Source organism: Kitasatospora sp. NPDC042419, assembly GCF_056437345.1.
In genome coordinates this window covers 57,672-287,235 of the sequence record NZ_JBWKAW010000009.1, presented here as the reverse complement: position 1 = coordinate 287,235, position 229,564 = coordinate 57,672, and the positions used below count along the sequence as shown (strand labels likewise).

At 75.2% G+C, this 229,564-nt stretch carries 190 protein-coding genes and 1 pseudogene (2 of these 191 only partly in view); 83 read left to right on the top strand and 108 right to left on the bottom strand.

All coding sequences use genetic code 11. The annotated features are described in order from the left end of the window. Together efeO and AC067J_RS20105 are read right to left on the bottom strand one after the other, a co-directional pair. A protein-coding gene (efeO, locus tag AC067J_RS20110) for an iron uptake system protein EfeO (RefSeq protein WP_478300968.1) crosses the window boundary here: on the bottom strand, positions 1-1,100 show its 5' portion. 43 nt of this gene lie to the left of the window's left edge; 1,100 of the gene's 1,143 nt are visible here — the first part of the coding sequence; it begins with the start codon at positions 1,098-1,100; the stop codon falls past the left edge of the window. A 415-nt stretch (positions 1,101-1,515) separates the two neighbouring features. Further along, a complete protein-coding gene (locus AC067J_RS20105) occupies positions 1,516-2,340 on the bottom strand; it encodes an ABC transporter ATP-binding protein (RefSeq protein WP_478300966.1) in 825 nt (274 codons plus the stop codon). A gap of 255 nt (positions 2,341-2,595) precedes the next feature. Between AC067J_RS20105 and AC067J_RS20100 the strand changes: the two genes are divergently transcribed. Continuing rightward, a complete protein-coding gene (locus AC067J_RS20100) occupies positions 2,596-4,905 on the top strand; it encodes an AMP-binding protein (protein ID WP_478300964.1) in 2,310 nt (769 codons plus the stop codon). Positions 4,906-5,052: 147 nt separating this feature from the next. Here the strand turns inward: AC067J_RS20100 and AC067J_RS20095 are convergent, their stop codons facing one another. Together AC067J_RS20095 and AC067J_RS20090 are read right to left on the bottom strand one after the other, a co-directional pair. Beyond that, complete coding sequence (locus AC067J_RS20095) at positions 5,053-6,387, bottom strand: ATP-grasp domain-containing protein (protein WP_478300963.1); 1,335 nt, start codon at positions 6,385-6,387, stop codon at positions 5,053-5,055. Positions 6,388-6,557: 170 nt separating this feature from the next. Further along, positions 6,558-7,016 (bottom strand): GNAT family N-acetyltransferase, encoded by a 459-nt coding sequence (locus tag AC067J_RS20090; protein ID WP_478300961.1) that lies wholly within the window; start codon positions 7,014-7,016, stop codon positions 6,558-6,560. Positions 7,017-7,171: 155 nt separating this feature from the next. Here AC067J_RS20090 and AC067J_RS20085 point away from each other — a divergent pair, with 155 nt between their 5' ends. Continuing rightward, positions 7,172-8,764, top strand: coding sequence for a M4 family metallopeptidase (locus tag AC067J_RS20085; RefSeq protein WP_478300960.1), 1,593 nt, complete (start codon positions 7,172-7,174; stop codon positions 8,762-8,764). Between the two features lie 103 nt (positions 8,765-8,867). Here the strand turns inward: AC067J_RS20085 and AC067J_RS20080 are convergent, their stop codons facing one another. The 6 genes from AC067J_RS20080 to AC067J_RS20055 all read right to left on the bottom strand — a co-directional run bounded on the left by AC067J_RS20080 (position 8,868) and on the right by AC067J_RS20055 (position 14,220). Further along, positions 8,868-9,827, bottom strand: coding sequence for a D-2-hydroxyacid dehydrogenase family protein (locus tag AC067J_RS20080; RefSeq protein WP_478300958.1), 960 nt, complete (start codon positions 9,825-9,827; stop codon positions 8,868-8,870). 101 nt (positions 9,828-9,928) lie between these two features. Further along, the gene (locus AC067J_RS20075; RefSeq protein ID WP_478300957.1) at positions 9,929-10,504 is read right to left on the bottom strand and encodes a hypothetical protein; all 576 of its coding nucleotides are present in this window, start codon (positions 10,502-10,504) and stop codon (positions 9,929-9,931) included. Continuing rightward, positions 10,501-11,883, bottom strand: a complete 1,383-nt coding sequence (locus tag AC067J_RS20070) for a hypothetical protein (protein WP_478300955.1) — start codon at positions 11,881-11,883, stop codon at positions 10,501-10,503. Before AC067J_RS20070 ends, AC067J_RS20075 begins: the two co-directional genes overlap by 4 nt. Continuing rightward, positions 11,880-12,686, bottom strand: a complete 807-nt coding sequence (locus AC067J_RS20065) for an ABC transporter ATP-binding protein (protein ID WP_478300953.1) — start codon at positions 12,684-12,686, stop codon at positions 11,880-11,882. Before AC067J_RS20065 ends, AC067J_RS20070 begins: the two co-directional genes overlap by 4 nt. 179 nt (positions 12,687-12,865) lie before the next feature. Next, positions 12,866-13,720: a zf-HC2 domain-containing protein gene (locus AC067J_RS20060; RefSeq protein ID WP_478300951.1), complete on the bottom strand. Its 855-nt coding sequence runs from the start codon at positions 13,718-13,720 to the stop codon at positions 12,866-12,868. Then, complete coding sequence (locus AC067J_RS20055) at positions 13,717-14,220, bottom strand: RNA polymerase sigma factor (protein ID WP_478300950.1); 504 nt, start codon at positions 14,218-14,220, stop codon at positions 13,717-13,719. Before AC067J_RS20055 ends, AC067J_RS20060 begins: the two co-directional genes overlap by 4 nt. 353 nt (positions 14,221-14,573) lie before the next feature. Here AC067J_RS20055 and AC067J_RS20050 point away from each other — a divergent pair, with 353 nt between their 5' ends. Next, positions 14,574-15,464 (top strand): DUF2268 domain-containing putative Zn-dependent protease, encoded by an 891-nt coding sequence (locus tag AC067J_RS20050; protein WP_478300948.1) that lies wholly within the window; start codon positions 14,574-14,576, stop codon positions 15,462-15,464. Positions 15,465-15,759: 295 nt separating this feature from the next. On the opposite strand, the gene AC067J_RS20045 is transcribed toward AC067J_RS20050, so the two are convergent. Next, complete coding sequence (locus AC067J_RS20045) at positions 15,760-17,910, bottom strand: glycerophosphodiester phosphodiesterase family protein (RefSeq protein WP_478300946.1); 2,151 nt, start codon at positions 17,908-17,910, stop codon at positions 15,760-15,762. A gap of 215 nt (positions 17,911-18,125) precedes the next feature. Here AC067J_RS20045 and AC067J_RS20040 point away from each other — a divergent pair, with 215 nt between their 5' ends. Together AC067J_RS20040 and AC067J_RS20035 are read left to right on the top strand one after the other, a co-directional pair. Continuing rightward, a complete protein-coding gene (locus AC067J_RS20040) occupies positions 18,126-18,725 on the top strand; it encodes a TetR/AcrR family transcriptional regulator (protein WP_478300944.1) in 600 nt (199 codons plus the stop codon). 658 nt (positions 18,726-19,383) lie between these two features. Beyond that, the gene (locus tag AC067J_RS20035) at positions 19,384-21,180 is read left to right on the top strand and encodes an alpha/beta fold hydrolase (RefSeq protein WP_478300943.1); all 1,797 of its coding nucleotides are present in this window, start codon (positions 19,384-19,386) and stop codon (positions 21,178-21,180) included. Between the two features lie 113 nt (positions 21,181-21,293). Here the strand turns inward: AC067J_RS20035 and AC067J_RS20030 are convergent, their stop codons facing one another. Beyond that, a complete protein-coding gene (locus AC067J_RS20030; protein ID WP_478300941.1) occupies positions 21,294-21,773 on the bottom strand; it encodes a MarR family transcriptional regulator in 480 nt (159 codons plus the stop codon). Positions 21,774-21,902: 129 nt separating this feature from the next. On the opposite strand from AC067J_RS20030, the gene AC067J_RS20025 reads away from it, so the two are divergent. After that, a complete protein-coding gene (locus tag AC067J_RS20025; RefSeq protein WP_478300939.1) occupies positions 21,903-22,754 on the top strand; it encodes an alpha/beta fold hydrolase in 852 nt (283 codons plus the stop codon). Positions 22,755-23,032: 278 nt separating this feature from the next. Here the strand turns inward: AC067J_RS20025 and AC067J_RS20020 are convergent, their stop codons facing one another. Both AC067J_RS20020 and AC067J_RS20015 read right to left on the bottom strand, forming a co-directional pair. Beyond that, on the bottom strand, positions 23,033-23,602 hold the full coding sequence (locus AC067J_RS20020; protein WP_478300937.1) for a P-loop nucleotide/nucleoside kinase family protein: 570 nt from the start codon (positions 23,600-23,602) through the stop codon (positions 23,033-23,035). A gap of 200 nt (positions 23,603-23,802) precedes the next feature. Next, the gene (locus AC067J_RS20015; RefSeq protein WP_478300935.1) at positions 23,803-24,702 is read right to left on the bottom strand and encodes an AraC family transcriptional regulator; all 900 of its coding nucleotides are present in this window, start codon (positions 24,700-24,702) and stop codon (positions 23,803-23,805) included. Positions 24,703-24,941: 239 nt separating this feature from the next. Between AC067J_RS20015 and AC067J_RS20010 the strand changes: the two genes are divergently transcribed. Together AC067J_RS20010 and AC067J_RS20005 are read left to right on the top strand one after the other, a co-directional pair. Further along, positions 24,942-26,066 carry a saccharopine dehydrogenase family protein gene (locus AC067J_RS20010; RefSeq protein ID WP_478300933.1) on the top strand — a complete coding sequence of 375 codons (1,125 nt, stop codon included), beginning with the start codon at positions 24,942-24,944 and terminating at the stop codon, positions 26,064-26,066. Positions 26,067-26,218: 152 nt separating this feature from the next. Further along, entirely contained in the window at positions 26,219-27,013 is a 795-nt protein-coding gene (locus AC067J_RS20005; RefSeq protein ID WP_478300931.1) for an SDR family oxidoreductase, read from the top strand. Between the two features lie 64 nt (positions 27,014-27,077). On the opposite strand, the gene AC067J_RS20000 is transcribed toward AC067J_RS20005, so the two are convergent. Then, entirely contained in the window at positions 27,078-27,689 is a 612-nt protein-coding gene (locus tag AC067J_RS20000) for a class I SAM-dependent methyltransferase (protein ID WP_478300929.1), read from the bottom strand. Between the two features lie 239 nt (positions 27,690-27,928). Beyond that, positions 27,929-28,168 carry a hypothetical protein gene (locus AC067J_RS19995; RefSeq protein WP_478300927.1) on the bottom strand — a complete coding sequence of 80 codons (240 nt, stop codon included), beginning with the start codon at positions 28,166-28,168 and terminating at the stop codon, positions 27,929-27,931. A 244-nt stretch (positions 28,169-28,412) separates the two neighbouring features. Here AC067J_RS19995 and AC067J_RS19990 point away from each other — a divergent pair, with 244 nt between their 5' ends. Next, positions 28,413-29,168 carry a hypothetical protein gene (locus AC067J_RS19990; RefSeq protein ID WP_478300925.1) on the top strand — a complete coding sequence of 252 codons (756 nt, stop codon included), beginning with the start codon at positions 28,413-28,415 and terminating at the stop codon, positions 29,166-29,168. Between the two features lie 273 nt (positions 29,169-29,441). Here AC067J_RS19990 and AC067J_RS19985 read toward each other — a convergent pair whose 3' ends face one another. The 3 genes from AC067J_RS19985 to AC067J_RS19975 all read right to left on the bottom strand — a co-directional run bounded on the left by AC067J_RS19985 (position 29,442) and on the right by AC067J_RS19975 (position 34,381). Beyond that, the gene (locus AC067J_RS19985) at positions 29,442-31,736 is read right to left on the bottom strand and encodes an acyltransferase family protein (RefSeq protein WP_478300923.1); all 2,295 of its coding nucleotides are present in this window, start codon (positions 31,734-31,736) and stop codon (positions 29,442-29,444) included. A 145-nt stretch (positions 31,737-31,881) separates the two neighbouring features. Beyond that, positions 31,882-33,624, bottom strand: a complete 1,743-nt coding sequence (locus tag AC067J_RS19980; RefSeq protein WP_478300922.1) for a glycosyltransferase family 2 protein — start codon at positions 33,622-33,624, stop codon at positions 31,882-31,884. Positions 33,625-33,811: 187 nt separating this feature from the next. Further along, positions 33,812-34,381 (bottom strand): GNAT family N-acetyltransferase, encoded by a 570-nt coding sequence (locus AC067J_RS19975; protein ID WP_478300920.1) that lies wholly within the window; start codon positions 34,379-34,381, stop codon positions 33,812-33,814. A 381-nt stretch (positions 34,382-34,762) separates the two neighbouring features. On the opposite strand from AC067J_RS19975, the gene aroA reads away from it, so the two are divergent. Together aroA and AC067J_RS19965 are read left to right on the top strand one after the other, a co-directional pair. Further along, on the top strand, positions 34,763-36,007 hold the full coding sequence (aroA, locus tag AC067J_RS19970) for a 3-phosphoshikimate 1-carboxyvinyltransferase (protein WP_478300918.1): 1,245 nt from the start codon (positions 34,763-34,765) through the stop codon (positions 36,005-36,007). Positions 36,008-36,434: 427 nt separating this feature from the next. Beyond that, positions 36,435-37,034 carry a hypothetical protein gene (locus AC067J_RS19965; protein ID WP_478300916.1) on the top strand — a complete coding sequence of 200 codons (600 nt, stop codon included), beginning with the start codon at positions 36,435-36,437 and terminating at the stop codon, positions 37,032-37,034. A 133-nt stretch (positions 37,035-37,167) separates the two neighbouring features. Here AC067J_RS19965 and AC067J_RS19960 read toward each other — a convergent pair whose 3' ends face one another. The 6 genes and pseudogenes from AC067J_RS19960 to AC067J_RS19935 form a co-directional block, all read right to left on the bottom strand. Continuing rightward, entirely contained in the window at positions 37,168-37,305 is a 138-nt protein-coding gene (locus AC067J_RS19960; protein ID WP_478300914.1) for a hypothetical protein, read from the bottom strand. 237 nt (positions 37,306-37,542) lie between these two features. Further along, positions 37,543-38,781: a cytochrome P450 family protein gene (locus AC067J_RS19955; RefSeq protein ID WP_478300998.1), complete on the bottom strand. Its 1,239-nt coding sequence runs from the start codon at positions 38,779-38,781 to the stop codon at positions 37,543-37,545. Positions 38,782-39,094: 313 nt separating this feature from the next. Continuing rightward, a complete protein-coding gene (locus tag AC067J_RS19950; protein WP_478300912.1) occupies positions 39,095-40,012 on the bottom strand; it encodes an MBL fold metallo-hydrolase in 918 nt (305 codons plus the stop codon). 413 nt (positions 40,013-40,425) lie between these two features. Beyond that, positions 40,426-41,070, bottom strand: a pseudogene (locus AC067J_RS19945) (sigma-70 family RNA polymerase sigma factor); the annotation flags it as partial. A 178-nt stretch (positions 41,071-41,248) separates the two neighbouring features. Then, positions 41,249-42,964 (bottom strand): LuxR C-terminal-related transcriptional regulator, encoded by a 1,716-nt coding sequence (locus AC067J_RS19940; RefSeq protein ID WP_478300910.1) that lies wholly within the window; start codon positions 42,962-42,964, stop codon positions 41,249-41,251. After that, positions 42,858-43,931, bottom strand: a complete 1,074-nt coding sequence (locus tag AC067J_RS19935) for an AAA family ATPase (protein WP_478300908.1) — start codon at positions 43,929-43,931, stop codon at positions 42,858-42,860. Before AC067J_RS19935 ends, AC067J_RS19940 begins: the two co-directional genes overlap by 107 nt. Positions 43,932-44,135: 204 nt before the next feature. On the opposite strand from AC067J_RS19935, the gene AC067J_RS19930 reads away from it, so the two are divergent. Further along, on the top strand, positions 44,136-44,663 hold the full coding sequence (locus AC067J_RS19930) for a P-loop nucleotide/nucleoside kinase family protein (protein ID WP_478300906.1): 528 nt from the start codon (positions 44,136-44,138) through the stop codon (positions 44,661-44,663). A gap of 307 nt (positions 44,664-44,970) precedes the next feature. Here the strand turns inward: AC067J_RS19930 and AC067J_RS19925 are convergent, their stop codons facing one another. From AC067J_RS19925 to AC067J_RS19860, 14 genes are all read right to left on the bottom strand, one after another. After that, a complete protein-coding gene (locus tag AC067J_RS19925) occupies positions 44,971-46,026 on the bottom strand; it encodes an MBL fold metallo-hydrolase (RefSeq protein ID WP_478300904.1) in 1,056 nt (351 codons plus the stop codon). A gap of 97 nt (positions 46,027-46,123) precedes the next feature. Then, a complete protein-coding gene (gene ppc, locus AC067J_RS19920; RefSeq protein WP_478300902.1) occupies positions 46,124-48,844 on the bottom strand; it encodes a phosphoenolpyruvate carboxylase in 2,721 nt (906 codons plus the stop codon). Positions 48,845-48,989: 145 nt separating this feature from the next. Further along, positions 48,990-49,934: a DUF6282 family protein gene (locus AC067J_RS19915; protein ID WP_478300900.1), complete on the bottom strand. Its 945-nt coding sequence runs from the start codon at positions 49,932-49,934 to the stop codon at positions 48,990-48,992. Beyond that, entirely contained in the window at positions 49,927-51,792 is a 1,866-nt protein-coding gene (locus AC067J_RS19910) for an isocitrate/isopropylmalate family dehydrogenase (RefSeq protein ID WP_478300898.1), read from the bottom strand. The genes AC067J_RS19915 and AC067J_RS19910 overlap by 8 nt, the downstream gene beginning before the upstream one ends. Continuing rightward, positions 51,792-52,646: an alpha/beta fold hydrolase gene (locus tag AC067J_RS19905; RefSeq protein WP_478300896.1), complete on the bottom strand. Its 855-nt coding sequence runs from the start codon at positions 52,644-52,646 to the stop codon at positions 51,792-51,794. The genes AC067J_RS19910 and AC067J_RS19905 overlap by 1 nt, the downstream gene beginning before the upstream one ends. Next, positions 52,643-53,575 carry a beta/alpha barrel domain-containing protein gene (locus AC067J_RS19900; RefSeq protein WP_478300894.1) on the bottom strand — a complete coding sequence of 311 codons (933 nt, stop codon included), beginning with the start codon at positions 53,573-53,575 and terminating at the stop codon, positions 52,643-52,645. The genes AC067J_RS19905 and AC067J_RS19900 overlap by 4 nt, the downstream gene beginning before the upstream one ends. A gap of 230 nt (positions 53,576-53,805) precedes the next feature. Beyond that, the gene (locus AC067J_RS19895) at positions 53,806-55,242 is read right to left on the bottom strand and encodes an FAD-binding protein (RefSeq protein WP_478300892.1); all 1,437 of its coding nucleotides are present in this window, start codon (positions 55,240-55,242) and stop codon (positions 53,806-53,808) included. A gap of 196 nt (positions 55,243-55,438) precedes the next feature. Continuing rightward, entirely contained in the window at positions 55,439-56,029 is a 591-nt protein-coding gene (locus tag AC067J_RS19890; protein ID WP_478300891.1) for a YciI family protein, read from the bottom strand. A gap of 110 nt (positions 56,030-56,139) precedes the next feature. After that, positions 56,140-57,120 carry an NAD(P)H-dependent flavin oxidoreductase gene (locus AC067J_RS19885; RefSeq protein ID WP_478300889.1) on the bottom strand — a complete coding sequence of 327 codons (981 nt, stop codon included), beginning with the start codon at positions 57,118-57,120 and terminating at the stop codon, positions 56,140-56,142. Positions 57,121-57,501: 381 nt separating this feature from the next. Further along, complete coding sequence (locus AC067J_RS19880) at positions 57,502-58,449, bottom strand: LysR family transcriptional regulator (protein WP_478300887.1); 948 nt, start codon at positions 58,447-58,449, stop codon at positions 57,502-57,504. Between the two features lie 223 nt (positions 58,450-58,672). Then, positions 58,673-59,512, bottom strand: a complete 840-nt coding sequence (locus AC067J_RS19875) for a TetR family transcriptional regulator (protein ID WP_478300885.1) — start codon at positions 59,510-59,512, stop codon at positions 58,673-58,675. 84 nt (positions 59,513-59,596) lie between these two features. Beyond that, on the bottom strand, positions 59,597-60,436 hold the full coding sequence (locus AC067J_RS19870; RefSeq protein WP_478300883.1) for an HAD family hydrolase: 840 nt from the start codon (positions 60,434-60,436) through the stop codon (positions 59,597-59,599). After that, positions 60,433-61,563 (bottom strand): acyl-CoA dehydrogenase family protein, encoded by a 1,131-nt coding sequence (locus AC067J_RS19865; RefSeq protein WP_478300881.1) that lies wholly within the window; start codon positions 61,561-61,563, stop codon positions 60,433-60,435. The genes AC067J_RS19870 and AC067J_RS19865 overlap by 4 nt, the downstream gene beginning before the upstream one ends. After that, the gene (locus AC067J_RS19860; RefSeq protein ID WP_478300879.1) at positions 61,557-62,753 is read right to left on the bottom strand and encodes a ScbA/BarX family gamma-butyrolactone biosynthesis protein; all 1,197 of its coding nucleotides are present in this window, start codon (positions 62,751-62,753) and stop codon (positions 61,557-61,559) included. Before AC067J_RS19860 ends, AC067J_RS19865 begins: the two co-directional genes overlap by 7 nt. A 192-nt stretch (positions 62,754-62,945) precedes the next feature. On the opposite strand from AC067J_RS19860, the gene AC067J_RS19855 reads away from it, so the two are divergent. After that, a complete protein-coding gene (locus tag AC067J_RS19855; protein WP_478300877.1) occupies positions 62,946-63,596 on the top strand; it encodes a ScbR family autoregulator-binding transcription factor in 651 nt (216 codons plus the stop codon). 260 nt (positions 63,597-63,856) lie between these two features. Here AC067J_RS19855 and AC067J_RS19850 read toward each other — a convergent pair whose 3' ends face one another. Continuing rightward, positions 63,857-65,125 (bottom strand): MFS transporter, encoded by a 1,269-nt coding sequence (locus AC067J_RS19850; RefSeq protein WP_478300875.1) that lies wholly within the window; start codon positions 65,123-65,125, stop codon positions 63,857-63,859. A 107-nt stretch (positions 65,126-65,232) separates the two neighbouring features. On the opposite strand from AC067J_RS19850, the gene AC067J_RS19845 reads away from it, so the two are divergent. The 3 genes from AC067J_RS19845 to AC067J_RS19835 all read left to right on the top strand — a co-directional run bounded on the left by AC067J_RS19845 (position 65,233) and on the right by AC067J_RS19835 (position 67,243). Then, complete coding sequence (locus tag AC067J_RS19845; protein WP_478300873.1) at positions 65,233-65,613, top strand: ArsR/SmtB family transcription factor; 381 nt, start codon at positions 65,233-65,235, stop codon at positions 65,611-65,613. Positions 65,614-66,063: 450 nt separating this feature from the next. After that, positions 66,064-66,216, top strand: coding sequence for a hypothetical protein (locus tag AC067J_RS19840; RefSeq protein ID WP_478300871.1), 153 nt, complete (start codon positions 66,064-66,066; stop codon positions 66,214-66,216). 172 nt (positions 66,217-66,388) lie between these two features. Then, positions 66,389-67,243, top strand: coding sequence for a methyltransferase domain-containing protein (locus tag AC067J_RS19835; RefSeq protein WP_478300869.1), 855 nt, complete (start codon positions 66,389-66,391; stop codon positions 67,241-67,243). Positions 67,244-67,288: 45 nt separating this feature from the next. On the opposite strand, the gene AC067J_RS19830 is transcribed toward AC067J_RS19835, so the two are convergent. Next, positions 67,289-67,933 (bottom strand): TetR/AcrR family transcriptional regulator, encoded by a 645-nt coding sequence (locus AC067J_RS19830; RefSeq protein ID WP_478300867.1) that lies wholly within the window; start codon positions 67,931-67,933, stop codon positions 67,289-67,291. 210 nt (positions 67,934-68,143) lie between these two features. Between AC067J_RS19830 and AC067J_RS19825 the strand changes: the two genes are divergently transcribed. The 3 genes from AC067J_RS19825 (at position 68,144) to AC067J_RS19815 (ending at position 70,718) form a co-directional block, all read left to right on the top strand. Beyond that, positions 68,144-68,902 carry an SDR family oxidoreductase gene (locus tag AC067J_RS19825; RefSeq protein WP_478300865.1) on the top strand — a complete coding sequence of 253 codons (759 nt, stop codon included), beginning with the start codon at positions 68,144-68,146 and terminating at the stop codon, positions 68,900-68,902. Positions 68,903-68,976: 74 nt separating this feature from the next. Beyond that, the gene (locus tag AC067J_RS19820) at positions 68,977-69,744 is read left to right on the top strand and encodes an SDR family NAD(P)-dependent oxidoreductase (RefSeq protein ID WP_478300996.1); all 768 of its coding nucleotides are present in this window, start codon (positions 68,977-68,979) and stop codon (positions 69,742-69,744) included. Then, on the top strand, positions 69,741-70,718 hold the full coding sequence (locus AC067J_RS19815; protein WP_478300863.1) for an NADPH:quinone oxidoreductase family protein: 978 nt from the start codon (positions 69,741-69,743) through the stop codon (positions 70,716-70,718). The genes AC067J_RS19820 and AC067J_RS19815 overlap by 4 nt, the downstream gene beginning before the upstream one ends. A gap of 118 nt (positions 70,719-70,836) precedes the next feature. Here the strand turns inward: AC067J_RS19815 and AC067J_RS19810 are convergent, their stop codons facing one another. Further along, a complete protein-coding gene (locus tag AC067J_RS19810) occupies positions 70,837-71,739 on the bottom strand; it encodes an NAD(P)H-binding protein (RefSeq protein ID WP_478300862.1) in 903 nt (300 codons plus the stop codon). A gap of 127 nt (positions 71,740-71,866) precedes the next feature. Between AC067J_RS19810 and AC067J_RS19805 the strand changes: the two genes are divergently transcribed. Beyond that, positions 71,867-72,295, top strand: coding sequence for a winged helix-turn-helix transcriptional regulator (locus tag AC067J_RS19805; protein WP_478300861.1), 429 nt, complete (start codon positions 71,867-71,869; stop codon positions 72,293-72,295). Between the two features lie 37 nt (positions 72,296-72,332). On the opposite strand, the gene AC067J_RS19800 is transcribed toward AC067J_RS19805, so the two are convergent. The 3 genes from AC067J_RS19800 to AC067J_RS19790 all read right to left on the bottom strand — a co-directional run bounded on the left by AC067J_RS19800 (position 72,333) and on the right by AC067J_RS19790 (position 76,055). After that, entirely contained in the window at positions 72,333-73,634 is a 1,302-nt protein-coding gene (locus AC067J_RS19800) for an alpha/beta hydrolase family protein (RefSeq protein WP_478300859.1), read from the bottom strand. A gap of 168 nt (positions 73,635-73,802) precedes the next feature. Next, entirely contained in the window at positions 73,803-75,014 is a 1,212-nt protein-coding gene (locus AC067J_RS19795) for an acyl-CoA dehydrogenase family protein (protein ID WP_478300857.1), read from the bottom strand. Between the two features lie 3 nt (positions 75,015-75,017). Next, on the bottom strand, positions 75,018-76,055 hold the full coding sequence (locus AC067J_RS19790) for a phosphotransferase family protein (protein ID WP_478300855.1): 1,038 nt from the start codon (positions 76,053-76,055) through the stop codon (positions 75,018-75,020). A 271-nt stretch (positions 76,056-76,326) separates the two neighbouring features. Between AC067J_RS19790 and AC067J_RS19785 the strand changes: the two genes are divergently transcribed. Continuing rightward, positions 76,327-77,415 (top strand): hypothetical protein, encoded by a 1,089-nt coding sequence (locus AC067J_RS19785; RefSeq protein WP_478300854.1) that lies wholly within the window; start codon positions 76,327-76,329, stop codon positions 77,413-77,415. A gap of 115 nt (positions 77,416-77,530) precedes the next feature. Here AC067J_RS19785 and AC067J_RS19780 read toward each other — a convergent pair whose 3' ends face one another. After that, positions 77,531-77,938: a hypothetical protein gene (locus AC067J_RS19780; protein WP_478300852.1), complete on the bottom strand. Its 408-nt coding sequence runs from the start codon at positions 77,936-77,938 to the stop codon at positions 77,531-77,533. Between the two features lie 165 nt (positions 77,939-78,103). On the opposite strand from AC067J_RS19780, the gene AC067J_RS19775 reads away from it, so the two are divergent. Continuing rightward, positions 78,104-78,595: a hypothetical protein gene (locus AC067J_RS19775; RefSeq protein ID WP_478300851.1), complete on the top strand. Its 492-nt coding sequence runs from the start codon at positions 78,104-78,106 to the stop codon at positions 78,593-78,595. 150 nt (positions 78,596-78,745) lie between these two features. Here the strand turns inward: AC067J_RS19775 and AC067J_RS19770 are convergent, their stop codons facing one another. Both AC067J_RS19770 and AC067J_RS19765 read right to left on the bottom strand, forming a co-directional pair. Further along, on the bottom strand, positions 78,746-79,645 hold the full coding sequence (locus tag AC067J_RS19770; RefSeq protein ID WP_478300849.1) for a Gfo/Idh/MocA family protein: 900 nt from the start codon (positions 79,643-79,645) through the stop codon (positions 78,746-78,748). A 157-nt stretch (positions 79,646-79,802) separates the two neighbouring features. Beyond that, positions 79,803-80,579: a DedA family protein gene (locus AC067J_RS19765; protein ID WP_478300847.1), complete on the bottom strand. Its 777-nt coding sequence runs from the start codon at positions 80,577-80,579 to the stop codon at positions 79,803-79,805. A 428-nt stretch (positions 80,580-81,007) separates the two neighbouring features. Here AC067J_RS19765 and AC067J_RS19760 point away from each other — a divergent pair, with 428 nt between their 5' ends. After that, entirely contained in the window at positions 81,008-81,928 is a 921-nt protein-coding gene (locus tag AC067J_RS19760) for a Rieske (2Fe-2S) protein (RefSeq protein ID WP_478300845.1), read from the top strand. 129 nt (positions 81,929-82,057) lie between these two features. Further along, on the top strand, positions 82,058-82,309 hold the full coding sequence (locus AC067J_RS19755; protein WP_478300843.1) for a DUF4235 domain-containing protein: 252 nt from the start codon (positions 82,058-82,060) through the stop codon (positions 82,307-82,309). Between the two features lie 56 nt (positions 82,310-82,365). Here AC067J_RS19755 and AC067J_RS19750 read toward each other — a convergent pair whose 3' ends face one another. Continuing rightward, positions 82,366-83,211: a class I SAM-dependent methyltransferase gene (locus AC067J_RS19750; RefSeq protein ID WP_478300841.1), complete on the bottom strand. Its 846-nt coding sequence runs from the start codon at positions 83,209-83,211 to the stop codon at positions 82,366-82,368. Between the two features lie 140 nt (positions 83,212-83,351). Next, positions 83,352-84,236, bottom strand: a complete 885-nt coding sequence (locus AC067J_RS19745) for a spermidine synthase (protein ID WP_478300839.1) — start codon at positions 84,234-84,236, stop codon at positions 83,352-83,354. Between the two features lie 122 nt (positions 84,237-84,358). On the opposite strand from AC067J_RS19745, the gene AC067J_RS19740 reads away from it, so the two are divergent. Beyond that, positions 84,359-85,318, top strand: a complete 960-nt coding sequence (locus AC067J_RS19740; protein ID WP_478300837.1) for an alpha/beta hydrolase — start codon at positions 84,359-84,361, stop codon at positions 85,316-85,318. A 320-nt stretch (positions 85,319-85,638) separates the two neighbouring features. Then, a complete protein-coding gene (locus AC067J_RS19735) occupies positions 85,639-87,072 on the top strand; it encodes a selenium-binding protein SBP56-related protein (protein ID WP_478300835.1) in 1,434 nt (477 codons plus the stop codon). Positions 87,073-87,169: 97 nt separating this feature from the next. Here AC067J_RS19735 and AC067J_RS19730 read toward each other — a convergent pair whose 3' ends face one another. The 3 genes from AC067J_RS19730 to AC067J_RS19720 all read right to left on the bottom strand — a co-directional run bounded on the left by AC067J_RS19730 (position 87,170) and on the right by AC067J_RS19720 (position 90,776). Then, positions 87,170-88,501: a globin domain-containing protein gene (locus tag AC067J_RS19730; RefSeq protein ID WP_478300833.1), complete on the bottom strand. Its 1,332-nt coding sequence runs from the start codon at positions 88,499-88,501 to the stop codon at positions 87,170-87,172. Between the two features lie 332 nt (positions 88,502-88,833). Further along, positions 88,834-90,024 (bottom strand): serine hydrolase domain-containing protein, encoded by a 1,191-nt coding sequence (locus tag AC067J_RS19725; protein WP_478300831.1) that lies wholly within the window; start codon positions 90,022-90,024, stop codon positions 88,834-88,836. A gap of 125 nt (positions 90,025-90,149) precedes the next feature. Then, positions 90,150-90,776 carry a TetR/AcrR family transcriptional regulator gene (locus AC067J_RS19720; RefSeq protein ID WP_478300829.1) on the bottom strand — a complete coding sequence of 209 codons (627 nt, stop codon included), beginning with the start codon at positions 90,774-90,776 and terminating at the stop codon, positions 90,150-90,152. Between the two features lie 115 nt (positions 90,777-90,891). Here AC067J_RS19720 and AC067J_RS19715 point away from each other — a divergent pair, with 115 nt between their 5' ends. From AC067J_RS19715 to AC067J_RS19705, 3 genes are all read left to right on the top strand, one after another. Further along, a complete protein-coding gene (locus AC067J_RS19715) occupies positions 90,892-92,448 on the top strand; it encodes an acyl-CoA synthetase (protein ID WP_478300827.1) in 1,557 nt (518 codons plus the stop codon). Between the two features lie 99 nt (positions 92,449-92,547). Then, complete coding sequence (locus AC067J_RS19710; RefSeq protein ID WP_478300825.1) at positions 92,548-93,717, top strand: acyl-CoA dehydrogenase family protein; 1,170 nt, start codon at positions 92,548-92,550, stop codon at positions 93,715-93,717. A gap of 416 nt (positions 93,718-94,133) precedes the next feature. Then, entirely contained in the window at positions 94,134-95,591 is a 1,458-nt protein-coding gene (locus tag AC067J_RS19705; protein ID WP_478300823.1) for an MFS transporter, read from the top strand. Positions 95,592-95,645: 54 nt separating this feature from the next. Here AC067J_RS19705 and AC067J_RS19700 read toward each other — a convergent pair whose 3' ends face one another. Then, on the bottom strand, positions 95,646-96,674 hold the full coding sequence (locus AC067J_RS19700) for a helix-turn-helix domain-containing protein (RefSeq protein ID WP_478300821.1): 1,029 nt from the start codon (positions 96,672-96,674) through the stop codon (positions 95,646-95,648). Positions 96,675-96,801: 127 nt separating this feature from the next. Here AC067J_RS19700 and AC067J_RS19695 point away from each other — a divergent pair, with 127 nt between their 5' ends. Then, positions 96,802-97,914, top strand: coding sequence for an NAD(P)-dependent alcohol dehydrogenase (locus tag AC067J_RS19695; protein ID WP_478300819.1), 1,113 nt, complete (start codon positions 96,802-96,804; stop codon positions 97,912-97,914). 188 nt (positions 97,915-98,102) lie between these two features. Here AC067J_RS19695 and AC067J_RS19690 read toward each other — a convergent pair whose 3' ends face one another. From AC067J_RS19690 to AC067J_RS19680, 3 genes are all read right to left on the bottom strand, one after another. Then, a complete protein-coding gene (locus AC067J_RS19690; protein WP_478300994.1) occupies positions 98,103-98,459 on the bottom strand; it encodes a DUF6114 domain-containing protein in 357 nt (118 codons plus the stop codon). A gap of 287 nt (positions 98,460-98,746) precedes the next feature. Next, complete coding sequence (locus AC067J_RS19685) at positions 98,747-99,394, bottom strand: DUF6230 family protein (protein ID WP_478300818.1); 648 nt, start codon at positions 99,392-99,394, stop codon at positions 98,747-98,749. 205 nt (positions 99,395-99,599) lie between these two features. Continuing rightward, positions 99,600-100,367 carry a TetR/AcrR family transcriptional regulator gene (locus tag AC067J_RS19680; protein WP_478300816.1) on the bottom strand — a complete coding sequence of 256 codons (768 nt, stop codon included), beginning with the start codon at positions 100,365-100,367 and terminating at the stop codon, positions 99,600-99,602. 586 nt (positions 100,368-100,953) lie between these two features. On the opposite strand from AC067J_RS19680, the gene AC067J_RS19675 reads away from it, so the two are divergent. From AC067J_RS19675 to AC067J_RS19665, 3 genes are all read left to right on the top strand, one after another. After that, on the top strand, positions 100,954-101,631 hold the full coding sequence (locus AC067J_RS19675; protein WP_478300814.1) for a Tat pathway signal sequence domain protein: 678 nt from the start codon (positions 100,954-100,956) through the stop codon (positions 101,629-101,631). A 216-nt stretch (positions 101,632-101,847) separates the two neighbouring features. Further along, positions 101,848-102,720, top strand: a complete 873-nt coding sequence (locus tag AC067J_RS19670; RefSeq protein ID WP_478300812.1) for an AAA family ATPase — start codon at positions 101,848-101,850, stop codon at positions 102,718-102,720. Continuing rightward, a complete protein-coding gene (locus AC067J_RS19665; RefSeq protein WP_478300810.1) occupies positions 102,717-104,303 on the top strand; it encodes a vWA domain-containing protein in 1,587 nt (528 codons plus the stop codon). Before AC067J_RS19670 ends, AC067J_RS19665 begins: the two co-directional genes overlap by 4 nt. Before the next feature lie 96 nt (positions 104,304-104,399). On the opposite strand, the gene AC067J_RS19660 is transcribed toward AC067J_RS19665, so the two are convergent. Both AC067J_RS19660 and AC067J_RS19655 read right to left on the bottom strand, forming a co-directional pair. Then, a complete protein-coding gene (locus AC067J_RS19660) occupies positions 104,400-105,395 on the bottom strand; it encodes an alpha/beta fold hydrolase (protein WP_478300808.1) in 996 nt (331 codons plus the stop codon). A gap of 221 nt (positions 105,396-105,616) precedes the next feature. Next, positions 105,617-106,477, bottom strand: coding sequence for a siderophore-interacting protein (locus tag AC067J_RS19655; RefSeq protein WP_478300807.1), 861 nt, complete (start codon positions 106,475-106,477; stop codon positions 105,617-105,619). A 93-nt stretch (positions 106,478-106,570) separates the two neighbouring features. Between AC067J_RS19655 and AC067J_RS19650 the strand changes: the two genes are divergently transcribed. Next, positions 106,571-107,356, top strand: a complete 786-nt coding sequence (locus tag AC067J_RS19650) for a TetR/AcrR family transcriptional regulator C-terminal domain-containing protein (protein WP_478300805.1) — start codon at positions 106,571-106,573, stop codon at positions 107,354-107,356. A gap of 454 nt (positions 107,357-107,810) precedes the next feature. Here the strand turns inward: AC067J_RS19650 and AC067J_RS19645 are convergent, their stop codons facing one another. Together AC067J_RS19645 and AC067J_RS19640 are read right to left on the bottom strand one after the other, a co-directional pair. Continuing rightward, positions 107,811-108,026 carry a hypothetical protein gene (locus AC067J_RS19645; RefSeq protein WP_478300804.1) on the bottom strand — a complete coding sequence of 72 codons (216 nt, stop codon included), beginning with the start codon at positions 108,024-108,026 and terminating at the stop codon, positions 107,811-107,813. A gap of 10 nt (positions 108,027-108,036) precedes the next feature. Continuing rightward, positions 108,037-109,512 (bottom strand): MFS transporter, encoded by a 1,476-nt coding sequence (locus AC067J_RS19640; protein ID WP_478300802.1) that lies wholly within the window; start codon positions 109,510-109,512, stop codon positions 108,037-108,039. A gap of 130 nt (positions 109,513-109,642) precedes the next feature. Here AC067J_RS19640 and AC067J_RS19635 point away from each other — a divergent pair, with 130 nt between their 5' ends. The 8 genes from AC067J_RS19635 to AC067J_RS19600 all read left to right on the top strand — a co-directional run bounded on the left by AC067J_RS19635 (position 109,643) and on the right by AC067J_RS19600 (position 120,947). Then, complete coding sequence (locus tag AC067J_RS19635; protein WP_478300800.1) at positions 109,643-110,353, top strand: hypothetical protein; 711 nt, start codon at positions 109,643-109,645, stop codon at positions 110,351-110,353. Beyond that, complete coding sequence (locus tag AC067J_RS19630) at positions 110,295-111,767, top strand: D-alanyl-D-alanine carboxypeptidase family protein (RefSeq protein ID WP_478300798.1); 1,473 nt, start codon at positions 110,295-110,297, stop codon at positions 111,765-111,767. The genes AC067J_RS19635 and AC067J_RS19630 overlap by 59 nt, the downstream gene beginning before the upstream one ends. Before the next feature lie 513 nt (positions 111,768-112,280). Beyond that, positions 112,281-114,104 (top strand): alkyl/aryl-sulfatase, encoded by a 1,824-nt coding sequence (locus AC067J_RS19625; RefSeq protein ID WP_478300796.1) that lies wholly within the window; start codon positions 112,281-112,283, stop codon positions 114,102-114,104. Between the two features lie 342 nt (positions 114,105-114,446). Then, a complete protein-coding gene (locus AC067J_RS19620) occupies positions 114,447-114,818 on the top strand; it encodes a PPOX class F420-dependent oxidoreductase (RefSeq protein ID WP_478300992.1) in 372 nt (123 codons plus the stop codon). 351 nt (positions 114,819-115,169) lie between these two features. Continuing rightward, the gene (locus tag AC067J_RS19615) at positions 115,170-117,533 is read left to right on the top strand and encodes a lamin tail domain-containing protein (protein WP_478300795.1); all 2,364 of its coding nucleotides are present in this window, start codon (positions 115,170-115,172) and stop codon (positions 117,531-117,533) included. A gap of 203 nt (positions 117,534-117,736) precedes the next feature. Continuing rightward, the gene (locus AC067J_RS19610) at positions 117,737-117,916 is read left to right on the top strand and encodes a hypothetical protein (RefSeq protein ID WP_478300793.1); all 180 of its coding nucleotides are present in this window, start codon (positions 117,737-117,739) and stop codon (positions 117,914-117,916) included. A gap of 71 nt (positions 117,917-117,987) precedes the next feature. Beyond that, positions 117,988-120,276: a heavy metal translocating P-type ATPase gene (locus AC067J_RS19605; RefSeq protein WP_478300990.1), complete on the top strand. Its 2,289-nt coding sequence runs from the start codon at positions 117,988-117,990 to the stop codon at positions 120,274-120,276. After that, positions 120,273-120,947 carry a copper chaperone PCu(A)C gene (locus tag AC067J_RS19600; RefSeq protein WP_478300792.1) on the top strand — a complete coding sequence of 225 codons (675 nt, stop codon included), beginning with the start codon at positions 120,273-120,275 and terminating at the stop codon, positions 120,945-120,947. Before AC067J_RS19605 ends, AC067J_RS19600 begins: the two co-directional genes overlap by 4 nt. 189 nt (positions 120,948-121,136) lie before the next feature. Here the strand turns inward: AC067J_RS19600 and AC067J_RS19595 are convergent, their stop codons facing one another. Together AC067J_RS19595 and AC067J_RS19590 are read right to left on the bottom strand one after the other, a co-directional pair. Then, entirely contained in the window at positions 121,137-122,219 is a 1,083-nt protein-coding gene (locus AC067J_RS19595) for an Acg family FMN-binding oxidoreductase (protein WP_478300790.1), read from the bottom strand. Positions 122,220-122,535: 316 nt separating this feature from the next. After that, positions 122,536-123,435: a universal stress protein gene (locus AC067J_RS19590; RefSeq protein ID WP_478300788.1), complete on the bottom strand. Its 900-nt coding sequence runs from the start codon at positions 123,433-123,435 to the stop codon at positions 122,536-122,538. A 675-nt stretch (positions 123,436-124,110) separates the two neighbouring features. On the opposite strand from AC067J_RS19590, the gene AC067J_RS19585 reads away from it, so the two are divergent. Next, complete coding sequence (locus AC067J_RS19585) at positions 124,111-125,808, top strand: sensor histidine kinase (RefSeq protein ID WP_478300988.1); 1,698 nt, start codon at positions 124,111-124,113, stop codon at positions 125,806-125,808. A 131-nt stretch (positions 125,809-125,939) separates the two neighbouring features. Here AC067J_RS19585 and AC067J_RS19580 read toward each other — a convergent pair whose 3' ends face one another. After that, on the bottom strand, positions 125,940-126,425 hold the full coding sequence (locus AC067J_RS19580) for a pyridoxamine 5'-phosphate oxidase family protein (RefSeq protein WP_478300786.1): 486 nt from the start codon (positions 126,423-126,425) through the stop codon (positions 125,940-125,942). Between the two features lie 244 nt (positions 126,426-126,669). Between AC067J_RS19580 and AC067J_RS19575 the strand changes: the two genes are divergently transcribed. Beyond that, entirely contained in the window at positions 126,670-127,164 is a 495-nt protein-coding gene (locus AC067J_RS19575) for a hypothetical protein (RefSeq protein ID WP_478300784.1), read from the top strand. Positions 127,165-127,212: 48 nt separating this feature from the next. Here AC067J_RS19575 and AC067J_RS19570 read toward each other — a convergent pair whose 3' ends face one another. The 7 genes from AC067J_RS19570 to AC067J_RS19540 form a co-directional block, all read right to left on the bottom strand. Beyond that, positions 127,213-127,941: a response regulator gene (locus AC067J_RS19570; protein WP_478300782.1), complete on the bottom strand. Its 729-nt coding sequence runs from the start codon at positions 127,939-127,941 to the stop codon at positions 127,213-127,215. Positions 127,942-128,138: 197 nt separating this feature from the next. Next, a complete protein-coding gene (locus AC067J_RS19565) occupies positions 128,139-128,879 on the bottom strand; it encodes a class I SAM-dependent methyltransferase (RefSeq protein ID WP_478300780.1) in 741 nt (246 codons plus the stop codon). A gap of 475 nt (positions 128,880-129,354) precedes the next feature. Then, positions 129,355-129,792, bottom strand: coding sequence for a nuclear transport factor 2 family protein (locus AC067J_RS19560; protein ID WP_478300778.1), 438 nt, complete (start codon positions 129,790-129,792; stop codon positions 129,355-129,357). A 166-nt stretch (positions 129,793-129,958) separates the two neighbouring features. Further along, positions 129,959-130,510 carry a hypothetical protein gene (locus AC067J_RS19555; RefSeq protein WP_478300776.1) on the bottom strand — a complete coding sequence of 184 codons (552 nt, stop codon included), beginning with the start codon at positions 130,508-130,510 and terminating at the stop codon, positions 129,959-129,961. 135 nt (positions 130,511-130,645) lie between these two features. After that, on the bottom strand, positions 130,646-132,472 hold the full coding sequence (ctaD, locus tag AC067J_RS19550) for an aa3-type cytochrome oxidase subunit I (protein ID WP_478300775.1): 1,827 nt from the start codon (positions 132,470-132,472) through the stop codon (positions 130,646-130,648). A gap of 422 nt (positions 132,473-132,894) precedes the next feature. Beyond that, positions 132,895-133,368, bottom strand: coding sequence for a pyridoxamine 5'-phosphate oxidase family protein (locus AC067J_RS19545; RefSeq protein WP_478300986.1), 474 nt, complete (start codon positions 133,366-133,368; stop codon positions 132,895-132,897). Positions 133,369-133,418: 50 nt separating this feature from the next. Beyond that, positions 133,419-134,129 carry a sigma 54 modulation/S30EA ribosomal C-terminal domain-containing protein gene (locus AC067J_RS19540; protein WP_478300772.1) on the bottom strand — a complete coding sequence of 237 codons (711 nt, stop codon included), beginning with the start codon at positions 134,127-134,129 and terminating at the stop codon, positions 133,419-133,421. Positions 134,130-134,496: 367 nt separating this feature from the next. Between AC067J_RS19540 and AC067J_RS19535 the strand changes: the two genes are divergently transcribed. The 4 genes from AC067J_RS19535 (at position 134,497) to AC067J_RS19520 (ending at position 142,974) form a co-directional block, all read left to right on the top strand. Then, on the top strand, positions 134,497-135,141 hold the full coding sequence (locus AC067J_RS19535; protein WP_478300771.1) for a class I SAM-dependent methyltransferase: 645 nt from the start codon (positions 134,497-134,499) through the stop codon (positions 135,139-135,141). 537 nt (positions 135,142-135,678) lie between these two features. Continuing rightward, positions 135,679-138,870, top strand: a complete 3,192-nt coding sequence (locus tag AC067J_RS19530; protein WP_478300769.1) for a type 2 lanthipeptide synthetase LanM family protein — start codon at positions 135,679-135,681, stop codon at positions 138,868-138,870. Positions 138,871-139,092: 222 nt separating this feature from the next. Beyond that, entirely contained in the window at positions 139,093-139,284 is a 192-nt protein-coding gene (locus tag AC067J_RS19525) for a hypothetical protein (RefSeq protein ID WP_478300768.1), read from the top strand. A 726-nt stretch (positions 139,285-140,010) separates the two neighbouring features. Beyond that, positions 140,011-142,974: a helix-turn-helix transcriptional regulator gene (locus tag AC067J_RS19520; protein WP_478300767.1), complete on the top strand. Its 2,964-nt coding sequence runs from the start codon at positions 140,011-140,013 to the stop codon at positions 142,972-142,974. 90 nt (positions 142,975-143,064) lie between these two features. On the opposite strand, the gene AC067J_RS19515 is transcribed toward AC067J_RS19520, so the two are convergent. Beyond that, positions 143,065-144,342 (bottom strand): MFS transporter, encoded by a 1,278-nt coding sequence (locus AC067J_RS19515; RefSeq protein WP_478300984.1) that lies wholly within the window; start codon positions 144,340-144,342, stop codon positions 143,065-143,067. A gap of 327 nt (positions 144,343-144,669) precedes the next feature. Between AC067J_RS19515 and AC067J_RS19510 the strand changes: the two genes are divergently transcribed. Further along, positions 144,670-145,476 (top strand): AraC family transcriptional regulator, encoded by an 807-nt coding sequence (locus AC067J_RS19510; protein WP_478300765.1) that lies wholly within the window; start codon positions 144,670-144,672, stop codon positions 145,474-145,476. 95 nt (positions 145,477-145,571) lie between these two features. Here the strand turns inward: AC067J_RS19510 and AC067J_RS19505 are convergent, their stop codons facing one another. The 8 genes from AC067J_RS19505 to AC067J_RS19470 form a co-directional block, all read right to left on the bottom strand. Beyond that, complete coding sequence (locus AC067J_RS19505) at positions 145,572-146,450, bottom strand: Vgb family protein (RefSeq protein ID WP_478300764.1); 879 nt, start codon at positions 146,448-146,450, stop codon at positions 145,572-145,574. Positions 146,451-146,609: 159 nt separating this feature from the next. Then, positions 146,610-147,728, bottom strand: coding sequence for an AI-2E family transporter (locus AC067J_RS19500; RefSeq protein ID WP_478300982.1), 1,119 nt, complete (start codon positions 147,726-147,728; stop codon positions 146,610-146,612). 305 nt (positions 147,729-148,033) lie between these two features. Then, positions 148,034-148,471 carry a hypothetical protein gene (locus AC067J_RS19495; protein ID WP_478300762.1) on the bottom strand — a complete coding sequence of 146 codons (438 nt, stop codon included), beginning with the start codon at positions 148,469-148,471 and terminating at the stop codon, positions 148,034-148,036. 208 nt (positions 148,472-148,679) lie between these two features. Continuing rightward, positions 148,680-149,792: a winged helix DNA-binding domain-containing protein gene (locus tag AC067J_RS19490; RefSeq protein WP_478300761.1), complete on the bottom strand. Its 1,113-nt coding sequence runs from the start codon at positions 149,790-149,792 to the stop codon at positions 148,680-148,682. Then, entirely contained in the window at positions 149,789-150,637 is an 849-nt protein-coding gene (locus AC067J_RS19485; protein WP_478300759.1) for a glycerophosphodiester phosphodiesterase, read from the bottom strand. Before AC067J_RS19485 ends, AC067J_RS19490 begins: the two co-directional genes overlap by 4 nt. Positions 150,638-150,753: 116 nt before the next feature. After that, on the bottom strand, positions 150,754-151,200 hold the full coding sequence (locus AC067J_RS19480) for a hypothetical protein (protein WP_478300757.1): 447 nt from the start codon (positions 151,198-151,200) through the stop codon (positions 150,754-150,756). Between the two features lie 54 nt (positions 151,201-151,254). Beyond that, positions 151,255-151,668: a TOBE domain-containing protein gene (locus AC067J_RS19475; protein WP_478300755.1), complete on the bottom strand. Its 414-nt coding sequence runs from the start codon at positions 151,666-151,668 to the stop codon at positions 151,255-151,257. Between the two features lie 258 nt (positions 151,669-151,926). Beyond that, the gene (locus AC067J_RS19470; RefSeq protein ID WP_478300753.1) at positions 151,927-153,255 is read right to left on the bottom strand and encodes an ROK family transcriptional regulator; all 1,329 of its coding nucleotides are present in this window, start codon (positions 153,253-153,255) and stop codon (positions 151,927-151,929) included. Positions 153,256-153,434: 179 nt separating this feature from the next. Here AC067J_RS19470 and AC067J_RS19465 point away from each other — a divergent pair, with 179 nt between their 5' ends. The 7 genes from AC067J_RS19465 to AC067J_RS19435 all read left to right on the top strand — a co-directional run bounded on the left by AC067J_RS19465 (position 153,435) and on the right by AC067J_RS19435 (position 160,614). After that, positions 153,435-154,694 (top strand): MFS transporter, encoded by a 1,260-nt coding sequence (locus tag AC067J_RS19465; RefSeq protein WP_478300751.1) that lies wholly within the window; start codon positions 153,435-153,437, stop codon positions 154,692-154,694. A 395-nt stretch (positions 154,695-155,089) separates the two neighbouring features. Then, complete coding sequence (locus AC067J_RS19460; RefSeq protein WP_478300749.1) at positions 155,090-155,641, top strand: RICIN domain-containing protein; 552 nt, start codon at positions 155,090-155,092, stop codon at positions 155,639-155,641. Between the two features lie 402 nt (positions 155,642-156,043). Next, a complete protein-coding gene (locus AC067J_RS19455) occupies positions 156,044-156,604 on the top strand; it encodes an RICIN domain-containing protein (RefSeq protein ID WP_478300747.1) in 561 nt (186 codons plus the stop codon). Positions 156,605-156,754: 150 nt separating this feature from the next. Then, positions 156,755-157,558, top strand: coding sequence for a TVP38/TMEM64 family protein (locus tag AC067J_RS19450; RefSeq protein ID WP_478300745.1), 804 nt, complete (start codon positions 156,755-156,757; stop codon positions 157,556-157,558). A gap of 354 nt (positions 157,559-157,912) precedes the next feature. Beyond that, on the top strand, positions 157,913-158,305 hold the full coding sequence (locus AC067J_RS19445) for a cell division protein SepF (protein WP_478300743.1): 393 nt from the start codon (positions 157,913-157,915) through the stop codon (positions 158,303-158,305). A gap of 138 nt (positions 158,306-158,443) precedes the next feature. Continuing rightward, entirely contained in the window at positions 158,444-158,998 is a 555-nt protein-coding gene (locus tag AC067J_RS19440; RefSeq protein ID WP_478300741.1) for a TetR/AcrR family transcriptional regulator, read from the top strand. A gap of 53 nt (positions 158,999-159,051) precedes the next feature. Then, entirely contained in the window at positions 159,052-160,614 is a 1,563-nt protein-coding gene (locus AC067J_RS19435) for an MFS transporter (protein WP_478300739.1), read from the top strand. A gap of 63 nt (positions 160,615-160,677) precedes the next feature. Here the strand turns inward: AC067J_RS19435 and AC067J_RS19430 are convergent, their stop codons facing one another. From AC067J_RS19430 to AC067J_RS19390, 9 genes are all read right to left on the bottom strand, one after another. After that, positions 160,678-161,145: a hypothetical protein gene (locus AC067J_RS19430; protein ID WP_478300737.1), complete on the bottom strand. Its 468-nt coding sequence runs from the start codon at positions 161,143-161,145 to the stop codon at positions 160,678-160,680. A 184-nt stretch (positions 161,146-161,329) separates the two neighbouring features. Continuing rightward, positions 161,330-163,795: a SpoIIE family protein phosphatase gene (locus AC067J_RS19425; protein WP_478300735.1), complete on the bottom strand. Its 2,466-nt coding sequence runs from the start codon at positions 163,793-163,795 to the stop codon at positions 161,330-161,332. Positions 163,796-163,942: 147 nt separating this feature from the next. Next, entirely contained in the window at positions 163,943-164,563 is a 621-nt protein-coding gene (locus tag AC067J_RS19420) for a TetR/AcrR family transcriptional regulator (protein WP_478300734.1), read from the bottom strand. A gap of 198 nt (positions 164,564-164,761) precedes the next feature. Further along, positions 164,762-166,348, bottom strand: coding sequence for a 4-coumarate--CoA ligase family protein (locus AC067J_RS19415; RefSeq protein WP_478300733.1), 1,587 nt, complete (start codon positions 166,346-166,348; stop codon positions 164,762-164,764). Positions 166,349-166,743: 395 nt separating this feature from the next. Further along, the gene (locus AC067J_RS19410) at positions 166,744-167,931 is read right to left on the bottom strand and encodes an acyl-CoA dehydrogenase family protein (protein ID WP_478300732.1); all 1,188 of its coding nucleotides are present in this window, start codon (positions 167,929-167,931) and stop codon (positions 166,744-166,746) included. A 130-nt stretch (positions 167,932-168,061) separates the two neighbouring features. Continuing rightward, positions 168,062-170,041: an acetyl/propionyl/methylcrotonyl-CoA carboxylase subunit alpha gene (locus AC067J_RS19405; RefSeq protein ID WP_478300731.1), complete on the bottom strand. Its 1,980-nt coding sequence runs from the start codon at positions 170,039-170,041 to the stop codon at positions 168,062-168,064. A gap of 11 nt (positions 170,042-170,052) precedes the next feature. After that, complete coding sequence (locus AC067J_RS19400; RefSeq protein ID WP_478300730.1) at positions 170,053-171,651, bottom strand: acyl-CoA carboxylase subunit beta; 1,599 nt, start codon at positions 171,649-171,651, stop codon at positions 170,053-170,055. Beyond that, complete coding sequence (locus AC067J_RS19395) at positions 171,648-173,519, bottom strand: acyclic terpene utilization AtuA family protein (protein ID WP_478300728.1); 1,872 nt, start codon at positions 173,517-173,519, stop codon at positions 171,648-171,650. The genes AC067J_RS19400 and AC067J_RS19395 overlap by 4 nt, the downstream gene beginning before the upstream one ends. 214 nt (positions 173,520-173,733) lie before the next feature. Continuing rightward, positions 173,734-174,585 carry a LysR family transcriptional regulator gene (locus tag AC067J_RS19390; RefSeq protein ID WP_478300726.1) on the bottom strand — a complete coding sequence of 284 codons (852 nt, stop codon included), beginning with the start codon at positions 174,583-174,585 and terminating at the stop codon, positions 173,734-173,736. Between the two features lie 95 nt (positions 174,586-174,680). Between AC067J_RS19390 and AC067J_RS19385 the strand changes: the two genes are divergently transcribed. The 3 genes from AC067J_RS19385 to AC067J_RS19375 all read left to right on the top strand — a co-directional run bounded on the left by AC067J_RS19385 (position 174,681) and on the right by AC067J_RS19375 (position 177,113). Next, entirely contained in the window at positions 174,681-175,412 is a 732-nt protein-coding gene (locus tag AC067J_RS19385; protein ID WP_478300724.1) for an SDR family NAD(P)-dependent oxidoreductase, read from the top strand. A 164-nt stretch (positions 175,413-175,576) separates the two neighbouring features. Further along, the gene (locus AC067J_RS19380; protein WP_478300722.1) at positions 175,577-176,158 is read left to right on the top strand and encodes a DUF6368 family protein; all 582 of its coding nucleotides are present in this window, start codon (positions 175,577-175,579) and stop codon (positions 176,156-176,158) included. A gap of 112 nt (positions 176,159-176,270) precedes the next feature. After that, entirely contained in the window at positions 176,271-177,113 is an 843-nt protein-coding gene (locus AC067J_RS19375; protein ID WP_478300720.1) for a S1 RNA-binding domain-containing protein, read from the top strand. Between the two features lie 59 nt (positions 177,114-177,172). Here the strand turns inward: AC067J_RS19375 and AC067J_RS19370 are convergent, their stop codons facing one another. Both AC067J_RS19370 and AC067J_RS19365 read right to left on the bottom strand, forming a co-directional pair. Then, positions 177,173-177,940, bottom strand: coding sequence for a response regulator transcription factor (locus AC067J_RS19370; RefSeq protein WP_478300718.1), 768 nt, complete (start codon positions 177,938-177,940; stop codon positions 177,173-177,175). After that, positions 177,937-179,166, bottom strand: a complete 1,230-nt coding sequence (locus AC067J_RS19365; protein WP_478300716.1) for a sensor histidine kinase — start codon at positions 179,164-179,166, stop codon at positions 177,937-177,939. The genes AC067J_RS19370 and AC067J_RS19365 overlap by 4 nt, the downstream gene beginning before the upstream one ends. 183 nt (positions 179,167-179,349) lie before the next feature. On the opposite strand from AC067J_RS19365, the gene AC067J_RS19360 reads away from it, so the two are divergent. Further along, a complete protein-coding gene (locus AC067J_RS19360) occupies positions 179,350-179,685 on the top strand; it encodes a DUF4190 domain-containing protein (RefSeq protein WP_478300714.1) in 336 nt (111 codons plus the stop codon). A 136-nt stretch (positions 179,686-179,821) separates the two neighbouring features. After that, on the top strand, positions 179,822-181,093 hold the full coding sequence (locus AC067J_RS19355; RefSeq protein WP_478300712.1) for a pyroglutamyl peptidase: 1,272 nt from the start codon (positions 179,822-179,824) through the stop codon (positions 181,091-181,093). 143 nt (positions 181,094-181,236) lie between these two features. Here AC067J_RS19355 and AC067J_RS19350 read toward each other — a convergent pair whose 3' ends face one another. Together AC067J_RS19350 and AC067J_RS19345 are read right to left on the bottom strand one after the other, a co-directional pair. After that, positions 181,237-181,824 (bottom strand): DinB family protein, encoded by a 588-nt coding sequence (locus AC067J_RS19350; RefSeq protein WP_478300710.1) that lies wholly within the window; start codon positions 181,822-181,824, stop codon positions 181,237-181,239. A gap of 103 nt (positions 181,825-181,927) precedes the next feature. Further along, positions 181,928-182,362 (bottom strand): nuclear transport factor 2 family protein, encoded by a 435-nt coding sequence (locus AC067J_RS19345; protein ID WP_478300708.1) that lies wholly within the window; start codon positions 182,360-182,362, stop codon positions 181,928-181,930. Positions 182,363-182,490: 128 nt separating this feature from the next. Here AC067J_RS19345 and AC067J_RS19340 point away from each other — a divergent pair, with 128 nt between their 5' ends. Beyond that, positions 182,491-183,315, top strand: coding sequence for a DUF1775 domain-containing protein (locus tag AC067J_RS19340; RefSeq protein ID WP_478300706.1), 825 nt, complete (start codon positions 182,491-182,493; stop codon positions 183,313-183,315). 397 nt (positions 183,316-183,712) lie between these two features. Next, the gene (locus AC067J_RS19335) at positions 183,713-184,345 is read left to right on the top strand and encodes a DUF5134 domain-containing protein (protein WP_478300704.1); all 633 of its coding nucleotides are present in this window, start codon (positions 183,713-183,715) and stop codon (positions 184,343-184,345) included. Between the two features lie 23 nt (positions 184,346-184,368). Here the strand turns inward: AC067J_RS19335 and AC067J_RS19330 are convergent, their stop codons facing one another. Next, a complete protein-coding gene (locus AC067J_RS19330; protein WP_478300702.1) occupies positions 184,369-184,791 on the bottom strand; it encodes a hypothetical protein in 423 nt (140 codons plus the stop codon). Positions 184,792-184,999: 208 nt separating this feature from the next. Between AC067J_RS19330 and AC067J_RS19325 the strand changes: the two genes are divergently transcribed. Then, entirely contained in the window at positions 185,000-186,484 is a 1,485-nt protein-coding gene (locus AC067J_RS19325; protein WP_478300700.1) for a tyrosinase family protein, read from the top strand. 208 nt (positions 186,485-186,692) lie between these two features. On the opposite strand, the gene AC067J_RS19320 is transcribed toward AC067J_RS19325, so the two are convergent. From AC067J_RS19320 to AC067J_RS19305, 4 genes are all read right to left on the bottom strand, one after another. Then, positions 186,693-187,982, bottom strand: a complete 1,290-nt coding sequence (locus tag AC067J_RS19320) for a hypothetical protein (protein WP_478300698.1) — start codon at positions 187,980-187,982, stop codon at positions 186,693-186,695. Between the two features lie 290 nt (positions 187,983-188,272). Next, entirely contained in the window at positions 188,273-188,701 is a 429-nt protein-coding gene (locus tag AC067J_RS19315) for a nucleoside deaminase (protein ID WP_478300696.1), read from the bottom strand. Continuing rightward, positions 188,698-189,669, bottom strand: coding sequence for an LLM class flavin-dependent oxidoreductase (locus AC067J_RS19310; RefSeq protein ID WP_478300694.1), 972 nt, complete (start codon positions 189,667-189,669; stop codon positions 188,698-188,700). The genes AC067J_RS19315 and AC067J_RS19310 overlap by 4 nt, the downstream gene beginning before the upstream one ends. Before the next feature lie 287 nt (positions 189,670-189,956). Further along, on the bottom strand, positions 189,957-190,472 hold the full coding sequence (locus tag AC067J_RS19305) for a GNAT family N-acetyltransferase (protein WP_478300692.1): 516 nt from the start codon (positions 190,470-190,472) through the stop codon (positions 189,957-189,959). A gap of 327 nt (positions 190,473-190,799) precedes the next feature. Here AC067J_RS19305 and AC067J_RS19300 point away from each other — a divergent pair, with 327 nt between their 5' ends. The 5 genes from AC067J_RS19300 to AC067J_RS19280 all read left to right on the top strand — a co-directional run bounded on the left by AC067J_RS19300 (position 190,800) and on the right by AC067J_RS19280 (position 197,469). After that, complete coding sequence (locus AC067J_RS19300; RefSeq protein WP_478300690.1) at positions 190,800-191,795, top strand: aldo/keto reductase; 996 nt, start codon at positions 190,800-190,802, stop codon at positions 191,793-191,795. A gap of 285 nt (positions 191,796-192,080) precedes the next feature. After that, positions 192,081-193,640 (top strand): hypothetical protein, encoded by a 1,560-nt coding sequence (locus tag AC067J_RS19295; protein WP_478300688.1) that lies wholly within the window; start codon positions 192,081-192,083, stop codon positions 193,638-193,640. Then, positions 193,637-194,818, top strand: a complete 1,182-nt coding sequence (locus tag AC067J_RS19290; protein WP_478300686.1) for an ARPP-2 domain-containing protein — start codon at positions 193,637-193,639, stop codon at positions 194,816-194,818. Before AC067J_RS19295 ends, AC067J_RS19290 begins: the two co-directional genes overlap by 4 nt. Positions 194,819-195,109: 291 nt before the next feature. After that, entirely contained in the window at positions 195,110-196,711 is a 1,602-nt protein-coding gene (locus AC067J_RS19285) for a hypothetical protein (protein ID WP_478300684.1), read from the top strand. Then, on the top strand, positions 196,708-197,469 hold the full coding sequence (locus tag AC067J_RS19280) for a hypothetical protein (RefSeq protein ID WP_478300682.1): 762 nt from the start codon (positions 196,708-196,710) through the stop codon (positions 197,467-197,469). Before AC067J_RS19285 ends, AC067J_RS19280 begins: the two co-directional genes overlap by 4 nt. A 469-nt stretch (positions 197,470-197,938) precedes the next feature. On the opposite strand, the gene AC067J_RS19275 is transcribed toward AC067J_RS19280, so the two are convergent. Genes AC067J_RS19275 through AC067J_RS19255 form a run of 5 tightly spaced genes read right to left on the bottom strand, consistent with a single transcriptional unit; the run spans position 197,939 to position 203,160 of the window. After that, positions 197,939-198,664 (bottom strand): type I-E CRISPR-associated protein Cas6/Cse3/CasE, encoded by a 726-nt coding sequence (locus AC067J_RS19275; RefSeq protein WP_478300680.1) that lies wholly within the window; start codon positions 198,662-198,664, stop codon positions 197,939-197,941. Beyond that, the gene (gene cas5e, locus AC067J_RS19270) at positions 198,661-199,509 is read right to left on the bottom strand and encodes a type I-E CRISPR-associated protein Cas5/CasD (protein WP_478300679.1); all 849 of its coding nucleotides are present in this window, start codon (positions 199,507-199,509) and stop codon (positions 198,661-198,663) included. The genes AC067J_RS19275 and cas5e overlap by 4 nt, the downstream gene beginning before the upstream one ends. Further along, on the bottom strand, positions 199,506-200,909 hold the full coding sequence (locus AC067J_RS19265; protein WP_478300677.1) for a type I-E CRISPR-associated protein Cas7/Cse4/CasC: 1,404 nt from the start codon (positions 200,907-200,909) through the stop codon (positions 199,506-199,508). Before AC067J_RS19265 ends, cas5e begins: the two co-directional genes overlap by 4 nt. After that, positions 200,906-201,607 carry a type I-E CRISPR-associated protein Cse2/CasB gene (casB, locus tag AC067J_RS19260; protein WP_478300675.1) on the bottom strand — a complete coding sequence of 234 codons (702 nt, stop codon included), beginning with the start codon at positions 201,605-201,607 and terminating at the stop codon, positions 200,906-200,908. The genes AC067J_RS19265 and casB overlap by 4 nt, the downstream gene beginning before the upstream one ends. Continuing rightward, positions 201,604-203,160, bottom strand: coding sequence for a type I-E CRISPR-associated protein Cse1/CasA (locus AC067J_RS19255; RefSeq protein ID WP_478300673.1), 1,557 nt, complete (start codon positions 203,158-203,160; stop codon positions 201,604-201,606). The genes casB and AC067J_RS19255 overlap by 4 nt, the downstream gene beginning before the upstream one ends. Before the next feature lie 143 nt (positions 203,161-203,303). On the opposite strand from AC067J_RS19255, the gene AC067J_RS19250 reads away from it, so the two are divergent. From AC067J_RS19250 to AC067J_RS19230, 5 genes are all read left to right on the top strand, one after another. Continuing rightward, positions 203,304-206,333 (top strand): CRISPR-associated endonuclease Cas3'', encoded by a 3,030-nt coding sequence (locus AC067J_RS19250; protein ID WP_478300671.1) that lies wholly within the window; start codon positions 203,304-203,306, stop codon positions 206,331-206,333. A gap of 668 nt (positions 206,334-207,001) precedes the next feature. Continuing rightward, positions 207,002-208,375: a hypothetical protein gene (locus AC067J_RS19245; protein ID WP_478300669.1), complete on the top strand. Its 1,374-nt coding sequence runs from the start codon at positions 207,002-207,004 to the stop codon at positions 208,373-208,375. A gap of 103 nt (positions 208,376-208,478) precedes the next feature. Next, complete coding sequence (locus tag AC067J_RS19240) at positions 208,479-209,711, top strand: AAA family ATPase (RefSeq protein WP_478300980.1); 1,233 nt, start codon at positions 208,479-208,481, stop codon at positions 209,709-209,711. Then, positions 209,708-211,168, top strand: a complete 1,461-nt coding sequence (locus AC067J_RS19235) for a vWA domain-containing protein (RefSeq protein ID WP_478300667.1) — start codon at positions 209,708-209,710, stop codon at positions 211,166-211,168. The genes AC067J_RS19240 and AC067J_RS19235 overlap by 4 nt, the downstream gene beginning before the upstream one ends. Positions 211,169-211,345: 177 nt before the next feature. Beyond that, complete coding sequence (locus AC067J_RS19230; protein ID WP_478300665.1) at positions 211,346-212,710, top strand: M14 family metallopeptidase; 1,365 nt, start codon at positions 211,346-211,348, stop codon at positions 212,708-212,710. A gap of 169 nt (positions 212,711-212,879) precedes the next feature. On the opposite strand, the gene AC067J_RS19225 is transcribed toward AC067J_RS19230, so the two are convergent. Further along, the gene (locus tag AC067J_RS19225; protein WP_478300663.1) at positions 212,880-214,469 is read right to left on the bottom strand and encodes an alpha/beta hydrolase; all 1,590 of its coding nucleotides are present in this window, start codon (positions 214,467-214,469) and stop codon (positions 212,880-212,882) included. A gap of 422 nt (positions 214,470-214,891) precedes the next feature. Here AC067J_RS19225 and AC067J_RS19220 point away from each other — a divergent pair, with 422 nt between their 5' ends. Next, positions 214,892-216,088 carry a hypothetical protein gene (locus AC067J_RS19220; protein ID WP_478300661.1) on the top strand — a complete coding sequence of 399 codons (1,197 nt, stop codon included), beginning with the start codon at positions 214,892-214,894 and terminating at the stop codon, positions 216,086-216,088. Between the two features lie 83 nt (positions 216,089-216,171). Here the strand turns inward: AC067J_RS19220 and AC067J_RS19215 are convergent, their stop codons facing one another. Continuing rightward, positions 216,172-217,032 (bottom strand): LysR family transcriptional regulator, encoded by an 861-nt coding sequence (locus AC067J_RS19215; protein WP_478300659.1) that lies wholly within the window; start codon positions 217,030-217,032, stop codon positions 216,172-216,174. Between the two features lie 290 nt (positions 217,033-217,322). Between AC067J_RS19215 and AC067J_RS19210 the strand changes: the two genes are divergently transcribed. From AC067J_RS19210 to AC067J_RS19200, 3 genes are all read left to right on the top strand, one after another. Next, entirely contained in the window at positions 217,323-218,189 is an 867-nt protein-coding gene (locus AC067J_RS19210) for an EamA family transporter (protein ID WP_478300657.1), read from the top strand. Between the two features lie 121 nt (positions 218,190-218,310). After that, complete coding sequence (locus AC067J_RS19205; RefSeq protein WP_478300655.1) at positions 218,311-218,577, top strand: hypothetical protein; 267 nt, start codon at positions 218,311-218,313, stop codon at positions 218,575-218,577. Between the two features lie 359 nt (positions 218,578-218,936). Then, the gene (locus tag AC067J_RS19200) at positions 218,937-219,638 is read left to right on the top strand and encodes a DUF4232 domain-containing protein (RefSeq protein ID WP_478300653.1); all 702 of its coding nucleotides are present in this window, start codon (positions 218,937-218,939) and stop codon (positions 219,636-219,638) included. A 533-nt stretch (positions 219,639-220,171) separates the two neighbouring features. On the opposite strand, the gene AC067J_RS19195 is transcribed toward AC067J_RS19200, so the two are convergent. The 3 genes from AC067J_RS19195 to AC067J_RS19185 form a co-directional block, all read right to left on the bottom strand. Next, positions 220,172-220,618, bottom strand: a complete 447-nt coding sequence (locus tag AC067J_RS19195; protein ID WP_478300652.1) for a hypothetical protein — start codon at positions 220,616-220,618, stop codon at positions 220,172-220,174. Between the two features lie 386 nt (positions 220,619-221,004). Then, positions 221,005-221,583 carry a hypothetical protein gene (locus tag AC067J_RS19190; RefSeq protein ID WP_478300650.1) on the bottom strand — a complete coding sequence of 193 codons (579 nt, stop codon included), beginning with the start codon at positions 221,581-221,583 and terminating at the stop codon, positions 221,005-221,007. 88 nt (positions 221,584-221,671) lie between these two features. After that, positions 221,672-223,150 carry an insulinase family protein gene (locus AC067J_RS19185; protein WP_478300648.1) on the bottom strand — a complete coding sequence of 493 codons (1,479 nt, stop codon included), beginning with the start codon at positions 223,148-223,150 and terminating at the stop codon, positions 221,672-221,674. A gap of 202 nt (positions 223,151-223,352) precedes the next feature. On the opposite strand from AC067J_RS19185, the gene AC067J_RS19180 reads away from it, so the two are divergent. The 5 genes from AC067J_RS19180 to AC067J_RS19160 form a co-directional block, all read left to right on the top strand. Further along, positions 223,353-226,391, top strand: a complete 3,039-nt coding sequence (locus AC067J_RS19180; RefSeq protein WP_478300647.1) for a LodA/GoxA family CTQ-dependent oxidase — start codon at positions 223,353-223,355, stop codon at positions 226,389-226,391. Then, positions 226,388-227,683 carry an FAD-dependent monooxygenase gene (locus AC067J_RS19175; RefSeq protein ID WP_478300646.1) on the top strand — a complete coding sequence of 432 codons (1,296 nt, stop codon included), beginning with the start codon at positions 226,388-226,390 and terminating at the stop codon, positions 227,681-227,683. Before AC067J_RS19180 ends, AC067J_RS19175 begins: the two co-directional genes overlap by 4 nt. Positions 227,684-227,955: 272 nt before the next feature. Further along, a complete protein-coding gene (locus tag AC067J_RS19170) occupies positions 227,956-228,282 on the top strand; it encodes a carboxymuconolactone decarboxylase family protein (RefSeq protein ID WP_478300645.1) in 327 nt (108 codons plus the stop codon). Positions 228,283-228,536: 254 nt separating this feature from the next. Further along, positions 228,537-228,968 carry a DUF7144 family membrane protein gene (locus AC067J_RS19165; RefSeq protein WP_478300644.1) on the top strand — a complete coding sequence of 144 codons (432 nt, stop codon included), beginning with the start codon at positions 228,537-228,539 and terminating at the stop codon, positions 228,966-228,968. Between the two features lie 85 nt (positions 228,969-229,053). Next, on the top strand, positions 229,054-229,564 hold the 5' end (the start) of the coding sequence (locus AC067J_RS19160) for a diacylglycerol/lipid kinase family protein (protein WP_478300642.1). Its footprint extends 914 nt past the window's final position; 511 of the gene's 1,425 nt are visible here — the first part of the coding sequence; the start codon lies at positions 229,054-229,056; the stop codon falls past the right edge of the window.

The following is a 229,564-nucleotide window of genomic DNA, read 5'->3' as shown; positions in this document are numbered from 1 at the left end:
CCCAGGGCGTTGACCGCGTCGGAGAAGGTCTTGCGCTCGGCCTCGGTGACCTTCTCGTAGGAGGTGTAGGAGCCGTCGGCCTGCTTGTACTTGGCGAGCAGCGCCTCCAGGGCGGCGAACTCGGAGTCCAGCGTCTTCGCCAGCTCCGCGTCCTTCTCCGCGGCGACCGGCTTCAGCAGCTCGTACGCCTTCTTCGCGCCCTCGACGTTCGCGGCGAAGTCCGCCAGGTCGGTGTGGCTGTAGCGGTCCTCCTCGCCGGTCACCTTGCCGGTGGCGACCTCGTCCAGCAGCTCCTTCGCCCCGTTCGCCATGCTCGTCGCGGTGATCTCCGCCTCGGGGATCTTCTTCTGCCAGTCCTTCAGGTCCGCCACCAGCTGGTCGGCGAGCTTGGTCTCCTCGGCGCCGACCTTGCCGTCCACCCAGAGCGACTTCTCCAGCCGGTGCCAGCCGGTCCACTCCTGGCCCTGCTCCAGGCCGTCCTCACGGGTGTCGGTCTTCGGGTCGACGTCACCGAAGCTCTCCGCGACCGGCTCGGTGCGCTCCCAGCCGGTCCGCGACGGCGCGAACAGCGACTTCGCCTTCTCCACGTCCCCGCCCTTGACCGCGGCCGCGAACGCCTCGACCGCGGGGATCGTCGCGTCCGCCTGCTCCTGCGCGTACTTCCGGTAGGCGTCCACCGCCGCCGTCAGCCGCGGATCGGCCGCCGCGGCCGAGCCGCCCTCGCCGGTCACCGTGATCTTCTGGCGGATCCCGTCGCCGACCATCCCCGGCTTGCACGCGATCTCGTACGAACCGGCCTTGATCTCGGCGGTGATGCTCGCCTTCGTCCCCGGACCGATGTTCTCCCGCTCCGTGACGATCTTGTCGCCCGCGGCGTAGACGTAGACCTCGGTGGTCTTCGACCCCTTGTTGGCGATGTCCAGCACGACGTGACCGGCCGGGAACGTGGTCTTCGAGACCTCGCACGCGGAGTCGGAGGCGTTGACCTTGACCGCGTCGGAGGAGGCCTTGTCGTCCTTCTTCTGCGAGCAGCCCGCCAGCGCGGCGGTCGCCACGGCGACGGTGAGCAGCATGGCTGCGGTGGAACGACGGGCGGACATGCGGGCTCCAGCGGTCAGGGCAGGACGTATGAGGGCAGGGCTGAACACGGGTGGGGGAACGGTATTTCCGGGCCCCCGCCCGCTTAGCTTAGGCATACCTTATGGATATCGGATTTCGCCGTCCACCGGCACGACGGTAAAGCTTGGGCAAGGTCGTCGACGCAGGTGGGGACGGTCGCGGAGCAGGATACCGACAGGTGGACCGATCGATTCCGGCCAGGGGGGCTCGTGACCGGCTCCCATTCCGGCGCGCCGAAGCGGGCCGGGGGCGCGGCAGGACGGCCCGTGCCGTGGGCGGCGCCCGTCCCCGCCGGCGCCCTCGGCGACCGGCGACCGCGCCCGGCGGCGCCCCGACCGACCGGCGCCCGTCCCCGGTGCCGCCCCGACCGACCGGTGCCCGTCCCCGGTGCCGCCCTCAGCGTTCCGGGGTTCGGCGGGCGGCGGCCCGGGCCGTCCAGCGGCCCTCGTGCCGGCTGATCCGGATCGGGTGGCCGAAGGTCGCGCTGACCAGTTCGGTGGTCATCACCTCGGCGACCGGGCCGGCCGCGACCGTCTCCCCGTCCCGCAGCAGCAGCGCGTGCGTCGTCGACTCCGGCAGCTCCTCCAGGTGGTGCGTGACGAGCACGCTGGCGAGGTCCGGGTGCTGATGGCGCAGCAGGTCCAGGCTGTCCAGCAGCAGCTCACGGGCGGTCAGGTCCAACCCGGTCGCCGGCTCGTCGAGCAGCAGCAGGCGCGGACTGGGCATCAGGGCGCGGGCGATCAGCGCCCGGCCGCGCTCGCCCTGGGAGAGCGTGGTCCACGGGGACTCCGCCGCCGCCGTCATGCCGAGCGTGTCGATCAGCCGCTCGGCGCGCTCCAGCTCCTCCGGGCCGGGCTTGCGGTGGAGGTCCGGCTCGATGGTGTTGGTCAGGCCGGTGAGCACCACCTCCCGCACGGTCAGCGGCGAGCGCAGCGGGTGGCGCGGGTTGACGTGACCGAGGTGGGCGCGCAGCTCGCGGACGTCGACCCGGCCGAGCCTGCGGCCGAGCACGTCCACCTCGCCCCGGGTGGGGTGGGAGACCGCACCGAGCAGGGCGAGCAGGGTCGACTTGCCGGCGCCGTTGGGGCCGAGCAGCGCCCAGTGCTGGCCGGGCCGGATCTCCAGATCGATCCCGCGCAGCAGGTGGCGGCCCTCCCGGACGACGGCGACGTCCCGGGTCCGCAGCAGCGGGCCGGCGTAGGAAGGGTCGGGCGTGCTCATGGGGGCGGGCCTCCGGGGGTTGGCGCCGGGCAGGGGCGTGGGCGCGGCTCCGTGCCGGGCGGGCGCGGAGCCGACCGTCCGCGTGCAGAGTACAACCGTCCACCCGGCGGCGGCCGGGGCGTCCGAGCCGTGGACAGCGGCCGGCTCCCGCACGCCCCTGTTCCGGGGCGGCAGTTGACGGGAGGATCGGGGAACCGCGCGGGACCGCTGTGCCGTCCCGCGGAGCAGGATCCGCACGGTGGAGGGGGCGTGGTCATGGCAGGGACGGACCAACCGGTGGAGATCGGTTCGGGGCGGGCCGGGACGCTGCACGGACGGTTCGAGGAGCACGCGCGGCGGACGCCCGACGCGGTGGCCCTCCGGTGCGCCGGGCAGGAGCTGAGCTACGCGGAACTCGACGCCCGGGCCGACCGGCTGGCGCGCCACCTGACCGGCCGGGGCCTCACCCCCGGCCGCCGGGCCGCGGTGGCGTTCGGCCGCGGCACCGAGGTGTACGTCGCACTGCTCGCCGTGCTGAAGACCGGCGCCGCGTACGTGCCGCTCGAACCGAGCGCGCCCGACCCGCTGCTGCGGCACGTGCTGGCCGAGACCGACCCGGTGCTCGTCGTCACCGAGGAGAGCCACCGCCTGCGGCTCTCCGACGCGGGCGCGCACAGCGTGGTCTGCGTGGACTCGGCGGCCGCCGGGATCGCCGGACTGCCCGCCCTGCCGCGCACGGCGGGCGTCGGACCGGAGGATCCGGCGGTGGTGTTCACCACCTCGGGCACCACCGGCCCGCCGCGCTGCGTACTGGTCGAGCACCGCAACCTGCTGGCCCTGCACCACGGGTGGCGCGAGGTGTACGGGCTCTCCCCCGCCGACCGGATCCTGACGACGGCGAGCCTGGAGTTCGACGTCTTCACCGCCGACTGGATCCGCGCGCTCTGCTCCGGCGCCACGCTCGTCGTCGCCCCGCGCAACCACACCCTGGACCGCAGCGCCGAGATCACCGACCTGCCCACGCTCGTCGCCGACGAGCGGATCACCGTGCTGGAGCTGAACGTCCGCACCGCGCGCCGCCTCGCGGCCCACCTCGCCGTGGCCGACGAAGTGCCCGGCGGCGTGACCGGCCGCCCGAAGGACGGCGCGGACGGTGCGGACGGCGTGGCCGGTTCGGACGGTGCGGACGGTGCGGACGGCGCCGGCTGGGCCGGGGCCCGCGCCGCGACCCGGTCGCGGCTGCCCGGCGTGCGGGTGCTCACCGTCGGCGCCGAGAAGTTCTGGCTGGACGAACACCTCGCCCTGCAGCGCCTGCTGGGCCCGGAGACCCGGGTGATCAACGTGTACGGGCTGGCCGAGGCCGCCGTCGACAGCACCTGGTACGAGCTGCCGGACGCGAACGACGTGCCGGGCAGCGAACGGCTCTCACGGGTCGGCGTGCCCTTCCCCGGCGTCAGGGTCTACGTCCTCGGCCCGGACGGCTTCCCCGCCCCGCCCGGGACGATCGGCGAGATCGCGCTCGCCGGCCCGGGCCTCGGCCGCGGCTACCTCAACCGGGCGGCCGAGAGCGCGCAACGGTTCGCCCGGGTCGTCTACGACCCGGACGGCAGGGTCCTGCACACCGGTGACTACGGCTGTCTCGGGCCCGACGGGGTCCTGGAGTTCGTCGCCCGCGCCTCGACCGCCCTCGGGGCGCCGGACCTCGCCAGGCCCACCGCGCCGGCCGCCTCCATGGCGGCCCGGGCGGCCCTGGCCGCCGTCGTCGTGAGCGGTGTGGTGGCGGCGAACCGCGTCGAGGCCCTGCTGCGCGCGCACCCCGGAGTGCGGGAGGTGGCGGTCACCATGGTCCAGGTGTCCCCCACCCGGCGCGAGCGGGTGGCCTACGCGGTGACCGAGCCCGGCGCGCCCGACACCGACGGATGGTCGCTCTCCGCCTACCTGAACGCCCGGCTCGCCGCCGAGTTGTCCGAGAGCGACGCTCCGGCGGCCGTGGTGCCGCTGTCCGAGCTGCCGCGCACGCGGGCCGGGAAGCTCGACCACGGCGCACTGCCGCTGCCCGCCCCCGCCGACCACACCGCGCCCCGCCGCACCGTCGCGCGGAAGGGCTCGGGCGGCAAGGCCGGCACCCGGTTCCCGGCCACCGCCGAGCAGGGCGGCGCGACCGGCTGCGGCTGGCTCGCCGCGGCGCTGCCGTTCGCGGTGCTGGCCTGGGTGCTGACCGACCTGCTCTGGCCGGGCTCCACGGACGTCTCCGCGGTCCCGGGGCCGTACGCCACCTACTTCCGGGTGCTGTACCTCTTCGAGTGGGGATCGTTCGGCCTCGGCGTGGCCTGGCTCTTCGCGGGTCCGGTGGTGATCTCCCGGCTGGAGCGGCCGGCACGGCTGTCGGTGCCCGCGTACCTGGCGGTGTTCTGGCTGCTGGCCTCCTGGTGGCCGCAGGACAACATGTACCGGACCAGCTCGCCGGGCGACTGGTCCCGGCAGTCGCTGCTGGTCTACCTGTTCAACGTCGCGCTGATGGTCTCGGCCGGTGTGGTGGTCCGGTTCCTGGCCTGGCAGCGTCCGAGCCCGACGAAGCCGAGGTGACGGTCCGCCCGCCGGCCGGCGGGCGGGTGAGCAGCCGGCCGGCGGGCGGGTACGGGGCCCGGGCGGTTACGGGGGCCCGGGTGAGTACGGGGGCGCGGGTGAGTACGGGGGCGCGGGTGAGTACGGGGCAGGGCCGGCGGGGGTGGCTCAGCGCAGGGCCTCGAACATCCGGCCCAGCGCGTGGTTGCCCGCGCCGAGCAGCGCCTCCGCCGCGTCCAGCGCCTCGGCGCTGTGCGCGGCGAGCGCCAGGCCGACGGTCGGCTCCGGCTCGTAGCCGGTCGTCACGATCAGCGGCAGGACGACCGCCCCGAGCCGGGCGCACTGCGGGCGCAGCCGGTCCAGGTGCCCGTACAGCGCCTCCTGGGAGAGCCGGGCGCCCAGCGGCATCGCGTCCAGGGTGCGGACCAGGTGGCCCGGGCCGCGCACCTCGTCCAGCCGCTGCCGCAGGACGAAGGCGACGGCCGGTCCGGTGAGCCGCAGGTTCACCTCGGTCGGGGCCGGCCGCCGCTCGCGGTCGGTGACGAAGTCCACGTCGAACCAGCCCCGGTGGCCGGCCGCGGCCAGCCGTTCCCCCACCGCCAGCCCGAACCGCTCGACGGTGGCCGCCGCCCCCGGCGGCACCACCCCCGGACCGACCGTCACCCCCTGGTAGCGGGTGCCGTCCACGGCCATCTCACCGACGCCCACCGGGTGGACCCGGCCGTCCGCGCCGATCACCGCGTCGAAGGTGAGGTCGCGCAGCCGGCCCGAGCCCGCCGGGCCGCCGTCCACGTACTCCTCCAGCAGCAGGCCGCCGCCGGGCGGCAGCACCTCGCCCCGGACGAGCCTCCGGAGCAGCGCCCGCGCCCCGCCGGCCGCGAACACCTCCTGCGGGGTCGCCACCACGGTCCCGTACCCGCCGACCCCGTGCGGGCTCTTCACCACGGTGGTCAGCCCGCGAGCCGCCCGGAACGCCAACCGGCGCGCGGCCCGGCGGGTGGTGTCCGCGCGCTCCTGACGGGGCACCCGCACGCCCGGGTGGTCGGGGGCGAGCGCGGTGAACAGTTCGTGCGCGGCCGCCTTGGACTCGTAGCGGCGCACCGCCGCCAGGTCCGGCCCCTCGCCCTGTGCGGCGGTCCGGCCCCAGACCAGCACCGGCTCGCCGCCGTCCGCGATCCGCCGCGCCAGCGCGGGCCGCCGTTCCAGGGCGCGGGCCATCGTCTCCCCCGGCGCGACGCCGCTGTGCAGTTCGACCGGGCCCCAGGCCAACTCGCGGGCCAGCCAGGCGATCCAGTCCGGCTCGACCTCCGCCGGGAGCACCAGCGCGGCCGGCTCGGGGCTGTAGCAGGTCGCCATGCCCGCGTAGTGGTGCGCCTGCCGCAGCCGTCGCTCCCGCTGGTCCGCGTCGATCCGGGCGTCGAGGAACTGCTCGTTGAAGTCGGCCACGTTGCCGACGTGCACGGCCCGCCGCCCGCCGGTCCAGGCCCCCACCCATCCGTCCATTCCGCGAGGGTACGGCTCCGGCGGTCGCGGTGGCGACGGCTCGGGGGAAGACGGCTCGGAGGGGAGGGGACGAGGGGGACGAGGCGGGGGGACAGGCGGGGGGACAGGCGGGGGGACGAGGCGGGGGGGGGACGACGGGGTCCCGGGCCCGGGCGGGTGACGGCCGGCCGTCAGAGGGCGATGAGTCCGGCGTCGGTGGGCCGGAAGCCGCAGGCGTCGAAGTAGTAGGGGCGGAGGTGCGGTTCGAAGTCGACGTGGAGCCAGTCGCTGCCGGCCGCGCGGGCGCCGTCGGCGGCCGCGGCGACCAGCCGGGTACCGATCCCGAGGTGGCGGGCGCCGGGGTCGACGGCGGTGTCGAGGAGGAAGGCGTGGACGCCGCCGTCCCAGACGACGTTGACGAAGCCGAGCAACGGGCCGCCGGGGGCGGGGCGGGCGCAGACCCACCCGACGCTGTGGCGCTCCAGGCGGGCGCGCCAGGGGGTGGGGCCCGCGGGGCCGGCCGGGTCGGCGGGGTTCCCCGGGCCGGCCGGGTCGGCGAAGGCCGCGGTGTGCAGGGCGTCGAGCTCGTGGTCGGTGAACACGCCGCGCCAGGCGTACTCCACAGTTCGGTGATCCTGGGTGGTTGTCATGGCGGGATCGTAGAGGAGGAGTTCACAATCGATCAGTTTTGATCAGTACAGGACACGAATTGGTCAAGAAATGACAGATTCTCTGGCCCAATCTGACGGGTCACCGTCAATCTCGTGGCAGCTCCTTCCCTGCAGCTACCCCGACTGGAGTCAGAGTGAGCCCCACCTCCTCTTCCCGCCGCCCCCTCGCGGCCGGAGCCATAGCGGCCACCGCCGCCCTCCTCGCCGCCACCTTCACCGCCGGCAGCGCATCCGCCGCCCCCACCGGCCGTGACGCGGCGATCGCCCAGGCCCGGTCCAACGTCGCCCGCAACGCCGCGGTCTTCGGCTACGGCGACGGCCAGGACCTCCTGGTCAAGGACGTCGTGCTGGACGCCGACGGCGCCCAGCACGTGCGCTTCGACCGCACCTACCTCGGCCTGCCCGTCGTCGGCGGCGACCTGGTGGTGCACCAGGACGCCCGCGGCCGGCTCAAGGACTCCTCCCGCGCCGCCGCCCACGACGCCGCGGTGAGCTCGATCGTCCCCAAGGTCCCCGCCCAGCTCACCGCCGGCCGCGCGCTCGAAGCCGCCCCCGGCGTCGCCGACGCCACCAGCTCCCCCGAACTGGTCGTCTGGGCCGCCGACGGCACCCCGCGCCTCGCCTGGCGCACCACCGTCCAGGGCACCGGCGACCACGGCCAGCCCGCCGGCCGCGTCGTCGTCACCGACGCCCGCAGCGGCGAGCAGATCGAGGCGTACGACGCCGAGCACCAGGCCGCCGGCACCGGCCACTCCGAGTACACCGGCGACGTCACCATCGACACCACCCCGCAGTCCGGCGGCTACGCGCTGATCGACCCGGTGCGCCGCCACACCACCAGGGACGCGCTAAACGCCAGTGCCGGATCGCTCACCCCCACCTCCGGCACCCTCTTCACCGACGCCGACAACGTCTGGGGCGACGGGAAGAAGTTCTCCACCGACCGTGCCACCGCCGCCGTCGACGCCCACGCCAACACCGCCTGGACGTACGACTACTACAAGAACGTCTTCAACCGCAGCGGGATCAAGAACGACGGCAAGGGCGCCACGGTCTTCGTCCACGTCGGCACCAAGTGGGACAACGCCCAGTGGTCCGACACCTGCTTCTGCATGATGACCGGCGACGGCGACGGCAGCGTCGACCCCGAGCAGGTCGACCTCGACACCATGGGTCACGAGATGACCCACGGCGTCACCAGCGCCACCGCCAACCTCCGCTACAGCGGCGAGTCCGGCGGCCTCAACGAGGCGACCTCGGACATCTTCGGCACCATGGTCGAGTGGTACGCCGACAACCCCGTCGACAAGCCGGACTACCTGTTCAGCGACCAGTCCACCCCGCCGTGGCTGCGCCGGATGGACAAGCCGTCGCTGGACGGCCGCTCCGCCGACTGCTGGACGAGGAAGGTCGGCCAGCTCGACGTCCACAACTCCTCGGGCGTCGGCAACCACTGGTTCTTCCTCGCCAGCGAGGGCAGCGGTGCCCGCACCGTCAACGGCGTCTCCTACAACAGCCCGACCTGCAACGGCTCCACCGTCACCGGCATCGGGAACCAGAAGGTCGCGAAGATCTGGTACCGCGCGCTCACCGTCTACATGACGTCCACCACCGACTACAAGGGCGCCCGCACCGCCACGCTGAACGCCGCCAAGGACCTCTACGGCGCCACCAGCCCCGAGTACAAGGCGGTCGCGGCCGCCTGGAGTGCCGTCGCCGTCGGCTGATCCCCCACCACCGCGGCGCGTGCGTGCGGCCCGTCGCCCCTCCCTGGGGCGGCGGGCCGCACGCGTCCCGGGGAGGGGCGGCGGGCCGCGCGCGTCCCCGCCCTCAGCCCAGCACGCGGACCGGCGACCCGGCCAGGAACGCCGCGATGTCCTCCACCGCGTCGCCGTAGTACCGGCGGTAGTTGTCCTGCGAGACGTACCCCAGGTGCGGGGTCGCCAGCAGGCGGGGCGCCGTCCGCACCGGGTGGCCGGCGGGCAGCGGCTCCTGGTCGAAGACGTCCACCGCCGCACCCGCGAACCGCCCCTCGGCGAGCGCGGCCAGCAGCGCCCCCTGGTCGACGATGGCCGCCCGGGAGGTGTTCACCAGGTACGCGGTCGGCTTCAGCAGCGCCAACTCCCGCGCACCGAGCAGCCCCCGGGTGCGGTCGCCGAGCGCCAGGTGGACGGAGACGAAGTCGCTCCCGCGCAGCAGTTCCTCCTTCGACCCCGCCCGCCGCACGCCGACTTCGGCCGCCCGCTCCCCGGTCAGGTTCCGGCTCCACGCGACCACGTCCATGTCGAACGCGAGCCCCACCCGGGCCACCCGCGCACCGATCCTCCCCAGCCCGAGCAGCCCCAGCCGGCGGCCCGCCAGATCGGCCCCCACCGTGCTCTGCCACGGCCCGCCGCTCCGCAGCGCCGTGCTCTCCTCCACCAGCCCGCGCGCCAGCCCGAGCAGCAGCGCCCAGGTCAGCTCGACCGGCGGCGTCGAGGAGCTGGCCGTCCCGCAGACGGTGACGCCGTGCGCCCGGGCGGCCGCGAGGTCGATCACCGAGTTCCGCATCCCCGAGGCCACCAGCAGCCGAAGCCGCGGCAGCCGCGCGAACAGCTCCGCCGGGAACGCCACCCGCTCCCGCAGGGTCACGACGATGTCGAAGCCGGCCACGGCGTCCACGAGTTCGTCGTCCGAACCGAAGTGCTCCCGGAAGGCGACCACCTCCACCCGGTCCGTGACCGGCGACCAGTCGGCGAGACTGGTGGCCACCCCTTGGAAGTCGTCGAGTACGGCGCAGCGAAGTGTCATGATCCGCACTCTCCCAGACCGCCCCGGCCGTCCGCGCACGCCCCTCCTCGACGAGGGCCGGGGCGGTGGTGCGCGTCCGACGAGTCCCGCCCTACCCCGCCCTACCGCCTCGGGCCTCCGGCGGCGTAGGCCGCGGTGCCGGTGACGGCCAGGACGAGGGCCGTCCAGGTGCCGGTCGCCGTCCCGGGCGGCAGCAGCATCCAGGTCAGCACCCGGGTGATCGCGTCGGTCGCGGGCGGGACGACGAAGGCGACCGACAGCCAGGCGAAGGGCGGGATCCACGCGTACCGCCGCCCGCACCAGGCCGCCCCGACGGCGACGAGCCCCATCAGCCCCGCGCTGTTGCGCAGGACGAAGGCGAGGGAGGCCGGCTGACCGTCCACCGCCCGCACCGCCAGCAGTACCGCGGCGACGAACACACCGCCGAGCACCACGTGCGCCGCCCTGCGGGGCAGCCAGCGGATCGCGGCCGTCCGGTCCAGCGCGAGGTCCTGCCCGCCGAGACCGGCCGACACCGCCATCACCCCCGCGGCCAGGACGAGCGTGGACAGCCGCGGATCCCCCACGCCCCCGCCGCCGATCCGGGACAGCGCCCCCACCGCCACCGCGCCGATCAGCACCGCGGCGAGCGAGGCCGGCACCTGGCGCGAGCGCGCGTACAGCGTCAGCCACCTCACCGGGACGCACCCCCGGTCAGCTCGGTGAGCAGGCCGCCCGAGCAGGAGACGGCCGCGGCGTGCACGGCGCCGATCCGCTGCCGCTGCTCCGGCTGCGGCAGCGCGAGGAACTGCTCCCACAGCGGGCGGGCCTCGTCCGCCCAGTCCTTCGCGCTGTGCATGGTCCCTTCGAGCTGCCGGAGGTCCCCGAGGACCCAGGCGGCCCCGATGCTCTGCGCGACGGCCTCCTCCAGCGAGCCGCTCTCGACACTGCTGCGGGCGTGGCACAACGGGACCACGCCCTGGGCGACCAGAGCCCGGGTCAGCCGCTCGCCCCCGGCGTCACCGATCGCCGCGTCGCCGAAGTCGACCAGCAGGGAGTCGGGTGACCGTTCCGCCGGATCGAGGAGCCCCCGCAGGACGGTGGTCTCGCGGATGCCCGTGGGCGCCTGGTCGCCCAGGGCGCCGCGCAGCAGGCGCAGCACCTCCCTGCCGCGCCCCGCCAGGTCGTCGAGCCGCGCCCGCTCCGCGGTCGTCACGCACACCGGCCCGTCGCACACCTGCGCCGCCGCGGCCCGGTCCACGACGTACGTGGCGCGGGGGTCGGCCGGGAGCAGGAGCAGGGCGGCCGCCCCGCCCGCCAGGAGCGGGGTGAGGGCGAGCAGCCGGCCCCGCCGGGTGGCGGCGGCCAGCAGGGCCAGACCCGTCGCGGCCGTGCCGAGCAGCCAGAGCGCCTGCCCGACGTGCACGGAGGCGGAGAGCGTGAGCAGCGGCTGGCGCACCTCCGACACCACGGGCGACAGCAGCGAGAGGCGGTTCGGCGCGGCGGAGGTCGGCACCTCGGCGTCCGTGGTCCGCCGCAGGAGGCTGACGCACAGGAAGGCGCCCACGGCCAGGGCGGGCGGGGTGAGGACGGACGGCAACGCCCGCGCGACCCCCATGCCCAGGACCGCGCCCGCGGCCAGTGCGAGCGCCCCCACCAGCGAGATCGGCAGCCAGCTCAGGTGGGTGTACGAGGCGTCGCCGGCGAGCACCCCCACCGCGCCCACGAGGACGAGCAGCGCGAAGGCCGAGACCAGCGTGAGAGCCGTCGCACCCGCCAGGGCCGCCGCGCGGTGCCGGGCCGGCCGCGGCGTGCTGGTCAGCAGTTCGGACATCTTCGAACGGGGGTCGCGCAGCCCCTGGAGCGCGCCGAGTCCCACGGCGAGCGGCCAGAGGAAGACCAGCAGGAACCTGGTCCACAGGGCCATGGAGGTCCACTGCGCCGTCCACAGCGCGGGGCCCTTCCACCAGGGCCCGGGCACGAGGTGCAGGAACGCGAGCGCGGCCGCGAGGACGACGGCGCCGGCCCACGGGGCGACGGACCGCCGCAGCTCGATGCGCAGGATGCGGAGGTTCACCAGGCGCCCCTCGTCCGCACGGGGTCGACCAGCAGTGCCGAGTAGCCGCGCTCCAGCGGACTGTCCCCCACGTGCTCCGGGCCGCCCGCCGCCGCCAGCTCGTCCGGGGTGCCCTGAAAGACCAGCCGCCCCTCGGCGAACAGCACCACGTCGGTGCAGGCGGCGGCGACGTCCTCCACCAGATGGGTCGACACGACCACGCAGGTGTCCGTCCCCAGCTCCTGGAGCAGGCCGCGGAAGCGCAGCCGCTGCGCCGGGTCCAGGCCGACCGTCGGCTCGTCCAGCAGCAGGACCGCCGGGTCGTTGACGATGGCCTGGGCGATGCCCGCCCGCCGCACCATTCCGCCCGACAGGGTCCTCATCCGGTCGTCGGCGCGGTCGGCCAGACCGACCCGCTCCACGGCGCGCTGCACCGCCGCGGGGATGTCCGCCGTGGGCACCTCCTTCAGCCAGGCCATGTACTCGACGAACTCGCGCACGGTGAAGCGCTTGTAGTAGCCGAACTCCTGCGGCAGGTAGCCGATCCGGCGGCGCAGCGCGCGGTGCTCGCCCAGCCCGCCCACGGACTCCCCGAGCAGTTCCAGCTCACCTCCGGCGGGGCGCAGCACGGTGGCCAGGGCACGGATGAGGGTGGTCTTGCCCGCGCCGTTGGGGCCGAGGAGGCCGTGGACGCCGGTACCCAGCGACAGGTCGAGCCCGTCGACGGCCATCTTCTTCCTGCCGACCCTGACCTTCAGTCCGGTCGCCCGGATCTCCCAGGCGTAGGCCGTGGGGGCGATGTCGGCCCTGCTCGATGCGGGCATCGTGCGCTTCCTCTTCTCTCGGGGGGCGATTGCGTCGGGGGGTGCGGCTGCCGTGGGGCGCGCGGCTTTCGTGGGGGTGCGGCCCTCGTGAGGAGGTGCGGCCCTCGGGGGGCGCGCAGCCTCCGGGGGCGCGGCCTCCGGGGGGCGCAGCGTCCGGGGGAGCAGCGTCCGTGGGCGGTTCAGCGGTGGGCTCCCAGCACGGTGTAGGCGCCCCTGCGGGCGATCACCACCGCCACACCGAGCACGAGGAGCAGCCCCCACACCGGCAGGCCACCCCTCCCCAGGGCGACGGCGGTGCGGCTGGTGGCCAGGGTCGGTGCCGCCACCACCGCGACCCACGCACCCACCAGGACGACCGCGGCGCGGGTCACGCCGATGACTCCGCCGAGCGCCAGGGTCGTCGAGGTGAACGCCAGGCAGGGCAGCAGCCACTGCGCGGCCGTCACCCCCGTCACCCATCCCCCCGCCATCAGCGTGGGGATCACCACGGCGAGCACGGAGGCGGTGCGCCGCAGCACCAGCTGCAGCCCGGCCCGCGGTGTGGAGGCCGTCAGCTCGTACGCCGGGTCGAGGCCACGCGACCACGACGCCGCCACGCCGCACACGGGCAGCACGGGGGCGAGCAGCAGCATCACGGACACCCGGCCGGACCCGGGCCCCACCAGGTCGAGCAGCAGTGCGAGCAGCGTCACCGCCAGGACCATGGCCAGCCACGGCGTCATGGCGGGCGTCGTCCACGCGGACAGCCGCGACGGCCGCAGCGACGACCGCAGCGACGACCGCCACGCCGGCCGGCGTCGGCGCGTCACGGCCGGGGCGGCCGCGGCCAGCTGGTGTTCGAGATCGGACCAGACGGCCTCGGTCAGCGCCGCCACGACGGGCGCCCCGGCCGTGACGGCGGCCGACAGCCGGTCGCGGCAGAGCCGGCACCCCTCCAGGTGGGCCTCCAGGGCCCACACCTCGTCCGCGACGAGGTCCGTGTCGCCGCGCGCGTAGCCGTCGATGAGTCGTGCCGACGCGTGTTCCACGTTCATGCCAGTGCCTCCCGCATCGCGATCCGGGCCCGGCGGGCGCGGGTCTTGACCGTTCCTTCGGGCAGTCCCAGCAGCACGGCGGTCTCCCGGACGGACAGTCCGTCGAGCACCATCGCCTGCAGGACGTCTCTGAGTTCCGGCGCGAGGCGCCGTAGCGCGTCGCCGACGTCTCCGCCGACGGTCGCGACCAGTGCCTCCTCCTCGGCGGCGGGCGCCACGGGGTGCGGAGCGGCGGCGGCCGGCGGCTCCGCGTGGTGGGCCCTGCGCCGGAACGCGTCGACGAGGCGGCGGGCCGCGATCGTCCAGAGCCAGCCGACGGCCGTTCCTCCGGTCCGGCTTCCGGCGAAGGAGTCCGCCGCCCGCCACACCGCCAGGTACGTCTCCTGCATGACCTCGGCGACGATCTGCTGGTCGGCGCAGCGGCGGCTCAGGCGCACCGCCAGCCACGGCGACGTGCGCCGGTACAGCTCCTCGAAGGCGGCCCGGTCGCCCCGGGCCACCCTTCGTAGGAGGTGTTCCTCGTCCAGTTCCTGCGGCGATGCCGCCCCAACCCGTTTCACACCTGCTAGACGCCCGGCCGGAGCTGCCGGTTTTCTCCGGGGCGTGATCCGGGTCACGTTCCGGGCGGGCGCCGTGGCCGGGTCCACGGCGCCGTGCGCGGGAACGGCCGGACGGCGGGCCCGTCGGCGGGGCGGCGGGCCGGAGTGGGACAGGGGTGGGCGGGGCGGTGGCGGTGGCGGTGAGCGGGTGGCGGTGAGCGGGTGGCGGTGAGCGGGTGGCGGTGAGCGGGTGGCGGTGAGCGGGTGGCGGCGGCTTGCGCCTCACGTTGCGTGAGGCCCTACGGTCCCGGAGCATGAAGATCGTTGTTCACGACACGGCGTCCGCCATGACCGACCTCCTGCGGCGACCGGTGGAGGAACGGCCCGAATCCCTGCGGGAGATGCTCGGTCCGCTGCAGAACGTGATGTCCGCCGTCATGGGCGAGGTGGACCTCGTCGCGTTGCACCGGTCGGGAAGCGGCTTCCGGCTCGACCGCGAGGACCCCCGGTACCTGCCCGCCGTGCGGCGGATGCAGGACGCCGGGGTGCGGGAGCGGGTCGCGGACTCCCTCACCGCCGCATGGGGGCGGCTCGGCGCCGCGGTGCCCGGCATCCGGCACGCCGGGACCGTCCACGTCGTGGTGGTGCTCGGCGACCCCGACGACACCGACCTCACCGTCCGCAGCGCCGGCTACCTCGGCACGGGCGGCATCCCCGGCGCGATCCACCTGCTGGTGTGGCCCACCGACACGAGCCTGCGGCAGATCGGCCACGCCGCCGCGCACGAGCTCCACCACAACGTGCGCTACGCGAACGTGGTCTGGAACCCGGCGACCGTCACGGTCGGCGAACAGGTCGTCGCCGAGGGGCTCGCCGAGGCGTTCGTGCGGGAACTGGGCGGCGAGCAGGCGATGGGCCCGTGGTCGCAGGCCGTCACCGGCCCCGAACTGGACCGCGCGTACGAGAAGATCACCGCCCGGATCGACGTGACCGGGATGCCGAACCTGCCCGCGTACGTCTTCGGCGACGCCATAGCCCGGCGGATGGGGCAGCCGCCCGTCGGTCTGCCGGACTTCGCCGGGTACGCGGTCGGGCTGCGGATCGTGGACGCGCATCTGGCGGTCACCGGGCTGACCGCCGCCGAGAGCATCGCCCTGCCGGCGCACGAGATCCTCGCCAACGCCGGGGTGGCGACGGATCCGTAGCCGGTGCCCGGGTGGGGGCGGCATCCGGCCCCCGGCCCCGGCCACCGGTCGACCGGGGGTGTCCCGGGCGGGTCGGGGCGCCGTCCGCGCGCGGGCCGTGAAGCAGCGGACCCCGTGAAGCAGCGACCCCGTGCCGGGCGAGCGGCACGGGGTCCGGTGGTCGGTGCGGGGTCCGGTGGTCGGTGCGGTGAATGTGGTGCGTGTGGTCGGTGACGTGGGTTCGGTCGGTGCGGGCCGGGCCGCTTCGGTCCGTCGGGCGCAGGGACGGCGGGCGCTGGGCGGCCCCGGGCCGGGGTCAGCCCTGGGCGTCCCGGGCCCTCGCCGCACCTTCGATGGCGAGCGCGTCGGCGGCGATCAGCCCGGCGCGGGCGGCCGGGACGGTGCGCCCGGACTGGTTCTCGGCCCACTGGGCGAGCGGCCTGTACTGACCCTGGCCGAGCATGACGGTCAGGGTGGCGACGGCGTTGCGCTCGGCGCCCGAGGTGAGCACCAGCGCGGCCAGGCCGGTCGGCGTGGCCGCGACGGTGAACTCGCTGGTGGCCTCGGCCCGTCCCCCGGGGCCGGTCGCCTCGGCACGCAGGGTGTGCCTGCCGAGTGCGAGCGCCGTGGTGTCGAGCGCGGTGCCCGGCGCGAGCTCGGCGCCGTCGAGGGTGAGCCGGACGGTGTCGGCGCCGCGTGCCTGCACCGCGGTGACCGGCTGCTGGGCGCGGTCCAGCGTGGCGCCGGCCGCGGGCGAGGTGATCGCCACGGTGGGCGCGGCGGGCGGCGCGACGCTGCCGCCCTGCTGCCAGGCGGAGTTCCAACCGGCCAGCTCGGCCGGGCGGTTGGTGATGATGCCGTCGACGCCGGCGGCCTCCAGGGCCTTCCACCGGGCGGCCGAGTCGACCGTCCAGACGTTGACCGCGACGCCGGCCGCGTGCAGGTCCTTCACCACGCCGGGGCGCCCGGCGACGGCGCCGTCCGCCGGGTTGTAGGCGGCGAGGCCGAGCTCCCTGGAGATCGCCACCGGGTCGGCGTCGAGGGCGCTGCGCAGCAGACCGAGCGGCAGCTCCGGCGCCAGCTCACGGGTGTGGCGCAGGGCGTCCACCTCGAAGCTCTGGACGAAGACGCGGCCCGCCATCCCGTGGTCGCGCACCTCCTTGACGATCCGGGCGACCTCGTCGCGGCTGTGCCGGCCCTTGATCTCCAGCAGCAGGCTGCCGCCGCGGGTGCGCAGGTCGTCGAGCTGCGCGGCCAGGGTCGGCACCCGGGTGCCCGCGTACGCCGGGCCGAACCAGGAGCCGGCGTCCAGCGCGTCCAGCTCGGCGGACGTGAGGTCGCGGATCCTCCCCTTGCCGTTGGTGGTGCGGTCCACGGTGTCGTCGTGGAGGATGTACGGCACGCCGTCCTTGCTGGGCTGGACGTCGTTCTCGATCCACTCGGCGCCGCCGCGGCGGGCGACCTCGTCCGAGACCAGGGTGTTCTCCGGCGCTGCGGAGGAGGCGCCCCGGTGGGCGAAGACGGTGAGCGGGGAACCGGCCGGCCGGAGCCAACCGCCCGGCGCGAGCGCGGTCACCTTGAGGTCGTCGAAGGACACCTTCGAGCCGTTGACCACGAGCGCCTGACCGCCCTCGGCGCTGCGGGCGACCTTGGTGGTGCGCATGACCTCCTTGCCGTCGAAGATCCAGCGGGCGGTGGTGCCGTGCACCTCGACGGCGATCCGCACGTCGCGGCCGGTGCCGGCGGCGGCCGGGGCGGAGGCGGTGTCGGTGACGATCCAGCTGTTGGCGGTGGTCCGCTGGGCGAACTCCAGACCGTTGGCGGCGGTGGTGCCGGAGCGCATGGTGGCGATCGACCACGGGGTGGCGCCGCTCGCCGGGACGTCCAGGCCGAGCGCCGTCCAGCGGGCGTTGTCCGCGACGGTCTCGAAGCGGGCGGTCACCTCGATGCGGAAGTCGTCGAGGTGGCGGCCGAAGGTGATCCGGCTCTGCTGGCCGGAGTTGGCGGAGACGCCGACCAGCCGGCCGTTCTCCACCTTCCAGGCGCCCTCGACAGCGGCCCAGCCGGCGGGGAGGGCGGGACCGGAGAAGCTCTCCTCCACGACGGCCTGACCGGGCGCGGGAGCGGCGGAGGCAGCGGCGGGCGCGGGGGCCGTCGTGGGCGCGGGGGCCGTGGCGGGGGTGCCGTCCGAGGCACCGTCCGCAGCGGGGGCGGACGCGGTGGGGGCGGACGCGGTGGCGACCGCGGCGGGGGCCTGCTCGGCCGAGGAGGCGTTCGGGGCGTTCAGTGCGACGGTGCCCAGACCCAGCGCGGACGCGACGACGGCGGCGAGCAGGCCGGTGTGCCGGCCCGCGCTCGACCGGAGTTCGCGCCGGTGGTGGGCCTGGGTGCCGGGCCGGCTCCCGGAGCGAGCGGACTGCGACTCGGCCGACGGGCCGACGGGGCTGGCATGGTGACTCTGTGTCATGCCCGGCACGCTAGGGGACGGCCGCCGAACCGGAAACCGCTTCCCCGGGAACCGTTCGTGACCATTGCGTGCGCTTCCGAGTCGTTGCGGTCCACCCGTACCGGGCGGCCGGTTCGCTTCCGTACGGCCGTTGGCGCGGCCGGGCCGTCGGACGTCGGCAAGGGGCACCGAGTGACCCTTCGACAAAATATGCAGACCGGTCTACTGTTTTCCGCATGGGAGTCAAAGGCGAGGAGACCCGCGCCCGGCTGATCGCCGGCACGCGCGGCCTGATCGAAGCACAGGGTTACTTCGGCACCGGCCTCAACCAGGTCGTGGCGGAGAGCGGCGCACCGCGCGGGTCGCTCTACTTCCACTTCCCCGAGGGCAAGGACCAATTGGTGGCCGCCGCACTGATCCAGGCCGGCCAGGAGATCGAGGAGCTGCTCACGTCGCTCGCCCGTGAGGGCTCCGACGCGGCGACCGTCGTCGCCGGACTGGCCCGGGCCTTCGCCGACCGCCTCGCCGAGTCCGGCTACACCAAGGGCTGCCCGATCGCCACCGTCGGCCTGGAGGTCGCCGGCAGCAACGAGGCCCTCCGCCAGGTCTGCGTCGAGGTGTACGCGGGCTGGCAGCGCGTCCTCGCCGAGCGCCTGACCTCCGAGGGCTTCGACCCCGCGGAGGCGGACGTCGCCGCCGGCCAGGCGCTCGCCCTCCTGGAGGGCGCGGTGCTGCTGGCCCGGGTCCGCCACTCCCCCGAGCCGCTGACCGACGCGACGCAGGCCGTCCGCCACCTGCTCGGCGCGAAGAGGGCGAACGCCACCGCACAGGCGTAGACCCGCGACCGGGGAGCAGGGCAACCGGGCGGCAGGGCCGCACGGCAGTCGGGCAGTCGGGCAGTCGGGCGACAACGGAGCGGCAGGGCAGGCGGGCAGCCGGGCGACAACGGAGCGGCCGGGCACGACAGCCTCGCCGTCACCGATGGCGCCGGCGCCGCCGCCGCGACACCCGCCGCACGGGCACCCGCCGGAGACTCCCCCGTCACCGACGACCGGCACCCACACCGGCCTGGCCGTGCAGGACCGGCCACGCGGGGGCCGGGCCGAGGAGAACTGCCTTCTCCTCGGCCCGGCCTCCCGCGACGCCGGTCCCGGACGGCGATCCCCCGACGCCCCGTCAGCTCGCCGCGCTCGGAGCACCACCTCGGGCCGACCCGGGCAGCAAGCCACTGCCCGACCCCCGGGCACCCGCCCCCGTCTCACCACCGTCGGGCCCAGCCTTCCAAATCGCAGCCCCTGATGTCTTGCCAAAAAATATACAGACCGGTCTACTGAATAAGAGCCTCCGGGTGCCACCCCGGCCCCACCTCCGCCCCATCCGTACATCCGCGCAGCCGCGCAGCCATGCCCACCTCGCACCCCGCAGCCATGCCCAGAAAATATGCAGACCGGTCTACAGAATTAGGTAGACCGGTCCACCGAGTAGGAGTCCACCTTGGCCACCACCCCGAACCCCCTTCCGGTCCCTCCCAGGCCCCAGCAGCCGGGCGCAGCCCCGGCCGACCGTCCGCCGCGCACTCTCGTGCTGGGCGCCACCGGCTTCCTCGGCCGCTGGCTGCTCCTCGAACTCCTCGGCCGGGGCGAGCCGGTGGCCGCCGCGGTCCGCACCGGCGCCGGCTCGCCGCGTGACCGCGAGCTCCGCGACTGGCTCCACGCGCACGGCGCCGACACCAGCGCCCTCACCACCGTCGCCGCCGACCTCACCCGTCCCGGCCTCGGGCTGACCCCCGAGGACGACGCCCGACTCTCCGCGGTCCGCGACGTCCACAACCTCGCCGCCCTCTACCGCTTCGGTCTCGACCGTGCCGAAGCGCACGCCGCCAACGTGGACGGCGCGCTCACCGCACTCCGCTGGGCAGCCGACCGGCCGCGACTGCGGCGACTGGTCCACCTCTCCGGCTACCGGGTCGGCCGCGACGGCACCCCCCGCCACCCGCTGCCGCCCGCCGAGGCCGACGCGCTCTACGCCCGGCTCGGCGCGTACGAGGCCTCCAAGCAGCTCGGCGACGCCGCCGTCCGCGTCACGGCCGCCGAGCTCGGCGTACCGCTCACCACGGTGAACCCGAGCAGCGTGATCGGGCACTCCGCAACCGGCGAGGCCGGGCAGTACCTGGGCCTGGCGGAGCTGGTCCGCCAGCTCTGGTCCGGCCGCCTCCCGCTCCTGCCGGGGACGGCACGCACCTTCCTGCCGGTGGTCGCGGTCGACCACCTGGCCCGGTTCCTGGCCGCCGTACCGGAGTTCGACGACGGACCGGCCCATGCCCACACCGTCCTGGACCCCGCCACCCCGCCGCTGCCCGGCCTGATCGCCCTGATCGCCGAGCACCTCGGCGTACCGGCGCCGCGCGGGCTCGTCCCGGTCGGCCTGGTCCGACGACTGCCGACCGCCCTCACCGGCGCCGACCCGGAGACCCTCACCTTCCTCGTCGAGGACACCTACGACACCTCCTCGGCCGACCGGCTCGCCGAGGCCGCCGGGCTCCACCACCCGCCCGTCGCCGACCTGTTGCGCCGCTGGGCCACCCGCCTGGTCGCGGACGGCTTCGGCTCCGCACCCACCGCCGCACCAGCCGCCTCACCCACCGTCGCACCGGGCGCCGCACCCACCGCACCCACCGTCGCACCGGGCGCCGGGCTCGCCGGCCACCACCACAGCGGGACGACGGGCGAGTTCGCCGACCTCGCGGGCAGCCGCACCTACCTCAGCGGGGACCGCCTGACTCCGCACCACGTCCTGCTCCCCGGCCCGGGCGCGGACACCGACGCCTGGGCGAAGCTCGCCGCCCGCCTGGACACCCCCGCACTCACCGCGGACCTCCCCGGACTCGGACGCTCCTCGTCCACCACCGCCCCCGACGCGGACTGGCTCAGGGCCCTGCTCGACCCGGTTCGCTCGCGCCCCGTCCTGGTGACCCATGCGGCCACCGCCGCACCGGCGTTGCGCTATGCGGCCGCCCATCCCGACCGTGTCGCCGGCCTGGTCGTCGTGAGCACCGAGGCCGACGGCGCCGCCGACGCTGCCGGCTCCTCCGGACGCAGCCGCACCACTCCCGCCCCCGCGTTCCACCGGCCCGGTGCCGCCCGCCGGGCTGCGCGCCGTCTCCGGGAGGCCCGGCGCCCCTCTCACCGGCGGGAGTTGAGCCTCCTGGTCGACGCCTGCCCCGTCCCCGTCCAGGTCACCGCACCCGAATTCCTGCCGGACCTCCTCGGGGCTGCGCCGGCCCGGTCATGACGGCCTCCACCCCGCCGGTACGACACCAGCAGGGGTCAGGGCGAACCGACTCCGGTTCCGGACAGTCTTTCTGACGATCCGTCACCGGCGGCCCGCCCGCGCCGACGGCGCGATCAGCGGGCGCGAGCGGCGGCGGCCGGGGTCAGGTGGCGGGACAGGACCTCCAGGGCCTCCGTCACCTCCCGCACCACACCCCGGTCCGGTTCGGCACCATCGGCGCCGGCGAGTGCGGCGGCGAGCGCGGCGTCGACGGTGGCGGCCCGGACCTCGGCGACACGACCGGAGGGCGACTCGGCGGGACGGACGAGTCGACGGCGCCGGTCGCCGGGGTCGGGCTCGGTCTCCACCGAACCGGCCTCCACCAACCGCGCGACCGCAGTGGACACCTGACTCTGCGGCAGACCGGTGCGGGTCGCGATCTCACCGACGGTCGCGCCCGGATGGGCCACGACGTCGCCGAGCGTGACGAGCACCGAGCGGACCGAACCCCGCGCCGCCGACTCCGCCCCCGCCTCGGCGTCCGGCCGCGGCATCGCCTGCTCGCCGATCTTCATGAGGGTTCGACCCAGGAGGAACAGCTCGACTCCGTTCATGTCCGCAAGAATACATCCGCATCGATGCATCTCAATCAATGCATCTATCTTGATACATCTATTTCGATGCTCTATCGTCGTCGGTGTCGGCCCGAGAGGCCGGCCGACACCGACAGGGGGAACACCACCATGACCACGCTCACCGGCTCCACCGCCCACACCCTCGCCGTCCCCGGCGCCGTCCTCCACTACCAGGTCGCGGGCAGCGGCCCCGTCCTCCTCCTCTCCCAGAGCGGGGAGGGCGACGCCGACCGCACCGTCGACCTCGTCCCGCACCTCGCCGACACCTTCACCGTCGTCACCTACGACCGCCGCGGTCTCTCGCGCAGCACCCTCGACGACCCCGCCGCCCCCGTCACCATGGCCGACCACGCCGACGACGTCGCGCGGTTGCTCGCCGAAGTCGCCGACGGGCCCGCGTCGATGGCCGGATTCAGCATGGGTGCCGCGATCGGCCTCCAGGTCGTGGCCCGCCACCCGGGCGTTCTGAGCACCCTGATCGCCCACGAGCCCGTGACGCCGAACCTCCTGCCGCCGACGGACCGCGCGGAGCACAAGGCGGAACTGGCAGCCATCCAGGAGGCCCACGCCGCCGGGGGCGCCGCGGCGGCGTTCCCCGCGATCGCCCGGCACCTCGGGATCGACCCGGCCCACGACCGCACCGAGGAGGGGCTCACCCCGCAGCCGATGACGCCCCGGAGGCTGGCCAACTTCGGGTTCTTCATCGGGACGGAGTTCACGGCCGTCACCTCGGACGGTCTCGGCCCGGCCCACCTCGCTCCCGCCGCAGCCCGCTCGGGGACGCGGATCGTCCCCGCGATCGGCCGGACCACCCGACCGACCGTCCACACCTACCGGTGCGCACTCGCCCTGGCCGACCTGTTGGGCACCGCCCCCGTGTCATTCCCCGGCGGGCACAACGGCAACACCGCCTTCCCCCGCGCAACCGCCATGTCCCTCAAGGCCGTTCTCGCCGGCTGACCCGCGCGGCGCAGGAGGATCGGCCAGGGCCTTCTCCAGAAGTAGATCAAGGTCATGGAATGATCTCCCCTCGTCGCTCGGGGAGATCCGACGGACACGCGGTGGGCGGCCACCTGCGTCCACCTGGCGGTCGGGCAGGCCCCGAAGCCGATGTCACTCGTGATCACGGCCGGGCGGCGCGGAGCCTCCCCGCAGTTCCGGGTCGTCCTGGGCCGCGTCCGCGTCCGCGTGCCTCGGCTCGGCTCGGCCCAGGACGACTGCGGGCCCGCCCGGACAGGTCACGAGGCCACCGTGCCGGTCGCGGCGATCACCGAGCGGCTCCGAGGGCGGCAGCCAGCGCCGGGACGTCGACCGGGCCGGTGGTGTCCACGCGATGGACGATCCCCGATCCGAGCGGCTCGGCAGTGCGGGACCAACTCCCAGTCCCCGCCGAAGCCGCCACGACGCTCGGGATGCACCGGGTGCCGCTCAGCCATCCGCTCGGCGAACCGGCGGCGGGCTACCTTCAGCGGCACCTCGCACCAGACCTCACGCACCTCCGCCACGCCCGCGCGTCGAAGGCCGGCCTTCACGACCGGCCTCAGGTGGCCCGGCCAAGGGTTCTCCAGAACGGCCCCGCCCCGCGCGTCGCCGAGCAGCGTCCACAAGGTCTCGCCGGCGGCAACGCCCAGGATCCGGCTCCACTCGTGGTCCGGACAGTCTGGCGCCCGTAGGCCCGCCAGAGTGTCCGCCAAGGTCTCCTTCACCGCGTCCTTGCTGAAGAGGGGAAGACGCATCTCGGCCGCGAGGGCCCGCGCGAGCGTTGTCTTCCCCGCTCCGGGAAGCCCGTTGACCAGCACAGTGACCATCCGATGAATCTACCGCCGGACGCCCGGTCCCTCCCCGGAGTCGGCAAGAAAGATCCACTTCTGGAACGGGTCCGGACGGCACCGGACGGCACCGGACGAGCATCGCCGTGGCGCGGCGTCTGCGGCCACGACGCACGGGTCGACCGCTCACTGGTCCACCGGCCGGAGGAGCAGGGACGGGCGGACCGGGCGCGAGGGGGTCAGGGCGCAGGGGTGCGGTGGGTGGCGCGGTACTGGCCGGGGGCGGTCTGGAACTCGCGCTTGAAGGCCCTGGCGAAGGCGTACTCGGTGGTGTAGCCGACCTGTTCGGCGATGGTGCGGAGGAGCACGTCGGTCTCGCGGAGGGTGCGGGCGGCGAGGGTCATCCGCCACCAGGTGAGGTAGCCGAGCGGTGGACGGCCGATCGTCGCGGTGAAGCGGTGGGCGAAAGCCGTGCGGGAGAGCCCGGCGCGGTCGGCGAGGGACTGCACGGTCCACGGGGCCGCCGGTTCCCGGTGGACGGCGCGCAGGGCCGCCGCCAGCGCCGGATCGTGAAGGGCCGCGCCCCAGCCGGTGGTGTGCTGTTCGGCCTGGCGGTCGTGCCAGGCCCGCAGGACGTAGAGCAACAGGACGTCCAGCAGTGCGGCGAGGACGCCGGGACCGCCCGCCCGTTGCCCCGTGGCCAGTTCGCGGCGGAGCAGGTCGACGGCGCCGCGCAGTTCCGGGGACTGCCGGTCGCCGCCCGGGAGGTGGACGAGTTCGGGCAGTTCGGCGAGCAGCGGGTGGGCGCGCGACTGGTCCAGACGGTAGGCACCGCACAGCATCCTGGTGGTCCGGCCCGTACCGGCCGTCGCCCGCGGGCCGGGGCCGGCCAGCGGCGTGGTCGGGGTGTCCGCGATCGCGTGCCCCAACTCCCTCGGCAGGAAGGCCACATCGCCTTCGGCGAGCCGGACGGGCTCGCCGCGGGTCGGTATCAGCCAGCAGCTCCCCTCCGTGATCACGTGGAAGCCGGCACCCTGCTGCGGGTCGAAGCGGATGCCCCAGGGGGCGCGCAGCTCGGTCACCGAGGAGTGCGGGGTGCCGGTACGCATCGCGGAGACGGCGTCGCTGATGATGTCCACCACCTCAACGTACCTCCGGTCCACGGGTGTCCGTGGACGCCCGTGGGCCGCCGCGGGTCTCGGCGAGTGTCGGTGCGTGTCCGCGAGTGGCCGATGGGGGTCCGTTCCGTCGACGCCGGACGAACGGACATCCGGCCCGGACGGTGGGGCATCCACCGTCGCGCCCGCCCTGCCTACGGTGGCGGTCAGGCCGAGCGGCGCACGTCGCCGCCGTCGAACAAGCTTGGGGAGATGGGAAGATGAGGATTGCCGTCCATGGTGCGACCGGATTCACCGGCGGACTCGTCGTCGCGGAGCTGGTCCGGCGCGGGATCACGCCCGTGTTGGTGGGCCGCGGCCCGGAACGGCTGAAGGCGGTGGCCGCCGAGCGGGCCCCCGGCGCCGAGGTGCGGGTCGCAGAGGTACGGGTCACAGAGGTACGGGTCGCAGAGGCGGGCGGGGCCGGGAACGGGGGCACCGGCCCGGCGGCGGACGAGGACCTGACCGCCGCGTTCGCCGACTGCGACGCGGTGGTGAACTGCGCGGGCCCGTTCGACCTCTGGGGCGAGCCGGTGGTGCGCGCGGCGATCGCCGCCGGCGCCCACTACGTCGACACCACCGGCGAGCAGCACTACCTCCGGCGGGTCCTGGACACCTTCGGGCCGGAGGCCGAACGTGCCGGGGTGAGCGTCGTCCCCGCACTGGCGGACGACGGCGGACCGGGCGACCTGATCGCCCGGCTGACCGCGGACCGGCTCGGCGGGCCGGTCGACGAGATGCTGGTCGCGGACCTTCGGCAGCCGGGCGGCGGGGCCTCGCGGGGGACGGGCCGGTCGATGGCAGCGGTGTTCTCCGAAGGCGCGCTGGAGTACTCCGACGGCGGGTGGCACCGGCTGGACGCCCCTGTGGAGGGTTCGCTGGTTCCGCCCGGCGAGGAGGAGGCCGTCCCGGTGACGACCTTCGCCCTGCCCGGTGTGGTCACCGTCCCCCGGCACCTGGCCGTGCGCCGGGTGCGCAGCGCCGTTCGTACCGAGGTCGCCGCGCTGTTCTCGGCGCTGACCCCGGAGGTCGTCGCCGGCCTGCCCGAGTCAGTCCCGGAGGAACTGCGCCGGGCCGGCGTCTGGCTGATGGCCGTCCTCGCCACCGGGGTCGACGGCCGCCGGGCCCGGGGGTGGGTGACCGGGACGGACGCGTACGGGCTCACCGCCGTGATCGCCGTGGAGGGGGCACGTCGTCTCGCCGCCGGGGAGGATGCCGCCCGCCCAGGCGTGCTCACCCCCGCCCAGGCCTTTCCCCCGGCGGCCTTCCTCGACTTCCTGACCCCGTACGGCGTCGACTGGCACGTGGAGGAGGGCGAGGGGGACGGGGGCGCCGACGGGCGCTGAACGCCGCCCCGGCCGCGCGGGTCCGCGCCGGTCCGTGACGTTCGTAGCGGCCGGGACGGTCCGCGCGGGTGTCGGCAACGCGGGCGGCCGGGGCCGGGCGTCGGATGCGGGAGGGTTGACGGTACGGCGGGGATCACGAACGATCAGCGGTCATGAGGACAACCGGTGGGACGCCCCCCGCCCCCGCACGGCCCGTCGCGCTGGTGACGGGGGTCGGGCGCACGGTCGGGATCGGTGCCGGGATCGCGTGCCGGCTGGCCGGCTCGGGTTGGGACGTCGCCTTCACCTACTGGACGCCCTACGACCGGAGGATGGCCTGGGGCGCCGAGGCGGGAGCCGCCGAGGCCGTCGGGCAGGCGCTGGCCGAACGGGGTGCGGCGAGTCTCGCGATCGAGGCGGACCTGGCCGATCCGGCGGCGCCGGGGCGGGTGTTCGACGAGGTCGAGCGGCGGCTCGGCGGTGCGACGGCCTTGGTGCTGTGCCACTGCGAGTCGGTCGACTCGGGTCTGCTCGACACCACGGTGGAGAGCTTCGACCGGCACTTCGCGGTCAACGCGCGGGCGAGCTGGCTGCTGATCCGCGAGTACGGGCGGCGGTTCGCCGGGGCGGCGGGGAGCGGCCGGATCGTCTCGCTCACCAGCGACCACACCGTGGGCAACCTGCCGTACGGGGCGAGCAAGGGGGCGCTGGACCGGATCACCGTGGCGGCGGCGAGCGAGTTCGCCCACCTCGGCGTCACGGCCAACGTCGTCAACCCCGGTCCGGTGGACACGGGTTGGATGACCGGGGAGGTACGGGAGGAGATCCTGGGGCGGACGCCGCTCGGCCGGCTCGGCACGCCCCAGGACGCCGCGCACCTCGTGGACTTCCTCTGCTCCCCGCAGGGGCAGTGGGTCAACGGGCAGGTGCTGACGAGTAGCGGCGGCTTCACCCCGGCCTCCGGCTGAGCCCCCTGAGCACCGCGCCGGACGTCCGCGCCGGGCGTCTAGGCCGGAGGTCCGCGCCGGGCGTCTAGGCCGGAGGTCCGTTGTGGAAGGCGAGTTCCGTCCACCGGACGTCCGTGCGGCCGTGCAGGTCGGCGCGTTCGGTGCGCAGGAGCGGGGACAGGCCGCGGGCGCGGGCGAGTTCGACCGTCTCGTCGGCCGGCACGTCGAACATCCGCCGCCCGGGCGGGACCGGGCCGTGCCGCAGGTTGAGGAGGAGGCGCCCGGCCGGAGCGAGCAGTCCGGCGAGCGCGTCCATCGCCGACTGCCGTTCGTCGGCGGCCAGGTGCATCCACACGGCGGTGAGCAGGACCAGGTCGAACCGCTCCCCCGCGGCCAGCAGTGCGGGCAGCCCGGGCAGGGCGTCGTCCACCCAGCGCACGCCGCTACCGGCGTGCAGCCGTTGTCCGATCCGGCGCAGCTCCGCCGTCGGTTCGGCGGCGACCACCCGGTGGCCGAGCGCGGCCAGCGCGGCGGCGTCCCGTCCGGTGCCGGCGCCGACGTCGAGCACGGCAGCGGGCGCCGCTGGGATCAGGTGCAGGGTGTCGCGATGGACCTCGGCGAAGGTCACGGCCTCGTACTGCACCGCGAGTCGCTCGGCCTCCTCGCCGTACCCGGCCACGCTCGTCAGCCCGCCCATCCGCTCATCCGCCCCTCCCGTGACCAGCCCGACCGGAACCCGCATCCGGGCCCGCAGCGCCCGCCGAGCGTGTGCGACGGAGCCGACGGCCGGGCCACGGACCACGGACCGACGGACCGACGGACCGACGGACCGCGCCAACGGACAGCCAGTCAGCGGACAGCAGGTCAGCGGATGACACGAGGGCCCCGCGTCAACGGGCGGCGTCAACTGTACAGGGCGGCCGTCACGCCTCCGGGTCAGGCCTCGCCGGGGTGCCAGGCGGGCCATTCCCACGGTCGGTCGGTCCACCGGACACGGACGGCGTCGTGGGGGTCGAGGTCGGGGAAGAGCTGATGGATGCGTGGTTCGAGCTCCTCCGGGCCGAGCGGTTCCCAGCCGTGGCCCTCGAAGCGGACCAGCCGGTAGCGGCTGTCGGTGCGGAACTCGGCGATCTCGACCAGGGGCTTCGTCGTGGCGGACGTGCTGTTGGTTTCCATGCCCCCAGCATGTGGCGGACCCCCGGTGACCGCACCCGGGGTACGGCAGGCAGCGTACGCCCGGGGCACCCGCGCGCCACGAGATCCCTTCGTCCGGGTCATGTCCCGTCGTCGGCGCACTCGTTGAGTACGGCGAGCGGGTGGTCGGCGCCGTGCGGGGGTTCGCTCCCGTACGGCCCGGCGCCGGCGGGGGTCACCGCTCGTCGACGGGCAGGCGAGGCTGCGACGGCAGGAGGACGAGGACATGAGCGGGCAGGCGGCAGGCGGCGGGAACCCCACCGGTGGCGGGCACCCCACGGGCGGAGCACAGCAGGCGGGCGGCGGACGGTGGCAGTGGCCGGAGCAGGCGTGGCAGCCCCCACCGGTCCCGGCCCCGCCGCCCGCCGCTCCCCCGGCGGTCGGGGTCGCCCCGGCGGTGCCCGCCGAGGCGGCGGTCCCCGGGCAGCGGCCGCGCTGGGTGTGGGCGGCGGGTGCCGCCGGGATCGCCGCCGGGCTGGCGGCCGTGCTGGCGATGTGCGGAGCCGGGGGCGGCGACGAGTCGTCCGGGGTGGTGGCGTTTCCGGCGGCGGCGCCGGCGCCCTCGCCCTCCTCGTCGGTGCCCCCGGTACCGGACCTGCTGCCGGTCCCGGCGCCCTCGCCGCTGCCGGCCCCGACCGCCGCCGGGGGCAGGCCGGGCGCGGCCGCCCCGAGCTCCGGGGCCTCCGGAGGCGGCGCGTCCCCGGTCGCGGGGAGCGACCGCGCCGCGACGGCCCGTCCGAAGCCGAGCCGGGCACCTCGCCCGGCGCCCACCCGCTCGGCGGGCGCCCCTGATGCCACCCCCGCGCCGGCACAGGCCCCGGATCCCGCCCCCGCCACCGCGCCCGCACCAGGCGCGAGCGCCCCTCCGACGATCACCGCTCCCACCGCCGCGCCGGGGTCGATCTGTGACCAGGCGGAGCGGATCGGCCGCTGGCCGGCCGGCTCGGAGCAGGCCCGGCTCTGCCACAGCATCTACGGCTGAGCGGCGGGCCGGCGCCGCGGGCGGGAACGGCGGCGAGAGCAGCGGCGGCGGGAGCGGCAGCGCCGACGGGAGCGAGCACGAGGCAGGCGGGAAGGACGGGGACCACCGCGGTACGACTCCCGCCGTCCACGGCGCCCGGTCGACCGGCACCCGGCGCCCGGTCGACCGGCACCCGGCGCCCGGTCGGCCCCGCACCCCGTCGACCCGGCCGGCCCGGGCGCTTGCCCCGGCCGGGCGGGCTCCGGCCACCGGGGCCGGGGCCCGCCCGAGGGGTCAGCCCTGCCCGGCCAGCAGGGCCTGGTCCAGGCGTGGGGCCAGGACGCGGGCCAGGGTGTCGGTGATGTGGCCGGTGTCGCGGTAGAGGATCACTCCCTCCAGGACGGACGGGCAGTCGGCGCCGGTGCCGGGGCAGAGCAGCGGCCCGAGGTCGAGGACGCGGACGCGGTAGCGCTCGGCGAGGCCGCCGTCGATCAGCGGGTCGCGTTCGAACGCCGACTCACGGGGGAAGAAGCAGGCGTCCGAGCGGCCGTCGGAGGCGGCCAGGCAGGTGGGGATGTCCTTGCCGGGCATCGGCGTGTCGCCCAGGTAGGCGAGCGGTGTGCCGAGGGCGGCGAGGCGGTCGAGCGTGCGGGTCCATCCCTCGGTGCGCTCGTCCTGGCCGCCGTACCGGTTGAGGCCGGCCATCAGGACCAGGCGCGGCTTGGGGCCGACGGCCAGCCGGGTGAGGGTGTTCTCGCGCCAGCGGTCGCACTCCTCGAAGGTGCGGCCGAGCACGTTGTTCCGCACCGTCAGGGTGGCCAGCGGGCAGCCGGGCTTGACCAGCACCTCCAGGGCCCAGTGCCGCTGTTCGGCCATGGCGAGGGCGGCGGAGATCCACTGACCGGCGTGCGAGTCGCCGATCAGGACGATCCGGTCCGGGCTGGACTCGGTGCCGAACAGGCAGCGCGGGCTGTTCTCCGCGGCGAGCGGGATCTCGCAGCCCTTGCCGGGCGGGAAGTCCTCGCGGGCGCGGGCCAGCGAGGGGGTGAGGGTGAGCACCCGGGTGCCGGGGGCCAGCAGGCCCGGGCCGTCGACGGCGCCGGCCGGGGCGACGGTGGGCGCGTTCGGGTCGCCGAGTGCCCGGACGGTGCCGCCGCCCAGGGTGAGCCCGGCGATCAGCGGGATGACCAGGGCGCTCGCGCCGACCGCGAGGCCGCGGCGCGGGGCCGGGCTGCTGCCGTACCGCAGCGGCTGTTCGACCAGGCGCATGGTGAGCCAGGCGGGCAGCGCACTGGCCGCCGTGAGCAGGACCAGGGTGGTCCACGGAAGGGTGCCGTAGCGCGCCTGGGCGATGGTCAGGACCGGCCAGTGCCAGAGGTACCAGGCGTAGGAGAGCCGGCCGGCGGCGCGCAGCGGGCGGGTGGCCAGCAGGCGGCCCGCGTCGGCCGGGCCGAGCGCGCGGTGGGCGGGGCCGGCCAGCAGGACGGCGGCGGTGCCGAGGACGGGCAGCAGGGCGGCGCTGCCGGGGAACGGCGTGTTGCGGTCGTACCGGAAGACGGCGATCACGACGGCCGCGGCGCCGGCCCAGCCGAGGGCGCGCAGCGCCCGGCCGCCGAGGCGCGTGCCGGGGCCGCCGCGCCCGAGGCGGGCGGTGAGCGCCGGTGCGGCCAGGGCGGCGCAGGCGCCGGCGGCGAACTCCCAGAGGCGGCTCGCGGTGGAGAAGTAGCCGAGTGCCGCGGACCCGGCCGTCCAGCGGATGCAGAGCAGCAGGGAGACGCCGCCGACGGCGAGGGTGGCGACGGAGATCGCGGCGGTGCGTCGGCGGCCCAGGAGGTAGCGGGCGAGGCCGAGCAGCAGGACGCCCCAGAGCAGGTAGAACTGGTTCTCCACGCCGAGCGACCAGAAGTGCTGGAGCGGGCTCGGGTCGCGTTCGGCGGCGAGGTAGTCGGTCTGCTGGCCGACGAACCGCCAGTTGGCGAACTGTCCGGCGGAGGCGATCAGGTCGCGGGCGAGGTCGGTGCCGCGCAGCGGGTCGAGCAGTGCGCCGCCGGCGAGGGCGGTGGCGACCAGCACGACGGCCGCGGCGGGCAGGATGCGGCGGGCCCGGCGGGCCGCGAAGTCCCACAGGCCGATCGGGCGGGCCAGCAGCAGGCCGGTGATCAGGAAGCCGGATATGACGAAGAAGATGTCGACGCCGACGTAGCCGCCGGTGAAGGCGGGGACGGCCGCGTGGAAGGCGAGGACGGAGAGCACGGCGACGCCGCGCAGGCCCTCGATGTCCGGGCGGAAGGCGGCCCTGGGCCGGTCGGCCGGCCTGGTGGTGGCGGGTGCCGCGCTGTGGGCCGGTTCCGCGACGGTGCCGGCGGCGGTGGAGCCGGCGGTGGCCCTGACGAGGGCCCCTGCGAGGGCCCCTGCGGCGGCGGTCCCGGCGGTGGCCGGGCCGGACGGGTCCGGTGCGGCCTCGGCGGGTGGGCCTGCGGCGAGGACGACGGGGAGGAGTTCGTTGCTGGCGACGGACGGTGACGGTGCGTCACCCGAGCGGGCGGCGGCGCGAGACGGCTCGGCGCCCGGTGGTACGGCCGTTGACACGGCGGTGCTCCTTGCAGGGCTGGCAGCGGTGGTCGGGGGCCGCCGGGCCGATGGGGCGGCCGGGCGGCGGGTCCGCGCCGGTGGGGCGACGCGCAAGGATGACGAAGGACTGAAGAGGGGGAAGGAGGCGCTCTCTGACGGAGGGTCAGAAGATGAGCGGGTCGGCCCAGCCGGACGCCAGCAGGCCGCAGAGCAGCAGCAGGACGGTGACGGCGACCGACTCGGCCCGGCCGAAGCGCAGTTCGGCGTCGGCGGATCCGGCGGTCCGGTCCTCCGCGGGGCGGGCGAGGTCCGCGACGGTGGCGTCGTTGCCACCCCGGAGCAGCGGCCAGAGGGCCCTGATCAGCGGAACCATGGTGTAGGTGGTGAGCGCGAGGAGCGCGGCGAGCGCCCAGTACGGCTGCCAGCCGTGCAGGGAGACGGCGCGGACGAGTCCGATCGCGCCGGCCACGATGACGAAGCCGAGCCAGCCGACGCCGATCCGGGCGACCGCCCGGGCCAGCGAGGTGCCGCCGGAGACGGCGCCGGTGGGGACCCACTCGGCGCTGCGCCGGCGAAGCGCGTGCGCGATGGCGACCACGTGGCAGAGCCCGCCCAGGAGTTGGACCCGGGTGACCTCGAAGCGCCAGCGGGTGCGGGACATCGCGGGCAGCAGGACGAGCGAGACCCAGATCGGCGGCAGGAAGGGCAGGACCTGCCAGGGGGCGATCTCGTCGGGCCGGAAGAACAGCATGATCAGCGCCGGCAGCGGGACGGCGAAGACGTTCACCGCGCTGGTGAGGTAGCCGAGGATGCCGTTCCAGAAGCAGAGCCGGGCCGAGCGGGGCAGCGGACCGCGCCGGAAGTCGGGGTCTCCGACCAGCGCGAGCGAGCCGAGGCACCAGCGGTACTGCTGGCTGATGAAGGCGGGCAGGCCGGTGGGCGACATGCCCTTGGCGAGCAGGGCCGGCACGTACCGGGTGGTCCACCCGGCGCGGGCGAGCGAGAGGCCGGTGTAGAGGTCCTCGCTGTGGTCGATCTCGGCGAAGCCGTCGACGCGTTCGAGGGCGGCACGCCGGTAGAGCGCGTTGGTGCCGCAGCAGACGGTGCCGTCCTGGGCGTCCCGGGAGGGCTGGATCCAGCGGTAGAAGATCTCCTGGGTGGCTCCGGCCGCGCGCTCCAGCCACGACATGTCGGGGTCGGTGTCGAAGCACTGCGGGCTCTGCACGATGCCGACGTTCGGGTCGTCGAGGTACGGCACGAGGTGGTGCAGGAAGTCCGGTCGCGGGCAGAAGTCGGCGTCGAGGACGGCGATGATGTCGCCGGTCCCCTCGGCCAGGCCGTGGTTGAGGTTGCCGGCCTTCTTGAAGCGGCCCCGGTCGGGGCGGGCGCGGTACTCGAAGCCGTAGGACTCGGCGAGTTCGCGCACCTCGGGCCGGTCCGCGTCGTCGAGGACCAGGACGGTGAGTGCGCCGGGCCAGCGGACGGCCGCGGTGTGCCGGTAGGCGTTGTCCAGGACGGCGAGCGGTTCGCCGGCGGTGGGCAGCAGCAGGTCGACGCCGGGGGTTCGGGCGGGTCGCCAGGCCCGGACCAGCAGGTCGTGCGAGTCACGGGTGAAGCGGCGGGATCGCTGGCCGTCGGCGATGGAGAGCAGCCAGGTCGCGGCGTTGAGTACGGTGAGCACCAGGAACGGCCAGAGTAACGGCCGGCTGAGCGCGAAGAGGCCGAGCGTCGCGGTGGCGCCGGCGTAGGAGAGGGTCGCGCAGAGCAGCACCCAGCGGCGCTGCGGTCCGAAGTACCAGTAGAGCTCGTGGTCGTCGGGCGGGCTCGGCAGCCGAGACGGTCCGTCGCCGGGCCGGTCGCCGGTTGTTCGGCGGGCACGGCGCGGACCGGTGTCGGATGCGGACATGGCGTTGCCATGGAGTACGGGCATGCGGAAATGGCCCCCCTGGGCTGGGACGGAACGTGACCGTGCGTCGCCAGCCTCTCACAATGGCCTAGACCAATCGTTAACGAGGTATGACATCCCAGCATCACCGCAGGTCAGGACTTTGACGACATGTCAGATTCGTGCACGTCCTGACGATATGTCACCACTACCGGACGGTAAGCGCCTTGATCAGCTTCTCGAACCGCAGGTCGGGGCGGAGCGGGATCCCGAACCGCTCGTCCCCGTACGGGAACGGGGAGTAGACGCCGGTGCGGCGGAAGCCCCGGCGCTCGTACCAGGCGATCAGGTCCGACCGCTGCTCGATCACCGTCATCTCCAGCTCGGCGGCGCCCCACTCCTCGGCCGCGAAGCGCTCGGCCTCCGTGAGCACGGCCCGCCCGACGCCGCCGCCCTGGCGGCCGGGACGCACCGAGAACATGCCGAAGTAGGCGTGCTCGCCCCGGTGCTCCAGCTGGCAGCAGGCGAGCAGTTCGCCGCCCCGCTCGGCGAGCAGCACCACGCCGTCGGCGTGGGTGACGGCCGCCGTCACGCCCTCGGCGTCGGTGCGCTGGCCCTCCAGCAGGTCGGCCTCGGTGGTCCAGCCGGCCCGGCTGGACTCACCCCGGTACGCGGACTCGACCAGCTCGACCAGGGCGGCGACGTCGGCCGTGGTCGCGGGGCGGAAGGTGAGGCGCTCGGTCGCGGTCTCGGCGGCCTCTCGGGTGGTCTCGGGCACGAGGTTCCTCGTCTCACGGTGGCCCGGACGGTAGCCCGGGCGGGCGGCGGCCGTTCGGGCCGATCCCTGGCATCGTGCCACAGCGCCACCCGGCCCCACCGGGCCCCACCGAGCCCCGACCTGCGCCGAACGCCCGCCCACCGGCCCCCGCGGCCGCCACCGCCGACCCGGGCCACCGCGACCGGCCCGCGCCACCCCCGCACGGACCGGCGCCGCCGTCACGCCGCCACCACGCCGTCCACCACGCCGTCCGCTCCGCCGTCGCCGCCCGTCGCCGCCGTCCACCCTGCCGTCCAGTACCCGGACGTCCGCCCGGCCGCCGCGGAGCCTGGGGCAGGATGACCAGGACACCCGTCGGACCACCCGCACCACGGAGGCCCCATGACCGTCGTCGAGATCCCCGGCTCCAAGTCGGTGACGGCCCGCGCACTCTTCCTCGCGGCCGCCGCCGACGGCAGCACCGCCCTGCTCCGCCCACTGGTCTCCGACGACACCGACGGCTTCGCCGAGGGCCTGCGCGCCCTCGGCTACGGGCTCACCCGCGAGACCGACCGCTGGGTGGTCGAGGGCCGCCCGCAGGGCCCCGCCAACGACGCCGAGGTCTTCTGCCGCGACGGCGCGACCACCGCCCGCTTCCTCCCCGTCCTCGCCGCCGCGGGGCACGGCACCTTCCGGTTCGACGCCTCCGCCCAGATGCGCCGCCGCCCGCTCGGCCCGCTCACCGAGGCGCTGCGCACCCTCGGCGTGGAGCTCCGGCACGAGGAGGCCGAGGGCCACCACCCGCTGCGGATCACCGCCGCCGGGGTCCGGGGCGGCGAACTCACCCTGGACGCGAGCCTCTCCTCGCAGTACCTGACCGCGCTGCTGCTGCTCGGGCCGCTCACCGAGAAGGGCCTGCGGATCACCGTCACCGACCTCGTCTCGGCGCCGTACGTCGAGATCACCATCGCCATGATGCGGGCCTTCGGCGCCACCGTGACCCGCTCCGGCAAGGTCTTCGAGGTCGCGCCGGGCGGCTACCGCGCGACCACCTACCCGATCGAGCCGGACGCCTCGACCGCCAGCTACTTCTTCGCCGCCGCCGCCCTCACCGGCCACCGGCTCACCGTGCCCGGGCTGGGCCGCGACGCGCTCCAGGGCGACCTGCGGTTCGTCGACGTGCTGGCCCGGATGGGCGCCCGGGTCGACGTCAGCGCCGAGCGGGTCACCGTCGAGGGTCCGCAGGACGGCCGGCTCGGCGGCCTGACCGTCGACATGCGCGACATCTCCGACACCATGCCGACACTGGCCGCCATCGCGCCGTTCGCCACCGGGCCGGTGCGGATCGAGAACGTCGCCAACACCCGGGTCAAGGAGTGCGACCGCCTGGAGGCCTGCGCCGGGAACCTCCGCCGGCTCGGGATCGACGTCGCCACCGGCCACGACTGGATCGAGATCCGGCCGGGAACCCCGCGCGCCACCGAGCTCGCCAGCCACGGCGACCACCGGATGGTGATGTCCTTCTCCGTGACCGGCCTGCGCGCGCCCGGCATCACCTTCGACGACCCGGGCTGCGTGCGGAAGACCTTCCCGGGCTTCCACGAGGCGTTCGCGCAGCTGCGCGAGGGGTGGCCGGCCGCCGTCTGACCGTCCCGGGCGGGGCTTGTGCACGGGGCCGGGGCCGGCCCCGCCGGCCGACGCCACCCCGCCCGGTGCACGGCCCGCGCGCGGCCCGTGCGCGGCATGCGGCGCGCGGCGTGCGAACCCGGCGCGTGCGGCGGCCCTCGCACTGGGGAATCCCCGGGAATGCAACGGGTCCAGCCGGTAATACTTTCCCGCGAATCAGTGGAAACACTCGGGGAAAACTTCCTTGCCGTGCACGTCGTGAAACGTTTCTCCCCGCCCGCCACTCCTGCCCCATCGGACCGTCCGATAATCCTTTCCGGAATTGCCGGCACCACTCGTCCGTCCACCATTCTCCCTTGACGGCCACTACTCCCGACGGGAGTATTTCCGAGGCTGCGCCCCGGCGGCGCGGTGCACACCTCGCAGCACCGTGAACGGAGGACGAACAGTGGACCAGCCGAACGAATCCGGAATCCCCTCGGACCACCCGGGAGGGCGGCGGACCTTCCTGCTCGGCGCCCTCGGCGCCACGGCGGTGGGCCTCACCGGAGCCATCGGCGCGACCCGGGCGAACGCCGCACCGGCGCCCGCGGCGGCACCCGCACCGGCGAAACTCCGGAGCACGCAGAACAACTGGCGTTTCTGTCAGAAGTGTTTCGTGATGTTCTTCTGGGGCTACCCCACCGACGGCGTCTGCCCGTCCGGCGGAGCCCACAGCGCCCAGGGCTACAACTTCATCCTGCCGTACGACGTACCGGAAACACCCACCGCCCAGCGCAACTGGCGATTCTGCCAGAAATGCTTCTCCATGTTCTTCTGGGGCTACCCCACCGACGGCGTCTGCCCGTCCGGCGGAGCCCACAGCGCCCAGGGCTACAACTTCGTCCTCCCCCACGACGTACCGGAAACACCCACCGCCCAGCGCAACTGGCGATTCTGCCAGAAATGCTTCTCCATGTACTTCTGGGGCTACCCCACCGACGGCGTCTGCCCGTCCGGCGGAGCCCACAGCGCCCAGGGCTACAACTTCGTCCTGCCGCACAGCTGACCCCCGAGCAGGGGCACCCGGAGGAAGGCCGCGCACGGCCTCACCCCCCGGCTCCGCTCCGCCCCCGGCCCGCCGCGCAACCGCCCGGCGGGCCGAGGCCGTGTACCGGTGCCGAGCTCACCGGGTCACCAGGTCACCGGCAGACGGGCTTGCTCGTCTCCCCGTGCAGGTACATCGACCGCTCCTGCGGGGTCAGATCGCGGCCGACGGCGCGGCAGACCGTGCTGATCGCCGTTTCCGGGTCGGGGTAGGACACGTTCCACAGCCGCACCCTGCGATCGAAGCCGCCGGTGGCCAGGGTCAGTCCGTCGGGACCGAACGCACTGCTGCGAGGGACAGTTGATCACTGATGAACCATCAGATTCCTTCTCCTCCCCCGGCCGGACCCGAGCGGTGCCTGTGCTTCACCCGTAGCCCGAAGGCCCGTCCCCATCGCGTCCCGCCCGCTGCGCTGGCCGGGCCGGCCTACTCGTGCACGGACGTGCGGCGGGAGGCCTGGGCCGGCCGGTCAGGAAGCGGCCGGCGCCTGCTCGCCGAGCAGCACCGGCAACGTGCGGTGCCCGTTGGAGATCAGCGAGTCGATCGGCTCCAGCCGCGCGCCCGGGGCGAACGCGAGGCCGGGGAATCGTGCGAACAGCCTGCTCAGTGCGGTGCGCCCCTCCAGGCGGGCCAGCGGCGCGCCGAGGCAGAAGTGCGGCCCGTGCCCGAAGGCGAGGTGGTCCTTGACCAGCCGGGTGACATCGAAGACGGCGCCACTGTCCCCGTAACGCGCCGGGTGGCGTCCTGCGGCCGCGTAGCCGCCCAGGATCGGCTCGCCCCGGCGCACCGTCACCCCGCCGGGCAGCTCGATGTCCTCCACCGCGAAGCGCAGCGGCAGGTGGGCGAGCGGGGCGTCGCGGCGCAACGCCTCCTCCACCACGTCGTCCCAGCCGGCCTCGCCCGCGCGCACCAGGGCGAGCTGGTCGGGGTGGGTGAGCAGGTCGGTGATGGCGTTGTCGATCAGATTCACGGTGGTCTCGTAGCCGGCCGTGACGATCAGCAGAAGGGTGTCGCGCAGCTCCTCCTCGCTCAGTGCGCCGGAGCCGCCGTCGGACTCGGTGTCGCGGGCGGCGATCAGCAGGGAGGTCATGTCGTCGCCCGGCACACGGCGCTTGACGGCTACCAGCTCCTCCAGCAGGGCCTGGAACGCCGCTCCGTTGGCCGCCGACTCCTCGGGGGTGAGGGTGGTGGAGAACACCTTGTCGACCACTCCCCGGAAGCCGTCGGTCACTTCGTGCGGCAGGCCCAGCAGCTGGGAGACGACCCGGATCGGCAGCGGATGCGCGAAACGGTCGCGCAGGTCCACCACCTCGCCGGGGGCGCTCGCGGCCAGGTCGTCCAGCAGGGCGTCGGTCAGCTCCTCGATGCGCGCCGTCATCGCGGTGACCTGGCGGGGTGTGAAGGCGTTGCCCACCAGTCGGCGCAGCCGCCGGTGGTCGGCGCCGTGCGCGTTGAACATGTTGCGCACGCTCACCCACAGTGCCAGCGGCCACGTCCGCACCGCCTCGTCGAATGCGGGCCAGTGCAGCCGGCCGTCCTTGGAGACCCGGGGATCCCTGAGCAGTTCCTCCAGCAGCACGGGGTCGGACACCGACCAGGCCCGGACGCCCAGGATGTCAACCGGTGTGGCCGGACCGCGTGCGAACAGCTCGGCGGTCTCGGCCTCACGGGCTCGGCCGGTCGGGTCGAGCACGATCGGGTCCGGCATGGTCAGGTCCGGCGCGGTCAGGTCCGGCGCGGTCGGGTCCGGCACGGTCGGGTCCGGCACGAGACGCTCCACAGGGGTCCTCCAGTCGATGCGGTACGAGTGCGCGGTCGTCCGCCGCGCGTCGGAGAAGAATGCGGGCCCGTGCACCGCTGAGCCGGGCTTCGCGCTCGCCCGTGGGCGAGTCGACGACCGAGCCGTGCACGGACGCGACGACCGCGCGGCCCGTGCCGGAAGCCCGGGCGTGGGCACACCGTGCGCAGGAAGTCGGCGGGGTCGACCTCCTGCGCACGGCGGGGGTGTCCGGGTCGGGCGGTCAGTAGTCCCAGACCACCGGAACGAAGCGGAACTTGCCGCTGCCGGCGTCCGCCACGTGGCAGACGGACGGGAAGGGCAGGTGGGTGGCCACCAGTTGCTCGCCGGTCGCCGCCATCTCCGTCAGGAGACGGATCCGGATGCGGGCCGACTCCTCGGGATCGTGATCGAAGCCGTTGTGCCACTCGGGCTTCTCGAACCCGCACTGGAACACGGCGTCGCCCGCGAACGTCAGCCGGTCGCCGCCGGACTCCAGGCGGACGATGCTGTGGCCGGGGGTGTGACCGCCGGTGCGGCGGATCAGGACGCCCGGCGCCACCTCGTACTCCTTCTCGAAGGGCCGCAACTGACCGCGGTACACGTCGAGGAACCGCGAGGCGGTCGTGCGGAGCACGTCCGGCACCGGTGCGGGCATGTCGGTGCGGGAGAAGTCGGGCGCCGCCCAGAACTCGGCCTCGGCCGCGGCCAGGTGGACCCGGAGGTCCGTACGCAACCGACCCCGCAGCCCCTCGACGAGCAGCCCGCCGATGTGGTCCATGTGCAGGTGGGTGAGCACCACGTCGGTCACCGACGCGGGGTCGATCCCGGCGGCGTCCAGTCGCGCGGCCAGCTGCCCGGCCCGCGGGAAGCCGGGGAACTCCGTCCCCAGGCCGGAGTCGACGAGGACGGTCCGGCCGCCGCTGCGCACCACGGCCACGTTCAACGGCCAGTTGATCGACTCCAGCGGAAGGTACATGTCGCCGAGCCAGGCCTTCAGGTCGGCCGGGGCGGCGTTGGTGGCCAGCGTCGTGGGGGAGACCGGCAGCACCCCGTCGCTGATCACCAGCACGTCGATGTCGCCGACCTTCAACGCGTAGCGCGACGGGACCTGTTCGTCGCGTCCCGGCGCGTCGGGGCGGGCGAGGTTGACCTGGGTCATGGGTGTACTCCTTACGAGGGGCGTCAACCGGAGGCCTCGACGGCGCCACCGTGGGCCGCGCCGTCCAGTCATCCGTACAGACCGGCCAGTGGTCCGGTCTGTGACAGCCGCCCCGGTCCGAACCCGCGGCAGCACGTCAGCGGCGGCGAGAACCGACATCACCGCCGTCCCGTCCACGCCTCCCCTGGCCGTCAACGGCGCGGGCGCGTCCGCCACCTGACAGGACGTCCGGGACCGGGTGCGAGTGATCCGCCGGTAGAGGCCTTCGGGCCTCCCGGCGGCGGCCGAGCGGACGGGTGGAGCGAGCGGACGGGTGGAGCGGGCGGACGGGTGGAGCGGGCGGAGCGGGCGGGCAGGCGGAGCGGTTCCGGCGGTACCCGGAACCGCCGCGGAGGCCCCGTTCACCGCGCCGCCAGCAGCGACTCCAGGGCCGCGGTGTCCCCGGCCGCCCGGGCGGCCGCGACGAAGGCCGCCAGCAGCAGCCGGTGCTCCGTCGGGTCGGCGGCCCCCCGCTGCTCGGCGGCCAGGCGGCGGCGGGCCCGGCTGGTGATCTGGCGGACGTTGACGGCGCTGAGGCGCAGCATCGCGGCGATGTCGGCGTTGGCGTACTCGAAGGCCTCGCGCAGGATGTACACCGCCCGCTCCGTGGGCGTCAGCCGCTCCAGGACCACGAGCAGCGCGGACGCCAGCTCCTCCGCCCGCTGCACGCCGGCCTCGGGGTCGCTGCCGGTGTCGACGGGCTCGGGCAGCCAGGGGCCGAGCGGGGTCTGGCGGCGCGACCGGGCGGACTGGGCCACGTTGAGGGCCAGCCTGGTGGTGGCCCGGGACAGGAAGGCCGCGGGGCTGACCACCGCCGCGCGGTCGGTCAACTGCCAGCGCAGCCACGCGTCCTGGACCACGTCCTCCGCCTCGACCGCGCTGCCCAGGATCCGGTACGCGGCGCCGAGGAGGCGGGGCCGCAGCCCCTCGAAGGCGGCCGCGGCCTCGTCCAGGGTGGCCTCTCCGGCGGGCGGCCGGGTGTCCGGACGCGTCCCGGGCAGGTCTGTCGACACGCTCATCACGGCTCCGTTTCGCCTGCGGCATCCGTCGATGCCCCCGGGGAACACGCTCCCGCCGCGGCCCCCGCCGTGACGCCCCGGAAGGTGCCTGGTCCGCTGCCCCGGGGCCCCGTGGCGGCTGCCCCGGGGGTACCGGGGCGGGCACCCCGCCGGCGGGGTCCGGGGCTCGGGCGCGGGCTCAGGCCGTGGCCGCCGCGCTGTCGGACAGGGCGCCGCCGAGCTGCCTGCGGGAGGTGACGCCGAGCTTCGTGTACACCTTGCGCAGGTGCCACTCCACCGTGTGCGGGCTGAGGAACAGCTGGGCCCCGATCTCGGGGTTGGTCAGCCCGCCCCCGGCCAGGCGCGCGATCTGGGTCTCCTGGGCGGTGAGCGCGGTCCGGGACTCGGCCGGGCGCCGGGGCGCCGTCGCGCCGGTGGCGCGCAGTTCCCGCCACGCGCGCTCCGCGAAGCCCTCGACGCCGATCCGGCTCAGCGCCTGGTAGGCGGTGGCCAGGTGCTCGCGGGCGTCGGCCCGGCGGTTCTCCCGCCGCAGCCACTCGCCGTAGAGCAGGTGGGCGCGAGCGTGGGTGATCCGGACCCCGGTGCGGCCCAGGCGTTCGACGGCCTCCTGGTGGAGGGCCTCGGCGGCCGCTCCCGCGTTCACCTGGGCGCGCACCATGGCGGAGGTGCCGAGGGCCCAGTCGGTGCCGCTGGCCAGGGCCAGGTCGGCGACCCGGTGGGCCGCCTCGGCGGCGCGGGCCGCCGCCGGCCGCTGCGGGCGGCGGCCTCGACGAGCTCGACCGTCGACCTGATCGCGAGGCCGAGCTCCTGGAGGTTCTCCACGCCGCGTTCGGCGGCGGCGCAGGCCTCCTCGTAGCGGCCGAGCCCGTTGTACAGCACGGCCTTCGCCCACTCGCCGGAGCCGGGGACGTCGCCCGGCCTGCCCCGGTGGGGACCGGCGTCCCGGGCCATCGCGTCGGTCGCCCTGAGCACCTCGGGCCTCCCGGCCCCTCCACGGTTCGGTCACCAGGGAGGCGTAGTGGGCGAGGTAGCGGCTGCCGGTGGCCTCGCCGATCGCCTGCGCCTCGGCGATGAGCGCGTCCGCGTGGTCGAGTTCGCCGGCCAGGACGCGGTTGGAGACGAGTTGCAGCAGGGCCGACGGCAGCACCGACAGCGCGCCCGTCCCGCGGGCCAGCTCGACCAGGCGCGAGGAGAGCAGCGTGTTGCTGTCGAAGTCCCAGACGTTGAAGGCCATCCGGGCGGCGAGCGGGAACCAGCCGAGGCCCTCCTCCGCGGAGACCTCCTCGGTGCACAGGGCACCCAGCGCGCGCAGCACCGAGGGCGCGCCCGCCCGGTAGCCGTCGACGGTCATCGCGGCCAGGCCGCGCAGCAGCAGGTCGTTGCGCTCCGGGGGCGGCCCGGGTGGTGCGGCGAGCGCGGCCCGGGCGATGTCGGCCAGCGCGGCGCCGCTCGGCGGCCGGTCGATGATGAGGGCGGCGTGCAGCGCGTCGCGGTAGGTCTGCTGGGCGAGCCCGGTGTCCAGCGTCTCCAGGCGGCCGGCGGCCCGCACCAGCACCGGCAGGGCGCTGCCGGCGTTCTGGGAGGCGAAGACGATCCGCCCGCGCAGCAGGTCCGCCTGGGCGAGCCGGCGCTCGTCCGGCGGGCCGAGGGTGGCGGCGTCGAGCAGTTCGCGCGCGGTGTCGTAGCCGCCGGCCTGGTACTTGGCCTGGGCGGCCGCCAGGGCCCTGGCGGCGCGGGCGTCCGGGTCAGGGGTGAGCTCGGCCGCCCGGTCGGCGGAGCGCTCCAGTTCAGCGGCGACCTCCTCGTCGGGCCCCGCGGTGGCGTTGGCGAGGTGCCAGGCGCGGCGGTCGGGGTCGGTGTCCGGGTCGGTCGCCTCGGCCAGGGCCCGGTGCACCTGCTGCCGGGCCTCGGGCGCGGCGGCCCGGTAGGCCGGCGGCTTCGGCCGACGGGGCGGCGGAGTCTTCGATGCCCAGCAGGGCGGCGACCTCGGCCAGCAGGGCGACGTCCCCGACCGGTTCGGCCGCGGCGAGGAGCAGCAGGTGCCGGGCGGCGGGCGGCAGGGCCTGGATCCGGTGCAGGAAGCTCTGCTCGATCTGTCCGGCCAGCGGCCGCGCGTCGGGGCGTCCGAAGCCGCCGGCCAGTTCCTCGGGGCCGAGCCCGCGGGGCAGTTCGAGCAGGGCCAGGGGGTTGCCCTGGGTCTCGGCGACGACGCGGTCCCGGACCCGCTCGTCCAGCCGCCCGGGCACCACCGATTCCAGCAGCGCCCGCGCGTCGTCGTCGCGCAGGCCCCGGATCGCGATCTCGCGCAGCCCCCCGAAGGGGTCGCCGCCCGCGACGGGCGCCGGTGGGCGCGCTGCGAACACCAGCGCCACCCCTTCCGCCAACAACCGCCGGGCGACGAAGGCCAGCGTCTGGGCGGAGACCCGGTCGAGCCACTGGGCGTCGTCCACGACGCAGACCAGCGGCTGCTCCTCCGCCGCCTCGGCCAGCAGGCTGAGCACCGCCAGGCCGACCAGGAAACGGTCCGGCGCGGTTCCCGCGCTCAGGCCGAACGCGACGGACAGGGCGTCGCGCTGGGGGCCGGGTATGCGGTCGAGCCGCCCCGTCAGGGGCACGCAGAGCTGGTGCAGTCCGGCGAACGCGAGTTCCATCTCGGACTCGACGCCGACCGCCCGCAGGACTCGGCACCCGCTCGCCCGCTCCACCAGGTACTCGGTGAGGGCCGACTTGCCGACCCCCGGTTCGCCGCGCAGCACGAGGACCTGGCCCCGGCCCTCCCTGGCCCCGGCGATCACCTGATCCAGCACCCCGCACTCGCTGCGCCGGCCGCGCAGCCTCCGCCACGGAGCGCTGCCCGCCATCCGCCACCACCATGCAGTTCAAGGTCCGGGCTCCGGTCGTTCCGGGCCGTCCCATCATGCATCAGCCCTCGCGGAGCGGACAAACCCCTGCCGGGCGCCACCGAAGTCGTTCTGAGGGGCCGTCACCACCACCGACCCGGTCATGCCGTGGTCAGGCGGACAAAGCGGTGGTCGTCCGCCCGGCTTCCCTGACACGATCCGGGTGTGACTACGTTGTTCCTGATGGTCGGCCTTCCAGGGGCCGGGAAGACCACGAAGGCTCGGCAACTCGCCGAGGAGCACGGCGCGCTGCGCCTGACGCCCGATGACTGGATGATTCCCCTCTTCGGCGAGGCGGAGGCGGACGGGATGCGCGACGTGCTGGAGGGGCGCATGCTCTGGCTCGCCCTGGAAGCGGTCAAGCTGGGCACCGACGTGGTGGTGGACTACGGCTGTTGGTCTCGCGACGAGCGGTCCGCGATCCGCTGGTTGGCGGAGGCCGAGGACGCGTGCTTCCGCATGGTCTACCTGCCGGTGGACGACGAGACCCAGCGCGCCCGGATCGCCCGTCGACAGGCAACCACCCCCGGGGAGACGCTTCCGATGACCGAAGCCGACATCCTGCACGGGCGGGCGCACTTCGAGGAGCCCGACGCGACGGAGCTGGGAGGCCGGGGGGCCGTCGGCCGGCCCCCTGCCGGGTGGGCGGACTGGCGGGAGTGGGCCGCCCACCGGTGGCCGTCGTTCGCATGACCGTCCCGGTCCACGACAACGACGGCTCGACCACGACAGCTCCGCGAAGACCCCTGGCCGGCTGGAGCAGCCGCCCTGGTGGTGCTGTGCCAGGTGGCCTTGTCACGGTGTGCGTCCGGTAGCTCTCCGGCGGTACGAGGGCTGGGGAGCTTGCGGTTCTCCACGGCTCTCCTCAGCCCGGTGGCACACTCCCCCGCACCCCGTCGGGGGTGCGAACGGGGCGTCCCCGCCCCCGACGGGGGCGCGGGGGCGGGGACGAGTCAGGGGGTGCGGGCGGGCAGGGGCGGGCGGGGGCCGGGCGCGCGGGTCAGGGCAGCCGGAGCGGGGCGGGGAGCAGGGGGTGGCTGGGGACGGGACGCCACCGGAGGGTGCCGGCACGGTCGGGCAGCACGCGGCCGAAGGGCTGGTCGCCGAAGTGGAAGGCGAAGCCGTACGTCCGCGGGGCGCGGAGTTCGGCCAGCAGGGTGCGGCGGGCGCGCAGGACGGCGGCGGCGTCGGTGTCCGGGCCGGACGGCCAGGCCGGGTTGGAGATCTGGGCCGGGGTGTGGAAGGCGTCGCCGAAGACGACCAGGCGTCGGCCGCCGGAGGCGGTGACGACGTACGAGGTGTGTCCCGGGCTGTGGCCGGGGGTGATCAGGGCGGTGACACCGGGCCAGATCTCGGCGCCGTCGCCGAAGGACCGCAGGACGCGGGACATCGGCACCATGAAGGAGTCCCAGGACGGGGCGCCGACCTCGACCTCGCCGCGCCAGAACGGGCCCCACTCGGCGCCGGCCACCAGGTAGGCCGCGCGCGGGAACGCCTTGTGCGGGGCGTGGTCGCGGCCGGGGCGGAAGCCGAGGCCGGTGTGGTCGGTGTGCAGGTGGGTGAAGGCGACGGTGTCGACGGACTCCGGGGACACCCGCATGGCGCGGAGGGTGTCCAGCAGGGCGCCGCCCCGGGAGCGGCCGAGGGCCGGGGAGAGGACGTTCGCACCGAGGCCGGTGTCGATCAGCAGGCGGCGGCCGCCCCGTTCGACGAGGACACCGCCGGCCGACGCGGCGATCCGGCCGCCGGGCGTGAGCGCCTCGGGGTGGTCGCGCCAGTACGCGGGCGGAACGGCGGGGAGGAAGCCCACCGGGTCCAGTTCCATGGCTCCGTCGACGACGTAGGTGAACCGGGTGTCGCCGAGGGTGAGTGAGCGGACGGCGGACTGTTCGTCGAGCCGTCCGATCCGGGGCGGCCGCGAACGGGCGGCCGCCGCACGGGGCGCGCCCGCGGTGAGGACGGCGGCGGTGGCGGCCGCGGTGGCCGTGGCGCCGAGGGCGGTGCGCAGCAGGGTGCGGCGTGAAGGTCCGCCGGTGCGTGGGGTGTTGGCGGTCATGGTCGGGAACTCCCGTGGGGATCGGCCGGCGTGGGATCAGCAGGCGCGGGGATCGGCCGGCGTGGGATTAGCAGGCGTGGGATCGGCCGGCGTGGGATCAGCCGGTGTTGCGCAGGCCGGCGGCGATGCCGTTGACGGTGAGGAGCAGGGCGCGGGCGAGCAGCGGGTCGGGCTCGGTGGAGGCGGCGGCCGCGGCGCGGCGGCGTTCGAGGAGCGCGACCTGGAGGTAGGAGATCGGGTCGAGGTAGGCGTCGCGCAGGGCCAGGGTCTGCTTCAACCCGGGCTGGTGGTCCAGTAGTTCGCATTCGCCGGTGACCCGGAGCACCTCGGTGGCGGTGCGGTCGTGCTCGGTGCGGATGGTGTCGAAGACGTGGGTGAGGTGCGGCGGGACGAGCGTGTCGACGTAGTGGCGGGCGATCCGCAGGTCGGTCTTGGCGAGCGTCATCTCCACGTTGGAGAGGAAGTTGCGGAAGAAGTGCCACTGGCCGTACATCTCGTCCAGGACGTCGCCGAGGCCGGCCTCGCGGGCGGCGGCGAGGCCGGCGCCGACGCCGTACCAGCCGGGGACGATCTGGCGGGACTGGGTCCAGCCGAACACCCACGGGATGGCGCGCAGGCCGTCGAGGCCGGCGCCCGAGTCGGGGCGGCGGGCGGGGCGCGAGCCGAGGTGGAGTTCGGCGAGCTGGTCGACGGGGGTGGCGGCGAAGAAGTAGGCGGGCAGGTCGGGGTGGTCGACGAGCCGGCGGTAGGCGGTGTGGGCGGCGGCCGAGACGACCTCCATGGCGGCGTCCCAGCGGGCCAGCTGTTCGGCGGACTGGCGGGGTGCGGTGTGCAGGGCGGTGGCCTGGAGGCTTGCGGCGACGGCGAGTTCGAGGTTCTCGCGGGCGAGTGCGGGCAGCAGGTACTTGTCGGAGATGACCTCGCCCTGCTCGGTGACCTTGATCTCGCCCTCCAGGGTGCCCCAGGGCTGGGCGAGGATCGCGTCGTGGGACGGGCCGCCGCCGCGGCCGACGGTGCCGCCGCGGCCGTGGAAGAGCCGCAGCCGGACGCCGTACCGGTGGGCGACGTCGCGCAGCCGGCGCTGGGCGCGGTGGATCTCCCACTGGGAGGTGGTGATGCCGCCGAACTTGGAGGAGTCGGAGTAGCCGAGCATGACCTCCTGGACGTCGCCGCGCAGGGCGACCAGCCGGCGGTAGGACGGGTCGTCGAGGAGTTCCTCCAGGATGTGGCCGGCGGCGCGCAGTTCGTCGGTGGTCTCCAGCAGCGGCACGATGCCGATCCGGGCGGTGCCGGTGTGCAGGTCGATCAGACCGGCCTCGCGGGCCAGCACGGCGGCGGCGAGGACGTCGTCGGCGCCCCGGCACATGGACACGATGTAGGACTCGACGACCTCGGGGCCGAAGGTGTCCAGCGCGCGCCGGACGGTGTGGAAGACGCCGAGGGTGCGGGTGGCGGCCTGGTCGAGGGGCGCGGGTCCGAGCAGGCGGCGCGAGGTCAGCTCCTTGGCGAGCAGGCGCTGCCGGTAGTCGCGGGGCATGTCGGCGTAGCGCCAGGACTCCTCGTCGAGCCGGTCGACGAGCAGGCCGACGGCGTGGTGGTGGGCGTCGGCGTGCTCGCGCACGTCCATGGTGGCGAGTTGGAGGCCGAAGGCCGCGAGGGTCCGGATGGTGCGGGCGAGCCGGCCGTCGGCGAGCAGCGCGCCGCGGTGTTCGCGCAGCGAGTCCTGGATCAGGCGGAGGTCGGCGAGGAGGCCCGCGGTGCCGAGGTAGTCGCGGCCCTCGGTGTGCGGGGTGCCGTCGGCGAGGCGGCGCTTGGTGTTCTCCAGCTTCTGGCGGACGCAGGTGGCCTTGAGGCGGTAGGGCTCCTCGGCGTTGAGGCGCCGGTAGCGGGGGCTGAGTTCGGGGAGGGCGTCGAGGTCGGCACGGAGCGAGGCGAGGAGGTCCCCGGTGGCGCCGGTGTGCCGGACGGAGTGGGAGAGCAGGCCGCGCAGTTCGTCGACGGTCCGCAGGGCGGCGTCGATGCCGTGCTCGTGCTGGAGGAGCAGCACCTCCCAGGTGACCTCGGGGGTGACGTTGGGGTTGCCGTCGCGGTCGCCGCCGATCCAGGTGCCGAATGTGAGCGGGCGGGTGTCGTCGGGCAGGCGGACGCCGGCCTGGTCGAGGTCGGCGGCGAGGTCCTCCAGGAGGTCGCCGACGGCGCCGGCGTGGAGTTCGTCGAGGTAGTAGACGGCGTTGCGGGCCTCGTCGGCGGGTTCGGGGCGGGCGACGCGCAGTTCGTCGGTCTGCCAGACGAGGTCGATGTGCTCGGCGAGCCGGGTGTCGAGGCGGCGGCGGTCGGCCTCGTGGGGCGGGGTGCCGGCGGTGTCGAGCAGGGCGGCGATCCGGCGGAGCTTGTGCAGGACGCTGCGGCGCGCGGCCTCGGTGGGGTGGGCGGTGAAGACGGGGCGGACGCTGAGGCGGGCGACGGCGTCGGCGAGGAGTTCGGGCGAGCGTTCCGCGCCTTCGCGGACGACGCGGCCGAGCGGCGACTCCCGGCGTTCCCGGGCCGCTCTCAGTTCGCGGCCCCGGTGGACCTGTTCGGTCACGTTGGCGAGGTGGAAGTAGGTGGAGAAGGCGCGGACCAGTTTGACGGCGGTCTCCAGGTCGACGCCGGTGAGGAGTTCGGCGGTGGCCTCGCCGTCGGTGCGGCTGAGCAGCCGTACCTGTTCGACCAGGCCGAGCAGTTGGGGGCCCTCCTGGCGGACCAGCGTCTCGCCCAGGAGGTCGCCCAGGCGCCGGATGTCGGCGCGCAGGGCCGCGTTCGCGATCGGGGCGTTCATGGGGTCTCCCTGGTGGAGCGGTTCGGGTCGGCCGGCGGCCGGGGTCGTCGGGCCGCCGGTGGGGCGGTGGCGGTGGGGAGCGGCGGGGCGGTCGTGGACGTAGGCGGTGGCGGGGGGAGCGGCGGGGCGGTGGCGGCCCGGCGGGTCAGGGTGCCAGGAGCGCGGCCGGATTCCGCCGGGTGACGGCGAGGACCTGTGCCGCGGTGAGGCCGGCGGACCGGAACCACGCCCGGTTGCGGTCCAGCCAGGCGGCCGGATCGGGCTGGTCGGGCTGGCCCAGGTCGGAGCTGAACACGATCCGCGGGTGGACGCGGACCAGGTCGGCCAGGTGGCCCGGGTCACGGTGGCCGAGCAGCAGCATCAGCGCGGTGAGTTCCACGTAGAGGCCGGGCAGGTCGGCCAGCCCGGCGAGGTCCGCGGGGGTGAGTCCGGACATCGGGTGGGTGGCGTGGGTGAGCAGGAGCCTGGGCAGTTCCAGCCGGGCGGCCTCGTCGGCGACCCGGAGGGTCTCCTCGCGGTCGCAGTGGCCGGTGGCCAGGACGACCGGCAGGTCCCGGGCGGCGCGGAGCACCTCGCGGACCGGCCGGGCGAGCCGGCCGGTGCCGTCGAGGATCCGCGGTCCGCGCCACCGTTCGAGGTCGAGCAGCGGGTGGAACGGAGCGCGGCGGAGGGGGGACGGGTGGGCGGGGCCGATGTGGGTGGGCAGGTGGACGAGCAGCCGGGCGGGGCTGTCGGGGCCGTGGGCGTAGACGGCCTGTTCGACGACCCGGGTCCGGACGCCGCCGGCGAGGTCGTTGAGGACGACCGCGCCGGAGACCGGCAGCCCCTCCTGGCGGGCCTCCCACGCGGCGGCGGCCGTGGAGCCGAGGTGGCTCTTGACCGCGACCCAGCCGTCGATCCCGGCGTAGGCCCGCCCGGCACCGGCGACGGTCAGCCGCCGCCGGTAGAGGTCCGGCCCGGCGTGGTAGTGGACGTCCACCACCTGCCGGTCGGCCGGCGGGCGCTCCCCGGCCGGGAGCCCCTCCCCCGCCGGGCGGTCCACCGGGCCGTCCGCCAGGCCGTCTACCGGGCGCCGGGGGCCGTCAGGCATCGCCGGTCCCGCGGGCCGGCCCCTCCCACGGCTTGGCGTAGCCGAAGGTCCGGCGGGCCTCGTCGAGGCGCGTCCCGCCGGCCACCGCCTCGGCGATGGCGGCCTCGGTGGCCTCGACGCGCTCGGCCCGGTCGGCCACCTCGGCGGCGCGGCCGGCGGGCACGACGAGGACGCCGTTGTCGTCGGCGACGACCACGTCGCCGGGCCGGACGGTCACCTCGCCGATGGTGACGTCCCGTCCGGTGCCCGCGAGTTCGACCCGGTTCTTGCCGCTGACCATGGTGACGCCGGTGCTGAACAGCGGGTACCCGGCGGCCCGGATCTCGGCGACGTCGCGCGCCGACCCGTACAGCGCGGTGCCCCGCGCGCCCCGGCTCTGCGCAACGGCGGTGAGCAGCGAGCCCCAGTTGGTGCAGTCCGTGCTGCCGCCGTTGTCGACGACCACGAAGGAGCCGGCGGGCACCTCGTCGAGGTAGTTCGCCGCGTTGCGGAAGCCGCTCCCGGTGTCGTCGACGGGCCGGTAGGTGACGGTGTAGGCGCGGCCGGCGGTGCGGGCGCCGGGGACGCGGGCGGCCAGGCCGGCGAGGACGCCGGGCAGGCCGAGGCTGTCCAGTGCGTCGGAGACCGAGGCGGTGTCGAGGCGGGCCAGCCGCTCGACGACCTCGTCGGCACCCGCCCCGCCCCCGGCGGACGGGGTGGCGGCGGACGGGGCGACGGCGGACGGGGCGACGGACCCGGCGGCGGCCTCGGCGGACCCCGCCAGCGCGCCTGCCACGGCCAGGGCCACCTCGCGGGTGCCGGCCGTGCCGCCGAGGTCGTAGGTGACGGTGGTGCGGGCGCGGGCGACTCCGCGCACGGCGGCGCGCAGTTCCTCGCCGGGCACCGTCAGGCCGAGGTGGTCGAGCAGCTGGGCGACGGTCAGCAGCATGGCCATCGGGTTGGCCCTGCCCTGGCCGGCCATCGCGGGGGCGGAGCCGTGCACGGGCTCGAAGTAGCTGCCGTGGTCGCCGATGTTGCCGCTGGGTGCGAGGCCGAGGCCGCCCATGACGCCGGCGCCGAGGTCGGAGAGGATGTCGCCGAACATGTTCTCGGCGACGAGCACGCCGAACCGCTCGGGCCGGCGGACCATCCAGAGCGCGACGGCGTCGACGTTGAGGATCTCGGTCTCGATCCCCGGGTACTCGGCCGCGATCAGTTCGAGCCGCTCGCGCAGGTGGTTGCTGCTGTTGCGCAGGACCATCGGCTTGTCGACGAGGGTGAGCAGGCGCTTGCCGCGTGCCAGGGCGTGTTCGAAACCGAAGCGCAGCAGCCGGTCGATGCCGAACCGGGTCTGGAGGCGCAGGGTGACGCTGGTGTGCTCGGGGCCGGAGGCGGCGGCGTTGGGGTGGTGGCGCACCGCGTCCCACAGGGCCCCGTCCAGGCCGTGCAGGTCGAGGCCGGCGTAGAGGCCCTCGGTGTTCTCCCGGATGACGGTGAAGTCGAAGCGGCCGTGGTCGAGGTCCGTGACGGGCCGGATGTTGGCGTAGAGGCCGAGGCGCTGGCGGAGCTGGATGACGGGCGAGACGTAGCGGAGGCCGGTGCCGCGCAGTTCCGGGACGAGTTCGGCCTCGGTCTCGCGCACCGGCTTGCTGGTGATGGCGCCGAGCAGGCAGGTGTCGGTCTCCTCCAGGAGCTTCCAGGTGCGCTGGGGCACCGGGTCGCCCTCCTGCCGCCAGCACTCCCAGCCGATGTCGCCGAAGCGCAGGTCGAGCGGGAGGTCCAGGCGCTCGACGGCGGCGAGCGCGGCCTCGACGACCTCGGGGCCGATGCCGTCGCCGGGCAGGACGGCGACGCTCTTCGTCGTGGGTGCGGTGGGCATTACCGGATTCCCTTCTCGCGCAGGAGTGCCTCGACGAGTGCGGACACCTCTGCGGTCTGGTCGAAGTGCGGGCGCATGCCGGCTCGGGGGACGACGTGCACCAGGTGGTGGGGGGCGGAGGCGGTGTGCCGCCGGGTGACGAGCTGGGAGCGGCCGCCGACGATCTGGAGCAGCGGGCCGGGGTGGGCGCGGACGGCCTCGGTGAGGTCGATGCCGCGGAGCAGGCGGAGCCCTCCGGCGAGCCGCCGGCCGGCTTCCGCGGCCACCTCCTCGTCCGCCTCCGCGCCCGCCTCCGCGCCCGCGTCCGCGTCCGTGTCCACGTCCGTGTCCTGCGCGGCCGCCGTTCCCGTGCCGGCCCCGGGTGCGCCGTCCGGCAGCGCGCCGTCGGGCAGGACCCGGCGGTGCAGCAGGTCGAGCGCGGCGGCGGGGCGGCCGGCGGCGGCCAGGTCGGCAATCTCGCCGAGTCGCTCGGCCAGCACGGCGTCGCTGCGGGTCGGTCCGGAGACCAGCAGGGCGGCGGTGGCGGGGTCGAGGTCGGGGAGCAGCGCCTGGGCGACGGCGCCGCCGAGGGCGTTGCCGCAGAGCAGGTCGACGGGCCCGAAGGTCGGCAGCACCTCGCGCCAGCGGGCGGCCAGGCCGGCCAGGGTGGTCACCTCCTCGTCCCAGAGGGCGAGGGTGTCGGCGACGGTGACCCGCAGTCCGGCTCCGACCAGCGTGCGGATGACCGGGGTGAAGAAGGCGCCGCCGTCCCAGCCCGGGGTGACCGGGGCGAGAACCAGGGCGTGCGCCGTGCCGACGGCGGTCGGGGGAAAGAAGACCGCCGTCGGCACGACCGGTCCGGCGTGGGTGGTCACCGGACGCCGGAGAGGGTGCGCGCGGTGGCGATGGCCTCGCCGTGCTCGCCGAGCAGTTCCTTGCGGTGCTCGACCGAGAGGTCGTAGCGGCCGAGCACGAGGTCGGGCAGGGGCAGCGACGGCCGGCCCTCGGGGATGGTGGCGAGCAGCAGTTCGGCCAGCTGCAGGACCGGGGCGAGGTCGATGTGCCCGGCCTTCTCCGGGTCGGTGCGGTCGAGGTGGGCCAGCCACTGCTCGGCGATGAGGTTGCCGGGGCCCTTGCCCATGCCCTGGACCGAGGAGTCCATCCAGGTCGCGCCGGCCGCGACGGCGCTGATGGCGTTGGCCAGCGCGAGGCCGAGGTTGTTGTGGGCGTGCAGGCCGACCGCGCCGCCGGTGACCGAGCGGGTCAGGGTGGTGAGGTCGGTGGTGTCCACCGGCGAGAGGCTGCCGTTGGAGTCGGCCAGGTAGACGACCTCGGCACCGGCGTCGGTGGCGGCGGTCGCCACCTCGACCACCTCGCGGGCCGGCCACTGGCTGATCCGGGCGAAGTTGACGCCGACGGTGAAGCCGAGGTCGCGGGCCTGGCGGATGTACTCCAGGCCGGGTTCGTAGCCCTTGGCGGGCAGGATGATGCGGACCAGCCGGGCGCCTGCCGCGTACATCGCGGGCAGGTCGTCGCGGGTGATGTTCTTCGGGTGAAGGATCATCGCGACCCGGTGCGGGCCGATCTCCCGGGCGGTGGCGGCGATGAAGTCGTCGCCGCCGATGCCGGTCAGGCCCAGGTCGGGGATCGGGGCGAACGAGCCCTTGCGGTAGGCGATCTCGACCCAGTCGAAGCCGGCCTCGACGCTCAGCCGAGCGTGCTCCAGGGCGTAGGAGAGCGGGAAGTGGAATCCGGTGCGGTACCCCCCGTCCCGGAGAGTGACGTCGATGTTGGTGATCCTCATGGCTCCTCCATCAAGCGGACGTGCGGGTTGGATCAGGAAGGGTCGGACGGGTTCGTCGGGTGCGGCGCGTTCGGCCGGCCCGGCGCGTGCGACGTGTTCGGCGGCCGTGACGCGCCCCGCGGCTGCGGTGCGTCCGGCAGCCGTGGTGCGGCTGGCGGCTGTGGTGCGGCAGGCGTGCGTCGGCCGCACCGCGGTGCGTCCGGTTACCGCGGAGCGGCGCGGACGGCGGGTCAGACGGACTGGGCGGCGGCCACGTGGTGTGCGGCGCGGCGGCCGAAGACCAGCGAGCGGAGCACGGAGGTGGCCGGCGGGTAGGCGTGGTAGAAGAGGCCGGTGGCCTCGCCCGCCGCGTACAGGCCGGGGATGGCCGTGCCGGACGGGGTGACCACCCGGCCGTCGAGGTCGGTGCGGACACCGCCGTAGGTGAAGCAGATCGCGGCGGTCACCGGGATGCCGATGAACGGCGCGGTGTCCAGCGGGGTGGCCCAGTTGGACTTGGCCGGGGTGAGGCCGACGGTGTGCTTGCCGTCCAGCCGGGTGGGGTCGAACTCGCCGGGGGCGACGGCCGCGTTGAACTCGGCGACGGTCTTCTCCAGGGCCTCGGCGTCGATGCCCAGCTTGCCGGCGAGCCCGGCCAGGGTGTCGGCCTGCTCCGGCGGCACGTCGGTCAGCAGCGAGTTCGCGATGCCCGGGATGGCCAGGGTCTTGGCGTCGGCGATCCAGTACGCCTCCTGGTCCTGGTTCTTCCAGATCTCGTACCCGACGTGCTCGAAGGTGTTGTCCCAGGTGTCGCGGCCCTCGTCGAAGAAGCGCTCCAGGCGGCCGTTGACGAAGATCCCGGCGGCGAAGCCGTAGAGGACCGCGTCGGCCTTGTCGGTGCGGGTGTCGACCGGCTCGGCGTGGATGCCGTCGAACTGGCCGGCGGTGTCGGCGCCGAGCTCCAGCGCCATCCGCAGCGCGTCGCCGCGGTTGGCGGCGATGCCGGGGGCGATCAGCGGCAGGTCGCAGGCGTTCGGCCCGACGTACCGGGTGAGCATCTCGGGGTTGCCCTCGAAGCCGCCGCAGGCGAGCACGACGGCGCGGCCGGCCAGCGTGCGGGTGAGGCCGTCGGGGCCGCGGACGATGACGCCGTCGACGGCGCCGTCCTCGTCGGTGGAGAGGCGCAGGGCCTCGGTCAGGTAGCGGATGTCGACCCGCGGGTCCGCCTCCAGGGCGGCGCCGAGGTGCTCGACGATGGAGGCGCCGCCGCCACGCGGGCTGGCCGGCGGGACCATGGACGGGGTGCCGGCGGCGAAGGTGTGCGGCAGCGGGAAGTCCTGGAACGCGATCTCGACGCCGTGCTTCTCGACGAACGCGAGGGTGCCGGGGGTGTCGCGCTCGACGGTGCGGCAGTAGTCGAGGTCGGCGAGGCCGCCGGAGACCCGGTGGACGTGCTCGGCCCAGTCGGTGTCGAGCTGCCGCTGCTGGTCGATCCGCAGAAACGCTCCCGTCCAGCGGGTCGCTCCCCCGCGGTCCTCCTTGCCGGAGCGCTCCAGGATCGCGATCCGGGCGGGCCGGTCGCGGCCTTCGGTGGCCTCGGCGAAGGACAGCGCGGCCGAGAGGCCGGCGGCGCCGAAGCCGACGACGATCAGGTCGTACGCGGCGACCGGGGCGGACGTGGCTGACATGGTTGTTCTCCTACGCGGTGTGTGGGGTGTGAGGGCGGTCCGGGCCGGGCGGGCCCGTGGCCGGCTGGCGGCGGCGGTGGCGCCGGCCGGGGCTCCGGTTCAGGGGTCGGCGGACGGCGGTCGGTGGACGGCGGACGGCGGACGGCGGACGGCGGTCGGCGGACGGCGGACGGCGGTCGGCGGTCGGCGGTCGGGGTCAGCGGTTGGGGGTGATGACCCGGCTGGTCCGGTAGAGGCGGTACTTGGCGCCCGTCGTGGTGGTGGCGAACTGCTGGTAGCGGCGGGTGAACTCGGCGTCGTCGAAGATCGCGTCGAAGCTCTTCTCGTCGGTCCAGGCCGCGAGGTTGACCACGGCGTCGCCCTCGACGCTGGTCAGCAGGCGGGAGCCGCGGAAGCCCTCCGCCGTGGCGGCGACGTGCGCGACGGCCTCGGCGAGGGCGGCCACGGTGGCGGGCGCGTTCTCGGTGGTGGCCACGTTGATCAGCAGCACGCCGTCACCCGGCTCGGGGGCGGTGACGACGCCGGGGCTGGCGAAGCCGGCGGTGAACGGGGTCCGCTCGTAGGCGGCGATCCCGAGCGTGTGCCAGGGGTCGCTCTCGATCAGCTCGGTGACGGTGGCCTCGTCGAGGTCGGCGGTGACGATGACGGCGCCGCCGTCCGGTCGGGGGCCGCTGAGCAGGATGCGGCCGCGGTCGGCGTGGTCGCGCAGCCAGGCCTTGTGCTCGGGCAGGTGGGCGGTGACGGTCTCACGGGGCTTCAGGTAGGTGAGCGTGAGGACGTGGATCACGGTGGTCTCCGGTGCGGTGGGAGGGAGGAAGGGAGAGGGGAAAGGGACGGCAGGAGGGGCGGTCGGTGCCCGCGAACCGGTCGGTGCCGGTGCCGGCCGGCGGGCCGGTGTCAGCGGCCGATGCGCGTCGCCAGCTCGCGCAGGACGGTCTCCGCCTCGGCGACGGTGTCCTCGACGATCGCGGCGGCGGGCCGGACGTCCTTGACGAGGTCGAGGACCTCGCCGGCGAACAGGGCGCGCTGGCTGACGTCGTCGCGGGCGACGGCGGCCGCCCACGCGGGCTCGACGTCGGCGCGCCGTGCGGCGAGTTCCTCGTCGCGGCCGGTCCACTCGCGGGTGAAGGCGTTGCTCACCGAACGGGCCCGGTAGACCTCGTCCCAGGGGATGCCGCGGACCACGTCGAAGGACCGGGTGTCGACGGTGTCGGTGGTGCCGGCCGCGGTCAGCGAGGTCTTGAAGCCCGCGGTCGCGATCGACTCGACGGTGAGCGCGAAGCGGGTGCCCATCATCACGCCGTCGGCGCCGAGCGCCAGCGCCGCGGCCAGCCCGCGGCCGTCCGCGAAGCCGCCGGCCGCCACCACCGGGACGGCGCCCTGGACGAGGTCGAGCACGGCGGGGACGAGCGGGAGGGTGGCCTGCGTCTTGTGGTGGCCGCCGGCCTCGGATCCCTGGACGACCAGCACCGACGCACCGGCCTGCAGGGCCACGAGGGCCTGCTCGGTGTCGTGCACCTGCACCACGACCCGGGCGCCGCTCCCGGCGGCGGAGGAGACGTAGCGGCCCACCTGATCGGCGTCGCCGAAGGAGAGGGCGATGACGGGCGGCGCGTAGCCGAGCACCTTGTCCCAAAGGCCGGGGCGCTCGTCGAAGGTGAACATCACGCAGCCGGCGCCCCAGACGCCGCCGCCCTCGGCGGCCTGCGGCAGGTGCTCGTCGATGAACGCGGCGTCGCCGTAGCTGACGCCGACGAGCCCCAGGCCGCCGGCGCGGGTGACGGCGGCGGCCAGCCGCCCGCCGGAGACGCCGCCCATCGGCGCGCTGACGATCGGATGGTCGATTCCCAGCAATTCTGTCAACTTGGTCGAGATCACGACTTCCCCGGCTCCCAGCTCGAATATCGGAATGGCGGAACGACGAACGACGGAATGACGCGGAACACGCCGCCCCCGATTCTCCGGGCCGGCGGGCCGTGGGCGGTCTCCGGGGTTTTCCGATCCCGGGACCGGCCTGGCCGGTTTCGCACTCAAACCATAGTTCGACCGGCATCTCGCCGACTAAGACAGAAAATGCGTGGATGCCATAGGCCCGGGCCTATGGGCGGGCCTTCCCGGTGACGCTCTGGGACCGGACGCAAACCTTCCGTGCCCGGCGGGCAAAAAAATCACCCGGTCCGGAGAAAAGGATTCTCCGGACCGGGTGCGAGGGTGCGGCCCGGGTGGATTCCGGGCCGCTCCGAGGGGTGGGGGAAAGTCTCAGGCGAGGTACGGCCAGCCCCGCCGGGTGGCGACCTGGGCGAGCAGACGGGCCGCCCGCCCGCCGGCCAGCGCGGTGACCGCCAGCCGTTCGCGCGGCGCCGTGGCGGTCGGCAGCGGGCGCCAGTGGAGCTGCGCCTCGCCCTGGACGGCGAGCCTCGGGCGCAGCGCCACCAGGTCGCAGGCGGTCTGCAGGGTGTGCACGAAGAGCGCCTGCTGGTCGTCGACGGGGTGCAGTTCGGCCCGCCAGCCGAGCGCGGCGAGCTGGGCCGGGATCGTCTCGGCGTAGCCCGGCGCGCACCCCTCGTCGTACCAGAGCAGCCGCTGGGTGGCGAGGTCGTCCCAGGTCAGCCTGGGTCGGGCGGCCAGCTCGTGGTCGGGGCGCATGACCACGCCGAGCGGCTCGTCCCAGACCACGGCGCCGACCAGACCGGGCGTGGTGACGGGCAGCCGGACGATGCCGAACGCCAGCTCGCCGTGGTGCAGCAGCTCCGGCTGGTCCGCCGCGCCGACGTGCCGCATGCGCAGCTCGGCGCCGGTCCGGCCGGCCCCGTCGGCGTGCTCCCCGGCCAGCCCGTTCTGCACCTCGGCGAGGACCTCGGTCGGCACTCCGCCGCAGACCCCGACCGGCCAGACCCGCGGCGTCGGGGCGGCCGCGGCGATCGCCGAACGGAGCTGCCCGGGAATGGACTGGATTTCCCGCAGGAATGCCCGCCCGCTCGCCGTCAGCTCAACACCGCGTGAACTCCGGATGAAAAGTGATGCGCCGACCCTGCTTTCCAGTCTCTTGATCTGCTGACTGAGGCTCGGCTGGGATATCCGCAGTTCCTGGGCGGCCGCCGAAACGGTCCCCGCGCGGACCACCGTGAGGAAATAGCGAAGATGCCGCATGTCGAAGTCGTCGACGTGCTCGGCGTGGCCCGCCGCGCGCCGGGCGGAGGCCCGCATCGAATCCTCCAGGGCGTGACCGAATTCCGTTTGGCACAGGGCGGACGATCCGATCCTTTCGTGCAGCACACTCATGACACCCCTCCGTCACATCGTCTCGGTTCGCGACCCGCCACCGGTCTGCCCGCCGCCGGGTGGCGGCTGTCCCGGATGTCCGGGACAGCCACATCCTCCCTGAAAATACCTTCGGGAGGGTATTTTTAACGGTTCCGTAACGGAACCCTCATACGGCCTGTGGGTCCGGGCACAGACCGCACCTCTCCGGGGTCCCACCCTCCGGATCCGGGGGCCCGTCGCCCGTGGCCTCCCGGCCGCCCGGCCCCTCTCCTGCGACGTACTCGCCGGCGGCCCCGACCTCCCCGAGCCCGGTGCCCCCGAGCCCGACCTCCCCGAGCCCGACGTCACCGGCCGGGCCACCGGCCGCGTCACCGGCGGCCCCGGCCCCGCGAGCCGCGCCGGTCCCGTCGGCGGAACCGGGCCGGCCACCGGCGAGCGCCTCCAGCAGCAACCGCCACGCCGCCTCGTAGGCGTCCGCCGAACCGCACGCCCCCGACGGGCCGAACGACACGTGCGGCGCGCCGTGCATCACGGCCAGGAGCAGCTGGGCGACCAGCTCGGGCGGCCGGAGGGCCATGCTCCCCTCCCCCTGGGCCCGCCGGATCAGGTTGGCCAGTCCGCGCTGCACGTCCTCGAAGATGTCCGGCACCATCTGCGCCAGGTTCGGGCAGTCGGTGGCCAGCCGGAGCGCGGCCCGCAGCCGGACGTCCTCCTTCAGCCGGTGCGCCAGGTCCAGGACGAGCGACTCCAGCACCGTACCGGCCTCGGCACCGGGCACGTCCCGGGCCAGCCGCATCTCCTCCCAGACCTTCCGGGACTGCAGCAGCAGCGCCCCGGCCAGCACCCGCTTGGAGGCGAAGTGCCCGTACAGGGCCCCCTTCGTCATGCCGGTCCGCTGCGCCACCGCGTTGAGGGTGGCCCTGCTGTACCCCTGGGCGGAGAACTCCTCGGCGGCGGCGTCCAGCACCTTCTCCCGCGTACGCCGTGCTCGCTCCTGTTTGATCATGCGGGCGCCCTCCCTGGTCAAGAACATACCTTCCTAAAGGAATGTTCTCAGGACAGGGGGCACGCCCGCCCGGCTGTCCAGACATCAGACGGAAACCGATCGGTGTCCGGCGGCGGTGCAGGCCGCCGGCGCCTCCGGCCGGCGCGGACCGCGGCGGCCGTCGAGCACCGGCCAGCCGGCCCGGACGGCCTCCGCGACCAGCTGCGGCGAGCCGTTCACCACCACCGGGTACCCGACCGCGCGGAGCATCGCGAGGTCGCTCTCGTGGTCGCCGTACGCGAAGCAGTCGGCCGCCCGGACGCCCCGGGCGCGGAGCAGCGCCACCGCCGCGTCGGCCTTGGCCCGGCCGATCATCGGCCGGGCCACCTCCCCGGTCAGCACTCCCCCGGCCGTCACCGCCTGCTCGGCGCAGCACACGGCGTCGGCGCCGAGGTCCTCCGCCACCGCCTCCAGCAGCGGGCGCAGCGAGCCGGACACCAGCACCACCGAGTGCCCGAGCGCCCGGTGGCGGGCCACCGCGTCGAGGCCCGCCGTGACGAACGCCTCGGCGCCCCGGCGGTACTCGTCGTACCACCGGCGCGCGGCCGACCGCAGCGCGGCGGCGGGCACGCCGGCGAACCGGCGGTAGTACATCCGGTTCAGCTCCTCGCGGGGGACGCCCGCAGCCATCGCGGCCCGGAGGTCCGGGCCGGCGGCCGCGGGCGGTGCCGCCCCGGGCCGCCGGCCGTACCCCGGCCCGGACGCCTGACCGCACGCCTGACCGGGCGCCTGACCCGGCGACCGGTCGGGCGCCTCCCACGGCCCGTGCCCGGTCGCGGCCGGGTCCGCCGTCCAGTGGTCCCAGAACGCGAGCATCCCCTTGGCCGCGATCAGCGTCTCGTCGACGTCGAAGAAGGCGACCGGGGCGGGCGCCGTGGCGCTCACGCGGGACCACCCCCCGCGCCGAGGAGGGTCTCCGCGTAGCCGCGTGCCGCCGCGTCCAGGTCGAGCGTGCGGTGCACCGCCACCGCCGTGGCGTCCCGCCAGGCGCGTTGCAGCACCGAGCCCGGTGTCTGCGCCCCGACGCCCGAGGCGAGGAACAGCGCGTCCACCGCCTCGCGGCAGAGCGCGGCGGCCGTCGCCGCGTCACGGCGGTTCTCGGCCACCGCGAGTGCGGTGATCTCGCCCCGGTCGGCGCGGTCGGCTGCCCCGTCGAGCAGCAGCCCGGCCATGTGGATCCTCGCCGAAGCCTGCGTCAGCACGGTGTGCGCGGCCGGGTGCGGGTTCGCCGCGCGGCGCGCCCCGGCGGTCCACTCCCGCAGCGCCGCCCGGGCGATGCCCAGCAGCGGGGCGGCGAAGACCAGGGCGGCGACCATCGGGTAAGGGACGGTGTGGCAGCGGGCGGCGTCCTGCTGCGGCGCCAGCAGGGCGTCCAGGGTGAGCGTGCGGTGGTCCGGGACGCGGACCGCCCCGGCGGTCACGGAGGTGCTGCCGCTGCCGCGCAGGCCGGCCGAGTGCCAGGTGTCCAGCACCGTCAGCTCGGCCCGGGGCACGGCGAAGACCCGGTGTTCGCGGCCGCCGGCTCCCTCGGTCCAGGAGGCGAGCAGGATCCACTCCGCGTGGTCGGCGCCGCTGGCCAGCCGCCACTCGCCGTCGAGCCGCCAGCCGTCGCCCTGTCGCTCGGCCCGGCCCTGGGGCGGGACGACCGCCGCCGAGATCCGGACGTCCGGGCCCCCGCCCCACAGCTCGCGCTGCCCCTCCTCGGGGAGGTAGGCCGCCAGCCGGCCGTGCGCGGCGTACAGGGCGGCGCACCAGGCGGCGCCCGCGCAGGACTCGGCCACCGTCGCCGCCCCGGTCACCAGCTCGCCGAACCCGCCGGCGGTGCCGCCCCAGCGACTCGGGACGAAGTGACGGGGGAAGCCGGCCCGGGTGATCCCGGCGGCGACGTCGCCGGTCATCCGGCGCAGTTCCTCCGCCCGCGCGGCGTCCCGGCGGGCGGTTTCGGCCAGTTCGCCGAGCGCCCGCGCCACGATCCCCTCACTCCGGACCTCGTCCCGGACCTCGCTCAGCATGCCGTTCCCTCCGTTCCGTGCGGGCCCGCGTCACGCGCTCCCGTTCCGTGCAGTCGCGTTCCGCGCGGGCCCGATCCGTCCGGGCCCGATCCGTCCGGCTTCGTCGCGCGCGGCTCCGCTTCGCCCGCGCCGGTGTCCGTGGCCGCGCCCGCGCCCTCACCCAGGTCGGCCGGCCCCGTAGGCGCCGGGACCGTGGGCGCCGGGACCGTGGCGGCCGACCGGCGCACCAGGGCGGTGGCGATCGGCCGCCCGTCCTGCACGGCCGTCAGGCGGACCGTCCCGGCCGCACCGCCGTCCACCGGCTCCGCGGCGATCGCGACCGGCGTCGAGAGCTCGCCGAACGCGGTGAACCCGGTGGCGATCCCGCGGAGTTCGCCGACCGCGTCCCCCGCCCCTACCGCGTCCCCCGCCCCGAACGCGACGGCGGCGGCCTGCCGGAAGGCCTCCATCAGGACCATGCCGGGCACGTGGTCCACCGGGTGGTCGAACAGGACCGGGTGGTCCTCGAACGGTCGCAGCCACCAGCGGTCGGGGCGGGCCGGGTCGGCGGCGACCAGCACGTCACGCTCGGCGGCCTGCCCCACCCGCCGGGGCTCCACCGGCACGGGTGCGTCCGGCGCCGTCTCCGGATCCGCCGCGGCCTCCGCCGACCGCCGCCTGATCAGCGCGTACCGCGCGGGATCCAGCACCTCCCAGCGCATCCGGACCCGGCCCACCGGCCGGTGTCCGGCCCAGGCCACGCCCTCCAGCGCGAACCGCTCCCGGCCGGGCCGGGCCGCGGCGGGCGGGCAGCGCAGATCGAGGCCGACGTCGAGGCCGTCCGGGCCGGTCGGCGGCAGGGCCTCGTCGAGGTCGACGGCGAGGTCGTTGAGCACGAACGGGTGGCCGTAGGTGCTGCCGTGGAACCGGTGGGCCAGGTGAATCGCGGTCTGCCGCACCGTTTCGGCCATCATCACGGGGTCGGACGCCACTCCCCCGGGGCGTCCTCCGAGGTGGTGGTCCCGCAGCCAGAGCGCGGCGACCGCGAACCGTTCCTCCTCCAGCCGGGCGGCGTCCGTCAGGAGCACCTCGGAGTCCGCGTGCTTGTGGACCGCCTCGCGCGGCAGGTGCCGGTCGAAGCGCAGGCCGTTCCAGCCCTCCCGGAGCAGCGGACGGCGCCGCCCGGGCACGAGTGATGACAGGACGTTCATGAATTCTTCCTCCCCCATGTCGCGGCGACGGCGGTGGGCCCGCTATCTTTCGGTGCCTACCGGAGCGACAGCTCAGGAACATACCTTCTGGAAGGTTTACCGTCGAGGCGGATTTTCGCGCCACTCTGTCCGAATCGCCCCCGACCTGACGACCCGGCACCACCGTTGACCCCACCATCACAGGAGCCGTCCATGCCCGAGCCGCAAGCCACCTCCCCGTTCCCTGTGCGCAGAATCACCACCAGGCGGGGTCCCGACCCCAAGCAGGACCGCGCCGCCCGGACCAAGCTGCTGGTGCTGACCGCCGCCGCCGAACTCTTCTCGACACAGGGATTCCGCCACACCTCGGTCAAGGACGTGGCGGACCGGGTGGAGATGACCAAGGGCGCCGTCTACTTCCACTACCCGACGAAGGAGGCGCTCGCCGTCGCGGTGGTGGAGCAGCACTACGCGCGGTGGCCGATGCTCCTGGAGGAGATCACCGCCGAGGGGCGGGGGCCGTTGGAGACCGCCGCCCGGCTGCTGGAGGGTGCGGCGGCGGCGTTCCGGGACGACATCGTCGTCCAGGCGGGCGCCCGGCTGCAGATCGAACGGCCGCAGATAGACGCGGAGTTGCCCACGCCGTACGTGGACTGGACCGAGCTGCTGACCGCACTGCTCATCAGCGCCCGGACGGCGGGCGAGCTGCGCGAGGAGGTCTCGCCGCACGCGGCGGCCCGGTCGCTGGTGGCCGCGTTCTTCGGCACCCAGCACATCTCGGACGTGCTGCACGAGCGGGCCGACGTGGTGGAGCGCTGGTCCGAGACCGCCGAGTTGCTGTTCCGGGCGATCCGCGCCCGGTAGCGGCACGGGCCGGCGGGCCTCCGGACCGACCGGCCGGCGGGCTTCCGGGCTTCCGGGCTTCCGGGCCTCCGGGCCTCCGGGCCGACGCACCGGCGGCAGCCCGACCGGGCAGCCGACCGGACACCCGATCAGGCGGACGATCGGGCAGACCTCCGGCCGGACCCGCACATGCGGAAGCGCACCGCGGGCATCGCCGCGGTGCGCTTCGCCAGGGTCCGACGCCCCGGCCGTACGGGGGGTCGGTCGGGACGCCGGACCGGTCAGGTGTTCTCCGGCAGCCGCCCCCGGCTGGCGGAGACGATCAGCCCGCCCGCGATGGCCAGCACCATCAGGACGACGCCGAAGACCGTCGCCCCGTCGGTCAGCCCGACGGAGTCGCTCAGGTAGCCGGCCGACACCGGCAGCAGCCCGGCCGGCACGTAACCGCCCACGTTGAGCGCGGCGTTGGCCTCGGCCAGGCGTCGCGGCGGGACAGAGGAGTTGAGCAGCGAGAGGCCGCCGAGCTGCCCCATGCCCTGACCGGCCCCGGCCAGCAGGGCCGAGGCGACCAGCACCGGGACGGAGGAGGCGTGCACGGCGGCGATCAGCGTGACCATCGCCAGCGTGGTGGAGACCGCGCCCGCCATCAGGATGGTGCGCCGGCGCAGCTTCTGGACGGCGAACTGCACGCCGGTGGCGGTCAGGAACATCACGAACGCCATCGCCCCGGCCACGATCCGGCTGGTGGTGCCGAGCAGACCGGAGAGCAGCGACGGGCCGAGCGAGAGCACGAACGAGGTCGCGGTGATGCCGGGGGCGAACACCGCGATGCCGAGGACGAGTTGCAGGCCGTTGCCGCGCGGGACACCGGGCACCCGGACCCAGGCGCCCTTCGCCGGGGCGGCGGGCCGGCGGACCGGCATCCGCAGCACCGCGAACACCGCGGTGGCCAGCAGGACCGCCTCGACCACGAAGACGGTCACGGTCGGGCCGGGCACCGTCTCGGAGAGCACGCCGGCGAGCAGCGGGCCGAGGCCGGCGCCGAAGACCATCGCGCAGGAGGCGAGCAGGGCGGCCAGGCGCTTGCGGGCCGGGCCGGCCACGTCGGTCACGGCCGCCATGCCGGCCGAGACCACGGCGCCCACCGCGATGCCGGTGAACAGCCGGGCGACGATCAGCGCGGCGACCGACGAGGCGGTGGCGAAGATCGCGCAGGCGGCCACCGCCAGCCCCAGCGCGGGCAGCAGCACCGGTTTGCGTCCGAGCCGGTCGGAGACCACTCCGGAGACCAGCAGCGAGCCGAGCAGCCCGACGATGTAGAACGCGAACACGACGGTCAGGGTGCCCTTGGAGAACCCGATGTCCCGCTGCCAGACCACGTACAGCGGGGTCGCCGCGTTGGACAGGACGAACACCGCGGTCACCGGCCAGGCGGCCAGCCACACCCACCAGGTGGGCGTGGCCGCGGCGGCCGCCCCCTGTTCCTCCTCCGGCACCGGCAGGTCCGCCTCGGCGACCTCCTGCACCGACACCGTCCGACTCTCCGACATGGCCGCTCCCTCCCCAGACGCAGTACGAGTTAAGTCGAACATAGCATGCAGTACGATGAGAGTCGTACAGGAGAGTCCGAGTCTTTTCGGCCCACGAGGAGTCGCCCATGCCTTCGACGCTGCGCCAGGCCCCGCCCTTCGTCGTCCTGCCGGAGCCGGCCGACCTGCCGGAAGCACTGCCCGAGCCGGCCGTCGAGGAGCTCAGGCTTGAGCTCGTGCTCGGGGCGCTGAGCGACCCGCTGCGGCTCACCATCGTCCGCAAGCTCCTCCTGGAGCGGGAGCGCTTCGACCACCCCTGCGGCTGGTTCGGCCTCGACCGCCCCAAGTCCTCGCTCACCCACCACTTCAAGGCCCTCCGCCAGGCGGGCGTCATCCGCCAGCGCCAGTACGGGCTGGAGCGCCGCAGCCACGTCCGGATCGACGACCTGGACGCCCGCTTCCCGGGCCTCCTCGGCCTCGTCGCCGAGTGGACCCCCGACGGCCCCTGACCCGACGGGGGACCGCACACCGGGTCGCCCACCGGATCGCCCACCCCCGCCCCGAACGCCCCACCCCGAACGCCCCGAGTCCCCCCGTGCCCGGGGTCCCGGCCGCCCCCCACCCGCACCGGGGGCGGCGGAACGCGCGAGGGCGGGCCGTCGCCATCCGACGGCCCGCCCTCCGCGCTGCTCGCGCCGCACGCCCCCTGCCCGCGCGCCTTCCGCCGGAGCCGTTCCCACGGGGCACTGCCGCCCACCCGGCTACGCCCCCTCCGCCCGCTGCCCGGCGGCCTCCTGACGCCCCGCGGCCTCCGCCGCCCCGACCCCCACCGCCGGCTCACGCACCGCGCCCGGAGCCGACTCCGGGACCGCGCCCGCACCCGGGACCGCCGCCGCGAGCGGGACCCAGCGCTCGCCGAGCACCGCGACGGCCGCACTGCCCGCCGCCCGGCCGCCGCCGTGCCCAGGTACAGGGCGCTGCTGTTCAGCGTGCGCCGCACCGACCTCGACGCGCGCTTCCCCGGCCTGCTCGACGCGCTCCTCGCCGCCGTGCCCGCCTCCGCGCCGGACGCCACCACCGCCACCGCCACCGCCACCGCGCCGGACGCCTGAACCCGGGTCCCGACCCCGACCGACCGACCGGCCCGCCCCTGACCGGGACCGGGACCGGGACCGGACCCGGCCGCCGCCCATCCGGCCGCACCGAACCGGCGCCCCACCCGCCCCGTCGGTAGCGTGACCGGGACGGCAACAGCACCGAGCAGCGGAAGGCCGGACGGGTGCGATGGTCAGCGACATCGGCGGCGAACTCGATCTCACCGGACTGCGGCGCGTCTACGGACGGCCCGGCCACCGGCTCTTCTACACCCTGGTCTGCCGCAACGCCCGGCACTGGGGCTGGACCGAGCCCGGCCAGTCCAAGTGGCGCTGCTGGCGGGCCCAGCGCCGGCTGGAGGGCGTCCTCGGCCGCAAGCTCGCGCTGAAGCCCGGCTCACGGGTGCTGGACGCCGGCTCCGGGTCGGGCGTGGTGGCCCGCCAGCTCGCCGCCCGCTTCGGCCTGCGGATCACCGGCGTCGACGTCCTGGACTTCCACGTCCGCGAGGCACGCCGGCTGAGCGCACTGGCCGCCCTGGAGGACCGCACCGCCTTCTTCTGGGGCGACTACCACGAACTCGACTACCCGGACGGCTCGTTCGACGGCATCTACTCGATGGAGACGCTCTGCCACGCCTACGACCCGGCCCGCGCGCTGGCCGAGTTCCACCGGCTGCTGCGCCCGGGCGGGCGGCTGGTCCTGCTCGGCCCGGCCGCGGTGCCCGCCTCGGAGCTGCCCGCGGACAAGCGGGCGGTGCTGGAGCCGTACCTGGACGCGATGGCGCTCCTGGGCGCGAAACGCTACGACACCCGCTCCCTCGGCGGGCTGATCACCGGCGCGGGCTTCCGGATCGAGGAGGAGCTGGACGCGACCCCCTACTACCGGCCCACCACCGAGGCGCTGTACGCCTACTTCCGACTCCCGTACGCCGTGCTGCGCCGGTTCGGGCGGACCGAGCAGTGGCTGGGGCTGCGGTCGACCGTCGAGATGTACCAGCTCCGGGACCACGTCGCCTGGCTGGTGCACACCGCCGTCAAGCCGTGACCGGGCCCGCGGGCGGGCGGCCGGGCTCCGCCGCCGGGGGGCGCCCTACCGACCGGCGCCCGACGGCTGCGCGCCCAGCATCCTGAGTACCAACTCCCCGTACCGGCGGCCCAGTTCCTCGGGCGTCTCGCTACTCCGGTCGGTGTACCAGCGGGACACGTCGATGCCGAGCGAGGTGACCGCGCGGGCGGCCGTCCGCACCTCGGCGACCTCGAAGACGCCCGCCGCCAGGCCCGACTCGATCAGCGCGGTCACCTCGCGCTCGATGTCCAGCCGGAGCCCCGCGACCACCGCGTAGTCGTCCTCCGGGAGCGCGTGCAGCTCGTAGTTGACCACCCGGCCGACCGTCCGGGCCCGGGCGTGCCAGGCGGTGAACTCCTCGACCAGCCGCCGCATCCGGGCCACCGGGTCGCCCCCGCCCGCCACCGCCGCCCGGACCAGCGCCAGGGTGGCGGCGTGCCCGACCCGGCTGATCTCGGCCAGCAGCGCGGCCTTGGACGGGTAGTGGATGTACAGCGCGGCCGGGCTCATCCCGGCTCCGGTGGCGATGTCCCGGGTCGTGGTGGCGTGGAAGCCGCGCTCGGCGAAGGACTCCACGGCGGCCCGGAGCAGCCGGTGCGCCGCCTCGGGGCGGGTGTCGGCGCCGCCGGGCAGGGCGGGCCAGAGCTCGGCGATGGGCGTGCTGGTCATGGCGCCATCCTCGCAGATCGGTCGTACGGGCATTCGCCCCGCGCGGGCCGGGCGGGCGCGGTGGTCCACCCGCCGGGCGGGCCCCCGGCGGACGGCCGGTCCGGCCCGGCGGCTGTTGACAGGGTCACCCGCCGACACCATGCTAAGCAAGCGCTTAGTCACGGCCGCGCCGAGGCGCGCACCGGACCGACCCACGCCGAGAGGACCCCCGTGGTGCACTCCTTCAAGGGCCAGGTGGCCCTCGTCACCGGATCGAGCCGGGGCATCGGCCTCGGCATCGCACGCGAGCTGGTCGCCCGGGGGGCCAGGGTCTGCCTGACCGCCCGCACCCCCGAGCCGCTCGCCGAGGCGGTCCGCGACCTGGGCGGCCCCGAGGTCGCCATCGGCGTCCCCGGCAAGGCCGACGACCCGGCCCACCAGGACGAGGCCGTCGCCCGCACCCTGGAGGCCTTCGGCCGGCTCGACCACCTCGTCAACAACACCGGCATCAACCCGGTCTACGGCCCGGTGCTGGCCACCGACGAGGCCGCCGCGGCCAAGATCCTCGCCGTCAACGTGCTCGCCCCGCTCGCCTGGACCCGCCGCGCCCACGCCGCCTGGATGGGCGAGCACGGCGGCTCGGTGGTCAACGTCGCCTCCGTGGCCGGCATCCGCGCCTCGCTCGGCATCGGCATGTACGGCGTCTCCAAGGCCGCACTGATCCGGCTCACCGCCGAACTCGGCGCCGAACTCGGTGAGCAGGGCATCCGAGTGAACGCGGTCGCGCCGGCCGTCGTCAAGACCCGGTTCGCCGAGGCGCTGTACGAGGGCCGGGAGGAGCAGGTCGCCGCCGCCTACCCGCTGCGCCGGCTCGGTGTCCCGGACGACGTCGCGGGCGCCGTCGCCTTCCTGCTCTCCTCGGACGCCGCCTGGATCACCGGCCAGACCCTGGTGGTGGACGGCGGCGTCACCCTCGGCGGCGGCCTGTGAGCACGCTCGGCCGGCCGCCCCGCGAAGCCCGGAACGCGCCCGCCGACGGCCCCCCGTACGCCGGCCAGGGCGTGGTGGTCACCGGCGCCGGACGCGGCATCGGCGCCGCCGTGGCACGCGCCTTCGCCGCCGCGGGCGCCCACGTGGTGGTCAACGACCTGGACGCCGGGGCCGCCCGCGCGGTCGCCGCCGACTGCGCCGGCACCGCCACCCCCGGCGACGCCGCGACCGCGGACGGGCTGGCCGCCCTGGTCGACGCGGCCCGCACCGCACTCGCCGGGCACGGCGCCGAGATCGACGTCTGGTGCGCCAACGCGGGCGTCGCCCCGACCGGTGGCGCCGACGCACCCCCCGCCGCCTGGGCCGCCGCCTGGGAGGTCAACGTGCTGGCCCACGTCCGGGCCGCCGAACTCCTCCTCCCCCGCTGGCTGGAGCGCGGCGCCGGACGCTTCGTCGCCACCGTCTCCGCCGCCGGACTGCTCACCATGCTGGGCTCGGCCCCGTACGCCGTCTCCAAGCACGGCGCGCTCGCCTTCGCCGAGTGGCTGTCCGCCACCTACCGGCACCGCGGCCTGCGGGTGCACGCACTCTGCCCGCAGGGCGTGCGCACCGCCATGCTGGACGGCACGGGCCCGGTCGGCGAGGCGCTGCTCGCACCCACCGCGCTCGACGCCGAGGACGTCGCCGAGGCACTGCTCGACGGGCTGGCGGCCGACCGCTTCCTCGTCCTGCCACACCCCGAGGTCGCGGAGTACACCGCCGTCCGGGCAGGAGACCCGGACCGCTGGCTGGCCGGCATGAACCGGCTCCAGCAGGGACTCGAAAGGAGCGGGGCGCTGTGAGGGCCTGGCAGGTCGGGGAGTTGGGCGAACCACGCGAGGTCATGCGGCTCGCCGGGGACGTCCCGCGGCCGGTCGCCGGCCCGGGGCAGCTGCTGGTCCGGGTGCGGGCGGCGGCCGTCAACTTCCCGGACGCCCTGATGGCGCGCGGCCAGTACCAGGTGCGCCCACCGCTGCCCTTCACGCCCGGCGTGGAGCTGTGCGGCGAAGTCGTCGACGGTGCCGGCCCGTGGCGCCCCGGCGACCGGGTGATCGGCACCCCGGTGCTGCCGCACGGCGCGTTCGCCGAATACGCCCTGCTGGACGCGGCCGCCGCCTTCCGCGCGCCCGGGGCGCTGGACGACGCCGAGGCGGCCGCCCTGCACATCGGGCACCAGACCGCGTGGTTCGCCCTGCACCGGCGGGCCGCGCTGCGCCCCGGGGAGACGCTGCTGGTGCACGCGGCGGCCGGCGGGGTCGGCAGCGCCGCCGTCCAGCTCGGGCGGGCGGCCGGCGCACGGGTGATCGCGGTGGTCGGCGGCCCCGGAAAGGCCGCCGCGGCCCGCGGGTCCGGCGCCGACCTGGTGATCGACCGGACCGCCGAGGACTTCGTCGCCACCGTCAAGAAGGCCACCGGGGGGCGCGGCGCCGACGTGGTCTTCGACCCCGTCGGCGGCGAGGCGTACACCGGCTCCGCCCGCTGCGTCGCCTTCGAGGGCCGGATCGTGGTGGTCGGGTTCGCCGGCGGCCGGATCCCGGAGCCCCCGCTCAGCCACGCGCTGGTGAAGAACTACACCATCCTCGGCCTGCACTGGGGCCTCTACAACACCCACGACCCGCGGGCCGTCCGCGCCGCCCACGAGGAGCTGACCGCGCTCGCCGCCGAGGGCGCGGTCCGGCCCCTGGTCAGCGCCCGCCTGCCGCTCGCGGCGGCGGCCGACGCCGTCCAGCGGGTCGCCGACGGCACCACCACCGGACGGCTGGTGGTGACCCCCTGACCCCTGACCCCCTGGCCCCTGACCCCCGGCCCCTGGCCCCTGGCCGCCGGTGTCCCGGTCCAGGCGGTCCCGGTCCACCCGATCCCGCCCGGCCGGCCGCGCCCCCACGGGCCGACCCTCAGTGGGCGGCGCCGGCGGCGATGACCTCCAGCGCCGGGCGGGGGCGGCGGCCGAGCAGCGCCGCGAGGTCCCCGGACCCGCCCGGCCCTTCGAGGAAGCCGTGCGCGACCGCCGAGTACGTGCCGGCCGCCATCGGTACCTGGAACGCCGCCGCCCCGGAGGCCGCGACCGCCGCCCGCACCTCGGCGAGGGTCCCCGGCCGGTACTCGACCGGCCGGTCCCCGGCCCGGCTCAGCGCCGCCGCGACGTCCGCCCCGCCCACCGCCTCCTCGCCGACCAGCTCGTAGACCCGCCCCGCGTGCCCGGCCGGCGCCAGCGCCACCGTCACCGCCACCTCGGCCAGGTCCTCGCGCGCCACGGCCGCCAGCCGGCCCTCGCCCAGCGGGGCGGTGATCACCCCGTCCCCGTCCGGCGCCGCCAGCGCGCCCAGCAGCTCGGCGTAGAGGCCGTTGCGCAGGATCGTCCAGCGCAACGTCGCCGACGCGCGCAGCCGCCGCTCGGTCCAGCGGTGGGCCAGCGCGTAGGCGAGGTGGTCGCCGTCACCGGAGAGGCTGGTGTACACGACGTGCTCGACGCCGGCCCGCTCGGCCGCCTCGATCGCCGCCCGGTGCCGGGCGATCACCACGTCGTCCTCCCCGTAGCCGGCCGAGATCAGCAGCAGCGTCCGCACACCGGTGAAGGCCTCCGCGAGGGTCTCCGGCCGGTCGAAGTCCACCGTCCGGACCGGGATGCCCAGTGCGGGCACCCGCTCCGGGTCCCGGCTCCCGGCCACCACGCCGGCCACCGCACCGTCCGGGCCGACCGCACTGTCCGGGTCGACCGCACCGCCGGCCGACGACCCGGCCAGCCGCTCCAGCACCAGCGAGCCCAGACCACCGTTGACACCGGTGACGAGAAGCATGATTCCTCCACACGCGAGAAGCCGTCGACGGACACCGTCGGTCCGCCCCGGGCGGGCGGTCCGCCGCCGCGCCCTGCACTGCCCCCATCCTCGATAACCTGGGCATTCGGCGTAAGGAGGCACTTGCATGTCAGTGGGGCACACCGCGGTAACCACCCCGACCCCGGCCACTTCCCGTCCGGTGGTCTGGTGCGAGGACGGCGTGGACTGCGGCATCCGCGGTCTGCTGGACCGGCTCGGCGACAAGTGGTCGGTCCTGGTCGTCGTCGAACTCGCCAAGGGCGTCCGGCGGTTCCGCGAACTCCAGCGCGCCGTGCCGGGAATCTCCCAGCGGATGCTGACCCTGACGGTCCGCCGGCTGGAGCGGGACGGCCTGGTGTCGCGGACCGTCCACCCCACCGTCCCCCCGCAGGTGGACTACGAGCTCACCCCGACCGGCCACAGCCTGACCCACCTGATCCGGGCCATGGCGGACTGGTCCTACGACCACCACGACTCGATCGTCGAGTCACGCCGCGAGTGGGACACCGCCAACCCGGACTCGGAGATCCGCTAGGGCCCGGGGCCCGAGGCGGGCGGGTGCGCGGAGGAGGTCAGCGCGCGTACTGCATCTCCGGGAACCTCGGCGAAGGCCCGTCCAACAGGTGGTCGTCGTGGCCGCGCAGCCAGCGGTCGAGGAACGAGGCGACGTACGCGCGGGTGGCGAGCACCGCGCGCTCGGGACGGACCTCGCCCACGTCGCCCCGCACGGCGTCCGCGGAGACCGCCCCCTGACGGGCGAGCTGCGGCAGCAGGGACTGCGCGTCGGTGTAGGAGCCGTGCCGGGAACCGGTCAGCGTGACGTCGGCCTTCCAGCCCCGGGTGTGCTGCCAGAACGAGGCCCAGCCGGGCTGGTTCCGGTAGTCGCCGGAGTCCGGGCTCCCGGTGCCCATCAGCAGGAACGGGCGGTCGAGGCCGTCCTCGGCGACGCTGCTCAGGTGCACCCCCGTGCCGTCCGGGCCGGGGAAGTGCAGCTGGCCGTCCATGTTCACGCCGGCCTTGATCCGGGGGTCGTCGTGCATGGTCTGGGCGGCGGTGAACCCGCCGGCCGAGTGGCCGACCATGCCGACCCGGTTCAGGTCCAGCGAGCCGGCGAGGGCGGCCGGCAGGCGGCCGTCGGTCCGCAGCGCCCCGAGCTCGTCCAGGACGAAGCGGGTGTCGTCGACCCGGGTGCCCAGCGCCTTGCGGAGCAGCGCGCCGATGTCCAGGCCGGGCTGCCCGAGCATGCTCGGGAACACGGAGGCGGCCACGCCGCCGCCCGGGAAGGCCACCTCGGAGGCGTCGTAGGTGTGGTCGACGGTGACGACGACGTAGCCGCGCGAGGCGAGGTCCTCGACCAGCCCGGTCCCCCAGGTGCGGGGGTCGCCGAGCCCGGGCGAGTAGAGCACCACCGGGCGCGGGCCGGCGCCGGGCAGCGCGGGCGCGTCCTGCCGGGCGTGCGTGCGGACCCCGGACCAGTCGGTGCGGCCGGGCTCCGTCCCGTAGTTGAAGACCGCGGCGCCGGCCGGGCTCCCGAAGTGCTCGGCCGCGCGCGGCTCCATGTAGCGGGCCGGCTCCTCGCCACCGGACACCGCGCGGGTGGCCGGGTACCAGAGGCTGATCATCAGCTCGCGGGCCCGGTTCGGCTGCCACGGGTCCTGCCGCCCGACGTCGGTGAGGCGCAGCGCGGTGGTCCCGACGGCGTACGGCCCGGTGGGCTGCGGGAGCCAGGCGCGGGCCTGGCGTTCCGTCACGGCGGGCGCCGCCGCCGCGGTCGAGGCCGTCGCCCCCGCGCCCAGGACGGCCGTCGCCGCCGTCGCCACCAGCACGGCGGCGATCCCCGTCCGCGTGCCCCGCCCCTGTCCCCGCTTGCGCATGGCTGCCCAGCTCCCCGTTCGTACGCCCGCCGCCGACCGGCCGGCCCGTACCGGAGACAGTACGGGCCGGGTGGTGCGTGGACGTCATACCGCGGTGCCAACCCTCGGGGTGCTACCCGGGTATGACACCGGGTGGCCCCGGCGGAGCCCCGGTGGGCCCGCCGGGTCTCAGCGGTACCGCCGCAGCTCCCGCCGGGCCAGCGACCGCTTGTGCACCTCGTCCGGCCCGTCCGCCAGGCGGAGCGTGCGGTTGCCGGCCCAGAGCTGCGCGAGCGGGGTGTCCTGGCCGACGCCCGCCGCGCCGTGCGCCTGGACGGCCTTGTCGAGGATCCACTCGACGGTGCTCGGCGTGGCGATCTTGATGGCCTGGATCTCGGTGTGCGCGCCGCGGTTGCCGACGGTGTCCATCAGCCAGGCGGTCTTGAGCACCAGCAGCCTCAACTGCTCGATCCGGACGCGGGATTCGGCGATCCAGTCCTGGACCACGCCCTGTTCGGCGAGCGGCCGGCCGAACGCCGTCCGGTCGAGGGTGCGCCGGCACATCAGCTCGACGGCGCGCTCGGCCGTGCCGATCGCCCGCATGCAGTGGTGGATCCGGCCGGGCCCGAGCCGGGCCTGGGCGATGGCGAAGCCGGAGCCCTCCTCGCCGATCAGGTTGGCGGCGGGGACGCGGACGTCCTCGAAGTGGATCTCGGCGTGCCCGCCGTGGTCGGCGTCGTCGTAGCCGAAGACGGTCATCCCGCGCCGGACGGTGACGCCCGGGGTGTCGCGCGGCACCAGGATCATGCTCTGCCGGCGGTGCGGCTCGGCGTCCGGGTCGGTCCGGCCCATCACGACGAGGATCCGGCAGTCGGGGTTCATCGCGCCGGTGATGTACCACTTGCGGCCGTTGATCACGTAGTCGTCGCCGTCGCGTTCGATGCGCGTCGCGATGTTGGCGGCGTCGGAGGAGGCGACGTCGGGCTCGGTCATCGCGAAGGCGGAGCGGATCTCGGCTTCGAGCAGCGGTCCGAGCCAGCGCTCGCGCTGCTCGGCGGTGCCGAACCGGGCGAGCAGCTCCATGTTGCCGGTGTCGGGCGCGGCGCAGTTCAGGGCGGGCGGGGCCAGTTGGGGGCTGCGGCCGGTGATCTCGGCGAGCGGGGCGTACTGGAGGTTGGTGAGGCCGGCGCCCTGCTCGCCGGGGAAGAAGAGGTTCCACAGGCCCTGCTTCCTCGCCTCCGCCCGGAGGCCGGCGACGACCGGCGGGACCGTCCAGGCGGGGCGCGCCGGGTCGGCGAGCTGCGCGGCCAGCACGGGTTCGGCCGGGTACACGTGGCGGTCCATGAACTCCGTCAGCTGCTCGACGAGTTCGAGGGTCCGGGCGTCGTGGGCGAAGTCCATCGGTCAGCGCTCCTGGGGGGCTTCGAGGGTGGTGAGGCCGTGCTCGACGAGGACGGGCGCCATGGTCGCGGCCCGCTCGAACCCGGCCCCGAGGGTGCTGCCCTGCCGGAACCGGTAGTGGATGCCCTCGGCGACGACCGCGAGCTTGTACGAGGCGAAGGCGACGTACCAGTCGAGGTCGGCGGCGTCCCGGCCGGTCGCCGCGGCGTACCGGGCCGCCAGCTCGCCGGCCGGCGGGAAGCCCGGGGCGGTGGCGGCGGCGGGGATCAGGCCGCCCCCGGCGCCGGCGAGCTGGGTGTACATCACCAGCAGGCCGACGTCGGTGAGCGGGTCGCCGAGGGTGGACATCTCCCAGTCCAGGACGGCCGCGATCCGGTCCTCGCCGTCGATCAGCACGTTGTCCAGGCGGTAGTCCCCGTGGACGAGCGCCGGGGCCGGCGAGAGGGGCCGGCGGGTGACCAGCAGCTCGTGCAGCCGGTCGATGCCAGGCAGCTCGCGGCTGCGCGAGGCGTCCAGTTGGGTGGACCAGCGGCGCAACTGCCGTTCCAGGTAGCCGTCCGGGCGGCCGAAGTCCGCCAGCCCGACGGCCGCCGGCTCGATCCGGTGCAGCGCGGCGAGGGTGTCCACCAGCGCCACGCCGATGCCGTGGACCCGCCCCTCGCCGAGCACGGCCAGCGGTGCGGCGTCCCGGTGCGCGGTGCCGGGCACGTACGCCATCAGGTACCAGGGGGCGCCGAGGACGTCGGTGCCGGGGTCGAGGTGGAGGGTGGCGGGCACCGGCACGCCGGTGTCGCGCAGGGCGCTCATCACCCGGTGCTCGCGGCCCATGTCGTGCGCGGTGGCGAGGACGTGCCCGAGCGGCGGCCGGCGCAGCACCCAGTCGGAGGCGCCGTCGGTGAGCCGGTAGGTGAGGTTGGAGCGGCCGCCCTCGATCAGCTCGGCGCGCAGCGGGCCGTCCACGGTGCCCGGGAGCACCCGGCCGAGGTGGGCGCGCAGCCGCGCCAGGTCGAGCCCGGGCGGGTCGGCGGGGTTGTCGGGCACGGGCACTCTCCTCGTCGGGTTCTTCTCGGCGGGTTCTTCTCGTCGGGTCTTCTCGTCGGGTCTTCTCGGGGTTCTTCCGGCGGGCTCTTCTCGGCCGGGTCTTCCGGGCCGGTGTTCCGAGCCGGCCTCCCGGTCCGGTCCTCCGGGTGGCTTCCTCGTCGGCGGCCGTACCGCCGCCGGCTCCTTCCCGCATCCACTGACTAAGCGCTTGCTTAGCATTCAGCCGACCGCGCTCACCTGTCAATCCCACCCGCCCGTCACAATGAGCCCCATGAGGTTGATCCACACCGTGGCCGGCGTGCTGCTCCTGCTGCTCACCATCGGCAGCATCCTGCGCACGCTGGTCGTCCCGCGCGGCCTGTACTCCGCCCTCGTGCACCGCCTCTGGCGGGTCCTGCGGACCGTCCTGCGCCTGATCGCGACCCCGTTCGGCACCTACCGGGCGCAGGACCGGGTGCAGACCTGGCTCGCACCGCTGATGCTGCTCGGCATGCTCGGGGTGTGGCTCGGCGCCATGCTGACCGCCTACACGCTGATACTGCACGGCACCTCGCAGCTGGACTGGTCCGTCTCCTTCCGGGAGGCCGGCTCCAGCCTGCTGACGCTCGGCTTCGCCAGCGGCGACCGGCTCCACCTCTCCGCCATCGACTTCCTCGCCGCCGCCAGCGGCCCCCTGACCATCGCCCTGCTGATCGCCTACCTGCCCACCCTGTACTCCGCCTACAACCGGCGCGAGCTGGAGGTGACGCTCCTTCAGTCCCGTGCCGGCGAACCCGCCTGGGGTCCGGAGCTGCTCGCCCGGCAGTCCCTGGTCGACACCGAGACCGCGCTCCCCCAGCTCTACCGCGACTGGGAGCGCCTCGCCGCCGACCTCGGCGAGAGCCACTCCAACTACCCCGTGCTCATCTCGTTCCGCTCTCCGCAGCCCGACCGCAGCTGGGTGGTCGGCCTGACCGCCGTCATGGACGCCGCCGCCATCCACCTCGCAGTCGCCCCGCGCAGCGCCCCACCGGAGGCCCGGCTCGTGCTGCGGGCGGGCTTCACCGCGATGCGCGACATCGGCCGCTCCCTGCGCATCGGCTTCGACCCCGACCCGTCCCCCGAGGCGCCGATCCGCCTGGGCTTCACCGAGTTCGACGCCGCCGTGGCCATGATCGTCGCCGCCGGGTTCCCGCACGAGCGCCCCGCCGCCGAGGCCTGGCCGCACTTCCACGGATGGCGCGTCAACTACGAGCAGCTCGCCTACGAACTCGCCCGCCGCAGCGACGCCGTCCCCGCCCTGTGGACCGGCCCCCGCGACTTCCGCGCCCCGTCCGTCCCCCCGGCCCGCCCCGCCGACCGCCGCCCGGGCAGAGCCTGACGGACGGGGGCTCGGGCCGCCGGGCCGGACCCGACCCGGGCCCATCGGCCCATCGGCCCATAAGCCCGTCAGTGCGGATCCCGCCCGCTCGGGACCGGACCCGGGCCCGCCCGCGCTACTCGCCCGCGCTTCCGGCGCGCGTGCGGCGCAGGTAGAGGCGGATGTCGCCCAACCCGTCGAGGGCCCGCCCGTCCACGTCCGCCGGGTCCGCCTCCGCCCGTGCCGCCAGCGCCTCGGCCAGCGCGACCGAACGGTCGCCGAGGCGCCCGAACCTGCGGGCGGTGTGCCCGAGGCAGAGACCGGCCGGCCCCAGCAGCTGACTCCCCGCCACCGCCCGCGTCCCCACCTCCAGGCAGCAGCGCTCGATGAACGCCCGGTCGTCGTCCGCGAGCGCTGTTCCGACCAAGGCGTCGGCCGCCGCCGATTCCTGCCCGGGGTCGGCGAGCGCGCGTTCCAGGGCGGCCAGGACTTCCCGCTGGGGCAGCGCCGGCGGATTCCCGAACGTCCGGTGGCTGTGCGTCATGCGCCGACCCCACGCACCAGCGTCCCGCCACCGGCGTGCGGGGCGGTGGATGCCCACCGGGCACCCGACAGGCGCACCCGACGGGCTCGCGCGGCGGCGTCGAGGACGCGCCCCCTTCCGCTCGTCCGCTTCCCCGAACCGGCCGCCTTCGGCGACCATGTGGGCATGAACAGCCGGTCCGAGCAGGACGAGACCCGTACCGACAGCGCTCCCCCGTCGATATGGAGCCAGGAGGTGGATCTTCGGACCGTGGACGCGGGCGGTCTCCTCCGGCCCGTCACCATCCGCATCGGCGACTCGTCCACCGCACGCATCGCGCTCCTCGACGCCGACTCGCTCACCGAGGTCAGCGGCACCGACTATCTCGACTGCCTCGCCCAGGGCCGGCGGCAGTTGGAACGGGAGGGCCGGCTGCTCTGCTGCCAGGGCGCCCGCCCCGACGTCCGCCCTTCCGGGCAGTTGCGCCAGTTCACCCATGGACGGCAGGCGTACGTCCGTCGCCCGGGAGACGGGGACGGGGACGGGGTCGGGGTCGGGGTCCAGGAGACCGTCGACATCTTCGCACCGGCGCCACCGGGGGAGGTCGTGAGCCTCGATGAGCAGCGGGCGGCGTTCCTCGACGCCTGGAACGCCCGGCACCCGGCGCACCGGATCTGAACCCGCCGGTTCTTCGCTTGCGCGGCTCGGCATCCCCGCGTCCGGCCCGTCGCATCCCGTCGCATCGCGTCCCGTCCCGTACGCCGCGAGCGCCGACCGCTGCTGCGGTTCGGCGCTCGCGGCGCGGGAGACGGGCGACCGGCCCGGCGGTCAGACCTCGACCGTGCCGCCCTCGGCGAGGGAGCGCTCGGCGGCGGCGAGGACCTCCACGGTCCGCAGGCCGAACGCCGCGGAGCAGGGGTGCGGCTCGCCGGTGCGGGCGGCGTCGGCGAGGGCGTCGAGGGCGCGGTGGAGGGCGGCGATCGGCCCCTCGCCGCGTTCGGGGAGGTGGACGGTGCCGGCCTCGCCGCGGAGCTCCATTCCGGTGCCGCCGCCCGCCACGGGGGCGGTGAGGCTGAGCGCCAGGGTGCTGGAGGCGCCGCCGACGTGGCGCAGCACGAGGTGGACGGTGTCCAGCGGGCCGGCCACGGCGGTCACGGAGGTGGCGTCGCCGAGGACCGGGAGCAGCACGGAGAGGGCGTGCGGGCCGACGTCCCAGAGCGCGCCCTTCTCCTTGCGCCACGCGGAGGCCGCGTACGGGCTGGTGGAGTCCGGGGCGAAGACCGAGCCGAGCCAGTCCGAGCGGCCGGTGAACCAGCCGCCGGCGGCCGCCTGCTCCTCGATCCACGGGATCTGGTCGCCGCCGAAGCGGACGGTGAAGAACACCACCGAGGCGACGCCGTTGCGCCCGGTCGCCTCGACCACCCGGCGGGCGTCGGGGACGGTGAGCGAGACGGGCTTGTCCAGCAGCAGGTGGCAGCCGGCCTCGGCGGCGCGGACGGCGAGGTCCGCCTGGACGGTCGGGGGGAGCGCGATGGAGACGGCGTCGACCTCGGCGAGCAGCCGGTCGAGGTCGGTGTGGCCGGGGACGCCGTGCTGCGCTCCGAGGGCGGCGGCGGCTTCGGGGCGGCGGCCCCAGACGCCCGCGAACTCGAAGGCGGGGTGCTCCGCCAGGACGGGTGCGTGGACCCGCTCCGCCCAGGGTCCGGTACCCAGCAGTCCGATGCGCATGGTGGTCTCGCTCCTCGGTGGTGCGTCGGTGCTCTGTCGTGCTCTGTCGTGCTGTGTGCCGTGTGCCGTGTGCAGCCTGCCGTGCACTGCCGTCGTGCCCGGTCGTGCGAAGGCCGCCGCCGCCCGGGGTGGGGCGACGGCGGCCCTGACCGACGGGTCAGTCCGTGGCGGGTGCCGCCGGAGCGGCCGCGGCAGCGGTGGTCGACACCCCGCCGTTCCCGCGCTCGGCCGCCGGGGCGTCCGCAGTCGTGGCGTCCCCGGTCGTGGCGTCCGCGGTCTCGGCCCCGGTCGCGGCCGTACCGTTCGCCGCGTCCTCCTCCTTGCGGGCCTGTGCCGCCTTCGCGGCGCGGCGCTTCATCAGCCAGGCCGAGAAGGCGCCGCCGAGGGCGGCCAGCAGCAGGCCGATCCAGGAGAACTTCGACAGCCACTGCTCGGCGACCTTGCCGACCTGGTAGACCAGCAGGGTCGTCCCGCCGGCCCAGACGATGCCGCCGAGGACGTTGGCGATCAGGAACTTCCAGTACGGCATCTTGAGCGCGCCGGCGAGCGGCCCGGCGAAGATACGCAGCAGGGCGATGAAGCGGCCGAAGAAGACGGCCCACATGCCCCACTTCTGGAAGGAGCGCTCGGCGCTGGCCAGGTGGTCCGGGCCGAAGTGCTTGGGGAACCGCCGCCCGAGCTTCTCGAACAGCGGCTTGCCGCCCTTGCGTCCGATCGAGTACCCGATCGAGTCGCCGATGATCGCGCCGAGGATCGCGCAGACCGCCACCCAGACGGGGCTGACCACGCCGCGGGCGGCGAGCAGCGCCGAGGACACCAGGGCGATCTCGCCGGGGAGCGGGATGCCCAGCGACTCCAGCCCGATGATCAGACCTACGAGGGCGTACACCGCGCCCGGTGGCACGCCCTCGATCCAGGCGTCGATGTGCAGCAAGACCAGTACCTCCGTGGCAGGACGAGACTCACGGCAGGCCCGGTCAGGTATCCGCAGCCCGCGCGCCGGTCTCGACAGTCGTCCGAATGGCGGCACCAGGCCGCTCCCCGAGAAGGCAGCCTAACGTGCCGGGCGGCCTGTCCCCCCGGCCGATCACCCCTGGTTACGACGTGCGACGACCTGCGGCGGTTCCAGTGGCGTCACCGGTGCCCCCACCCCACCCGATCCGGGCACCGGGGCGCGCCGCCGCACCGTCCGGAATCCCGTCACCACCTCCGCGGGGCAGCCCCCGGCCCCGGGCTGGTTCGGCGGTGTCCTCCACGACGGCCGAGGCGGCCGCTCCCCGGAACGTCGGGGCCGGAGAGCGGTTACGCCGTCCGGCTCAGCCCGCGCCGCGCCGGTGCGGCGGTGCGGGCAGCGTTGTCCCCATGGGAACCCTCATCGCGCGCGTGACCGCCGCCGCCCGCTCCGCCGACGGCGACAGCATCGGAGTACGGGCTCTGAAGGCACTCGACGCCTTGGGCGGGGCACCGGAGCTCGACACCGTCACCGAACCGTTGAGGCGCGCCGTCCAGGGCCTGCCGCTGGGGCGGCTGCGCGACGTGCTGCACGGCCGGCCCCTGGGCCACCCGCTGCACCCGGCGCTCGTCCAGCTGCCGGTCGGCGCGTGGACGTCCGCTGCCCTCCTCGACTTCGTGCCCGGCTCGGAGCGCGCCGCGCGCCTCCTCGTCGCGGCCGGCGTCGTCACCGCCGCCCCGGCCGCGCTGACGGGGTGGGTCGACTGGGCCGAGCAGCACGAACGGCAGAGGCGTACCGGTCTGCTGCACGCCGCGTCGATGGTGACCGCGGTGGGCCTGCACGGCGCGTCCTGGGCGGCCCGCTCGTGCGGCCGGCACCGGTTGGGGCGCGCAATCGGCCTCGCCGGGCTCACGGCGGTCGCCGGCGGGGCCGCGGTCGGTGGCCACCTCGCCTACCGGCAGGCCGCCGGCGCGAACAAGACGGAACCCGTTCCCCACGTGGTGGAGCCCGGCTGGCACACGCTCGGGCGCACCGAGGACTTCACCACCGGCGAGGCAGCGCGCCGGACGATCGGCGAGGTGCCGGTGCTGGTGGTGCGCGAATCCGCCGACGTGTTCCACGTGCTGGCCGACCGGTGCAGCCACGCCTCCGGCCCCCTCTCGGAGGGCGAGGTCGCCGACGGCTGCGTGACCTGCCCCTGGCACGGCAGCGTGTTCCGCCTGTCCGACGGCTGGAACGTCGACGGCCCGGCCACGGCCCCGCAGCCGCGCTTCGCCACCCGCACGGACGGCGACGGCAACCTTCAAGCGCGCCTGCCCGACGTCGGCTGAGCCCGACCGCCGGTCTCCTCCCCGTCCGGCCGCAGGTCGATCCGCCGCCGGCGGATTGGCCGGGCCGTGGCCGGACAGACGCAAGGCACCCGCCCGGCCACGGCGGCCACGCACCGCGAGGAGATCACGATGGTCACGATCCTCTACAAACCGCTCGGCCTGGTGTTCGGCGCCCTCGGCGGGATCGTCGCGAGCGCCGTCTTCAGACGCCTCTGGGCCCTCCTCGGTCACAAGGACGACGCACCGCAGGCCACCGACCGGGACCGCACCTGGACGGAAGTACTCACCGCCGCCGCCCTGCAAGGAGCGGTCTTCGCCCTCGTCAAGGCCGCGATCCATCGCGGCGGCGCCGCCGGCGCCCGGCGCCTGACGCATACCTGACCCATACCTGACCCACGCCCGACCGGCGCCCGACCCGCCTGACGGCCGCGCGGACCCTACGGCCGCGCGGGCCGCTCGGCACGCGCGGCGAAGTCCAGGACGGTGACGGAGGGGCGGTGGGTGGACAGGGGCGGGACGGTCAGGGCCAGCGGGAGCAGCGCGCCGACGAGGCCGCGGGCGGCGGCCGGGCGGACGTCGCGGACGGCGGACACGGCCGGGCTCGCGGTGCGCAGCTTGGCGCGCTCGCCCGCGTCCATCGCCCACGGCATCGCGGGCGCCCGGTACCCGCGGGTGCGCATCCTGCCGCTCGCGGCGAGCCGGGCGAACCAGCGCGGCACGGCGTCCAGGACCAGCGAGCCGCCCGGGAAGCGCTCGGCGCAGCCCGCGATCAGGGCCCGCACCCGGGCGGGCGGGAGGTACATCAGCAGGCCCTGCGCGGTGATCAGGACCCCGCGGTCGCGGTCGACCTCGTCGGCCCACGCCAGGTCGGTGGCGTCGGCGGCCAGGTAGCGCTGGCGCGGGCCGGGCGGCAGCAGCCGCTCGCGCAGCGCCACCGCCTCGGGCAGGTCGACGGTGAGCCAGCGGGCCCGCCCGTTGTCGACCCGCCAGTACTGGGTCTCCAGTCCCTCCCCCAGGCAGACCACGGTGCCGCGCGGTTCCCGGGCGAGGAAGTCCGCGACCTCGCGGTCGAAGCAGGTCACCCGCAGGGCCTGCAGTTGGGCCTGGACGGCGCTGGTGCCGAAGCGGTCGGCGAAGGGGTAGTCGATCCGGTCGACCAGCTCGACGGCCTTGGGGTCGCGCAGTACCGCGTCCGGGCGGCGGGCCTCGGCGGCGCGCTGGTAGAGCGTCCACAGTGCGGTCTCGGGGATCGCCGTCAGGTCCGGCCGCTCAACGCTGTTCATCACTCGGTCGCTCCTCTGCGTCCTCGGCCCGCTGGACGGACCCGCCGATTCTGACACCGCCGGGGGCGCGAACCGGGCGCCCTGCGCCCCGGCGCGCCGTTGCGGCCCTCCGTGCGCCGGCGTTTCTGCCGGGCGCGCGTTCAGCCGACGCTGAACGCCCCGTCCGGGGGCGGCGGGGAGTCCGTCGCGGTGGCATCGGTCACCGCAGCGGTGCGCGCGGTGAACGCGGCGAGGTCCGCACCGTCGGTGAGCCGGGCCGGGAAGACGTCGCCGGCCAGCCGCCGGGTGAGGTCCGCGACGGGCAGCGGCCCGGCCGAGCCGAGGAGCAGGATGTTGCCGTACCGCCGCCCGCGCAGGACCGGCGGCTCGGCGATCAGGCAGACCTCCGGGAAGACCGCGCGGACCGTCGCCGCCTGGGCCCGGGCGAAGGTCAGCGGCGGGCCGTCCGCGAGGTTGGCGGCGTAGCAGCCGCCGGGGCGCAGCGCGGCCGCCGCCGACCGGAGGAACTCCACGGTGGTGAGGTGCGCGGGGGTCCGCGAGCCGTGGAAGACGTCGGCGACGACGAGGTCCAGCGAGCCGGGCGCGGCCTGGGCGAGCGCAGCCCGGGCGTCGCCGACCACGGTCGTGATGTCGGCGCCGGGCCCGTGCCACGGCAGGTGCTCCTCGACCATCGCGAGCAGCGGGCCGTCCACCTCGACCACGCGCTGGCGGGAGCCGGGGCGGGTGGCGGCCAGGTAGCGGGGGACGGTCAGCGCGCCGCCGCCGAGGTGGAGCACGTCCAGCGGCCGGCCCGCCGGGGCGAGCGCGTCCACCAGGTGGCCGAGCCGCCGGGTGTACTCGAACTCCAGGTGCGTGGGGTCGCCGAGGTCGACGTAGGACTGCGGGGTGTCGTCCAGGGTGAGCAGCCAGCCGCCGTCGTGGTCGATGTCGGGCATCAGCCTGGCCTGCCCGAGGTCGGTCCGCCGTACGACCGGTACGGGGTCGTCGTGCTCGGGCGGTCGGGGCGTGTCGGGCATCTCGGGCATGACGGCAGCATAGGCGGCCCGTCCGAGTCGTCGTCACGCCCGAGGCTACCGGCCGGTATCGTCGGTGCTCCCGAGGCGGCGACACCGCAGCGATACCGAGCAGAGATTGGGTGCGACTGGACATGGAGTTCCGAGAAGACATCCTGGGTGCCCCGTACGAGGCCGTCGAGATTCCGCTCCGCCCGGACGAGGAGGGCGAGGTCTCCGCCACCCTCGTCCGACGGCTGGTCCCCGGCTCGGACCAGGCCGTCCTCTACATCCACGGCTACAACGACTACTGGTTCCAGACCCACCTCGCCGACCACTACGTCGCCGCGGGCTTCTCCTTCTACGCGCTCGACCTGCGCAAGTACGGCCGCTCGCTGCGCGCCCACCACTCGCCGAACTTCGTCCGCGACCTCGTCACCTACGACGAGGAGCTGGACGAGGCGGTCCGGATCATCCGGGAGCTGGACGGGCACACCCGGCTGCTGGTCAACGGCCACTCCACCGGCGGGCTGATCGCCGCGCTCTGGGCCGGGCGCCGCGCGGGGCGCGGGCTGGTCGACGGGCTGTTCCTCAACAGCCCGTTCCTGTCGATGCCGGCCGCGCCCGCCGTGCGCACCCTCGGCGCGCCCGCCCTGGAGGCGCTCGGCCGCTTCGCCCCCACCCGGGTGCTGCCGTCCGCCCTCAACCCGCACTACGTGCACAGCCTGCACCGCGACCACCGCGGCGAGTGGGACTTCGACCTGCGCCTCAAGCCGGCCGAGGGCGTCCCGCTGTTCGCCGGCTGGCTCGCCGCCATCCAGCGCGGCCACCGCGAGGTCCGGCGCGGCGCCGGCGTGGACGTCCCGATCCTGCTGATGGCCTCCACCGCCTCGATCTCGACCACCCGCTGGCACAACGCCCTGCACCACGCGGACGCCATCCTGCGCGCCGACGACATCGCCGCCGCCGGGCCCCACCTGGGCCGCCACGTCACCATCGTGCGCATCAAGGGCGGCATGCACGACCTCGTCCTCTCCGGCGAGACGGCCCGCACCCAGGTGTTCGCCGAGCTGGACCGCTGGCTCGGCGCCTACTTCCCGCTCGCCGTGCACTGAGCAACGGTGGCGCGCCGCCCCACGGCGTGCGGTCCTCCGACCTTCGCCGACCCGCGCCGTGCGCCGGTCCCCGACGTGCACCGACCCGCGCCGTGCGCCGGTCCCCCTGCGGTCCGCCGACCCGGAACGCCGCCGCCGCACCCGCCCGGGTGCGGCGGGGCGCCGGTCGGCGGACCGCGGCCGTCCGGATGGCGGAGCCCATGCCACGGGAATACCCCCCGCCCGCTCCCCCGTGCGCCTGCTGTGCGCCCGTGATTCTGTGGAAGGCTACCCGGGCCCCTGTCACTTCCCTTGCCGAGAAGGCGAGTTGAGGAGCCAGCATGCCGCATGGACACGGCCCGCAGGACGACCACCAGGACGGACACAGCGATCCCTCCCTCTACCGCACGCCCGCCGAGGCGATCGCCGCGCCACCGGAGAGGCTCGCCTACGTCGCCGGATTCGACCGGTCGGCCCAGCAGCCGGACGCACTGATCACCGTCGACACCGATCCGGAGTCGCCGAGCTACGGGCGGGTCCTCAACTTCACGCCGATGCCGGGCGTGGGCGACGAGCTGCACCACTTCGGGTGGAACGCCTGCTCCAGCGCGCTCGCGCACGCCTGCCACGAGAACCCGGAGCGGCGCTACCTGCTCCTCCCGGGGCTGCGGTCGTCGCGGCTGCACGTGCTCGACACCCGGCCGGACCCGGTGCGGCCTCGGCTGGTGAAGACGGTCGCCGCGGAGGAGCTGGCCGCGAGAGCGGGCTACTCCCGCCCGCACACGCTGCACTGCGGGCCGGACGGCGTGTTCCTCTCCTGCCTCGGCGCGGCGGAGGGCGCGGACGGGCCGGGCGGGGTGGCGCTGCTCGACCACACCACGTTCGACGTGCTGCGCCCCTGGGAGACCGAGCGCGGGCCGCAGAACTTCGCCTACGACGTGTGGTGGCACCTCGGGACCAACGTCGGCATCACCAGCGAGTGGGGCACGCCGTGGATGGTCGAGGACGGCATCGTGCCGGAGCTGCTGCTGGGCCGCAAGTACGGGCACGCGCTGCACTTCTGGGAGCTCGACTCGGGGCGGCACCTGCAGCGGATCGACTTCGGCGACCAGTACCAGATGGTGCTGGAGCTGCGTCCGGCGCACGACCCGCAGGCGGAGTGGGGGTTCGCCGGGGTGGTCACCAACGTCGAGGACCTCTCCGCGTCGGTCTGGCTCTGGTACCGGCAGGGTGAGGCGTTCACGGCACGGAAGGTGATCGAGATACCCGCCGAGGAGGCCAAGGCCGAGGACCTGCCTCCGGCGCTCCAGCCGTTCGGCGCGGTGCCGCCGCTCGTCACGGACATCAACCTGTCGGTCGACGACCGCTGGCTGTACGTCTCGGCCTGGGGCACCGGCGAGCTGTTCCAGTACGACGTGTCGGACCCCTTCCACCCGCGGCTCACCGCCTCGGTGCGGCTCGGCGGCGTGGCGGCCCGCACGCCGCACCCGGCCGAGCCCGGCCGCCCGCTGAGCGGGGCGCCGCAGATGGTCGAGATCAGCCGGGACGGCCGACGGCTCTACGTCACCAACTCGCTGTACGGGGCGTGGGACGACCAGTTCTACCCGGACGGCATCGAGCCGTGGATCGTCAAGCTGGACGCCGATCCGGAGGCGGGCGGGCTGACCGTGGACCAGCGGTTCTTCCCGCACGGCGAGGAGTTCCGCGGGCTGCGGGTGCACCAGACGCACCTGGCGGGCGGGGACGCCTCCTCGGACTCCTACTGCTACCGGTAAGCGGCAGCGGTAGCAGCAGCGGCGGGCCGTCCGGCCGACCGGCGGCACCGGCGGACATGATGGGCAACCGCGGGCCCCGGCGGGCACCCGGCGGCGGTCAGACCCGGCCGAGGACCGGGTCGTGGTGGATCCGGCTCGCCGGCAGGCCGTCGGCGGCCAGCCGGGTGCGGACCTCGTCGACCAGCCCGGCCGGGCCGCTGACGCAGGCCAGGTGCTCGGACCAGTCGCCGGCCCGGCCGACCGTCTCGGCGAGCCGGCGGCCCGGGTCGCGGCCGGTACGCCCGGCCGGCTCGTCGTCGGCGACCGGGACGAGCTCCAACCAGGGCTTGCGGCCGCCGAGTTCGGCGAGCGAAGGCCAGTCGTAGAGGTCGGCCCTGGCCCGGGCGCCGACGAAGAGGTGGACCCGGCGGCCGCGCGGGCGGTGCTCGACCAGCTGCTCGACGATCGCCTTCATCGGGGCGAGCCCGGTGCCGCCGGCCACCAGCAGCAGGTCCCTGCTGTCGTCCTCCGGCATCAGGGTGCCGCGCGGCGGCCCGAGCCGCAGCCGGTCACCGACGGCCGTGTACTCGACCAGCGCCTCGCTGACACCGCCCGGGCCGGTCCGGCGCACGTGGAACTCCAATTCGTTGTCCCCGCGCGGCGCACAGCCCATCGAGTACTGGCGCCAGGTGTGCGGCCGCAGCGGGTGCTCCACGGACCCGTACTGCCCGGCCCGGTACGGGTACGGCTCGCCGGTGCGGACCCGCAGTACGGCGAGGTCGGGGCGGCGGCGCTCGTGGCCGACCACCACGGCGTGCCAGTACGGGGGTTCGGTGAGCGCGGACTCGGCGCCGGCCACCATCGCCTCGACCGCGAACCGCAGCATCCGCACCCAGGCGGCCTCCAGACCGGGGCTCCACCGGGATCCGGCCCGCTGCCGGATCGCCTCGCAGAGTGCCTCCTCGAAGGCCTGGTAGTGCACCGGTCGGACGCCCAGTTTCCGGTGGTCGCGGCCGAGTTGGGTGAGCGTGGCGGCCAGCTGGGCGGGGCGGTGCAGGTTCTCCACCAGGTAGTCGAACATCCGCTCCAGGTGGGCCTGCTGGAACTCCATCGAGTCCGGGAAGAGCGCCCGGAGGTAGGGGCGGCGGCGGAACATGGACGCGTAGAGGCGGTCGATCAGGTCGGCGAACGGGGTGACCAGCCCGAGGCTGCGCACGATCAGCCGCTGATCGGCGGCCCCGTCGTACGCCCCGTCGTACGCCCCGTCCGCCCCGTTCGCCGCGGGGTGAGGGGCATCCGGTGCTGCGGCGCCGGCGCGCGGTCCGGCGCCGGAGGCGGGGAAGGAGTCCAGGAGGGACGGCGCCGGCGCGAGGATCTGCCGGCGGAGGCGCATGGCGTGGTGGCGCGCGATCAACCGGTCGTACTCGGTGGTGGTGCTGCTGATCTCCATGCCCGGAAGCCTAACTACTCGTCAGTCACCTGACGGATGACGCCGGTTCACCTCACCGACGGCGTCCCGCGCCTCCCGGCCCACCCCGGGCCGTTTCCGGGCAGGCGGCGGCCCGGGGTCGGCGTCCGGTCCAGTAGACGGCCGGGCACGCGGTGCGGGACAGGGCCGGTGGTCCCCGTCCACCCGGGACCACCGGCCCCACCGCCCCGCCGCAAAAGGGACTCCCGGCCCACCCGGGCCACGGGCCACGGCGCACCCCGGGCCACGGGCCGCGGCAGACCCCGGCTCCGGCTCCGGCTCCGGCTCCGGCTCCGGCTCCGGCCGAGCGGGCACTACCGGCCGTCGAGGTGTCGGCCGATCGCCAGGAACGCCTGCACGAGGGGCACCTGCGGGACGGCCGGGGAGACGACCTGGGAGGCGTAGTGGACGACGACCAGGTCCAGCGCGGGCGAGATGAAGAGCCGCTGGCCGTGGATGCCGCTCGCCATGAAGGAGCCGTACGGGTCGTTGGGGATCCACCAGAGGTCGTGGTACGAGAGGGTGGCCGGCGCGTCGGCGGGTGCGGCGGGGAACCGGACGCGGCGGGGGTAGCCGTCCGGGACGCCCGACGCGATGGTCGAGGCGACGGCCTCGGGGACGACCTGGCGGTCGCCGACGGCGCCGCCGCAGCGGATCATCTCGCCGAGTCTGGCCACGTCGCGCGCGGTGGCGCTGAACCCGCCGCAGGCGGCCTCGGTCCCCTCGGAGTCGAGGATGTAGTAGGCGTCCTCCTCCGCCCCGATCGCGGACCAGATCGTGTCGGACAGGTGCGCCGACGTGGTGGTGCCGGTGACGCGGCGCAGGACTTCGGCGAGGGCCTCGACGTTGCCGTTCTCGTAGCGGAACTCGGCGCCGGGTGCGCCCGTCGCCCGGGCGGTGGCGAGGTGTTCGCGGATGGTGGCCGGCCCGGCGTAGCCGAACGGCCTCAACTGGGGTGCCAGGACGGCGAAGTAGCGCTGGGCTTCGAGCGCCTTGTCGTAGCGGCGGCCCGCGTAGCTCAGCCGGGTGCCCATGTGGAGGAGGTGGTCGACCGTGGCGTCCCCGAACGCGGTGCCGGCGAGTTCGGGGACGTACTTCACGACCTCGGAGCCGCGGTCGAGCCGCCCCTCGTGGATGAGGACGGCCGCCAGCAGCCCCAGGTAGGACTTGGCGGCCGAGGCGTTGAAGTGGGGCACGTGGGGCTGGTAGCCGTGCAGGTACTGCTCGTGGACGAGCGTGCCGCGGTGCAGGACCAGCAGGGCGTCCGTCTCGGCCTCGGCGAGCAGTTGCCCGAGTCCGAGCGTGCGGCCCTGCGGTCCGGTGAAGGCGAGGCCGTCGAGGGCGCCGTCCGGGGCCGCGGGCAGGTCCCCGGGCCGGCCGCGGCCCCGCCAGACACTACGGCTCGGAACGGTCTCCCGGCCCGACGTCGTGTGGCGGCGGGCCCAGGCCGGATCCGTGAATCCGCGGGCCCAGGCCAGGTCGGACAAGGGGGGCATGGCGGTCATGCGACAGCTCCGCTCTTCTCATGCGTGCCTTCCGGGGTCGTTACCGTACATCGTGTTCGGTAAATCGACCAGAGTCGGCCGGAGCACGGAGGGAGGAACGGGCCCCGCGGCCGCGGCAGCCGGCCCTACGGCGCCAGGTCCAGGGCTCCCGGGGCGTCCGAGGGCGCCAGCCCCGTGGCCCACACGCGCCCGTAGACGGACAGGTCGCGCAGGTGGGCGGTGATCTCGGCGGCGCTGTAGCCGGTGTCGTTCTCCACCCACCAGGACAGCACGCCGATCAGCTCGCCGGTCCACGCCCGCGCGACCAGGTCGAGCGGGATCCGCGGTGTCGCCCCGAGCTGCGCGGCGCGGGCGCGGAACGCGGCCTCGGCGTGCGCCCGGATGAGTTCGGTGAACTCGCGCAGCGCCCGCCCGTCGCCCTCGCCCCGCAGGATCACCTGGTAGACCGGCCGCTCCTGCGCGGCGTGCTCGAAGATGTACTTCACCGGCAGCCCGGTGAAGCCCTCGGCGTGCGCCTGCAGCACCGCCGGCAGCAGGCGCTCGCGGTCCTCGGCGAGGTCGCGGACGATGCCGACGAGCAGGTCCTCCTTGTCCCGGCAGTGCGCGTAGAAGGTGGCGCGGCCGACGTCCGCCCGCTCGGTGATCTCCTCGACCGTGATCGCCTGGAACCCCTTCTCCAGGGCGAGCTCCACCAGGGCGCGGCGCAGCGCGGCGCGCGTCCGGCGGACGCGGCGGTCTCCTGCGGGCTTCATGTCCACATCGTTTCCTTCTGGTCCGGACCGTTGACCTGACCCTAACGCTGCCTTTAGGTTGCCGGACACCAAACTACTTTCCGAACACAGAGTTCGGAATATCAGTGGAGGTGCCATGAACCTCGGGCGGTACGTACGCCGGACGGCCGGCCATCGACCCGGCGCCGAAGCCGTGGTCTGCGGCTCGGTCCGGATGACCTACGCGGAACTCGACGACCAGAGCGACCGGCTCGCGACCGCACTGCGCGAGCTGGGGCTGGACAGGGGCGACCGGGTCGCGACGCTCGCGGCCAACCGCGCCGAACTGGTCGTCACCGAAGTGGCCCTGTACAAGGCCGGACTGGCCCGGGCCCCCGTCAACGCACGCCTCGGCGACGCCGAGGTGGCCCACCTGCTCCGCGAGTCCGAGGCCAAGGTCCTGCTCGCCGACGCCGGCCACCTGGCGACGGCCCGCGCGGCCGTCCCCGGGACGAGCGTGAAGACCGTCCTCTGCTACGACGGTCCCGACGACCTGGGCCCGGGCTACGCGCAGACGCTGGCCGGCACCGTCCGCGAGCCGGTCGACGTCGAGTGCGACGAGCAGGACACCGCGGTCCTGCACTTCACCTCCGGCTCCACCGGCCGGCTCAAGGCGGCGGTCCAGACGTACGGCAACCGGCTGGCGCTGATGCGAAAGTCGGTGATGAACGCGGACACCCGGGTCGGCCCGGGAGACCGGCAGATCCTCGCCGGCCCCGTGACCCACGCCTCCGGCATGCCCCTGATGGGCATCTTCTTCGCCGGCGGCTGCGCGGTCGTCCTGCCGCGCTGGGACGCCGCGGAGTTCCTCGCCACCGTCGAACGGGAGCGCGCCACCCACGCCTTCGTCGTGCCGACCATGGTCAACACGGTGCTCGCGCTCCCGGGCGCCCGCGACCACGACCTCTCCACCCTGCGCCAACTGGTCTACGGCGCCGCGCCGATGTCGCCGGCCCGGATCCGCGCCGCCTGGGACCTGTTCGGCCCCGTGCTCTCCCAGGGCTACGGGTGCGGGGAGACCACCTCCGGGGTGCTGTTCCTCTCCACCGAGGACCACCGGCGGGCGATCGACGGCGAGGACGAGGAACTGCTCCTGTCCTGCGGGCGCCCGCTCGCCGAGGCCGACGTCCGGATCGTCGACGGGACGGGTGAGCCGGTCCCCGACGGCGAGATCGGCGAGATCGCCGTCCGCGGCCCCGACGTCGTCCCCGGCTACCACAACGAGCCGGTGCTGACCGCCGAGTCCTTCCGTGACGGTTGGTTCCTGACCGGGGACCTCGCCCGCCGCCGGGCGGACGGCTACGTCTTCATCGTCGACCGCCGGAAGGACATGATCATCTCCGGCGGGTTCAACATCTACGCGGTCGAGGTGGAATCCGTCCTCCACCAGCACCCGGACGTCTACGAGGCGGCCGTCGTCGGCGTCCCCGACGAGCAGTGGGGCGAGGCGGTCAAGGCCGTGGTCGTCCCCCGGGACGGCGCCGCGCTCACCGAGGCGCAGCTCGTGGAGTTCTGCGCCGAGCGACTGGCCCGCATGAAGAAGCCCCGCTCCGTGGACTTCGTCGCGGCCCTGCCCCACAACCCCAACGGCAAGATCGACCGCCGCGCGATCCGCGAGCCGTACTGGGCGGGCGCCGAGCGCCGCGTCCACTGACCCCCGCCCGCCCCGCGCCCCGCGAACAGCACCTCCACCGGCGCCGCGCACAGCACCACGCACAGCACCACGCACCGAGACAGGAACAGGACCCGCCCCGTGCCCTACACCCTCACCCCCTCCTACGAGGACAACCCCCGGCTCCAGGACCTCGTCGTCCGACTGCGCGGCTACCTCACGGACGAGCTGATCCCCTTCGAACGCGAGCACGGCATCACCCCCGAGAGCAAGCTCGACCGCGCCACCCTCGAACGCGTCTGGAAGCGCAGCACCGAGCTGGGCTTCTACGGCATCAGCCTGCCACCGGAGCTCGGCGGCCAGGGCCTGAGCTTCACTGAACTGTGCGCCCTGAAGGAGGAGTTGACGGCCTCCGGGGCCGCGCTCTCGCACTCCGTCCTCGGCGACCTGGGCGGGCCGCTGCGCGTGGGCGCCGTCGTGAAGTACGCCACCGACTACCAGATGGAGCGCTACCTCCTGCCGGTGATCCGCGGCGAACGCGCCTGCTGCTTCTCCCTCACCGAGCAGGACGCCGGCTCGGACGTCCGGCGCATGACCACCACGGCCGTCCCCGACGGCGACGGCTACGTCCTCAACGGGCACAAGGTCTTCAGCTCCGCCGCGCCCTTCGCGGACTTCGCGATCGTCGTCGCCCGGATGGCCGGCACCGAGGAGTCGTACAGCGCCTTCCTGGTCGACCTCGACACCCCCGGCTGCCGGGTCCTCGACGGCGAAGTCCCCATGTCCGGACAGCAGATGGAGGGCGATGTGCTCCTGGAGGACTGCCGGATCCCGGCGGCCAACCTGCTCGGCGGGATCGGCGAGGGCCTGCGCATCGGGATCGGCCGCATCACCCTCAACCGGCTGCTCCACTGCCCCTCGCTGATCGGCGCCGCCCGGCGCGCCTGGGACCTCTCCGTGGCCCACTCCAAGACCCGGATCGCGTTCGGACAGCCGCTGCTCGCCCTCCAGGCCATCCAGCACAAGCTCGCCGAGATGGCCACCGACATCTACGCGGCCCGCTCCATGGTGACGGCCACCGCCGCCCGCGCCGACAGCGGTGCGAACATCTCGGTGGAGGCCAACATGTGCAAGCTGTTCGCCTCCGAGGCGTGCTTCCGGGTCGCGGACCAGGCCGTCCAGATCCACGGCAAGGCCGGCCTGACCCGCGGTCACGAGGTCGAGCAGATCTTCCGCACGCTGCGGATGTTCCGGATCGTCACCGGGACCACCGAGATCCACAAGAACGCCATCGTCAAGGCGCTCGTCTGACGGGACGCCCTCCGGGCGCCTTCGCCGAACTCCCCGGGGTCCCCGGACTCCCCGGGCTCCCTTCCCGGGGTCCCTCGCCGGACGCCGCCCGAGGCCCGCCTCCGACGGCTCGTCCCGGAGCTCCGCCGACGAGCACCCGTCCCGCACGCCGGGCCGCGCGCCGGGGCCGCCGCCACCCGTACGCCTGGTGGGCCGGCGGTCCCGGCGGCCGCCCGAACCGGACCACCGCGGCCCCGCACGCGACCACGCGCGACCGCACCCGCCCGCACGGCCGCGCCGCCGTCCCGGCGCCGCTGCTCTGCCGCCGCTGCCCCGTCGCGGCTGCCCCGCCCCTGCCCGGTGCCGTCCGCCCCGCACCCACGACGGGCCGCCCGCGTCACGACCCCCTGCTCCACCCCCACCCGCAGGAGTCACCCATGGCACCCCACCCCACCGCGCCCCCGCTCGACCGCACCGGCGACGCGGCCACCGACCCCCCGTACGACCGCCGCCGTGCCTGGCTGATCACCGCCATGATCGTGGCCTTCATGGTCGTCAACTTCGCCGACAAGTCCGTCCTGGGCCTCGCCGCCGTCCCGATCATGGACGAGCTGGACATGGACAACAGCACCTACGGCCTGGTCTCCAGCTCCTTCTCCCTGCTCTTCAGCCTCTCCGGCCTCCTCATCGGCTTCCTCTCCACCCGGATCTCCAGCCGGATGCTCCTGTTCGCCATGACCCTGCTGTGGGCCGTCGCCCAGCTGCCCGTCCTGTTCGCCGCCACCGTGCCCGCACTGATCGCGGGGCGTTCCCTCCTGGGCGCCGCGGAGGGTCCCGCCGCGTCCATGTCCATGCACGCGCTGTACAAGTGGTTCCCCCCGAACCGCCGCGGCCTGCCCTCGGCCCTGCAGATCGGCGGCGCCGCCCTCGGCACGCTCATCGCGGCACCCGTGCTCACCTGGCTGATCACCGGTTTCGGCTGGCGCTCGGCCTTCGCCGCCCTCGCCGTCGTCAGCGCGCTCTGGGGCCTGATCTGGTGGCGCGTGGGCCACGACGGCCCCTTCGACCACACCCGGGCCACCCCGACCTCGGACGGCGCACCCGGCTCCGCCCCGCGCCGGCTGCCCTACCGCCGGCTGCTGACCACCGGCACCGTGCTCGGCAGCATCTCCAGTGCCTTCGGCGCCGCCTGGGCCCTCTCCCTCAGCCAGGCCTGGCTCCCCGCCTACCTGCGGACCGAACTCGGCATGAGCCCGAAGGCCGCCGCCACCACCATCAGCGCCGTCTCCGCCTTCAGCCTCGTCCTCCTGCTGACCGTCTCCCCGCTCATGGACGCGCTGAAGTCCCGTGGCGTGTCCAGCCGTCGGTCGAGCGGTGCCGCCCAGGGCGGGGCGGTCTGCGTGGCGGGCTGCGCGATGGCGGCCTTCCCCTTCACCGACGCCGCCCTCCCCCGCCTGCTCCTGATCGGGCTCGCCTTCGGCACCGTCGCCGTCGCCATCCCGCTGCACTACATGACCGCGGCCGAGGTCGTCCCCACCGCCCAGCGCGGCGCCCTCTTCGGCATCGTCGCCGCCACCGGCACGCTCCCCGGGCTCCTCGCCCCGTACCTCACCGGCCGTCTCCTCGACACCGCGGACGCTCCCGGTACGGGCTACCGCACCGCCTTCCTCCTGGCCGCGCTCGTGATGACGGTGGCGGGGGCGCTCGCCGTCATCGCCATCCGCCCCGAACACGACGCCCGACGGCTGGGGCTGGGGCTGGGACTGGGATCGGGGGCCGGTCTCGTGGCGGGGGTGAGACCGGGGACGGAGCCGGGCACGGGGGCGGGCACGGGAGCGGAGCCGGGCACGGGGGTGAGGCCCGGGCCCGGTCCGGAGAAGGACAGGCGCCCGTGACGGCGGGACCGGACCGGTCCGCGGGGCGGGCTCACGGCCGGCGCCCGCGCGGTCCTACGACGAGGAGGCCGACGGCCCGTCCGACTCACCGGACACCGGCGCGCTGTGCGAGGGCGTCGCGGGCCGCGCCGGGGTTTCGGCGTTCGGCGGCCCCGGCCGCGACGTCGCCGAGGCCGGCGGCTCGGCGTCCGACGGCGACCGGTCCGGCTGCGCGGCGTTCGGCGAAGGCCCCCGGTCCGGCCCGGTCGCGGTCCAGCTGGCCAGCAGGCGGAGCGACTCGGCCGAGGACGAGCCGGGGTCCGCGTGGTAGGCGACCAGCACCTGGTCCGCGTCCTCGGCCGGGCGGAGCGTCTCGTAGCGCAGCGTGAGCCGGCCGACCACGGGGTGGTGCAGCTCCTTGGTGCCGTGGCCCTTTTCCCGGATGTCGTGCGCGGCCCAGAGACGGCGGAAGTCGCCGCTCTTGAGGGAGAGTTCACCGATCAGCGAGGTCAGCCTCGGGTCGTCCGGGTCACGGCCGGCGTCCAGCCGGAGGATGCCGACCACGTCGGCCGCCTTGGTCTCCCAGTCCAGGTAGAGCTCGCGGACTCCCGGGTCGAGGAAGACCTGCCAGGCCATGTTCCGGTGCTCCGGCGGCAGCGCGGCGAAGTCCCCGGCCAGGGCGTTGCCGAGCCGGTTCCAGGCGATCACGTCGAGCCGACGCCCGAGCACGTAGGCGGGGATGCCCTCCATCGCGTCCAGCAGCTGCTGGAACTCCGGGCGGACGAGCTGCGGGCGGCTGAGCCGGGCGGGACCGGTCCGGCGGCGCGCCGGCTTGGTGATGCGCCGCAGGTGGTCCTGCTCGGCGGGGGTGAGCCGCAGGGCGCGGGCGATCGAGTCCAGGACGGCCGACGACACGTTCTCGCCGTGGCCCTGCTCCAGCCGGACGTAGTACGCCGTGCTCACACCCGCCAGCTGCGCCAGCTCCTCGCGGCGCAGTCCGGGGACCCGCCGCCGGCCGCCGTAGTCGGGCAGGCCGACGTCGGACGGCTGGAGCCGGGCACGCCGGGAGCGGAGGAATTCGCTGAGTTCGGTGCGCTGGTCCACCTCTGCAGTATGCGGGCGTCCGGCGGTCCGGTGGGCGGTGGAGGGTGATACTGCCGTTGATAGGAAAGCCGGACATACGATAATCGCTGGTCTGTCTCGGCACCGTTGCCGGACCGAGCCTTGAAGCATGACGAACACGACGGTCACGGACACCACCGACACGAACACCGAGGTCACCGGCGCCGGAGCGGGCGCCGGCACGACCGCCGCCTACGCCGCCCCGGCCCCGAAGGCCCCGCTCGAACGGACCACCGTCCCGCGACGGGCGCCGGGCGCCCGCGACATCCTGATCGACATCGCCTACGCGGGCATCTGCCACTCCGACCTCCACCAGGTCGCCGAGGACTGGGGCCCCGGGATCTTCCCCATGGTCCCCGGCCACGAGATCGCCGGCGTGGTCACCAAGGTCGGCCCGGAGGTGACCCGCTGGACGGTCGGCGACCGGGTCGGGGTCGGCTGCTTCGTCGACTCCTGCCGGGAGTGCGACAACTGCCGGGCCGGGCTCCAGCAGTACTGCACCGGCGAGGACGGCCCGGTCTTCACCTACAACGCGGTCGGCCGGGACGGCTCGCCCACGTACGGCGGCTACGCGAAGCAGCTGGTGGTGGACGAGGGCTACGCGCTGCGCATCCCCGACAGCCTGCCGCTGGACATCGCCGCGCCGCTGCTCTGCGCGGGCATCACCCTGTACTCGCCGCTGACCCGCTGGGGCGCCGGCCCGGGCCGCAAGGTCGCCGTCGTCGGCCTGGGCGGCCTCGGCCACCTGGGCGTGAAGATCGCCCGCGCCAAGGGGGCGGAGGTCACCGTACTGAGCCAGTCGCTGCGCAAGCGCGAGGACGGGCTGAAGCTCGGCGCCCACGACTACCGGGCCACCTCCGACCCCGCCACCTTCACCGAACTGGCCGGCACCTTCGACCTGATCGTCAACACCGTCTCGGCCGACCTCGACCTGAGCGGCTACCTCGGCCTGCTCCGGACCGACGGCACCCTCGTCCAGCTCGGGGCGCCGGAGAAGCCGGTCTCGGTCAACGCGCACGCACTGCTGAGCGGGCGCCGGTCGCTGGCCGGTTCGATGATCGGCGGCCTTCCGGAGACCCAGGAGATGCTGGACTTCTGCGCCGAGCACGGGATCGGCGCAGAGATCGAGCTGATCCGCGCGGAGCAGATCAACGAGGCGTACGCGCGGGTGCTGACGAGCGACGTGCGGTACCGGTTCGTGATCGACACCGCGACGATCTGACGCCTCATCAGGTCGGGGCTCCACGACCCGTGGCGCCTCGGCTCGGGGAACCACGCCCCGGGGCGCCTCGGCCCGGGGAGCCCGGCTCCGGCCCGGCTGTCCGGCCGCGGCGGCGGCGGGGACCGGAGCCCCGCCCCCGGTGCTCTCCCATCACCGGGGGCGGGGCGCAGGTGCGGCGGCCGTCCGGCTCAGGCTCCGGCGGGACCGGCCGCCTTGCGGCGGGCGGCGCCCCGGCGCAGCCGACGGCGGCGCGGGGGCTGGTCGGGCAGCCAGCCGAAGGCGAGGCAGCTGCCGACCACGCCGAACAGCATGCCGATCAGGAACCCGCCCAGGTTGGAGGTGAGCCAGCTGCCCAGCGACGCCAGTACGCCGAGGATCGAGTAGAACAGCCGCTGGGACGGGTTGAAGAGGATCAGCAGGCCGCAGAGCGTCATGACCGCCGGGACGAGGTAGCCGGCCATTCCCTGGAGCCCGATGTGCAGGACGACGGGCAGCGGGGCACGGAGGGTGAAGAGGATCTCGGCACCGCCCAGCAGGACCAGCAGCCCTCCCCAGAACGGCCGTCGGCCCCGCCAGCCCCGCCACCCCCGGCGGGTGCCGGTCCGGGCGGCGGCCTCCCCGCCGGCCCGATCGGCGCCCGGATCGGCGCCCCGGTCGGCGGTCCGCTCCGCGCTCCGGTCGGCGTACGGCTCGGCGCCCTGCTCGGCGTACGGCTCGGCGGTCCGTTCCGCGCTCCGCGGTACGGCGCCCTGCGGATCCGTGCTCCGGGGATCCGTGCTCCGCGGGGAGTTCCCGGTCGTGGACTCTGCGGCGGGTTCGGGCTCGGCCACCGTCAGCAGCCCTCCGAGCTGAAGCTCAGCCGGAGGTGGGGCAGCTTGAAGGCCCCGGCCGTGGTGGCGTAGTTGTGCTGCCGCAGGTTGTTGATCTTGACGGTGTCGGCCTGCTGTCCGAAGACGCCCGGCAGGCCCTGGACGCCGGCCTTGGTGTAGGTGCTCGCGTCGCCGCCGATCTCGATGTTCTTGAACTCCGCGTCGCCCGAGAGCAGATCGGAGTCGGTGGTGAGGTCGGTGGCGGTGACGGGCGTTCCGGCGTCGCCGGCCTTGATCAGCAGGTTGATGCCGCCCAGGTCGACGCTCTGGCAGAGCTTGGTGAGCGAGGCCTCCTTGATCGCGGAGACCGCGACCAGCACCTGCCCCCCGGTGTCGCCCTCGTTGGGGCTGTTCTCGATCATGTGGTCCAGACTGCCGAACTGCTCGAAGCCAATGCCGTCCAGACTCTCGGCGGTGACGGTGAACGGCATGCCGGAGATGGCGAACTGGGCGGCGAGCACGCCCTGTGCGGTCAGGGCCATCAGCAGGCCGCCGGCGACGACGGCGGGAACGGCCATCAGCGCGGTGCGCTTCAGCCGGACCCGCCCTCTCGACTCGGCGGGTGCCTCGGTGGTCTCGGTGGTGCGGGCGGCGTCCTCGGACGTGGCCATGTGTGCTCCCTCGGATGGTGGGACGGGCACTGGCACGTTGTCCTGGCGCGGACAGCGTTCTGCGGACCGGCCGGTGAACCGCCTCTCGGCAGCGGGGCGGGCCGTCGGATCCGCAGTGGGTAACTGGGAAGCTACTGCCCGGTATTCGACGGGTCAATACGGGTGCACGAAGGATCATCGACCGCTCCGGAGCGGCCCGGCACGCTCACGCCGGGGCGTCCGGCGCCGAAGCCCCGGCACCGGCCTCCCGCGCATCCGGCTCCCGCGCATCCGGCCCCGCCCCTGCCTCCGATCCCGACCCCGGCTCCAGCTCCGACACGACCGGCTCCCGAACGACCGACTCCCGCGCATCCGGCTCAGGCGCGTCCGGTTCCGCCGGGGCGGGGACCGCGGCCAGCCTCCGCGCCGCCTCCTCCGGTCCGAGGAAGGGCGCCAGGCAGAAGAGGCTCAACGTCGCCAGCAGTCGCGGCAGTTCCTCCGTCCGACCGGCGCCGATGCAGCGCTGCAGGGTGTTGTACACGCCGCCGACGACCGCGTCGACCATCGTCTCCGCCACCGCCCCGCCCGGGAGTTGCGGCACCTCGGCGAAGAACGCCCGGAACCTGGTGAGGAGCTGGTCCCGTTCACGGCGCCCGGCCGGCCCGACCGCGTCCAGTTCGATGACCGCCATGGTGGCGAACGCCGGTACCCCTGCGAGCAGTTCGAGCATCGCCCGGAGGGCCTCGCGGATCCCGGTGCACCAGTCCGGCGCCGCCGCGAAAGCCGCCGCCATCCGCCGGATCACCACCCCCGTGCCGTGCCGGTGGGCGGCCAGGAAGGCGTCCTCCTTGCCGGTGAACAGCTCGTAGAACACCGGTCTGGTGACCCCGGCCGCGCGACAGATGTCACTCACCGTGGCGCGCTGGTAACCGTGTTGCGCCACCGTGTGCACCAACCCGTCGAGCAGCCGCTCCCGTTGGGTGGCTGCGACCACGTCGGGGGGCAGCCTGCTCGGGCCCCGTTTGATCGACCGGGCGGGGTCGCGACCAGTGCGCGCGCCGGGCAGGAGCACCCTGTCCACACTCCGAGCAGACTCCGGTTTCATCGCCAACTCCTGTGTTCTGTCTTGACATTGACGCGACGTCCGGTTTACAACACTGACGGGTTTCCAATCTGCGGCCAGGCCGCCGGGAACCCGCACGCGTTCCGACTGCCCAGTATGGCGAACGCATGCCCGGCGGTGGCAGCCGCCGACGTGCACCCGTCGCGCCCCGCACCGGCCACACCCCCGGCGCGCCGTCCGAACCACCCGTACCCCCGCCGTACTTCGCCGTACCCCGCCACGCCGAGGCGTACCGCCCGGTACCGCGCCCCACCCATGGCGCCGTACCGCTCCGTACCCCGACGCGCCGCGGCGTACGGGCGGGCCCGTGGCGCCGGGCCCGCCGAGTCACCGTCCGCGGTGCCCCACCATCCGCACCACCCCGTCGCGGTCGCTCCCGGCCGGCCACCGCCGTACGCCACCCCCACGCGACCCCGCGGGCTCCCCCACCCGACTCCGTCCGGAGAGGCACACCCTCATGCGCATCCGCCGTACCCTCGGTACCGCCGCCCTCGCCGCCGTCGCGGTGCTGGCCGCCGGCACCGTCACTCCCGCCCAGGCCGCCGCCGGCCCCGCCGTGCTCACCCACACCGCCCTCGGCGGCCCGGACGTCGCCGTCGGCGACGTCCTCACCGCCAACCTGGTGGCCGGCGGCTTCGCCACCTTCTACTCCAGCGCGACCGGGACGAGCGGCATCAAGTGCGCCACCTCGTCCTTCTCCGCGACCGTCACCAGCAACCCGGCCGCCCCGGGCGTGGCCACCGAGCAGCTCAACAGCCACATCTTCGGCTCCTGCACCGCGAACGTCATCGGCGTCACCAGCGTGCAGAGCATCACGGTCAACAACCTGCCCTACACCAACTCGGTCAGCGACGCGGCCGGCAACCCGGTCAGCCTCAGCCCGACCGCGGCCGGACCGCTGCAGACCACCGTGGTGCTGAAGACCATCCTCGGCACCATCACCTGCGTCTACCGCGCGCCCGGCAGCATCGCCGGCACCACGAGCAACGTCGGCCAGACCATCGGCTTCGCCTCCCAGGCGTTCCCGAAGGTCTCCGGCCCGAGCACCTGCTTCCCGACCGGCTACTTCAGCGCGACCTACGGGCCGGTGACCGACAGCTCGGTGCCCGGCAACCCGCACATCTACATCAACTGACCCTCCCGGCAGGGCCCTCGGCACCTGCGTGCGGCGTGCGGCGACCCCGGTCACCGCACGCCGTCCGGTGCGCGCCACCCGCCTCCGGGCCCCCGGCAGCCCGGCGGCCCGGCGTCCGGCACCCGGGGGCGAACCGCGGCGGCTCCCGGGACAGCGAAGTGACCCACCGGTAGGGTGCTGGCGACAGCACCGTGATCGACCGGGAATGGGGCACGCATGGGCGGCGAGGGCACGGGGTTCTTCGAGTCGGTGGCCGACACGGCCGCGCGGCTGGCCGAGGCCGGCTACCTGGCCTCGACCGAGGTCGCCACCACCGTCTTCCTCGCCGACCGGCTCGGCAAGCCGCTCCTGGTCGAGGGCCCGGCCGGCGTCGGCAAGACCGAGCTCGCCAAGGCCGTCGCCGCGATCGGCCGGGCGCGGCTGGTCCGGCTCCAGTGCTACGAGGGCATCGACGAGGCCCGCGCGCTCTACGAGTGGAACCACGCCAAGCAGCTGCTCCGGATCACCGCCGGGCGCGAGGAGGGATGGGACCAGGCCCGCACCGACATCTTCGGCGAGGAGTTCCTGCTCACCCGCCCGCTGCTCACCGCCATCCGCGGCGACGAGCCGACCGTGCTGCTGATCGACGAGATGGACAAGGCCGACGTCGAGGTGGAGGCGCTGCTGCTCGAAGTGCTCAGCGACTTCCAGGTCACCGTACCGGAGCTGGGCACCATCACCGCGACCCGCCGACCGTTCGTCCTGCTCACCTCCAACGCCACCCGGGAACTCTCCGAGGCGCTGCGCCGCCGCTGCCTCTTCCTCCACCTCGACTACCCGGAGGCCGAGTTGGAGCGCCGCATCGTCCGGTCGAAGGTGCCCGGGCTGGACGCGGCGCTGGCCGACTCGCTGGTCCGCGTGGTCGGTGCGCTGCGGGCCATGGAGCTGCGCAAGGCCCCGTCCGTGGCCGAGACCGTCGACTGGGCCCGCACGCTGCTCGCGCTCGGCGCCGACACCCTCGACGAGGCGCTGGTCCGGTCCACCCTCGGGGTGATCCTCAAGCACCAGGACGACGTGGTGAAGGCCGCACAGAAGCTCACGCCGGCATGAGCGGCCCACCGCCGCAGGGCACCGCGGCGCCCACGGGGGACGCCGGAGCCACGCCTCCCGGGGCGCCGGCCGGCACCGCCCCCGACGACCCCGACGACCTCGCCGCCCGGCTCACCGGCTTCGTCCGGGCGCTGCGCGGCCACGGCCTGCGGATCGGGCCGGCCGAGACGGTGGACGCCGCCGCCGTGCTCGACGTCCTCGGCCTCGCCGACCGCGACCAGGTCCGGGCCGGCCTGGCCGCCGCGCTGCTGCGGACCGACGGGCAGCGGTCGGTCTTCGACGCCGCGTTCGACCTGTTCTTCCCGCTCGGCGTCGGCACGCCGGAGGCCGTCCGGCAGAGCACCGCCGGGGACGCGCCCGACGATCCCCGCACCCCGGACTCCCCTTCGCCCGACTCCCCGGGCCCCTACGACCTGGCCCCCTTCGACCTGGACCCCGCCGCCCTCCGCGAGGACCTCCGGGCCCGGCTGGCGGCCGCGCTCGCCGCCGACGACCGGGCCGCCCAGGTCCGACTCGCCGGCGAAGTGGTGGCCGCCTTCGGCCGGTACGGCACCGGCGGCACCTCCGGCACGCCCGGGACGAACGGCTGGTCCGCCTACCAGGCACTCGGCCGCCTCGCGCCCGAGACCCTGCTGGCCCGCATCCTCGCGGCACTGCGCGCCGGCACCCGCACCACCGACGGCTCCGGCCCGGACGGCGCGGACCTCGCCGACCGGCTCCTCCCCGACGAGATCCGCCGCCGCATCCAGGGGTTCCGCGCGATGGTCGCCACCGAGGCGCGCCGCCGGGCGGCCGAGCTGCGCGGCACCGAGCAGGTCGCCGCACGGGCCGTCGCCCCCACCGCCGACCGGATCGACTTCCTCGCCGCCGGCCGCGACCAGCTCGCCGAACTCCGGCGCACCGTCCACCCCCTGGCCCGGAAGCTGGCCACCAGGCTGGCCGCGCGCCGCCGCCGGGCCGCGCGCGGCCGCATCGACCTGCGCCGCACGCTACGCCGTTCGCTCTCCACCGGCGGGGTCCCGCTACGCCCGGCGTACCGGCTTCGGCGGCCGGCCCGGCCGGAGCTGGTGCTGCTCTGCGACGTCTCCGGATCGGTGGCGGGCTTCGCCGACTTCACCATGCTGCTCGTCCAGGCGATGCGCGACCAGTTCAGCAAGGTCCGGGTGTTCGCCTTCGTCAACCGCACCGCCGAGGTGACCGGCCTGCTCACCCGGGGCGGCGCCGATCCGGCCGGGCTGGCACGACGGATCCTCACCGAGGCCAGGGTGACGGGCTACCACGGCAACAGCGACTACGGCTCGGCGCTCGGCGAGTTCGCCGAGCACCACCTGGACGCCGTCGGCCCGCGGACCAGCGTGCTCGTTCTCGGTGACGCCCGGAACAACCACCGCGACCCCAACCTCCCCGCCCTCCGCCTGATCGCCGGACGGGCCCGCCGCGTCTACTGGCTCAACCCCGAGCAGCCCTCCCTCTGGGGCACCGGCGACTCCGCCGCCCCCGCCTACGCCGGCGTCGTGGAGATGCACTCCTGCCGCAACGCCCGCCGGCTGGGCGACTTCATCGCCCGGCTGTTGCCGGTCTGACGGGCCTTCGGCGCGACGCCCGGGGGCGCCCTCCCCGGCCCCCGGCCGTCGCGGGCGTCCCTGGCGTCGCGGGCGTCCCTGGCGTCGCGGCCGTCCTCAGCCGTCGAGATGACGGAGGAAGTCGAGCAGCGCCTCGGTGACCTCGGCCGGCCGCTCCTGCTGGGTCCAGTGCCCGGCGCCCGCGAGTGTGACGCGACGGTGCAGCTTCGGCACCATGGTGTCCAGCAGCCTGCGCAGCGCCTCCTCGGGGATCATCGCCGACACCAGGTCGCGGTCGCCGGCCACGTAGAGGGCCGGCACCTCGACCACGCGGCCGACGAGTCCGGCGAGCAGTTCGTTGTTGCGGTCGATGTTGCGGTACCAGTTGAGGCCGCCGGTGAAGGCGTGCTCGCCGTGTTCCGCGTAGTCGGCGACGAACGCCTCGATGTCCGCCTCGGAGAGCCAGTCGGGCAGCTTCTCCGGCTCGGGGACGGTGTCGCGGAACGTCCGGCCCCCGGGCACCGTCCAGATCTCCGGCCGTTCGGAGCCGGGGCGGTCGCCGGAGCCGCCGAAGAGCATGCGGCGGAAGGTGGAGTGCAGGTCCTCCGCGAGTTCCGCGTCGGCGACCCCGGGGCGCTGGAAGTAGATCTGGTAGAAGCCCTCGCCGTACAGCTCACGGGCCTGCGCCAGCGGCGGCGGGCCGAAGGTCGGGAGCGGCGGCACGCTCAGCCCGGCCACCCCGCGCACCAGGTCGGGGCGCAGCGCGGCGGCGGTCCAGGCGACGGGAGCCCCCCAGTCGTGGCCGACCAGGACGGCGCGCTCCTCGCCGAGGGCGCCGATCAGGGCGCTGACGTCACCGACCAGGTGGAGCAGGGTGTAGGCGTCGACGGACGCGGGCTGCTCGCTGCGGGCGTATCCGCGCTGGTCGACGGCGACCACGCGGTAGCCGGCCCCGGCGAGCGGGGCGAACTGGTGCCGCCAGGAGTACCAGCTCTCCGGGAACCCGTGCAGCAGCAGGACGAGCGGCCCCTCCCCCTGCTCCGCGATGTGCAGCCGGACTCCGTTCACCTCGACATGGCGGTGTGCGATCTTCCCGTACGCCTGCAGGGTCATGCGGCCCTCCCTGGTCGCGGCTCGTCAGCGGGTCGGACGGACGGCGTCCGACCGTTCGTTCCCACCCTGCCCAGCGCGGCACCGCGGGAATCCCCGGCCCCGCCCGCCGGACCGGGACCAGCCGGCGCCCGGTCGGGGGCTGGGCCGGTCGGGCAAGGCCCGTTCGGCCCGGGGCCGTTCGAGCCAGGCCAGGCCCGGCCCGGTTCGGCCCGGTTCGGAACTCAGCCGCCGGCGGCCCGGGCCGCCGTCTCCCGGGCATCCGCCAGGTCCTCCGGCGTCGGCGCGTCGTCCTGGGTGAACCGGTGCCGCCAGTAGCCGCTGAACTCGATCGACGCCTTGGGGACGCCGCGCGCGTCGACCAGGTGACGGCGCAGCGTGCGGACCGCCGTCGCCTCGCCCGCCAGCCAGGCGAACGGCGTGCCGGCGGGCAGCCCCGCGGCGCTCACCGCCTCCGTCAGCGGCCGCCCGGGCGCGCGCCCGTCACGGTGGAGCCAGTGCACGGTCACCCCGGCCGGGGCGGGCAGCGGCTGCTCCTCCGCCCGGTCGGCGACCTCGGCGAACACCACCGTCTCCGTGTCGGCCGGCAGCGCCTCCAGCAGGGTGGCGATCGCGGGCAGCGCGGTCTCGTCGCCCGCCAGCAGCACCCAGTCGGCCGTCCCGGCCGCGGAGGCGAGCGGCACCGGCCGGGCGTAGGCCTCCGACGGGCCGACCATGCCGAGCCGGTCCCCCGGGCGGGCCCGCCCGGCCCAGGCGCTCGCCGGCCCGGCGTCCCCGTGCAGGACGAAGTCGATCTCCAGCAGCCGGGTGCCGGCGCGCCGGCGGCGCACGGTGAAGCTGCGCATCCACGGCCGTTCCGCCTCCGGGATCGCCAGGTAGGCCTGGTACCAGCCCATGACGTCGTCGTTCCCCGCCGGCAGGACGGGGGCGGACCGGCCGGAGCGGGGGAAGCAGAGTTTGACCTGCTGGTCCGCCGTGCGGCCGACACCCGCGTCGAGCTCCTCGGCCTCGAAGACGATCCGGGCCGTCCGCGGCGTGACCCGCTCGACGTCGGTGACCTGGATGAATGTGACGGGAAGGGTCACGGTCCGACCTCCGGGTTCCGGTGCTGCACTGATACCTTATGGCGTAAAGAGTTGCTCGGGCCAGGTTAGCTTATGCCATAAGGAGTTGTGGTCGTGACCGTCTTCGCCGGACAGGGCGACGCCCACCGATCGATGTCCCTGCTCTGGCGCGCCCAGGACGCGCCGCGCACGGGCCGCAGCGGCCCCAAACCCGGACTGAGCGTGGACGCGATCGTCGCCGCCGGAATCGCCGTGGCCGACACCGACGGCATGGCCGCACTCTCCATGCGCGCGGTCGGCGAGCGCCTCGGCCGCACCGCCATGGCGCTCTACACCTACGTCCCGGGCAAGGCCGAGCTCCTCGACCTGATGCACGACCGCGTCCTCGCCGAGCTGCCCGCCGACCACGACCTCACCCGCGGCTGGCGCCCCGCCGTCACCACCTGGGCCGAGGAGGCCCTCGCCTGCTACCTCCGCCACCCCTGGGTGCTTCAGATCTCCGAGGCCCGCCCGGTCCTCGGCCCTGCCGAACTCGGCGCCATGGAGGCCCTGTTGCGAGCCCTCCGGCCCGCCTCCCTCGACTCCCGACAGCTACGCGGCGCGGTCGCCGCACTCTGGCAGTTCGTCCGCGGCAGCGCCCGGGTCGCGACCGACGCCCGGGCCGCCGCCACCGCCACCGGCGTGCCCGACGAACAGTGGTGGCAGGACCGGTCCGCCGAACTCGCCGGCCTCGCACCCGACTTCGCCGACCGCTTCCCCCTCCTCACCGCCCTCCAGCAGGCCGACACCCCCGAGCCGGCGGACGGCGACCCCACCCCGGACCGCACCCGCGAGGCGTTCCGCACCGGCCTCGACCTGCTCCTCGACGGCATCGCGGCGGCTGCCGCCGCCGCCGACTGAAGCCGTTCGCGGGAGGGCGCTGCCGGGCGGGCGCCGCCGGGCCCGCACCCCCGCCCCGACCCGGCGGGGCGAACGCGACGTGGCCGGGCCCGGGCTGCGCGGTGCAGCCCGGGCCCGGCCCACAAGTACGTCACGCCCGACGCGTCTCCGGCCCGGGTGGCCCGGGTGGCCCGGTCGGGGAGAAGGGCGGGACGGTGGCGGTCGGCGTCAGTTGTTGCCCCCGCCGCCGTTGTTGCCGCCTCCGTTGTTACCGCCCCCGCCGCCCGCGGGGGGCGGAACGATCAGGTTGAGCAGACCGCCCAGGATGTCATGATCATATTTACACCTCATTCGTTGAGATCCCCGCTCGATAGTGCGAGGCCGAGTGCGCCACCGACGCCAGGCAGGGCCGCCGGAGCGGGCGTCCACGAACGAGGTTCACTCCCGTCGCCCGACGGCGACGAAGGGCCGTCCGTCAGTCCTCGCGCCCCGCGCCGTCCAGGTAGGCGGCGCAACCCGCGAGGAGACCGCCCAGCACGATCATGCCCAGGTAGCCCGCCGTCTCGTGGCCGGCGGGGACCAGGTACCGCACGAAACCGAAGACGCGCAGGCCCCACAGATGGTCCGAGACGAGACCGCTGATGCCGCCGACAACGAGGACGAAGCTCACGAATCCGAGCAGGTTCTTCATGCCCGAGACGCTAGAGCGCCCGGCCGTCACCCGAATCCGACTTTCGGAGCGGCCGGCCGCCACCAAAGTCGCGCACACGAACGAGCACCGCCCGGAACACCTCACGGAACAGTGCCCCGGAGAGCACCGGCGCGGCGACGAGCGCCGGAGCTGCGGCCAGCACGAAGCAGAGGGGCAACGGAAGCTGACCGACCGCCAGGCCGACGGTCGCGGCGCCACCGGCCGAACCGGCGTTGAACGCGGTGTTCACCCAGGCGCCGGCCCGGGTGCGGGCGTCGGGCGCGACGGCCTCGTCCGCCACCAGGTAGGCCGTGGTGACGGTGGGTGAGACGAAGAGCCCCGCGAGCGCGACGGCGGCACCGAGCAGGGGAAGGCTCGGTGCGAGCCCCGCCGCGGCGAGCACCACCCCGAGGCCTGCGGTCAGCAGCGGCAGCCGGGCCGCGTTCGGCAGCGGCCGGTCGAGGGCGCCCAGCGCGAGGCCGCCGACGGCGCTGCCCGCCGAGAGTGCGGCCAGCACCCACCCGACCGCCTCCGGTCGGCCGTGCTGCTCGGCGAAGGCGACCACCATCAGATCGAGGGCGCCGAGCGCGAGGCCGGTCGCCGCGGCCGCGAGCACCGCGCGGTGCAGCAGTCCCCGGCCGCCCGGCCGGCCGTCCCGGGGGCCGCCTCCTCCTGCCGCCTCCCCGGCGGCCGCGGGCCCGCCCGACACCGGTACGGGTGCCGCCGGGTCGGGCACCGTCGACAGCGGCACGGCCGACTCCGGTACCGCCGGCTCCGGCACGGCCGGCTCCGGCACGGCCTCCACCGCTGCGGGCGGCACCGCCGCGGCCGACACCGGTACGGCCGACACCGGTACGGCCCGCGCAGCCGGAGCGGCGACCAGCAGCAGCGTCCCGGTGAGCACCAGCCCCGCCCCCACCGCCACGGCACCGCTCGGGCCGGTGACCGGGAGCAGCAGGCCGACCAGCAGCGGTCCGCTGACGAAGAGCAACTCCTCCGCGACCCCGTCCAGGCTGTAGGCGCGGCGGAGCAGCGCCGGGTCGGGCAGCAGCCGCCGCCAGAGCGTCCGCATGACCGGCCCGAGCGGCGGGGTGCAGGCCCCGGCGGCGACCACCAGGGTGCCGACGGTCAGCGGCCCCGCCCCCGGCCGCGCGGTGGCAGCGGCCACGGCGAGGAGCAGCACGGCGTACAGGCCGGCCATCGGCGGCAGGGCGCGCCGGGGGCCGTACCGGTCGACCAGGCCCGCCCGGGCCGGCGAGAGGAGGACGCTGGCCAGCGCGAACAGCGCCATGGCCGCACCGGCCGCCGGGTACGAGCCGGTGGTGTCCCGGACGGCGAGCAGCAGCGCCAGCGGGACCGTCCCGTAGGAGAGACGGCCGAGCAGCGCGGCGGCGAAGGTGCGGCGGGCGTGCGGGGCGCCGAGCACGGCGCGGTAGGAGGGGCGGCCGGACGGGGTGCGCGCGGGCGCGGGGGAAGACGTGGGCACGGTGGACGTTCCTCAAGGGGACCGGGCGGGGCGCGACGGCCCTCGGCCCGGGATGCGTACGGGGACACCGGAGCGCCGCGCCGGCTGGTGGGCGCGGTCGCGGCGGGTCGGTCACGCACGAGGAGCGAACATGGTCCAGAACCGTACCAGCCCCGCCGGGGGACGGCTGCTCCCGGGCACCACGGCGGGTGCGCGGGCGGCCCCGACGCGTCCGGGGCCGGGGCCCGGACGGAGCAGCGGGCAGGGCGGGGCGGCGAGCCCCCGGGTACGTTCGCGGTGTGCAGCAGAGGTCACTCCACGTCAGCAGACGTGCCCGCGCCGGGAGACCGGCAGCGGCGGGCGCCGTCGCCGCGCTGGTCCTCGCCGCCGGTTCGACGGCCGGGGCGCCCAGCGCCTTCGCGGCGTCCGCGGCGGCGCCCACCACGGCGACGCCCGCCCCGTCCGCGCGCCCGACCACGACGGCGCGCCCGACCGCGACGGCGCGCACCACGTCACCCGCCACGGCTTCGCCCACCGGGTCGGCTCGCAGCACCACCACGGCGCGCCCGACGTCACCCGCCACGGCAATACCCACGCGTACGGCCGCCGGCGGGCCCACGGCGCCCGCCGCGCCCGCACCGTCCACCGCCCCGGCACCGTCCACCCCACCAGCGGCACCCACCCCACCGGCGGCACCCACCGCGTCAGCGGCACCCGTCGCGCCGACCGCGCCCGTGCCGCGCACCGCCCCGGCCTCACCCACCGCCCCGGCCTCCGTCACCGCCCCGGCCTCTGTCACCGGAGTGCCCGCGGCGCCCGGAGCCGGTGCCGCGCAGGACGCGGCGGCCGTGGTCGGCGGTGAGCGGCTGGGCCGCACGGCCGTCCAGGTCGCCCCCCGTACCGGTGCGCCCGCGCTGCCCGCCGAGCTGACCGGGCGGTCGTGGCTGGTCGCCGACGCGGCCACCGGCGAGGTGCTCGCGGCCCGCAACGCGCACCTCCCGCTGCCGCCCGCCAGCACGCTCAAGATGCTCTTCGCCAACACCGTGCTGCCCAGGTTCGACCGTTCCCTGGAGCACCGGGTCACGCCGGCCGAGCTGGCGGAGCTCGGTGCGGGCAGCAGCCTGGTCGGGATCAAGGAGAACCTGCCGTACCGGGTCGAGGACCTCTGGCGGGGCGTCTTCCTCGCCTCCGGCAACGACGCCGTCCACGTGCTCGCCCACATGAACGGTGGGATCGCCAGGACCGTCGCCCAGATGCAGGACCGGGCCGCCGCCCTCCAGGCCCGCGACACCCGGGTCGTCTCGCCGGACGGCTACGACCAGGACGGGCAGGTCTCCTCGGCGTACGACCTCACGCTCTTCGCACGGGCCGGGCTGCGCAATCCCGACTTCCGCGCGTACTGCTCGACCCGCACCGCCCGCTTCCCCGGCGGGGTCGACAAGGCGACCGGCCGGCGCAGCTCCTTCGACATCGCCAACACCGACCGCCTGCTCGGCAAGTACCCCGGTCTGATCGGGGTGAAGAACGGCTACACCACCAACGCCGGTGCCACCTTCACCGGTGCCGCCGAACGCGGCGGGCGGACCCTCCTCGTGACGGTGATGCACCCGGAGCAGCAGAGCAAGGTGTACGACGAGGCGGCGGCGCTGCTGGACTGGGGGTTCGCGGCGGCGGGCAAGGTCGAGCCGGTCGGCCACCTCGTGGAGGAGGTGGGAGGCTCCTCCCCCGCCGAGGCCGGCGAGGCCTCCGGCGCCGCCGAGGCGCCCGCCACCGGCGTGCTGCCGCAGGCCATCCGGCAGGCCGACCACGCGCTGGGGCCGGCCGGGTGGACCGCCGTCACGCTGGGCGGGGTGCTGGCGCTCTGGGGGGCGGCCCGGGTCCGGTCCCGGCGGCGTCTGCACCCGAGGGCCGCCGCGGGCGCGTCGGTGTCGTCCCCGGTCCCGACGCCGACGGCGTTCGCCGAGCACCCCGGACACGACCGGTGGACCGCGTTCCCCCGCCCGGACGCGCCCGCGTACCCCGGCGCTCCCGGCGCCCCCGTCATCCCCTTGCCTCCGGGCACGCCCGCCCGCCCGCTCCTGCCTCCCCTGATCCCACCCGCCGTCACCCTGCCGGGCCGCTCGGCCCGCGCGGGCGCCACGGCGGTGGGAGGGAGGGCCTCCGGCGCGACGGCGGTCGGCGGCCGCGGGCGTCGCCGGCTCGCCCGCCGGGCCCGGGGGCTGGCCGTGTCGGCCCGGGTCCGGTTCGCCTCGGCCCGGAGCCGGCACTCGCCCTGACGCCGGCCCGGCGTCGGGCTCGACCCGGCGGTGGAGGCCGAGGTCCGCGGTGGCCGGCAGGCCGAGGACCCAAGGCGGCCGGGGGCCGAGCACGGCGGGTGGCCGCCTCCGGCAGCGGCGCTCCGGCCCCGCCGGACGGGGCCGGGTCCTCCGAACGGCCGAACGGCCGAACGACCGAACGGACCGGTCCGGCCCGCCCGGCCCCCGCGCGTCCGAGCCGCAGGACCGGATCGGGCGGGCCGCCCGGCGGCAACGGCACCGTCGCGGGCGGAGGGCCGCCGGTCCGGCCGTGCCCCGCCTCGCCCGGCCACCCGAGCCGGCCACCCGCGCCCGCACCCCCGGCCGCACCCCCGGCCGCACCCCGACCGACGCCCCACCGACGCCCGACCGACGCCCCACCGGATCGAACGCACGACCGACATGCGGCTCCCCTCGCCCGGTGTTCTGATGGCCCAGAGCCCGGCCCGGCCCGGCACCGCCCCGTCCGGCGGGGCGCGAAGAACGGAGCGACGGATGACCGACCTGCCCTTCGACGACACCACCGACTTCGAGAACGCCGACCGGGGCTTCCTCGGCGCCCTGTCCCCGGGCGTGGTCAAGGCCGCCGACGGCCGGGTGGTCTGGGACGGCGACGCCTACGACTTCCTCCGGGCCGACTGCCCGGACACCGTCCACCCGAGCCTCTGGCGGCAGTCCCAGCTGACCGCCCGACAGGGCCTCTACCAGGTCACCGACCGCGTCTACCAGGTACGCGGGCTGGACCTCTCCAACATGACGCTGATCGAGGGCGAGCGCGGGGTCGTCGTGATCGACCCACTGATCTCCGCCGAGACGGCCGCCGCCGCCCTCGCGCTCTACCGCACGCACCGGGGCGACCGCCCGGTCACCGGCCTGGTCTACACCCACTCGCACGGCGACCACTTCGGCGGCGCGCGCGGCGTCCTGCCGCACGGCACCGAGGAGGGCGTGCCGGTGATCGCACCGCACGGCTTCCTGGAGCACGCGGTCAGCGAGAACGTCTACGCGGGCAACGCGATGGTCCGCCGGGCCGGCTACATGTACGGCGACCACCTGCCGCGCGGTCCGGAGGGACAGGTCGGCATCGGCCTCGGCACGGCGACGTCCACCGGCACCATCACGCTCGTCCCGCCGACCGTCGACATCACCCGGACCGGCCAGGAGGAGACCGTCGACGGCGTGCGGATCGTCTTCCAGCTGACGCCCGGCACCGAGGCGCCGGCCGAGATGAACTTCCTCTTCCCCGAGCTGCGCGCGCTCTGCCTCGCCGAGAACGCCACCCACAACCTGCACAACGTCCTGACCCTGCGCGGCGCCGTGGTCCGCGACGCCCGCATCTGGGCCAGGTACCTGGACGAGGCGATCGAGTACTTCCACGGACAGTACGACGTCGCCTTCGCCTCGCACCACTGGCCCACCTGGGGCCACGACGACGTGGTCGACTTCCTCTCCCGGCAACGCGACCTCTACGCCTACCTGCACGACCAGACGCTGCGCCGGCTCAACGACGGCCTGACCGGTCCCGAGATCGCCGAGGAGCTCCGGCTGCCGCCCGCCCTGGAACGCAGCTGGCACGCCCGCGGCTACTACGGTTCGCTCAGCCACAACGTCAAGGCGGTCTACCAGCGCTACCTGGGCTGGTACGACGGCAACCCGGCGCACCTGTGGGAGCACCCGCCGGTCGAACTGGCCAAGCGCTACGTCGAGGTTGCGGGCGGCGCGGCCGTCGCGCTCGCCAAGGCCCGCGGCTACGCCGAGGCCGGGGACCACCGGTTCGCGGCCACGCTGCTCAACCACATCGTCTTCGCCGAGCCGGACGCCACCGCGGCCAGGGAGGAACTGGCGGCCGTCTACACCGTGCTCGGGCACGGCGCCGAGAACGCCACCTGGCGGAACTTCTACCTCACCGCCGCGCTCGAACTGCGCTCGGGAGCCGGCCGCGCGCCCTTCGACGTGACCAACCCCGAGATGGTGTCGGCGCTCACCGTGGAGATGCTGATCGACTCGGTGGCCCTGCGGATCGACGGCCCGCGCGCGTGGGACGAGCGGCTCACCGTGGACCTGGTGCTCACCGACGAGCAGCGCCGCTACCGCCTGACCCTGCAGAACGGCGCGCTCACCCACCGCGCCGCACAGCTCGACCGGGCGCCGAGGACACCCGCCGGGCTCACCCTCACCCTCACCAAGCCGCAGCTGCTCGGTGTGCTGGCGGGGCGGGAGCCGGACGGGATCACCGCGGAGGGCGACCCGGCGCTGATCGGCCGGCTGCTCGGACTGACCACCCGGCCGGACCAGGGGTTCCCGATCGTCACGCCCTGAGCGCGGCGCGGACGGGAGGCGGCACCCGCCCCGGCGCCCCGGCCGGCCCCGGCGCCGCCTCCCGTCCCCGACCGGCCCCGGTCGGCCCCGGTCGGCCACCCGGCCGTCACCGCCTCGACGCGAGTCCCAGCTGGTCGGCGCCCTAGAATTCCCGCCATGAGCGCCCCCACCCCGCAGTCCGGCCCGAACGACCCGCAGGACCCGGCTGCCCCGCAGGAGCCGTCCGGCCCGCAGGACCAGGCCACCCCTCAGGACCAGGCCACCCCTGAGGACCAGGCCACCCCTGAGGAGCCGACTGCCCCGCAGGAGCCGTCCGAGCGGAAGCAGCAGCGGCTCGAACGCCTGGTCGGCCTCTCCGCCGGGAGCTACCTCCTGGTCACCACGTACAAGAAGGACGGCACCACCGTGGCGACCCCGGTCTGGGTGGTGCGGGACGGCGAGGCGCTCGGCGTCTGGACCGTCACGGACTCCTGGAAGGTCAAGCGGATCCGCAACCGCGCCGACGTCCTGGTCGGCCCCTGCGACGTGCGCGGCAACCCGACCGGCGAGCAGTACCCGGCCACCGCCGAGATCCTCGGCCCCGAGCGCACCGCCGCCTACCGGACGCTGCTGCGGCAGAAGTACGGCCTGCTCGGTGTCGTCACCGTGCTCGGGAGCCGGCTGCGGCGCGGCGAGCGCGGCACGGTCGGCATCCGGATCACGCTCGCCGACTGACGGAGACGGGCCCCCGCGGGCGCCGGCGCACCCCGACCGGCACGGTCCCGGCCGGTACTCCACCGGCCGCCACCCCTCCGTTCCTCCGCCCCCTACGCCCCTCCACCCTCTCGACCCCTTCCACCCCCCTCCGCTCCACCCGCCCCACCCGCCACGGGCCGCTCTCCCCGCACCTCCTGACACCCCGGCCGGGCCGGGGACGCACACGGACGATCCGTCGGGCGCAGGACGGCCGAACTGTTCTCCCCCCGTACGTCTGGCCGTTCGCCGCAGCGCGCGGTATGGCACGGGTGACGCTGCTAGAACACACAGCGCCCGACCATCAACCGCTCGCTCGTCAGGAGGACGCCCATGCGGCGAACCGATCGAGTCCGGCTCCGCGCACTGGCGGTGGCATCCGCCGCCGCCGTCGTGGGAGCGCTCCTCGCGCTTCCGGCCGGCACCGCGCAGGCGGTGTCCGCGGACATCGTGATCAGCCAGGTGTACGGCGGTGGCGGCAACTCCGGCGCCCAGTACGCCAACGACTACATCGAGCTGTACAACCGGGGCTCCGCACCGGTCTCCGTCACCGGCTGGACCGTCCAGTACGCCTCGGCGGCCGGGTCCTCGTGGGCGAGGACCACGCTGACGGGCACCATCGCCCCCGGGAAGTACTTCCTCGTCCAGGAGGCGGCGGGGGCCGGCGCCGGGGCCGCCCTGCCGACGCCGGACGCGACCGGCACGCTGGCCCTGAGCGCCACCACCGGCAAGGTCGCGCTGGTCACCAACGGCACCGCGCTGACCTGTTCCTCGGGCTGCGCCACCCAGCCGGGCGTGAAGGACTTCGTCGGCTACGGGTCGAGCGCCAGTTCCGCCGAGGGCTCGCCGACCGGCAACCTCGCCAACACCACCGCCGCGCTGCGGGCCGGCGGCGGCGCCACCGACACCGACAGCAACGCGGCCGACTTCGCCGTCACCGCGCCCGCCCCGCGCAACTCCTCCTCCGGCGGCGGCACCGGCGGCACCCGGATACGCGACGTCCAGGGCGCCGCCCGCACCTCCCCGAAGGCCGGACAGACGGTCGGCGCCGTGCCCGGCGTCGTCACCGCGGCCGGCCCGAGCGGCTTCTGGTTCCAGGACCCGCAGCCCGACGCCGACCCGGCCACCAGCGAGGCCGTCTACGTCTACACGGCCGGCGCGCCGGGCGTCGCCGTCGGCGACTCGGTGACGGTCGGCGGCACGGTGAGCGAGTTCCGCCCGGGCGGCACCGGGGGCACCACCAACCTCACCGTCACCGAACTGACCGCGCCGAGCGTCACCGTCCTCGCCCACAACACGGCGCTGCCCGCCGCCACCCTGGTCGGCGCCGGTGGCCGGGTGCCGCCGGCCGCGGTGATCTCCAGCGTCACGACCGGCAACGCCGAGACGGCGGGCGGCTTCCAGCCGGCCACCGACGGCCTCGACTTCTGGGAGTCGCTGGAGGGCATGCGGGTCAGGCTCGACAACGCCGCCGTGGTCGGCCCGACCAGCTCGTTCGGCGAGGTCCCGGTCGTCCCGCAGGGCTCCACCACCCGCACCAACCGGGGCGGCATCCTCCTCCAGGCCGCCGACGGCAACCCCGAGCGGGTCATCCTCGACGACGTGCTCGCCCCCTCACCGAGCGCCAAGGTCGGCGACACCCTCTCCGGCTCCACCGTCGGCGTCCTCGACTACTCCTTCGGCAACTTCAAGCTGCTGGCCACCGCGACCCCGACGGTCGCCCCCGGCGGGCTCACCGCGGAGACCACCGCCGCACCGGCCGCCGGCGAGCTGGCCGCGGCGACCTTCAACGTCGAGAACCTCTCCCCGAACGACCCGCAGAGCAAGTTCGACGGCCTCGCCGCGGCCGTCGTCGCCAACCTCCGCTCGCCCGACCTGGTCGCCCTGGAGGAGATCCAGGACAACAACGGCGCCACCGACAACGGCACCGTCGCCGCCGACCAGACCCTCGCCCGGCTGACCGCCGCCATCTCCGCGGCGGGCGGCCCGTCCTACTCCTACCGCCAGATCAACCCGGTGAACGACCAGGACGGCGGCGAGCCCGGCGGCAACATCCGCCAGGTGTTCCTCTACCGCACCGACCGGGGCCTGAGCTTCACCGACCGCCCGGGGGCCGGCTCCACCACCGCCAACTCCGTGGTGAACGGCGGCGGCGTCCCCTCCCTCGCCTACTCCCCCGGCCGGATCGACCCGGGCAACCCGGCCTTCAACGCCAGCCGCAAGCCGCTGGCCGGCGAGTTCCGCTGGAACGGCCGCCCCGTCTTCGTGATCGCCAACCACTTCAACTCCAAGGGCGGCGACCAGCCCCTCTTCGGCCGCTACCAGCAGCCGACCCGGCCGTCCGAGACCCAGCGGCACGCCCAGGCCACCGTGGTGAAGTCCTTCACCGACCAGCTCCTCGCCGTCGACCCCGACGCCTCGGTGATCGTCCTCGGCGACCTCAACGACTTCGAGTTCTCCCAGACCGCCGACCTCCTCACCGCGGGCGGCTCCCTGGTCGACCTCCCCCGCACCCTCCCGACCGCCGAGCGCTACACCTACGTCTACGAGGGCAACTCCCAGGTGCTCGACCACATCCTGGTCTCCCCCTACCTCGCCGCCAGGCCCTACGGCTACGACATCGTCCACCTCAACAGCGAGTTCCCCACCCAGCTCAGCGACCACGACCCCCAGGTCGTCCGCATCCCCCTGCCCTGACCCTCCCCGCCCTCCCACTGCCCGCCGCCCCCGCTGCCCCCGCTGCCCCCGCTGCCCCGGCACCGCGCCATGGTGCCGGGGCAGCGGCGTGCGCGCGGGCGCCCGCGGTGCCCGGGCGGCCGACGAAGGGGTGTGATCCCGGTCGATTAGGGGTGTACGGGAACTGATCGGGCCGGGGGGACGACTGGTGGGGGGTGAGTGGGATGTCGCCGGGTAGCCGGCCGTTGAGTGTGCTGGCGGGGTTCGCCCTGCTGCTGGTGGTGGTGTTCGTGGTGGCCTTCGCCGTGGGGCGGGGGGCCGGGCCCGTGACGCCCGGGCTGACGCCCGGCGGGGGCGGGGGCGGCAAGCCCGGGATGGGGCACGACATGGGAGCGGGCCGGTGAAGGCCGTGGTGGAGAGCGCCGGGAGCGGGGACACCGGCGCGCCGGTGAGCACCGACCTGGCCGTCGGCGGGATGACCTGCGCGGCCTGCGTGAGCCGCGTGGAGAAGCGGCTGGCCCGGATCGAGGGGGTGACCGCCGGGGTCAACCTGGCCACCGGGCGGGCGCGGGTGCTGCACCCGGCCGGGGTCGGTGTCGAGGAGTTGGTGGCGGCGGTCGAACGGGCCGGGTACACGGCCGAGTTGGCGCCGGACGGGCTCTCCGCGGCAGGCCCTGACCCGGACGATTCCGGCGAGCGGTGGCGACTCCTGGTCACGGCGCTGCTGGCCGTGCCGGTCGTGGTGCTGTCGATGGTGCCGTCGCTGCAGTTCGACGCCTGGCAGTGGGTCTGCTCCGTGCTGGCGCTGCCGGTGGTGACCTGGGGATCGGCCGGGTTCCACCGGCGGGCCTGGCAGGGGCTGCGGCACGCGGCGGCGACCATGGACACCCTGGTGAGCCTCGGCGTGGTGGCGTCGTTCGGCTGGTCCGCGTACGCGCTGCTGTTCGGCGGGGCGGGCGAGATCGGCATGCGGATGCCGTTCTCGCTGACCGCGGACGGCGGCGGCACCGCGCACGTCTACCTGGAGGCGGCCGTCGGGGTGCCGCTGTTCGTGCTGGCCGGGCGGCTGCTGGAGGGGCGGGTGCGGCGGCGTACCGGTTCGGCGCTTCGGGCGCTGGCGGAGCTGGGCGCCAAGGAGGTCTGCGTCCGCGACCCGGAGACCGGTGAGGAGCAGCTGCTGCCGATCGAACAGCTGCTCCCCGGCCGGGAGTTCGTGGTCCGGCCGGGCGAACGGGTGGCCACCGACGGCGTGGTGGTGGAGGGCAGCTCGGCGCTGGACCTGAGCCTGCTGACCGGCGAGTCGGTGCCGGTGGAGGTCGGCCCGGGCGACGTGGTGGCGGGTGCCACCGTGAACGTCGGCGGCGCCCTGGTGGTGCGGGCGACGGCGGTCGGCGCGGACACCCAACTCGCCCGGATCACCGCCCTGGTGGCCGACGCGCAGGCCGGGAAGGCGCGGGCCCAGCGGCTGGCGGACACGGTCGCCGGGGTGTTCGTCCCGTGCGTGCTGACGGTGGCGGTCTGCGTACTGGGGTTCTGGCTCGGCGCCGGGGCCGACCCGCAGGCGGCGGTGACGGCGGCGGTCGCCGTCCTCGTCGTGGCCTGCCCGTGCGCGCTGGGCCTGGCCACACCGACCGCGCTGCTGGCCGCGACCGGCCGGGGCGCCGAACTGGGCGTGCTGGTGCGCGGCCCGGAGGTGCTGGAGAGCCTGCGGCGGATCGACACCGTGGTGCTGGACAAGACGGGGACACTGACCACCGGCCGGATGGAGCTCGCGGCAGTGGCCGTGGCCCCGGACGCGGGGGTCGACGAGGACCAGGTGCTCCGGCTCGCAGGAGCCGTCGAGCACCGGTCGGAGCACCCGATCGGCAGGGCTGTCGTGGGGGCGGCCCGCGAGCGGTGTGGCTCCGAACCCCTCCCGGCGGTGGCCGACTTCACGGCCACCGCCGGAGTGGGGGTGGCCGGCACGGTGAAGGGGCGGCGGGTCCGGGTGGTCCGCCCGGACGACGCGGCGGGCCCGCTGCCGGCCGGCCTGGTGACGGCGCTGGAGGAGGCCGCAGCGGCCGGGCGGACACCGGTGGTCGTGGAGCTGGACGGGCGGGCGGTGGCCGTCCTCGCGGTCGGCGACACACTGCGCTCGGGCAGTTGGCGCGCGCTGCACCGGCTGCGCGGGATGGGCCTGGAACCCGTCCTGCTGACCGGCGACGGCCCCGGTGCGGCCCGTGCGGTGGCGGGCGAACTGGGCATCGAGCGGGTGCACTTCTCGGCCTCGCCGGAGCGCAAGGCCGAGGTGGTGGCCGAGTTGAGGGCCGCCGGACGGACCACGGCGGTGGTCGGCGACGGCGTCAACGACGCGGTCGCGCTCGCCTCCGCGGACCTCGGGGTGGCGCTGGCCTCGGGGAGCGACGCGGCGATCGGCGCGGCCGGGCTGACCCTGGTGCGCGGGGACATCGAGGCGGTGGTGGACGCCGTCCGCCTGGCCCGGCGCACGCTGGGCACGATCCGGGTCAACCTGCTGTGGGCGTTCGGCTACAACGTGGTGCTGATCCCGCTGGCGGCGGTCGGGCTGCTGAACCCGATGCTGGCGGCGGTGGCGATGTCGCTGAGTTCGCTGCTGGTGGTGGGGAACAGCCTGCGGCTGCGGACCTGGCGCCCCGGCCGGGGCGGCTCGGACGCGCGCGGTGGCGCCTCGCCGGGCGGCGGGCGGCGCCCGGCCCGGGCGGGACGCTCGACGCGGGCGGGCGCGGGCACGGGGGCCGCGCGGTGAACGACGGCGCGGTGGACGACGGCGCGGTGAACGAGGACGCGGTGGACGAGGGTGCAGTGAGCGAGGGCGCGGTGCACGGAGGCGCGGTCGTCGAGGGCGCGGTCGTCGAGGGCGCGGCGAGCGTCAGCGCGGCGAGCGGGGCACGGCCACGGTCGCGGCCGGGGCGGGTGTCGGAGCGGCTTGGGCGCGTCCCCGAGCGGCTGAAGGTGGCCGGCCCGCCGGTCGCGGCGGCCGCGGTGGCGCTGGCGCTGCTCTCCGGGTGGACGGCGGTCGGCGGAGCCGGGCGGCCGCAGCCGGTGGAGGCCGGACCGGGCTGGCTGCTGCTGCCGACGACCGGCGGGGCGACGGCGACCGCCGCGTTCTTCACGGTCCGCAACCCCGGCGACATACCGGACGAACTCACCGGAGCCAGTTGGGAGTTCGGCGGCAAGGTGACGCTGAAGCGGCACCTCCACCAAGGGGCCTCCGGCCGGTGGGAGCCGGTCGCCGCGCTGCCCGTACCGGAGCGCGGCGAACTGGTGATGTCGCCGGAGGACGCCGACCTGATGATCACCAACCCGCCGGCGCTCACGGTCGGCCAGTGGGTGGAGTTCACGCTCGCCTTCCGCAACAGCCCCGAGCTGCGGGTGAAGGCGGAGGTCGTCAGGCCGGGCGGGCGGCGCAGCGGCTGAGACCGGAAGGGCGGCGGTCGCCCGCAGCAGGAGCCCGGTGGCCGGGCCGTCCGCATCGAGGGGCGACGGCCCGGCCACCGACCTGCGGGACCGCTCGGCGGCCTTGCGCGGGCAGACGACCGGCGCCTCCCCCGCAGCGGGGCGGTCGGCGTCCCCCGTCGCCGGGACTCGCCGCCCCGGTGCCGCTGCTCACTCCGCCCGCGCCCCCGGCACGGCCGTCGCGTCGAGGACGTCCTCGACCGGCCGGCGCGGTGTGGCCGCCCCGGGCGGGCCGTAGCCGATCCGCATCACCAGCTGGACGTGTCCGGGCCCCTCGGCCGGGTCGCGCAGGCCCCAGCGGAGGTCCGGCCACTCGACGGGCTGGTGCCAGACCGTCAGCCGCACGCCGTGCACGGTGGCCAGCAGCCAGACGCGTTCCAGCGCCTGTCCGGCGCGCAGCCAGTCGGCCGGACCGTCCCCGGGGGTCGTGAGGGTGCACAGCTGGGGCAGCGCCTCGAACCGCTGGGACGGCTGCGGCGGCCCGTCGTGGTACGGCGGCCGGCCGGCGAACTCGCGCATCGGCACCCGTGCGTCGTGGTCCTGCGGGCCCAGCGCGCCGTACGGGATGCCGTCGACGGCCCGGTCCGGCGAGCCGGGCTCGGGGTCGGACCGGAGCCAGGAACGGGTCTCCGCGCGCCGGGCCGGGTCGTGGGCGATCCGGTCCTCGGCCTCGGCGGTGAGCTCCAGCACCTGGCGCACCCCGGCCTCCTCCAGGGCGGCGAACGCCACGCCCTCGTCGCGAGCGGCCGCGACCAGCTCGGCCAGCACCGCCTCGGGCACGTCCCGGTTGATGAACGGCTGACGGCTGGAGTGGCGTTCGGCGATCGCGGGATAGAGGTCGCGCCCGAACGGCCCGGCGGCGGAGGCGACGCCGCGAGCCGGGGCGGCAGGGGCGGCGCCGGGAGCCGCGGGGGCGGCAGGGGCGGCGAGGTCGAGGACGGCCACCAGGTGCGGGTCGGCCGGGTCCGGGAGCAGCCGGACGACCGGCTCGCGGCCCAGTCGGACGGCGGCGACCCGCAGGTTGAACAGGGCCGCTCCGACCGCGACGTACAGCGCGGAGCCGTTGGCGTCGGCGAGCGGGACCGCACGGGCGGGGTCGGCGTGCACCTCGACACCGCACCCGTCCGGGGTCGGGCGGAACCGCCACGGCTGGCTGTTGTGCAGCGAGGGGGCCGCACCGCCGGCGACGGCGAGCGACCGCAGGTCGGCCGGGGTGAGGGCGGACTCGGTCATGGTGATCCTCTCCTTGCCTCGTCGCCTCGTCCCGGCGGAGCCGCCGCGCGGGCGGGACGGCCGGTCGGGACGGCTGCTACTCCGAGCCTGCGCCCGGACGTCGGCCGGACGGCAGGGTCCAACGGCCCGGGTCCACCCGGGCCCGCCCGGACCCGCCGTGCCCCCGCGCCCGCCCGTTCCCACCCGCGCCCGCACGGCGAGCCGCGAACGACGTGATCGGACGAGCGGGCAAACGGACGAGCGGGTAACCGGACGAGCGGGCCGAGCGGGGGCCTCCCCCTGACCGTCGCCGGTCGCGGGCGGGCGCCGCGCCCCGTCAGTCGTGCGGCACCACCGCGACCGGCGCATGGGCGTGGTGCAGCACCGCGTGCGCGACCCGTCCGAGGCGGGGCCCGAAGTCGTGCGGGCGGCGACGGCGGCCGACCACCACCAGTCCGGCCCCGGCCGAGTCCTCCACCAGGGTCCGGGCGGCGCCGAGCCTGACCTGCTCGACGACCTCCGTCTCCGGGTGCCGCTCCCGGTGCGCCGCCAGAGCGGCCGCCAGCGCCTTCTCCTCCCCCGCCTGGAGCTGAGCCATCTCGGTACCGGACGGCAGGAAGCCGACCACCGCGAAGGCGGGCGGGAGGTCCCACCCGTGCACCGCACGGACCCGGGCGCCGCGCAGCTCGGCCTCACGGAAGGCGAAGGCGAGCACCGCGTCGCTGGGCGCGCCCGCGTCCACGCCGACCACCACCTCGGGGAGGGCCGGGGGGAGGGCCCCGGGAACGGCCCGGACGACGGCCTCGGCCTCGGGCGCGTCACCCGTCGGCCGGACGACCACCACCGGCGCGGCCGCCCGGGCGGCGACCGCCATGCTCACCGAACCGACCAGCAGCCCGGCGAAGCCGCCCAGACCGCGCGAGCCGAGAACGAGCAGGCCCGCGTCCTCGGCGGCGGCCACCAGGCCGTCCACGGCGGCGTCGAGCACCACGTCGGTGTGGACGGTCACCCCGGGGTGGCGCTCGCGGACCTCGTCCGCCGTCCCCGCGAGCATCCGCTGGGCGGCGACCGGCAGGTCGTCCGCGTCGGCGAACGCGGCCCGGCCGTCGGTGAGCCACGGCCAGGCGTGCACCAGGCGCAGCGGGGCGCCGCGCCGCCGGGCCTCCTCGGCGGCCCAGTGGGCGGCCGCGGTGCTCTCGGGCGATCCGTCGACTCCGGCCAGAACAGGGGGCGTCATGGGAGGTTCCTCTCCGCGCGTCGTCCCGCTCGCCACCCGCCGGGGTCCGCTTCCGGTCCCCCACAGGTCGGCCACGGGTCCGCTGCGTGCCGCTGGTGCCGTACGGCGGCCGGCCGACTGCCGGACGGCTGCCGGGCGGTACGGTCTGACGCACCGTCCGCCGTCTCCCACCCTGGCCGAGCGGCCGGGCGGCGGGCCAGGGGCCGCAGGGCCCGCGCCGCAGGGCCATAGGTCCCTGGGCAGGGCCGGAAGCACGGCCATGACCACCCCGGGGTGCCGCACGGGTACCGGTGGGCACTAACGTGAATCCGACAATCCGCCCGGTCCGGCGAACCAAGGAACCGACGAACCGACGACCGGTGGCGGAATCGGACCGGGCTGGACAGAACGACGAGGAGGACGCCGGTGAACGGCGCGGAAGGTACGCGGACGGGCACCGGCGGAGACGACGACGCACCCCCGGTGGGCTGCGGCCGGGCCGCCGCCGGTGCCACAGCCCCCGGTGCGCCCGCCGCACCCGGCGCTCCCCAGCGCCCGGCCGGCACCGGCGCCACCGGAATCACCCGTGCCACCGGAGTCGCCGGAACGACCGGAACGACCGGAACGACCGGAACGACCGACGGTGCCGCCGCCCCGGCCCCGGACGCGCCCCGGACGCGCGGCGCCGGCGCACGGATACCGCAGCTGCGCCTGGACGAACTGCTGGAGGAGCTCCAGTGGCGGATCGACGCGGCACGCGGCACCCGCGACCGGGTGCACAGCCTGCTGGAGGCGGTGCTCGCGGTCGGCCGCGAACTGGACCTCGCCCAGGCCCTGCACCGGATCGTCGAGGCCGCCGCCGACCTGGTCGACGCCCGGTACGCGGCGCTCGGCGTGATCGGCGCCGACGGGCACTCGCTGTCCCAGTTCCTGACGGTGGGCCTGACCACGGAGGAGATCGACGCGATCGGCCCGCTGCCGTCCGGACACGGCATCCTCGGGGAGCTGATCCGCGACCCGCGGCCGCTGCGCTGCCCGGTGCTCTCCGACCACCCCGCGTCGGTCGGCTTCCCGCCCAACCACCCGCCGATGCACACCTTCCTGGGGGTGCCGGTACGGGTGCGCGGCGAGGTGTTCGGCAACCTGTACCTCACCGACAAGCGCGGCGGCCTGGACTTCGACGCCGACGACGAGGCGGTCATCTCGACGCTCGCGGTCGCCGCCGGCGTGGCCATCGACAACGCCCGGCTGTACGAGGAGGCCCAGCGCCAGCAGCGCTGGCTGCGGGCGAGCGCCGAGATCACCCGCAGCCTGCTCTCCGGCGCACCGCGGCTGGAGGTCGTGGAGCTGATCGCGCGGCGGGCCCGGGAGATCGCCGGCGCCGAGCTGGCCGACGTCTCGGTGGCGCTCGCCGGGCCGGGCGAGCGCGCGGCCGAGCTGACCGTCGAGGTCGCGCTGGGCGGCCGGCCGCAGGCCCGGCTCGGGGTGACCGTCCCGGTGGACGGCACGCTCTCCGGCGCCGCGTACGCCTCCGGCTCGCCGGTGACCAGCGACGAGCTGGAGCACGACGGACGGTTCCCGGCCGGTCCGGCCGGGCGGTTCACCGGGCTCGGGCCGGCGGTCGCGGTGCCGCTGGGAACCGGCGAGGGGTTCGGGCGCGGTGTGCTGCTGCTCGCGCGGGAGAGCGGGCGGTCGCCCTTCACCGCCGAGGAGACCGGCCCGCTGCTGGGCTTCGCCGACCAGGCCGCGCTCGCCCTGGAGCTGGCCGAACGGCGCCGCGACGCCGAGCAGTTGACGCTGCTCGAAGACCGCGACCGGATCGCCCGGGACCTCCACGACCTGGCCATCCAGCGGCTCTTCGCCACCGGCATGACACTGCAGAGCGCCGGCCGCCTGATCGAGAGCCAGAGCGCGGCGGACCGGGTCAGCCGGGCGGTCGCGGACCTGGACGAGACGATCAAGATCATCCGCTCCACCATCTTCGGCCTGCGCGCCCACAGCGAGCCCGACCGGGGTCTGCGCGCCCGCGCCACCCGCGCCGTCGGCGAGGCCCAGGCCACCCTCGGCTTCGCCCCACGGCTCAGCATGGAGGGCCTGCTCGACACCGACGTGCCGCAGGACCTGGCCGAGCACGTCATGGCCGTCCTCGGCGAGGCTCTCAGCAACGTCGCGCGGCACGCCCGGGCGAGCCGGGTCGAGGTCGCCCTGCGCGCGCTCGGCGGCCGGGTCGAGCTCACCGTCACCGACGACGGCGTGGGCGTCCCCGCCGGGGGCCGGCGCAGCGGCCTGCGCAACCTGGCCGAACGCGCCGAGCGGACCGGCGGCACCTTCGAGCTGCGCCCGGCGGAGAGCGGGGGGACGGCGCTGCACTGGGAGGCCCCGCTGGGGGTATAGGGCGCCGTCCCGACCCCCGGAAGGGCCCCGCGACGGCGGACGGGCCCTGCCCGGGCGGGGCCGCCGTCGGACCGTGCCCGGGCCCTTGGGTACGGGGCCGCCGTCGGGCTCCGTGCTCGGCCGGGCCGCGGTCAGACGGGGTCGGCGGTCAGGTGCCGGCCGACGATCAGTTCCGCACCGATCCGGATCTCCACCCGGCCCGGACCCGGCTCCTGCTCCCGTTCCTGGCCATGCTCGCGCCCGCGCCCCGGCCCGTGCTCCCGCTCCCGCTCCCGCGCCGGGCGGCGGACCTCCGCGCGGCCCAGAACGGTCACGCACCAGCCGGTGCCGTCGGCGCCGTCCACCTCGTCGGCCTCGAACGCGATCACCGCACCGTCCACCGCCCGCGCCAGCTCGGAACCCGCGTCCGCCGACAGCAGCACGCCGCCGCCCGCGTCCATCCGGAACCGCACCGGAAGGACCGCCGGCAGCGCGCCGACCGTGTAGACGACGCGCCCCACCTCGGTGCCGCCCAGCAGTTCCAGTGCCCGGGCCGCGTCGAGATCCCGCGAGCCGCTCGGCCGCGGCCTGCCGGACGGTTCGGCCTGCGCGGCCGGGGCTTCAGGATCGACGTTCATGCGAGCGATGGTCGCTCGCCGGACCCGGGCGGGGCGAGGGCCGATGGTCCCGCCGAGGGTCCCGTCCGGGCCCCGTCGGACGTCCCGGCGACCGTCCCCGTCCGACGTCCCGGCCGCCCCCCACCGCGGGCCCACCGGGCCGGCGGGCGCACACGGATCGCTTTGCCGAAGCAGTCGACGCGCGGGACAATGGTGGTGAACGGGACCATCTGCGCGCGGAAGCACGCCGCAGGGAGGACACGTCATGGCGACCAAGATAATTGACGTCACGTTAGCCACCATGCGCAACGCGGGCCCCGACAGCGTAGCGCCGAAGGGGGCCCTCAACGCCCGGACCGTGCGCGCCGTGGACGACGAGCAGATCTTCGAGTCCGGGAACCTCTACCGGAGACTGTCCGGACAGCCCGTGCACCCGAGCGGGGCGACCCACATCCCGCCGGGCCAGAGCCTCACCTTCAACGTCACTCGGCGGCTCTCGGTCTCCCACTTCGAGGCGGAGACCGCAGGGCACCTCAACCAGATGCTGATATTCAGCAACGACCTCACCGAGGACATCGTGGTGAGCGGAACGCTCCACGCCAACCAGGTGTACCAGGGCAGCTTCAACCGCAAGGTCCGCTTCGACGAGATCGACGGGTTCACCACGGTCTCCTGCGACTACAACGTCATTCTCGGCGGTGACTTCGCCGCCAAGATCATCGTGGTGTACACGGTGAACCTCGTGTCCTCGTCCGGGTAGCCGGACGCGCCGCGCCGGACGCGCCGCGCCGGCGGCCGCGGGGCGGGTTCAGCCGCGCAGCACACCGCCGTGGACGCGCGGGTGGTGGGCCGACTGGGCGGCGGACTGGCGCAGTTCGGTGGCGATCAGCGCGGCCTGCACGCGCCGCTCCACGCCGAGCTTGGCGAGCAGGCGCGAGACGTGGTTCTTCACCGTCTTCTCGGCCAGGTAGAGCCGCTCGCCGATCTGCCGGTTGGTCAGCCCCTCGCCGATGAGTGCCAGCACCTCCTGCTCGCGCGCGGTCAGCTCCGGTCCCCCGGTGGACGGCCGGGCCGGCTCGGCCTCGCTGCGGAGGCGGTTCAGCAGGCGGGTGGCGGCACCCGGGTCGAGCATCGACCGCCCGGAGGCCACGGTCCGGACGGCGGCCACCAGGTCGGTCCCGCTGATCTGCTTCAGCACGTACCCGGAGGCGCCCGCCATGACGGCGTCGAGGAGCGCCTCCTCGTCGTCGAAGGACGTGAGCATCAGGCAGGCCAGGTCGGGCATCCGGGAACGCAGCTCGCGGCAGACGGCCACGCCGTCGCCGTCGCCGAGGCGGACGTCCAGGACGGCGACGTCGGGGCGCAGCGCGGGGACGCGGACCAGGGCCTGCTCGGCGGTGGCGGCCTCGCCGACCACCTCCAGGTCCGGCTCGCAGTCCAGCAGGTCGTGCACGCCGCGGCGCACCACCTCGTGGTCGTCCAGCAGGAACACCCTGACCGGTGCCGGCGTCTCGGTACCGGTCGTCTCGCTCGCCATGTCGCGGCTCCACCTTCTCCACGCCCGGCACACCACACGCCGGGTCCACCGCATCATGCCCCACCGTCCGGCGGCCGCCCAGGGCCGAACGGCCCCATTCCCCGGGGGAGCCGGTGGCCGGCGGCCGCGCGGACCGGCGTCCCCGGCGGGGCCCGCCGCGCCGGGGCCCGGGCCACCGGCTCCCCGAGGGGGCCGGGTCAGGCGCGGCAGCGCAGCATCTCCAGCGGCGGGTTGGCGCGGAGGTCCGCCCAGAAGTCCTCGCCGAACTCACGCACGCCGGCGTCCGAGACGTCGAGCGGCACCCAGGTGAGCTCGCCGAACCCTGCCGCCCGCAGGCACGTCTCGTACACCTCGCGGCGGGGCGGGGTGCTGACGAACGAGATCGGCGGATCGAGGAGCGCGGTGACCCTCACCCGCGGTCCGAGCTCGGATTCCCCGCCCACCGGCTCGCAGAGGAAGCCGTACTTGGCCAGGGACGGACCGTCGAGCCGGAAGTCGGGGCTCTGCATGAAGACGAAGAAGCCGGCCCCGTCCGCGAGGCTGCGGTGGATGTTCCGGCACATCCGCTCGACGGTGGCGATGTCCTCGGCGTAGTTGAACAGTTGGACCGCGGTCGCGACGTCGAAGCGCTCGTCGAAGGTACGCAGTTCGGCGACGTCGCCGACCTCGTACCGCACGCCCAGCGGCTCGCGGACCTCCAGTGCCCGGGCCGCGTCGACCATCACGCCGGAGATGTCGACGCCGAGCACACGGGATGCGCCGCGGCGCTTGAACTCCCGGCTGTAGAAGCCGGTTCCGGAGGCCAGGTCGAGGACCGACCTGCCGCGCACGTCGCCGACGAGGGCGAGGAAGCCGGGCACTTCCGCGTAGCGGGCGAGCGGGAGGGTCTTGAAGCCCTCGAACGCCTCGCCGATCCCGTCGTACAGCTGCGTGTCCATCGTGCCGTCCTTCCGTCTGCCGTGCTGTGCCGTTCCGTTCCGATCCGCGCCGGTTTCCGGGTGCGGTCCGCGGCCCGCGGCCCGCGGCCGTGTGACCGTGCCGCGGACTCCCCTGCCGACAGTCTGCTCCGCCCCGGCCGAGGGCCGTACTGGAAGAACGCACAGCGCACGGGTGCCGGCTGCGGTGCGGTACTGGCCGTTCCGCTCCTGTGCGCGGCCGGGTACCGGGTGCTCCACGGAGACCGGTCCCACGCCCCGTCGGCCCGTGGCCGGGGACCCGGGCCGGAAACCCCTGAGACCCCCGAGCCGCTCGTGCGGCCGTCGGCGCTCGGCGCTCGGCGCTCGGCGGTCGTCCGTGAACTCCCGGGCTGTCGACGCTCGTTGCGGCGGACGAGGCCACACCTTCCCCGGCTCGGCCACCGCGGTCGCCCCGCCGTCCGGCCCCGGACGGCGGGGCGACCGGACCGGACAGTCCCTAGCCCGCCGCGATCGCGGCGAGCAGCCGTTCCGCGGCGCCGAAGGCGATCGCACTGTCGAGCGGGTTGGAGTAGCTACGCGACCAGGTGATCAGTCCGTCCCGGACGCGGGCGAACATCACCATGTCGAACGCGAACCGCTTCCCGGTCGCCAGGACGTGGCCGTGGATGCGGTACTCGACGACGACGAGTTCGGGATCACCCGTCTCGTGGACGGCCACCCGGTCCGCGCTCTCGAACTTCTGCACCGTGGCGCCGCGTTGGAGGTGGAGCCGGAAGGCCTCCCGGCCCGGCTCCTGGTCGGGCACGCCCGGCATCAGGTAGGGCAGCTCGAAGGGGGCGTCCGCGGTGAACAGGTCCGCCGCCGCCTCGTTGGGACCGTCGGCCATCAACCGGACGAAACTCTCCAGGACTTCGCGCGGTGCGGCAGTGGTCATGGGACACCCCTCTCGACACGACCGGGGCGGTTCCCCCGGTGTCGCGCCCGAACATACGGGGCGGCGACTCCGCATTTCAATGTCCGCTCACTGACATCGACTTGATCGACCGTCAGGTGATCCGCGAACGCGCCGGAGCCCGCGCGCCGCAGGGACCGGCAGCGCCTCAGGGGCGGTGCCGCCGGGCGTCGCCGAGGCCGATGAGCAGGAAGGCCGTCGAGACGGCGACCGCGCTGCCCGTGGCGGCGGCCAGCCGGGGGGCGAGCGGGCCGCCGCCGGACAGCAGGATGGAGGCGGCGCCGAGCGAGGCGACCGCCAGGCCGACCACCAGCCAGCCGAGCAGGGCACGGGCGGACGCTCGGGGGGAGCGCGGCGCCTGGTCCGGCTCCCGGCCCCGGTCCGGGTCGAGCAGGGCCCAGCGGGCGGTGTCCTCACGCCGCTCGGCCCGGCTCTGCAGGTGGGCACGGACCCGCAGGACGACGCCGGCGACCAGGCCGGCCAGCGCGATCCGGGCGGCGGGCTGCCAGTCGGGGACGACCAGCAGCAGGACGCCGGCCAGGGCGAGGCCGGCCCACCAGACCACGCAGGCGGCAGCGCCGGTGCGGGCCGAGCGCGGGCGGTCGTCGCCCGCCTGCAGGTCGGCGATGGCGGGCAGGTACCAGACGCAGCCGGACGCGGTGGTCGCGGCGGTGCCGATGGCCAGAACGGTGTGGGACATGTTCCGTGCGCTCCTCAGCCGATGGGGCTCGACGCGGGTTCGGAAGGGCGGGGACGAAGACGCGGGACGAAGGGGCCGCTCCCGCCCGCCCGGGGGCAGCGACGCGGGCGGGAGCGGCGTTCGGGGGGCGGAGCGTCAGCCTCCGGCGTCCGGACGGCCGTCGCCGGACGCTTCACCGGCCCCGCCCGACGCGCCGAGCACGCGGCCGCGCCGCGGTGCGGGGGCGTCGTACGCGGCGGGGACGACGCCGGCCAGGTGCTTGGCGGGCTCGCCGTTGTGGTCCATGAAGTCGCGGGCGGCGATCTCCGGGTGGTGCAGGTCGAAGGCCGGGGACTCCGACCGGATCCGGGGCAGGGTCACGAAGTTGTGCCGGGGCGGCGGGCAGGAGGTCGCCCACTCCAGCGAGCGGCCGTAGCCCCACGGGTCGTCGACGGTCACCCGCTCGCCGTACTTGGCGGTCTTCCAGACGTTGTAGAGGAACGGCAGGAGCGAGAGGCCGAGGAGGAACGACCCGAGCGTGGACACCGTGTTGAGCGCGGTGAAGCCGTCGGAGGCCAGGTAGTCGGCGTAGCGGCGGGGCATGCCCTCCGCGCCGAGCCAGTGCTGGACGAGGAAGGTGGAGTGGAATCCGATGGTGAGCGTCCAGAAGCAGATCCGCCCGAGCCGCTCGTCGAGCATCTTCCCGGTCATCTTGGGCCACCAGAAGTGGAAGCCGGCCATCATCGCGTACACCACGGTGCCGAACAGCGTGTAGTGGAAGTGCGCCACGACGAAGTACGAGTCGGAGACGTGGAAGTCGATCGGCGGGGCCGCCAGCAGCACGCCCGTCAGGCCTCCGAACAGGAAGGTGACCAGGAAGCCGACCGTCCAGAGCATCGGCGTCTCGAAGCTCAGCGAGCCCTTCCACATCGTGCCGACCCAGTTGAAGAACTTCACACCGGTCGGCACCGCGATCAGGAAGGTCATGAACGAGAAGAACGGCAGCAGGACTTGGCCCGTCACGTACATGTGGTGCGCCCACACCGTGACCGAGAGGCCCGCGATGGCCACGGTGGCGGCGATCAGGCCCGCGTAGCCGAACATAGGCTTGCGGCTGAACACCGGGATGACCTCCGAGACGATGCCGAAGAACGGCAGGGCCAGGATGTACACCTCGGGGTGACCGAAGAACCAGAACAGGTGCTGCCAGAGCATGGCCCCGCCGTTGGCCGGGTCGAAGACGTGCGAGCCGAACTTGCGGTCGCACTCCAGGGCGAGCAGCGCGGCGGCCAGCACCGGGAAGACCAGGAGCACCAGGACCGAGGTCAGCAGCACGTTCCAGCAGAAGATGGACATCCGGAACATGGTCAGGCCGGGGGCCCGCATGCAGATGATCGTGGTGATGAAGTTGACCGCACCGAGGATGGACCCGAACCCGGAGAGCGTGACGCCCATGATCCACATGTCGGCGCCGACACCGGGCGAGTGGACCGCGTCGGAGAGCGGCGCGTAGAGGAACCAGCCGAAGTCGGCGGCACCCTGCGGGGTCGCGAAGCCCGCGGCGGCGATCAGCGAGCCGAACAGGAACAGCCAGAAGGCGAGCATGTTCAGCCGGGGGAAGGCGACGTCGGGGGCGCCGATCTGCAGCGGCATGATCCAGTTCGCGAAGCCGGTGAACAGCGGCATCGCGAAGAGCAGCAGCATCACCGAACCGTGCATGGTGAACGCCTGGTTGAACTGCTCGTTGGAGAGGATCTGCGTCCCCGGCCGGGCGAGCTCGGCGCGCATGACCAGGGCGAGGATGCCGCCGATCAGGAAGAACCCGAACGAGGACACCAGGTACATGGTGCCGATCGTCTTGTGGTCGGTGGTCGTCAGCAGCCGGACCAGGGCCGAGCCGGACCGCTCGGCCCTGGCTCCTTCCGGCCGGGCGGCGGACGACGGCGGCGGCGCGCTGTCGCCCCGTGCCTCGATGGCGCTCAAGGACGCACTCCTTCGAAAACTGCTGCGGATGGGTGGCGATCCATGATCGGAACGCGACACCCGTACGCCCTAGGGCCGTTGGACCCAGCGGCCCGGGGCCGGTGGGCCCCGGTTCCGGGCCGCCGGCCGGGACCACCGTCACCGGCGCCCGGAGACGACGAAGTACCGGCGCGGCCGGAGGAGTCGGGATACTCCCCCGGTCGCGCCGGTGCGCTCGGGTTCCGTGCCGGGGGCTTCGCCCACTCGGCCTGACGGATCGTCAACAGTGCTTCTGCGGCGCATCGACAGGAGGACGTCGACGGCGGAACGGCAGCGTCGGCACGGCAGGCGCCGGAACGGCAGCGGCATCATACGGCCGTGTCGCTCCACGACACGGCCTGACGCCAGGAGGCGGCCCGGCGCCGGCACGTGGCAGCGGCGCGTCAGGAAGCGGCGGCGGTACCCGCAGCGAGCCGGTAGCCGGTCACCAGGTCGGGCCGGATGGCCACCATGTGGTCCATCGAGGCGTTCACCCACGGGCTCAACAGCGCCCGGTAGCGGGCCAGCAGGTGCGGGTCGGTGACCGGCCGGGCGAAGCCGGTGACCACCACGCTCCAGCCCAGCCGGGTCACCGGGTCGATCGCGTCGGCCTCGTAGGCGACCACCACCCCGGCGGCGTCCCCGCCCTGGGAGACCGTGGTCAGTGCGGCGCCGTCATGGGTCCGGATCACGATGGCGTCGTCCACCAGGAGGTGGTTGACCGGGCGGATCGCCGGCAGTGCGGACACGGTGAACACGATCCGGCCGAACGGCGCTCCGCCCAACAGCCGCAGGGCCTCGGCCCGTTCGAGCGGAACCAGCTCGCGCGGCGGGACTTCGGCGGGCGGCCGGGAACGGGGGCGGGCGGACGGCGGCAGCGCTTCGGGCCGGCGCAGCGCACGCAGTCGGCGGCGGACGGACTCGTCGCTCACGAGGCGCCCGCGATCAGGCCGAGCCGGCCGTCGAACCGTCGGTAGAGCACCCGCCCGCGCCGCGATCCGGGCTGCGCGAAGAACAGGTACGGCAGCTCGGCGGCCACCAGCCGCCCGACTGCCTGAGCCTCCGTCAGTTCCGGTGCTCCGCAGGGGCTCAGGGTGAGCGGAGCGATCGGTCGGGCGGGCGGTCCGGCGGCGGCCGTGCGGGCCAGCCGGTAGCCGGTCGGGCCGACCCGGTAGACCACGGCGTCGGTCTCGGTGGCGGGGTCCGTGAAGAGGTGGATGTCGAAGTCCATCGCGTCCATGGTCCGGGCGGCCGCGTCGGGCGAGCACCACACGAGGTGGGCCCGCTTGCGCCGGACGATGTCCTGCGACCCGGCCGCACGGGGGAGTTCGGCCCGGACCGGCGGCGACGGAGCCGGAGCCGGAGCCGCCGGGGCGGCGGCGGGCAGCCCGTGGGCCCGGGCGCGGCGCGGCCAGGGCCTGGGCGCCCACCCCGACGTGACGGCGGCCATGCGGCCGCGCAGGCCGTCGACCACCCGGTCCAGCGCCTCGCCCAGGTCGGCCGCGGCCTCCTGGACGCGGATCCGCCGGCCGTCCACCTCGGCGTTGACCTGGGCCAGCACCCCCGCCGGGCCGACCAGTCCGACCCGGACCCGCAGCGACTCGACCAGGGCGTCCGCCCCGCTCACGACGGCTGCCACCCGGGCTCTGGCGTCGACCGCGAACCCTCGCGAAATCCCCTCGCACACCCGCACCGTGACCAACTCGCCCACCTCAGGCCTCTTCCCGTTCCACCGCGTTCCCGTACTGCCGCGCCACCCGCCTCGGCGGGCCCGCACACACCGGCGCAGCGATCACCATCCCGCCCCCCGCGAGGCCCTCACAAGGGTCGAACGGCCCCATCGGCGCGCACCGTTCGGCCCGTACCGGCGAGGGAGGGCGTGCACCCGGACGAGGCTCGCGGCGGCGAGGCGGCGAGGCGGAAGGGCGGACGAGCGAGCGGCGCCCAGCCCCATCCGCCCAACCTCATCCGCCCGACCCGCCCCTCCCCCGTGGCATGATCGGGCCATGTCGACCCCTGCCGACCAGTCCGCGTACTGGAACTCCACCGGAACCGGAAAGACCTTCGGCCACCCGCTGCACCCCGGCTGGACCGCCCGGATCGACCGCGACGCCGCCCTGCTCGACTACGGCTGCGGCTACGGCCGGCTCGCCGGCGACCTCGCGGCCCTGGGCTTCACGGACATCGAGGGCGTCGACGTGGCGCCGGAGCTGATCGCCCGCGCACGCTCCGAGCAGCCCGCCGCCCGGTTCGACGTGCTGACCGACCCGCCCCGCCTCGACCGGCCGGACGCCTGCTACGACGCGGCGTTCCTGTTCGCCGTCCTCACCTGCGTGCCGGGCGACGAGGCCCAGCACACGCTCGTCGCCGAACTCCACCGGGTGCTGCGCCCGGGCGGACTGCTCCAGGTCAGCGACTACTGCCTCCAGCCGGACGAGCGCAACCGCGCGCGCTATCAGCGGTTCGAGGCGCGGTACGGCCGGTTCGGCGTGTTCGAGACCGGCGACGGCGCCGTCTGCCGGCACCACACCCGCGCCCGGCTGGACGAGCTGTTCACGGCGTTCGAACCGGTCGCCGAGCGCGAACTCCCGGTGCTCACCATGAACGGCCGCCCCGCCGTCGCCACCCAGCTCCTGTTCGCCAGGCGGTAGGCCCGCCCGGCCACCCGGTCGCCCCACCCGCCGCGCCGCACCGGACCACACGGCACCGGACCACACCGCACGGCACCGCACCGGACCGCACGGCACCTCATGGCACCACAGGACCCGTCCCCGGCCGTGGAGCCGGATCATGCGGGCCGCCCGCCACAAAGATGGGGGCCCACCCCCCATGCACCGGTGGCCACGGCGACGCCAGGATCGGGACCGAGGGCGGCGCCTTCGACGGCAGCGCAGCCCTCTCCCGGCATCGGAGGTGCGGTGGTGGCAGAGGTGAACGCCGTGCGCAGCACGCGCCTCGACGGGGGCGCCGGACCGGTTCAGGGCCCGGTCGCACCGGCGGTCGCCTCGACCACACCGTTCCCGCACTCTCCGATGCCCGGTGACGCTCCCTCGCCGGACGGGTCGGCCGGGCAGGCCGGCCACGGCCCGACACCAGCACCAGCACCAGCACCAGCACCAGCACCAGCACCAGCACCAGCCGAGTCCACACCCACATCCACGTCCACATCCAGGCCCACGTCCGAGTCCATGTCCGCGTCCGAACCCGAGGCGGTGCCCGTGCCCGACCCCGGAACAGCGACCGACTCACCGTGCGACGGCTCGCCCTGTGCCCGCCCGCCGCAACCCGGCCCACCGCACCCCGGCCCGGCCCCCCGTCCCCACCGCACCCGCCTCCGGTCGGCCCGTTCGGGCGGCTCCCCCTGGTGGGAGCGGGGCCTGACCCCGGGCCGGCCCGTTCCCGCCGCCCGCCCGGACTGGGCCGCCTTCACCGAGGCCGCCGTCGCCGCCGCACCGGTCCGGCCGGTCGTGCCGCGCGCCGCGTACCCGGGGCTGTCCGGCTTCGCGCTCGTCCTCCAGCCGTTCGCGGACCGTGCGCAGGTCCGGCTGCTCACCGCCCTCTCCCCCGCCGTGCGCGCCGCCGAGCAGCTGGGCCGGATCGACCTGGCCGCCCTGCGGGCCGGGTTCACCGCCCGCCTGACCGAGCGGCTCGCCCGGATCGCCGCCCGCACGCTGGTCCTGGAGCTCAACGTGGCCAGGGTCGGCGGGCGGCTGGCCGGTGGCAGCCCGCACGAGCGGTTCCGCTCGTTCCTCGCCCTCACCGCCCGCCGCGAGGGCCTCGCCGCGCTGCTGCGCGAGTACCCGGTACTGGCCCGGCTGCTGGCCCGCGCCTGCCTGGACGCCGCCGACGCCCACGCCGAGCTGCTGGACCGCTTCGCCGCCGACCGTCCGCTGCTGGTCTCCGGCCTGCTGCGCGGCCGCGACCCGGGAGCCCTGGTCGCCGTGACCGCCGACGCGGGCGACCGCCACCGCCGCGGCCGCGCCGTCGCGGTGCTGCACTTCGCCGACGGCGCCGCCGTCGTCCACCGGCCCCGGCCGCCCGCCGCGCACCGGCACTTCAACGCCCTGCTCGGGTGGTACACCGACCAGCCCGGGGTTCCCCGGCTGCGCGCGCTCGGCCTGCTCGACCGGGGCGGCCACGGCTGGACCGAGTACGCCGAAGCACGCCCCTGCCTGACCGGCTACGAGGTCGAGCGCTTCTACCGGCGGCAGGGCGCGCTGCTCGCGCTGCTGCACGTCCTGGACGGCACCGACCTGCACTTCGAGAACCTGATCGCGTGCGGGGAGCACCCGGTGCTGGTGGACGTCGAGACGCTGTTCCACCCGCCGGCCCGGAGCGGGCCCGCCGAGGACCCCGCGGCCCGTGCCATGGAGGAGTCGGTGCACCGGGTCGGCCTGCTGCCGCAGCTGCTGGTCGGCGACGACGGCGCGGTGGACGTGTCCGGGATCGGCGGCGGCGGCGCGGGCCGGCTCGCCTCGCCGGTCGAGGGCGTGGACTGGGCGGGCGCCGGCACCGACGAGATGCGGCTGGTCCGGCGCCCGCGCCCGTTCGGCGAGGCCCGCAACCGTCCCCGGCTGGGCGGCGCCCCCGTCGACCCGGCCGGGCACGTCGAGGCGCTGGTCGACGGCTTCCGCGCCGGGTACGCCGCGCTCGCCGCCGGGCGCGACCGGCTCGTCGGACCGCGCGGCCTGTTGCGGTCGTTCGCCGAGGACGAGGTCCGGGTGGTGCCGCGGGCCACCCGGGTATACGCGCGGCTGCTCGACGAGTCCACCCACCCGGACGTGCTGCGCGACGCCGCCGCCCGGCACGCCGTCCTGGCCCTGCTGCGCACCGACGCGGTCGACGACCCCGGCCGGCCCGAACTCACCGACCACGAGATCGCCGACCTCTGGGCCGGCGACGTCCCCCTGTTCACCGCCCGCCCCGGCGCCCGCGACCTGTGGACCTCCGGCGGGCGGCGGCTGCCGGGCGAGCTCGCCGAGGCCGGACTGGCCCGGGCGGAGGCCAAGCTGACCGCGCTCGGCGGGGTCGACCGCAAGGACCAGGAGTGGATCATCCGCGCGGCCATGGCCGGCGCCGCCGGGACGCCCGCGCACCGGCCGGGCCGGCCCGTCCCCGAGAACGTCTGGGCCACCGCGCCCGAACCCGACCAGCTGCTCACCGCGGCCCGGGGCATCGGCGACCAACTGGTCGCCTCGGCCTACCGGGCCCCTACCCGCACCAACTGGCTCGGCCTGGAGCTGCTGGCCGACCGGTACTGGCGGGTCCGGCCGCTCGGCGCCGACCTCGCGGGCGGCTACACCGGCGCCGCGCTCTTCCTCGCCCAGCTCGCCGCGCTCACCGGCTCCGACCGCTACGCCGAGGTGGCCCGCCGGGCCCTGGCACCCGTCCCCGGCCTGCTCGACGCGCTCGCCGCCCACCCCGACCGCCCGGCCGCCGTCGGCTCCGGTGCCTTCGCCGGTCTCGGCGGCATCGCCTACGCGCTCACCGAGATCGCCCGCACCCTCGACGACCCGCTGATCAGGCAGTGGACCGAACCGGCGGTGGCGCTCGCGGCGGCCGCGGCCGAGCGCGAGACCGACCCCGGCGTGCACAGCGGCACCGCCGGCGGTGTCGCCGCCCTGCTCGCGGTGCACGCCGCCGCGGTGCACACGGCCGCCGCACCCGCCGCTCCCGGCGGCCGCCCCGACGCTTCCCGTGCCGGCCCCGGTACGCAGGGCACGCCCGGTGCACTCGGCACGCCCGGCGCCCCGGGCGCCCTCGGCAGCTCCGCCCTGCGCGCCGCCGCCGTCGGCGCCGGGCGGCTCGCGGACCGGCCCGCCCCGGCCGGCACCGGCTTCGCCCACGGCTCGGCCGGCACCGGCTGGGCGCTGCTGCGGTACGCCGAGGCCACCGGCGAACCGGCCGACGGCCCGCACCACCGGGCCGGCCTGGCCGCCCTGGACGCCGCCACCGCCGCCCGCTCCCGGGAGGGCTCCTGGTGCCGCGGCCGCCCCGGCATCGCGCTCGCCGTGATCGACAGCCCGCTCGCGCTCGCGGACCGCCGGCTCGCCGACTGGGCCCAACGCGCCGTCCGGAACACCGCGCGCGCCGCACCGATCGCCGACCACAGTCTCTGCCACGGCGAGCTGGGCGTGCTGGAACTGCTCGGCCGGCACGGCCCCGCCTCCGGCCGGACCCCGTGGGTCCGTCGGGCCGGGGCGCTCCTCGCCGGCGTCGACCACGACGGACCGCGCTGCGGCACCCCCGACCACGTCCCGCACCCCGGCCTGCTCACCGGCCTCGCCGGGATCGGCCACGGACTGCTCCGCCTCGGCTTCCCCGACCACGTGCCACCCGCCCTGCTGCTCCGTCCCGGCGTCCCTCCCCCGCCCTCCTGACCACCCGCGCACCGCCCGCGTACCGATCCCGACCCCGGCCCCCGGCCCCGGACCGCTTCCCGAAAGCCTCGTCCGCCCCGCACGTCCGTCCGTCGCCCACCGGTGCGACCGGACGGACCGCACCACCCGTCCTGCCCGCTCGAACCGAACCGAACCGTCCGCCTCCATCGAACCGGCGCCACCCCCGCACCGTCCGCACCCCTCACGAAGGAGTACCGACCGATGCACGAGAACGACCAGCAGCTCACCTGGAAGCAGCCCGCCGCCCGCCCGGGTGAGGTCGCCGACCATCCGGCCGGCGAGATCCGGCTGCGGACCGGCGCCGGCCTGGGCCTGCGCTCTCAGCTGCTCGCCGGCACCGGCGGCGCCGTCCCGCCGATCTTCGAGTTCCCGACCATGACCACCCCGTTCTGACGGGCGCTCACCGACCCTGACGGGGTCGGACCGTCCGCCGCCGAGGACCGGGCAGCCCCTCGGCGGCGGACGCACCGGTCCGCACGGACTGACCCCGGCCGGGCCCTCGCCCGTGGGCGGGTTCCTCCCCGCGATCAGGCCCCCACGGCGGCCTGGGCGGACCGCCGGCCACCGAGCGCCGACCGCTGACCCTCAGCCGCTGCCGCCCCCTCACCCTCACCCGCAGCAGCCGCAGCCGCAGCCGCAGCCGCCCGGCGGCCCACCGATCGAGGCCCGCGCGACGTCACGCGAAGGGGCGCGCTCGACGCCCCGCCCGCCCGAGGCCCCGGCCCGCCCCGCGCACCGGCCCGGACACCCGTGCGCCCCACCCGCACCGCCGCGCGCCCCCGAATTCCGCGCCGCGCGCCCCTCGACCGCCGCCGGACCTCCGCGCGCCGTGCTCCTGTGCGCCCCACCTGCCCCACCTGACAGTCCAGCCACCCCGGCCGCGCCGCAACACCCCTCCGGCGTCGGCCGCCCCTCCCCGACCCCTCGTCCGGAGCACCTTCCAGGAGGCCCGGCAGGTCCCATCAGTCCCACTGACCACAGCCGTCACAACCGCCACCCCACCGGACGACCTCCCCGCTCATGTGGTCGTACCGTAACCATCCCGTGCTGACACCGTGTCTGCTTCGTGGCCGATTCGCCACCCTTCAGAAGAGATCGCCCGTCAAGTAGCCTGCGGCCATGCGGACCACGTCGTCGATCACCGTCGGCCGGGCAGCCGAGATCGGGCTGCTCGGCGATGTGCTGTCCGCCGCCCGGCAGCGGGCCGGCGGGGCCGTCTTCCTGTTGGGCGAGGCCGGCATCGGCAAGTCCCGACTGGCCGGCGAATGCGCCTACCAAGCGTACGGGCTCGGCCTGCCGGTGCTGCGCGGGCGGGGCAGCTCGACCGGCACGGTGACGCCGTTCCGCCCGCTGATCGAGGCGCTCTCCTCCAGGTTCCGGGCCGCCGGCCCGCCGGCCGACCCCGAACTCGCCCCCTACCGCCCGGCGCTCGCCCGCCTGGTGCCGGAGTGGCGGGACAGCGCGACGGCGGCCGGAGCGGGCGCCTACCCGGAGACGGTCGTCGAACTGGCCGAGGCACTGCTGCGACTGCTCGCGGTGCTCGGCCGGGACCAGGGCTGCGTACTGCTGCTGGAGGACCTGCACGACACCGACGCGGAGACCGTCGCCGTACTGGAGTACCTCGTCGACAACCTGGACGGCCTGCCGGTGCTGCTGCTCGGCACGCTGCGCGCCGAGCCGGGCCCCGCCCTGGACCTGGTCCGGGCCGCCGAGCGGCGGCGCGCCGCCGCCGTCGCCGAACTGCGGCCGCTGCCGCCCACCGAGGTCGCCGCCCTGGCCGCGGCGATCCTGGAGAGCGAGGTCGCCGAGGTGCCGGCGGCCGTGCTGGAGCAGTTGGCCGCCCGCGGCGACGGCTGCCCCTACCTGGTCGAGGAGTTGCTCGCCGACATGCTGGACTCCGGTGCGCTGCGCCGCGACGAGGACGGCCGGTGGACGCTCCCGGGCGGTCCGCGGACCGGCGTGCCCAGCACCATCGTCCGCAGCTGGAGCCGCCGGATCGACCAACTCGACCCACAGGTGAGGGAGTTGCTGCTGACGGCCGCCACCCTGGGCAGCCGGTTCTCGGTGACCACCGTCCAGCTGATCACGGGCTACGACGACCGGACCCTCTTCAGCCACCTGCGCTCGGCGTCCGAGGCCAACATGATCGTGCCGGACGGCGCCACCCCCGACCGCTACGCCTTCCGGCACGCGCTGACCGCCGACGCGGTGACCGCCGCCCTCGCACCCGCCGAGCGCGCCGCACTGGCCCGCCGGGCAGCCCGGGCGATCGTCCGAGCGGACCCCGAACTGGCCGACGAGAGACGCCAGTTGGTCGCGTCACTGCTGCTCGCGGGCGGCGACCGGGCGGGCGCGGCGGTGCACTTCGCCGAGGCCGGCCGGCGCATGCTGGAGGCGGGCGCGGCCAGCTCGGCGGTGGTACTGCTGGAGCGCGCGCACGAACTCGCCGGGGACGCCGAACGGACCGCCGTCACCGAACGGCTGCTGCCCGCGCTCGCCGAAGCCGGCCAGCTGGACCGGGCCTTCGAACTCGTCCGGACGCTGCCCCCGGTCCACCCCGACCGCGGACCGGCCCGGACCCCCGACGTCGAACGCCGGATCGACCTGCACACCCGGCTCGCCTGGGCGGCGGTCATGGCCGAACGCGGCCCGGACGCGGTGGCCCAGGTCGCCGCCGTGCGCGCGCTCTCGGCCGACCAACCGCGCCCCGAGCAGGACGCCGCACTGGCCGTCGTCGAAGGACACCTCGCCCTGCTGCCGGTCCACGGCCCGCAGGACCGGACCGACACCGCCACCCGCCTCGCCGAGGCCGAGCGGCGCGCCCGCCATGCCGCCGAGGTGGCCGAGCGGGCCGGCCTGCCGGTCGTCGCCTGCCAGGCCTGGCAACTGCTCGCCCTGTTCGCCCGCGAACGCGGGTTCGACGCCGCCGACGCCTGCCTCGAACGCATGCTGGCCGTCGCCGAGGCCCACGCCCTGCCGGTCTGGCGGGTCGAGGCGCTGCTCCGGCTGGGCGCCAACGCCTTCATGCGCACCGGCGACGGCACCCGCCTGGAACGCGCCCGCGAGGCGGCCGCCGGGCTCGGCGCGATCCTGCTCACCCAGACCCTGGACGGGCTGCTCGCGATGAACGCCGTGCTGCGCGGCGAGTGGGACACCGCCCGCAAGATCGTCGACCGCTGCCTGGACGCCACCGCCCGGCTTCGCAACCTCGCCGCCCACCGCTACCTGCTGCTCTGCTCCGCCACCCTGGCCGCGCACCGCGGCCGCGGCCGGGAGACCGAGCGCGAGCTCGCCCGCTTCCGGCAGGCCGGCGGCGAGGAGTCCTTCCTGATGCCGCTGCGGTACGGGCTCTGCCGGGCCGTCGGCGCGCTGCTCGCCGAGGACCGGACCGGGGCCGCCGCCGAACTCGCGGCGGGCCGCGCCTGGGAGGAGGAGCACCCCAGCGTCTTCTACCTGGCCGGCCGGCACGGCCTGCACCCGCTGCTGGAGGTGGCCGACGGCCGCTGGGGGCGGGCCGAACTCGACCGGGCCGCCGGTTCGCCGGCCGCCGAACTCGCCTGGAACCGCCAGTTCCTGGGCTTCGCCGAAGCGGTCCTGCTGGGCCGCGAGGGCCGCCCGGCCGAGGCCGCCCAAGCGGTCGCGGAGGCCCGGCTGACGGCCGCGCCGTTCCCCCTGGCGCACCACCTCGCCCTGCGGCTGACCGCGGAGGCCGCGCTGGCCGACGGCTGGGGCGAACCGGTGACCTGGCTGCGCACCGCCGAGGAGTACTTCCACCAGGTGGAGGTGCAGCCCGTCGCCGCCGCCTGCCGGACCCTGCTGCGGCGGGCCGGTGCCAGCGTCGCCCAGCACCGGGGCGGCCGCGACGCCGTCCCGACCCGACTGCGCACCTGCGGGGTGACGGTCCGCGAGTACGAGGTGTTCGTCCTGCTCGCCGCCCGGCCGGGCAACCAGGAGCTGGCCCGGAAGCTGTCGATCTCGCCGCGCACGGTGGAGAAGCACATGGCCAACCTGCTCGCCAAGACCGGACACGCCGACCGGGCGGCGCTCTGCGACCTGGCAGCCGAACTCTGCGGCGAGGGCTGACCGGGGCCCGGCGCGCCGGGCGGCGCGGCCGACCCCCCGCGCGGGGCCCCGAGCCGGAGCGGCGCGCCGGGAGCCGTCCGGTTCCCGCGCTCAGGGCTCCCGGCCCGCCCCGGCCCCCGCACCCCCCGCACCCGCTGCACCCGCTGCACCCGCCGGCGCGTCCGCCGCAGCCGCCGGCGCCACCACCTCGGCGGGTTCCGCCAGGCCGCGCGCGATCCACCACGCCACCGCGCACAGGACCGCCAGCGGCGCGAGCGCGGCCCGCAGCCCCACGTGGTCGGCGAGCAGCCCGATCACCGGCCCGGCGACCCCGCCGACGCTGACGGCCAGGCCGAGCGTGACGCCGCTGGCGGTCCCGATCCGGCTCGGCAGGTAGTCCTGGCCGAGCGTCACCTGGAGGGAGAAGGGCACGTACAGGGCGAGCGAGACGGCCGCCGCGAAGCCGTACAGCGCCGGCCCGGGCACCAGCAGCAGCCCGGCGACGGCCGGGACGGCGGCCGCGTAGGCCGACCGGACGGTGCGCACCCGACCCCAGCGTCCGGCCAGCCACCCGCCGAGCACGGTACCGACCGCGCCGCCCGCGAACAGGGCGAAGAGGGCCACCGTCCCCGCGCCGGAGCCGCCGCTCCCGCCTTCCCCGCCGCCGAGCCGCTGCCGGGCGTAGAGGGCGACGAAGGCGCTCAGCCCGACGAAGACCACCGACCGGCACCCGATCACCGCCGAGAGCCGCAGGAAGGCGGGCCAGTCGTCACGCCCGCCGCCGACCCGGGCGACGGCGTGCGCGGTGGCGGTCCGGGTGGCCAGGCGCCGCACGACCGGGGCGGTGAGGACGGCGGCGGCCAGAGCAGGCAGCACGAGCAAGGGAGTCGCGCCGAGCCCGCCGGCCGCCAGCACCGGGCCGGTCAGCAGCGGGGCGAGGGCGAAGCCGATGTTGCCGCCGAGCGAGTACCAGCCCATCCGGGTGTGGCCGGCGCCGCTCGCGGCCCGTGCCAGCCGGGCGGACTCGGGGTGGTAGGCGGCCACCCCGATCCCGGAGAGCGCGACCGCCGCGCAGACCAGCGGGTACGACCCGGACAGTCCGGCGGCCCCGACCCCGGCACCCGCCGCCACGGTCGCGGCCGGGATCAGCCACGGCATGGCCCACCGGTCGGTCAGCGCGCCGAACAGCGGCTGCACGATCGAGGAGAGCAGCGTCGCGGCGAGCATCACACCGGAGGCGGCCAGGTAGCCGAACCCGTGTCCGGCGACGAGGAAGGGGATCAGGGCGGGGACGACGCCCTGGTAGAGGTCGACCGCCGCGTGGCCGACGGCCAGCACGGCGACCGGGGCGGCGCCACCGGTCCGGGCGGCCCCGGAGGAGCCCCGCAGGGAAGTCCGGGAGGAGGTCTGCGAGGGAGCCCGGGAGGATTCTCGGGAGGAGGTCCGGGAGGGGGTCCGGGAGGTCTGGTAGGTCACGAACCGATCCTCGGGGAGCACCGGCGTGGCGGGCTTCCGATAAAGTGCCGACCGATGCCGAATTCCCGCCAACCCCGTCCGCGCCAACCCGGTTCCCCGCGGCCGGACTCCCCACGGCCTGACCCCCGGCGGCTTGACTCCCCACGGCTCGACTCCCCGCGGCTTGATTGGCGCCGGCCCGGGCCGGAGGACGCAGACCGGGCACCGTACGGCCCACCGTCCGGCGCGGCCCAAGACCCGGTGAACGACGCGGCCCACGAGCCGGTACCCGCGGCGGTGCACCACTCGACCACCACCCGTCCGCTGTCCGCCGGTTCGGAGGTGGCCGCCCACCGGCACGAGGTGCACCAGATCGTGTACGCGGGTCGCGGCGTCCTGGCGGTGACCACGGACGCGGGCACCTGGGTGGCGCCGGCGACCAGGGCGCTCTGGATCCCGGCCGGAACGGTCCACCGGCACCGCGCCTACGGGCAGACGGTGCTGCACACCATCGGCCTCTCCCTGGAGCACAACCCGCTCGGCCTGACCCGCCCGGCCGTGCTGGCGGTGAGCCCGCTGCTGCGGGAGCTGGTGATCGCCTACAGCAGCCCGGGCACCGAGCGGACCGCGGAGGGGCGGCGCATCCTGGCCGTCCTGCTGGACCAGCTGCGACACGCCCCCGAGCAGCCGCTGCACCTGCCCGTCCCGCGCGATCCGCGGCTCGCCGCGGTCGCGGCCCTCCTCGACGGGGACCCGTCCGACCGGCGCACCCTCGCCCAGCTCGGCCTGGCCGCCGGGGCCGGGGCCCGAACCCTCAGCCGGCTCTGCCACGACGAGCTGGGCATGACGTTCCCGCAGTGGCGGACCCAGCTGCGGCTGCACCACGCGCTGCGGATGCTGGCCGACGGCCTGCCGGTCACGGCGGTGGCGCACCGCTGCGGCTGGGCGTCGGCCAGCGCCTTCATCGACGTCTTCCGCCAGGTCTTCGGCCACACACCGGCCGCCCATCACCGCCGTACGGGCCCACCGCTCCGTCAGCCGGGCGACGTGGCCGCGGGGCCGCCCTGACCGCCGGGCCGACGGCGACCCCGGGGCCACCCCGCCTCCGCGGCCGCGAAGCCTCCCCGGCCGAGAAGCCGCTCCGGGCCGCCCCGGCCGCGCTGCTACCCGGTGATGCGGGCGATCTCCCCGATCTCCAGCGCCGCGTACACCGCGCCGTCCGCGCCGACGGCGATGCCGTGCGGCTCGGCGCCGGCCACCGGCAGTTCGTGGCCCTGGTACGCGCCCCCGGGGCCGAGCGAGCCGATCCGGCCGGCGCCCCACTCGGTGAACCAGACCCGGCCGTCCCGGCCTGCGGTGACGGCGTGCGGGCGGGCGGCGCGGTCGGGCAGCGGGTGCTCGGTGACCTCGCCGTCCACCGTGATCCGGCCGACCAGTCCGGCGCCGATGCCGACGTACCAGAGGGCGCCGTCGCCTCCGCGCGCGATGCCGACCGGGGCGGTGCCGGCGGTGGGCAGCGGGTGGACCGTCACCTCGCCGTCGACGGTGATCCGGCCGACCGCGTCGGCCTGGTTGAGGGTGAACCAGAGCGCGCCGTCCGGGCCGGCGGCGATCATCGAGGGGAAGCCGCCGGTGACCGGCAGCGGGTACTCCGTCACCTGGCCGTCCACGGTGATCCGGCCGATCCGGTCGGCGTTCAGCTCGGTGAACCAGAGCGCACCGTCCGGGCCGGCGGCGATCCCGTACGGCCCGGCGCCCTCGCCCGGGAGCGCGAAGGAGCGCTCGGTCCCGTCGGTGCCGATCCGCCCGATCCGGTGGTCGCGCATCCGGGTGAACCAGAGCGCGCCGTCCGGGCCGGTCGTGATCACCGACGGTCCGCACTCCGGTGCGTTCAGCCCGTACCTGGCCACCGTGCCGTCCGCCGCGAGCCGCCCGATCTCCCCGGCGTGCACGAGCGTGAACCAGATCGCGCCGTCGGGCCCCGCCGTGACCCCGTACGGACCGGCCTGACCGTCCGACACCTCGAACCGTTCGACCGTCATCAGCAGCCCCACCCCTCTCCCATGACCCTGCGGCAGCTCCCGCCGCATTCCGGCACTCTCCACTACTCGGCACACGCACGGCAACCGGGTTCCGCGTGATCGAGGGGGGAAGCGGAGGAAGTGGGGGAAGCGGAGGACGTGGGAAGGACCCCCGGCCGGCTACTCCGGGTCCGCGGTCCCCGCGCCCGCCGCACCCCCCGCGCCCGCCGCGGCCTCGGCAGGGGCGGCCGTGCCGTTCCGCCGCCCGTTGCGCGGCCGCCGGCCCTGGTCGCCGCGCAGGACGGAGACGACCCCGAGGCCGGCGGCCGCGATCGGGACGGCGAGCAGGGCTCCGAGGATGCCGGCGATCCCGGCACCGGCCACCACGGCGACCATGATGGTGGCCGGGTGCAGTTCGACGGTGCGGCTCTGGATCAGGGGCTGGAGGACGTTCCCCTCGATGACCTGGACGGCGAGGACGACACCGAGCGCCCAGAGCGCCGTCCCGAAGCCGCCGTCGGCGAGCGCGACCAGGACGGCGACCGCGCCCGAGAGGAAGGCCCCGACGAAGGGGATGTAGGCGCCCATGAAGACCAGTGCGCCGAGCCCCGGCGCGCCCGGGACGCTCAGCACCAGCAGGCCGACGGTGATGAAGAAGGCGTCGATCAGGGCGATCAGGGTCGTGCCGCGCATGAACCCGGCCATCGCCTCGAAGGCCCGCTCGGCGCAGGCGACGAGGGTCTCACCGGCCCGGCCGGGCAGGTAGGAGCGGATGGCGTCGCCGCTGCGGTGGCCGTCGCGGAGGAAGAAGAAGACCAGGGCGAGCGCCAGGACGGCGCCGGTGAGGATCTGGGTGGCCAGGCCGAGGCCGGAGAGCACACCGGTGGTGACGGTCGAGATCAGCGAACTGGTCTCGCCCTGGGCGTTGTCGAGGGCGTGCCGGATCTTCTCGCCGAGGGGGCCGAGCCATTCGGCGATCCGGTCACCGGCCTCCTGGAGCGCGTCGGCGATCTGCGGGGCGCTGTGCACCAGGGAGTTGACCAACAGGGTGATCACGCCGCTGACGGCGGCCACCAGCACCGCGCAGGTGAGCCCGGCCGCGACCGAGCGGCTGACGCCGCGTCGCACCATCCAGGGCATCACGGGGTAGAGCAGTGAGGTGCCGAGCAGTGCCAGGATGACCGGGACGGTGGCGGCGCGCAGCTCGACGAGCGCGTAGACCACCAGCGAGGCCACCGTGATGAGCAGGATGACCGCCGCCGACCAGGCGGCCGCGGCGCGGATCGCGGGCGGCAGCATCAGGTACGGGCGGCGGTGGTCCGTGAAGCGCGATTCCGGCCGGAGGACCGGCTCCTGCCGCTCCACCCCGTATCGGTCCGCCCCGGGCCGCTCGACCCCGGGCCGCTCCGCCGCCGCGCCACCACCGGACGGGGACTCCCCCGGCTCCCCCAGCTCCCCCGGCTCCCCCGACATCCGTGCCTCCGTCCGGTCGATCGGTCCAGGTCTGCCCCATCTCAGCAGATGATCCGATCAATTGCGCGTTTTGTTCCCCCTCGGGCGCGCCCGGGCCGGCCGTGGCGGAACCGGCCCGGACGCCCCGCGGGTCACTCGTGGAAGCTGAACGACCAGGCCTGCGCCTGGTTCCCGACCTCCAGCGGCCGCAGCGCGGTACGCGGCGGGAAGATCCGGAGCACGCTGAGGTCCAGCGCCAGCTCCTGGCCCCCGTAGACCGGGCCGCCGGGGACGACGACGTGGAAGGACTGCGGCTCGGCGGCCTGGTACAGCACCCACTCGAAGGCCTCGGTGGCACCGACGACCTGCTGGTTCTCCTCCGGCGGACCCTCCAGGCCGAGGTAGTTGCCGTGCCGGAGGTTCTTGATGACGACGTAGCCGTTGCTCTGCCCCTCCACCTCCCACTCCTGCTCACCGGGCTGGCCGGTCGGCGGCAGGACGACCACGAACTCCTTCGACTCCTGCAGGGTGAGCAGTTGCTCCTCCGGCTTGCCGATGGCGTAGACGCCGTTGGGTACAGGTGCTGCCATGACCCGACTCCACTTCACTGGGGCGGCACCGCACAGGGCACCGCCGTCCGACGAGTGGGTCGATTCAAGCCACGCCGACCGCTCCGTGCACGGATCACCCGCCGAGGGCCACTCGAACGGGTCGGCGCCGCCGAACGCCCGCCCGACCGTCGAACGCCCGCCCCGGTCCGCCCCCTGACCACTACCTCCCCCCGCTCCGGCTCCGCCCCTACTCCGGCTCCTCGAAGCGGACCGACCCGCCCCCGCCCCCGCCCGCGAAGGCGAGCACCCGCTCGGCCTCCTCCTCGGCCGCCCGCAGGTCGGCCCGGTTCGTCGGCGCGAACGGACGGACCGTCACCGTCCACGCGCCGCTCCGGTCCTCGGTCAGCCGCCAGCTCCCGGCGACCAGTCCGTCGACCAGCAGGATGCCGAGCACCAGGCCGTTCTGCGTCATCACCCGGTGCCGGTACACCTCGGGCAGCACCCGGGTGCGGTCGGCGTGCGAGAGGATCAGGTTGTCGAACGGCGCGACCAGCCGGACCGGCGCCGGGGTGTCCGGGTCGGGCCGGGGCGCGTCGGGCAGGTCGTACAGCAGCCGGCCGTGCTCGTCACGGAACGTCACCAGGCCGGGGGCGAGGCGCTTCAGCACCGGGGTGAGCCGGCTGAGGCCGCACCACTTCTGCAGGTCGGCCACGGTGGCCGGGCCGAAGGCGGCGAGGTAGCGCAGGGCGAGGTCGTCGTGGGACGGCTCGGGGTCGAGCGGGTGTCCGAGCCAGGCCTCGGCGGTGGTGTGCGCGGCGGGGCCACCACGGCCCCAGAGTCCGCGCGGCGGGACCTGCACCAGCGGCAGCAGGCAGCGCGCGGCCTGGGCCAGCGCGGCCGGGTCCCGGTCGGGGCGCGTGGCGGCGAGCTCGGCGCCGAGCCGCTGGAAGGTCCGGGGCTCCTCCTCGACCAGGGTGCGGGCCTCGGCGGCCAGCGCGTCGAGGTCGAGACCGGTCAGCAGCTTGCCGAAGTTGGCGCGCAGCGCCTGGTCCAGCACCGGCTGGACCAGCGGGCGCAGCGTCCGGCAGTCCTCGGCGGTGACCAGGTGGATGGTGCCGCGCTGGAGGGCGATCCGGACCACCCGCCGGTCCTCGATCAGCTCGCTGAGCGCGTCCGGGGTGAAGCCGTCCAACCGGGATAGCAGCCCGAGGTAGGGCGGCTGCGGGGCCGCCTGGGCCTGGAGGCCGCCGAGGTGTTCGATCATCGCGGCCGGGGTGGCGGTGGTGCGGGTCAGCAGGTGCTGGCGGGCGAGCAGCGCACGGCCGAGTGCGCGCGGTCCCAGCACCTCGCCGTCGCTCATCGCCGACCGTCCGACGCGGGGCGGCCGCCGAGGAGGTGACGCCCGAGGTCGCGTCCGGCCAGGACGCGGCGCCCGGCCGTGACCGCGCCGCCGCCACCTTCCCGGGCCGGGCGGCCGTCCAGGACGGAGCGCAGGACGGCGATCCGGTTGCTGGTGATCGAGTCGACGCCGGCGGCGCGCAGCCTGCGCATGGTGCGGCGCAGGTCGGCGGTCCAGGTGGAGACGGCGAGCCCGGCGTGGTGGGCGGCCGCGGTGAACTCGGGGGTGGCCAGGCCGAACGGCGGGTTGAGGTACCGCGGGCGCAGGTCGTCGAGCAGGGCGCGGGCGGGCAGCCGGGGCTGCTTCCAGGTGAGCGCGATCTCCGCCTCGGGGGCGAGCGCGCGGACGGCGAGCATCGCGGTGGCGGGGCCGCAGAACGCGACCCGCTGCTCGGCGCCGAGTCCGGTGACCGTCTCCCAGGCGGCCGCGGCGGGCGTCGGGTCGTCGAGGTCGACGAGCAGCCTGGCCGACGGGGCGGCGGCCGCGGCCTTGAGCGCCTCGGCGAGGGTGGGGACGGTGTACGGCCCGTCGCGCAGCTCGTCGAGCTGGTCGAGGGTGACCCGGTCGAGCGGGCGCGGGTCGCCCCACAGCCGCTCCAGCGTCTCGTCGTGCAGCAGGACCGGGACGCGGTCCCGGGTGAGCCGGACGTCGACCTCCACGGCGTCGGCCCCGGCGGCGAGCGCCGACTCGATCGACGGGAGGGTGTTCTCGCGGTGGCGGTAGGGATCACCCCGGTGGGCGACGGCGAGCACCGGGCGGGGGGCGGGGGCCTGCGGGCGGGCGAGGTCGGTCATCGGTCCGTTCATCGGTTCACTCATCGGTGCGCGCAGCGGTTCGTTCGCCGGTGCGCTCATCGGTGCGGTCATCGGGTCATCGGTGCGTGTGGTCGAGGGGGTGTCAGGTGGTCAGATCGTCGTGCCGGTCATCGCATCATCCCCGCGAGCCACGGGGTGAGGGTCGGCAGGGTGACGGCCTCGCGGTAGGGGGGCTCACCCGGCACGGTGACGATCAGGGTGCAGGAGGGCGGGAAGACCCGTTGCCGGATGTGGACCAGGCCGGACCAGACGGAGTTCAGGAACGCCGGCACGCTGTCGCGCGCGACGTCGAAGGGGATCTCGTCGACCGTGACCACCGCCTCGTCGTGGACGAAGAGGCGGACGGTGACCGCGGGCCGGCCGGCGATCTCCACCAGGGCCTCGTGGGGTATCGCGGACAGCTCGTCACCGCCGCCGTCGGCGCCGACCAGCCCGGCGAAGGTCTGGTCGCGGCCGATGTCGTGACTGGTGCTCACCTGACGGCCGTGCCGGGCCGCCATCGCTTCGATCGCGAAGACGGCGCTCTGGGTGGACGGCAACGGGGGGTGGGGCATCGGGCGGTCCTCTCCTGGGCGGGTTCTCGGTCCGGGCTCGGCGCCGTTCGCCGCTCAGCGCCGTTCGATCATCACATTGGTGGACTTGATGACGGCTGTCGCGGGTGCCCCGGGGACCAGCTCCAGCTCCTCCGCGGACTCCCGGCTGATCAGCGAGACCACCCGGAACGGCCCGGCCTGGATCTCCACCTGGGCCGCGACGTCGCCGAGCACCACGTTGGTGACGATGCCGGGGAAGCGATTGCGCGCGGAGGAGGGCCGGCCCTCGGCGGCGTTCTCCGGGCGGGCCAGCTCGCGGGCGAAGGCGGCCAGCTCGGCTCCGGGGATGATCCGGTGGCCGTGCTCGTCGCGCTCGGCGACGACCCGGCCGGCGTCCACCCAGCGCCGCATGGTGTCGGCGCTCACGCCGAGCAGCGCCGCGGCCTCGCCGATGCGGTACGGGTTGACCGGTGCCCCGGACTGGCCCATGGTTGCGCTCCTGACGGTGGTTCGGGTGCGGGTACGCGTGCCGGTGCCCCCGGTGGTACGCGCACCGGTGCGGGTACGACGGGGCCGGGCGGGGGCCCCGCGGCCATCCTGCCGTACGGGGTGCTCGCACGGCCAAGCGGCGCCCGGCCCGGACGGCCCGCCGCCACCGGCCGGGGCCGGACACCACACCGGCGCGACCCCGGCGCGACCCCGGCGCGCGACCCGGCGGGGATCCGGCGGGGATCCGGAGGACAGTCCCTACGGCTCGCCGAAGAGGTCGCGGCGCACGGCGTCGCCGGCGGTGAGGACGGCGCCGCCGAGCACCGCTCCGCCGCCCGCCTCACCGGCCCGGACCTCGGTGCGCAGCGGGGAGAGCAGGGCGAGCCGGCGTTCCACCCGGGCGGCGAGCTCGGCGCCGCCGGCCCGGCCGATCTCGCCGCCGAGGACGACGCAGCCCGGGTCGAGGACGACGCAGACCGCCGAGGTGCCGACGGCGATCCGCTCGGCCAGCTCGTCGAGGAACGGTCCGCCCGGCTGCCCGTCGTCCAGCGCGCGCAGGGCGGCCCGGACGGCGGCCTCGGCGGCGGGAGCGTCGTCGGCGGCGTCGGCGGACAGTCCGTGGGCGCGGGCCAGGGCGCAGACCGCGGCACTGCCGGCCAGGCCGTGGAAACCGCCCTCGCAGCCGGTGGCGCTGGGCAGGCCGGTGGTGCCGGGGACGGGCAGGAAGCAGATCTCCCCGGTGCCGCCGCGCGCCCCGCGGCGCAGCTTGCCGTCGAGGACGACGGCGGCGCCGACGCTGTGGCCGAGCCAGATCAGCACGAAGTCGTCCCGGTCGCGGGCGGCGCCGGTCCGGTACTCGGCGCGGCCGGCGAGGTTGACCTCGTTCTCCAGGATCACGTCGGTGCCGGGGAGCTCCCGCAGGGCGGTGAGGAGCTCGGCGTGCCAGGCGGGCAGTTCGCCGGTGGACTGGAGGCGGCCGGTGGCGGGGTCGACCAGGCCGGGGGCGCCGACGGCGATGGTGTGCAGGTGGTCGGCGCCGGCCCGGCGGGCGGTGTCGAGCAGGGTGCGGACGATCCTGGCCGCGGTGTCGCGGTCGGCGGTACCGGGGTCGGCGGTACCGGGGCCAGCGGTGTCGCGGTCGGCGGTACCGGGGTCGGTGGCGGACCCATCCGAGGGCACGTCCGAGGAGCCGTCGCCGGGCGCACCCCCCGTGCCGCTGCCGGGTACGCCGCCGGGCTCGTCGACCGGGAGCTCCGCGGCGGCGAGGACCTGGCCGGCGAGGTCGGCGACGACCAGCGAGACGCCGGCGGAGCGCACGTCGACGGCGGCGAGGTGCGCACGGGAGGCGACCAGGGCGTAGAGCCGGGCGTTGGGGCCGCGCCGCTGTTCGCCGCGTTCGCCGACGACGGCGACCAGGCCGGTGCGCTGCAGCCGTTCGAGCAGGTCGGCGACGGTGGGCCGGGAGAGGCCGGTGAGGTCGCGCAGCTCGGTCGCGGTGAGGGGTCCCTGGTCGAGGAGCAGGTTGAGCGCCAGCCGGTCGTTGATCGCCCGGGCGGTGCTCGGCGTGGCCGTGCGCACGGTGGTCATGGGCGGACATCCTTCCAGAGTGTTTCTATCAGGGTCCCTTCCTGATAATTTATCGAACCGTCGCCGGTCTCGCATCGGCGGCCCCGCGCGGGCACATTTCGACCGGAACCACCCACGTGCGGGGAACCATCACCCCAGGGCACCGCCGCGTCCCCACGCGGCCGGGAGGGAAGAACTCGATGACCAGCACCGCGACCGCAGGACCACCCCTCGACACGCTCGACTCCCCGCGCCGGGCCAGGGCCTCCATCGCCCTCGTCTTCGCCGTGCACGGGGCCGTCAGCGGCAGCTTCGTCAGCCGGATCCCGTGGATCCAGGACCGTCTCGACCTCTCCCCCGGCCAGCTCGGCCTGGCCCTGGTGATGCCCGCCGTCGGCTCGTCCCTCGCGATGCCGCTGGCCGGCCGGTTCGTCCACCGCTACGGCGGCCGGGCGGCGGTCCGTGGACTGCTCTCGCTCTGGTGCCTGGCGCTCGTGCTGCCGCCCATCGCCCCCTCGCTGCCGCTGTTCTGCCTGACCCTCCTGGTCTACGGGGCCAGCGCCGGCATGGCCGACGTGGCGATGAACGCCCAGGGCGTGGAGATCGAGCAGCGGCTGGGCCGCTCGATCATGTCCGGACTGCACGGCATGTGGAGCGCCGGCGGGCTGCTGGCCGCCGGGTTCGGCATCCTCGCCGCCCACCAGGACCTCGACGCCCGCCTCCAGTTCGCCGTCACCGCCCTCGTCCTGCTGGCCCTGGCCCAGCCGGTCTGCCGCGCCCTGCCCGACCTGCGGGCACCGGAGGAGGCCGAGGCGCCGCCGCGCTTCGCACTGCCGCCGCGCAGCTCGCTGGTGATCGGGCTGGTCGGGTTCTGCGCGGTGTTCGCCGAGGGCGCCTCGATGGACTGGAGCGGCGTCTACCTCAAGGACGTCACCGGCGCCTCGTCCACCGTGGCCGCCGCCGCGTACACCGCCTTCTCGCTCACCATGGCGGTCAGCCGGCTCGCGGGCGACGCGGTGATCCGCCGGCTCGGCGCCGTCCGGGCGACCAGGCTCAGCGGCGCGATCGCCACCGCCGGAGGCCTGCTGGTCGTCTTCGCGGACCGCCCGGCGCTGGCCGTCCCGGGGTTCGCGCTGATCGGGGTCGGCGTCGCGGTGGTGGTGCCGCTGGCCTTCGCGGCGGCCGGCCGGATCGGCAGCAACCCGAGCCAGGCCATCGCCGGCGTCGCCACCGTCACCTACACCTCGGGCCTGATCGCCCCCGCGATCGTCGGCGGCCTGGCGCAGGCCACCTCGCTGCCCGTCTCGTTCGGGGTGGTCACCGCACTCTCCGTCGCGCTGCTGCTGAGCGCGGGCGCGCTGCGCCGGGCGGAGCCGGGCCTCCCGGCCGCGAGCGGCTCGAAGGGCGTCGCCGCGGCGGCGCCGGAGCGCGCCTCCGAGGTGACCACGACGAAGATGTGACGCGGCGTCCACGGGGACTCCCGCCGGCATCGCGGAACCGCGGGGCACGCCGCTCGTGCCCCGCGGTTCCGCGGCCGCGCGGGACTCGTCGTGCGCCACGGACCCGACGCCGCCTCACCCACCGCGCCGCCGACCGGCTCCGCCACTGCCGACGTCCTCCCCCGCCGGCCCCGCCCTCGCCGACCCCGGCGCCTTCACCCGGGACGCCCCGCCCGCGAGCCCCGCGCGGCCCGATGTGCGCACGGCGTGTACGGATCCATGACTTTTCCGCCCACTCCGCACAACCTTCCCGAACCCGGCGCCGTCGAACACCTCGACGCCGCCGGGGAGTCCCGGCAGCCGCTGCCCGGCCTCCACGCCGGGCACACCTCGACCCGAGCACCGGGAGGGCACCCGTGACCGCCACCGACCGCACGCCCCGAGGGCGCCTCCGCCCCGCCGTCCTCGCCCCCGCCCTCGCACTCGCCGCCGGCCTCGTGCTCGCGGCGCCCGCCGGCCCGGCGAGGGCCGCCGACTCCGAGCCCTTCGAGATCCGGACCCTCGCCACCTACAAGTGCCTGGAGGTCGCCGACTGGCGTACGGACGACGGCGCGCCCGGCCGCCAGTGGACCTGCACCGGCGGCGCCAACCAGAAGTGGTACTGGACCGACGCCGACGAACTGGTCAACGTCCACAGCGGCAAGTGCCTGGAGGTCCCGGGCGCGTCCACCGTCTGGGGCACCCAGGTCGGGCAGCGGGCCTGCGACGGCGGCGCGGACCAGCGGTGGAGCGACGCCAACCGCCTGCACAGCGGCCTGCGCACCATCACCAACGGCCACAGCGGCCTCTCGCTCGACCTGGCCGGGGCCGATCCGTCCGACGGCGCCCCGGTGATCCAGTGGGGTGCGAACCAAGGCGTCAACCAGGTGTGGTACTACTCGCCCTTCCCGGCCGGTCCGCACAACTGACCGACCGTCGGCCCCGGCACGGTGCGCCGACGAAGGACCACGAGCCCGTGCACCGCACCACCGCCGCCGCCGTGCGCCCGCAGGACGCCGTCCCCACCCCGCCGACCACCGCCCGGCCCGCCGGACCGGCCGGTGGACGTACAAGGCAGGACACAACCGGGGCTGGAGCGACGCCAACCGCCCGCACGGCGGCCGCCGCACTATCGTCGACCCCGACAGCGGCCTCGACCCCGACACCCCGGGCACCGACCCCGGCGACGGCGCTCCCGTCACCCGGTGGGGCCCGACCGACGGCCACGACCGGGCCCGGCACCCTCACCGTTCCCGCCCGGCCCGCACAGCCGACCGACGGCCGCCCTCCCCCCTTCGCGAACCCACCGCACCGCACCGCAGGAGGAACCCATGGGCACCACCCGCCGCCCCGCCCCCGTCCGCCCCGCCCCCGTCCGCTCGGTCCGCCTCGCCTCCGCCGCCGTCCTCGCCGGCGCGCTCGCCCTGGCCGTGTCGGCGGCGCCCGCCGGGGCCGCCGACACCACCCCCTTCGACCTCGACTCCGCCGCCACTGGCAAGTGCCTGGAGGCCGCCGACTGGCGCGCCGACGACGGCGCCCCGGTCCGCCAGTGGACGTGCACCGGCGGCGCCAACCAGAAGTGGGTCCGGACCGACCGCGGCGAGTTCGTCAACGTGAACAGCGGCAAGTGCCTGGACATCCCCGCCTACAGCACCACCCCGGGCACCCGCGCCGTCCAGTGGACCTGCAACGGCGGGCTCAACCAGGCCTGGACCGAGACCATCGTCCACCACAGCGGGATCCGCACCCTCACCAACGGCCACAGCGGCCTGCTGCTCGACCTCGCGGGAGCCAGCGCGGCCGACGGGACCCCGGCGATCCAGTGGGGCAAGAACGACGGCCTCAACCAGGTCTGGTTCTACACCCCGTGGCCCGTCGGCAGCGTCCGCTGAACACCGCACCCGGGGATCCGGGCCGTCGTCCGGGCCCGCCGCGGGCGGTCGGCGGGCACTGATCCGCCCGGCCGCGGCAGCGGTCCCGGCCGGTCCGGGGGCGGCGCACCCGCCTCCCGGACCGGCGGCCCGCGCGGTTAGGCTCGACGCGTGCCCGCACCCGTGACACTCCCGCCGCCCTCCGACCCGGCCGAGCCCGGCCTCGCGCCGCCCGCGCCCGCCCCCGCGCCGACGGATCCCGCACCGGCGGATCCCGCACCGGCGGGCCACCTGCCGACCGGACGCCCCGCGCGCCCGCCGCGCTCGGCGTGGCTGCGGCTGGCGGTGCTGCTGACGGTCCTCGCCGCGGCGGCCGGCTCACTGCTGCTGTGGAGTCCGACCGCGCTGCTCGACGGCGGACTCCCGGCCGGGGTCCCCGGGTACTGGCTGGCCCCCGCGTTCGTCGCGGTGTACGCGGTGGGGACGGTCGCGTTCTTCCCCCGGCCCGCGCTCAACGCGGCCGCGGGCCTGCTCCTCGGCGTGCAGCAGGGCGTGCTGCTGGCCGTGCTCGGCACCACCCTCGGGGCGGCGATGGCGTTCGGGCTGGCCCGCCGGCTCGGCCGGGACGCGCTCCGCCCGTACCTGCGCGGGCGGCTGCTGCTCTCCCTCGACCGGCGCTTCACCGAGCAGGGCTTCCGCAGCGTCTTCCTGCTCCGCCTGCTGCCCGGCCTGCCGTTCCAGGCGGCCAACTACGGCGCCGCGTTCTCCGCGGTCCGGTTCCTGCCGTTCATCGTCGGCACCGCCCTCGGGGTAACGCCGATCACCGCGGTCTACGTCATGGCCGCGGCCTCCTCCCGCGAGCCGGGCTCGGCGGCGTTCCTGCTCTCGGCCGGGACGATCGGCGTGCTCTGCCTGGTGAGCGCGGTCACGCTGGGCCGGGCGGCGCTCCGCAGGCGGCGCTCGGCCTCGGCCTGAGCGCCGGGCGCCCGACCCGCCGCGCCGGGCGCGCCGAACCCGGGAATCCGCTCCGCCGGCCGGGCGGTGCTGTCAGTGGTGTGTGAAATCGTTCCCGCATTGTTGACAGAAGGTCAATTACGCGGTGACCGCGACCGATATGGTCTACGCGCGCAACCGTACGCCGGGCTCCAGCGTCGCAACTGGTGCCCGGGTCCGCCCGGGCACCCGGCGCGGCACGACTCGTACGGCGGTCGCGAGCGGGCACGGTACCGGTGATCAGTGCGATACTCGGACAGTTCCGACGAGTGGATGACGTGTCAAAAGGACACGCGCACCGGGGGACCTGTACGGAACGAGGCAGGGAGGCGCGGCATGGGAGCACTTCGCGACGAGCACCACAACGGGTGGCTGATGCCCTCCGGGAACTACCCGGCCGCGGTGTACGACGACGAGTGGGTCGAGCAGGAGACGATGCCGTCCTCCCCCGCCCCCACGAAGATCGTCTCCCTGCGGCCGACCGGATTCGAGGCCGCACGCACGGTCGGCGAGCACATCCGGGCCAGTATCCCGGTGGTCATGGACCTCACCGAGATGGACGAGGCCGAGGCCAAGCGCATGGTCGACTTCGCCTCCGGTCTGATCTTCGGCACCCGTGGCGGCATCGAGCGGATCGCCCGCCGGGTGTTCCTGCTGACCCCGGCGGACGTCGAGGTCATGGTGATCGACCGGCCGCTGGACGACACCGGGTTCTACAACCAGAGCTGACCGCGGAAGACCCGGGACCGGGGACGGCGAACGCCGTCCCCGGTTTCTTGCTGCCCACCGACCGGCACCGTGCGCCTCACCTGCACCATCGAACGTCAATTTGAGACATCCACGTCTCATTCGTCGTACACTCGTTCCATGGCCACCGATCGTGACTCCGTCCTCGAAGCCGCTGTCGGCGTACTCTCCCGCCGCCCGACCGCCCACCTCGACGAGATCGCCCGCGCCGCGGGCATCAGCCGCGCCACCCTGCACCGGCTCTTCCCGGGCCGCGACGCGCTGATCCGCGAGGTCGGCCTGCTCGGGCTCCGTCGGTTCGGCGCCGCGCTCGACACCGCCGCCGTCGACGAGGGCGACGCCCACACCGCGCTGCGCCGGCTGGTCGACGCGATCGTCCCGGACGCAGCGCTCTGCGCCTTCCTGGCCGGCGAGAACCAGCTCTACGACGACGCCGACATCAACGACCTCTGGGACTCCCAGATCGACCGGATGCACGCACTCTTCCTGCGCGGGCAGCAGCAGGGCACCTTCCGGATCGAACTGTCGGCGGCCTGGCTCAGCGAGGCCTTCTTCGACCTGGTGGCCGGCATCGGGTGGGCCATCCAGGACGGCCGGCTCGCCCCGCGCGACGCCGCGTTCTCCCTCGCCGAGCTGTTCCTCGGCGGCGCGCTCCGCAGCCCGCGCCCGCACTGATCCCCACATCCCACATCCACGCACCTCGGACCGGAAACCGGACACCGATACCCATGAGCAGCACCGTCCACCTCCGCCCCCGCCAGCGCTGGACCGGCCTCGCCGTCCTCGTCCTGGCCGTCACCCTGGTCGCCGTCGACGCGACCGTCCTCTCCCTCGCCATCCCCTCGATCAGCGAGACCCTGCGCCCCAGCGGCACCCAGCTGCTCTGGATCGGCGACGCGTACTCCTTCGTCCTGGCCGGCCTGCTGGTCTCGATGGGCTCGCTCAGCGACCGGGTCGGCCGCAAGAAGCTGCTGCTCATCGGCTCCACCGCGTTCGGCGCGGCGTCGCTGCTCGCCGCCTACGCGCCCAGCGCCGGCTGGCTGATCGTCGCCCGCGCGCTGCTCGGCGTCGCCGGGGCCACCATCATGCCGTCCACGCTCTCGCTGATCCGCTCGCTCTTCCCGGACGACCGCGAGCGGGCCACCGCGATCGGCATCTGGGGCGCGGCCGCCACCGCCGGCGCCGCGCTCGGCCCGGTGGTCGGCGGCGTGCTGCTGGAGCACTTCTGGTGGGGCTCGGTCTTCCTGCTCAACATCCCGGTGCTGCTCCTGCTGCTGGTGCTCGGTGCCTGGCTGCTGCCCGAGTCGAAGGACCCGAAGCCCGGCCGCTGGGACGTGCTGAGCGTGCTGCTCTCGCTCGTCGGTGTGATCGGCGTGGTCTACGCGATCAAGGAGGCCGCCGCCCACGGCCTCGCCCGCTGGGACGTGCCGGTCGCGGCCGTCCTGGGCGCGACCGCCCTGACCGTCTTCGTCCGCCGCCAGCTCCGGCTGGACACCCCCCTGCTGGACGTCCGGCTCTTCGCGAACCGCCGCTTCACCGCCGCCGTGCTGGCCTCGCTGACCGCGCTGATCGGACTCTCCGGTGTGGTCTTCGTGACCTCGCAGTACCTGCAGCTGGTCCGTGGCTACCCGCCGCTGAAGGCCGGCCTGGCCGAGCTGCCGGCCTTCGCCGGCGCGGTGGTCGGCGGCCTGCTGACCGCCAGGCTGGTCCGCCGCACCGGCGCCCGCACGGCGCTGACCGCCGGCCTGCTGACGATGGGCGCCGGGATCGGGATCCTCGGCTGGATCCAGCAGGACACCACCTACCTGGTGCTGGCCGCCGCCTTCCTGCTGGTGGGCACGGCCGAGGGCGTGGTCTACACGCTCGGCGCCGACCTGGTGCTGGGCGCCGCCCCCGCGGACAAGGCCGGCGCCGCGTCGGCGGTCTCCGAGACCGCGTACGAGCTGGGCACCGCGCTCGGCATCGCGCTGGTCGGCTCGGTGGTCGGCGCGCTCTACACGGGCCGGCTGATCGTCCCCGCCGGGGCCGACCCGGCGGCGGCCGCGCAGGCCGGCGAGTCGCTGGGCGGCGCGGTGGAGGCCGCGCACGGGCTGCCCGGGACGCTGGCCGGGCCGCTGCTGGCGAGCGCCCGGGACGCCTTCGTCCACGGGCTGAACGTCGCGGCGGTCCTGGCGGGCCTCCTGCTGCTGGGCGCGGCCGTGCTGTCCTGGCGGCTGCTGCGGGAGCGTCCCGGCGCGGCCCGGGAGCAGGAGCAGGAGCAGGGACGGACCCCGGAGAAGGCCGGGGTGTAGCGGCACGACTGCGGGGCCCGGTCCGATGCGGACCGGGCCCCGCAGTGCTGCCCGGGGCGTGGCCTAGGGTTTGCGGGCGCGGCGGGCCCGTTCGACGACCACCGCGCGGAGCTCGCGCAGGTCGATCAGCTGCTCGCCGTCCAGGGTCAGCAGCTCCATCCGCACCTCCCGGACGCCCCGCTCCTCCTCCCCGGTCGTCCAGCGGTGCGCCCGCCAGCGCAGCTCGGACCAGAGGTAGGTGTCGGCGCTGCCGTCCCGGAGGAGCACCGCGCCCCGCTCGAAGCAGTACAGCGAGGGCTTCCGCCCGCCCGACCGGTGGCGCCAGAGCACCAGGGAGAGGAGCAGCGCCGGTCCGGCGACCAGGGCGGACCCGACCCCGACGACGCCGTGGGCCAGCTGGAGCACCCCGGCCGGCGACAGCAGGAGCGTCGGCGCGGTCACCACCAGCGCCGAGCCCCGCTCGGAGCGGCGGTCGCTCTCGCAGGAGAGGAAGCGGCCGAAGCCGCCGCACCAGGCACGGTCGGCCACCACGTGCGGAACCCTCGCCACAACCCCGTCCCTCCCCCGGACAACGGCCCCCGTCCCACCCGCGGGCGCCCGGAGCCTACCCACGGCAGACCCGCGTCAGACCTGCGCAGACCTGTGCAGACCCGCTCCGAGCTGCTCCGCGCCGCGCCGGCCCGCGCCGACCCGCGCCGAGCTGCTCCGAGCCGCGTCAGACCGTCCCGAACGGGAGCTCCAGCTCCGCCCAGACCACCTTGCCGTCCCTGGTCAGCCGGCTCCCCCAGCGCTGGGCGAGCTCGCTGACCAGGAACATCCCGCGCCCGCCCTCGTCCTGCTCGGCGAAGGGGCGCAGCTGGGGCGTCTGGCCGCCGGCGTCGGCGACCTCCAGGGTGAGCACCCGGTCACGGAAGAGCCGGAGCCGGCGCGGGGCGTCGGCGTGCAGCAGGGCGTTCGTGACCAGTTCGCTGACCAGCAGCTCGGCGTAGTCGGCGAGGGCGGACAGGCCCCAGCCGTCGAGCGTGCTGCGGGTGAAGCGGCGGGCCTTGCCGGGGAGCCTTCCGCCGCCGGTGAGCGGCAGGGTGGCGACCCGGTCGGCGGGCAGCGGCAGCACCCGGGCCATGATCATCGCGATGTCGTCGTCGGTGCCGTCGGTGACCAGCGCGGCGAGGACGGCGTCGCAGCTCTCCTCCAGGGTGCGGCCGGGGCCGGAGAGGGTGCGGGCGAACAGGTCGATGCCGTCGTCGAGGTCCCGGCCGCGCCGTTCGACCAGGCCGTCGGTGTAGAGGGCGACCATGGCGCCCTCGGGGAGGCTGAACCCCACCGACTCGAAGGCCACGCCGCCGACCCCGAGCGGCACGCCCGGCGGCACCTCCACGCGGCGGGCGGTGCCGTCGGGGCCGACCCAGACGGGCGGCAGGTGGCCCGCCGAGGCGACCTGCACGGTGCGCTCCAGCGGGTCGTAGACGGCGCAGATGCAGGTGGCGAACTGGCCCTCCCCGATGCCGGAGGCGGTCTCGTCCAGCCGGGTGAGCACCTGCTCGGGCGGCATGTCCAGGGTGGCGAGGGTGCGGGCGACGGTGCGCAGCTGGCCCATCGTGGCGGCGGCCCGGATGCCGTGGCCCATGACGTCGCCGACCACCAGGGCGACCCGCCCGCAGGAGAGCGGCACGACGTCGAACCAGTCGCCGCCGACCTCGCTGGTGACGCTGGAGGGCAGGTAGCGGTAGGCGATCTCCAGGCCCAGCGTGCGGTGGATCTCCTGGGGCAGCAGGCTGCGCTGCAGGGTGAGCGCGGTCTCGCGCTCGCGCCGGTAGAGCCGGGCGTTGTCGATGGCGAGCGCGGTGCGGGCGATCAGCTCCTCGGCGAGCGCGAGGTCCGCGGCGGTGAACGGCTCGGGGTTGCGCATCCGGATGAACTCGGCGCCGCCCAGCACCATGCCCCGGGCGATGAGCGGGAGCATCAGGTACGAGTGGATGCCCGCCTCGATGCCGGGGGCGACGCGGTCCTCGGAGGCGACCAGTCCGCGCAGCACCTCCTCGTCGACGTGGGCGCGCAGCAGCGGGCGGCCGCTGCGCAGGGTCTGGTTGTAGCTGCGGCCGGGGGCGTACTCGGTGACCTCGCCGACCGTGTCGACGGCGTGCACCAGGCCCGTCTCGTAGGACTCCCCGACGGCGACGGCGCGCAGCTGGACGGAGCGGTCCTCCGGGATGGGGGTGGGTTCGGCGCCGCGCAGCACCGTTTCGAGCAGGTCCACGGTGGCGAAGTCGGCGAACCGCGGGACGACGGCCTCGATCAGCTCCTCGGCGGTGCGCTGGAGGTCGAGGGTGGTGCCGATCCGGGCGGTGGCCTCGGCGATGGTGGTGAGGCGTTCCTGCGCGCGGGCGGCGCGGGCCTCGGCCTGGAAGCGTTCGGTGACGTCGATGATCGAGGAACAGACGCCGAAGACCCGGCCGGTGGAGTCCTCCAGCCGGAAGTAGGAGGCGGACCAGGCGCGGTCGCGGCGCGGGTCGCCGGGGACGCGGCCGTGCGAGCGGGCGTCGACCACGGGGCGGCCGGTGGCGAGCACCTGGCGCATGATCTGTTCGATCTCGGCGCTGTTGATGCCGGGCAGGACGCTGCTGATCCGGCGCCCGAGGTGGGCGGCGGCGGGGACGCCGTTCATCCGGGCCAGCGACTCGTTCAGCCGTACGTACCGGAGGTCGGTGTCGTAGACGGCCATCCCGATCGGGGACTGGCCGAAGATGCCGTCGAGGACGGCGAGGTCGGCCTCGACGCGGTGCAGGGCCGTGGTGTCGGAGGCGGTGGCGAGCAGCAGCAGGGTGCCGCCGGGGCCGGCGATCGGGTAGGTGCGGAACTCCAGCTCGACGGTGCGGCCGTCACGGTGGCGGACCGCGAAGACGCCCGACCAGCCCTTGCCGCCCATGATGCGCTCGAAGAGCTCCAGCACCTCGGGGCGGTCGTCGGCGGCGGTGAGCAGCTGGGCGGCGTAGCTGCCGACGGCCTCCTCGGCGGAGTAGCCGAGCAGTTCCTCGGCGTCCTCGCTCCAGTGCAGGATCAGACCGTCGTCCTGGAGCAGGGCGGTGGCGAGCGGAACGAGCCGATGGCCGTCCAGACGTGCGGAGGGGCCGCCCGGATCGTGGCCGGCGGCGTCGGTCGCGTCCCACTCGTGTCTCCGCATTCAGGCAGCACCCCGGTTCGGCTCGTGCCCGGCCGGGCGGGGCCTCGCGGTCCGTGTCGGCCGGGGGTTCTTCTCCAGACTGCACGGACATCGGCCGCCCGGCGACCCCTTGGTAAGGGGTTCCTCGTTCGGTCAGGTGTACGGGCGTCATGGGCGTACCGGCCGCAGCGTACCCTCCAGAACGCCCGCCCACTGTCGGATCACCCGGGATCGTCGTGCACCGTCGTCGGTGAGCAGGTTGGCCAGGCCGAGACCGCGTGCCATGTCGAGGGTCGCCTGGACGGTCTCGCGGACGCCGGGCACGCTCTCGTCGGCGCCGAGGAACTCGACGGCGGCGCGGTGCGCCTCGCGTCCGACGTGCCCTTCGAGGCCGATGATCCGGTCGCGCAGCGGCTCCTCGGTGGCGGCGGCGACCCACAGGTGGAGGGCCGCGCGGAACAGCGGGCCGGTGTAGAGGCGGACGATCATGCCGACGACGGCCTCGGTGCGCGCCGGGCCGTCGGCGGGCAGCTCGTCCGCGTGGGCGCGCACGGCGGCCAGCCGCTCGGCGGTGACGTGCTCGACGGCCGCGGTGAAGAGGTCCTCGCGGGTCGGGAAGTGGTGCTGGGCCGCGCCCCGGGAGACGCCGGCCCGTTCGGCGACCACGGCGACGGTGGAGCCGTTCCAGCCGAGTTCGGCGAGGCAGTCGACGGCCGCCGCCAGCAGCCGCGCCCGGGTGGCGCGGCTGCGGTCCTGCTGGGGGGCGCGGGCGGCGGGGTGCGTGGTCATCTGCGGTGGCGGTTCCTGTTCGTGCGGCGGGTCGGCTTCGGGGCCCGCATTGGGCCCGCTCCGGGGCCCGCTCCGGGGGTGGGCCAGATCCTGCCAGACGGCGGCCGGCGGCTGGTGGCTGGTGGCGGGCCGGGCCGGGCGATGGCGGGCGGTCCGGCCGGTGCGGCCGGAGGGGCGGGGCGGCCCCGGCCGGCGGCCTCAGCGGGCGGCCTCCCGGGCGCGCAGCTCACGGCGCAGGATCTTGCCCGCCGGGGACTTCGGGACGGCCTCCAGGAACTCCACGACGCGGACCTTCTTGTACGGGGCGACCTTCCCGGCGACGAAGGCCGCCACCTCCTCCTCGGTGAGCGCGCTGCCGGGGGCGCGCACCACGAAGGCCTTCGGGCACTCGGTGCCCTCCGCGTTGCGCACGCCGATCACGGCAGCGTCGGCGATCTGCGGGTGGCTGAGCAGCAGCGCCTCCAGTTCGGCGGGCGCGACCTGGTACCCCTTGTACTTGATCAGCTCCTTCACCCGGTCGACGATGTGCAGGTAGCCGCGTTCGTCGACGAAGCCGACGTCCCCGGTGTGCAACCAGCCGTCGGCGTCGATGGTGGCGGCGGTGTCGGACGATCGGCCGAGGTAGCCCCTCATCACCTGCGGCCCGCGGATCAGCAGCTCGCCGCGTTCACCGGGCCCGAGGTCCGGGTCGCTGCCGTCGAGGGCGGCGACCCGCAGCTCGGTGGACGGGACCATCCGGCCGACCGAGCCCGGCGACGGCTCGGTCTCGGAGGGGGAGATCAGGTGGCTGACCGGGGAGAGCTCGGTCATGCCGTAGCCCTGGAGGATGTGCGGCAGGCCGAGCCGGCGGGCACAGGCCTCGGCGAGGTCGCCGTCCAGCGGCGCCGCGGCGCAGAGCAGGTACTCGACCGAGGACAGGTCGTAGCGGTCCACCACCGGGTGCTTGGCGAGGGCGAGGGCGATCGGCGGGGCCACGATCAGGGCCTGGACGCGCTGCTCCTCGATGGTGCGGCAGAACTGTTCCAGGTCGAAGCGGGGCAGCACGACGACGGTCGCTCCGCACCGCAGCGGCTGGTTGAGCAGGGCGGCGAGGCCGTAGATGTGGAAGAAGGGGAGGACGGCGAGGACGCGTTCGCCCTCCGCCGGGCGGTACAGGGCGTCGGTCTGGGCGAGGTTGGTGGCGATCGAGCGGTGGGTGAGCATGACGCCCTTGGGCAGGCCGGTGGTGCCGCTGGAGTAGGGCAGGACGGCGATGTCGGTGGCCGGGTCGAGGGCGATCTCGGGTTCGGGCCCGGTGGCGGCGAGCAGGTCGGCGAGCGAGAGGTGGCCCGGCGCCCCGTCCAGGACGACGATCCCGGCGAGCGGGCGGCCCCCGGCGGCGAGCTTCTCGGCGGCGGCGCGTGCCGTGGGCAGGAACGGCGAGACGGTGATCAGCCAGCGGGCCTCGCTGTCGGCGAGCTGGCCGGCCAGGTCGGCGGGGGTGGCGAGGGAGGAGACGGTGGTGACGGTGGCACCGGCCCGGGTCGCCCCGTAACAGGCCATCGGGTAGCCGATGGAGTTGGGACTGAACAGGGCCACCACGTCGCCTTGGCGCACGCCCGCCTCGGCCAGTCCGGCCGCGACCCGGCGGACGGCGTTTCCGAGCTGGGCGTGGGTGACCGTCTCCCCGGTGACGCCGTCGACCAGGGCGGGCCGGTCACCGAAGCGCCCGGCGCCGCCGAGGACGGCGTCGTGCAGGGGCAGGTCGACGATGCCGACGTCCGGGAACTCGCTGTGGAACACCAAGGCGTGCCTCCTGTGCGGTAGTTGGCGCGGGGCAGGGCGGCCGGCGGAAGGTCCTGGACGACCGGCCGCACGGCGCGCACAGGAGCATACGGACAGTGGCCGGTCGGTGCGTCGTAGTGACGGACGTTTGGCGGAGCGCGCGGGGCGCAAGAGACGGCGCGGTCCGTGAACGCCGAGGTCGGAGGGCCGGGTCCGCTGCGAGGCGGTCAGATGCCAGAACGATGATGCGACGATCCGTTCGAGGCTTCGGGCAGGGCTCGGGCGGGGCTCGGGGCTCGGGCGGGGCTCGGGGCTCGGGGCTCGGGATCCCGGCTCCGGGCCTCGGGATCCCGGCTCCGGGCCTCGGGATCCCGGCTCCGAGCTTCCGGCTTCGGGCTTCGGGCTTCGGGCGGGCCTCAGTAGGACTTCGGCAGGCCGAGGGTGTGCTGAGCCACGTAGTTGAGCACCATCTCGCGGCTGACCGGTGCGACCCGGCCGACCCGGGTGGCCGCCAGCAGGGCGCCGAGGCCGTACTCCTGGGTGAGGCCGTTGCCGCCGAGGGTCTGCACGGCCTGGTCGACCGTCCGCGCCGCCGCCTCGCCGGCCGCGTACTTGGCCATGTTGGCGGCCTCACCGGCGGCCTGGTCGTCGCCCGCGTCGTAGAGCAGACCGGCCTTCTGGGTCATCAGCCGGGCGAGCTCGATCTCCACCGCGCACTGCGCGAGCGGATGCGCGAGGCCCTGGTGGGCGCCGATCGGAGTCGACCAGACCGTACGGGTCTTCGCGTACTCGACCGCCTTGCCGAGCGCCTGGCGGGCCAGGCCGAGGGAGAACGCGGCGGTCATGATCCGCTCGGGGTTGAGGCCCGCGAAGAGCTGGAGCAGCCCCGCGTTCTCGTCCCCGACCAGGGCGTCGGCCGGCAGCCGGACGTCGTCCAGGAAGACCTGGAACTGCCGCTCGGGGGCGACCAGCTCCATCGGGATCGGCCGGAACCCGAAGCCCGGGGTCTCGCGCGGCACGACGAACAGGGCGGGCTTGAGCCTGCCGGACCGGGCGTCCTCGGTACGGGCGACGAACAGGACGGCGTCGGAGTGGTCGATGCCGGAGACGAACACCTTGCGGCCGGTCAGCAGCCAGTCCTCACCGTCGCGGCGCGCGACGGTGGAGATCCGGTGGGCGTTGGAGCCGGCGTCCGGCTCGGTGATGCCGAAGGCCATCCGGCGGCTGCCGTCCGCGAGCCCGGGCAGCCACGCGCGCTTCTGCTCCTCGGTGCCGTAGCGGGCGATGACCGTGCCGCAGATCGCCGGGGAGACGATCAGCAGCAGCAACGGGCAGCCGGCGGTGCCGAGCTCCTCCAGCACGATGGCCAGGTCGGTGATCCCGCCGCCGCCCCCGCCGTACTCGGCGGGGAGGTTGACGCCGAGGTAGCCGGCCTTGCCGGCGTCGGCCCAGAGCTCGTCGGCGGGTTCGCCGGCGCGGGCCTTGGCCAGGTAGTACGCGGAGCCGTAGCGGGCGCCGAGGTCGGCGACGGCGCGGCGCAGGTCCCGGCGTTCGGGGGTCTCGATGAGCGGGCTGCCGGGGGCGGTGGTGCGCGGTGCGGACATGGCCTGGTCCTTCCGGGCGGGGTCGGGGCGGCGGCTCTCAGCGGGCAGGGGGTGGGGCGGCGACTCCCAGCGGGCAGGGAGGTCGGGGCGGGTGGGGGCGGGGGCCTCCGCCCCTCCGGGGGGCGGGTGCTCAGCCGGCGGGCTGCACCACGGCGAGCAGGGCGCCGAGCTCCACCTGCTGGCCCGGGGCGGCGCGGAGTTCGGCGAGGACGCCGTCGGCCGGTGCGGTGATGCGGTGCTCCATCTTCATCGCCTCCAGCCAGAGCAGCGGCTGCCCGGCCGTGACGGTGTCCCCGACGGCGGCGGCGGTCCGGACCACGGTGCCGGGCATCGGGGCGAGCAGCGCCCCCGGGTCGGTCTGCGCGGCGGGGTCGGGGAAGCGGTCCAGCGCGACGAGGACGGTGGTGCCGGACGGGGTGTCGACGTACACGCGGTCGCCGTACCGGGTGACGTCGAAGGTGCGGCGGACCGCGCCCGTCCGCAGCGTGACCCGTTCCGGCGAGGAGTCCAGCAGGACGGTGTCCGGGTGGCCCTCGGCCCGCAGTCCGTCGCGGGTGAACCGGTAGCGGACCTCCGACTCAGCGCCGTCGGCGGTCCGGTAGCGCTTCACCTGCGGCTGGGAGGGGAGGTTGCGCCACCCCGACGGCAGTGCGGTGCGGCGGCCCGCCGCGTCGGCCAGGGCGGCGGCGAGCGCGGCGAGGGCGGGTGCGGGGGCGGTAAGGGCGGGGGCGGAGGCGGGGGCGGCAGGGTCCGCCGGCCCGGGCGCGGTCAGCCCGGGCGCGGTCAGCCCGGCCGCGTGCTCGGCGAGGAAGGCGGTGTGCAGGCGCTCCGCCAGGAACTCCGGGTGCCGGAGCGAGCGCACCAGCAACTCCCGGTTGGTGACGGGCCCGTGGATGCGGGTCCGGGCGAGCGCGTCCGCCAGCCGCCGGGCCGCGGCCGGCCGGGTCGGCCCCCAGGCGATCACCTTCGCCAGCATCGCGTCGTAGTGCGAGGTGATCTCGCAGCCGTCGGCGACACCGGAGTCCAGCCGCAGCCCGCGCCCGGTGAACTCACTGTGCGGGAGCGGGATTTCGAGGCGGTGCAGGGTGCCGGTCGAGGGCCGCCAGGCGTTGCCCGGATCCTCGGCGTAGAGCCGGGCCTCGATCGCGCAGCCGACCGTTTCCGGGGCCGGCCCGACCAGCCGCCCGCCCTCGGCGACGGTGAGCTGGAGGGCGACCAGGTCGAGACCGGTGACCGCCTCGGTGACCGGATGCTCCACCTGGAGGCGGGTGTTCATCTCCAGGAAGTGGAACCGGCCGTCCGGCGCGAGCAGGAACTCCGCCGTTCCCGCGCCGACGTACCCGGTCGCCCGCGCGGCGGCGACGGCGGCCTCGTGCAGGGCCGCGCGCACCCGCGGGTCGAGGCCGGGCGCGGGCGCCTCCTCGATGACCTTCTGGTGCCGCCGCTGCAGGGAGCAGTCCCGGTCGCCGACCGCCCACACCGTCCCGTGCGCGTCGGCGAGCAGTTGCACCTCGACGTGCCGGCCGGAGGGCAGGTAGCGCTCGCAGAACACCTCGTCCGAGCCGAAGGCCTTCGCCGCCTCCGCCCTGGCCGACGCCAGCTCCCCCGCCAGGTCGGCGAGCCGGTGCACCACCCGCATGCCCCGCCCGCCGCCGCCGGCGGCCGCCTTGACCAACAGCGGCAGGTCGGCTTCGGTCGGCTCGTCCAAGGCGTCCAGCACGGGCACGCCGGCCTTCGCCACCAGCTCCTTGGCGGCCGTCTTGGAGCCCATCGCGGCGATCGCCTCCGGCCCCGGGCCGACCCAGACGAGGCCGGCCTCCAGCACGGCGCGCGCGAACCCGGCGTCCTCGGAGAGGAACCCGTACCCGGGGTGGACGGCGTCGGCACCGACCGTGCGCGCGGCGGCGATCAGGAGGTCGCCGCGCAGGTAGGTGTCGGTGGGCGCCGCGCCGGGCAGCCGGACTGCGGCGTCGGCCTCCCGGACGTGCGGGGCACCGGCGTCCGGGTCCGCGTACACGGCGGTGGTCGCGATGCCCAGCTCCCGGCAGGTGCGCAGGATCCGGCGGGCGATCTCGCCGCGGTTGGCCACCAGCAGGTGGGTGATCTGCACGTTGCTCCCCCTCACATTCGGAAGACGCCGTAGCCGGACGCGCCCTCGACCGGCGCGTTGTGGATCGCCGAGAGGCAGAGCCCGAGCACCGTACGGGTGTCGCGCGGGTCGATCACCCCGTCGTCGTAGAGCCGCCCGGACAGGAAGACCGGCAGCGACTCCGCCTCGATCTGCTGCTCCACCACGGCCCGGACCGCCGCGTCCGTGTCCTCGTCGTAGGGCTGCCCCTTGGCGGCGGCGGACTGCCGGGCGACGATCGACAGCACACCGGCCAGCTGCTGCGGCCCCATCACCGCCGACTTGGCGCTCGGCCAGGCGAACAGGAACCGCGGCTCGTACGCCCGCCCGCACATCCCGTAGTGTCCGGCGCCGTAGGAGGCACCCATCAGCACGGACAGGTGCGGCACCCGGGAGTTGGCGACGGCGTTGATCATCATCGCGCCGTGCTTGATGATGCCGCCCTGCTCGTACGCCCGGCCGACCATGTAGCCGGTCGTGTTGTGCAGGAACAGCAACGGGACGGCGCGCTGGTTGGCCAGCTGGATGAACTGCGCGGCCTTCTGGGACTCCTGGCTGAACAGCACGCCCTGCGCGTTGGCCAGGATGCCGACCGGGAAGCCGTGCAGACGGGCCCAGCCGGTGGCCAGGCTGGTGCCGTAGAGCGGCTTGAACTCGTCGAAGTCGGAGCCGTCGACGATCCGGGCGATCACCTCGCGCGGGTCGAAGGGCACCTTGAGGTCGCCCGGGACGATGCCGAGCAGGTCCTCCTCGGCGTACCTCGGCGGCTCGGCCGCCCGGTCCGGACCGGGGCCCGCCCTGCGGTGGTCGAGGCGGGCGACGATCCGGCGGGCGAGGCGCAGCGCGTCCGGCTCGTCCGCCGCGAAGTGGTCGGCCAGTCCGGAGGTACGGGCGTGCATCTCGGCGCCGCCGAGGGACTCGTCGTCCGACTCCTCGCCGGTCGCCATCTTCACCAGCGGCGGCCCGCCCAGGAACACCTTGGCCCGTTCCTTCACCATCACGGTGTGGTCGGACATCCCGGGCACGTACGCGCCGCCCGCCGTCGAGTTGCCGAACACCACGGCCACGGTGGGGATTCCGGCGGCGGACAGCCGGGTGAGGTCGCGGAAGAGGGCGCCGCCGGGGATGAAGATCTCCTTCTGGCTGGGCAGGTCGGCGCCGCCGGACTCGACCAGGTTGACCAGCGGGAGGCGGTTGGCGAGGGCGATCTCGTTGGCACGCAGGGCCTTTCGCAGCGTCCAGGGGTTGGAGGCGCCGCCGCGCACGGTCGGATCGTTGGCGGTGATCACGCACTCGACGCCCTCGATCACGCCGATCCCGGTGACCAGCGCGGCGCCCACCGGGTGGTCGCTGCCCCAGGCGGCGAGCGGGGAGAGCTCCAGGAACGGCGAGTCCTGGTCGACCAGCAGCTCGATCCGCTCGCGCGGCAGCAACTTGCCGCGCCCGCGGTGGCGTTCGACGTACTTGGGCCCGCCGCCGGCCAGCGCCTTGGCGTGCTCGGCGTCCAGTTCGGCGAGCTTGGCGAGCATCGCGGCGCGGTGCTCGGCGAAGTCGGCACCGCCCGGGTCGAGGCGGGTGGGCAGGACGGTCACAGCAGTGCCTCCGGGATGTCGAGGTGGCGCGAGCGCAGCCACTCCCCCAGCGCCTTCGCCTGCGGGTCGAAGCGGTGCTGGGCCGCCACTCCCTCGCCGAGCAGGCCGGTGACGGTGAAGTTGAGCGCCCGGAGGTTCGGCAACAGGTGCCTGGTGATCTCCAGTTCCGCCGTCTCGGGGAGGAGTTCGCGCAGTCGGTCGACGGTGAGGGTGTGGGCGAGCCAGCGCCAGCCGGGCTCGTCGCGGACCCACACGCCGAGGTTGGCGTCGCCGCCCTTGTCGCCGCTGCGGGCGCCCGCCACCAGGCCGAGCGGTCCCCGGCGGGTGGGGCCGCCACCGGGGAGCGGCTCCGGGAGCGCGGGGCCCGGGTCCCCGGCCGGGACCGGCTCGGTGGCGGACGGGGGCGGGGCGGACGGGGGCGGGGTGGACGACTCCGGGGTGGACGGCTCCGGGGCGGGCCGTGCACTGGTGTACTGGGCCGCGGGCGCGACGGCCACCCGGCGGCCGTCCGGCAGGACCGCGGTGTGCTCGACCGCCGCCGCGTCCACCGCCACGGCCGTGAACACCCCGTACGGCGCCCCGGGTCCGGGCGGCGCGGCCAGGTGGAAGCCCGGGTAGCCGGCCAGCGCCAGCTCCACCGCCGCCTTGCCGAGGCCACGGCCGACCCGGTCGGCGTCCTGGTCCCGGGCGGTGAGCCGGAGCAGCGCCGAGGCCGCCTCCTCGGTGGCCGCGTCCGGGTGGTCGGTGCGGGCCAGGGTCCAGCGCAGCTCGGCCGGGCGGTCCCCGGGCGCGCCCGCCGCGTCCAGGGCGTCCTCGAACTGCCGTTGCGCCAGGGCCGCCTTGGCCTCGACGTCCAGCCCGGTGAGCACGAACACGACCTCGTTGCGGTACCCGCCCAGCCGGTTGAGCCCGACCTTGAGCGTGGACGGCGGAGCCTCACCGCGCACCCCGTCGATCCGGACCCGGTCGACGCCCTCCCGGGTGAGCCGGACGGTGTCCAGCCGCGCCGTCACGTCCGGCCCCAGGTAGCGCGGTCCGGCCGTCTCGTAGAGGAGTTGGGCGGTGACAGTGCCCACGGTGACGGCGCCTCCCGTCCCCGGGTGCTTGGTGACGACGCTGGACCCGTCGGCGTGCAGCTCGGCGATCGGGAATCCCGGCCGGGTGACGTCGTGCTCCCGGAAGAAGGCGTAGTTGCCGCCGGTGGCCTGCGCCCCGCACTCCAGCACGTGCCCGGCGACGACGGCGCCCGCGAGCGCGTCCAAGTCGCCCCTGCCCCAACCGAAGTGGGCGACCGCCGGACCGACGACCAGCGCGGCGTCGGTGACCCGACCGGTGACCACCACATCGGCGCCGGCCGTCAGGCACTCCGCGACGCCGAACGCGCCGAGGTAGGCGTTGGCCGCCAGCAGCCCCTCCGGGAGGCCGAGTTCGGCCCGGCGCGGCAGCAGGTCGTCCCCCTCGACGTGGGCGACGGCCGGGTGCAGGCCCTGCCGCTTCGCCAACTCCCCGATGGCATCGGCCAGTCGGGCGGGATTGAGCCCGCCCGCGTTGGTCACGATCCTGACTCCGCGCTCCAGTGCGAGGCCGAGGCACTCCTCCATCTGCCGCAGGAAGGTGCGGGCGTACCCGAGCGAGGGGTCCCTGAGCCGGTCGCGGGCCAGGATCAGCATCGTCAGCTCGGCCAGGTAGTCCCCGGTGAGCACGTCCAGCGGCCCGCCCGTGAGCATCTCCCGCACCGCCGGGAACCGGTCCCCGTAGAACCCCGACGCATTGCCGACCCGCAGGACCGGACGCTCCACCGGCCTCGACTCCGACCCCGACTCCGCCTTCGACTCCACGCGTGCGCCTCCCCGACCGGTGGGCCCCATGTTCGCCGTCGGTGAGCAGAGTGGCACCGTGAGCCAGAAAAAGCAATCATGCCTGCTTGTTTTCATCCACTGCAACATCCCGAGCGCCGACCGGGACTGCGACCGGAACCGATGGCCGGCCGTTCGGAATCGATGGCCGGCCACGGCCGCGACCGGCCACGCCGGACAGCCGAGCCGGGACACCACAGGTGGAACCCGGCCAGGCGTATGGGAACTACCGGAGGCGGGTCGCAGTCCGGACGAGGTCGGCGACGGCTCTGGACCGACTGTGCGGCGGCCAGGCGATCACGGTGGTGACCTTCGGCGCGTCCAGCACGGGCACGGCGGCGAGGTCACCGTGCAGTTGAGCCCGGCACGACTCCGGTGAGACCGCGCAGGCACGGCCGAGCGCGACGAGCTGCAACAACTGCGCGTGGTCGCGGACCTGCGGGCCGGGGCCGGGCGGGTAGCTGCCGTCGGGGTCGGGCCAGCGCGGCAGGGGCAGGCCGGGCAGCCCGGTGATGTCGGCCATGTGCACATGGGTCCGGACGGTGAGCGGGTGCCCGGCCGGCAGGACCACGACCTGGCCCTCCGTGCCGAGTTCTTCGGTGTGGAAGCCGGCCGTCGAGTCGAACGGCCGGTGCAGCAGCGCCACGTCGGCCCGGCCCTCGCGCAGAAGTCGTTCCTGCTCGGCCGGGCCGCACAGGATGACGTCGACGGCGACCGCGCCGGGTTCGGCGGCGTACGCGTCCAGCAGTTCCGCCAGCAGTTCGCGGGACGCGCTGGCCTTCGCGACCAGGACCAGGCCAGGACGGCCGGTCGGCGGAAGGGCGGCGCGGCGGGTCCGGCGCTCGGCCGCTTCGACCGCGTCGAGGGCCGCCCGTCCCTCGGCCAGCAGCACCGAGCCGACTTCGGTCAGCGCGACGGTGCGGCTGGTCCGGTCCAGCAGCGCTGCCCCGAGTCGGCGTTCGAGCTGCTGGATCGCCCGTGACAGAGGCGGCTGTGCGATCCCGAGCCGCTGCGCGGCGCGCCCGAAGTGCAACTCTTCGGCGACAGCGACGAAGTAACGCAGTTCCCTGGTCTCCATCCGGCCACGGTACTCCGGATCGATACCTGGAAGGTATCGTTGCCCACCCAATCGGTCTTGGACCCCCGCCGGGGTCCGGGAGCAGCATGGTCCCCATGAGCGAACGAACGATTGCGCTGGTCACCGGTGCGAACAAGGGAATCGGCTACGAGATCGCCGCAGGGCTGGGCGCCCTCGGCTGGAGCGTCGGCGTCGGCGCCCGCGACGATCAGCGTCGCAAGGCCGCGGTGGAGAAACTGCGCGCGGCCGGCGTCGACGCGTTCGGCGTACCGCTGGACGTGACCGACGACGCGAGCGCGACCGCCGCCGCACGGCTGATCGAGGAACAGGCCGGGCGACTCGACGTGCTCGTCAACAACGCCGCCATCAGCGGCAGCATGCCGCAGGAACCCACCCGCGTCGACCTCGCGACCGTCCGAACGGTCGTGGAGACCAACGTGATCGGCGTCATCCGCGTCACCAACGCGATGATGCCGCTGCTGCGCCGCTCCGCCTCGCCGCGGATCGTGAACATGTCCAGCAGTGTCGGCTCCCTCACCCGGCAGTCAGGGACCACTGGTGAGCCGACCGCAGGTCCGGTGGCCGTGGCGTACTCGCCGTCGAAGACGTTCCTGAACGCCGTCACCCTCCAGTACGCCCGGGAGCTGAGCGGCACGAACATCCTGATCAACGCCGGCTGCCCCGGCTACGTCGCGACCGACCTCAACGGCTTCCGGGGCGTGCGCACCCCCGAACAGGGCGCGGCCATCGCCATCAAGCTCGCGACCCTGCCCGACGACGGCCCGACGGGCCGGTTCTTCGACGACGCCGGCGTAGTGCCCTGGTGAAGTGCCCTGGTGAAGTGCACGGCGGTCATCACCCGCGCAGCCACCAGGGCGAGGCCGCTTCGCCCAGGGCAGGGCTGTTACTCGAAATGATTCAGACGTCCACCGCCGGGACCTGGTAGAAACGGGTCTCGGTGGCGCCTGGGCCACGAAGCTCTGGGGGCGGCATGTCGGGACCGGCACTCGGACTGTGGCTCTTCGAACCACGCGGGTTCGCGGACATCCTGACCGATGTGGCCCCGTGGTTGGAGACTTTCTGCGACCCGGTGGAGACCAAGGCCGGCGACAACGTGGACTTCTGGGTGCGAGACGGTTCGCCCCTGGGCCTGCAGGCCTTCGATCCAGCCGACGTCGGCGTGTTCTTCCTGTCCGAGGACGAGGAGATACCTGCCGAGGACGAGGACTACTCGGCCTTCTCGCGTCCACCGGTACAGGGACTGGTGGTCGGCGCCGGCTGCTCGGGCCCGGTGAACCACGTGCTGCTCGGCCACCTGGCGCTCGCTCTAGCCCGCCGTCTCGACGCGCTGGTCGACTTCGCCGGTCTCCTGAGCAGCCGCCCCGCTGCGGGAGACGACACGGGGAACGAGGCGGTACTGGCCCGGGCGAGAGCACTGACGTCGGCCCTCCCGGGAAGGCTCGTGGAGGTTTCCTACGACACCTGGGGCGGTGAGCGGTGGCTTCGGCACGTCGGGGACGTGGAATTTCTGGAGGCATGGCTGCCGCATCCCGATTTTCACTTGATCAAGTAGCGCCCCCGGGGCCGAGGTCGGCGTTCGTCGAGACGCGGGGGCAGAGGTATCGGTATGAACCGGGTCACGGGAGTGGGGACCGGTGCGGCCGGCGCCGACTAGGCTCAGCTCCATGTCCGAGCCAACCCCTGACCCTCGCGCGCAGTCCTTGATCGACCAGCTCCGGCCGGGGGCCGTGAGAGCGGTGAAGGTCATCGGGTTCGACGGAGTGGATGCCCTCGTGGAGCTCGTGGATGCCGAAGGGGGGAGGACCGAGATCGGTCGGATTCCTCGGCAAGAGGCTTCGATGCGTCGGGTGGAGCACCCCTCCGAGGTCTTCGACATCGGCCAGGAGCTCGACGCCGAGGAGATCGGGCGTTGGGGTGAAGGTCAGCTTCGCCTCTCCGCGAGGGCTTGCGAGATCCCGGCCTTGCGGTCCTTCCTCCTTGCACTGGAGCGCGGACGGGTTGTCACCGGGATCGTCGCGGAGGTGCACAACTTCGGGGTCTTCGTTCATCTCGACGGCGAACCTGACGGTTTGTGCACCGGCTTCGTCCGGGTGCCGGACCTGACGTGGTCCCGGATCGGCCACCCCGCCGAAGTCGTCGAACCCGGCCGGCGGATCACTGCGAAGGTGATCGTTGCCGAGACCCGGACCGGACAGGCCACGCTCTCGCTCAAGGCACTCCAGGAGGATCCCCTCATCCGCTTCGCGGACCAGGTCGGCCGAGTTCTCACCGGGCCGATCGTCAAGATCGTTCCCTTCGGCGTGTTCGTGCGGCTCGCTCCTGACGTGGAGGGATTCCTGCACCTCTCGGAACTGACCGACGAACCGGTCGAATCCCCCGACGAGCTCATCGACGAAGGCGAGCTGATCACCGTGAAGGTCACAGAGGTCGACGTTCGGCATCACCGGGTGAGACTGTGCGCCGCCGACCGAGCGGGCACGACTCACGACCGGTCGCAGGAAGCGTGACCGCTCGGCGCCGACAAGCGTGTCCGGCCGACCGGGCACGCCGAGCACCACGTTGCGCGTCAGCCGGTGAACCCCGGCACCACCAGGCCTGATTCGTACGCGATCACCACCGCGTGGGTCCGGTTCTGCGCGCCGAGCTTGGTCAGCACGTTCCCGACGTGCGTCTTCACCGTCTCCAGGCTCACCATGAGCGACTGCGCGATCTCCGGGTTGGTCAGGCCGGTGGCCATCAGCCGCAGCACCTCCTCCTCCCGCTCCGTCAGCGCCGCCCTCGGCAGCGCCTCGGCGGAGCCCAGCGGGCGGGCGGCGACCATCCGGCGCAGGGCCGCCGGGAAGAGGATCGCCTCCCCCGCCGCCACCACCCGCACCGCCTCGGCGATCTGCCGGACCGGAAGCCGCTTGAGCACGAACCCGCTGGCCCCCGCGCCGAGCGCCGCAGTGACGTAACCGTCGTTCTCGAAGGTGGTGATCACCACGACCTTGGGCGGTGCGACCGACCGAGCCGCACAGGCCGCGCGGGCCGCGCGGGCCGGCTCGGCGAGGAGGAGCCGGGTGGCCTCGATCCCGTTGCACCTCGGCATCCGCACATCCATCAGGACCACGTCCGGCCGCAGCCGCCGCGCCTGCTCGACGGCCTCGACGCCGTCGGCTGCTTCTCCGACCACGTCGATCCCCGGCTGCGCCGCGAGCAGGGTGCGCAGACCGCTGCGGGTCACCTCGTCGTCGTCCGCGATCAAGAGGGTGACGGGGGTGCGGTCAGGGCTGGTGGCGTCGGGGCCGGAGCCGGCGCCCGTCGCGGCGGCCGGACTCGCGTCGGAACCGGTCATGCCGAGCCCCGTACCGGCAGCCGGACCGCCAGCCGCCAGTGCCGCGGCCCGTCCGGGCCGACCTCGATCTCGCCGTGCAGCAGGCGCACGCGCTCGGCAAGGCCGGGCAGGCCGTGCCCGGACGTCCGGAAGACGCCCGCGCCGGTGCGCATGCCCGCGCCCGCCCCGTTGACCACACCGAGTTCGAGGCAGTCCGGCGCCACCGCCACCCGGACGCCGATCGGACCGCCCGTCCCGTGCCGCAACGCGTTCGTCAGCCCTTCCTGGAGGATCCGGTACGTGGCCCGGGAGAGCGTCCCCTGCACCTGCGCCAAGTCGCCGGACAGCTCCACATCGAGGACCGCGCCCGCGTGTCGCAACCGGTCGAGCAGCTCGGGCAGGTCGGCGAGGGTCCGGGTCGGTGCCGTCTCCGCCTTCTCCTCGCGCAGTACGCCCAGTACGTAGTCCAGATCCTCCAGCGCGGCCCGGGCCGACTCCTCGATGCTGCGCAGCGCGGCCCGCGCCGCCCCCGGGTCGGCGGAGAGCACCTCGCCCGCGACCGCCGCCTGGATCGTGGTGGCGGTCAGCGTGTGCCCGATCGAGTCGTGCAACTCGTGGGCCAGCCTGTTGCGTTCGGCAAGACGCTGCTCCCGCTCGGCCATCAGCGCGATCCGCTCGGCCACCGACGGACCGAGGAGCCTGGGCGCCAGCCACCGCAGCGCGCTCGTCACCGCCATGCACACGACCGCCGCGAGCAGCAGGCAGCAGAGCGCCACCACCCAGCTCTGCCATCCGCCGTCGGACCGCAACTCCCGGCCGGACAGGCTCAGCTCGGCGTCGGCACCGAGCCAGTCCCCGGGGAGGGCGATCCCCATGAGGATCAGCACGCCGCTCGTCAGCGCCCCCGTCCACCCCAGCGCCACGTGCAGCAGCAGCCAGAGGGGAGTCCGCCAACGGTCGGCGCCGGACGGCGCGGCGGCGGGGGACGGCAACGGCACCCTCAGAAGCGGGCGGGCGAAGGCGATCAGTGCCCGCCGCACGGCACGGGCAAGACCGACCGAGCCGATCAGTGCCGCCCAGGCCAGGAGGACCAGGGCGGCCTGCGCTCCGAAGGGAGCGGACGGCCACGCCAGTGTCGGCAGCAGGGCGAAGGGCAGCAGCGGAAGGCTCGCCAACGCGCCGCAATAGGCGAAGAGCATGCCCGAATACGTGGAGCCGCGCAGCAGCGGCCGGAGTCCTCTGATCATGGTCGCCCCAGTATGACCGGGCAGCTCAGCGGCAACCTCCCCCGATCGGGGGAGGGCCTTCTCCCGCCTTCCCGCGATGCGCGTGCGCGATCCCGGAGGCCAGGATCGTGCCCTGAACACCTGAGCATCTGAACACCTGAACAGTCGACCGGAGGACGTTTGATGAACACGCGAGGAATGGAAATGCCGCCGCATCGCACGGCGTCGACCAACGGGCCGGCCGGGGCCGCCATGGTGCTCGGGGTCATCGGCTTGAGCACGTCGATCTTCTTCGTCGGCGGCCTGGTCGGCGGCGTCGGCCTGGTCGTGGGCGTCGTCGCCCTGACGAGGGCCAAGCGGACCGGTACCGGCCGGGGCAGGGCCCTCACCGGCGTGGTGGCGTCGGCCATCGCGATCGTGGTGTCCGTCCTGGTCGCCGTCTTCTTCGCCTGGTACGCGAACGAGACGCAGGAGTGCTACCAGCCCGACAGCCTCCGGCAGTACACGCAGTGCGTCCACCAGCAGCTCACCGGGAACTGACCGGCGAGGGGCGACGGGCGACGGGCGACGGGCGACGGGCGAATCCTCCCGGCAGGACGGGACGACCCGCCGTCCCGGCGGGTGCTCCGATGCGACGCCCTGGTGGGGACCGGACGCGGAATGTAGTGTCCACGACATGACGACCGCCGGGCGCCGTGCCGCCCTCGCCGCGACCCTCATCGGCGCACTCGCCGCCGCCGTCCTCCCCGCCGCCACCGCCACCGCGCAGCCGGCCCGGCCCTCCTGCCGGACCGTCGACACCGCGCCGCTGGACCGGGAGCAGGCGCGCACCGCGGACCAGCGGACCACCGCCCTGGTCGAACGCGGGGGCTTCGGCGACTTCGTCCGCCGCTTCCCCGCCGCGCTCTGCACCGCGCGCAACGCCGCCCAGGCCGAACGGCTGGTCGACGCCTGGGGCGAAGCCCTCTGGCGGGCCGGCGTCGACCGCGCCCAGGGCCACCGCCCCGGCGGTGACCTGCCGACCGCCGACGACCGGCCGCTGTACTGGACCAGGGTCGCCATGACCGTCCGACTCGACCGCTGGCAACCGGACTTCCCCGTCGACGCGGCCGCCCTGCGGCAGCGCTTCGAGGACGCCTCGCGCGGACTCTCCGACAGCGGGTTCGCCGGCCGTCCGGGCGTGCGCCGGATCTTCGTGAGCGGGTTCGACCCGTTCGGCCTGGACGCCGAGCTGCGCCGCGCCAATCCCTCGGGCTCGGCGGCCCTGCAGCTGGACGGACGCCGGATCACCCTGGCCGACGGGACCCCCGCCGAGATCCAGGCGGTACTGTTCCCGGTCCGCTACGGCGACTTCGACCGCGGCATCGTCGAGCGCGCCTTCGCTCCGCGGCTCGCCCCCGGCCGCCGCTCCGCGGACCTCATCACCACCATCAGCCAGGGCTACCCCGGGCTGTTCACCCTGGAGGCCTGGGCCGGCCGGTCCCGCTCCGCCGACCCCTACCCCGACAACGCCGGCGCGCTCTCCGGCGGCACCCGCGAGCACCCCGTCACCGCTCCCGGCCTGGGCCCCGGCGCGGAGTTCATCGCCACCAGCCTGCCCACCGGGCCGATGACCGCCGTCCAGCAGCCGTACCCGGTAGAGGTCAACACCACCGTCACCGAGATCCCCGCCGGGGCCGACGGCCCGGTCGACCGGGCGGACGGCCCGACCCCCGGCTCCCGCGCGGTCGCCGGCGGCGGCGGGGGCTACCTCTCCAACGAGGTCGCCTACCGCACCAACCGGCTGCGGCTGGAACTCGCCCCGCAGCTGCCCGGCGGCCACCTGCACACGCCCGTGCTGACGGGCCTCCCGGAGCGGACCGAGCAGCTCACCGGGCCGGTGTTCGAGCAGAACGAGGCCGCGATCACCGGCGAGATCCTCGACGTCCTGCGGCACACCGCCGGCTGACGACCCGGGGCCTCCACGGCCAGCCACCACCTCGCCGACCACCACTCGCCGGTCACCACCTCGCCGGCGCCGGGCTCCCGTACCGGTCGCGGGTGCGGCCACCGCCCGTCACTCGTGGGCGGTGGCCGGCCGGGGCGACGGGCTCACTGGCCCACCCGGCCGTCGACGCACTCGCGCAGGAGGTCGGCGTGTCCGCAGTGGCGGGCGTACTCGTCGATCCGGTGCACCATCAGCTCCCGCACCGGGATCCCGCCCTCCTTCAGCCGCAGGCCCAGGTCCGGGTACGCGGCCAGCGCCGCGTCGGTCTCGGCCTGCTCGCGCTCCAGGTCCGCGTACGCGGCGTCGACCACGGCCTGGTCGGCGACGGCTTCGTCGAAGTCCGCGTCACGCCTGCCGTAGAGCTTCGCGAGCGGCTCGCCGTCGGTCATCCAGTTGCGCCAGTCCCGCTCCACCTCGGCGAGGTGCCGGAGCAGGCCGAGCAGCGACATCGTCGACGGCGGGACCGACCGGCGGGCCAGCTGCTCCGGGTCCAGGCCCTCGCACTTCATCCGCAGGGTCATGCGGTAGCCCGTCAGGAAGTCGAGCAGCGTGGCGAGTTCGCCCTCGGGGCTGGCTCCGCCGTGGTCGCGCGGGTCGTCGTCGGGGTTCACCCACATGTCGGGGTAGACGGTCGCCTGGGTCCACCGTACGGGCTGGTCGTGGTTCGAGGGCTGGTCGCTCATGCGTTCCATGATCCTTCATGGGATCCGGGGCCCGCCAGCGAGTTTCCCCGCCGACGGGCCACGTGCGGCTCCCGCCGACCCGCGTCGGCCCGTCGGGCGGCCCGTCAGCTCATCAGCTCATCAGCTCGGGCGCGAAGTAGTCGCGCAGCCGGGCGATCCTCCCGTCCCGGATCCGGAAGATCTGCACCAGCGACACGGTCACGTCACCTTCACCGCCACCCCCGTCGCCGTCGCCGTCGCCGTCGAAGACGGTGTCGATCTCGGCGATGAACACGTCGGGGTCGGAGGTCGTGTGCAGGACGTAGCCGGACTTCTCCAGGTTCGGCGGACGGCCCCCCGCCGCCGCCTGCTGCTCGTAGTAGGCCGCCATCGTCCTGCGGATCTCCTCACGCCCCACCAGCCTCCTGGGGAAGGCGCCGTCGGCGGGCATGAGCGGAACCTCCAGGACGCCGTCCTCGGTGAAGTTCTCGGCGAGGGCGTCGGCGTTCCGGGTCAGGGCACCCGCATGGACGTAGCTCTGGAAGATCTGCTGGGGCGTTCGGGACACAGCGGCCTCCTGGAGTCGGGCACGGAGCACCACACAATCACAGGGCCGCGTCCGGGAGGGCCGCTTCCGGGTCGATGCCGGATCCGGTTCCGGCGCCGGCTCCCGTGGAGGCGGTCCGGACCCGGCCGGTGCAGGATGGCCCTGTCACGGCCGCGCTCGGAGCGGCCGCCGTCGCCCGGGAGAGCGCCATGCCCGTCCGCCGCTCACGGGCCGTCGCCCGCGCCGCCACCACGGCCGCGCTGACCGCCGCCGCGACCGTCATGACGGTCACCGCAGCCCTCGCGCACGTCGAGGTCGCGGCGGACGACGCCCGGGCCCTGGCCACGAACGTCACGGTCACCTTCACCGGCGAGGCCGAGTCCGACACCGCGGGTCTCGCGAAGGTCCAGGTCGTCCTCCCGGAGGGCATCGGGCCCGCCGACGTGGTACTCGCCGGCGCCCCCGCGGGCTGGACCTTCGCCACCACCGCCGACGGCTACACGGTGGGCGGCCCCGCGCTCCCGGTGGGCCAGGACGCCGTGCACAAGGTCACCATCAGGCAGTTGCCCGACACGGACGCCCTGGTCTTCAAGACCCTGGAGACCTACGGGGACGGCCGTGTCGACCGCTGGATCGAACTCCCCCGGAGCGGCGCCGAGCCCGCCCACCCGGCGCCCGTCCTGAGGCTCGCGGCGGCTTCGCCGGGGGCCACAGCGCTCGCCCCCTCCGGCAGCCCGGCGAGCACCGGCGCCGCCACGGCCACCACCACGGCCACGGCCACAACCACCACGGCCACGACGACCGCCACGGCCTCCGGGAGCAGCACCGGCGCACCGGTCGGCTCCGCCGACGGCGGCGGCGACTCCTCGTCCGCCGTCCCCGTCGCCGTGGGCGCCGTCGTCGGCGTCGGTGTGCTCGCCACCGCCGTCGTCTGGTGGCGGCGGCGCGGGCAGGGGCGGGGCTCCGCCCGCTGACCCGCCCGCCGCCCGCCGACCTGCCGACCGCCCGGCTCGCCGCCCTACCGGCTGACCCGCCGTCCGAGCACGGCCGACCACCCGCGCGGCGTGTCCGGAGGCGGGGCGGAGGCGTGTCCGGAGGCGGGGCGGAGGCGGACGGCGACCGGACCCCTCCGCACCGGCGAGGCCTCCCCGCGCGTCGACCGGCGGCCCGGCCTACCGTGGAAGGGAACCCGTACGGCGCCCACCAGGCGCAGCAGCCCGGCCCGCCCCGACCGTCGGCCGGCCGCACCGTCCGGGGGCCGTCATCCCTGGTCCGGACGGCCCGCCGGAACGGGGCCGTCCGACCGCCGGCCGCACCCACCGTCCTGCGGCGCCGCCGGGGCCGGAGTACGGCCATGGAACGGGGGTTCCCGTGCAAGAGCCCGTGATCGCCACCGTGCTCCTGATCGCCCTGACCGGCTGGTGCGCGGCCCACTGCGTCCTCGTCGTCGGGCGCCGTTGCCCGGACCGCCGGCTGGAACCGACCGAGATCGTGATGGCACTCGCCATGGTCGCGATGACGGCACCGGCGTTCGACCCCCTGCCGCGCGCCTTATGGGCGTCGCTGCTCGCCGCGTCCGCGGCCTGGCCGGCCCTCCTCCTGGCAGGACGGCTGGCCCGCCGCCCCCGCACCGCGCTCGACGACGGCTGGCTCCACTATCCCCACCACATCCTCGGCGCGGCCGCCATGGCCGCCCTGATGCTGTTCATGGCACCGGCGCACCACCACTCCGGTGGCGGTCCCGCCCACGGGGGCGCCCATGCCGCGGTACCGGAATGGACCCTGCTGGCACTGGCCGCGTACTTCCTGGGTTACGCCGTCTGCGGCGCCGGTGCGCTGCTGCGGCGCCCGGGCTCCGGCGACCGGACCGCGGCAGCGCGGCCGGCCCGTGCCCGCGGACCGGCCGCGCCGGGTTCGCCCGCCCCGGCCTCACCCGGCCTGGTGGCCTCGCGGCGCACGGTGATGTCGATCGGCATGGTCTACATGCTGCTCGGCATGAGCTGACGGCGGGTCGTCCGTTGACCCGGTCACGCGCCGTCGCGCCGCACCGCGAGGAAGCTCGCGGTCTGCCCGGCGGGCGCGCCCCCGTGGGGCTCCGCCCGCAGCACCGTCCCGGCGAGGACGATCCGCTGGTCGATCCCGGCCTCCCAGTGGCGCAGGACGGCGCCGTCGTACTCGTAGTGGAAGTCCGCGACGGGCGGCCGGCCCCGACCGGTCAGGGTGAACGAGACGCGGGGCGAGGCCGAGGCCCGTCCGACCATGTCCATGACGATCAGTGGCTCCTCCCCCGGGTCCGAGAGGATCAGCTGACCGCTGACGGCGCCGTCCTGTTCGGCCACCAGCTTCAGCTGCGCCTGGGCGAAGCGGAGCCTGTTGAAGTCGTCGACGGGATCCGGCACCTCCAGAAAGCTCCGGTAGGTGTACGTCCCGGTCAACTCCATGACGTTCATTTCGTCCCTCCTGGACAAGGTGAGGCAGTTCGATCACCTCGTTCCAGGGTCCTGCGACCGCCCGGCCCCGACCCCGCCGCACGTCCGGATGGCGCGTGCGGTTCACCCCGCAGAACGTTTGTGGACGAAAGACCGTTGGGGCGGTCGTCGCCACCGGTAGGAATCCGGGGCGCCCGACGAGGGCGTCCCGCCCGAACCTAGGAGTGACATGTCGAACGGCACGTTCGAGCGAAAAGACGCGAGCAAGCTGGCCGAGTGGGACCCGGTGATGTACTGGTACGCCCGGGCCGTGGGCCGGATGCAGGAGCGGCCCCTCAGCGAGCCGACCAGCTGGGAGTTCCAGGGGTGCATCCACGCCATCCCGCCCACCATCACGGAGACGCACGAGGCCTTCAGCCAGTGTCCGCACGGCGGCTGGTTCTTCCTGCCGTGGCACCGCGGCTACCTCTGGTACTTCGAGCGGATCATCCGGGCGGCCATCAAGGAGATCGCCGCCGAGGAGGGCATCACCCCCGACCCCTCCACGACCTGGGCCCTGCCGTACTGGAACTACGCCCTGGACGCACCCACCAGGTCCCGGCCCACGAACTTCACCTCGCGCGCACTCCCGGCGGCCTTCCGCAACCCGAAGATGCCGGACCGCCCGGGCAGCACCAGCCTCACGGTCGACAACCCGCTCTTCCTCCCGGACGACCTGGACCCGGCGACCGAGGAGGAGTTCTGGCAGACCCCGCACCGCAGCCAGGGGACGAACTCCCTGTTCGAGGTCCTCCCCTACGTCGACGTCAACCCCTTCACGGCGATGAGCGAGCCGATCTTCGCCGCCACGAAGGGCCAGTCCTCGGTCCAGCCGACCTTCGGCAGCGAGATCACCTACACCACCATGCCCCACTTCCAGCTCGCCTTCGGCGACCTGGAGAACGTCCCGCACAACCAGATCCACGGCGGTGTGGGCGGCTGGATGGGCCGGGTGAACGGCTCCGCCCGCGACCCGATCTTCTGGCTGCACCACGCCAACCTCGACCGGCTCTGGTCGGGCTGGCTGGAGAAGGGCAACCACAACCCGGACCACACGTCCTGGCTGGACCACGAGTTCATCTTCTTCGACGAGAACGGACAGGAGCGACGACCCTCCTGCCAGGCGGTCCTGGACGATGCGCGCAACTACGGGTACGAGTCGCTGACCGACGGCACGGGCACCCGCCCGTTGCACGTACCGCCGGCCACGGCCCCGCAGGCGGGCAACCGGGTCCTGGCCGCGTCCGTCGCCAACCCCCGGCAACCGCTCGACGTCCGGGCGGCGACCACGGTGTCCCTCGAACCGAGCGGCGTCCAGGGGGCCATGCGCTCGCTCGCCGCCAGCGACGAGCCGCAGACCAACCTCATCCTCACCGTGCACAACGTGCACTCCAACATGCCGCCCGGGACACCGTTCCACGTCTTCCTCAACGGCCCCGAGGGCGACCTCGACCCGGAAGGCCCCTACTTCGTCGGCTGGATCTCCTTCTTCGGGATGGCCGGCGCCGACGCGCACGACGCGAGGTACGACGTCACCGAGCAGGTCCAGCGGCTGACGGAGCAGGGCCTGCTGCCGGAGGGTCCGCTCTCCGTCTCGATCGTGCCGTCCGTGCCGCAGCCGGTGTCGGCCGGCCCGAGGCCCAGCTTCGAGAGCGTCAGTCTCACCAGCATCTGAGGCGGGCCTGACGCACGGCCACCCGGCCGGTTCGCGAGGACGGACACCGGGGGCGGACACCGGGGGCGGAGGAACCACCCGCCCCGGGCAGTGGCCGACGGCGGCCGGACGCGCGTCCGCCCCGCCCACCGGGAGACGGCGGGCGGGGTGGACGATCGGACCGGGGAAGGGAAGGACCCAGATCAGGTCAGGGCAGGGCGGGGCGGGGTCACGCGCCCGCGGAGGCCAGGTCCTTGATCTCGTCGTAGCCGAGGCCCAGCTTGTTGTAGAGGCGCACCTGCTCCTCGTTCAGCACGCCGCCCTTGGTCAGCTCCTTCACCTGGGCGTCGGTGAGCGGCGCGGCGTCGGCGGCCGGATCGGACGAGTCGCCGAGCGCGGCGCCGCCCAGGCCGCCGCCGACGAGGTCACCGAAGAGGCCCTCGATGTCGGCCGCGGTGATCTCGGCGGCGCCGGTGGGCGCCTGGACCGCCGGGGCGTCCTTGCCGAAGGCGATCCTCACCGGCAGGGTGGTGCCGGCGGGCACCTTCTCCTCCAGCTGGGCGAGGTCGAAGCTCACCGCGGACAGCGCGCCGCCGTCGAGGTAGACGTCCACCGCGACGTTGCGGTCCGGCACGTCGCTCGGGACCGACTTCGGCAGCTTGCCGACGTTCGGGACCTCCTTGGCCACCGGCTCGAAGGCCTTCAGCAGGTCGTCCGCCAGCTTGCGGGCGGGGGCGCTGAGGGTGATCAGGTCCTTGCCGTCCTTCTTGCCCTTGTCCTCGAAGGAGACGTTGTTGGTGAAGATGTTCTTCAGCGACGTGGCGAGGTTCTCCGACACCTTCGGGTCCAGCGAGGGCGCGGCGGAGGGCGAGGCGCCGGCCTTGCCGCCCGCCGACTTGCCGGAGCTCTTCAGCGACGCCGGGTCGAAGGAGACCCACTTGCCGGTCAGGCCGCCCTGGATGGCCGTGGGAAGGCCCTCCGTCATCCCCTTGACCTCGGACGGGTCCTCGCCGACCAGGGTGGCGAACTCCGCCAGGTCGGCCTGCGCGTAGGCCTTGCCGCCGACCTGGCGGAACTCCACGAGCGACTTGCCGCCCTTGCCGGTCAGCGCGTACGAGAAGGAGAGCGACTTGTCCGTCAGCAGCGGGTCGGCGGCCTTGCCGTCCGCGCCCTTGCTCGGCTGGACGTCCTTCAGCGGCTTGTCCGCGCTGTAGGAGACCGCCAGGCTCACGGCGGAGAGCGCGGCCGCGCTCTCCGCGTCGATCTTCTCGCCGGTGGCGTTGCCGAAGGCCTCGATCTGAGCGGGGGTGGCGTCGACGGAGACCTTCGCGCTGAACGACTTGCTCGCGCCGAGCTTCCCGAAGGCGTCCGAGACCTTCTCGGCGGCGGTGAGCTGCTGGACGGTACCGCACGCGGCGAGCCCGGCGGCGAGAACTGTGCTGCAGGCGGCGGCGACCAGGGTGGTGCGGACGGTCCTGCGTATCACGGCGTTGATGTGGAGCCTCCTGTGGTGCGGCATCGGGAACGTGGAAGCAACTGGTCCGCTGCCTGTGTACGACACGACACAGGCAAGCACAGGACCCCTCGCACGGGCACCTGATTTCCCGGCCGCCTCCCCGGAGCGACCACAAACTATCGCACCCCTGCGACAGTCCCCGCGCCGTCGGCCGGCGGACGGGCGGGGGACGGACGGCGGACGGGCGGGGGACGGCCGGCGGACGGACGGCGGACGGACTGGGGCTGGCCGCGGCGGTCGGCGCGCGGGGGCCGGTGGTCGGGGCGGGAGGAGGGCGCCGGTGGATCGGGTGGTCAGCGGTAGTACGGCTCGACGACGGCCCGCACCTCGTCGAGCAGTGCGGGGCCCTCCTGCGGGACGGGGAGCCGGCCACTGCCCGGCCTGATCTCCAGGAGCTGCTCGCCGGACAGGGCGAACACCACCCGCCGCAGACCCGCCTGGCGGATGACGGCCTCGCACATCCCGCACGGCTCGCAGCTGGTGTACAGGGTGGTCTGCGCCGCCGCGGCCGGGTCCAGCTCCCGTGCGGCCCACCGCGCCAGCTTGAGCTCCGGGTGTGCGGTGATGTCCCGGTCGGTGAGGGTCGTGTTGCGCTCCTCCGCCAGGACCGTCCCGTCCGGTCCCGCGAGCAGCGAGCCGAACGGCGGGTTCCCGCCGTCGCATGCCTCGGCCGCGAGTGCGACGGCGCGTCGGAGGAGGGTGTGGTCGCCGGGTGCGGTCATGACGGGTCCGTTCGGTTGCCGTGGGGGCTTCGGTCGCTGTGGGTGCGGTGGGTGCTCTGGGTGCCGTCGCCGCTTCGGGTGCTGTGACCGCTTCGGCCGCTGTGGTCGCGGTGGTCTCCCCGGTCGTGGTGGGGGCGGACGTGCGCGGCCACCGTCGCCAGGGCCTGCCAGCCCGTCTCCGGGTGACAGGTCGTCCGGGGGTCGCGGTCGTAGGGGTCGAGGACGACGGTCTCCGCGCCCAGCAGCCGCAGTTCGTCGAGGTCCGCCGTGATCTGGTCGATCGTGCCCTCGCCGGCGAGGCGGTCCGGTCCGCCGACGGGCGCCGTGGTCAGCCGGAGGGCGATCCGGGGCGCGAAGGCCGGCACCGGGGCCTGCTGCTCGTCGGCGGCCGCCTTCAGCCTGACCGCCGCTTCGCGCAGCCACGGCATGGTGGGGCGCAGCGGGTGCCAGGCGTCCCCGAACCGCACGGCGCGCCGCACCCCGGCGTCGCTGTTGCCGCCGACCCAGACCGGGATCCGTCGGCCGCCGTGGCCGGCGGTGTCGGCCCAGGCCTCCCGGACGGCCCGGAGGTGCTCGTCGGTCAGGCGGCCACGGCGTTCGAAGGGGATCCCGAGGGCGGCGAACTCCTGCCGCGCCCAGCCGACCCCCACACCGAGGACCAGCCGTCCCCCGCTCAGCTGGTCCAGGTTGGCCGCCATCCGGGCGGTGAGCAGCGGGTGCCGGTAGGGGGCGATGAGGACGGTGGTGCCGAGCCGGACCCGCGTGGTGACGCCCGCCAGCCAGGACAGGGTGGTGAAGGGCTCGTAGAAGGGTTCCGGATACCGCTCGGCGACATCGGGCGTGATGGCGATGTGGTCCGAGACCATCAGCAGGTCGAAGCCCAGTCCCTCCACGGTCTGGGCCCAGCTCCGCAGGGCTCCCGGGTCGGTGCCGGGGCCGAAGTTGACGATGTTGACTCCGATCTTCACGACTCGAAGCCTAGCCAGGCGGGACCCTCCGTCAGAAGGGATTCCTGCCTGTCCGGGGGCGGTCCGGCCGTGGATTCACCGGTAGTACGGGCGGATGGCCGGGAGTCCTGCTTTCCGGTACCGCACGGTCGTCCACGGGCTCCGGCAGGCGGGCCGGATCACGGTCGCGGAGCCCGCGCGGTGCGATGGGGTGCAGTGGGGTGGGGTGGGGTGCGGGGCGCCCGGGTGGCGGCGCGGACGGCGTGCCCGGGCCGGCGGACCCGGGCGCCGGGTGGGCGGCGGTGGCGTCAGCCCTGCGGGCCCAGGGCGAGCGCCATCTCCAGCTCGCGTGCCGCCGGGTCCAGCGCGTACGGCTTGGTGCCGCCGGTGAACTCGAAGCCCCGGCGGCGGTAGAAGGCCGCCGCGCGGGTGTTCTCCTCGTGCACGGAGAGCAGCAGGCGCTCCGCCCCGGACTCCGCGCGGGCCCAGCCGACGACGGCGTCCAGCAGGGTGTCCGTCACACCGCGCTCGCGGCCGCGGTGGTCCGGGTGCACCCAGACGCCGACCAGCGTGGCCGAGCCGGGCTCGGGCGTGAAGGAGATCATCGTGCCGACCCACTCCCCCGACTCCGCGACGGCCACCAGACCGACGCTGCCCGGCTCGTTCACCCGCCGGACCCGTGCGTGCCACTCCTCCTCGCCGTGGGAGAGGGCCGTCTCGTAGGTCTCCAGGAAGGCCATCGGGGTGTCGAGCAGCTGCGTCAGACGCACCTCCCGCAGCCGCTCCCAGTCCGCGAGCCCGATCCGTTCGATCCGGTAGGTCATGTCGTCGCCCCTCTCCGCCGGTGATCATCCGTACGCCCCGGCAGCATAGGACGCCCCCTCCGCCCGGACTCGGGCGGCCCCGGCCGTACCCACCGCGGCCGACGGTCCCCGGCAGGGCCGCCACCGGACCAGGCCTTGGGTGGGCCGTGGGCGGGCCGTGGCCGGGCCTTGGGTGGGCCGTGCAAAGGCCTTGGGCGGACCGCACGCAAGCCGTCCCCGCTCCGGGTCGGCGCAGGTCAGAGGCGGTCCGGTCGATGACGGCGGATAGGGTTCGGTACGGGCCGGCGTCCTGCCGCCGCCCGCCGCGACCGCCGAAGGAGCCCCGCCATGCCGACCGCACCCGCCGCATCCTCAGCCGCCGGACCGTCGGTGGCCCGGTTCGGCCTGGGCACGGCCGCGGTCGGACGGCCCGGCTACATCACGCTCGGCCGCGACCTCGACCTGCCCGCCGAACGCACCGTCGAGGCGCTGCGGGCACGGACCCACGCCCTCCTCGACGACGCCTACGCGGCGGGTGTCCGGTACTTCGACACCGCCCGCTCCTACGGCCGCGCGGAGGAGTTCCTCGGCGAGTGGCTGGCCGCCCGTCCCGGGGCGGCGGCCGAGGTGACGGTCGGCAGCAAGTGGGGCTACACCTACACCGCCGACTGGCGGACCTCCGGGGTGCCCGTGCACGAGGTCAAGGAGCACTCGACGGCGGTGTTCGACCGTCAGGTCGCGGAGACCCGGGCGCTGCTGGGCACGCACCCGGACGTGTACCTGGTGCACTCCGTCACCCCGGACAGCCCCGCGCTCACCGACCCCGCGCTGCACGCGCGGCTGGCGGAACTGGCCGCCGGGGGCGTCCGGGTGGGCCTGTCCACCAGTGGCCCGGCACAGGCCGCGACCGTCCGGGCGGCGGTCGAGGTCCGGGCGGACGGACGGCCGCTGTTCGCCGCCGTCCAGTCGACCTGGAACGTCCTGGAGCCGTCCGCCGGACCGGCACTCGCCGAGGCCCACGCGGCGGGCCTGCTGGTGGTGGTCAAGGAGGGCATGGCCAACGGCCGCCTCGCCGACCGCAACGCCACCGGACCCGACACCGCCGCACTGCGCGCCCTCGCCGCCGACACCGGCGCGTCCTGCGACGCACTCGCGCTGGCCGCGGCCGCCGCCCAGCCCTGGGCGGACATCGTGCTCTCCGGGGCGGCCACCGCCGGGCAGTTGGCGTCCAACCTCACCGCCGTCGGGCTCGGCCTCACCCCGGCGCAGCTCGCCGGACTGGCCCCGCTCGCCGAGCCGGCCGAGGCGTACTGGCGCACCCGCGCGGCGCTGCCCTGGGCCTGATCCACCTCGGGCGCCACGGTGACGGCACGGGCGCGGCACGCGGTGGCACGGGCGCGGCGGGAGGACGGCGGGAGAGCGGCGGGAGGCCCGGCCGCCGGTCCGAATATCGGCACGGCGGCCGGGCCGGCCTCTGGTACGGTCGACGGGCCGGCCGCGGGACTCCGGTGCGACTTCCGGAACGCGCCTCTACAGCATTGATTCGCAGTTCGTGCCCCCATTCCCCGGCCGGCATCCCGGGACCGGGTGACAGGAGCAGGGACGAGCAGCAGGGGCGGGGAGCGCACGGTGGAGACGTACGGCGACCTCGTCGCCGCCGAGGACGTACTGCTCTTCGTCAACGCCGCGATCACCGGCACCGGCCAGCACGAGTTCCACGGCGGAGCGGACGAGCAACGGCTCTCGCTCGACTTCCTGCACGAGTACATGCTCGTCAACTACCGCGGGCCGTACGCCGCCGCGCTCGCCCTCGACATCAACGACCACAACGCGGCACTGATCGTCCGGCGGCTGCTGGAGAACGCCCGCGAGGCGACCGCCGAGCAGCGGCACACCGAAGGCCGGCTCATCGCGCGCCGGCTGGCCCTGCTCCCCCCGCAGCGCGTGTACCGGCTGATCGCCGAACTGCGCCGGGCCAAGGTCAACAACCGCCGCACCCGCGCCATCCTGCGCGACTGGCTCACCGCCCGCCCGGACCAGGCCTTCGACGCCGTGAAGTACCGCACCGGCCTCAAACTGGCGCTGCGCCACACCCACCTGCGGCCGGCGGCGGCGGAGACCGGCGACTTCCTGTACGCCCCGCGCCGCCGCGCCCGCTTCGCGTCGCCGCTGCTCGACGCCTGGCGGCGCGCCCACCACGAGCAGTCGGCCCTCTACGAACTCCCGTACACGGTGGCCGAGGGATTCGCCCAGCGGCACGGCATCCCCCGCGCCACCTTCCTGGACCGCATCACACCGCGGATGACCACGCTGGAGCGGCTGCGCCTGCAGGAGTCCGCCCGCGGCCACGGCGCCACCGCCGTCGGCACCGACCTGGCCCGGATGCCGCTCACCCGGCTCGCCTCCTACGTCCTCGGCCTGCCGCCCGCCGACCGGACGGCCAGGCGCGCGGAGCTGACCGGGGCCCTGCGCGACGCCGCCCGGCGGGCCGCACGCTCCGCCGGTGCACGGGAGGGCAGTTGGGGGCGGGTCACGGCCGTCCTCGACGACAGCTTCTCCGCCTACGGCTCGGGCCGCAAGCGCCGGCGCCCGCTCGCCGCCGCACTGGCGAGCCACTTCCTGCTGGAGGTGCTCGCCGACGAGTACACGGCACTGTGGACCTCCGGCCGCACCGACGCGCTGCTCGCCCGCCCGACCGGCCCGACCCCGCTCGGCCGGCGGATCCTCGACGCGCTCGACACCGCACCGCAGCGGCTGCTGATCGTCTCGGACGGCTGGGACAACGCGCCGCCCGGACTGGCCGCCGAGGTGCTGCGGGTGTGGCGCACCCGGCTGGACCCGGAGCGGCGGACCAGCGTCGTGCACCTCAACCCGGTGTACGACGCCGAGGACTTCGACGTCCGGCGGCTGGCCCCGACGGTGCCCACCGCCGGGCTGCGCGACGCCGAGGACCTGCCGGCGCTGGTCGAGTTCGCCCGGTTCGCGGAGGGCCGCACCGACCTCGCCGAGCTGACGGCCCACCTGGCGGTCCGCACGGAACGGTTCCTGGCGGCGGGCACGGCCGGGGCCGCTCACACCACGGGAGCCGCAGGTACCTCCGGGGCCGCCGGGGCCGCCGACACGATTGGTTCCGCGGACGCGGCCGGTGCCGGGGCCGGGGCCGCCGGGCACGCGGAGGGGGCACGATGACCGCCGCACCGCAGGCGTTCCGGCTCGACCTGACCGGCCTCACCGCGAGGCCCGCCCAGGTGTGGGGCGGGGTCCGGCTGGTGCCGCTGGTCCGCGACGAGCCGTACGAGGACCTCCGGCTCCACCAGGAGATCCACGCGGACGAGTTCGCCGCGCCCACCGCCGTCCCGATCGACCGGCGGCGGAGCTACCACGCGTACATCCCGCACGGCTTCGTCGCCGACTGGACGCGCGACGGCACCGCGGCGGCCGCCTACGGCACCCGGCTCGGCCCGGCCGTGACCGGACCCGGAACCGAGCCCGAACGCGTCCGGCTCCGGATCCCGCGCCGGACGGTCAAGCGCGAGAGCACCACCAGGCTGCGCTTCCTGCCCCTCCACCTCTCCCTGGAGGGGTACCTCTCGCTGCACTTCGGCGGACCGTCCATCGCCTGGGAGCAGTGGTCCGAGCGGGCCCTGCACCGCGGGCTGTCCCCGCGCGCCGAGGAGGCGTACAGCGGCGACCAGGTCCGCGGACTGGCCGACGCCCTCCGGGTGTTCGAGCTCCACCCCGGCCAGTGCGGCCTCGTGGTGTACGTCGCCGACGCCCTCGCCGCCGCGTTCGTGGTGCCGCACCCCGACGACTACCGGGCCCTGCACCAGAGTCTCCTGCTCGACCTCTACGGCGAACTCATCCACCACTACGGCACCCTGTCCGCGCCGGTGCCCGACTTCCGCGCCGACCTGAGCGGGCCGATCCGTTCGCTCGCCGGCCTCCGCGCCGCCGTCGACGAGGAGGAACGCGCCTGGGCACGGTTCCACGACACGACGATGGCCGGCGGCCTGCTGGCCGCGGACCACCGGCAGCAGGTCGTGCACCGGCTCGACCGGTTCACCCTCTCCCGCTTCCTGCCGGACTTCCGCCCCAAGCAGGAGAACCACATCGGCGAGGCCATCACCGACGAGACCGGGCGGATCGCCTACCTCAAGACGTTCCGCCTCTCCGAGAGCCAGGTCCGCCGCGGCCACCTCCTCGACCGCGTCGCCGCCCACGACTGGCACCTGCCCTCCGCCGCCGAAGCCCTGGGCATCACCGAGGCCCAGCTCGGCCTCCGCCTGGAGTCCGCCGGCTTCGGCGACCTGCTGCGCCAGGACATCCTCGACCACTACCGCCGCCAGGCCCGCCACGGCACCCGGTAGGACCGGTGCCCCGCGGGAGCGGGGATCGCACGAGGGACCACGTGCGGGACCGCGCACGCGGACGGCCGCGGTGCCGCGACCGCACTGCCGTGACCGCAGTGTCGCGACCGCGTAGTGGGGATCGCGTTGTGGGGATCGCGAGCGGGGGGATGATGGGAGAAGGTTCGTGGAAGGACGGTCGGCGATGAACCGACACCTGCGCCACCCGGCCGACGGGGGCGACTCCCACCCCGCCAGGTCTTCCGCACACCGGACCCGGGCCGCCCCTCGCCGCCCCGGAGGCGGTCGGCGATGTCCTTAGGCACCGGCCGACCGGTGCGCCCGGCACCGACCGCAGCGCTCCTGGCCGTCGTGGTCGCGGTCGCCTCCCTGCTGTTCTGCCCGACGGCACACGCAGAGCCGCAGCTGCTCCTCTCCCCCGACCACGGGGCGGCGGAGACCCGGGTGACCGTCCGGGGAACCGGCTTCGAGGCCTGTACGCCCGGGAGCGACTCGGTGCAGCTGTACTGGGACTCCGACCCGGCCGGCACGGCGGCGGCGAATCCGAGCGGACCGTTCACCGGGTACGTCGACGTCCCCGCCGGCGCCGCCCCGGGGGCCCACACGGTGACGGCCTACTGCACCGCCGCTCCGTCGCCCAGTGTGCCGACCCCGACCGACGACGGCCCCGTCGTCGCCGCACCCGCTCTCGCGCCCGACCACGCGCCCGGCTCCGCACCCGTCCCCGGCGCCGGCTCCGGCTCCGCTGTCGGCAGCGTCGTCGCCATCGCGCCGTCCCTGACCGCTTCCGCGACGTTCACGGTCGAGGAGACGGACAGCGCGGACGAGACCCTCACCCTGACCCCGGCGAGCGGGGCCGCCGGGCAGCCGTTCACCGCGACGGGCACCGGGTTCACCTGTCCCAAGGGCTCCTCCGTCGTCCTGGGGTGGGACGGGGAGACGCTCGGACGGGTCACCCCGGGGGCCGATGGCGCCTTCGACAGCCCGCTCACCGTGCCGGCCGGCGCGACGCCGGGCGGGCACCCGGTGGAGGCGTCCTGCGGCCCGGACTCCGAGTACTTCGCCGAGGCGACGTTCACCGTGGTCCCCGCCGGCGGGAGCAGCCCGAGCGAACCGCAGGACGGGCGTCCAGGCGTGCGCGCCGACCCCGCGAGCGGCCGTGCGGGTGAGCAGCTGGTGATCACCGGCACCGGGTTCGACTGCCAGGGCACCGAGGTCGAGCTGTCCTGGAACGGCAACGTCTGGCAGCAGGTCGCCACGGACGCGGACGGAGGGTTCACCGTGACCGCGCAGATCGACGACGACGCCCAGCCGGGCCGCTACACGCTGCACGCGGTGTGCCCGGCGTACCCGGACATGGCCGCCGACACCGGGTTCGAGGTCCTGCCGCCCGACCGGAGCGACGACCCTAGCCCCAGCGACAGTCCGAGCCCCAGTGACGGACCGAGTCCCAGCGACGACCCGAGCCCCACTGACGACCCGAGTCCCAGTGACAGTCCCAGCCCCGACGGCCGGTCCGAACCGGAGGACGCGGTGCCCGTCGCGTTGGTCGTCGGACCGGCCGCCGGCGGGGCGGCCGTGCTGGCCGTCGCCGCCGGGGTCCACCTGCTCGGCCGCCACCGGGCGCCGCGCTGGGTGTCGGGGCACGTCTCGGTCCGTCCCTCGCCCGGTGAGCCGCCCCTGCCGCAGGTGACGGAGACCGGCGACCCGGCCGGCCCGACCCGCACCGTCCGGCTGGAGCCCCGGCCCGATCCCGGCACGCACCGCGTCGAGGCGGACGAGGAGCCCGGGGAGTACGAGGAGCCCGGGGAGGGCGAGGAGGGCGAGGAGGGCGAGGGGGACATGGAGGGCATCGGCGACGAGGACGGCAGGGGGGACGAGGAGGAGGAATGAACGGCGTCACCCTGACCGACCCGGCCACCACCCGCGAGCTGCTGTTCTCGGCGGAGGCCGGCAGCGCCGTGGACGCGCTCACCGAGGCCCTGCGCGAAGAGGGCACCGTCGACGCCCTGCTGCACGGCGTGCCCCGGTTCACCGGCGCGGCCGGGCGGGCCGTCGAGCACGAGGTGGCCACCGCGCTGGACGGCATGCTCGACCGGAGCCTGTTCGAGTTCGCCGCCGCCGGGTGGACCCGGCACGCGGCTCTGACCGCGGCCGCCCAGCGCACCCGGGCCGCACCCGGTACCGAGGAGGTCGTGGCCCTGGCCAGTCACCGCATCACCTCGGCCAACAGCCCGCACGTCGACCTGCTGGTGGACGGCACCCCGGCCGGGTCGGTCCGGATGACGCTGGCCCTCGCCATCGAACTGGACGGCGTGGTCGCGGTGGTGCGGCGGGCCCGGCTGGCGGAGATCCGGGCCGGGAGCTGCACCGTCACCGGCACGCTGTCCGTCGGGCGCCAGACCGTCGCGCAGCGCCGGCGCACCTACGACCTGCCCGGCGCGGTACACCTGCGCCACGGGATCCGGCTGCTGCCCGACGAGCCGGAGGCGGCGGAGCCACCGCCGGCACCGCAGGAAGCGCCGGCACCGCAGGAAGCGCGGGCACCGCAGGGCTCGCCGGTTCCACCGCCTCCGGCCGCGCCGACGATGCCGATGGCCTCGCGCCCGCCGTCCTCGCCCCCACCACCGCCACCGCCACCGCCACCTTGAGGCGGGCCGGCGTACGCCGTGACCCGGGTGCTGCACTTTGCAAAGCAAAAACGTACTTTGCAAAGTGCACACGGCGACGGGGCGGGCCCCGCACCCGCGGGCGGACCGCACGTCCCCGCCGGGGCGGAGCCGATCAGTCGGCGGCTGCCATGAGGGCCGGAACCACCGGGCCATCCCCGCAGGAGCGGGGCCGACAAACAGATCGGCCGCAAGACGGATTTCCGGCACGGGCCATCCCCACCGCAGCAGGGCCGCCGAGACCGACTTCCCCGACCCGTTCACTCTCCACGGGCCATCCCCACCGCAGCGGGGCCGACGACACCGACATGGCCGCCGAGGCAATGAAGGAGGAGCCATCCCCACCGGAGGCGGGGCCGGAGGCCCGGGAGCCGCCGGGTCCCGGGCCGTCCCCGCCCGTGGGCAGGGGGTGGTGCTACCGCACCACGGTGCGGGCGGCGGGTGGCGGGCGTCAGGTCCGGCGTACCAGGACCAGCCCGCAGCTGTAGGCGCGGCCCGAGCCGAGACCCTCCGCCAGGGTGGTCAGGAAGGCCTCGGGGTCGGTGACGGTGAGTCGCCCGCGGACCTCCGAGCGGCTGATCTTCAGCCCCTCGTGGTGCCGGCTGGTGACGGGCGGCAGCATGCGGATGGCGATGGCCTCGCGGTCGAGGACCGCGCCGATCCGCCGGGTGTCCCCCGACCCGGTCGACTCCCCGGTCGACTCCCCGTCCGGCTCCCCGGCCGGCTGCTCCGACCGCTTCATGAGCCAGTCCCGGACGTGGTCCGGCCTGGCCTGGGGGCGCTTCCTCGTCCCGCGCTCGGGGTTCTTCGGGTCCCGGCGGGCGGTCAGCGGCGCGATGACGGTGCGGAAGGTGAAGCGGTCGCCCGCCCTGAGCGGCTCGTCGACGTTGATGGTGTCGACCTTCTCGACGAGCGCCTGCCCGGGGAGGTGGGACCAGTCGGGGGCCACCTTGGACTGGACGACGAGCACCAGGGTGTTGCTCCTGAGGTCCACGCTCCACGTCGACAGGATGCCCATCTGGGCGCGGGGGGCCGGCTGGCCGTCCTCGACCCAGCCGCGGAACCCGCTCATGACGAGCCGGTGCATGTCCTGGGCGTCGAGCAGGCACCGGGCGGCGACGGGGTGCCGGGCGTCGAGGTGCAGGACGCTGTGGCAGGCGATCAGTCGGGCCGTCACGGGATCAGGTCCTCCCAGCGGATGGTGGGTTCCGGGTCGAGGGTGAGCCGGGTCCTGCTCTCCCAGCGGACGGCGTGCATCCGCCGGTCCGGGTCGAACGTCTCCGGCTGGTCGGTGGTCCGGGTCGCGCCACGGGTCCCGGGCGGGACCTCGGTCCAGGCCAGCGGCGCGGTGACCGTGGCGTTGGGGAGCAGGCCGGTGGACCGGAGGACGGTCTCCAGCGTCCCGGTGTGGACGCCGCCGGCGATGCTCCCGGACGGCGGGCAGGACTTCCGGCCGAGCCACAGCAGCCGCCGGGGGTGTTCGAGGGCGTGCGCGATCTCCTCCAGGAACCCGCGGTCGGGGTGCTGGAGGGCGGTGACGAACGCGGCGTCGGCGAGGTACCAGCGGTAGGTCCGCATGGGGTCGCGGCGCAGGTTGCCGGCGGTGAGGGCGCCCGTCCGCTCGTCCGGGGCGATCTCCTTGGGCGCGCCGTACCAGGAGGCCGGAGCCGTCCCGGCGGTGCGTCCGAACGACCGGCCGGTCTCCGCGTCGAGGCGGGCGGAGGCGGCCGCGGCCCGCCGGTGGTCGGTGATCAGGTCGCGGGGGCGCAGCGGCATGGGGCCGCCGCCGACGACGTGGTAGTCGTGGACGGGTGTGCCGGGGCGGTCCTCCCGTACGCCGAAGCGGAGTTCGGTGAGGCGGCCGAGGTCGTCGGTGCGGTCGAGGCCGAGGGCGGCGGCGATCATGCCGATGCAGCCGGACTTGGTGGGGCGGGTCTGGGTGCCGCGGCGGTCGAACCGGGAGGCGCTCCCCCAGGACTGGAGGGGGGCGGCGAGCCGGGCGAGGAGGACGGCGTCCGTCACGGGCGGGTCAGCTCCTCGACGGTGTCGACCTCGCTGCCCGGGAGGGTGCCCTTCGCGGCCTCCTCGGCCAGCAGCGCCTCCACGGCGAGGTCGTAGGTGAGGAGGCGGGCGGGGGTGATGTCGTCGCGCTTGCGGGTGACGAGGGCGTGCTGGGCGAGGAGGCGGCGGGTGGCCTGGAGGGACGCGGGGCCGTCGGTCTCCTCGAAGACGGCCTGTTCGAAGGCGAGGCCGTAGTTGAACGGGCGCTTCCCGTCGAAGGCCATGACGAGCTTGGGGAGGGATCCGGCGGAGGCGGTGGTGTTGGTCTTGGCGCGCGGCTGGGAGTTGACGAAGGCGTCGACGACCTCGCGTTCGGCGGCGGCGGCCGCGGTGTCGACGTCCTCGGGGGCCATGCCGGAGGTGAGGAGGTTGGCGCGCAGCTTGTGGCGGTCCAGCACGGCGTGGCGGTAGAAGGTGCCGGAGATCAGGGACTGGTAGCCGGTCATGCCGGCGCCCGAGTCCTCGGCGGCGTCGAGGTGGTCGAGCGCGCCGGACCGGGTGCGGTTCCTGCGGTCGAGCTTGGCGTCGTCGGCCGCCGAGTAGAAGTCGTCGATGTGCTCGGCCGGGTGGACGGTGAAGGCGTGCGCGGTCTGGACGGCGCCGTCGACGTTCGGCGAGTCGGCGATCTCGGCGAGGAAGCGGCCGTAGAGGGCGATGTCGATGGCGTCGCGGGGTGCGAGTGCGGTGAGCACGGCCTCGCGGACGGTCCGGGGCAGGGCGGGGAGCTTCTCCTCCGCTTCGTCGCCGTCCGCCCCCTGCTCGTCGGCGGCCGCGGGGGCGTCGACGAGGGCGGCGGCGCCTTCCCTGCGGGCCTTGGCCTGGGCCCTGCGCCTGGCGGCGGCCTTCGTCCTCCGCTCGGCCGCGGCGGTCTGTGCGGCCGTGTAGTCCTCGGCCCAGGCGGCGACGGCGTCCCCGTTGCCGTGCAGGTAGTCGGCGAGGACGCGGCCGGCGTCCTCGGGTGCGAAGAGGAGGACCTTGGTGAGGTCGGCGGTGTTCGGCTTGTCGCCGAACTTGAGGCCGACGCCGCTCAGCACGCCCTTGGCCGTGGCCAGGGCCTGCGCCCGGTCCCAGCCGTGGGCCTCCAGTGCGGCGGCCGTGATCTTCGCCCACTCTCGGGTGCGCAGGCCCATCGCGTAGCCGGCGAGCGGCCCGTCGCCGTTGTTGGCGCGGTTGCGGGAGTGGGTGCGCTCGGCGCGGCGGCGGGACTGGGAGGTGATCATCGTCCGCAGGTCACCGCCGAGGCTGATCGCCTTGGGCATGCCGTTCTCGTCGCGGACCGGCAGGACGGCGACCATGGTCTCCAGCAGGTGGAGGGAGAGGTACTGGTCGCCGGTGGTCGTGGTGGCGGGCGCGGTGGTCACTGCGCGTCTCCGATCGGTGCCGGGGCGGGGATCGCCCCGCGCGGTTCGGGTACGTGGGTCGGGGGGTGGTCCGGGGCGTAGGCCTCGGTGCGGATCGGCGTGTGGGCCGGGGTGTGGGTCGGCGTGTGGGTCGGGGTGTGGGTCGGCGTGTGGGTCGGCGTGTGGGTCGTGGTGTGGGCCGGGGTGCCGCTCGGGGTGTAGAAGGAGCGCGCCCACCGGTACTGGACGGGCCGTCCCCTGGCGCTCCAGGCGGCGAGGTCCTCGGTGAGCGCCGCCCAGGACGGCGGCACGGTGTCGCAGGACCGGGACCGCTCGACCACGTGCTGGAGGTGGCGCCACGGCACCCGCCGGGCGGCGACCACGCGGTCCAGGAGCCGCACCGCGCCGGGGTCGGCCGGGCCGCGGCCGGCACCGGATCCGATCCGGCGCAGCGCCGCGCCGATGTCGCCCGAGCCGGGGGACGGTTCCAGGCGGCCGGCGTGGTGGCGGGCGAAGAGGAAGGCGGTCTGCCCGAAGAGTTCGCGGGTCTCCTCGGAGGGCGCGAAGCCCTCGGCCGTGAGGCGGGCCCGGGTGGGTGCGGCCGGCCGGCGGAGGTCGGCGAGCTGCCCGTACTGGCGGGCGCGGACCAGCCCGCACAGCCAGGAGGTGAGCAGCCGCCCGGGGGTGGGGGCCGCCTGGTCCGGAGCGGGGTCGTTCACGCGGCGGTCTCCTTCAGGGGGTCGGGGGCCTTCCGGCTGTCCAGCTCGTCCTTCAGCCGCTTGAGCGCCTGGGCGCGGGCCTTCATGCCCGCCCCGGTCGGCGGGAGGCTGTTGAGGCGGGTGGTGAGCGCGGCGGTGGCGAGCGCCCGGACCGCCGTGCCGTAGCGGGCCAGGGCGGTGTGGACGGGGACGCCGTCGGCGGCGGCGTCGAGCAGGCCGTGGAACTCCGGCCCGGTGCCGGCCCACAGCTCCGGTTCGCCGTTGAAGCGGGCGAGTTGGCCCGCCTTGTCGGCGGGCTTGGGGTTGGGGTAGGTCGCGTCGCAGGCGGCTTCGGCGGCGCGGCGGAGTGCCGTCGCCGCGTACTCGGCGATCGCGGAGCCCTGCTCGGCGGACTGCCGGAGGTCGGCCTCGCGGCCGGGGACGTACGGGAAGTGGTCGCTCACCCAGGCGATCGGGGTGCCCTTGTCGGCGAGCAGCCCGACCGCCCACAGTTCGGGGCGCAGACCGCGCAGCATGGCCAGGCGTCCGTACAGGTCGTTGCCCTTGGTGCGTTCGGTGGGGACCGCGGCGTACAGGGCGTGCGCCTCGCGCCAGAGTTCGCGGGACTGCTGGGGTCTGAGGACCACGGCCTTGTTGTCGCGCATGGTCAGGACCTCGTCGTCGCGGTACGCGGCGGGCAGCGTGCCGAGCGTCTCGCCGGGGCCGACCAGTACGCGGTCGACGCCGATCCCGCCGTCCGGCAGCGCGACCGGGCGCAGTGCGACGGATCGGCCGAGGACGGTGTGGTAGTCGGCGGGCCCGTCCGGGAGCCGGGTCTCGTGCGCCCCGGTCCTGCCGAAGGGCCGGCGGTCCGACCGGTCGCCCCAGGTGAGGTTGAGGGTCCCGGCCCTCCGGTCGGGGTCGGCGTCGGGGTCGGGCTCCCAGGGTGCGAGGTTGAGCCGGAGGGTGTCGCCGAGGGTGCGGCCGAGCGCGAAGACGCGGACGCGGGAGCCGAGGCGGCAGCCGGAGAGGTTGGTGAACGGAGCGGGGAGCCCCATCTGCTGGGCCGGGATGCGGGCCCGGCGGCCCTGGCCGAAGGTGTGCTGGGTGAGCATCGCCCGCCAGGCCCGGTCGGCGGGCAGGGGGGCGGGGTGGTGCAGGTGGCGGTGGTCGAAGTGCTGGTTGTAGTCGCCGGCGTGCTCGATGACGAGCTGGGCCGGCCCGACGCCGAACGCGGCCAGGTGGGGCAGGAGTCCGGCGTTCTGGCCGAGGGGCCGGACGGGGTCGAAGAGGTCCCAGACGCCCGGGTGCCCGGCGAGCCAGTCGGCGGCGGGTTCGAGGGACTCCCGGCCCACGACCCGGTCCCGCCACTCGTCCGGGTCGGTCGGGTGGCAACCGGCGGCGTACAGCAGGCCGAGCAGCCATTCGAGCAGCGCGGCGGTCTCGCCGGGGGTGTCACCGTAGACGGCGGTGATCCGGTCGGCGTCGCGGAGCGCCTCGACGGCCGTGACCGCGGTCCCGGGGCCGGTTGTCAGTGCGGGGATGCATGGTTGCTCGCGTGGGTCCCATCGCATGGGGTGTTCCTCCGCTCCGCCGGGCGCCTCGGCCCGTGCGGGGCAGGTCGGTTCCAGGGGTCCTGCCTGCCGCGGGACGCCTACTCGCGCAGCCCTGTCGGGCTGCGGTTCGAGCACGACAGTACCAGGACCGGGAGGCGTGGTTGACACATCATCAGTTCGCCAAGTGGCTCGCCCATCACGCGATTTGGGCGAAGACCGATCAACGCGGAAGGTCCCGGGGCGCGGGCGGTCCGGCCTGGAACCCGCTCACCGCACACGCGCTCGACACCGCCGCCTGCGTCGGGCAGCTGTGGGACCGCTACCTCACTCCGGGCATCCGCTCGCGCCTCGCCCGGGCGTTCGGCGCGGGCGACGACGCGACCGCCCGGAGGGTCGTCATGCTGCTGGCCGCCCTGCACGACCTGGGCAAGGGATCCGGCTGCTTCCTCCGCCAGTTCGGCACGGGGCGCCGTGACGAGGCGGCACTCCTGCGGGGCCGCGCGCGGAACGAGTGGCGGGCGTTCGCCGACGCCGTCGGCCTGCCCGCCGATCCGCACCCCGCCGCGCAGGTCGCCTCCCGGCACGAGCACATCACCGCCGCACACCTCCCCCGCCTGCTCGGCTGCACCGGCGAGGACTGCGGCGGTGCCGGCCCCTGCGTCACCGGCCTGCACACCGCCGCCCTGCTCCTCGGCGGCCACCACGGCCACATCCCCGACGCCGAATCGGTCGAACGGGCCTTCGGCGCCGCACCGTCGAGCCGCTGGGAACCGGTCCACCGGGCGTTCGTCACCGAGCTCGCCGAGCTGATCGGCGCACCGCTCGCCGACCTTCCCGAGCTCGTCCGGCCGCAACGCCCCGCCGTGCTGCCGCTGTTCGCCGGGCTCGTCGTCCTCGCCGACTGGCTCGCTTCGAGCGAGGACCACTTCGCCTTCCGCGGACCGGAGGAGACGCCGACCGCGTGGTGGGCGGCCTCCCGGCGCCAGGCCGACCAGGCCATCGGCGAACTCCTCCTCGACAAGTGGTCTCCTGTGGAGGCGAGTTGGAGCGAGCTCTTCCCCGGAACCGAACCGCACCCGTTCCAGGCGGCGGCCCTCGCCGCCCTTCCCCGGCACGGGCCCGCCCTGGTCGTCGTCGAGTCCGCCACCGGCTCCGGCAAGACCCGGCTCGCCCTCGCCGCCGCCCACGCACTCGCCCGCACCTGCGGCCACCAGGGCCTGTACCTGGCCATGCCCACCCGCGCCGCCACCAACCAGATCGCCGCCGAGCTCAGGACGTTCGCCACCCGCGCGACCGGCAGCGCGGGCAGCACCGACACCGCAGGCACGGCGGGCACCAAAGGCACCACGGGCACCAGAGGCACCGCCAACCTCGCCGTCGTCCACGGTGCCGCCGAGGGAACCGACTTCGTCCACCGGCTCCTCGACGGCACCCGGACACCGCAGCAGAGCGCCTTCGACGTGCTCCACGACCCGATCGAGGCCGCCGCCTGCAACGACACCACCCCCGAGTGGAAGGACGGCCCCACCCGGATCGTCCTCCACCCCTGGTACCTGCGGCGCTGCCTCGGCCTCGTCTCCACCTTCGGCATCGGCACCGTCGACCAGGTCGTCCTCGCCCCGCAGCCCGCGCGCCACTGGATGCTCCGGCTGCTCGGCCTCGCCGGGAAGGTCGTCGTCATCGACGAGGCCCACGCCTACCAGCTCTTCCAGCAGGGCATGCTCGGTGCCGCCGTCGAATGGCTCGCCGACGCCGGCGCGTCCGTCGTCGTCCTCTCCGCGACCCTGCCCGCCGCCACCCGGAAGCTGCTCACCGACGCCTGGTGCACCGGACTGCAACGGCCCCTCACCGACCTCGGGCAGAACGGACCGATCACCGTCGTCGACGAGAACGGCGTCGTCAGCCGCACCGGCGCCGACGCGCCCGCTCGCCCCGTTCGCACCGAACTGGTGATGGCCACCGACCCCGGGACGGAACGGCTCGCCCGCACCCTCCTCGCCGGCGACGGTGACGACAACGGCGACGGCGACGACGGCGGCGGCGGGATCACCGTCGTGGTCCGCAACCGGGTGGACCCGGCGATCGAACTCCACGCGGCCGTACTCCGGTCGGCCGCCGCGTACGGCTGGGGCGAGCACGAGATCGTCCTGCTGCACGGACGGCTCATGGGCCGCGACCGGCTGCCCGTCGAGAACCGCCTGGTCGAGGCGCTCGGCCCCGGCGGACAACGCGGACGGGCCAACCCGCTGCGCCCGCGCCGCCTGCTCGTCATCGCCACCCAGATCGTCGAGCAGTCGCTCGACATCGACTTCGACCGCCTGTACACCGACCTCGCACCCGTCGACCTCCTCGTCCAACGGCGCGGACGGCTCCACCGGCACGCCGCCAACCGCCGGCCCGCGTCGTGCGCCGAGCCCCGGATGACGGTGCTGTGGCACCCCGACGAGGACGGGCTGCCGGCCGTCGAACCACCCGCCGACGCCGACGGCCACGTCTACGCCCCCTACACGCTCGCCGCCACCTGGCACGCCCTCACCCGGCGCACGGACGCCACGGGCGTCTACCGCATGGTCACCCCCGAGCACGGCAGCGCGCTCGTCGAGGAGGTCTACGGCGACGAGCGTCCGGCCGTGTCGGGGGCCCTCGCCGCACTCCTCGACCGCACCGGCGCCGCCTGGCGGGCCCTTCTCGCCGACGAGCACGCGCACGCCGACGCCCGCCCGTTCCGGCCCTACGGCAGGAGCCGCAGCAAACCCGTCACCGCCAACCGGCTCGCCTCGGGCCGGTCCCACGGCGACGGCGACGGCCGGACCACCGGCGCACCCGGCATCGCCGCCCTGTCCCGGCTCGGCGCGCCGTCGATCGAGTTCCTCGCCCTCTACCGGCAGCCCGGCCCGGACGGGCGCCTCACCTACGACCGGGCCGGACACCTCCCGGTCGACACCGCCTACCACCCCGGCGACACCGGGCAGCGGCGGCGGCAGCAGAAGGACTTCCTCCTCAACACCCTTGCCGTCCCCGCCTCCTGGACCACCGGCGAGCGGCGGCTCCCCCCTCCCGACGCCTGGCCCGCCATCGACGCCCCCGCCCTCAAGTACCGCCCCACCGCCCTCTTCGACCCCACCACCGGCCGGTGCGTCAGCGGCCCCCTCGGCCTCCACTACGACCCGAGGAGGGGATTCCGGCGATAGCCACCCGGCCGCCACCACCCGCGCGGTCGATGCCTGCCAGCCGCACGATCGCGGGAGGGACGGCCTCACGACGGAGGCGTGACGTCTCAAGCGTGGCGGCCCCTCCCGGCTGTCCGCGCCCGCGGTACCGCAGCCTCCTGGAGGACCGGGCGTCAGGCAGCCTGACCTCCGGGACCGAATGAACCGCCCACCCCCACGGGCTAGACTCACACGTCGGAACGCATCGACCCCGCGCATGTGGGGATGCCTCCCCGTCGATCACCTGGGGCGTGCCGTCGCTGAGATCGACCCCGCGCACGCGGAGATGGCTCCTCGATCACCGACGCGAGTACGGCGGCCGCGCTATCGACCCCGCGCATGTGGGGATGGCTCCGGCTCCATGCCGGTCTACGCGACCGGGCCCGTCATGGTGACACCCCCCGCCCGGGCGGGGATGGCTCCTACATGTGCCAGAGGGCTGCGCGAGACGTCCTGTCGGCCCCGCGTCTGCGGGGATGACCCGGTTCCCGAGGAACAGCCCTGATCCGATACGGGATCTGCCCCGCGCACGCGGGGACTCCGGACCGCAGGGAAATACAGTGGCGGGGCTCCGGGTGGGGCAGTAGGGTCGGCGCGATGATGACTCCTTCTGACAGATCGGGGGTCCCGTCCGCGCAAGGTGAGTGCTGATGCTCACTCAGAACGCGAACGGGGATTCCCGGCTTTCCTTCTGGCTGCGCGTGCGCGAGTTCGCCGTGCCACCCACCGTGATCGACACTGCCACCGCCCGCCGCCGGGTCGGCGACTGGGCGGGGGCCTGTGCTGCCGCGGGTGTCGATGTCGATCTCGACCTGCGATCCTTCGCACGGACCGACGGACGGGACCTCGCGACGCAAGTCCGCCGTGATCTACGGCACTTGGCGCCCGACCTGCTGCGCTGGCATCTGCCGAGGACCGCTCCGGACGGGCTGCTGCGGCCCGGGCTGACCGTGCCGTTGGCGCGGTACGGCTCGGGGTCGGTGCAGCTCGTTGTCCGGACTCCCCCGGCCTGGGCGGACGCCGGTCAACGGGTCAGCCTCGCACTGTGGGACGCCTCCCGCATCGACGGGCGCGCGCGTCGGCACCCGCATCCGCACCCGAGCCGGCGGTTCCGCCTCGACCTGCACCGGCATCTGTGGGACGCCCGCCGGGCCGAGGAGCTGCGGGTCCGGTCCGGGGCCGACCGGCCGCCGCCCGCCGAAGGGTTCCCGGCGCCGCCGGGGTTCAGCTGTGCGGTGGACCGGTGGGCCGCCGAGGCGGGGATCCTGCTCCGCTCCGAGGGGCGCTCGACCGGGGCCGTGGCGGTCCGGCTCGGCTCCCGGCAGCGGCTCGTCCTCGACGTGCCGTCGGACGGCGGCGGGTCCGCCGCCGCACCGGCCACCGCCGCCCGGGTCGCGGGCCTGCCCGTCCTGCCCGACGCGGCGACCTGGGTGCCGCCGGACCTGGAGCTGCTCCGCGCCGGGCTGATCCGGGCCGACCGGCTGCATCCGCTGGTCGCCTCGGCGCTGGTGCCCGGCCACCGGCCGACCGGACCGGCTGCGGCCTCCGACCCGGCGGGGCGGCCCCGGCTGGTCGAGTGCCGGGGCGAGCTGCACCGGATCGGGCTGGTCGACGGGGTACTGGCCCCGCTGGACCACGACCCGGCGGAGCTCCGCCGCGAGGAGCTGCTCGTCGCCCTGACCGGCACTCCGCTCCCCTGCCTGCGGGTCATCGACGAGGCGCACCGCCGCCCGGAGAACCTCGACGACGTCCGCGCACGCCTCGACCACGGCGACACCGCCGGCGCGCTGGCCGTCGTCGAAGGCCTGCTCGGTCCCGACGCGCTGCCGCGGGCCGGCGCCCTGCGGGACGACCTGGACGCGGCCGCCCGACAGCGCATCGTCCACGGGCTGTTCAGGGCCGGTCTGATCGGCACCCGACCTCACCCGACCGGCGGACCGGACAGCGGACTAGGCAGCGGACCGGGCGGCCGCCGGCGCCCCGGCGATCGCCGCTCGCACCCGCGCCACGCCGCCTCCCGCTGACGTCTCGGCACCACCCCGTCCCAGTCCCACCCCGTCCTCAGCCCCACCCCGTCCCCACCCGCTCCGAATCCGAAGGTAGTTGCCCATGCCTGCTTCCACAGCCATGCCCACCCTGACCACCGCGCCCACCCAACTCGACCTCGCCGCCAAGCTGTTGACCCTGCTCCGCGACACCGACACCGAACCCCGCCCGGATGCCCGGCTGGAGGCCCTGACCCTGGCCGTCGCCGCCGACCTCCCCGTGCTGCTCTGGGGAGAACCCGGCATCGGCAAGACCGCCGCCCTCACCCGGCTCGCCGATACCCTGGACCTGCCGCTGACCACCCTGATCGCCAGCGTGCACGAGCCGTCCGACTTCTCGGGGCTGCCCGTCGTCGGGGACGATCCCGCCGTACAGGGTGTCCCGATGGCCCCACCCGACTGGGCGGTGCGCCTGGTCCGGGCCGGACGGGGGCTGCTCTTCCTGGACGAGCTGTCCACCGCCCCGCCGGCCGTCCAGGCCGCGCTGCTGCGCCTGGTCCTGGAACGACGGATCGGCTCCCTCCAACTCCCGCCCGGAGTAAGGATCGTGGCCGCCGCCAATCCGCGCTCCTCGGCGGCGGACGGCTGGGAGCTGAGCCCGCCGCTGGCCAACCGCTTCGTCCACCTCCAGTGGATCCACGACCCCGAGGTGGTGGTCCGCGGCCTCGGCGGGACCTGGCCCCGCGCCACCCTGCCCCGGCTCGATCCGCAACGCCTCACCGTGGCGGTGGACTTCGCCCGCCGCGCGGTGTGCGGGCTGCTGGCCGTCCGCCCCACGCTGGTGCACCGGCTGCCCGAGAGCGAGGCCCGGCGGGGCGGCGCCTGGCCGTCGCCCCGGAGTTGGGACATGACGCTGCGCCTGATCGCCTTCGCGACCGCCGCGGGCTCCGACCGGGAGGTACTCTCCCTGCTCGTCCGGGGCACGGTGGGGGACGGTCCGGGGCTGGAGCTGCTGGCGAGCCTGGACCGGATGGACCTCCCCGATCCCGAGGCGCTGCTCGCCGACCCGGCGTCCGCCGTGCTGCCCGAGCGCGGGGACCTCCGGCAGGCCGTGCTCGACGGTGTGGTGGCGGCGGTCCGGCGGCGTCCGGAGCGGTCGCGCTGGGACGCCGCCTGGGCGCTGCTGGTCCGGGCGGTGGAGGCCGGGGCGCCGGACCTGGTGGTGGTGCCCGCCACCACGCTCGCCACGCTGCGCCGGGAGGACTGGGACGTGCCCGCGTCGATCGAGGGGCTCGCCGGGGCGGTGGCCCTGTCCCGGCGGGCCGACCGCGCGGCCGTCACGGCCGCCGCCCGCACCGCGAAGGCGGGTCGATGAGCACGCCCGTGCGGAGCAGCACGCCCGACACCGCGTGGGACGCCGTCCCCGGCACCGCCCACGACACCGTCCCCGGCACCGCCGACGACACCGACCCCGACACCGCGTGGGGCAGGGCGCCCGACGCCTCACCGGCGACTGCACCGGCGGCCGCGCAGGCAGCCGAACCGGTGGCCGGACCGGCAGCAGGACCCGCGACCGCGGCGCCGGCTCCCGCGCCGCTGGACCTCGACAAGCTGTTCGCCGCCCGCCTGCACGCGGTCCGGGCCCGCCCCTACCTGGCGACGGCCCTGTTCGCCCTGCACGTCGTGGAGTCACGGCTGGTCCCGACGATGGCCGTCGACCGGCACTGGCGCTGCTACGTCTCACCGGCGTTCGTGGCCCTGACCCCGGTCGAGGACCTGGCCGGCGTCTGGGTGCACGAGGTGTCGCACCTCCTGCGCGACCACCACGGGCGCAGCGACCGGGTCGCGCGGGAGCGCGGGCTGACCGGGCGGGGCGAGCGGCTGCGGATGAACATCGCCGCGGACTGCGAGATCAACGACGACGTGTTCGGGGACGGGCTGGTCCGGCCGGAGGGGGCGGTCGAGCCGGCGGACCTCGGTCTGCCCGAGGGCGAGCTGATGGAGGACTACCTGCGCCGGTTCCGGCTCGGGCCGCTGACGCAGGGCCTGGTGTGGCTGGACTGCGGCAGCGGCGCCGACGGGCTGGAGCGGGGGTGGGACCTCGGGCCGGACGGTGCGCACGGCCTCCGCGAGCACGAGCGGGACGCGGTCCGGTTCCGGGTGGCGCAGGGCATCAACGGCCGTCCGGGGCAGGCCCCGAAGGGGTGGCGGCGGTGGGCGGAGGAGGCGTTCCATCCGCCGCAGCCGTGGCGGGAGCTGCTGGGGGCGGCGGTCCGTTCGGCGGCGGCCGGTCCGGGGGCGGGTGACGACTACAGCTACGGCCGGCCGTCCCGGCGTTCGGCGTCGGTGCCCGGTGCCGTGTTGCCGAGCCTGCGGCGCAGGCCGCCGCGGGTGTCCGTGGTGATCGACACCTCCGGTTCGGTGAGCGACGCCGAACTGGGCAGCGCGCTCCTGGAGGTGGCGGCGATCGCGGGGGCGGTGGGCGGGCGGCGCGACATGGTCACGGTGTTGGCGTGCGACGCGGCGGCCCAGGCGGTGCACCCGTTGTGCCGGGCGGAGGGGATCCCGTTGGTGGGCGGTGGCGGGACGGATCTGCGGACGGGTTTCGCGGCGGCGCTCGGCAGGTGGCCCCGGCCGGACGTCCTCGTGGTCCTGACCGACGGGCAGACACCGTGGCCCACCACCCGGCCGCCGTGCCGGACGGTGGTCGGCCTGTTCGGCCGGATCCGGGCGGGCGGTTCGTGGCGTGAGGACGATCCCGACCACGAGCCGGACGTCCCGCCGCGGTGGGCCCGGGTGGTGGAGATCGGCTCGACCTCCACCACTCGGTGAGCCCGGTTGGCCGGGTGAGCCCGGTTGGCCCGGCGAGCCCGGTGAGCTGGCGCGACCGGTTCGTTCGGTACGCCCCAACTCCTTGACGAATTCATGACATTGACGGACCATCATGCTGGCGCGCGCCGCAGTTCCTCCCCTGTTCCGTCCCTACGGATCCCCCACAGGAGGACAGTCATGCGACTGCCCCGCCGAGGGAAGCCCGCCGCGGTCACCGCCGTCCTGCTGGCCCTCGCACTCGCCTCCCCGCTCACCGTCCAGGCCGCCGCGCACCCGGTCGCCGATCCGTCCGCGGCGGCCGGCGCCGCCACCGCGGCCGACACCGTCCGGCAGTACCGCCTCGACGGGCCCCGCACCGTCGCCGAACGCACGGCCGTCGCCGCGACCGGCGCCTCGGTCGACGCCGTCCGGCCCGACTCGGTCGTCGTCAGCGCCACCCCCGCCGAGGCCGCCCGGCTGCGGGCGCTCGGCTGGTCCCCCGTCCCGCTGCCCGGTCCCCGGTACGGCGCCGACCCCGGGGAGCAGGGCGTGGGCACGGCGGTGTACGACTTCCCGTCCGCCGACTCCGGCTACCACAACTACGCGGAGGCCGCGGCCGACATCGACGCCGTCGTGGCCGCGCACCCCGCCATCATGAGCAAGCGCGTCATCGGCACCTCCTACGAGGGCCGGCCGATCGTCGCCGTCAAGATCAGCGACAACGTCGGCACCGACGAGAACGAGCCCGAGGTGCTGTTCACGGCCCACCAGCACGCCCGCGAGCACCTCACCGTCGAGATGGCCCTCTACCTGCTGCACGAGTTCGGCGACAAGTACGCCACCGACAGCAGGATCGCCAACGCCGTGAACGGCCGCGAGATCTGGGTGATCCCCGACCTCAACCCGGACGGCGGCGAGTACGACATCGCGACCGGCCGCTACCGGAGCTGGCGCAAGGACCGCCAGCCGAACTCCGGCAGCAGCAGCGTCGGCACCGACCTCAACCGCAACTGGAACTACAAGTGGGGCTGCTGCGGCGGCTCCTCCGGCTCCACCTCCAGCGAGACCTACCGCGGCAGCGCGCCGGAGTCCGCCAAGGAGGCCAAGGTGGTCGCCGACTTCGTCCGCACCCGGGTGGTGGGCGGGAAGCAGCAGATCACCGCCGCCATCGACTTCCACACGTACAGCGAGCTGGTGCTCTGGCCGTTCGGCTGGACCACCGCCAACACCACCACCGGCATGACCGCCGACGAGTACAACACCTTCGCCACGCTGGGCCGGACGATGGCCGGCACCAACGGCTACACGCCCGAGCAGTCGAGCGACCTCTACATCACCGACGGCTCGATCGACGACTGGCTGTGGGGCGCGCAGCGGGTGTTCGCCTACACCTTCGAGATGTACCCCGGGCCGAACGGCAGCAGCGGCTTCTACCCGCCCGACGAGGTGATCGGGCGCGAGACCAGCCGCAACCGCGAGGCGGTGCTCCGGCTGGTCGAGACGGCCGACTGCGTCTACCGCGCGATCGGCAAGCAGCAGCAGTACTGCGGCATCGCGAGCTGATCGCGGTCCGTCAGGGGCGGGGTCCCGGGAGGGGCCCCGCCCGGCGCGTGCCCCGGCCGGCGGCCGGCCCGGCGGCCGGCCCGGTGGCGACGTCCCGACAGTGGTGCAGGGAGCACCGGGAACGCCTGGAACGGCTGGACCAGCTGGAACGGCTGGAGCGCCGGGAGCGTCAGGAGCGGACCGACAGCAGCCCGCCGACCCCGGGGCGCGCGAACCGCGGCGCCTGCGCCGGCGCTGCGGCGGGGGTGCCGGTCGAATCGGTGCCGCAGTACCGGTCTCGCCCGGGCAGGACGCCGTCGGCCAGGAAGCGGTCGGCCGCGGTGACCGCGCAGGACGGGGTGCCGGGGTCGTAGGCCCCGTGGTTGCCGCCGTCGACGGTGACCATCCTCGCGCGCCGGCCGAGCGCGGACCGCATGGCCAGCGCCCCCTCGTACGGGGTCACCGAGTCCCGGCTGGTCTGCAGCAGCAGGATGTTGGCGGGCCCCCGGTCGGTGACCCTGACCTGCGGTTCGAGCGGCTCCGGCCAGAACGCGCAGGGCCAGATGTTGGCGCCCAGACCGTCCAGGATCGGGTACTCGGCCCGGCTGGCGGTCACGTTCCGCTGGTAGCGGGCGATGTTGCGCGGCGCCGGACTGTCGTTGCAGACCACGGCGAAGAGCGCGGCCACGTCGTTGTCCGCGGGGATCCCGGGAGTCGTCCGGTTCAGCCACCAGTACGGGACCGGGCCGTTCCCGTCGGCGGCGAGGTAGCGCCACCAGTCGGCGATCTCCTGGAACAACGCGGTGTGGTAGGCGTCGAAGCGGTAGATCGCGCGCCACAGGCCGCCGTTGACCGGTCCGGCCACCGGGTGCGTCACCGGGGTGCGGTCGAGCTTCGCGGCGAGGTCGAGGTAGTTCCGGCGCACGGCGGCGGGCGTCGCGCCGAGGTGCAGGTCGGCGTCACGGGCGGCGGCCCAGGCGGCGAAGTCGCCGAAGCGGGCCTCACTGGCCGGGTCCAGGAGCGAGAAACGTTCCTGCCAGGTGACGTTGGGGCTGACGTTGGCGTCGAGGACGAACCGGTCGGTGCGCCCGGGGAACAGCTCCGCGTACACGGCGCCCAGGTAGGTGCCGTAGGACGCGCTCAGGAAGGAGATCCGCGGCTCGCCGAGGGCGGCGCGGATCCGGTCCAGGTCGCGCGCCGTGTTCGGCGTGTTCAGGTGCCGGATCAGCTCGCCGCCGTTGGCCAGGCAGTCCCGGGCGACGTCGCGGGCGAACCGCACGTTGGCGGCGATGGAGCCGTCCGGGCCGGGGAACGGGAAGACGAGTTCGTTGGGGAGCTGTGCGGCCGTGCGGCCGCACGTGACCGGGGTGCTGTAGCCGACGCCGCGCGGGTCGAAGCTGACCAGGTCGTAGCGGTCCAGCACCGCCTGGGGGTAGTCGTTCACGCGGGTGCTCGGGATGTTCAGGCTGGCGACCCCGGGGCCACCGCCGTTGTGCACCAGGATGCCGCGGCGCAGCCCCGGCTTCGCGGTGGACAGCCGGGACACCGCGATCTCGATGGTCGGCCCGGACGGCGCCCGGTAGTCGAGGGGGACGCGGATCCTGGTGCAGCGCAGGCGCGGGTCCACCGGCGCGGACGAGGGGTCGGGCGGGCAGTCCGTCCAGGTGAGCGGCGGGGTGGACGGGCCGGGCGCGGCCTCGGCCGGTCCCGCCGCGGCGAGGGCGGCGGCGAGCGCCAGGGCCACCGCGCCGCAGACGGATCTCAGTGATTGCTTCAACATGGACTAGACCATAGGGAGGCGAGGTCGCCGCGTCATCCCCCTGGTGGGGTGCGGGATCCGGCGTCTCACGATGTGTCAGCCGTCCGTGTGCGCAGCAGACATGGCCTCCGCACGCGCCTCGGGCGGAGCTGGGCCCCCTCTTTCGGATCCAGTACTGCTCCGCAGAAGTTCGTGGAGGGGTGTTGATCGGACGGCTGATCCGCTGACGTGGAGGTCGCCCGCGCGGTCGAGGAATTCCCTCCAAGGAGCCGGCGGGCAGCCCGTCGGGCGGTGGAGGCCCGTGCGATCGGGCACGACGAGACCGCCAAGCCCTGTCGGTGGACCCACGAAGGCACACGGCTCGAAGCAGCCTGATCAGCACCCCTCCACGAGCCTCCCCGAACGGTGCGACCAGGATTTGCGGGGTCGACGAGAATGGGCGGATGGACGGACTGGGCGGGGCGCTGGAGCGGGCGGCCGCGGACGGCGATGTGGTGGACGGCTGGCTCCAGGGGCTCGCGGGCAATCGGGCGCTGCCGGTGGAGGCGCTGACCCGGCTGCTGGAGTTCGACGAGCTGCCGATACCGGGCGGCTGGCTCCGGCACAGGACCTTGGATGCCGCGGCGACGGAGCTGCTGGTGGCTTCGCCGCAGGTCCGGCGCCGATTGGACGTGGCGGAGAACGCGACGGCGGACGTCGACGTTCTGGCCCGGCTCGCACGGGATCCGGAACCCCGGGTCCGGTTCGTCTACGCGGTGATGCTCTTCGAGTACAAGCGCCGTGTCCCCGCCGGGGTGCTGGAGGTCCTCGCGGAGGATCCGGAACCGAAGATCCGGCGGATCGTCAGTGGCAGCGGAAAGCCGCCGGTCGCGGCGCCGGTGCCGGAGCCGGTGCCGGCGCTGACGGCGGAGCAGCGGGTGGCGCACCCGGACCGGGTGGTCCGGCTGGAGGCCGCCGCCGATCCCGAGGTGCCGACCGCACTGGCCCTGCGACTGGCGGCGGATCCCGAGAACGACGTCCGGCTCGCGGTGTCGATGCGGGAGGACCTGACGGAGGATCAGCGCACCGCGATCCCGTGCACGGTGTGGCAGGACTTCTGGTCACCGCCGTCCTGGATCGCACGGCAGGCGACCGATCCGGATGCGGCCCGCCGGATCGCGAGGTCGGCGCACGTCGGGCTGCGGAGGGTGCTCGCGGCCCAGCCGCACCTGGCGCCCGACGTGGTGGCCCTGCTGGCGGCGGACGAGGACGAGCGGGTGCGGCGCACGCTGGCCGAGCGGTGCGAGGACGCGCCGCACGAGCTGTTGGTGGAGCTGTACGCCACGGTGCAGGACCGGTACTGGTCGGGGTTCCGCCACCACCGCAACTTCGCCCGGCCCGGGTTGGCCCGGTTCGCCGACGACCCCAACCCGCGCCTGCGGCACGCCGCGTTGGACGACCCGGAGGCCGGGCCGGAGCTGGTGCTGCGGCTCGCCGACGACCCCGAGGTGGGCGGCTGGGCGGTCAGCGACCCCAGGCTGCCCGCCGACGAACTGCTCCGGCGGCTCACCCGGCCGGCCCAGGCCTCGGCCGCCGCGTGCAATCCGGCGCTGCCGGTGGCGGTCATGCACCGCCTGCTGGACCTCGCCCAGACGCGCTGACCCGCCGCCCCATCGCCCCGCCGCCCCATCGCCCCATCGCCCCGTCGCCCCGCCGCCCCGCCGCCCCGCCGCCCGACGGTCGGTCAGCCGTCGGCGAGCAGCTCGCGGGCCAGGCGGACCAGGGCCGGGATCGCCGGGTGCTCCGGGACGCCGCGCCGCCAGGCCAGCAGGAGAGGCACCGGCGGGGCGTCGGCCAGGGGCCGGTAGGCGAGGGCGGGATGCCGGTGCAGGCGGGGTGTCGCCGACGTCGAGACGCCCACGGCCCGGCCCACCGCGATCGCCGTCAGCCACTCGTCCGTGTTGGTGACCTCGATCGTCACCGTCGGGCGCGCGGCGGCGGGCCAGAGGTCCAGGGTGGTGGTTCCCGCCACCGTGTTCAGGACGACCGGCCACGCGGCGAGGTCGGCCAGCGTGAGGACGTCGCGGCCGGCCAGCCCGCTGCCCGCCGGCACCACCGCCACCCGCTCCTCCTCCAGCAGCAGCTCCGTGACCAGGTCCGGCGCCGCCACGTCCCCGCGCAGCAGCGCGACGTCGACCCGGCCCCGGGTGAGCCCGGCCGTGCGGTCGTCGATGCGGCGCAGCTCCAACGGCACGTCGGGGTGCTCCTCGTCCCAGCGGCGCAGCAGCGGGATGGTGTGGTCGCCGAGCGCGGCCCAGGGGTGGCCGAGGCGCAGCGGAAGGACGGTCAGGGAGCGCGGGTCGAGGGCGGCCTCCACGGCGGCCACCGCGGCGGCGGCCCGGTCGCGGAACGCCCGGCCGGCCGCCGTGAGCTCCAGGTGGTGGGTGGAACGGTCGACCAGACGCACGCCGAGGTGGTCCTCCAGCCGGCGCAGTGTCCGGGAGAGCGCGGGCTGGCCGATGTGCAGGCGGGCCGCGGCGCGCGTGATCGTGCCCTCCTCGGCGATGGCGAGGAAGGCCCGCAGGTGGCGCAGCTCCATGGTCATGCCCGGAGAGCATAACCACCGTTCGATCGGCATTTCACGCGGAGCGGGCGGATTCCTAGCGTGGAGCCATGACGAACACGAGGCCCCACACGGTCATGACGGGAGCACGGTCCGGGGCGGCGGTCCCCGCGGCAGCGGCGTTCGCGGTGGCGGCGTCCGCGGGGACGACGTCCCCGACGGCGGCACCGACCGCAGCACCGACCGCAGCGCCGACGGCGGCGCCGACACCGGCGAGCGGAGCGGGGACGGACGGATCCGGGACGAACGGGACAGGTACGGACGGGGCGGGGGTGCCCGTCGCCTCCGGCCGCGGCAGCCTCGGCGGCATCGGGCTGGTGGTGGCCGCCGGCCTCTCCGTCCACTTCGGCTCCGCCGTCGCGGCCCTGCTCTTCCCCCGCGTCGGAGCCCTCGGCGTGGTCACCCTGCGGGTGACGATCGCGGCCGTCCTGCTGCTGGCCTTCTGCCGCCCCCGGCTGCGCGGCCGCAGCCGTTCGGACTGGGCGGTCATCGGCGCCTTCGGGGTCGCGCTCGGCGGCATGAACATCGTCTTCTACCAGGCGATCGACCGGATCCCGCTCGGCCCGGCGGTGACCCTGGAGGTCCTCGGCCCGCTCCTGCTGTCCGTCGTCACCGCCCGGCGGGCGGTGAGCCTGCTGTGGGCCGGGCTGGCGCTCGCCGGCGTCTTCCTGCTCGGGCGGGACGGCTTCGACGGGCTCGACCCGGTGGGCGCAGGGTTCGCGCTCGGCGCGGGTGCGCTGTGCGCGGTGTACATCGTCTTCAACTCCCGCGCCGGTGCCCGGTTCCCGCGACTGGACGGACTGGCCCTCGCGATGGCGGTGGCCGCGCTGGTCAGCCTGCCGCTCGGGATCGGTTCCGCGGGGAGCGCGCTGCTCGAACCGCGTGTGCTGGGGCCCGGGATCGCGGTGGCGCTGCTGTCCTCGGGGCTGCCGTACACGCTGGAGCTGCTGGCGCTGCGCCGGCTGCCCTCGGCGACGTTCGCGGTGCTGATGAGCCTGTCCCCGGCGATCGCGGCACTGGCCGGGTTCCTGGTCCTGGGGCAGGCGCTGTCGGCGGGTCAGTGCCTGGCGGTCGTCCTGGTGGTGGCGGCCGGCGCGGGGGCCGTGCGGACGGGCTCCGCAGGTCAGCGGGCCCGCTGAGCGGTGGGTGGTGTCCGAGCATCGGACAAGATCTTTTACACTACTGACCGGTCATCAGTTCGACATATGGCCGTCATGTCAGGAAACATCAGGAAAACCAGGGGGAATCATGCGTCGTCGCATGTCCACGCTCGCCGTCACCGCCGTGCTCGCGGGAGGCCTGCTCCTCTCCGTCGCACCCGCCCAGTCCGCCTCGGCCGCCGGCCGCGGTTCGGTCTCGGTCAACGTCGAGGAGCTCCGGGTCCAGGCCCAGAAGCTCCACACCCAGGCCAACCGGCTGCGCCAGCAGGGCCACTACCAGGAGGCCAACGTCGCCGAGGCCCGCGCCCGGGCGCTGGACGCCTACATCCAGCAGCTCCTCGAGTGCGAGCGCAGCGTCCGCTGCTGACCGCCCGCCGGTGGGGCCGGACGACGTCCGGCCCCACCGGGCGTGCGTGACACCGCACGGATTCCACGAGGGCCCCGACCACGTCGGGGCCCTCGTCGCGTCCCGAGCGGAATCCCGAGGAGCGCACCCGGGCCCGCCCACCGCCGCCCGCGCGACCGACGGCACCCTGCGCCACCACCCCGCCCGTCCCGTCCCACCGTTCCAGGCAGGATCGTTTCCGCAGGTCAACGGCTGGAAAACGTTCCAGCGTCCCGAATCGGCGGCCGCCCCTGGCGGCCGGGACGGCCCCCGGGGCACGGTCATCCCCGGTCCCACCACCGGACCATGCGTCACCACACCACTGACAACGGGGATCCACCATGCGCACCTTCCACCACCGCACCACCGCCCTGGCCGCCGCCGGTACCGCCGTGCTCGCCCTGGCCCTGACCGCCTGCGGCGGAAGCGGCTCCGGCACCACGCCCACCGGGGCGGCGCCCTCACCGACCCGGTCCGCCGCAGGCTCCGCCGGGGGCAGCGGCAACGGCAACGCACAGGGCACCGCCCCGGCCGCGAACGCCGGCACGGGCAGGACCACCGATCCGGGCAGGACCGCCGACACCGGGAAGACCACCGCCGCGACCGCCCCCGCCGGCACGGCCGCTCCGGTGTGCACCACGAAAGACGTCGCCGTCACCGCCGCCCTCCAGGGCGGACCGCCCCACACCCACATCGTCCTGACGGCGAAGAACACCTCCGGCCACGGCTGCCGGCTCGTCGACTTCCCCCTGATCCGGTTCCTCGACGGCCACCGCGAGACCGTCCCCGCCGTCGCCAAGAGCAAGCCCGCCGCACCCGTCACCCTCGACGCGGGCGCCCCCGCCTACGCCGTCGTGAAGCTGTCCGACGGTGGGGCCCACGAGGACACCGAGGCCGTGACGGCGTTCTCCGTCACCCTCGCCGGAGGCGGCGGCCAGGCCACCGTCAAGGCCCCCGGCCCGGCCGGCATCGCCGTCGACCCGGCCGTCTGGGCCACCGGCTACTGGACGCCGGAGCTGCGCAACGGCGCGGACGAGTTCTGAGACGCGCCCTGCGGACCCTTCGGATTCGCGGCCGGGCCGCCGGTGCCAGGCGGCCGCTCCGCCCGTGATGCGGGCGAAGGGCTGCCACACGCTTGCGGCGTGACGAACCGACGGCGGCCTGCCGGTCGTACGGTCCGGGCGCTCGACCGGGCCCTGGGCGGGGAGCGGCCGCCGACCCGGTTCCGGCGGCGGGCCGCCCGGCACCCGGTCCGGGCGGGTCTCGGCGCGGCCCTGCCCCGCGCGGCCCTCTTCGTGCTCCTGTCCCAAGGGGAGGAGTCCGGCACTCCCCCTGGCCGCCGCACTCCTCGGGGCGGCCATCGGGCTGGTCCCGGCTCCCACGGCCGCCGACCCGGTTCCGGCGGCGCGGGCTCCGGCACCCCGGGGGGCCGGGGCGGATCGTGAGCGGAGTCCGCCGTCCCCCGGCCGGCAAGGCGGCCGGGGGACGGCGGGGTTGTCGCCCGGACACCGGAACGACCGGACACCCCGGGCGACCGGGCGGTCAGGCGGTCAGGCGCCTCGGACGGGTGGGCGGATCAGCAGGTGACGACGGTGGAGACCGTGGCCGTCGACGGCGGCCAGCCGAACTGGTCGACGCTGAACTCGGCGTTCACCGTCGTGCCGCAGGGCACCGTGATGTTGATGTCGCCGACCGAACGGCCGCCGACGGGCACCAGGACGTTCGGGGTGATGGGCGGCAGCGGGGGCAGGCCGACGGCGTTGCCGGACAGCCGGAACCCGACGTTCTGGGCCACCCAGCTCGGGTTGGTCGGGTAGGCGGTGCCGTAGAGGCGGACCTGGGTTCCGGTGACGGCGATACAGGCCCTGGTCTGGAGGAACCCGGGCGCACCCGGGCTACCGCAGGTGACGACGGCCCCGACCGGACCGGCCGGACCGGCGGGGGTGGTGGCGGCCGCGGCCTGGGTGCCGGTGAGTGCGGCCAGGGCCGCGACGCCGGCCAGGACGGCGGAAAGACGCTTCATCAGGATTCCCTCCCTCGTCGGGTGTCCTCGGCACATACCGAGCACACCCTGTGACATGTCACATCGTGCTGGAGGGAAGCATGGCAGCCGTCCACGAACGGAGTCCCGGGTTCGGGGAAACAGCCGACCCACCCACCCCTCCCGACCGCCGAATGACCGGCGGGCGACCTCCGGGTGGCCGGAACGGCCTGTCATGTCCCCCGGGCGCGCGACAGGTCGGCGGGTGACAGGTCGGCCCGGGCCCGGCGGCGCGAGCGGGCAGGAAGGCGGGCGGGCAGGAAGGCGGGCGGGCGGGAAAGCGGCACCCCCGGCACCCCCCGCCCCCGGCACCCCCTCCCCCCGGGGCCGTGCGGCAAGAGGCGCGCGCCGCCGCTACCGCCCCGGCCTCAGCGCCCGCCCTTGCCCTCGAAGCGGACGAAGTCGCGCCCGGCCGGCCCGGCCTGGAGGCCCAGCGACTGACCGACCACCACGGAGGGCCCGCCGACCAGTTCGCAGATCCGGCGCAGGAGCTCCTCGGGCGGGGTGCGGGTGCCGTCCGGGCCCGGGTCGTTGCGGACCTCGGCGAGGGCCGCGGGGTCGGCCAGGCCCGCCTTGCGGGCGACCTTCCCGCAGTGCCGGTCCCAGGCGGCCCGGGCGGCGGCGGCCTCGGCGGGATCGGCCGGCGGGGTCCAGTCGGCGGCCCAGCCCAGCTCCTCGAACCCGCCACCGGGGAAACAGGCGGTGACGGCGGCGCCCCAGTCGGCACCTTCCAGCAGCCAGACCGCGGTCTTGGTGTCGACGGCGAGCGCCCACGCCGGGTCCATGATCCGGCTGCGGCTGATCCGCCCGAACCGGGGCTTGGGCGGGTCGAACAGCAGTCCGGTGCCGTGCGCGCCGGCGTAGAGGTAGCCGCCGCGCTTGGAGCGCTTCAGCGCCTCCAGGACCTGGTCGGACGGGGCGGAGGTGACGGCGGCGTACGTGGGCATGGCGGTCTCTCGGGGAGGTGCGGAGCGGGTGGCACGGGAGGCGGCCGCCCACCTCTCGTGCGGGCGGGCGGCCGGAAGCGGTGGTCGGTCAGTCGGCGGGGCGCAGCGCCGAGGCGTGGTAGAGCAGTTCGGCCGGGACGGCGGCGTCGACGGCCCGGACGGCGGGCCCGAGGTCGGCGAACAGGTCGGGGACGACGGGGACGAAGCAGGTGTCCTTCCCGAAGACCACCCGGCCCGGACCGCGCACCTCCACGGCGACGACCTCGTCGAACGGCACGTGGTGGAGGAGGCCGTCGGGCTCGCGCGCCCACACCCCGGTCCCGGTGACCACGAGCCGGGTGCGGCGGGCCGCCGAGTAGCGCAGCCGCTCGGCCAGTCGGGGCCGGAACACCTGTCCGTCGGAGGGGAGGTCGGTGTGCCGGACGCAGCGGTGGCGCGGCAGCGGCGAGCCGTCCGGCTGCGCCAGGGTGGCCTCGACGTCGCAGGGCACCACCAGCAGCGCGCTGCGGAGCGCGTCCGCGAGGGCCTGCCGGGCACGCTCGGGCGTCACGGCGGCGAGCGCCGCCGACCGGGCGGGCACGTCGCGGTACTCCTCGCCGAAGAGGAGGGCGGTGGCGGCGTGCGTGAGCTCGTGGAGGACGGAGCGCGGGTCGGTCCAGACCTCGCGGAGGCCCTCGCGCTCCTCGGCGAGCTCCTCCTCGGTGACGCCTTCGCGGGCCAGGCGCAGTGCCTCCTCCCAGAGCAGCTCGGTGACCCGCTGCTCCTGGCCCTCGCGGGCGTCGAGGCCGATGACGCGCTCGCCGCTGCCGCGGCCGGCGAGTGCGACGCCCTCGGCGACGTCGTAGGAGAGCCCGTGGCGGTGGCGGACGGTCTCGCGCAGGCGGTGCGCGAGCACCTTGACGGCGAGGAACAGGGCCAGGTCGTTCAGGTCGCCGTGCAGGGCGAGTCCGGGGCCGGGCACGTCCTCCTGCCGCCAGGACGGGGTGTCGAGCAGGACGGGCTGGGCGGTGCCGCGGTCCGGGCGCGTACCGGCGGGCAGCGGCAGCCGGAGTCCCTCGGGCGGCGGGCCGGTGAGGACGAGGACGGCGTTGCCGGCGTGGAAGTGGCGGGCGACGGTGTCCCGGACGGCCTCGACGGTGATCCGGTCCGCGCCGGGACCGCGGTAGGCGGCGAGGCCGAGGCCCTGGACGCCGTAGCGGTGGGAGAGCAGTTCCGCGGTCTGCGGGTCGGCGGCCCGGCCGTCCTCGGCGGCCAGGACCCCGGCCTCCTGGTCGATGCGGTCGAGCGGGAGGTCGCGGAGGGCGGCGCAGACGCCTGCCAGGTACTCCACGACCTGTTCGGGCCGCCCGGAGCAGGTGAACTCGGTGACGGACAGGTCGACCGACGCGTTGTGGTCGTGGTGCAGCCGGGGCAGGGTGCTCATCGCCAGGTGCTCGACGAGGTGGGTCACCCCGAGCGTCCGGAACGTCTCGTCCCGCACGCCGCAGCCGAAGACCAGGGCTGCCTCCAGCGGCCCGGGGGCGGGGGCCCACAGGACTGGGATTCCATCGATGACCTCGTGATTCACCCGGCGATCATAGGTGTGTTTTCAGCCATTCCCGCAATCGTTTCTCCACAGCCGCGCAGGCCGGGCTCCCGGGCGCGCCTTAGCCGGTTCGGCGGTACCCCGGTGCCCCCTCCCCACATGTTCGTGCACGCTGGACCCAGGATGCGGACGGGCGACCCCCCACCGGACCACCGGCAGGCCCCCGCACTGACGGGAGCACAGCATGATCGGAACCCCCGGTCCCTCCGACGCGGTCCCCGGCCCCGGCCAGCCGGACCTGCCCGACTGCGCCGACGACCCCACCGCGGCGCTGCGGGACATGTTCGTCGACATGACCCAGGGCGCCCGCATCTCCCGCGGCCAGGACCCCGCGCAGCGGCCGGTGTTCCTCAAGCCGCACGGCGTGGCCCGCGGCGTGCTCACCGTCGACCCCGACCTCCCGCCCGAACTGCGCGTCGGCTTCCTGCAGACCGCCCACGAGCGGGCCGACGGGCTGTCCGCCTGGGTCCGGTTCTCCAGCGACACCGTGCCCGGTCGGCCCGACCTGCGCACCACCCTCGGCATCGGCATCAAGCTGTACGGGGTCCCCGGTCCCAAGCTGCTGGAGGGCGCCACCGAGGCCGGCACCCAGGACCTGCTGCTGCAGAACCACGACGTCTTCTTCGTCGACACCGCGCAGGACATGTGCGAGTTCACCCGGGCCGGCGTCGTCGACGGCGACTACGAGCCGTACCTGCGGGAGCACCCCGTCACCCGGGAGGTCCTCGACGCGATGGCCAAGACCGAGGAGAGCGTCCTCACGGCCACGTACTGGAGCGTGCTGCCCTACTCCTTCGGCCTCGAACGCTTCGTCAAGTACAAGCTGGTCCCGGCCGGCTGCGAGCCCGGCGACCCGGCGGCGGTGTCCGCCGACGAGGACCCCGGCTACCTGGGCGCCGACCTGCGCCACCGGCTCACCGCCGGCCCGGCCGCCTTCGACCTGCTGGTCCAGTTCCGCGAGGACCCGCCCCGCATGCCCCTGGACCGGGCCACCGTCCGCTGGGAGGAGTCCGCGAGCGCACCGGTGCGGGTGGCCCGGCTGACCCTCCGGAAGCAGGACGTCCGCGCCCGCGGCCAGGCCGCCTACGGGGAGAACCTCGCCTTCAACCCGTGGCACAGCCTCGCCGAGCACCGCCCGGTGGGCAGCATCTCCGACGCCCGCCGGGCCGTCTACGCGGCCTCGGCCGCACAGCGCCGCGACGTGAACGGCGTCCCCGCGACCGAGCCCGGCCCCGCCCGCCCGCAGCTCACCCCGCCGCCCGGACGCGACACCCGGATCGTCCGGGCCGCCGTGCACCCGGCGATCGGCGTGGCGCGGGTCGGCGACAGCCCGGACGAGTACTTCCTCGCCCCGGAGACCGAGGACGAGCCCGCGCTGCCCGCCGGCAGCTACAAGGACGCCACCGGCGCCCTGAAGCGCCAGGCCGTCCGCTTCCGCGTCTACGGCTACAACGCCGCCGGCCAGCCGGTCGCCGAACTGACCGCCGACAACGCCGACCTGCGGTGGACCGTCCACGTCGTCAACTCGAAGGCCGCCTGGTACCAGTTCCAGCTGGCCCTCGACATCCCGGAGGCGGAACGGACCGACGAGAGCCTGCTGCGCAACCCCAAGGTCCCGGCCGCCCAGCGCGACCGTCTCGTCATCGACCCCGGACCGCGCTCGGTGCGCGGCCGCGACCGCTCCGACCGGCCCGAGTACCGCTTCGACACCGGCACCTTCCTGGACCGGCCCGTCTACCTCGGCGAGCTGCGCACCGACGGGAGCGGCCGGCTGCTCTTCCTCGGCGGCCGGGGCGTCTCCGCCTCGGCCACGGACACCCCCGCCGACACCTTCGCCAACAACGACGGCTGGCACGACGACGTCTCCGACGGCCCGGTCACCGCCGAGGTCCGCATCGACGGGCGGAGCATCCCGGTCGAACCCGCCTGGGTGGTCACCACACCGCCCAACTACGCGCCCGAACTCACCTCGGTGCGCACCATGTACGACCTCGTCCGCGACGCCTTCGTCACCGCCGGCCTGCTGCCCGCCCCGCAGCAGGTGTCGTTCACCCGCGACGTGCTGCCCGTGCTGCGCCGCCTCTGCGGGCTGCAGTGGGTCAACCACGGGCTGGCCGCCCAGTTCGGGCACGGCGGGCGGGTGAACTTCCTCGACCCCGACCGGCTCGCCGAGCTCGCCGACCCCTCGCCCGTCCACCGCGAGCTGCGCCGGCAGGTCTGGGCCACCATGCGCAACTACGACCGGGACGGGATGTCGCCCGTGCCGTGGCCGGCGATCTACGGCGACGCGATGAACCTGCCGCCCGACTCCGAACGCCAGCACGTGACGCTCTCCCCGCTCCAGTACCGCCTGCTGGACCGCTGGGCCGACGGGGACTTCACCGCCGACCACGACCCGCAGGCACCGCCCGCGCCGTCCCTCGACGAACTCCCGCTCTCCCGGCGGCCCGAGGCCCTGGACCGGGCGGCCCTGTCGTTCTGCCTCGCCGACGCCTTCCACCCCGGCTGCGAACTGACCTGGCCGATGCGGCACACCACCCTGTACAGCGCCCCGTTCCGGGTGCGCCACCGCGACCCGAAGGCGCCCCGGCCGCCGTCCTACGGCCCGAAGCTCACCCCGGAGATCGCACTCGCGTACGACGGACCGCTCTACGGGCAGCGTCCGGGCGACCTGACGCGCTGGATGGCCGTGCCGTGGCAGACCGACACCGCCAGCTGCCTCTCCGGCTACGGCTACGGCCTGCCGGGCTTCGGCCCCAAGTACGACCCTTACCTGCCCACGTTCTGGCCCGCCCGGGTGCCCAACCACGTCCTGGCCGAGGAGGAGTACGACGTCGTCGTCGACACCTCCCGCCCCGACGAGGAGCGGCTGGCGGCCTTCGAGAAGCGGCGCACCTGGCTCCGCTGGCTGCCCTCCGGCTACCTCAACACCATCAACGCCATGGTGACGGACTTCGGCAGGCTCGGGCTCGTCGAGCGCCGGCCCGGCGTCGCGGACGACCCCCGGTTCCCGGCGGAGATGCTCGTCGAGTCGGAGGTGTCCTTCCCCCGCGAGCCCGCCCCGCCGGCCGCCCGCAACCTGGTCACCCTGCACGTGCCGCTCGGCGCCGACCCCGCCCTCGGCGAGTCCGCGCTGGCCACCGCCGTCACCATGGCCGAGCAGCCCGACGAGGAGGTGTCGGCGGGCTTCATCGACAAGGTCGTACGCCTCCACCGCCGGTGACCGCGGCTCCGCGCGACGCCGGGGAGTCCTGGGACACCGGGGACTCCTGGAACGCAGGGGACGCCGACGCGGTCGTGGCCGGCGGCGGCCCGGCGGGCGCGGTGGCGGCCCTGGTCCTGGCCGGCGCCGGCCACCGGGTCGTGCTCCTCGACGACGGCGCTGGCGGGCACGGCCCGCCGGGCGCCGGCACGGGACCGGGCGCCGGACCGGGCGCCACCGGGGCCGCCGAGTCCCGGACCGGTGCTTTCAGGATCGGCGAGTTCCTGCCGCCCGTCGCGCGCCCGCTGCTGCGCGACCTCGGGCTGCTGGACGCCTTCCTGGCCGCCGGGCATCCCCGGTCCACGGGGACCCTCAGTGCCTGGGGCTCGGCGGCGCTGCACGGCCGCAGCCACCTCCTCGACCCGTACGGCCACGGCTGGCACCTCGACCGGGTCCGCTTCGACGCGTTCCTCCGGGACGCGGCGGTCGCGGCGGGCGCCGAACTCCGGCCGTCCACCGTGCTGCGGCGGCGCGCCGACGGCCGCCTGGTCGTCCGCGACCGGGGCACCGGCGCCGTGCGGGAACTGCGCAGCCGGTGGGCGGTGGACGCCACCGGCCGCCGCTGCGTCATCGGCCGCCGACACGGCCTGCGCCACCGGCAGGACCGCCTGGTCGCCGCCTACGCCGTGTTCGACGTCCGCCGCCCCGAGGGCCCCGTGGGCAGCGGGGGCGGCGGGGGCGGCGGGGGCTCCGAGGGCGGCGGGGACGCGGACCGGGAGGCCCGGACACTCGTGGAGGCGGCGCCCCACGGCTGGTGGTACACCACCCTGGTCCCGGCCGGACGCCTCGTCGCCCACCTGACCGACCCCGACCTCGCGGACCCCGCACTCCGGACCCCCGAGGGCTTCTGGCACGGCATCACCCGCACCGGCCACGTCCGCCGCCGACTGGCCGGGTACGACCCCGCCGCGACCCCGGTCCCCCGCTGGGCCCCGGCCCACGGCCTGCGACTGGACCCCGTCGCCGGACCGGGCTGGGTGGCCGCGGGCGATGCCGCGCTCGCCTTCGACCCGCTCTCCTCGCAGGGCATCCTCACCGCGCTGCACACCGGCGCCCGCGCCGGCCGGACGGTGGCCGCCTGCCTGGAGGCCCCGGGCCGGACACCCGCCGCACTCGCCGACTACGCCGGGTTCCTGGACGGCATCGCCACCGCGTACGCCGGCAACCACGCGCTGTCCTACCGGCAGGAGCAGCGCTGGCCCGACCACCCCTTCTGGCGCCGCCGCCACGCTCCCCCGCCCCCGGGCGCCTGACCGGGGGCGCTCCCCCGGCGCCGCCCCAGGATCGCCCGGCTCCCGGGCCGCGCGGCGGCCGGCGGCGCGGCTCCCGGCGGCCGGCTCCCGGCGGCCCGGCAACTCCGGTGCGCGCCCGGCCGACCACCCACCGCGTCGCCCGGACGGCACGAAGGTGCACACGGGCCGGAATGCTCCTAGGGTCTGAACTACGGGGGCACGACGCGGCGGAAATCGCGTGTTCCCCACGATCGCCCGCGCCGGCTCCCGATCCCCTCAGGAGATGACCCGGCATGACGACCTCGTCCGAAACGCCCGTCCTGGACACCCTCGCCGCGATGACGCTCGACTCGATCGAGCGGTGCGGGCTGCCCACCGAGACGCTCCTCCTCACCCGCATCGCCGCGCTGGTCGCCATGGACGCGCCCCCGATGTCCTACCTCGCCCACCTCGGCCCCGCCATGGAGTCCGACGTGACCGCGGAGCAGGTCCAGGACGTGCTGGTGGCCATCGCCCCGGTGGTGGGCACCGCGCGGGTGATGTCAGCGGCCACCCACATCACCGAGGCCCTCGGCTTCGCCATCGCCGTGGCCGAGATCGACGCCGCCTCCGCGGGCTGACCCCGGCAGGCTCCGGCCACCCGGCCACCCGACCGCTCCAGTACCGGCCATCCGGCCACCCCGACCGACCCCGACCCCATCCGCATCCGCATCCACCCGGATCCCCGGCGACGGGCCGGGTCCCGCCACCCGGCTCCCGCGGCAGTCCGCCCGGCCCGGTCGGCGCGTCCCCCGTACCCGTCACCGGCTCCACACCGCCGGATCCCTCCGCAGCGGCCCCGCGGAGGACCGGTCGGCACGAATCGAGGCACCTCATGTCCTCAGCCACCAGAAGCGCTCCCGCCGGCACCGGCGGCTCGTCCGGCTTCGCGGGCGGCCTCACCGTCTTCGCCGCCGTGATGCTCCTGCTCGCGGGCTGTCTGAGCATCTTCCGAGGGATCATGGCGATCGCCGAGGACGACGTCTTCGTGCGGACCCCCAACTACATCTTCAAGTTCGACCTGACCAGTTGGGGCTGGATCCACCTGATCCTCGGCATCATCGCCCTCGGCATCGGCCTCGGGCTGTTCCGGGTCTCGCTCTGGGCCCGGATCCTCGGTGTGGCGCTGGCGGCGTTGCTCATCATCGCCAACTTCCTCTCCATCCCGTACTACCCGGTGTGGTCGATCGTCGTGATCGCCATCAGCGGCTTCGTGATCTGGGGCCTCTGCGCGGTCCACCGCGACGACGGCGCCCCGACCGCCTGACCAGGGTGATCGCCGGAGCGACCGAGGCCGGAAGGGCCGAGGAGCCCGGCGAGGCCGGCGAGGCCGGCCGGAGGAGGTGAGGGCGATGGCAGCACCCCCTTCGGCCGTGCCCCGGCGCGCCCGGCTGTCGGCCCGGCTGGCCGTGGTCTGTGCCCTCGGCGCGCTGGCGGTCCTGGTGGTCGGGAGCGGTCCCGGCGGCGTGCTGATCCTCGTCACCGCGGTGATCGGCTCGGCGCTCACGGCAGCCGGTACCTGGTGGGCGGTGTCCCACCGCGGGGCCGTGCGGGCGCTCGGGTTCCTGCTGGTGGTGGGCGCGCCCGCGGCCGTCGTGGTGCTCTACGCCCGGGCCGGCCTGTGGCCCGAGGCACTGGCGGCGACCGTGCTGTGGGCGGCCGCCGCGGCGAGCGCGAGGTCCGCGGTGCGCCTGGTGCGCCGGCCCGACGGCATGCGCGCGGTCGCCGGGCAGCGCCCCCGCCGACCGTTCCTGATCATGAATCCGAAGTCGGGCGGCGGCAAGGTCGGCCGGTTCGGACTGGTCGAGAAGGCCGAGGCGCTGGGTGCCGAGGTCGTCCTCCTGGACACCTCTGCCACGGTGG

Excerpts from the sequence above, each read along its gene's own strand:
- AC067J_RS20090 (WP_478300961.1), bottom strand. The coding sequence starts at position 7,016 with ATGACAACCACCCAGGATCACCGAACTGTGGAGTACGCCTGGCGCGGC.
- AC067J_RS19445 (WP_478300743.1), top strand. The coding sequence starts at position 157,913 with ATGGGAGCACTTCGCGACGAGCACCACAACGGGTGGCTGATGCCCTCC.
- AC067J_RS19565 (WP_478300780.1), bottom strand. The coding sequence starts at position 128,879 with ATGGACACGCAGCTGTACGACGGGATCGGCGAGGCGTTCGAGGGCTTC.
- AC067J_RS19490 (WP_478300761.1), bottom strand. The coding sequence starts at position 149,792 with ATGAGCGACGGCGAGGTGCTGGGACCGCGCGCACTCGGCCGTGCGCTG.
- AC067J_RS19535 (WP_478300771.1), top strand. The coding sequence starts at position 134,497 with ATGTCGACCCCTGCCGACCAGTCCGCGTACTGGAACTCCACCGGAACC.
- AC067J_RS19715 (WP_478300827.1), top strand. The coding sequence starts at position 90,892 with ATGAACCTCGGGCGGTACGTACGCCGGACGGCCGGCCATCGACCCGGC.
- AC067J_RS19390 (WP_478300726.1), bottom strand. The coding sequence starts at position 174,585 with ATGGAGACCAGGGAACTGCGTTACTTCGTCGCTGTCGCCGAAGAGTTG.
- AC067J_RS19775 (WP_478300851.1), top strand. The coding sequence starts at position 78,104 with ATGAACAGCCGGTCCGAGCAGGACGAGACCCGTACCGACAGCGCTCCC.
- AC067J_RS19935 (WP_478300908.1), bottom strand. The coding sequence starts at position 43,931 with ATGGCGGGCAGCGCTCCGTGGCGGAGGCTGCGCGGCCGGCGCAGCGAG.
- AC067J_RS19380 (WP_478300722.1), top strand. The coding sequence starts at position 175,577 with ATGTCGGGACCGGCACTCGGACTGTGGCTCTTCGAACCACGCGGGTTC.
- AC067J_RS19235 (WP_478300667.1), top strand. The coding sequence starts at position 209,708 with ATGAGCACGCCCGTGCGGAGCAGCACGCCCGACACCGCGTGGGACGCC.
- AC067J_RS19705 (WP_478300823.1), top strand. The coding sequence starts at position 94,134 with ATGGCACCCCACCCCACCGCGCCCCCGCTCGACCGCACCGGCGACGCG.
- AC067J_RS19865 (WP_478300881.1), bottom strand. The coding sequence starts at position 61,563 with ATGCTGAGCGAGGTCCGGGACGAGGTCCGGAGTGAGGGGATCGTGGCG.
- AC067J_RS19590 (WP_478300788.1), bottom strand. The coding sequence starts at position 123,435 with ATGACGCCCCCTGTTCTGGCCGGAGTCGACGGATCGCCCGAGAGCACC.
- AC067J_RS19645 (WP_478300804.1), bottom strand. The coding sequence starts at position 108,026 with ATGAAGAACCTGCTCGGATTCGTGAGCTTCGTCCTCGTTGTCGGCGGC.
- AC067J_RS19475 (WP_478300755.1), bottom strand. The coding sequence starts at position 151,668 with ATGGGCCAGTCCGGGGCACCGGTCAACCCGTACCGCATCGGCGAGGCC.
- AC067J_RS19370 (WP_478300718.1), bottom strand. The coding sequence starts at position 177,940 with ATGACCGGTTCCGACGCGAGTCCGGCCGCCGCGACGGGCGCCGGCTCC.
- AC067J_RS19320 (WP_478300698.1), bottom strand. The coding sequence starts at position 187,982 with ATGCCGCACCACAGGAGGCTCCACATCAACGCCGTGATACGCAGGACC.
- AC067J_RS19290 (WP_478300686.1), top strand. The coding sequence starts at position 193,637 with ATGACCGCCGCACCGCAGGCGTTCCGGCTCGACCTGACCGGCCTCACC.
- AC067J_RS20045 (WP_478300946.1), bottom strand. The coding sequence starts at position 17,910 with ATGACACAGAGTCACCATGCCAGCCCCGTCGGCCCGTCGGCCGAGTCG.
- AC067J_RS19910 (WP_478300898.1), bottom strand. The coding sequence starts at position 51,792 with ATGCCCACCGCACCCACGACGAAGAGCGTCGCCGTCCTGCCCGGCGAC.
- AC067J_RS19410 (WP_478300732.1), bottom strand. The coding sequence starts at position 167,931 with ATGTCCGCACCGCGCACCACCGCCCCCGGCAGCCCGCTCATCGAGACC.
- AC067J_RS19720 (WP_478300829.1), bottom strand. The coding sequence starts at position 90,776 with ATGAAGCCCGCAGGAGACCGCCGCGTCCGCCGGACGCGCGCCGCGCTG.
- AC067J_RS19660 (WP_478300808.1), bottom strand. The coding sequence starts at position 105,395 with ATGACCCTGCAGGCGTACGGGAAGATCGCACACCGCCATGTCGAGGTG.
- AC067J_RS19780 (WP_478300852.1), bottom strand. The coding sequence starts at position 77,938 with ATGACGCACAGCCACCGGACGTTCGGGAATCCGCCGGCGCTGCCCCAG.
- AC067J_RS20100 (WP_478300964.1), top strand. The coding sequence starts at position 2,596 with ATGGCAGGGACGGACCAACCGGTGGAGATCGGTTCGGGGCGGGCCGGG.
- AC067J_RS19625 (WP_478300796.1), top strand. The coding sequence starts at position 112,281 with ATGACCGACCTGCCCTTCGACGACACCACCGACTTCGAGAACGCCGAC.
- AC067J_RS19165 (WP_478300644.1), top strand. The coding sequence starts at position 228,537 with ATGTCCTCAGCCACCAGAAGCGCTCCCGCCGGCACCGGCGGCTCGTCC.
- AC067J_RS19955 (WP_478300998.1), bottom strand. The coding sequence starts at position 38,781 with ATGCCGGACCCGATCGTGCTCGACCCGACCGGCCGAGCCCGTGAGGCC.
- AC067J_RS19615 (WP_478300795.1), top strand. The coding sequence starts at position 115,170 with ATGCGGCGAACCGATCGAGTCCGGCTCCGCGCACTGGCGGTGGCATCC.
- AC067J_RS20065 (WP_478300953.1), bottom strand. The coding sequence starts at position 12,686 with ATGCCCGCATCGAGCAGGGCCGACATCGCCCCCACGGCCTACGCCTGG.
- AC067J_RS19730 (WP_478300833.1), bottom strand. The coding sequence starts at position 88,501 with ATGGAGATCAGCAGCACCACCACCGAGTACGACCGGTTGATCGCGCGC.
- AC067J_RS20020 (WP_478300937.1), bottom strand. The coding sequence starts at position 23,602 with ATGGTCACTGTGCTGGTCAACGGGCTTCCCGGAGCGGGGAAGACAACG.
- AC067J_RS19375 (WP_478300720.1), top strand. The coding sequence starts at position 176,271 with ATGTCCGAGCCAACCCCTGACCCTCGCGCGCAGTCCTTGATCGACCAG.
- AC067J_RS19880 (WP_478300887.1), bottom strand. The coding sequence starts at position 58,449 with ATGCGGGCCTCCGCCCGGCGCGCGGCGGGCCACGCCGAGCACGTCGAC.
- AC067J_RS19500 (WP_478300982.1), bottom strand. The coding sequence starts at position 147,728 with ATGCTGCCGCCCGCGATCCGCGCCGCGGCCGCCTGGTCGGCGGCGGTC.
- AC067J_RS19855 (WP_478300877.1), top strand. The coding sequence starts at position 62,946 with ATGCCCGAGCCGCAAGCCACCTCCCCGTTCCCTGTGCGCAGAATCACC.
- AC067J_RS20005 (WP_478300931.1), top strand. The coding sequence starts at position 26,219 with ATGAGGACAACCGGTGGGACGCCCCCCGCCCCCGCACGGCCCGTCGCG.
- AC067J_RS19280 (WP_478300682.1), top strand. The coding sequence starts at position 196,708 with ATGAACGGCGTCACCCTGACCGACCCGGCCACCACCCGCGAGCTGCTG.
- AC067J_RS20040 (WP_478300944.1), top strand. The coding sequence starts at position 18,126 with ATGGGAGTCAAAGGCGAGGAGACCCGCGCCCGGCTGATCGCCGGCACG.
- AC067J_RS20030 (WP_478300941.1), bottom strand. The coding sequence starts at position 21,773 with ATGAACGGAGTCGAGCTGTTCCTCCTGGGTCGAACCCTCATGAAGATC.
- AC067J_RS19485 (WP_478300759.1), bottom strand. The coding sequence starts at position 150,637 with ATGAACGGACCGATGACCGACCTCGCCCGCCCGCAGGCCCCCGCCCCC.
- AC067J_RS19205 (WP_478300655.1), top strand. The coding sequence starts at position 218,311 with ATGTCCACGCTCGCCGTCACCGCCGTGCTCGCGGGAGGCCTGCTCCTC.
- AC067J_RS19495 (WP_478300762.1), bottom strand. The coding sequence starts at position 148,471 with ATGGCAGCACCTGTACCCAACGGCGTCTACGCCATCGGCAAGCCGGAG.
- AC067J_RS19755 (WP_478300843.1), top strand. The coding sequence starts at position 82,058 with ATGGTCACGATCCTCTACAAACCGCTCGGCCTGGTGTTCGGCGCCCTC.
- AC067J_RS19770 (WP_478300849.1), bottom strand. The coding sequence starts at position 79,645 with ATGCGCATCGGACTGCTGGGTACCGGACCCTGGGCGGAGCGGGTCCAC.
- AC067J_RS19830 (WP_478300867.1), bottom strand. The coding sequence starts at position 67,933 with ATGACCAGCACGCCCATCGCCGAGCTCTGGCCCGCCCTGCCCGGCGGC.
- AC067J_RS19875 (WP_478300885.1), bottom strand. The coding sequence starts at position 59,512 with ATGATCAAACAGGAGCGAGCACGGCGTACGCGGGAGAAGGTGCTGGAC.
- AC067J_RS19900 (WP_478300894.1), bottom strand. The coding sequence starts at position 53,575 with ATGAGGATCACCAACATCGACGTCACTCTCCGGGACGGGGGGTACCGC.
- AC067J_RS19750 (WP_478300841.1), bottom strand. The coding sequence starts at position 83,211 with ATGAACAGCGTTGAGCGGCCGGACCTGACGGCGATCCCCGAGACCGCA.
- AC067J_RS19610 (WP_478300793.1), top strand. The coding sequence starts at position 117,737 with ATGTCGCCGGGTAGCCGGCCGTTGAGTGTGCTGGCGGGGTTCGCCCTG.
- AC067J_RS19230 (WP_478300665.1), top strand. The coding sequence starts at position 211,346 with ATGCGACTGCCCCGCCGAGGGAAGCCCGCCGCGGTCACCGCCGTCCTG.
- AC067J_RS20080 (WP_478300958.1), bottom strand. The coding sequence starts at position 9,827 with ATGACACTTCGCTGCGCCGTACTCGACGACTTCCAAGGGGTGGCCACC.
- AC067J_RS19835 (WP_478300869.1), top strand. The coding sequence starts at position 66,389 with ATGGTCAGCGACATCGGCGGCGAACTCGATCTCACCGGACTGCGGCGC.
- AC067J_RS19925 (WP_478300904.1), bottom strand. The coding sequence starts at position 46,026 with ATGACCGCCAACACCCCACGCACCGGCGGACCTTCACGCCGCACCCTG.
- AC067J_RS19995 (WP_478300927.1), bottom strand. The coding sequence starts at position 28,168 with ATGGAAACCAACAGCACGTCCGCCACGACGAAGCCCCTGGTCGAGATC.
- AC067J_RS19395 (WP_478300728.1), bottom strand. The coding sequence starts at position 173,519 with ATGGGGCCCACCGGTCGGGGAGGCGCACGCGTGGAGTCGAAGGCGGAG.
- AC067J_RS19285 (WP_478300684.1), top strand. The coding sequence starts at position 195,110 with ATGTCCTTAGGCACCGGCCGACCGGTGCGCCCGGCACCGACCGCAGCG.
- AC067J_RS19180 (WP_478300647.1), top strand. The coding sequence starts at position 223,353 with ATGATCGGAACCCCCGGTCCCTCCGACGCGGTCCCCGGCCCCGGCCAG.
- AC067J_RS19350 (WP_478300710.1), bottom strand. The coding sequence starts at position 181,824 with ATGGAACGCATGAGCGACCAGCCCTCGAACCACGACCAGCCCGTACGG.
- AC067J_RS19575 (WP_478300784.1), top strand. The coding sequence starts at position 126,670 with ATGGCGACCAAGATAATTGACGTCACGTTAGCCACCATGCGCAACGCG.
- AC067J_RS19455 (WP_478300747.1), top strand. The coding sequence starts at position 156,044 with ATGGGCACCACCCGCCGCCCCGCCCCCGTCCGCCCCGCCCCCGTCCGC.
- AC067J_RS19300 (WP_478300690.1), top strand. The coding sequence starts at position 190,800 with ATGCCGACCGCACCCGCCGCATCCTCAGCCGCCGGACCGTCGGTGGCC.
- AC067J_RS19365 (WP_478300716.1), bottom strand. The coding sequence starts at position 179,166 with ATGATCAGAGGACTCCGGCCGCTGCTGCGCGGCTCCACGTATTCGGGC.
- AC067J_RS20095 (WP_478300963.1), bottom strand. The coding sequence starts at position 6,387 with ATGGACGGATGGGTGGGGGCCTGGACCGGCGGGCGGCGGGCCGTGCAC.
- AC067J_RS19605 (WP_478300990.1), top strand. The coding sequence starts at position 117,988 with ATGACCTGCGCGGCCTGCGTGAGCCGCGTGGAGAAGCGGCTGGCCCGG.
- AC067J_RS19560 (WP_478300778.1), bottom strand. The coding sequence starts at position 129,792 with ATGACCACTGCCGCACCGCGCGAAGTCCTGGAGAGTTTCGTCCGGTTG.
- AC067J_RS19745 (WP_478300839.1), bottom strand. The coding sequence starts at position 84,236 with ATGCCCGAGATGCCCGACACGCCCCGACCGCCCGAGCACGACGACCCC.
- AC067J_RS19990 (WP_478300925.1), top strand. The coding sequence starts at position 28,413 with ATGAGCGGGCAGGCGGCAGGCGGCGGGAACCCCACCGGTGGCGGGCAC.
- AC067J_RS19795 (WP_478300857.1), bottom strand. The coding sequence starts at position 75,014 with ATGGACTTCGCCCACGACGCCCGGACCCTCGAACTCGTCGAGCAGCTG.
- AC067J_RS20010 (WP_478300933.1), top strand. The coding sequence starts at position 24,942 with ATGAGGATTGCCGTCCATGGTGCGACCGGATTCACCGGCGGACTCGTC.
- AC067J_RS19530 (WP_478300769.1), top strand. The coding sequence starts at position 135,679 with ATGTCCGCGTCCGAACCCGAGGCGGTGCCCGTGCCCGACCCCGGAACA.
- AC067J_RS19740 (WP_478300837.1), top strand. The coding sequence starts at position 84,359 with ATGGAGTTCCGAGAAGACATCCTGGGTGCCCCGTACGAGGCCGTCGAG.
- AC067J_RS19555 (WP_478300776.1), bottom strand. The coding sequence starts at position 130,510 with ATGTCCCACACCGTTCTGGCCATCGGCACCGCCGCGACCACCGCGTCC.
- AC067J_RS19245 (WP_478300669.1), top strand. The coding sequence starts at position 207,002 with ATGCTCACTCAGAACGCGAACGGGGATTCCCGGCTTTCCTTCTGGCTG.
- AC067J_RS19805 (WP_478300861.1), top strand. The coding sequence starts at position 71,867 with ATGTCAGTGGGGCACACCGCGGTAACCACCCCGACCCCGGCCACTTCC.
- AC067J_RS19225 (WP_478300663.1), bottom strand. The coding sequence starts at position 214,469 with ATGTTGAAGCAATCACTGAGATCCGTCTGCGGCGCGGTGGCCCTGGCG.
- AC067J_RS19170 (WP_478300645.1), top strand. The coding sequence starts at position 227,956 with ATGACGACCTCGTCCGAAACGCCCGTCCTGGACACCCTCGCCGCGATG.
- AC067J_RS19195 (WP_478300652.1), bottom strand. The coding sequence starts at position 220,618 with ATGAAGCGTCTTTCCGCCGTCCTGGCCGGCGTCGCGGCCCTGGCCGCA.
- AC067J_RS19695 (WP_478300819.1), top strand. The coding sequence starts at position 96,802 with ATGACGAACACGACGGTCACGGACACCACCGACACGAACACCGAGGTC.
- AC067J_RS19685 (WP_478300818.1), bottom strand. The coding sequence starts at position 99,394 with ATGGCCACGTCCGAGGACGCCGCCCGCACCACCGAGACCACCGAGGCA.
- AC067J_RS19670 (WP_478300812.1), top strand. The coding sequence starts at position 101,848 with ATGGGCGGCGAGGGCACGGGGTTCTTCGAGTCGGTGGCCGACACGGCC.
- AC067J_RS19355 (WP_478300712.1), top strand. The coding sequence starts at position 179,822 with ATGACGACCGCCGGGCGCCGTGCCGCCCTCGCCGCGACCCTCATCGGC.
- AC067J_RS19435 (WP_478300739.1), top strand. The coding sequence starts at position 159,052 with ATGAGCAGCACCGTCCACCTCCGCCCCCGCCAGCGCTGGACCGGCCTC.
- AC067J_RS19520 (WP_478300767.1), top strand. The coding sequence starts at position 140,011 with ATGCGGACCACGTCGTCGATCACCGTCGGCCGGGCAGCCGAGATCGGG.
- AC067J_RS19200 (WP_478300653.1), top strand. The coding sequence starts at position 218,937 with ATGCGCACCTTCCACCACCGCACCACCGCCCTGGCCGCCGCCGGTACC.
- AC067J_RS20050 (WP_478300948.1), top strand. The coding sequence starts at position 14,574 with ATGAAGATCGTTGTTCACGACACGGCGTCCGCCATGACCGACCTCCTG.
- AC067J_RS19330 (WP_478300702.1), bottom strand. The coding sequence starts at position 184,791 with ATGAACGTCATGGAGTTGACCGGGACGTACACCTACCGGAGCTTTCTG.
- AC067J_RS19190 (WP_478300650.1), bottom strand. The coding sequence starts at position 221,583 with ATGCCCACGTACGCCGCCGTCACCTCCGCCCCGTCCGACCAGGTCCTG.
- AC067J_RS19385 (WP_478300724.1), top strand. The coding sequence starts at position 174,681 with ATGAGCGAACGAACGATTGCGCTGGTCACCGGTGCGAACAAGGGAATC.
- AC067J_RS19760 (WP_478300845.1), top strand. The coding sequence starts at position 81,008 with ATGGGAACCCTCATCGCGCGCGTGACCGCCGCCGCCCGCTCCGCCGAC.
- AC067J_RS19505 (WP_478300764.1), bottom strand. The coding sequence starts at position 146,450 with ATGACGGTCGAACGGTTCGAGGTGTCGGACGGTCAGGCCGGTCCGTAC.
- AC067J_RS19915 (WP_478300900.1), bottom strand. The coding sequence starts at position 49,934 with ATGCCTGACGGCCCCCGGCGCCCGGTAGACGGCCTGGCGGACGGCCCG.
- AC067J_RS19895 (WP_478300892.1), bottom strand. The coding sequence starts at position 55,242 with ATGTCAGCCACGTCCGCCCCGGTCGCCGCGTACGACCTGATCGTCGTC.
- AC067J_RS19980 (WP_478300922.1), bottom strand. The coding sequence starts at position 33,624 with ATGTCCGCATCCGACACCGGTCCGCGCCGTGCCCGCCGAACAACCGGC.
- AC067J_RS19480 (WP_478300757.1), bottom strand. The coding sequence starts at position 151,200 with ATGCCCCACCCCCCGTTGCCGTCCACCCAGAGCGCCGTCTTCGCGATC.
- AC067J_RS19595 (WP_478300790.1), bottom strand. The coding sequence starts at position 122,219 with ATGACCGAGTCCGCCCTCACCCCGGCCGACCTGCGGTCGCTCGCCGTC.
- AC067J_RS19325 (WP_478300700.1), top strand. The coding sequence starts at position 185,000 with ATGTCGAACGGCACGTTCGAGCGAAAAGACGCGAGCAAGCTGGCCGAG.
- AC067J_RS19785 (WP_478300854.1), top strand. The coding sequence starts at position 76,327 with ATGAGGTTGATCCACACCGTGGCCGGCGTGCTGCTCCTGCTGCTCACC.
- AC067J_RS20060 (WP_478300951.1), bottom strand. The coding sequence starts at position 13,720 with ATGAACGTGGAACACGCGTCGGCACGACTCATCGACGGCTACGCGCGC.
- AC067J_RS19860 (WP_478300879.1), bottom strand. The coding sequence starts at position 62,753 with ATGAACGTCCTGTCATCACTCGTGCCCGGGCGGCGCCGTCCGCTGCTC.
- AC067J_RS19220 (WP_478300661.1), top strand. The coding sequence starts at position 214,892 with ATGGACGGACTGGGCGGGGCGCTGGAGCGGGCGGCCGCGGACGGCGAT.
- AC067J_RS19465 (WP_478300751.1), top strand. The coding sequence starts at position 153,435 with ATGACCAGCACCGCGACCGCAGGACCACCCCTCGACACGCTCGACTCC.
- AC067J_RS19360 (WP_478300714.1), top strand. The coding sequence starts at position 179,350 with ATGCCGCCGCATCGCACGGCGTCGACCAACGGGCCGGCCGGGGCCGCC.
- AC067J_RS19845 (WP_478300873.1), top strand. The coding sequence starts at position 65,233 with ATGCCTTCGACGCTGCGCCAGGCCCCGCCCTTCGTCGTCCTGCCGGAG.
- AC067J_RS20000 (WP_478300929.1), bottom strand. The coding sequence starts at position 27,689 with ATGGGCGGGCTGACGAGCGTGGCCGGGTACGGCGAGGAGGCCGAGCGA.
- AC067J_RS19850 (WP_478300875.1), bottom strand. The coding sequence starts at position 65,125 with ATGTCGGAGAGTCGGACGGTGTCGGTGCAGGAGGTCGCCGAGGCGGAC.
- AC067J_RS19440 (WP_478300741.1), top strand. The coding sequence starts at position 158,444 with ATGGCCACCGATCGTGACTCCGTCCTCGAAGCCGCTGTCGGCGTACTC.
- AC067J_RS19305 (WP_478300692.1), bottom strand. The coding sequence starts at position 190,472 with ATGACCTACCGGATCGAACGGATCGGGCTCGCGGACTGGGAGCGGCTG.
- AC067J_RS19665 (WP_478300810.1), top strand. The coding sequence starts at position 102,717 with ATGAGCGGCCCACCGCCGCAGGGCACCGCGGCGCCCACGGGGGACGCC.
- ppc (WP_478300902.1), bottom strand. The coding sequence starts at position 48,844 with ATGAACGCCCCGATCGCGAACGCGGCCCTGCGCGCCGACATCCGGCGC.
- AC067J_RS19215 (WP_478300659.1), bottom strand. The coding sequence starts at position 217,032 with ATGACCATGGAGCTGCGCCACCTGCGGGCCTTCCTCGCCATCGCCGAG.
- AC067J_RS19725 (WP_478300831.1), bottom strand. The coding sequence starts at position 90,024 with ATGACCGCCATGCCCCCCTTGTCCGACCTGGCCTGGGCCCGCGGATTC.
- AC067J_RS19810 (WP_478300862.1), bottom strand. The coding sequence starts at position 71,739 with ATGCTTCTCGTCACCGGTGTCAACGGTGGTCTGGGCTCGCTGGTGCTG.
- AC067J_RS19425 (WP_478300735.1), bottom strand. The coding sequence starts at position 163,795 with ATGCGGAGACACGAGTGGGACGCGACCGACGCCGCCGGCCACGATCCG.
- AC067J_RS19570 (WP_478300782.1), bottom strand. The coding sequence starts at position 127,941 with ATGGCGAGCGAGACGACCGGTACCGAGACGCCGGCACCGGTCAGGGTG.
- AC067J_RS20105 (WP_478300966.1), bottom strand. The coding sequence starts at position 2,340 with ATGAGCACGCCCGACCCTTCCTACGCCGGCCCGCTGCTGCGGACCCGG.
- aroA (WP_478300918.1), top strand. The coding sequence starts at position 34,763 with ATGACCGTCGTCGAGATCCCCGGCTCCAAGTCGGTGACGGCCCGCGCA.
- AC067J_RS19255 (WP_478300673.1), bottom strand. The coding sequence starts at position 203,160 with ATGCGATGGGACCCACGCGAGCAACCATGCATCCCCGCACTGACAACC.
- AC067J_RS19525 (WP_478300768.1), top strand. The coding sequence starts at position 139,093 with ATGCACGAGAACGACCAGCAGCTCACCTGGAAGCAGCCCGCCGCCCGC.
- AC067J_RS19635 (WP_478300800.1), top strand. The coding sequence starts at position 109,643 with ATGGTCCAGAACCGTACCAGCCCCGCCGGGGGACGGCTGCTCCCGGGC.
- AC067J_RS19950 (WP_478300912.1), bottom strand. The coding sequence starts at position 40,012 with ATGACCCAGGTCAACCTCGCCCGCCCCGACGCGCCGGGACGCGACGAA.
- AC067J_RS19735 (WP_478300835.1), top strand. The coding sequence starts at position 85,639 with ATGCCGCATGGACACGGCCCGCAGGACGACCACCAGGACGGACACAGC.
- AC067J_RS19240 (WP_478300980.1), top strand. The coding sequence starts at position 208,479 with ATGCCCACCCTGACCACCGCGCCCACCCAACTCGACCTCGCCGCCAAG.
- AC067J_RS19580 (WP_478300786.1), bottom strand. The coding sequence starts at position 126,425 with ATGAACGTCGATCCTGAAGCCCCGGCCGCGCAGGCCGAACCGTCCGGC.
- AC067J_RS19420 (WP_478300734.1), bottom strand. The coding sequence starts at position 164,563 with ATGACCACGCACCCCGCCGCCCGCGCCCCCCAGCAGGACCGCAGCCGC.
- AC067J_RS19470 (WP_478300753.1), bottom strand. The coding sequence starts at position 153,255 with ATGACCACCGTGCGCACGGCCACGCCGAGCACCGCCCGGGCGATCAAC.
- AC067J_RS19800 (WP_478300859.1), bottom strand. The coding sequence starts at position 73,634 with ATGCGCAAGCGGGGACAGGGGCGGGGCACGCGGACGGGGATCGCCGCC.
- AC067J_RS19675 (WP_478300814.1), top strand. The coding sequence starts at position 100,954 with ATGCGCATCCGCCGTACCCTCGGTACCGCCGCCCTCGCCGCCGTCGCG.
- AC067J_RS19315 (WP_478300696.1), bottom strand. The coding sequence starts at position 188,701 with ATGACCGCACCCGGCGACCACACCCTCCTCCGACGCGCCGTCGCACTC.
- AC067J_RS20025 (WP_478300939.1), top strand. The coding sequence starts at position 21,903 with ATGACCACGCTCACCGGCTCCACCGCCCACACCCTCGCCGTCCCCGGC.